This is a genomic window from Alteromonas ponticola, from assembly GCF_012911815.1.
GTDB lineage: Bacteria > Pseudomonadota > Gammaproteobacteria > Enterobacterales > Alteromonadaceae > Alteromonas > Alteromonas ponticola.
In genome coordinates, this window is sequence record NZ_JAATNW010000001.1 from 115,344 (window position 1) to 346,029 (window position 230,686).

The window sequence follows — 230,686 nt, forward strand, 5'->3', positions numbered from 1 at the left end:
ATTCAACGTCAAATGTCCCAGGATCTGACCCGATGATGTCTCCCTTTCCTGCACGAGTACCGGGGACTGCATATCCAGGCTTTCTACCATCAACTTTTCTCCTTATCGAATTTCTCTTTCATCGGATATCAAACGACGCCCGATGATGACTCGCATAATTTCGTTGGTGCCTTCAAGAATTTGATGGACACGCACATCACGGACATGACGTTCCAGCGGATATTCTTTAATATAACCATAGCCGCCGTGCAACTGTAATGCTTCGTTGCACACGTTGAAGCCGACGTCGGTGGCAAAGCGTTTCGCCATTGCACAATAGGTAGTTTTATCGGCGTCACCGTGGTCAAGTTTAAATGCCGCCAGACGTACCATCTGGCGGGCTGCTACGAGTTCTGTGGCCATATCTGCCAGTTTGAACTGTAACGCCTGAAACGCAGCGATGGGCTTGCCAAATTGCTCGCGCTCCTGCATGTAGTTTCTCGCTGTATTAAGCGCCTGCTGAGCCGTACCGATAGAGCAGGTTGCGATATTAATACGTCCGCCGTCAAGTCCTTGCATTGCCAATTTAAAGCCCTGGCCTTCCTCGCCTAAACGCCAGCTTTTTTCAAGCTTTACATTGTCAAAAGTGATCATACGGGTGGGCTGCGCATTCCAGCCCATTTTCTCTTCGGCTTTGCCATAACTGATCCCCTCTGCATTAGCTGGAACGGCAAAGGCAGAAACCCCCTTAGGGCCTTCCTCCCCGGTGCGTGCCATCACAACTAATACGTCAGTGCTTCCCGCCCCTGATATGAACACTTTACTGCCATTTAAAACGTACCCGCCGTCCTGCTCTTTAGCGGTCGATTTAAGTGATGCCGCATCGGAACCTGCACCTGGTTCGGTTAAACAGTAAGATGCCAGTTTCTGTCCGGTAACCAGATCATCGCACCACTGGTCTTTTACTTCCTGTTGCCCCCAAGTTGCAATCATCCAGGTTGCCATGTTGTGAATCGTCAGCATGGCGGTGGTCGTGGTGCAGCCCATCGCTAACTCTTCGAAAATAATGGATGAATCTAATCTTGAAAGCCCCAGGCCACCGCTCTCTTCCGGCGTGTACAGGCCACAAAAACCTAGCTCTCCTGCCTTTTGGATGGCTTCAACGGGAAAGTGGTGTTCTCTGTCCCATTGCGCCGCGAACGGCGCCAGTTCCTGTTCGGCGAATTGCTTCGCCGTTTGCGCAAAAGCGATTTGATCTTCTGTTAACTCAAAGTTCATGCAAGTACCTGCTTAATCCAGTGAGATAGTCATGTTCGGGCCACCTGGGATGTCGTCTTCCAGCCAGCGCGAGGTAATAGTTTTAGTTTCTGAGTAGAATCGTATGGCTTGCTTGCCGTACGCGTGCAAGTCGCCATAGAAAGAATTTTTCCAGCCAGTGAAAGAGAAGAATGGCAATGGAACAGGGATTGGGATATTGATACCCACCTGACCTACCGTCACTTCACGCTGATATTTTCTTGCCGCAGGGCCGCTGTTAGTAAAAATAGATGTACCATTGCCATACGGGTTGGCGTTAACCAGCGCAAGCGCATCATCTAATGATTCTGCCCCCATGCACGAAAGTACCGGGCCAAAAATTTCTTCTTTATAAATGTCCATCTCTGCCGTGACATCAGAAAAAACGGTTGGGCCAATCCAATTCCCCTTCTCGTAACCTTTTAAGGTGAAGTCAGAACCGTCGACCAGACATTTTGCGCCTTGCTGTTTACCTTTTTCGATCATACTTAGCACGCGCGCTTTAGCCTGCGGACTGATCAACGGGCCGAATCCGGCGTTTTCATCATCCCACAAGCCAGGCTTGACTTTACTGATACGCTCGGCCAGTTCCGGGATCCACTTTTGTGATTCGCCCACAAACACTGCAACCGAAATAGCCATACAACGTTGACCGGCAGCCCCTACTGACGCTCCCACCAGGTTGTTTAGCACATGCTCTTTATTTGCATCAGGCATAATCACCGTGTGATTCTTGGCCCCAGCAAAACATTGCGCTCGTTTCATGTGCGATGTAGCGGTACGGTAAATATGTTGACCTACCGGCACTGAACCAACGAAGGACACCGCCTTTATTCTTGGATCGGTCAATAATGGTTCAACTTGTTCTTTACCGCCGTGTACCACGTTCAGTACGCCATCTGGTGCGCCGGCTTCTTTAAACAGCTCAGCCAGTTTCATTGGCGTTAAAGGATCCTGTTCAGAGGGTTTTAGTACGAACGTATTCCCGCACGCAATCGCCATCGGGAACATCCACAACGGAATCATTGCAGGAAAGTTAAACGGTGTGATACCGACGCAAACACCCAGTGGTTGAATATAACTGTAAGTATCAATTCCACGGGCAACGTTTTCGACTGTTTCGCCCATCATTAAAGAGGGGACATTCATAGCCTGTTCAACCACTTCGATACCGCGCCAAACGTCGCCTTTCGCGTCGTCAAAAGTTTTACCGGTTTCTGACGCCAGAATTTTAGCGATATCTTCCTGATGCTCTTTGAGCAGCGCCTGATAACGCATCATTATGCGCGCACGCTGGGTCACAGGCACTTCACGCCACGTTTCAAATGCTTTTTCTGCACTGGCAATAGCCGCTTCCATTTCGGCATCGGTGGCCCGTGGCGCTTGCGCGATCACTGAATTGTCGGCCGGATTAGTTACATCGATAAATGAATCACAGGAGGATTGAACAAATTCTCCGTTGATGAGTAAAGGAACCTTTTGCATTGCAACCTCAACATTGTATGGTCTGATAGGTGATACAGTACCTAAAAGTTACCCTTGACGTAAACGTAAACCTTAGATGCTGTATATCATTGCATGTAAATTTAATGTGACAGCGCTGTTATGGTAACAGTTCAGTTGCTAATTATCCTGTTCCCTTTATAGTGAGGGATTACAAATAGTTCATGTCACTTTTTACATCTCGTCACAGTTGCATTCTTGCCGATGTCATAGAGGAAAATGAAATGCTGTATCGATTGGCCATTGTTGAAGATAACGCCACTGCAAGAGGCAATCTGCGTAGTCACATCCTACCGCTTGGTCAATTTGAAATCAGCAGTTTCAGCAATGGGACTGAGCTAAAATCGGCGTTAAAAAAACAAAATTTTGAACTCATCCTGATGGATTTTCATCTCGGCCAAAGCAAAAATGGCGTTGAATGGGTACAGCAACTGAGACAAAGCAGGTATATCAAACCAAGTACAGGTATCATTTTTATTACCTCTGATAGAATGCCTCAGACTATTGGTCAAATCATTGATTTACATCCCGACCTATTGATTATCAAGCCCTATACCATCGCCACTATTACCCGCTCAATTTCCCACTACTTAGACTACCGGGAGTATGCATCGTCGGCGTTGTTTTCACTCGACAATGATGACCCCCGGGATGCGGTGGCCAAATTAACCAGCCTGATGCGAAAGAATTTACCGCCAAAAATTAAATCGGACGTGCAAAAACTGAAAGCACGATTGCTGATTGAAGCGGGACAAGTGAAGCTAGCAAAAAGTTTATACGATACCGTGTTAGAAAAGTCTGACAAAGTGTTGTGGGCGCAGTGGGGAAAAATTAAGTGCCAATATATCAATGGCGATTGGCAACATTGTTCCGAGCAGTTAGAAACAATGATGAATTCGAATTTAGCCAAAGACAAGGCGCTTGAGTGGCTAGCCGGACTTAGTTTTGAGCAGCAAAACTGGGATCGGGCAGAATATTATCTTGAACAAATCAATGTCAGCGACTTGAGTGCTCAGGCGACTAAGCTTAAATCGATTACCTACCAAAAGCAGGACAAGGTGATTGAGGGGATCGACCTGTTGCAGCGAAAACGTGATGTCAATCGCGCTGCGCGAGACAAGTATACCGAATTTACCTTCGAGCTTGCCGCATTTTATTTAAGTATTGCCGAGCACCAACCACACAACAATCGAACGCAAAGTGTGTCGCAAGCTAAGCGACTTGTGGGGGTCGCTGGTCGTAACCAAGGCGACTTGCAGCTGATTCAAAAGCGCGATTTTTTACTTGCTTATTCTGCCTTACTTGAAGGGGATGAGGAAAAAGCACGTCACTACGTTAGTGGGGACAACATGCAGGCTTTCACTCGCACCGATCCCCCTACTCTGCTCACCGCGGCGAAAGTTTTCAGCGGATTAGGCGATAAGGAACAGGCCAAGAATTTAGTTGTCATGGCGCATCAACGAAATCAGAAATTACTTAATATTGCTGAACAAGTGACTAACAGTGATGCGTTGTTTTCGGGTGAGATAGACATGGGTATAGCGGAGGAACGGGCAACCCAACTTAATGAAGAAGGCACCATTCTCTTTGTTGATAAGAAGTATACGAACGCAATGGATAAATTTTATTCAGCAGCACAATTAATGCCCGAGGTTTCAGCCTTTCACCTCAACCTATTGCAATGCATGGTTGAGGCTAAACAGGCAGTTTTCAGGCGTACCAATGTCACTGTGCTGATTAGTTCACTCAAACAGATGAACAAAATGAACGTCGCTAATAAAAAGCGCTTCGAACAAATTCAACATGCGGTGGCGAAAAAAAATGATCTGTTTTCAGCCCCGTCACCAACTACCACCACTTCAACTCAACCCTTCCCCGAGAGCAGCTAAGCGTTTCCTATATTTCTTTTCCAAACTTGGACACTCACCTACATTTTTCACTGGGACACTCACCGAACTACGCCACAGTACAGTATTGTTCCCCGGAGCTTTCTGGCAAAGTTGACTAACGTTTCCCTTTGCTTGCCAATTACTGATGCCTCTTCCAAGAAAAGCGCTGATTTCACTATCTGAAACCACCTATTATCATTGTGTATCTCGTTGTGTGCGTCGAGCTTATTTATGCGGTGAAGACCGATTAACCGGGCAGAGCTTTGAACATCGGCGGCAATGGGTGGAAGAACGGCTACTGTGCCTGGCTTCGATGTTCGCAATTGATGTATGTGCGTATGCAGTCATGAATAATCATACCCACGTTGTTCTGCATGTTAACGTCGAAAAAGCGCTTGGCTGGTCGATTGAAGAAGTTATCAGTCGCTGGCAGAAGCTCCACAAGGGCACCGTGCTGACTCGCCGTTATCTGGATGTGACAGAGCGTAACTTGCTCACCAGTGCCGAGATGGAGGCGGTTCATGCGATTACGCAGGTATACCGGCGACGCCTTTACGATATCAGTTGGTTTATGCGCTTGCTTAATGAGTTTATCGCGAAGCAGGCCAATAAAGAGGATAAATGCACGGGACGTTTCTGGGAGGGGCGTTTTAAATCGCAAGCGTTACTGGATGAAACTGCATTAGCGGCATGCATGGCTTATGTTGATTTAAATCCTGTTCGCGCTAACATTGCCAAAACACCCGAGCACTCCGCCCATACCAGTGTTCAACGGCGTATCAGCGCAGCAAGGCAAAATTGCCAACCAAAAGAACTGATGCCATTTACCGGTTGCCGCGCCCTTCGCCACTCTTCGGGGCTCCCCTTTCGACTTGAGGACTATCTGCAACTGGTGGATGCGAGTAGCCGCAGTTTTCGTTCAGATAAGCGCGGCCGTGTTAACAGCCCCTTACCGATACTGGTGCGTGCAGGGCTGAGCTCGGTAGACTGGCACTGGCTGATTACAGGAATCGAAACTCAATTTTCACACCGCATTGATTTAGTATCAATCAAACATAAACTTGAGCGCATAGCACACTTGAACACTGCCTAGCATCATTCATTCAACCAGCTTTGAACCCCGTTCTTTAACCCAAGCTACAGCATTGGTTTGCGCCGGTGCACGTCAAACTTGACGGGGCCATCCCCTACCCGTTTAGAGCCAGTTCGCAATCAACATTGCATACGCTGCCTTAAGCCCTTAGGCAATGTTCACTGTGGATTAACTTCACGGAATGCCCTCTCTCTGTATTCATGCACGATGTGAGTGTCACGGATGCTACAACTAACTCATCTATTCTTATTGAAAGATCAAGTGAGTGTCTTTGCTTAAAAGAAGGTGAGTGTCCTTGGAAGAAACTTGAAGGAATGGGTGGAATAGGTTGCATTACTTGACTCTGATGCAATCAAGATTATAGTCAAATGATGGCTTTGCAGCGTCTTAATAAATTTAGTTTTGATGTAAATTGAGAAGCACTTTTTATTTTAGAGGGACAGAGGTTATGTTAAGGACGATTTTCTTATTTGTATTATTACTTTCAACAAATCATGCATTTGGTCAGGATGACTGGATTGACACCTCCAAACACGAGGGCCTGAAAACTATTCCAACGGACTATCCATTTAGCGTGTATTCCACCAATAACTCAGTCCAAGATGCAACCGATACATTAAACACGCTACATCAGGCACACCGTTATTTTAACGAACTATTCTCTATCGACTTACCCTTTTCCGTCATGTTGCTGGACAATAGAAATTGGTCCCGTTTCGCGTTTTATCCGCCACCGGGGATGCCACAGGCGTGGCAAGGTAATATCATTCTCGGCGCTGAAAAATCTGCAATTGCGCACCAGGTAAGCCAGGCATTGTCTCAACTACCTGCATCACAGCTCACGCAACTGACACAGGTTTATGGGTCCCCCTTGAATCTGGATCTGTTCTATAGAGATACGCTGTCGGTTCATGAGCTTGCCCATCTGTATCATTTTTACAGTGGCACTAAGCCACAACGCAAGTCGCTACAGGAACTGTTTGCAACATTGGCTATGGTTGCGTTTTTCAAGCAGGCCGATTGTACTTCTTGCTACGAGAGGATGAATGCCTACCCACAGTTTATCCTGCGCGGTGGAGACAGAGACATAGAATTTAAAACGCTGGCTGACTTTGAAGAGAAGTATTTAAATGGTCTTGGCCCACGTAATTATGAATGGTTTCAGATGCATTTTTACCAACATGCTGTACAACTTTTAGAGAGTGAAAATAAAACGTTACTGATAAAATTCAGACACTTTTTGCTCGAAACCGACCTAAGTAAAATTGAGAGAATGTCTGACAATGAATTGATTGAAGCACTGCGCCAAAACATAGGCAGTGATGTCGCAGATATTTTTGAACACTGGCAGTCACCGAAACAAACAGACGTGTAAATCAGCGCGCTGAAAATAATGGGAAAATGGCAGACCTTATTGATAATCTTCCCAATACTTATCAATAAAACTGCCAAACAAAAACTTATTCCGGTTTTGATAGCCGCGTCAACAAACTAGATGTGTCCCAGCGGCTTCCCCCACTTTTTTGCACATCAGCGTAATATTGATCAACTAAAGCGGTAAGTGCGAGGGTGGAACCGTTACGGCGGGCCTCATCTAGTGCAATCGCTAAATCTTTGCGCATCCAGTCCACCGCAAAGCCAAATTCGTATTCTCCCTTTAGCATTGTCTGCGCCCGGTTTTCCATCTGCCAGGATTGCGCAGCTCCTTTGCTGATTACGTTAATCACCTGCTCACAATCCAATCCAGCCTGTTGACCGAAATGCAATGCTTCGGCCAGTCCCTGAACAATGCCGGCAATACAAATCTGGTTCATCATTTTCGCCAGTTGACCACTACCGCACTCGCCCAGCAACTGGCTGTGGCGTGCGTAACACGCCATAATAGGTTCAACTTTTTCAAAATAGTCTCGCTCCCCACCACACATTACGGTTAGCTGGCCATTTTCCGCGCCCGCCTGACCGCCCGACACAGGCGCATCGATAAAACCGATCCCACGCTCTTTGGCTTCCTGATGCAACTGCCGAGCAACTGCGGCTGAAGCAGTAGTATGATCAACCAAAATTGAACCAGCCTGCATAACTGCTAATAATTGTGTTCCCACGGCAATCACATCGGTGTCGTCACCAACACACATGAACACGACATCCTGTTCTCTACCTGCTTCACGCACAGTTGAAGCGCTTTGTCCCTGGTGTCGTGCGCACCATTCGTCTGCCCTGGAAACGGTTCGGTTATAAACTGTTACGCTGTGTCCCGCCGAAGCAAGATGACCCGCCATGGGTGATCCCATTACACCAAGACCAACAAAACTCACTCTAAATGTCTTCATAAAATCTGGCTTGCATTTACAAATGTTGTGGATAAATACTACCAAAGAATCACGACATCAGATATCGTGAATGTTAGGAACTGTAAAAAGGAACCAGATGAAAAAGTCAGTTTACGATTTTAGCGCAGTAAAAAACGATGGCAGCGAAATCTCACTGAATGAATTCGCTGGCCAGGTCTTACTTATCGTGAATACCGCAAGTAAGTGTGGTTTTACCTACCAGTATGAAGGTCTTGAAAAGCTGTACCAGGAGTTTTCTTCGAATGGCTTTTCAGTGCTGGCTTTTCCATGCGATCAGTTCGGTAATCAGGAGCCAGGCACTGACGAAGAAATTAAACAATTCTGCGACTTTAATTATTCAACCACCTTCCCTTTATTTAAAAAAATAGAGGTTAACGGCGACAACACGCATCCGCTGTATGACTATTTAAAGCATGAAGCGCGGGGGCTGCTTGCAACAAAACGCGTTAAATGGAATTTCACTAAGTTTCTGGTCAACCGCAAAGGGAAAGTAGTTCGTCGTTTCTCTCCCGCACTGAAACCTGAAGCGTTGACCTCTGAGATTAAGCGCTACCTTAATGAGGCTTCTTAATAAGCAAATGAATATACTTTCCAAACCATTTGAAAGGAGTTTGTTGGCAATAGTTGATTTCCAAATCAAGCAGCTGTTTTAGTTGATGGTCATCTGCAGGCTTGCCTTTCATGTAATCGTGAAAACAGCGAACCCCGGTAACTTGCTCAACATACAGGCCTGAGTTTTCGACGTGCTCAATCACTTGTTGAGGACGTAACGGGTTCTTAGGGTTGAGCCTGACTTGATTTCTCACCTTCATTCCTTGCGCAATATAATCAAAATTTCCATATAACGCATTGGTAAAAAGCGCGGCATCATGGTTAAAAAAGCTCAGGCTTAAAAAGCTTCCCGCTTTCATTTCGTTAAGAATAATGGACAACGTATCGAGAGGGGTGTGTAACCACTCAAGCACCGCATGACAAATAATCATATCGAATTGATTAAAATCGGTCACAGCCTGCAATGTCTGATGGCGGAACGTCACATTCTCCATCTCGGCTAAATTTACCTTCGCATGCGCTAATATTTCCGCAGAGGCATCAGTGAACACAACGTTATGACCTGCTGATAGAAACGCTTTAGTCATCAAGCCGGTGCCGCCCCCAATTTCTATCACGCGCATTGGCGTGGCGTGCAAGTGAGTGTCCAGGGCATGCAGCAATACTTTATGGCGTAGCTGCCCTTTTGTGGTCCCGTAAATATTTGTCGCAAACTTCGATGCAAGACCATCAAAATGAATGTCAGATTCGTGTTTGTTCATTGCTACGCCGGGTTATCCACATCAATAAATTTAACCTCCACATCCAGCGTTGAAGCCAGATATTCGCCCACTGCTTTTACCCCATAGCGCTCGGTAGCGTGGTGCCCTGCTGCAACATAATGAATACCAGACTCCCGGGCAATATGTGTGGTCTGTTCGGATATTTCACCACTGATAAATGCATCTATACCCAACATTAAAGCCTGCTCAATAAAGCTCTGTCCGCCCCCTGTGCACCAAGCCACACGGCTAATCGGATCTGCTGTATCTCCCACTACCAGAGGTACTCTGCCTAATTTGCTGGAGATTAGTTGAATAAACGCTTCACGAGACTTTGGTGTATTGTAATGTCCCTGAAACACAATACCTTCTGGCGAAAATGAAGGTGCAGCAAAGTAACCGTCCATTTGCAGCACTTTACCAAGTTGAGCGTTATTACCCAGCAGTGCATGAACATCGATGGGAAGGTGATAGGCAAACAAGTTAATATCATTTTTTATCAACGAAGCGATTCTCCGGTACTTAATGCCAGTGATCGACGGCGATTCACTCTTCCAGAAATAGCCATGATGCACCAGTATGGCATCAGCATTAGCTGCAATAGCTTCATCAATTAATGCCTGCGACGCTGTCACCCCCGTCACAATCAACTTGATATCATCTTTGCCTTCAACCTGAAGCCCATTTGGACAGTAGTCATTCACTTTGTCAGGTTGCAATAAATCATGTAATTCTTGTAACAATAGCTGCCTGGTAATGCTCACAATTTCACCTAAAATTAGACATATCGTTAAGAAAACGTTATAAAAACATAGTCTATACCAATTCGCATTGATTTTATCATTAACCGGAAACAAAGAGTCATAACAATAATGAGTGATTTAGATAAAGATACAGTACTAGCTGATTTCACCAAAAACTTTAAAAATGCTGAAGGCAAAAAACCTGAAATAGAAGCCAAGGGTGGCTGGTACAGTGTTAATGGTGGAAAAAATTTGCGCCTGGCCCAACTTCAGGAGTGGTCTGAGGAACTCGCTGGCGGAAAGCGAGCTAAGGCGGATGATAAAAAAGAACCAACGAAAAAAGCTGAAGCAAAAGCTTCAAAGACTAAAAAAGCACCAGCTAAGAAATCCAGTGGAGCGAAAAAGTCTAAATCCAAGAAAGGGAGTTTCTCTGTCAAAGCGTTTTGGGCAGAAAAAACAGAACAGGAAAATCCTGGCTCACGACCACCTCGTTAATTTCGTCTCTCACGGCCTTTTTTAAGGAAAAAGAAGGCTGCTAACCTTTAACCTTTCGTAACGTACTGTCTAGAAAGTTAGCAAAATTCTGTTTGTCTTTCTGACTCAACGCCGCCGGCCCTCCCGTTTGCACCCCACTGCTACGCATCGTATCCATAAAGTCCCTGATATTAAGCCGCTGTCTCACGTTCTGCTTATCTAACACATCCCCTCTAGGGGTGAGCACGAATGCATCTTTTTCAACAACTTCAGCAGCTAACGGGATGTCAGAAGTTATCACAAGATCACTCGCTTCAACACGACGAACAATTTCATTGTCAGCAACGTCAAAACCTTTTTCTACCTGCAGCAGGTTCACAAAACGATGTGCAGGCAGCCGAAAAGAATGATTTGCGACGAAGGTAGTTTCAGTTTGTGTTCTCAGTGCTGCCTTAAATAATATTTCTTTAATCGCAACGGGGCATGCGTCTGCATCAACCCAAATCTTCATTGTCCTTCCCTTTTAGTTATCAACCAGGCGGTCGATTCTACAGTGCATTTACCTTTCAATTTTTCAGGTAAAATTGATGTTTCGAGTTTTGTTAAAGAGTATGCGTGCGAATAATAACGTTTAACATCGTCAGTGGTAATAGCAAATGGCGGCCCTTTCATCAATGAAACGTCATAGTTTAATGTGATTAGCAGTTGCGCCGCGTAATTTGAAATAGTTGGAAGATGAAAAGTGTAACGTGTTCGCAAATCTTCAGGTAGTGCAACTAATGAAGCGCGATCATAAACACAATCGACATCAAGTAAATGGATTTGCTTCAGATCGAAAATGTCCCCCTCATAGATTGTGATACCAGGAGCAGAATAGGCGATAAACTTTCCCATCGTTTTGATATCAGGGGTACGTTGAAGTTGGCTGAACAGCGCATCGATGGCTTTACTACTTAACTCAACGCCTGTAACTTTATAACCATTGTCCAACAACCAGCCAATATCAAGGGTTTTTCCGCACAGCGGTACAAAAACGTGACCACCCATCGGGCATATCCGCTGAATATATTTTTTTAAGTACTGATTAACAGTGCTTTCGTGAAATCCAATGTCCTGATTTTCCCAGCGTTCGAACCAAAACTGTTTTTCCACAACTTAGTCTCTCCTGTTGGTACCACTTGCAATCCCACATGAAACGAACGGTATTAAATGTCGAATGACATCCTCAATATTGACCTGTTGATGGAAGTCTGACTCTGCTATTTCTTTTAATGCCTGGCTGGAAGACATGGAAAAAACAAAACTACCTAACGCAAAGTGCAGACGCCAAAAAAGCTCTTCATCATCTACTTCAGGTAAACACGCTTTTATCTGCATTATCAGTTTCGAAATAGTCGAACCGTATTGCGTCATAATGAATCTGCGTAGATGGCCTTGTGTCTCATTGTAGCCGCGACCTAAAAGCTTCACAAAAATTTCGGTGCCACCGGGGCGCATTTCATTTAACGACATGGTTGGCTCAACGAGCCGATCTAACACTGCATTAATCGATTCAATTTGAGGCGTTTTTAACGCTTTTTCGATCAGCGGCATCAACACGTCAAAGTAGCGTTGCAGTACCGCTTGAATCAAATTTTTTTTATTACCAAAATGATAATTAACTGAAGCAAGGTTAACTTCCGCTTTAGAAGTGATCTGACGCATGGACGTTTGCTGGAAACCCTGCTCGGCAAACAGTGTCTCTGCGGCATTCAATATGCGTACTTTGGTCTTAACGGCCATAAGTTTATATTAAAACCAGCTCTTAGCCTGACTCAGTGCACGCATGACGGACCGTTCTGCAGCGTGAGCAAATGACATTCCCAGTTTTTCTGCCATGTTTTTCTTTACTGTGTATTTTACGCTAAAAATTTCACGCTTGGGGTAGTGAGATAAAATGTAATCATCAGACGTCATAATCTCATCAACCAAACCAAGTTCTTTGGCCTTCATTCCAGGCCAGAATTCGCCGGTTGCGACTTTATTGATATCCATCTGCGAACGTTGGCTTTGCACATACTCTTTAAATAAGTCATGAATTTCTTCAATTTCTTCACGAAATTTCGCTCTACCTGCATCGGTATTTTCGCCAAAAATAGTCAGGGTTCGTTTGTACTCACCGGCAGTGTGCTGTTCAAATTCGATGTCATTCTTTTTAAGCAGCTTGTGAAAATTGGGCAGCTGAGCAAGCACACCAATTGAGCCGATATAAGCAAACCGTGATGCCAACAAATGGTCAGCGACACATGCCATCATATAGCCACCACTGGCAGCCACCTTATCAACCGCAATCGTCAGCTTAAGGCCTTTATCCTTTAATCGCTGCAATTGTGATGCGGCCAAGCCATAGCCGTGCACCACGCCGCCACCACTCTCAAGGCGCACCAACACTTCATCCTCATCACTGGCAACACACAAGATGGCAGTCACCTCTTCGCGCAAGCGCTCTACTTCATGGGCATCCATAGAACCGTGAAAATCTATCACAAATAAACGCGATTTGTCTTTGGGCTCATCTTTCTTCGCTTTTTCTTCTTTTTTCTGCTCTTTCGCTAACTTTTTAAGCGTTGCTTTATCAAGCAATACCGTGCGCGCATACTGAGTGATATCTTTCAGTTGATTGGTAAGAGATAGAATTTCAAGCTGTCCTTTGCCCTGTTTTTGCTTGCTGGCTGCACCAGCAATAGTTGCCACAACCACGATTAAGGCCACAACAAAGGTAACTGCTTTCGCTAAAAATAGCCCGTATTCGTACAAAAACTCCAAACTCATCTCCTTTAAAATAAAACAAAAGGACCCTGGCGGTCCTTTTGATCGTTAGTATATCAGCTAGTTTACCAGCGATAACTTACTCTGACGACAGTGTTAACTGGTTAATTTTATTTTCTTCTATTTCAGCTTCAGTAAATAAAATGGGTCTAAGCTGTGGCATTTCAGAGTACAACTCTGTTTGATCAAGGAAATGCTCACTACCGTAAACTCTGGATTGAGAATACGTCAAAATCCCCCTGCCCTGAGGCCCATTTTCGGTGAAGTTGATCACCACCATCCAGCTGCTGCCATAGTTGATATGATATCCGGGCGCTTCCGCACTCATAATGGTATCACTATTTAAAGGCGCGTAGGTGTGGCGAGGCAATAAGGTCCCATTGTTTTCGGGCACGATATTGAAAACGTTAAACCCGCCCTCAATATTGTGTGCGCCTGCCCATGGCAATTTATTACCTGAGGGTGAGCCGTCAGGTAAACTTCTTTCGACAAACTGCACTTCGCCCAGGGTTGCATCAGGTGCAACACCTGCTGCATTCAATACCTGGACTGCCTGAGCGAATTGATTAAGCGTAGTTTCGTTTTGCAACAAGCCCGAAGGGGTTGTTACAGGTTCGGCTGGATTAAAAGGCACTTCCCACTGTGGATCGTTGTCGAATTTAAATGCAAACTCCCTGAACACATGACCTGCAACACTGTTTCTATTCATGGTTCCATCCCAGGTGGATAAGGCGGCGCAGGCTGCTGAAATATCGACCATCTCGCCTTCCACATCAACCGGAGTGGAACCCTGATTTTCGCATAACTGCAACACACTGCTTAAAACATCTTCAGCCAGATAACTTCGATTGCTTAGCAACAGGCTTTCAACTTCTTCAGGTGCGAACGTATTATCACTGCCCGCTCCTTCACGCAGAAACTTCTGCGCCATGCGTGAACGCAGGCTTTGTTGGTTACCCGTTTCACCATACAGAGGAGATACACCCTCTATCGGTGATTCCAAGTTAGTCAGCCAGAAGCTGTCATTAGAATTTTGAACGTAATCATTGCCTTCGTACTTAGGTGCATTTTCATAGGGAACGGGGCGTTCAAAATCGAATACCGACAGGTGACCAGGCAATACAGTAAAGCCGGCCGCGGCTTTCGCACCTACCAACAAGGGATTCGTGGTCATTTCTTCAATGGCCGTTTCGGTTAAAAATGGAACCGTTGAATCATCGATGTAAAACACTTCACCTTCTTTAGACGAAGCCATGGTGTTGTTAAATATGACACCATCGTAATCTTTAAATGCCTGTTTGAATTCCTCCATACTGGAAGCCATATTCATTGCTAGCCAATGGTCAACAACATCAAAGTTCGGAAGATTGGCATCTTTGATTGCATACGCATTTGTACCATCCCAGTCAAAGTTGCCAGGTACCTCAATCATCGGTCCGTAATTCGTGTAGTAAGCAGTTTTATTTAGCTTGAACGTAGAACCGGTTCCATCAGCGACTTCTATTTGCATATCCTTTTCGAAGATGGTTACGGGTTGACCATCGACTGTATGCGTCAGGTTACTTTCATCACCTTCATCCAACGTGAGTTGATAAACCACAAAATGTTCGGCAGTAGAAAACGTGTGTGTCCACGCCACATCTTCATTAAACCCAATATTAACAGCACCGGGTAAGCCCATTAATGAACTGCCAGTAACATTTAAATGCTCGGGAATAATGGCATGAAACTGCCAAAAACGAAGATTGCCGGTATGTGGGAAATGCGGGTTCGCTAACACCATCCCCATGCCATTGGTAGTTTTGTCGCTGCCTAATCCCCACCCGTTTGAACCCATATCCTGGGGATTCTTTTCTGGTAATGACACTTTAGGCGTTACGTTAAGCTTTGTAGTCGAATCAACTGCATCTGGTGTAGGAAGGTAATCTTTACCTGGAGGAGCCGCAATGAACATGGTATCCAGAAAATTTGCAGCACCCGGAAGCAATGCAACACCTAACGAATAGGTGAGCAAATCCACACTATCTATTTCCTGAACCCAGGGTTGGCCAGCACACGCAGGATCCTGATCTTCTAACGGCGTATCCGCCAAATATTTGTTATATCCTTTAGTATAACCACTAAACATAGCTCGGCTGTTTGCCGAAAGCCGCGGCAAGTTTTCTTCTGCCAGCTCCCTGATCCCAAGCGTCAAAAAACCAAAGTCATTGATAAGATGTTCAGAACCACCGCTACCCAAAACTAAGTCAGGTCCAAAATACTTAGCGCGTTCAGAATTATATTTAACAATCTGATCAGCTAATATGCACAAGTTGTCTTTAGCGAACGCGTACCCCACTCCATACGCCATACTTTCGAGGTTATCTGCTTTTACATGGGGAACGCCATACGTCGTCCACCTAATGTCCGCTGTTAACACTCCATTTTCGTCAAAGGCGGGGATTTGGGCTTTTTCAGCAGGTGTTTCGGGCGCAACTGGAGGTGTTGGCTGGGCCACTTCATAATTACGATCGTCACCACAACCACTTACTCCCAACACGGCTAAACATGCAGCAGCGATACAAGAATAAGACAGTTTTGTTCGAATGATCTTTTTTAGTTTTTTAGTTTTCATTTGGACATCCTTGATGGGTAATAATGAGATCCTAGCATTACACAGGTCTGACCTGGTAACAAGTCGTTAACAATTTCTTTGACTCATAAAAAAAGCCAGCGAACTGGCTTTTAGTATTAAGTGGACTGAAATGTTAGCTGATTAGTTTGCAACAACTTCTTCATTAGTAATAACAATCGCTTTGCCATCACTGGAAATATAGCCAGCGACTTCACGTTGCATTTCCTCAGTCACGTCGGGGTAAACTGGATCCAAGCTGGAGCCATGAACCCCTTTCACAAACTTCACCTGACCACTTACCGTATTTTCGCTGGTTACTGTTGACGAAACCTGCTCAAGACCAATGATCGTGGCTAACGGATTCTGACCAGAAAGCGGTAACGATGTAGTTGGCGGAATTACCTGATCGGGTAAATTCTCCTCACTCCCATCACCAATAACCGTCATCATGTGCACGGGAGTATTTCCACCCAGCATCTTGCCGTAGTTATTAGGATCGCCAGAGTCTAAAACCGTTTGTGCGGCAAAAGCAAATTGACTCAGCGTCGCTTGCACTTCAGCAAGCTGTTCTGGCGTTGCGTTTTCGTTAAATGCAGCCGCCGCAGCTGCCAGTTGCTCATCAATTAAATCCGCCGGATCCGTATCTGGATAAAGTTGCCCTAACAAGGCTACAAATTCTGGTGAACTTTCACGTAGCAAAAAGCCTTTAATTACGTTACCAAACCTTGGCGACTCTAACAGGAAGGTTGCTACACCGCCTCCTGGCGACTCTAATGATGCTTCTTTCACCGCATACATGCCATCAAGGGCACCTAGTTCATCACCCATTGTCGTGTTAGCCACCGCAGCGAAATTAGCACCTGTCATTGCCCCAAGCGACACGCCCATTACTGATACTCGTGATAGATCAAAGTGAGCCGCTCCTGCTGTGGTATCATCATCTACTGCATTTAGTCCAAGACGTAAACCAAGTAAATCCGCCACGCTTTGACGGAGATTGTCACGCGCCGTAGGCAGGCTGGCCAGGTTCATGTAGTGCGTCGCACTTACAGTCGTGGCATTAATTTCATCGCCTTCATTAGTTGGGTCAAGGTCATAGCCACGGCTACCGTGCAAAGGATGATCAATAGCTATCGTAGCAATACCGGCGAGTGATAAGGTCCCGGTTATCGCTAGCATATCTTCTTTTTTGCTGGTAATGCCATGTGAAAGAATAACCACTGGCCAACCGGCTTCGGGCTTAGCGATAGCTGGTTCCTCAAGAGCCGCCAAGATACCATTAGCATAAGTCACATTAGGTACGGTAACTTGCACATCAAGCGTTACGTTTCCTTCGTTCGGCCCGGTTTCTTGTGGTATAGGATTAGATCGCGTGATGTTGCGGTCTTTATCCAGCAGCTCGTCACCTAAACGTAAATCGGACAATTTTAGTTGTGTACACATTTCAAAGTTTGGACCCGGTGTTGCCGCTGCCAGTACATCCTCTGGCGCCGCTGCCAACACGATGCCACTGTCGCAGGCTGCTGTCCAAAACTCGGTTATCGGTGCTGTTGGATTCTGGGGTGATGGAACACCTAAATAATGAGGCAGGCTCACCGTTCCTTCATAGCGCTGCGCCGCGCAAAGTGGACCTACTTCTGCTAGAATGCCCGTCGATAATTCCGCAGCAAAACTATCAAGACCAGCGTCAACTTGAGGAATACCAGTAGTGTTGCCGGTAGTCGCAACGAACGCTCCAGCTTGCGCAGTAAACAAACCATCACAGGATTGTAATGAGCTAAAGTTGGCTTCCTCAATATAAGATTCTAACGAAGCTTCTTCAGGTGTCAGTTGCCCGATACCTTGCAATACAGCTCCGGCCACCGTTTCTTCTTTAACCAGCTCTAATGCTTCCATTGAATTGGTAGGGCCTGCCGCCTCGTTAATAACTATGGCGGGTAAAGAGGTACCCGCTGCAGGATCACCACCGGCTTTACGCGCGGCAAACTCAGCCACCATTTTCTGCTTAATTGATTGTAACGAAATATCGGTCGATTGTGTGGTGAAGGCTGACACATAAGTGATTTGTTCACGTTCAAAACCTTCTTCCAATAACGGATCGATAAAAGTATTGACTATAGTTTGAAGCTGCAATTGCGAGTCACTGGATAATGGATTGGTATCAATGTCCTGACGCACCAAATCCCACGAAGTAGAACCTTGTACCGCATTGCCATTTGAATCCTTGAGGTCAGTAGTCATCACAAGCATGTGGCCCTGAGAAGCCTTCAATGGCTTAAGTGGCACCACGGAAACCGTGTCGTCATCTAAAAGACTTAATACATAGTCAACACCGAAGGTTAACTTATCACCCACTTTACAACCAGCAGATGGAATTTCTGCTCCAGCACAGTCAGGGTCCGTTTGGTCAAGACCCAATGTTGCTTCATAAATATGGATACCTGCGGACAACGTTGACTCATCCAATGATGCGCCTGCAGCCATATTGACATTTATAACGAAAGGATGTTGCGTAGACCAACCATCCAACACATTTAATGCATTTTGCGGATCAGAAAAATCTGTCGGGTCAGCTACCGGAATATTTAACGTGTAATCAAAAAATCCATCATCCCCGGGCAACATTAGAAGATCATTCGGTGTATTCAACTCACCATTTGCCGGGTCGAAAACTATACGGGATGAAGGGCTGACGGTAGGTGTTTCTGCCTGTATATCCTCGATGGTTTCATCACCGCCACAGCCTGCAAGTCCGAGTGCAAGAGCAACACTGGAGCTGATAAAGAGTTTTCTCATTGTTTCTCCCTTTAAACCTTTGTTGTTATTCTATCTATTCGCTCCGCTTCTAATTTATTCACTGTAGCGATTACACTGAAAACTAAATAAGAGCGATTTGTAAACATGTTAGACCAGTTGTATAAAACCAATCTTATTGACTTTGCTGAAACTTTGCAAAGGTTTGTTAATACTTTGTAAGTCAAAATCAGAAAAAAGCCATGGAATTGCTTATTTACTTTGTAGTCTCAACAGGTATCATCCATCGCCTTCGCTGTTATTCAGCCAGCAAAATTTTAGTCTCTATAGGTTTACTTTTTTCAATCAGGATAGTTTTTACATGAACGATTATCAGGCACCCTCTGCACTTCTTAGCAATAAAACTATATTAATTACCGGCGCCGGTGATGGTATTGGTGCAGTGGCAGCTAAAACATATGCTGAGCACGGAGCGACATGTATTCTGCTTGGACGTACAGTAAGTAAACTGGAACAGGTTTATGATGAGATCGTGGCCAGCGGGTCTCCTGAATCGGCAATCATCCCGCTGGATCTCAATGGCGCGACAACCAGCCATTACGAACAAATGGCCATGACCATAAAAGACCAGTTCGGGCGGCTTGATGGTGTTCTGCTCAATGCGTCTTTGTTAGGTCATATAGGGCCCTTTGCAGATATCGAACCTGACCAGTGGCAGCAACTTATGCAGGTAAATGTCAACAGTTCAGCTTTTATGCTAAAAGCGCTACTGCCTGTGTTACGCGCATCTGAGCATGCATCAGTGATATTTACCACGTCCAGTGTGGGGCGTGTTGGGCGATCTTTCTGGAATGGGTATGCGGTTTCAAAATTTGCCACCGAAGGTATGATGCAGGTTCTGGCGGCAGAGTACGCCAATCGCAATATGCGTTTTAATTGCATTAACCCGGGCGCGACCAGAACACAGATGCGAGCTAGCGCATTTCCAGCTGAAGATCCAAACACGTTAAAAACGCCGCAACAAATTATGCCGCTTTACCTTTACCTGATGGGCGACGACAGTCTGGAAGTTAACGGCCAGTCATTGGATTGCCAACCTAAAAAATAAAAAAACGAGCCAATTTGGCTCGTTTTCTTTAATTGGCGTTAGGGTTAATCACCGATCTTAGCCCAGGTATCCCTGAGTCCAACGGTCTGATTAAACACCAATGTATCATCGCGACTGTCTTTGTCACGGCAGAAATACCCGGTGCGTTCAAATTGCCACGCGTGAGTCTCACGATCTGCTGCCAAGCCAGCTTCCGCCCACCCTTTTTTCGTCACCAGTGAAGCGCTGTTAATGGCACTGACAAAGTCATCTTGCGCTGCCGGATTGGGTACATTAAACAATCGGTCGTAAAGCCTGAACTCTGCCGGAGTGCCACTTTTGGCGTCGACCCAGTGAATAACCCCTTTCACCTTGCGCCCATCCGCAGGATCGTTGCCCAGGGTCTCAGGATCATATTCGCAATAGACAGTCGTTATATTACCCGCATCATCTTTATCAACACGAACGGCTTTTACCACATAAGCATTACGCAAGCGCACTTCTTTATCTAACACTAACCGTTTAAACTTTTTATTCGCTGTTTCGCGAAAGTCTTCTGCTTCAATCCACACTTCACGGCTGAACTCAATTTCGCGGGTCCCCATAGACTCATCATTTGGGTGATTAAGTGCAATCAAGGTTTCTGATTTGTCTGCCGGGTAATTTTCAATAACCAGCTTAATGGGCTCTAATACGGCCATTGCACGCGGAGCGTTGACGTTCAAATCATCTCTGATACACGCTTCAAGCATGCCCATTTCGACCATATTGTCCATTTTGGTCACCCCGATCCGCTTACAAAACTCACGAATTGAGCCAGGCGTATATCCCCGGCGACGTAAACCCGCAATGGTAGGCATACGTGGGTCGTCCCAGCCATCAACATGGTTTTCAGTTACCAATTGAATAAGACGTCTTTTACTCAGCACGGTGTATTCAAGATTTAAGCGCGAGAACTCATATTGTCGGGGCTGACAGTCAATCGAAATGTTTTCAATTACCCAATCATACAGACGGCGATTATCCTGAAATTCTAAGGTACATAGTGAATGTGTGATCCCTTCCAATGCATCAGAGATACAGTGAGTGAAATCGTACATCGGGTAAATGCACCATTTATCACCGGTCTGATGATGATGAGCAAATTTAACCCGATAAAGCACTGGGTCGCGCATCACAATAAACGACGAGGTCATGTCAATTTTTGCACGCAGACAGCACTCACCTTCTTTGTACTTTCCTGCAGTCATATCGGCAAAAGCGGCCAGATTGGTTTTGACGTCAGTATCACGATAGGGACTGTTGGTGCCAGGTGTTTTTAACGTTCCGCGCATTTCACGAATTTGTTCTTGCGTGGAAAAGTCAACGTAGGCCAGGCCTTTTTCAATCAATTCAACCGCAAAACCATGCAGTTTATCGAAGTAATCTGAGGAGTATTTGGCTTCACCGCCCCAATCGAATCCTAACCAATGCACATCTTCCTTTATGGAATTAACATAAGTGATATCTTCTTTGACCGGATTGGTATCGTCAAATCGCAGGTTGCAGGTACCACCAAAATCTTCTGCAATACCAAAATTCAGGCAAATTGATTTCGCATGGCCGATATGCAAAAAACCATTTGGCTCTGGGGGAAAACGCGTTTTAATTGCGCTATGTACGCCTGACGCCAGGTCTTTATCGATTATCTGGCGTATAAAGTTGGTCGGACGAATCTCAGTCTCGGCCATGCTTAAAATCCTCTTGAAACAATTCTGATATGCATTTATCGAATAATTATATCATTGGCGACTTAAGAGCAATACCGCTAAATTTGCAAAGAATTACACTACTTTCTTTTACGTTCGACCCTTGTTAAACAAAAAGCTTGCAAGCTGTTTAATATTTATGCAATCTTGCGAAAAATGCGCATACAAGCATGGGTCAATCAGACGAATTTTGTAGTTAAGGGAGTAATATGCAATGTCTGAATTTAATCACGCAAAGACGATGGTTATCACAGAATTTCTTGCTTATCTCAGGTTGTTATCGAGACGCCTAAAGATGAGCCAATTGATAACGATCAGCCGCCAACTGGTTCATTTCGGTCCTTGGCGCAACATTGCTTTACGACTGCTACCACGCTCACTCCCTCCAGCCGGTGTACAGGGAGCCGTCAGTTTGCTGCCGAAACACAATTCGTCAGAAGTGGTCTCTTCGCTTCGCCAGGATGGTCTGTTTATTCTGGGTGAATTGCCGCACAACTTTATCAGTAAGTTGCGCCTGACTACGGATAAACTGCCTCTGAAAGAATATAAATTGGTGCATCAGGTATCTGATGAAATACGCCAGCTCAGCCGTGATCCTAACCTGCTTTCATTACTGCATGATTACTTTAACCGAACCCCGCAACTGATAGAGGCGTCGCTTTTTGTAACAGGCCCTGAAAGCCATCTCCCTGATCATAGCCAAAACAGCTTTCATTTCGATTATGCCGGTTGGGAATCATTAAATGTCTTTGTCTACCTGACCGACGTCACTCTCGAGTCGTCCTACCACGTTTATGTTAAAGGCAGCGCGAAGCAAATCTCCTGGTGGGACGTGCTTCGTCAAATCGTACCTAAAACTGAGGTCTATTCAAGATTCAACGCAGATGTCACACCTATTTTGGGCAAGGCAGGTACCATCTTTATCGAAAATGCAGAAGGCTTCCACCGACGCAATAAGGGAGCCGAAAGACGCGTGTTGTTAAACCTGTTATATACATCTCATCGGAATGTATTGAGTTACGGCAGATCAAATCGCAAAGGCCTGCGCGCCAGAGATAGAATATTCAAGGAGATAACGAGTCAGCAGTCAAACACACTATGAGGCGCTGTACGAATCTTAAACATTTTTAAACTCGATAATTGCATTTTAAAGTGTGATATCATAATTTCATATGAATTATTGCTTCCCGTTCGCTGTTTGAATTATGAAAGAAAAAGCAACTTCCTTCGACATTGCACACATGGCAGGTGTTTCTCAGTCAACTGTATCCAGAGCATTGAGTAACAGCCCATTAGTCAATAAAGAAACTCGGGAGCGCATTCAACAGATCGCGCGCGAATTAAATTATAAGGTTGATAAGAACGCCAGTAATCTGCGCAAGCAAAAGAGCACTACCATTGCGTTACTACTGTTTGAAGATCCCACTTCAGACGACTCCATGATTAACCCATTCTTTCTTTCCATGCTGGGCAGTATCACCCGGGCGTGTGCCAATGCCGGGTATGATTTACTGGTTTCGTTTCAAAATCTGGAAGACGACTGGCATGCAGAATTTGAAGACTCAAACAAAGCGGATGGCATAATTTTACTTGGTTACGGTGACTATCTTTCTTACAGAACCAAACTGACACAGTTAGAAGAACAAGGCACACACTTTGTTCGCTGGGGTGCGCACGACGAAGATCACCCTGGGATCAGCATAGGCTGTGACAACTTTCAGGGAGGGTTCGATATTGCTAATCATCTTTACAATCTGGGCCACCGCAAATTTTCATTTATAGGCGATGCAGATAGCCATGCACCTGAGTTTCTAGCGCGCTATACGGGGTTTATTACTGCACTTAAAAAGCATGGTATTCCTGCACAAGACATTAGCCAGGTAAACGCCATCTCTACTGAAGATTCCGGTTCTGAAGCAATGCAGTTTATGCTTGCTGAAAACCAGTTTGTTGATGCTATATTTTGTGCATCCGACCTCATCGCCATCGGTGTGCTAAGAGCTTTGAGGAAAACGTCGTTACGTATTCCAGAAGACATTGCCGTGGTGGGTTATGACAACATTCCAGTCTCTGCATTTACTTCGCCAGCACTCACTACTGTTCAACAAAACACCAAAAAAGCGGGTGAGTTATTGGTGGAAACACTGTTAAAAGCGATTAATAAGGAAGATGTTGCTGATTATTTAATGCCCGCAGAATTGATTATCAGGCAATCCTGCGGCAGTAAAAAATAAATTTAGCCTATTGATTTTCCATTTGACGGTGGAGTTGCTGTAATAACTCAGCAGAAACGATTGCGTCCTCGTTTACCCATACCTGAACACCATTAGCAGCCACATTGCTGACAAATGTCTGCCCGTTCTTCACCGACATTTCCTTTCCTGTCAGTGCTTCTTTCCATAGACCAGTGTTAATCATTTTTGTGACTTCGAATCGTTGGGCTTCGTTCCCTTTATTAAGCATAACCAGTGCGTTTTGTGTGACGTCTTTATCTTGCAGCACCCGGTAGAAAATAGCTTTATCGCCCTGCAGCTGGACGTTTACCTGCAGCCCCCTTTGTAATGCGGGTAATTGCTGTCGAATGTTTGCGATCTCAATCAGTTTTTGATGAATCACGTGTTGTTTAGCTTGTTCAATATTTTTTTGACCAAAATAATTGCGATTGCCCTCGTGCTCTTCAGTGCCACGCATGAAACCCATTTCTGAACCCTGGTATACCACCGGGATACCGCGGACAGTGAACAACCAGTTATGTGCATTAATGAACCCTTCATCGCTGGCATTCATTCGCTTCATGTCGTGGTTGTCATAAAACGTGGTTAATTCGTAGGGGTTCGCGTAAGGGCCGTGGGTCAGGTGCAACACCTCGGCAAGGTCAGCAAAATCACTCTGCGGGTTTTCAAACACCTCTACCATGGCTTTTTGCATAGGGAAGTCCAATACATTGATGCCGCCATTTTTAGGTAAAGTATGTTGCGCAATGAAATTGGCATCGTAATTAAAGCTTTCACCAAACATGTAAAAATCTGGGTATTGTGCACGTATACGTTGACTCATCTCCCGCCAGAAGCTATGCGGAACATGTTTTATCGTATCAATACGAAACGCGTCAGCCCCCTGCTCTATCCAATACAAATAGCTGTTGATGAGGTAATCCTGTAACTCAGGATTTTGCTCATTCAGATTTGACAGTTCGCCAATATCTTTGGTCTGGTGGTAAAAAGCGTGCAGTGGCTCATCGTCACTTAATTCTGAAGGAAGCAGGTTTTGATGATCTGCTACCAATTTACCTTCTCGGTCATACAACTCGCCAAATAGCGGTTGATCCACTGGCATGGTGAAACTTGGTGAACCATGATTCGCCACAATATCAAACACAGTTTTAAGGCCGAACTGTTGTTTCAGTTGCGCGGTATAATCAGCAAAAGTTAAATCTGCACTGACATAATGCTCGTCAGCTTTATAGAAGTTGACCGCCCAATATCCGTGATACCCGGTTTTACCGCCATCTTTGTATTTACCACCATATTCAATGGGCTCTCCCCCACTGAAAGCTTCATTTGGATTATCAACAATGGGGGTAAGCCAGATGGCGCTAAACCCCATATCTTTGATGTATTGTGCGTTTTGCAAAATTCCTTTTAAATCGCCCCCCATGTAACCCACGTTGGCAAATTTGCCGTCGGGACCATTGAGTTTGCGTTCCCACGTTGGAAACTGGCCGCCCTGCTGCGGGTAGTTATTACTTTCGTCGCCATCGACAAAACGGTCCGTCATCACAAAATAAATGGCTTCTGCGGTAAAGGGGTCGTCGGTGCCGTAAACTGGCGTGCTAGCTTGCAGTACCTGCGGTTCGGTGGTATTGCAGCCAGCCAGGCCGGCGCTCAGCAATGCCAATAGGATCAGATTGGATTGACGCTGCATTAAATAACCTCACCTTCTTCATTTACCAGTTCAGTCAATTTGGGCTCTTTTACAAAAAACACGGCAACGGCACCGCAAATCATTGACACGCCGGCAACCAAGATAATGTACTTGGCGTCGTTATCAAACACGGAACTTAGAACCCATCCAGCAACTAAACCCGATACAATCTGTGGCAAAGCAACGGTGAAGTTAAATATGCCCATATAAACCCCAGTCTTATTGGGCGGCAACGCGCCAGCCAGCATTGCATATGGCATCGCCAGAATCGCAGCCCAGGCAATACCAATACCTATCATGGGTAACAATAAATCCACCGCTCCGGCAGGCACGGTAACCTGAGTAATTAACAAATTCACATCAACCGGGGTAAAATCCTGGAACGCCAGAAAGCTTACGTAACTTATGCCGCCAAGCAGCAACGAAGCCGAGTAAATAAATTTACGCCCGAATGTATCAGCAAGCTTGGCTAAAAACACCGAGAAAACCGCGGCAAAAACCGAGTAAGCAGCAAATAAAATACCCACCCAATCGCCAGCAGCACCTTTTGCTGCAATAACTGCGTCGGGCACAATACCCGCTTGGGCAATATAATCCGGATCGAACCATTGCTTATCTATGCCCCAGATATGCTGCGTGATCGCTGGCATGGTATAGACCCACATTATAAATAATGCAAACCACGAGAAGAACTGAACGATTGCCAGCTGTTTCATGGTAGTGGGCATATTGATCACTAATGAAAAAAATTGCTTCAACCTCTCTAATAAAGGGGCTTTATGTGCAGCTTCTTCTTCAGCAAGTTTGGGGTCGACACCTTTGTATTTGTAGTATTCAGATGGTGAGTATTCTTTAGTGCGGATCACTGTCCACAACACAGAACCAAGTAAAATTGTCGCGCCCAGATAAAACGCCCAAACTACCGAAGGAGCAACCTCTCCTGCACTGGCGGTGTTTGATAGCCCCACAACATTGGTAAGTACAAAAGGCAAGATCGAGCCAATCACCGCACCAATGTTGATAAGCAGCGACTGCACTGAATAACCGATATTACGTTGCTCAGGGGGCACCATATCCGACACAAGTGAACGAAACGGTTGGAAACATACATTGAATGAGGCATCCATCAGGGCCAGCATCAGCGCACCAAAAATCATCGGTGCCATCAACGCAACAAACAACGGTGCATTTGGCATTAAAAACATCCCGACCGCTGCCAGTATTGCCCCGCCAAGAATGAAAGGCCGCCGCCTGCCCAGCCTATTCCAGGTTCTGTCAGACGCCGCGCCAACGATAGGCTGCACCAGTAACCCCATGACGGGAGCGACTAACCAGAAAAGTGACAGCGAGTGTAAGTCAGCGCCCAGATCAGAAAGAATTCGACTGACATTCGCGTTTTGTAACGCAAAACCGAACTGGACGCCTAAAAAACCAAAGCTGACATTCCATATTTGCCAGAAGCTTAATTTGGGCTGATTTGATTGCATAATTTACTCGTGATTATTGTTATTTTAAAAATACAGAACTACTGCAACAACCATACTGTGGCACTGCTTGCCGGTACAGTTATATTTTTATCTAAGTTAATGGTGTTGTCATTAACCAGCTCAGTAGCGCGTGAAAAGCCGTTAAGCATTGACTCAAATCGATCCAGTGCAAGCGCTTTGGAGGTTTCGTTTTTACTGATTATTACCATCAGCGCCTTATCTGGTGACGACTTGTTATGACGGAAATACACATAGACACCTTCGTGTGGACCATAATGGGTCAGCTCACCTGAGAAAAGATCCGGGTGAGCTTTGCGCAGCGCTAATAGTTGCTTAATTTTGCTATGCGCATCGCGCTGAGCCGCGGTCAATCCAGTTTGTGTAAATGCATTAATCTCATCACCCTGCCAGCCACCAGGAAAGTCGCTGCGAATGATACCGTGATCGTCGGTACCTGCATTGTCCATTAATATTTCAGTACCGTAGAACACCTGAGGTATGCCACGGGTAGTCAGAATGAAGGTCATCGCCATATCCCACAGCGTTATATCTTCGTCCAACTGAGTAAAAATACGACTCATATCATGGTTATCAGCAAACACCACTAAGTTGCCAGGGTCGCCATACACAAAATCACTGGCTAACACTTCATATAATTCACGCAGTCCCGTCGCCCAGGTTTCATCGCTGGCTAGCGCACTGACCAATTTAGATTGTAAGGGAAAATCCATCACGCTGGGTAACGCACTTACATAGTTGTCCCGACGTGACGTTCCCTGCTGCCAATAAGAGGTTATCAGCGGATTAACCGACCACTCTTCACCCACGATATTTAAATTAGGGTACTCTGTCATCAGGCGCGTGGTCCATTCACTTAAAAAAGCCTTATCAGAATACGAATAGGTGTCGACGCGTATACCGCTCAGATTTGCGCTCTCAACCCACCAAATTGAATTTTGAATTAAATACTGAGCGAGATAGGGGTTTCGCTGATTTAAATCTGGCATGGTTGGAACAAACCAGCCGTCGCTAAAGGCGGCTTTATCTTCATGCGCTGCGTGGGGGTCATGCAATACTTCGCGACGATGAGATGTAGGTGAAAACGATTCGTTGTTAATCCAGTCTGCACTGGGCTTGTCATCCATCCACGGGTGTTCACTACCAATATGATTAAGAACCACATCAATAATAACGCCAATTCCCTGTTCTGCTGCTGTGTCGGAAAGCTCACGGTAGAGGGAATTTGAACCGTATCTCGGATCAATGTTGTAAAAATCGGTAGTGGAATAGCCATGGTAAGAATATTGCTCCATGGCATTTTCCAGCATGGGCATGGTCCAGATTTGAGTGAAACCTAAATCGGCAATGTAATCAAGATGATTGATCATGCCTTGAATATCGCCGCCATGACGACCGCCTTTATAATTACGATTGAGTTTGTCAGCGTAACCTTCAACCGTGTCATTTTGCGTATCACCATTGGCGAACCGATCCGGGGTAATTAAATAAATGCTGTCTGTCGCATCGAAGCCCCGACGTTGAGCGGCGTTTTCTTCGCGCATTTTTAATTCGTAGGTCAATTCCTCTACCAGTTGACCGTCTTTATAAAAACGGATGGGAAACTTACCTGGCTTGGCCCCATTGATTTGCAGGTCGATAAACAGATAATTTTCGCTATCCAGTGAATTGACCGCCTTTACACTGACTCCTGGATAATCAATTTTAATCTTTGCCCCAGCGATATTGTCTTCGGCTACCATTAGCTGCAACGAGTTATTTTTCATACCCGCCCACCAGTTTGGTGGTGATACCTCAGCGGCATAGCAGTTAAAAGTTAGTAAACTTAAACTTGAGAATACGGACAACAATTTTTTATTCATTTACAGGCTCCAATTTGATTGCCACACCACCGCTGCTGGCAAGCCACTGTGTTAATTTCGTTGTATGGGTAACACGCTGGTTAATCACATCTAATGCATAAGGGTTGGTTTTCCAGTTAGCGTCTTTTCCGTCCTGATAGATAGTCGCATTATACGCTTTGTTTGCTGGTAGAAAGGAAAAATCCAGCGTCACGCTGCGCGCATCATCGTTGGTCAATGCACCAACAAACCAGTTTTCAGAATCCCGTTGTTGGCGCGCCATCACGATGTACTCGCCTACCATGCCATCAAGCGCAATACTTTGTTCCCAGTCGGTCGCTACCATTTTGATAAATGACAATGGGTCAGGGCGTTTTTCGTAGTGTTCAGGTAAATCTGCAGCCATATGGATAGGACTATACAACACAACATATAACGCCAGTTGTTTGGCCAGGGTCGTGCGCACACGATTCTCTGCATCTAAGCCGTTGTAGGCCAAATTGACAATACCCGGAGTAAAGTCCATGGGCCCGGCTAACATTCGGGTGAAAGGCAAAATAGCGGTATGTTCAGGAAAATTAGGCGGTGATCCCCAGGCATTGAACTCCTGACCTCTGGCCCCTTCCCGCGTTAGCCAATTGGGATAGGTTCTGCGTAACCCGGTATCTTTGATGGGTTCGTGGGTATTAATACTGAGCTTGTGTTTTGCTGCAAGTTTTATGCTTTTTAAATAGTGATTCACCATCGGCTGACTATCATGCCACTGATAAGCCGTTTTGCCATCCTGTTCCCATTTAGTATTACCACCGTCAGCCACATAGCCTGTTTTTATCTGAGTAACACCGTGCTTGGCATACAGTGCGTAGGCGTCATCCATTTGCTTTTCATAGTTTGTTATACTTCCCGAAGTTTCATGATGACCAATCAGCTTAACCCCTTTTTTCGCGCCGTAGTCGGTGACCGCTTTTAAGTCGAAGTCGGGATAACTCTGGGTGAAACTGAATACATCACCATTATTGAACCATTCGCCATCCCAGCCTTCGTTCCAACCTTCTACTAACACGCCGTCAAAGCCATGTTTAGCGGCGAAATCCATGTATTCTTTTGTGCGTTCGGTTGTGGCACCGTGAACTCCATCCGTGCCCCATGAATGCACGCCTAAATGCATACCCCACCAGATACCAACATATTTACCAGGCTTAACCCAACTCACGTCTCCAAGCTTATTTGGCTCGTTTAAATTTAGTATCAGATGAGAATTTACCAGATCAGTAGGCTTTTCGCCGATTTGAAGCGTGCGCCAGGACGAGGCAAAATCGTGTTCTGCCCTGACTTTTACACCATCCGCACGTGCTACCAGCATGGATTTAAGTACACCCGGCCGGCGCTGCTCAAGATACATGGCAGCAAAGTCAACCAATGCCGCTTCGTGTATTGCCACATAGGCATGGTCAGAAAGTTTAAGGGTCAGTGGCGTATGTACCCGTTGGATTTCGTTAAACCCAGTCTGTGAATATTGATATTCATAGCGATTCCAACCTTGAGCAGGGATCCACCATGCCTGAGCCTGTTGCCAGTCAGCAAAGTGAAATTCGGTTAAATCATCGATGATGGAAATGGACCCCGCGTCTTTTTCACCCTGCCCTTCGTAGCGAAAGCCAATGCCGTCATCAAACACGCGGACTCTCAGATTGACCGCTGAGTCTGCAAATTTAACCAGCATTTCATTGTAGTGCTCGCGAACATGGCGTGTTTCACCCCAGGGTTGCTGCCATGTTTCATCAAATGTCTTGCGCTCAACCCCGGCAATGTTGAGCTGACCATCAAAATCGGAAGCGTTCGCGAACCTCAAGCCCAGACGAGAGTTCTGAATGAGTGGCTTATCGTTAAATGTAACTGAATAAAGCAAACTGTCTGGTTTAGGTTGCAGCGTAAACACAATGTCAGCATCGGGAGAACTCAGGGTTATGGCATTGGTTTGCTGACTCAACGCGGGTGATGCAAATAGCAGATGTAAGGTAAAGGCCGCGAAGAATCGTAATACTACAGGGGTGTGCTTCATTATCTGAACTCTGTTGTTAACAAACCGTTAAGAAGTAATGAATAGTACCGTTTAGAGATGTTGTAAACCAACCACTTGCATACGTATTCAGATCCCGTGAGGATGCGAAAGCTTTAGCGGCTGTCTTTTGACGCCAGCCAAAGCAGCATAATTGATGCTGCTATTCCGGTTGACCCTAGCAACATCGCCATGATCATAATTTGATAACGTACTGCAATCATTGGCTCAATACCGGATAAAATTTGTCCTGTCATCATCCCTGGTAACGCGACCAGCCCGACAGCAAATAAACCATTAATCTGGGGGATCATACTGGCCTTCAACGCACGGCGTTTAGCAACATGTTGATTAGAGCCAGTCCGTCGTTCAGCAAAATACCGTTCCGCACTCAGACTTATCACATTCATGCTATTGGCCAGATACATACCCGCCAAAGGAATAATAAAACTGGGTTTAAACCAGGGTGAAACAGACAGTACTCCAATCATTGTGATAGCCAGACAAATACCAACACCACTAATTAGCGCGATGACCGCTCCAAGCCAGCTCTGCGGAGAAAACTCGGGTAGTTTTTTTAATGGTCGTATTGCGATCCACGCGGCAATTGCAAGCATCATCAGGATGACCGCGACACTGATGTGTGCCGCAGGATTTTTGAACAGCCAGATAAGCGCAAACCCTACCAAGGCGAGTTGAATCACCATACGCAAACAGGCATACAACATTTCCAGTAGATCTTCAGCGCACCAGAATGCATAAATAGCAGCCACAATTGCAACCGGGACCAAGCACCACAATAATGACCACCAACTGATGAACATAAGAACCCTGAAGGTTAATAGTAAATGTTAAGCTTTCCTCGTTTAGCCGACAGCGACGTTGAAGGTAGCGTTAGCTGGCGTTTGTCAGCCTGCCATCGTATCCCTTGTTCATCAAAATCGGCTTGTTTAACCGTCTTGCCATCGTTCAGTTGAATTTTCGCTGGCATAGCGGAAAGCCCATGAACAATCCACGCAATCTTTCTTGAAACGGGTGCATCAGGATAACTTCCTTTGATGTCATAGACCAGTTCCACGCTGCCATCGCTAGGTTGTGCATTAAACTTAATCGTCTGATAGCGCTTTTTCTCTATAGACTGGGGATCATTGCCGCCATCTTCATAATAGGTGTATTCAGATGCGGCATTATCCAACCAGTAATTTACCTGCAGAGAAGACCAATTGATATCAGTGCTGGTTTGTGCCGCTGATACCATTGGCACGAAAGAACCCGCTTTCACCAATACCGGAAAAGTGTCCGTTGTTATTGGGAATGCGATAACCTGCTCCCCTTCAAATACCTCGCCTGACCAAAAGCTGTACCAGTCACCTTGAGGAAGATCCACATGCCATTCCTTATGACCGGCCTCGGTCACCGGCGAGATTAAAAAAGCCTCTCCCCACAGATAACTCTCTTTATTGTTAAACCACTTTTGTTGTGGAAAATGATAGGACAACGGACGCATAAGCGGTTGACCTGTCAATGAATTTTCAAAGCTAAGGGTGTAATTGTACGGCATCATCTGATAACGCAAATCAATCAGTCTTTTTGCCTTATCAATCACGTCCTGGCTATGCATGACGGGTTCGGGTGGAATATGTTCCTGCGCATGAGGCCGGAACACCGGTGAAAATACGCCAAACTGTAACCAGCGTAGATAAAGTTCCTTATCGAACGTTTCCCCGCCAGCAAAACCACCCAAATCGCTGTGAATGTAGCCTAACCCAAACATCCCCATTTGCAGCGCCAGCTCAACCTGAGGTTTAAATCCATCCCAGCTGCGACTGACATCTCCGGTCCAGGGCATCATGCCGTATCGCTGGCTTCCCAGGTAACCGGCGCGCATCAGCACAAAGGGACGCTTGTCAGGTTGGGCTTGCAGAGTACGTTCGTATACCATCCTGGCCCACATATGGCCGTAAATATTGTGCACTTCATCTGCGGTGAAAACCTGCTTATCCCACTGGTGCAAGGTATCACCAGGGTGGACCTCGGGCTCACCTAGATCGCCCCACCAACCGGCAACGCCCTGTTCCATCAGTCTTGCATAGAATTGCCAGAACCACTCTTGTCCTGAACGGTCAAATACATCAATCAGGCCAGTGTGACCAAAATAAAAATCGAACATTTTAGGCTCACCTGCCACATTGGTGGCAAGGGCGTTTGACTCCACAGCATTAGCGTAGGTAGATGCGGTATCTAGTATGAACGGCTCAGTGATAACAACGGTTTTGACATTTTTATCAGCAAAGTCTGAAATCATTTTTTCAGGCGTCGGAAACGCAGCGCGATCCCAATCCAAATTCCCCATGTGCCCTTTGATATCCTTACCAAACCAATACAAGTCCAGCACCACCGCATCCAGAGGAATATCGTGTGTCACGAAGGCATCAACAATATCACGGGTTTCCTGTTCAGTTCGGTAACCAAAGCGAGAGGCAAAATTACCCAGCGCCCATCTTGGCGGTAATGGCTGTTTGCCCAGGGCTGCAATCAGGTGTTGCGACACATCGGCCAACGACTCCCCCAGACTAACGATGTAGCGTAACCTGCCTGCTACGGCCTCGAATTGTAAAACATCCGATTCAGATTTACCGATATCTAAAAAGCCACTTGCGGTATTATCAAATGCGATGGCGTAGTTATGATTTGATAACACGGCGGGCAGACTGTAGTACATCTGGTTTGACTCGGTACCATAACCATAGTGTGCACGATTGTACAAGGGCATGCGGTGTCCGCGGCGATCCATGCCCAATACACGCTGTCCACCGCCCATCAGCTTTTCTTCAGGTTGAAGTGCAAAGCGAATACCGCGTACGGTGCGCTGCGCAAACGCGCCAATCTCTTCCTGTGTGTGTAATTTTCCCTTGTACCAAAAGGCCAGCGAAAACGGTGCTTTATGAGCCACCACCTTCACATCGTTACTCACAAATTCAATGGCATCGGCGCCATCGTTAACCGAAAAAGTTGAGGCGTCTTCACTGTTAACCAGCTCAAGTGCAGGCGGCACCGCCTGGTCATCCAGCTTATAATTTACGGCAATGGTTTGCGGGTTGATTATTTCAATATTAACCTGTGTCTGGTTGCTTAAAACTATAGTGACGGCGCTTTCTTGCTGCGTAAATGAGGTAAAATCTGCTGCCAGTGTGGTACTGGAAATCAGCCACACTAAAGCTAATGTGATAAAACGTTTAATCATTATTCTGCCTTACGATTTCAAGCCATTTCACGGCAAACGCAAATTGCTCTTTCCAAAATGCTTCGTTATGTTTTCCGCCCAGCACCGTGGTCGCATACAGGTTTGTTTGCGGGTGCTGCTGCGCCAGATGCAAACTCACCATGGAATTCATGTCGTTTGACATTTGCTCCCCTTCTTCACTGCCGGCTATGAACAATAAGCGGTGAGTAGAAGGTATTGGGTGACTCTCAGCAAAACTAAACGCTTGTTGTGAAAACCAGAATGAAGGCGAAAAAATTGCTGCTTTTCCAAATACATCAGGGTATGCCACCAGCATATAGTGAGAAATTAATCCACCCAGTGAGCTGCCCATCACGCTGGTATCAGAAACGCCACTTAAGGTGCGATACTGCGCATCTATTTCAGGCTTCACCTGATTGACGATAAATTCAGCATAGGCTTTTCCCACCACATCAGGATATTTTTCGTGATGCCAGGGGCTCAGTTCGTTGACACGCGCTTCGTTACCGTGATTAATTGCTACGACAATAGGCACTTGCCACCCTTTGTCGGCCAGTTGATTTAGAGATTCATCTACTTCCCATTCCCCCACATAACTGGTCGCGCTATCAAACACATTTTGTCCATCATGCATGTAAAGAACCGGGTATCGGGTGTCTGACGTTGCATAACCAGGCGGCAGATAGATCCATACATCACGCACCTGGCCATCGGGAAACTCAAAGCTTTCTGAGTCTATCATCACGTTTTGACTGCGTGTGGTCGCTTTTTCCTTGGATGCCACCACCTCCGCCTGTGCTGCTGGTTCATCTTCTGTTTCGGAATACTGGCAGGCAGACAATAAAAGCCCAAACACACCAAGCAGGCATAGTTTATTCAACGACATAGACTTTTGACTCCCATGAACTCATTGGCACTGTGATGGTGCCGTTATCCTTAGCAATGGTAAGCGAACTGGTTTCACCGGTAAGTAAATCGGTTATTTCGACATTTTCTGTTAACCCCCAGCGCTTAATGACACTTTCCGGTAGCACTACCTGCACGTTCTCCATTGTGGCTTCTGCAAACTGACTAACCACAATCAGTTTCTGTGTGTCGCTTTGGCGGGCGAACGCAAAATGCTGTTCTGAATAGTCACTGTCGGCTGCCAGTGAGGTGTCATGCAAGCTGATAAATTCGCCGTTCATCGCTGGGTGTGTCGCAGCAATATTTAACACTTTCTTATAATAGACACGTAACGCCTTTTCTTGCTCGGTTAATTTTCCGCCGTCAAATTTGCCGTGGTTCATCCAACGCTGGTGCGCAGGTACGCCAATGTAATCAAAAATAGAGGTGCGCGTAGGTTTGCCAAAGCCCGCATCTTCGCTGCCATCTTCGCCGACTTCCTGACCAAAATAAATCATAAATGGCGACGAACTGATTAGGGACGAGACTACCAACGCTGGTTTGCCAATTTCGGCATTACCGGCAAAATCGGGCGATGCAATACGCTGTTCATCATGATTTTCGAGGAAGTGCAGCATGTGGCTGCTGATATCAGCAACATCTTTGTGTTCCTGAATGACTGTTGAAACTTTACCGTTACCTTGCATGACGGTTTTTAAGGCATCGTAAAACCCCACTTTGTCATACAGATAATCCATTTTACCGGCATGCAGATAGTCACGATATTTATCGGGTTGATAAACTTCTGCCAACAAAAAGGCGTCAGGATTTTTTTGCTTTATCGAAGAGTTGAGAAATGACCAAAACTCTACTGGTACCATTTCCGCCATATCAAAACGAAAGCCGTCTACGCCTTTATCTAACCAATAGTGGACGATATCTTCAAATTTGTACCAGGAATCAGGCAAGGTTTTGTCCTGCCAAAAAGAATAATGCACTGATACCGGCTGATTTTCATAACCTTCGGGTAACTGAGGAAAATCGTAACTGCCATCGGGTTTGACACCATAATTGACCTTAACCGTTTCATACCAGTCGTTAACATCAGGTTTGGCTGCTCTGGCACCATTTCCCGTCCACTTAGCAGGGTTTTCAGCAAACTGATCGTCCGCTAACGGATGATCTTCTCCACCAAGGGGGGTGGTGTCTTCAGAAAACGTAGGCACCTCAAAAGGCTTGCCCGGCACATAGTAAAAGTTATTTTCACGTGAATAAGCAATATTTGTATCATCATTTGCACCGAAATCTTCAACCCCGTCAGGCTTTGAGAGCGACTCATATTGTCTGGCAACATGGTTTGGTACGATATCAATAATTACTTTCATACCGTGGTCGTGGGTACGCTGGATAAGCGCTTCAAACTCTTCCAGACGCCGTGCCGGGTCATCTGCCAGATCGGGATTGACATTGTAGTAATCTTTAACGGCGTATGGAGAACCGGCTCTGCCTTTGATTACATCAGGATCATCAAGTGAAATACCGTATTCGGTGTAATCAGCGACCAGTGCATGATGCGGAACCCCCGTATACCAGATATGCGAAACACCCATCTCACGAATTTCAGTTAGCGCAGTTGGGGTAAAGTCTGAAAATTTACCCACGCCGTTTTCTTCTATGGTTCCCCACGGTACATTGTTGGTTTTCGTGTTACCAAACAAGCGGGTAAATACCTGATACACAATCGGGCGTTGTTGTGCTTGTGCGTTTTGCGCAACATCATCAGATTCTAACTTGGCGGTATCGGTTTTGGGAGCGTCCATTGTACATCCAAAACTGAGTAAAAATACGGGAACAGAAAGTGAAGCAAATCGATTCAGTTTGTGTTTCAACATGATAGGCCATTCAAAAGGTAGCTATTATTAGATCAAAGCATACCCGTTAATGGAATGTTAAACAAAATGCATACGATTTCATAAAGGCTGACATTTATTTAAATTTATAAAGGTCGACGTTTATGCTGCCCGCTTCTGCTTGGAGGATCGTTTTGCGGTTTCCTTCGCCGGGAAAGGATTATAAATTGCACCGAAATTGGGTACATCTTCAATTTCTTTTAGAATACTGCGCTGGAACTTTTGCAGCGCCGGAGACACCTGGCTGACAAAATCTTCAGGTGAAATTAGAAACGCCGCACGTTTACCATGGTAATCTACCTCATGCCCCAATTGGTCAAATCGCACACCCAAAAATTTCAAACTACGTGCGAGCCGCGGCTCCATCATCATGTACACATTCTCTATGTCGCGCAGAATACAAATGGTGGCAGCGAAAAAATATAGCGCTAAGGATAAATACGGAAAGTTTCTGTTTAGCTGCTTATCCATTAATCCATCTTTATGGTTTGGCGAACCGCCTACGGGAGATAGCTGTTGGTCAGCAGCTCGGCGTCTGAAACGCTTGGGGATAGCCAGACGTGAAACTTCACAAATAGAATGTCGGGGGAGTTTACCAGGACTATGTTCTGCCAACCTGATGGCTTCTGGACAACTACTTTCCAGCGGTAGCAGCTGACCGGCATGTTGCGGCATTACCAGACGAATGGTACCGGCACATTCTCCTGTTGCTCTGTGTTTGATATAGCAACTTAATGAATATTCATCAAACTCGTCAAATTCCATTCTGGACTTGCGTTTCTCTTCGAACCCAAGTTCTTCACAATAGACTTCATGACGGGCCTTAAAACAGGTTTTTACGTCATCTTCTTCGCTTGCAATAACTAAACTGAAGTGTTCGAAAAAATGAGAAGCGACAGCATCTATGGTTTTGTTGACTTTGTATTTAACTACCGGCTTTACAACTCGATTAAGACCAGGCACGTGTTTGACTTTACGCAGCGCGTTCAGCAACCGTCTTTTCACACGATTTCCCCTATAATAATAATTTTGTTCTTAATTCCATATTTACCCCCTAATCGTCCGCTTCAGATCAAGACCGGATCCGCTACTACAATTGGACGCTACAGTGCACGATCTTGGCTTTGAAGTAAATAGTGCTAACTGTGAGTCGACCAATATCATTGGGATTAGTTCGATTTGCAAGCCAGTTATTCGTTACTTATTTTTAATGTTATTGGATCACCATTGAATATCATTTAACCGGGAGGATCCGAGCAAAGCGGAAATTGTTTATAAAATCATTTGATTAACGCAAAATGAGACGAAAAAGACCGATAATCAGTTAAATTTTCTGATTATTATTTTTATCTCTGATTTGCGTGATTGATGCAGAATTATAAGGCTCATCTAACTTAACCAACCGGTCATACAGCACCACATTGACGGTAGCCGCCAGATTCATGCAATGTCGGGTAGGAACGTAAACCACCTCGTTACACCAACTGAGGACGTCTTGTGTTAACGAACCATCTTCCGGACCAAACACGTAAAACGCATTGTTCGTGTGTGGGTAATCAATTAACGACTGAGCACCTTCTACCAACTCAACCGCCACTGTGGTCGCGCCATTTGGAACCATAGCCTTGAGGTCATCAACACCTACGGTAGGTATTACACGATGAAACCCTTGTGTATCAGCCTGAAACTCTTTGGCATATCGATAGCGTTGGCCAGTATAAAATACGCTGCTGGCACCGTAACAACCAGCAGCTCTCAACACAGAAGCAACATTCACTGCGGATTTCGGATTGACTAAACCTATACTGAATGTATGTCTTTTGTGCATTGATTGAGTTTCCTGAACAAGGTGAACCAGTCCACCTTTAATTAATATGCATAAATTGATGTGTGCAGGTGAGATTTTACCAGATCTGCAAGCGCATGATCACTGATAAGATCTCTGGCCTGCTCAATGTCAGGTGCAAAATAGCGATCTTTATCATAAAACGCGACTTCACTCCTTAAAAGAGCATGCACCTGCTGCAACGGGTCACTGGTCTTGATCGGTGAACGAAAATCAATTCCCTGCCCTGCGGCAAGCCATTCAATTGCCAGAATACCTGCCACGTTTTCGAAAATATCCTTTAGGCGACGGCCAGCAAAGGTTGCCATAGAAACATGATCTTCCTGGTTTGCCGAAGTGGGCAGTGAGTCAATCGACGCAGGATGGGCATAGGTTTTGTTTTCACTGGCAAGCGCAGCACTGGTTACCTGTGCAATCATAAAACCTGAGTTCACCCCGCCATTATCCACCAGAAATGGTGGCAATCCGCTCAAATTCGAATCTATCAGCAATGCCATGCGTCGTTCCGACAACGCGCCTATTTCGGAAAGTGCAATGGCCAACATATCTGAAGTCATCGCGATGATTTCAGCATGGAAATTACCACCGGATAGAATGTCCTGCTGCTCGGCAAACACTAGCGGATTATCTGACACGCCGTTTGCTTCAGCAATTAGCGTTTGGTGCGCGTAGCGAATTTGCTGTAAGCAGGCGCCCATCACTTGAGGCTGACAACGCAACGAATAGGGATCCTGAACTTTTGCACAGCCTTCATGAGATTTGCCGATATCAGAGGTTTGCAGCATATCGCGAAACATTGCTGCCACATCTCGTTGCGCCTGTTGCCCCCTTACCATATGGATTCGATCATCAAATGGTACCCGTGAACCCTGGGCTGCATCAACGCTAAGTGCACCTATTGCAATTCCACACACCAATGCATTTTCAGCATAAAACAGCCCTTCAAAAGCAAACGCAGTGGAAGCCTGAGTACCGTTTAACAACGCCAACCCTTCCTTTGGTGCTAATGCCAATGGCGTCAAACCGGCTTTAATCAGCCCATCGGCTGCGGGTAATCGCTTACCGTCAATTAATACTTCACCCTCACCCAATAACACCGCACTCATATGGGCCAATGGAGCTAAGTCGCCTGAAGCGCCTACCGATCCTTTCTGTGGAATCGCAGGCCACACTTCATGATTAAATAAGGTGATTAATGCGTCGATAACTTCTCTTCTAACGCCCGAAAATCCGCGCGCAAGCGAGTTTATTTTGAGTAGCATCAGCAGACGCACTGTCGATATCTGCATAAAATCACCAATGCCTGCAGCATGGGATAACACAATACTCCTTTGCAGCAGTTCAAGCTCTTCTTCAGCGATGCGGGTATTAGCCAGCAAACCGAAGCCCGTATTAATGCCATATACAGTTCTACCCTGCTTAAGTACATTCAACACGGTTTGTTGCGCTTCATCTATCGCTGCATAGGCATCGTCATGTAACATTAACGTTTGATGCTGACGAAAAAACTGATAACAATCAGCAACGGTTAACTGGCCAGGCGTTAAAACAAATTGGTTCGTCATAGTTATTTCCTGTTTAGCATTGGCAAATCGAGTTTATGCTCTTGAGCGCAGCTTTTCGCAATGTCATACCCGGCATCCGCGTGACGCATTACCCCCGTCGCGGGATCATTATGTAGCACGCGAGCAATTCGGGCGTCTGCATCCGTACTGCCATCGCACACGATCACCACACCCGAGTGTTGGCTGAACCCCATACCAACCCCGCCACCATGATGCAAACTTACCCAGGTAGCACCACCTGCCGTATTAAGTAAAGCATTGAGCAGTGGCCAGTCTGATACCGCATCAGAACCATCCAGCATGGATTCGGTTTCACGATTTGGCGAAGCAACGGAACCAGAATCCAGGTGATCACGCCCAATCACGACTGGCGCTTTCAATTCGCCATTACGAACCATTTCATTAAACGCCAGGCCCAACTTTTGTCTTTCACCCAGTCCCACCCAACAAATTCTGGCAGGTAAGCCCTGAAACTGAATGCGCTCCCGTGCCATGTCCAGCCAGTTATGTAAATGAGGATTATCCGGGATCAGTTCTTTGACTTTTGCATCGGTTTTGTAAATATCCTCGGGATCGCCAGATAGGGCGACCCAACGGAAGGGCCCAATACCCTGGCAAAATAATGGCCGGATATAAGCAGGAACAAACCCGGGGAAATCAAACGCGTTCTGTACCCCTTCTTCCAGTGCCATCTGACGAATATTATTACCATAATCCAACGTGGCCGCGCCCTGTCCCTGCATGGCTAACATGGCGTTTACCTGCAATGCCATAGACTGCTTTGCTTGTTTAACCACTGTTTGCGGATCGCTTTCACGCAATGCAGCTGCTTGCTCCAGGCTCCAGCCTTTGGGTAGATAGCCATTCAGGGGATCATGGGCACTGGTCTGGTCGGTAACTACGTCGGCAATCACGTTTCGATTTACCAACTCAGGAAACACCTCGGCGGCATTCCCTAACAAGCCAATAGAGATAGGGCTTCCGTTAGTTTTAGCCTCATCAAGCATAGCGAGCGCTTCATCTAACGACGTCGCCTTCTTGTCGACGTAGCCGGTTTTAATGCGAAAATCGATACGGCTTTCATCCACTTCAACCGCAATCATAGAAAAGCCGGCCATGGTCGCTGCCAGCGGTTGCGCGCCGCCCATGCCGCCCAGGCCGCCGGTTAAAATCCAGCGCCCCTGCGCTTTACCTTCAAAATGCGTTTTCGCCACACTGACAAAGGTTTCGTATGTGCCCTGGACAATGCCCTGCGAACCGATATAAATCCAAGAGCCAGCAGTCATCTGCCCGTACATCATCAGCCCTTTTTTATCCAATTCATTAAAATGGTCCCAGTTGGCCCAGTGTGGGACCAGGTTCGAATTGGCAATAAGCACTCTCGGTGCGTCCTTATGCGTCGGAAAAACCCCTACTGGTTTGCCCGACTGCACTAGCAACGTCTGGTCATCGTCTAACCGTTTTAGTACTTCAACAATGCTGTCAAACGAGTCCCAATCTCTGGCCGCGCGGCCAATGCCACCATATACAACCAGCGATTCCGGGTGTTCTGCCACATCGGCATCCAGATTATTCATCAGCATGCGCAAAGGTGCTTCGGTAAGCCAGCTTTTAGCGTTAAGTTGCGTTCCGGTTGGCGCAGTTACTCTGCGCTTAGGATCATGTCGTTTCATTTTGTCTCCTTGGTGGTGGTCGTAAAGTTCAAATGACCACCCAATCTGTAGCGGTTGCCGGGATGGGTCAGCAAGGCAAAACTCACTATCCCCCTGGCTGAAAATGTGCGTCGTTTGATTTGTAAACACGGTTGATGATGGTCAATTTTTAATAGTGTCGCCTGTGCCGGTGTTGGCAGTATTGCTTCAACCGTGTGATCAGCTTCGGTGAGTGGCGCGACGCGGGATAAATACTCATGCGCGGTGATTTTCTTCAAATTCTGCTCAATATAACCAGGCGCCCATTGCGGATTGACAAACCTGTCTTCCAGCTGCACCGCATTACCGTTTTCATAATGTACAACTTGCGAACGAAATGCCTCGCTCCCCTTCTCCAGCCCAATCCACTGGCTTTGTTGGGCGGTAACTTCCATTTTGTTATGTAATAAAAGTGAGTTGCTGTACTGATGCCCCCGCGCTTCTATTTCATGCTGGATGTTGTTAATGGTCAAAATCGAGCTCATTGGTCTGGCATCAGCGACAAACGTACCAATCCCCTGACTTCTTGCCAGTATGCCTTCTTCAACCAGTTCGGAAACCGCTCTGCGAGCGGTCATCCGGCTGACTGAATAATCACAGGCAAGCTGATTCTCAGAAGCAATTTGCTCCCCGGCAGTCAGTTGCCCGGACTCAATGCGTTGTAACAAGTCAGATTTTATGTGTAAGTAGCGTGGAAGCATTTTTGTAAAGCGTTCGAAAGACTCTACTACTACCTTACTCAACCCAACTTGTATATACAAGTGTAGACAAGTAAACTATTTATATGTCTTTTTTGTGAGAGCCGCCACCATGTCTTCCACGCTCATCAACAATGCACGCATCGCGACCGCCAATGAAGACGGAGACTTTGTTCACATTGACGCGACGCAAATCCTGCTCAGAGAAGGAAAAATTAAAGCTATAGGGAATCACATCACTGACACTGCAGACCATGTTGTAGACGCAGATCAACAATGGTGTTTACCCGGATTCATCGACTGCCATACGCATCTGGTTTATGGGGGCAACAGAGCCAATGAGTTTACTCAGCGTCTGCAAGGTGTGAATTACGAAACTATCAGCCAACAAGGTGGTGGTATTAAAAGTACCGTCCGCGCTACCCGCGCACTGGATGAAGACACACTGATGTTACAAACATTAAGAAGAGCCCGACGATTTGCAGAAGAAGGAGTCACTACAATTGAAATAAAGTCGGGCTATGGGTTGGATAAAGAAACTGAAATACGCATGCTCGAAGTGGCGCACAAAGTGGGCGAGCTAACCGGCCTGAACGTGCAACGTACTTTTTTAGGTGCGCACGCTCTGCCCCCTGACTCACCGATGTCGGCTGAAGAATATATTGATTTCGTTTGCCAAACCATGATCCCCTACGTCGCTGAGCATCAACTGGCGGATGCAGTCGATGTATTTTGTGAGCGTGTGGGTTTTAACCTGGCCCAGACCGAGCGCGTTTTTATGGCCGCCAAACAGGCCAACTTAAGAGTTAAGGGCCACGTTGAACAGTTAAGTGACAGTAAAGGTGCAGCACTTGCAGCAAAATACCGTGCGCTTTCAGTCGACCACATCGAATACCTTGCTGAAGAGGACGTACATTTATTAGCTTCCGCTGGGACGGTGGCTGTATTATTGCCTGGTGCATTTTATTATCTAAAGGAAAAACAACTTCCTCCCATTGATGCACTCAGGCAACATCGTGTGCCAATGGCGATTTCCACCGACATGAATCCTGGTACCTCACCCATTGCCTCATTATTAACCTGTACCAATATGGCCTGTATTTTATTTGGTCTTACTACCTCGGAAGCGCTAGCGGGGATAACTATACATGCAGCTGGCGCACTGGGTCTTGCAAATAAGGGACGATTAAAACAAGGTTTTGATGCGGATGTGTGTTTATGGGATATTGAGTCACCTGAGTCGCTGGTATATGAAATAAACGGCTATCGCCCTACCGCGATATGGATTGGAGGAAAACGTGTCTTATAAAACATTGTGGCAAGGCAGAGTTGACGCAGAAGACGGCGAAGCAGGTCTGCGCTGGCATCAGGTGGTAAAATTTGACAACATACATTCAGCTTCTGACACGTTAACCTTAATTGGGTATCCTGACGATACCGGTATTGCCGCCAACAAGGGACGCGTGGGAGCAGCTGGCGGCCCAAACGCAATCAGACAGAGTTTAGCTAATCTGCCCTGGGCTTTAAAACACACCCTTATTGACGTGGGCGACACCCCGGTCTTTGACGAGTTGATTAAAACACAAGCTAGCTTTGCTACAAAAGTTTATCAAGCGCTTCAAAGTGGTAGCAGCGTTATCGGTCTGGGCGGAGGGCATGATATTGCCTGGGCCAGCTATCAGGGCTTGGCACAACACACCACTCAACGCATCGGCATTATCAATTTTGATGCCCACCTGGATTTGCGTAAGCCTGACCCTGTCGGCACATCTGGTACACCTTTCAGACAAATTGCTGAACACTGCCACACGCATGACAAGAAATTTACTTATACCTGCTTAGGGGTTTCCAGAGCCGCCAATACGCAGGCACTGTTCGATTACGCCCGCCAGTCGCAAACCCGAATGCTGTATGATGTAGACTTTACTCTGGAAAAAGCGCAGCACCTGCTCTCACCCATGCTTGCTGAAATTGACCAGCTTTACGTTACGGTATGTCTGGATGCATTTCCGATTGCCCTTTGTCCCGGGGTAAGCGCACCGTCTGCACTGGGCATCAATCCTGTTGAAATGATAAAGATTTTGCAGTGGCTGGGCAATGCCTGCACTGAAAACGACGTAGTGTGGCAATTAAGTGATATTGCCGAGCTGAACCCCACGCTTGATAGTGATAATAAAACGGCTCGATTTGCGGCGAGAATTGCTTTTGAGTTGGCTGGCGCGATGCAATACACCTCACATGTTGGGAAAAATGAGCAACGATGACAAAGTCCGCTAGTGGGGTGAGTCGTCACGCATGATTTGCTCCCCTGGCGTATTTGGTCATCAACGACATGTATCAGGTATAGAGAGTAAAACATGTTCTACATTAACCGCACACTGTTTTAGCGAATTTTAGCTGAGCATTAACAACTTCGTTGAATACGTATTCATGCTGACACCACTTCATGGGTTAACAATTTATAAAAAATTCAAACTTTGTATTAACAAGTAAACCCATCCACATTGAGCTACAGATACTACCATGCAAATGTTTCAATGTTGCACATACCGCTACAATATAGACTATCTTTAAATTTAGTATCGGTTTAAAAAAATGTTACTAAAGCGCTTACAAACCCACATGCATGTTAAGTTTTTGTTATACAAAAATGATGAATACGTATGCAGTAGCTTGTATCGCTAAAATGACTGGCGGTACTATTTCGTTGTCCTAATAGATGATTTTTTAATCTAGAACAATAATGCTTGTAATGAGCAAAGAAAACACACATTAATACTCAGGATACTGATATGAAAACATTCAAAACCAATTTAATTACCACGGCGTTTTTAGCCAGTGGAATTACACTTGGCTCGTTGCCAGTAATGGCACAACAAAATGATACTAGTCAGACTGACGCGGAAGAGCAAACTGTTGAGGTAATTGAAGTTTCAGGTATCCGTGCTAGTTTACAAAAGTCTCAGGCAATCAAAATGTCTGAGTCTTCTATTGTTGAAGCAATCACTGCAGAGGACATTGGTAAATTACCTGACTCGAGTATCGCTGAATCAATCGCGCGCCTTCCAGGTTTGGCCGCACAGCGTTTAAACGGTCGTTCGAGCTCCATTTCGATTCGTGGTTTAGGTGAAGACTTCAGTACTGCGACATTCAATGGTCGTGAACAGGTTACCCTTGGTGATAACCGTGGCGTTGAATTCGATGTCTACCCTTCTGAAATCATGAACGAAGTTATCGTTTATAAAACACCAGAAGCTACTCTGATGACACAGGGCATCGGTGGTACCATCGATATGCGCACCATTAAACCATTAGCTCACGGCGAGCAGACGGTTGCGGTCACATTGCGTGGTGAGAAAAACGACATTGGCGCATTAAACCCTGACGGCGAAGACACCGGTTATCGTGGCAGCTTCTCTTATATTGATCAATTTGCCGATGACACCATAGGCCTGGCAATTGCCTACTCGCACATGGATTCACCTAATAACGAAGAGCGTTTTGAAACCTGGGGCTGGCCAGACGGCACCATAGGCGGTATGAAGCCATTCGTGCGCTCTGCAGAACTTACGCGTGACACCTTAATGGCAGTGGTTGAGTTCAACCCAACCAACGACCTGCGTGTCAACGCTGATGCGCTTTACATTGATTTTGAAGATAACCAGGTACTGCGCGGAATCGAGATTCCTGCCGCGTGGGGTGATGCCGGTATTCGTGTAGACGAAACGTTAAACGGTCAAAGCCTGACAGGTAGAATTGGTGGACCAGGTTCACCGGTAGGTGGCGTGGTTCGTAACGACGTTACCATTCGTGAAGCAGACCTATTCGCCCTGGGTGTAAATGTTGAATATGATCTGAACGCAGACTGGGTACTGGAATTTGATGCTGCTTACTCACAGGTTGAGCGTAAAACCTGGGCGTTGGAGACTTATGCAGGTTCTGGCCGTGGTTTTTCCGACCGTCAGCCTGAACAAATCAACTTTAGTTTTGCTCCAAACTTCCAAAGTGTAAACCTTAACCCAATGCTGGATTACGGTGATCATAGCGTAATCCAATTAGGTAATCCGCAAAGCTGGGGTTGGGGTAACCTGACCGACCTGGAAAGCGACGATGACCAGGACGGTTTCATCAATACACCAACCATTGACGATGAGCTGTCCACATTAAGATTGGCTGCTCAACGTGTATTGAGCACTGACTTTATCAGCAGCGTTGAATTTGGTGCCTACTTCAGTCAGCGTGAAAAGTCGAAGCGCGACCTGGGCTTGTTCCTGACATTGCCTGGTGCGCTTGATAGCAACGGTAAAGTGGTACCTGGATACCAGTTGTCAGTACCTGAAGAATATCGCTTACCCAACACGTCATTAGGTTTCATCGGCATCGATGACATGATTTCGTTTGATTCATTTAGATTTTGGCAGGATGGCAATTATACTGAGTTCGATTCAAGGATTGCTGATCCAGCACGTTGGGAAAACACCTGGGATGTATCTGAAGATATTTCAATAGCTTTCATTAAAGCCAATATCGATACAGAACTTGGAAATATTCCGGTTAGAGGTAACGTCGGTGTGCAAGTTGTTCACACTGATCAAAGCTCTGATGGTTTCACTACTCGTCGTCGACCCAACCGTAGCGTTGAAGTCAGCCCTACTTCCGGTGGTGACGATTATGTTGAAGTGTTACCCAGCTTGAACCTGATCTTTGAAGTTGCAGATGACCAGGCAGTGCGCTTCGGTATTTCTAAAACCATGTCACGTTCACGTATGGACCGCATGAACGCAAGTACCGGTGACTTAAGCTATAACGAGCAGGTCAATATCTGGAATGGTTCTGTGGCCAACCCTGAGTTGAAGCCGGTCACGGCTAATCAGGTTGACCTGACCTATGAGAATTACTTCCATGCTGAAGGTTATTTTGCTGCGGCGTTGTTCTATAAAGATATCAGCGACTGGCAAGAAAGACTGCCTTCGTTCGTAGACACCTCAGATTTAACACCTCCTGAAGGTCAGCCTGTTGCACCTCTTGGCGTGTTGTCATCATGGCAGAACGTGGGTGACGGTGAAGTTTCTGGTGCTGAGTTTACGATTTCATTACCAGGCGTCATGTTTGCTGATGCACTTGAAGGTTTTGGTGGTATCTTCTCAGCAACTTACTTAGACAGTGAATTGAGCTACGAGCTGGAAGTCCCTACCGACCTGGAAGGTGGTACGCAGGTAATCGAATTCACCAATAACGTCCCTGGTCTTTCAGACGAAGTGTATAATGCGACGGTTTACTACGAAAGACATGGTTTCCAGACACGTGTCAGCGTAAGAAAACGTACCGACTTCCTGGGTGAAGTGGCGGGTTTGAGCTTAAATCGTGTACCTGTTAACGTAAATGGTAGCACCTTAGTAGATGCGCAAATCAGTTACGATTTCTCTGAGTCAGGCATTGAAAGTCTGGACGGATTAACTGTTACGCTACAGGCGCAAAACCTGACCGACGAAGAGTTTGTGACTTACCATTCCGTTGATGGTGGCACAGATGTACGTGACGTCCAACGATTTGGACGTAACTACTTATTCGGTATTAACTATACCTTCTAATTATTAACTTCGGTTTAAATTAGACTAATAAATACCCTTGCGGGACTTGTCTCACAAGGGTATTTTTGTATCTACAGTCAGCTTAATTGGTCACAAAAATAATATGAAAGTAGTCATTGTCGGCGGCGGGTCGGCGGGTTGGATGGCAGCGAGCTTGCTCTCGCGACTTATGGGTAACCAACTGCACATTACACTAGTGGAATCTGACCAGATCCAGACAGTGGGTGTGGGTGAAGCCACCATTCCTGCCATTCAGCATTTCAACCGGGTGCTGGGCATTGATGAGCCCACGTTTCTAAATAAAACTAAAGGGTCGATAAAACTGGGTATCAACTTTAATGGTTGGTTTAATGCAGATGACAGCTACATGCATGCGTTTGGCGCCATTGGCAAAGATATGGGCCTGGCCGGCTTTCACCATACCTGGTTAAAAGCCCATCGTATGGGAGAGACAAAAAGTTTCTGGGACTATTCGTTAAACTACCAGGCCAGCTTACATAATAAGTACACGACATTGCCCAATATACCCAATACAAAGATGTCGGGACTGGTTCACGCCTATCACTTGGATGCGGGGCTGTATGCAGCGCATTTACGGCAATTAAGTGAGTCGTCTGGGGTTATACGTGTTGAAGGCAAAGTAGACCATGTCAAACTTGAGCCCGCCTCTGGATTTATTGAATCACTACACCTTGAATCAGGTGCAATGGTTGCTGGAGACTTATTTATTGATTGCTCCGGATTCAGGGCACTGCTTATTGAAGGCGCGTTAAAAACCGGTTACGAAGACTGGCGTCACTGGTTGCCCTGTGACAGAGCCATTGCAGCAGGCAGCGAAAGGCTTTCTCCCCTGCCCCCTTATACATCGTCAACGGCACATGATGCTGGTTGGCAATGGCAAATTCCTTTGCAGCATCGCACCGGTAATGGATCGGTTTATTGCAGTGATTTTATGGATGATGAAACCGCGCTCAATAACCTGTTAAATAATTTAAATAGTAAGCCACTCAACGAACCCAAGGTGATCCGATTCATCACGGGAAGACGACAAAAGCAGTGGTATAAGAATTGTGTATCGCTAGGTTTATCCAGTGGATTTATCGAGCCATTAGAGTCGACCAGTTTACATTTGGTGCAAGCTGGATTGGTCCGGTTGGTCAAATTCTTCCCGCACAAGCAGATTAACGCGGTGGATGTCGACGAATATAACAAACAGTCGAAAATTGAATTTGAACGGATCCGGGATTTTATTATCCTGCATTATTATTTGAACAATCGCAAAGGCTCGTTCTGGGAGCGCTGTCGTAACATGGACATTCCCGACTCACTGGCAAGCAAGATCGCCTTGTTTAAAGAATCTGGCAAAGTGTTTAGAGAGCAGGATGAACTGTTTACCGAAATCGCCTGGATCCAGGTCATGTTGGGCCAGGGAATTGTACCTAAACAATATCACCCACTTGCTGACAGTTTATCGGACACACAGCGCAGTGATTTGCTGACCAGTTTACAACAATTGATTGATGGTACGGTTAGTCAACTTCCCACCCATGATGCTTTTTTACAAACTATGCTGTAACCGTTTTTTTGCGGAATTTTACCGCTGCTCAATTAAGCGCGGTATATATAAAAACACAACAAAGCGTCATACCGGTGACGCTTTGTTATTGGTTTTCTGCCCCTGACAACATGACGCGATATTCCCATGGTTTAAGTTCGTAGGCGGACTGCGCATCCACTTTTATCTTTTTACCGTTAAGATCTGTATAGCTACCAAAGTGTTTTTTATCGTTAAATGACACCTTTATGGTTGTTGACGTGAAATTGAATAAAGCAAATACCTTATTGCTACCCTGTTCTCTTATAAACGAAAGAACCTGGTCCGATGCACTGTTGTTAACACGCCACATGGTTGCCCCATCTTTACCGTGCCAAAGCGCAGGATTTTGCTTCAGAACGGTGTTAAGTTTGCTTATCAATGGTGCAAAGTGATGAGACTTCCATTGAATAGGATCTTTTTCAAAAAATGCCAACCGTTTGTCGTTACCCGCCTCTACACCGTTATAAATCAGCGGCATACCCTCACCAATAAAGGACAACACTAATGCAGCCTCAACGCCATCACCTAACCGTTCATACATGGTACCTTCCCACGCATTAGCGTCATGGTTTGATACGTAAGTCATACGGTAAGCATCTTTGGGATACGCACTTTCGTTCCAGGAGTAGTACACAAACAGTTTGCTCATGTCGCCTTCATGTTTAATCACATGCATGATTGCTTCGTGCCAGCTCCAGGCATAGGTCATATCAAACGCGCGGGCATGCAGGTCACGCGACTCCCATTCTGCTAACATAAATACCGGTTTGATAGCGTCTAACTCTTTACGCACGTTATTCCAAAACTCAATCGGAACAAATCCAGCGACATCAGCTCGGTAGCCGTCAACATCAAATTCTTCCACCCAAAATTTCAGCGCGCGCGTCATGTATTGGCGAACCTCAGGTTTAGAGTAGTCCAGGTCAATTATGTCTGACCAATCCCACCAGGGGGTAGGACGAAAGTTGCCGTCATAATCACGTTCATACCAATCAGGATGTTTTTCCACCAGATCACTGTTCCACGCAGTATGGTTAGCGACCCAGTCTAGAATTACATACATGCCAAGCGCATGCGCCTCATCGATAAATTGTTTAAGCGCATCAGCTGTACCAAACTCGGGGTTAACCGCAAAATAATCTTTAACCGAATATGGACTACCTAAGCTGCCTTTTCTGTTTTTTTCACCAATAGGATGAATCGGCATCAACCAAAGAATATCGACACCAAGTTCTTTTAATCGGGGTAACTGTTTTTGGGCCGCTTTAAAGGTGCCTTCGGGCGTAAACTGTCTCGTGTTAATCTGATAAATAGACGCATTTTTCGCCCATTCAGGATGAGTTAAATGCACATAAGGTTCTGGTTGGTAGGCAGCGAGTGATTCGGTAGTTTTTGCCTGTGCATGCAGCGTAAAACTGGCTAGCAACGTGACAAGTACGGTTAAGCGTCTCATAAGCATTCACTTTTTATTATCGTTGGGTAAATATTACCCTACTTCAGATTTATCTGGCCTGCTTTTGAATACGTTTGCAGCAAAAAAAAGCCCGCTTAAAAAAGCGGGCTTTCCATCAACGATTAACCTTACCAGCCAGTAGCTTCGCGTAACGCTTTACCAATGTCTGCTAAAGAGCGTACAGTTTTAACCCCTGCCGCTTCTAACGCTTTGAATTTCTCGTCTGCCGTTCCTTTACCGCCAGCGATAATGGCGCCTGCATGGCCCATACGCTTACCAGGAGGCGCAGTGACACCAGCAATATAAGAAACTACCGGCTTAGTCACATTTTCTTTAATAAATGCAGCCGCTTCTTCTTCTGCCGTTCCACCGATCTCACCGATCATAACAATCGCTTCGGTCGCTGGGTCTTCCTGGAATAACTTTAAAATGTCGATAAAGTTTGAACCAGGAATAGGGTCACCACCAATACCAACACAGGTAGACTGGCCGAAACCTTCGTCAGTGGTTTGCTTTACCGCTTCGTACGTTAATGTACCAGAGCGTGAGACAATACCCACTTTACCTGGTTTATGAATATGACCAGGCATGATACCAATTTTACATTCTCCAGGCGTTATCACACCCGGGCAGTTAGGACCAATCATGCGTACGCCTTTTGCGTTTACGTATTCTTTTACGTAAAGCATATCAAGCGTAGGGATACCTTCGGTGATACAAACAATTAGTTCGATACCTGCATCAGCAGCTTCAACGATGGAGTCTTTACAAAAAGCAGCAGGCACATAAATCACAGAAGCCGTTGCGCCGGTTTCTTCTACCGCTTCTTTAACGGTATTAAAAACAGGTAAGCCTAAGTGCTCGGTACCACCTTTTCCTGGGGTTACGCCACCGACCATTTGCGTGCCGTAAGCAATAGCTTGCTCAGAGTGGAATGTACCTTGTCCACCAGTAAAGCCCTGGCAAATAACTTTGGTATTTTTATCGATTAAAACTGACATTATTTGCCCTCCGCTGCTGCAACAACTTTTTGTGCTGCATCTGTTAACGATTCAGCTGCAATAATATCCAGACCAGAGTTAGCTAATACTTCACGGCCTTTCTCAGCGTTTGTTCCCTCAAGACGAACAACCACAGGAACATTTACACCCACTTCTTTAACAGCGCCGATGATACCTTCAGCAATCATGTCACAACGCACAATCCCACCAAAAATATTAACCAGAACCGCTTTTACGTTGTCGTCAGACAAAATGATTTTAAATGCTTCTGCAACACGCTCTTTGGTGGCACCACCACCAACATCCAGGAAGTTGGCAGGCTTGCCACCATGCAGGTTGACGATATCCATGGTTCCCATTGCCAGACCCGCACCGTTAACCATACAGCCAACATTACCATCTAAGGCTACGTAGTTTAGTTCCCACTGAGCCGCATGTGCTTCACGGGAATCTTCCTGCGATGGATCGTGCATATCCTTGACTTTCTGCTGGCGATAAAGTGCATTGCTGTCGATACCTACTTTGGCATCAAGGCAGTGTAAGTTGCCGTCTGTTTTGATAACCAGCGGATTGATTTCAATCAATGCAACGTCAAGCTCTTCAAACATTTTCGCTAAACCCATAAAGATTTGCGTAAATTGCTTGATTTGAACCCCTTCCAAACCTAGTTTGAAGGCCATTTGGCGCGCTTGATAAGGCTGAGGACCTACGATGGGGTCGATTTCAGCTTTAAGGATTTTTTCTGGCGTCTCTTCAGCAACAGTTTCAATCTCAACCCCGCCTTCAGTTGAAGCCATAAATACAACGCGACGTGAGGTACGATCGACAACGGCACCCAGATACAATTCGTTTTCAATATCCGTGCAGGATTCGACCAGAATTTTGCTTACCGGCTGACCCTTTTCATCAGTTTGGAAGGTCACCAAATTCTTGCCTAACCACTTTTCAGCAAACTCACGAATGTCGCTTTTATTTTTTACCAGTTTTACGCCGCCAGCTTTTCCGCGACCACCCGCGTGCACCTGACACTTGACTACCCACTCACTACCGCCAATGCGATCAGCGGCTTCCATTGCTCCTTGAGGAGTATCTGCTGCGTATCCTTCAGAAACAGGCAAGCCGTATTCTCTGAATAACTGCTTACCTTGATATTCATGCAAATTCATGGTGTTTCTATCCGATTTTTATTAAGACAAAAGCCGCATGCGCGACTTGATTCAAAGTGCTGATATTATAGGCCGATATCAGCGCGTTGAGAATGAAACGTAAATTAAATTACGCTTCATCCCCACTGTTCAACAGGGAAAACCCGTTATACATCCAGTAAAAGACGTGCTGGATCTTCCAACATTTCTTTTACGGTTACCAGAAACCCTACTGACTCTTTGCCATCTATGATGCGATGATCATAAGAAAGTGCTAAATACATCATAGGTAGAATTTCTACTTTACCATTCACTGCCATAGGACGATCCTGGATCTTATGCATACCCAGGATGGCGCTCTGTGGAGGGTTGATAATTGGTGTCGACATTAATGAGCCAAATACACCGCCGTTGGTGATGGTAAAGTTGCCGCCTTGTAATTCAGCCATTGACAACTTACCGTCACGCCCTTTCAGCGCCAGCTCTTTAATGCCTTTTTCGATACCTGCCATGCCTAATGAATCAGTGTCTTTCAACACTGGCGTGACCAAGCCGCGAGGCGTCGACACTGCAATGGAGATATCAAAATAATTGTGATAGCAAATATCATCGCCATCTATCGAAGCATTCACTTCCGGGAATCGTTTGAGCGCCTCTGTTACTGCTTTCACATAGAACGACATAAAGCCTAAACGAATACCGTGACGCTTTTCAAAGCTGTCCTGATATTGCTTACGCATGTCCATAATAGGCTTCATGTTAACTTCATTGAATGTAGTTAACATCGCAGTTGAGTTTTTCGCTTCTAACAAACGATTAGCAATCGTTTTGCGTAACCGTGTCATCGGTACACGTTTCTCAGTTCTTTCCCCGGTAGGAAGATTTGCCGTGGACGTGTCAGCCTGTGCAGGTGCTGATTTGTTATCACCTTTATCAGACTTAAGATGTTGCTCAACATCTTCTTTGGTGATGCGGCCGTTCTTTCCACTTCCTTTGATTTTGGCAGGATCAACACCTTTCTCAGCGAGCAGTCTTCTTACCGAAGGACTCAGTGCATCGTTATCATCATCGGCTGCCTCTTCATCATCGCTAGCGGTACTTTGTGTTGCGCTTTCACCTCCCGCGGCGCCAGATTTGAATTTGCCGATAATTTCCTCAGCACCTACGGTGGTGCCTTCTTCAGCAAGAATTTCTGACACAACGCCATCTGCCGGCGCAACCACTTCAAGTACAACTTTGTCAGTTTCAATATCAACCAGATTCTGATCCCGACTTACCGACTCTCCCGGCTGCACGTGCCAGGTTGCAATGGTCGCATCGGCCACTGACTCTGGAAGTACCGGAACCTTGATGTCCGACTCTTTTCCTTCGCTCTTAGCGGCAGGTTTTGACTCAGTTTTTCTCTCAGCCTTGTCACTGTCAGACTTAGTCGATGCGTCAGACTTACTGGAAGAAGAAGCGGATTTACCTTTTTCATCAAGTTTGGCAATAACTTGTTCACCAAGAACGGTTTCGCCCTCGTCATCAATGATTTCACTAATAACACCATCAGCAGGAGCAACTACTTCCAGCACAACTTTATCAGTTTCAATATCAACCAAATTCTGGTCACGTTTAACCGAATCACCAGCCTTTACGTGCCAGGTTGCAATCGTGGCATCAGCAACTGACTCAGGTAGGACCGGAACTTTTATCTCTATTGTCATCATTGTTCCTTATTTAATCGTAAGTGCGTCTTCAACCAGCGCTTTTTGTTGCTGATTGTGAACGGAAACATAACCCACTGCTGGCGATGCAGCAGCTTCACGGCCTGCGTATCTCAGGTGCGCTCCATCGGGAATGGCTTGCCAGAAATGATGCTGGCTGTTGTACCACGCCCCTTGGTTCTGCGGTTCTTCCTGACACCAGACCCAATCTTTAACATGGCTGTAATTGGCAACTACCTGAGCACATTCTTCCTGTGGAAATGGATAGAGCTGTTCAAGGCGGATGATAGCCACGTCTGTTTGTTCGTTTTTGCGGCGTTGTTCAAGTAAATCGTAATAGACTTTACCTGAGCACATTACCACGCGTTTGACATCATCAGGGTTCAGATCATCAATTTCACCAATCACATTGTGGTAAACACCATCAGACAACTCTTCTAAAGTAGAGGTGGCAAGCGGATGACGTAACAATGATTTGGGTGACATGACAATCAACGGCTTACGCATAGGGCGCAGCACCTGACGACGTAACATATTAAATACCTGCGCAGGGTTTGATGGTATACAAACCTGCCAGTTGTGGTCAGCACAAAGCTGAAGAAAACGCTCGAGTCTGGCTGAGCTATGTTCAGGCCCCTGCCCTTCATAACCGTGCGGTAGCAGGACAGTAAGACCGCATAAACGCCCCCATTTCGCCTCACCTGAGCTTAAAAACTGATCGAATACAACCTGCGCACCGTTGGCAAAATCACCAAATTGGGCTTCCCAGATAGTTAAGCACCCAGGCTCTGCAGTAGCATAGCCATATTCAAATGCCATGACGGCTTCTTCGGACAACACAGAATCATAAATGTCTATCTTGCCCTGTTTGTCATGGATATGCTGAAGCGGCATCAGGCATGAGCCATCTTTTTGATTGTGCAATACTGCATGACGATGGAAGAAGGTGCCCCGGCCTGAATCCTGCCCGGTAAATCGAATGGCATGTCCTGAATCGACAATTGTCGCGTACGCCAGATTTTCGGCCATACCCCAGTCCAGATTCTTCTCGCCTGCGACCATGGCCTTGCGGTCTTGATAAAGTTTATTGACCCGTGAGTGAAGCTTAAAATCATCCGGATAGGTTGTAATCGCCTGACCGAGTTCTTTTAATTTTTCAACACTAATGGCACTGTCATACTCAACGTCCCAGTCATGACCCAGATAAGGGCTCCAATCGACAGAATGCTCTGTCATCGGACGCCATTCTTCTACCACGCAAGCGCCATGATCTAACGCCGCTCTGTACTCATCGGTTAAACGTTCAATTTCACGCTCTTCAACGCTGCCTTCAGCCGTTAGCTGTTCGGCATAAATCTGACGTGGTACAGGATGCTTTTTAATTTTCTGATACATCAGCGGCTGGGTTGCATTAGGCTCGTCTGACTCGTTGTGCCCATGTCGGCGGTAACAGACTAAATCAATGACCACATCACACTTAAATTTATTGCGGTAAGCTAGTGCAAGTTTGGTAACGAACAAGACCGCCTCTGGATCGTCCGAATTAACGTGGAAAATAGGTGCCTGCACCATTTTCGCGATATCGGTACAATACTGTGTTGAACGCGTATCTTCGGTTTTAGAGGTGGTGAAACCCACCTGGTTATTAATAACGATTCTAACTGTGCCACCCACGGCAAAACCGCGTGTTTGTGACATATTGAAGGTTTCTTGTACCACACCTTGCCCAGCGATCGCTGAATCACCATGAATCGTGATAGGCAAAACCGCGCTGCTGTCATTTTTGCGACGTTCCATACGCGCGCGTACCGACCCCATCACCACCGGATTAACAATCTCAAGATGGGAAGGGTTGAATGCTAGTGCCAGATGCACATTACCGCCCGGAGTGGCAAAGTCAGATGAAAAGCCTGCATGGTACTTCACATCTCCGGCACCAAGTGACTCGTCATGCTTACCCGAGAATTCGTCAAAAAGTACCGAAGGATTTTTACCTAATACGTTAACCAGGACATTTAATCGTCCGCGGTGAGCCATACCCACAACCACTTCTTTGGTTCCAGTGGTGCCGGCTTCTGAAATAAGCCCCTTCAGCATGGGGATCAGGGCATCGCCTCCTTCAAGCGAAAAGCGTTTGGCGCCCGGAAACTTGGAATTGAGGTACTTTTCCATGCCATCCGCGGCAATCAGCCCTTTCAAAATTTGACGCTTCTCATCTTTACTGATTTCGGGTTTTGCCTGAACGGATTCTAACTGCTGCTGAATCCAGCGTTTCTGTTCAGTGTCAGTGATGTGCATATATTCTGCACCAATACTGCCGCAATAGGTCCGGTTAAGCGATTTAAATAAATCACCCAACGACATATTTTCTTGTCCTACTGCGTACGAGCCGACATTGAATACCGTATCAAAATCACTTTCACTCAATGAATGATGAGATAATTCCAGGTCACGCACCCGCTCTTGTTGCCATAACCCTAATGGGTCAAGGTTGGCATGCTGGTGCCCGCGAAAACGATATGCGTTAATTAATTGCAGTACTTTAACTTGTTTTTCATCCGAACCACTGGAGGATGTGGCTGGAGCACTGCTTATGCGCGCAACTGGTCCTAACGCAGCCAGTTTTCTGAACTGGTCACGAATAGTAGTATGATTATCTTCCAGTTGAGTGCCTTCAACTTTTGGCAGACTATCGAATACCTGACGCCACGCCTCATCGACGCTTTGCGGATCTTCAAGGTAAGCCTCGTATAACTCTTCTACATAAGGTGCGTTAGCCCCTGCCATGTGTGAAGAATCCAACCACGCTTTCATCACGCTGTCTTGCATTATTGTGCCTTGCTTCGTTAAAAACTAACTATTACGAGAAGTTCTAAGCGATTGTTTATTATTTAAACAACCCTAATCCCTTAAATAAAAATAGCCATCCTGTCTGGATGGCCATTTAGAGCATTACTACTATCAACACAAATGTTGAAAATGCCTTACTAAACAGCCCGCTGTAAAAGCATCGACTTAATCTGGCCGATAGCTTTTGTCGGGTTCAGTCCTTTCGGACAAACACTTACGCAATTCATGATGCCATGACAGCGAAATACGCTAAAGGCATCGTCGAGATCATTTAAACGTTCCTCGGTAGCCGTATCACGACTATCGATTAAGAAACGATATGCGTGCAACAACCCTGCCGGTCCAATAAATTTATCTGGATTCCACCAGAAAGATGGACACGATGTCGAACAACATGCGCATAGTATACATTCGTATAAACCATCAAGCTTAGCACGCTCCTCCGGAGACTGCAGATGCTCTCTGGCAGGAGGCTGTTTACTGTCGTTGATCAGAAACGGCTTTACTTTCTCATATTGTGTATAGAATTGCGTCATGTCAATGACCAGATCCCGCACAACAGGCAAGCCTGGTAACGGGCGAATGGTGATTTTACCCTTGCCTAGAGCAGATAACGGGGTAATACACGCTAAACCATTTTTACCATTCATATTGATGCCATCAGACCCGCAAACCCCTTCACGGCATGAGCGTCTGAAAGACAAAGTTGGATCTTGCTCTTTTAGTGCCAGAAGAGCGTCGAGCACCATCATGTCTTGCCCTTCATCAACTTCAAGCGTGTAATCCTGCATGTGCGGTTTAGCATCTACATCAGGATTGTAACGATATATAGAAAACGATAATTTCATGCTACTCACCCCTATTTAATATGAACGCACTTTTGGCGGAAACGCTTCCCGCAATTTTGGCGACATATTGACTTCACGCTTGAGCATAGATTCATTCTGTGGACGATAAATACTGTGACATAACCAGTTATCATCATCACGATCAGGGAAATCGAATCGGCTATGCGCTCCGCGGCTTTCTGTACGGAAATTAGCCGCAACCGCAGTACAATACGCAGTTTCCATTAAGTTATCCAACTCTAAGCACTCGATACGTTGAGTATTAAAATCAGCGCTCTTGTCATCTAATCGTGCATGCTGCAGGCGTTCGCGTATCTCTCTAAGCTGCTCCAGACCTTCAGCCATCGCGTCGCCTTCACGGAACACAGAGAAATTAAGCTGCATACATTCTTGCATATCTTTCTTAATCTGAACCGGGTCTTCCCCTTTGCCTTTTTCAGAGTTTTCCCAGCGGTTAAAGCGAACCATGGCTGCATCTACATCTGATTCGGACGCATCACGGCTGGCACTCATTTGACTGAGGGTCTCACCTAGATGCATACCAGTTGCCCGGCCAAATACAACCAGGTCAAGTAACGAGTTTCCACCCAAACGGTTGGCGCCGTGTACCGATACACAGGCAATTTCGCCACAGGCAAACAGCCCATTAACGACCTTTTCCTGCCCGCTTTCATCGATAGTCAGCGCCTGACCATGAACGTTTGTCGGAATACCGCCCATCATATAGTGACAGGTAGGAATAACCGGAATAGGCTCTTTGACTGGATCCACGTGCGCGAAGGTACGAGATAGTTCGAGGATACCCGGTAAACGCGATTCCAATACATCTTTACCCAGATGGTCTAGCTTAAGCTTGATATGAGTTCCCCATGGGCCTTCACACCCACGCCCTTCTCTGATCTCAGTCATCATTGAGCGTGCAACCACGTCACGACCAGCCAGGTCTTTCGCGTTAGGTGCATAACGCTCCATAAAGCGTTCGCCATCTTTATTTAATAGATAACCACCTTCTCCGCGACAGCCTTCAGTAACTAAGGTGCCCGCACCGGCAATACCCGTTGGGTGGAATTGCCACATTTCCATGTCTTGCATAGAAACACCCGCGCGAATTGCCATGCCAACACCATCACCGGTGTTAATATGGGCATTGGTAGTTGATGCGTAAATACGTCCAGCGCCCCCCGTTGCCAATACAACAGCGCGCGATTTAAAGTAAACTACTTCACCGGTTTCGATATCAATAGCCGTACAGCCAACAACATCACCATCCTGGTTTTTAACTAAATCTAAGGCATACCACTCACTGAACACTTTTGTTTTATTTTTAACATTTTGTTGGTACAACAAGTGCAGTAATGCATGGCCAGTTCGGTCAGCGGCTGCAGCGGTACGCGCGGCTTGTTCACCGCCGAAATTCTTCGATTGACCACCGAAAGGACGCTGATAAACCTTACCATTTTCAAATCGAGAAAAGGGCAATCCCATATTTTCCATTTCGATGATAGCTTCAGGGCCGTTTTTACACATGTATTCGATAGCATCCTGATCACCAATGTAATCAGAACCTTTTACCGTGTCATACATATGCCATTCCCAGTTATCTTCGTGGGAATTACCGAGGGCTACAGTGATCCCCCCCTGGGCGGATACAGTGTGCGAACGAGTTGGAAACACCTTTGATAAAAGTGCACAGGACTTGCCTGATTGTGAAATCTGTAAAGCGGCACGCATACCAGCGCCGCCAGCACCAATTACCACGGCGTCAAACTCATGTACAGGTAACTTCATTTTAGACTCCCCACAGAACAATTAAACCGACTACCACATAAGCAAAAGCAATAATGTTGAGCACATACTGCAGCGCGGCGCGCAAAAAAGGCGCCTTCACGTAGTCAGTTAACACTTGCCATAAACCAATACGTGTGTGGGTCATGATGGCTACCAGCGTGATCAGTGTAAAAGCTTTCATCGCGATGGATGAAAACAGTTCTTGCCAAACGGCATAAGTGATATTTTCAGTGGCGATAAAAAACCAGCCGATGAAAATAACATATGCGGCAATAAATGCCGCACTTGCACGAAGTGATACAAAATCTTGTACCCCATTGCGCTTAATACTTGCTTTATTCGTTACCATACTGCAATCCCCCAAACAACGGTCAGAATAATCCAAAGTGCAATGATAATTTTGGCGCTAAGATTGCCTGATTGAATTTCTTCCCAATACCCCGCTTCCATCACCACATGGCGGATACCGCCAAGCAGGTGGTAAGTCAATGCTGATAGCGTGCCTATGGCTATCAGTTTACCCCAAATGCCGGTAAGCGCTGTCTGGACGTCTGCAAAACCTTCAGGAGACGATAGCGACACTGCCCATGCACCGATTACGAATAATAGTGCAAAGAACATAGCGACACCGGTAATACGATGGAGAATTGACGAAATAGCAGCAGGAGGAAATTTAATGGTAGAAAGATCTAAATTTACTGGTCTTTGCTTTTTCACAATTTATGCCTGTTTGATCCGTAGGGACAATGAACCACCCAATATTAAAAGTGTCCTGATAGAGTGATTCGGTTTTTATCTGTTAAGTCTTTCATCCACTGAAATGTTAACAATTTGTAAACCTGTTTTTACTTTATTTACAGTTACTCGCGTAGAGTCACTGCCACACACGGAGTATATCCAGCAGCCAGTATAATTACAATTTTTTGTGCCATATTAAGGCGTTACTCTGGTAACAGGGGTTCAAAAAATAGACAGTGTCTAAAATGTCGGCAAAACTGCGCGCGATTGGTCAGTTTGTAAACACCACAACAGTTTATCTGGCCATCCGATAGAATTTAAAAAGTTGAGGTCATACGCTGAAAATTAACGCATTAAAGATTTTTTAATCTGGCTTTGAACGAAAACGCTTGCCAAACGAATAAACTAAAATCAACTCAAATGTTTTTAGCGTATTTTTGATATAGATGTAGAATATTAATTGTGCATATCTGCATTTAAATTGACTTATCGGTACATAATAAAGTAAATATACGCCACTTTTTTCAAAGAAGCGGACATTTTCGTGCCGTTTCGATGCAAACAGAACTATTCTGAGGAGAGCTTTTATGGCAGATCAGAAAGCCATTCTTACGGTGAACGGTAAAGAAATTGAGTTACCGATTCACTCTGGTACTGAGGGACAGGACGTAATTGATATACGTTCTCTGGGAGCGAATGGCTATTTTACTTTCGACCCTGGCTTTATGGCCACCGCTTCGTGTGAGTCAGCAATAACCTATATCGATGGTGGCGCGGGTGTACTTTTACATCGCGGTTATCCAATCGAAGAGTTAGCCCGGGACGCAGATTATCTGGAAGTCTGTCATATGTTGCTGCATGGTGAAGCACCAACAGCAGACGAGTACGAAGAGTTTAAAAATACGATTACTCGCCACACCATGGTGCATGAACAAATTAACATGTTCTTCCATGGCTTTAGAAACGACGCGCATCCGATGGCCATGCTGTGTGGAACTGTAGGTGCTATGTCATCTTTTTATCACAGTGATCTGGATGTCTCTGAGCCTGAAGAGCGCGTACGCAGCGCGCACCGCCTGATTGCGAAGATGCCAACGCTTGTGGCCATGTGTTACAAATACAATGTAGGCCAGCCTTTCGTTTACCCCAGAAACGATTTAAGTTACGCAGCGAATTTCTTGAACATGATGTTCTCGGTTCCGGCAGAAGAATTTTCTGTCAGCCCTGCAGTTGAAAGAGCCATGGATAGAATCTTTACTTTGCACGCGGATCACGAGCAAAATGCATCAACGTCAACAGTACGCTTAGCGGGTTCTTCCGGAGCGAATCCATATGCGTGTATCGCTGCGGGTGTAGCCTCGTTATGGGGCCCTGCACACGGTGGTGCTAACGAAGCGTGTTTGAATATGCTTGAAGAAATCGGCAGTGTCGATCGCATACCTGAATTTATCGAAAGGGCCAAAGACAAGAACGATCCGTTCCGTCTGATGGGCTTTGGACACCGTGTTTATAAAAATCATGATCCGCGGGCAACGGTGATGCGTGAAAGCTGCCACGAAGTGCTGGATGAGCTAAAAATTGAAGATCCGTTGCTGGATGTGGCAATGGAGCTTGAACGTATTGCGCTGAACGACGCCTATTTCAAAGAAAAGAAACTCTTCCCAAATGTTGATTTCTATTCTGGTATCGTTTTAAAAGCTATCGGCATCCCAACCAACATGTTTACGTGTATCTTTGCACTGTCAAGAACAGTAGGCTGGATTTCACACTGGCATGAAATGATGAGCGATCCTAAGCAAAAGATCGGTCGTCCACGCCAACTTTACACCGGTGAAAACCAACGTAAATTTGCGCCGATTAAAAAGTAATTACGTAATTACGAACAAAAATAGCGCCCTCGTGGCGCTATTTTTTTAACTTCTATAAAGCGTATTTATTCGTCGCGGATAATTGCCAGCAATTCAGCTGTTTTTGCTTCCATCAAAGGGATGTCACCTCTTGATTCCACGTTTAAGCGGATTACTGGCTCCGTATTGGATTTTCGCAAATTGAAGCGCCACGTACCAAATTCGAGCCCGATACCGTCGGTTTCGTCAATGGCTTCCGCTTCACTTTTATAGCGCTGAAGAACTCGTTCCAGTGCCGCATCTGCATCGTTAAGTTTGCTATTAATTTCACCTGACGAAGGATATGCTTTGATTCGTTCTGACACCATTTCAGCCAGTGACTGCCGCTTGGTGCACACCAGTTCAGCGACCAGTAACCATGGGATCATGCCCGAATCACAATAGGCAAAATCTCTGAAATAATGGTGAGCACTCATTTCACCACCGTACACTGCATCTTCTTTACGCATTCGTTCTTTAATGAATGCATGCCCGGTCTTGGATTTAACGGGTATCCCTTGCTTATCTGCAATAATGGCTTCGGTGTTCCAGTACAAGCGGGGGTCAAAAATAATGGATGCGCCCTGCTCTTTCTCCAGAAACGCTTCTGCTAGCAAGCCAATAATATAGTATCCCTCAATAAATTGTCCCTCAGCATCGAAAAGAAAACAGCGATCAAAATCACCATCCCAGGCGATGCCGAAATCTGCATTGTGCTGAATGACTGCATTGGCTGTATCAGCCCTGTTTTCGGGCAGTAAAGGATTAGGTATACCGTTTGGAAAATTGCCATCTGGCTGATGATTTACTTTAATAAATTCTACCGGGATCTTGTTTTCCTTAAACGCTTTTTCAAAAGCATCCAGTGCCTTTCCGGCTGCGCCATTACCCGCATTGACCACCAGCTTCAGTGGCGTAAAGTGCGATAATTCTACATACGATAAAATATGCGCGACATAATCATCCAGCACTGATTGCACATGAAATTTACCTGTTGCAGTTAATACATCGACTTTCACGTGAGCAATACCTGCAATGAACGCAGCACTATCGATTTGTTCACCAGCAGTAAAGTGTTGCAGACGTTGTTCGACTTCGGCGGTAGAATAAGTTTCTGCTTTATCTTTTATTGCATGCAAGCCGGTGTCGCCGCTGATCGGTACAGATCCAGCTTTAACCATTTTCATGCCGTTGTAATCAATGGGATTATGACTGGCTGTAACTTCAATTCCGCCGTCAACTCTTAAATGGGAAGTGGCAAAATAAATTTCTTCGGTACCGGCCATACCAATATCAATCACCTTTGCGCCGCCATCGATCAGCCCCGCCGATAGTGCCAGTTTCAAAGGCGTCGATGTCTTGCGGATATCGCCACCGACCACTACCGATTTTGCCTGAAGCTCTTCAGCAAACGCCCGACCAATACGATACGCCACCGCCTCGCTAAGCTGTGTATTCAACTCACCGCGTACATCATACGCTTTAAAACAGGTAATAGAATTGCTCAAAGATAACTCCTTAATTGGTGCGGCCATATCGGTCAGAAAAACGCACTATGTCGTCTTCACCGAGATAGGCGCCTGACTGCACTTCAATTAACTCCAGAGGAATTTTTCCTGGATTTTCAAGTGCATGCACATCACCTATGGGAATGTACACCGACTCATTCTCGGTTACTAATTTGGTCGTCTCGCCCACGGTGACCTTGGCGGTGCCAGATACCACAATCCAGTGTTCTGCGCGATGATGATGCATTTGAACCGACAGCTTTTCACCGGGTTTGACAGATATCCGTTTTACCTGAAAACGTGCGCCATTATCGATAGAGTCATAACTGCCCCACGGACGGAAGACTTCGCGATGAAACTCAAATTCAGGACGTTTTTCCTGTTTAAGTTTATTCACCACCTTTTTGATTTCCTGCACCTTTTCTTTATGTGCAACCATCACCGCATCTTTAGTTTCTACGACCACCACATCATCTAGCCCAATCACGGCGATAAGACGCTCTTCTGCGTTAATATAACTGTTGTTTACGCCTTCTAATATTGCGTCACCAATCACCACATTACCGTTTTCATCTTTGCGATCAGCGGTTTCCCACAGCGAACTCCAACTCCCTACATCTGACCAGCCTGCATCCAGCGGTACCATGGCAGCCATTTTTGTTTTTTCCATGACAGCGTAATCAATTGAGTCGTCGGGGCATTGTTTAAAGGTGTCGGGATCTATACGAATGAAATCCAGGTCTTTTGACTCTGAGTCAACCGCAGCACGACAGGCATTGAGTATATCGGGCTGAAACTTCTCCAGCTCCTCTACATAGCGGCTGGCTTTAAACATGAACATACCGCTGTTCCAGAAATATTGCTGAGACGCTACATACTTCGTAGCGGTGTCCAGATCAGGCTTTTCCACGAATTCTTCAACCAGCATACCATCAGCAGCTGGCTTGCCAGCCTTAATGTAACCGTAACCTGTATGTGCAACATCAGGGACAATTCCAAACGTAACCAGATAATCCTTTTGCGCCAGGGCGTTGGCTTTATCGATGGCACGATGAAACGCAGTGTTATCTTTGATCAAATGATCCGCTGCCAGCACCAACAAAACCGGATCATTGCCATCTTTCAATGCATGTAATGCTGCTAACGCGATCGCAGGCGCGGTGTTTCGCCCCATCGGTTCAAGCAAAATACCACCATGATCGATATTTTGCGTGCGCAGTTGTTCTGCAACCAGAAAGCGATGGCTATCGTTGCAAATGACGATGGGCTTTTCAGCGCCGGTTCCACTAAGTCTGCCAATGGTTTCCTGTAACATCGTCCTGTCAGATGTCAGGGCCAGGAACTGTTTGGGTAGTGCAGCGCGAGATTTAGGCCATAAGCGGCTACCACTGCCGCCTGCTAAAATAACCGGTTTCATTTACTTTCCTTTAATTTAGACTGTTGGCTCAATGAGTTGAACCACTTATTTGTTTAGATAGTATCTTCACTATACGTTGATTTTACGGTGTTAATTGTTCAAATGTCTATTTAGTTTGTGCTGAAGGCATAAAGAAAGACAAAATTTGCAATTTAATATTCGCAATCATGAAAAATAGTTTATTGATTTGATGTTATTTTTACGCGCTTCAATAACTAATTTGATTAAAATACCACTTAGAACACCACAACGAGGCTTTTTATGCACAAACCATACCTGATAGCCATTGTTATGCTTTGCCTGAGCATTGGACTAAGCTCGCATAGCGTTGCTCAGTCAACACCTGACACTTCACCCCCCCTTTCCATCGGCACTAAAATTGCGCCCCCCTTTGTGATGAAAGGCGAAGATCAGCAACTCACCGGCCTGAGTATTGAGCTTTGGGAACAAATGAGTGAGCAACTTAACGCGGAATATGAGTTCAAAGAAGCAGACCTTGACTTGTTACTTAATGGGTTAAACAACCAGACATTTGACATGTCTATTGCTGCCGTCACGGTGAGCGCTGAACGCGAGCAACAGGTCGATTTTTCTCACCCTTATTTCACTACAGGTCTCGCAATCGCAGTGAAAGAGTCTGATGGACGCCTGATGGCTGCAGTGTCCAGGTTTTTTTCCTGGGAGTTTTTCGTTGCGCTCGGGGGATTGTGCTTATTGCTGTTTGTAGTGGGTGCCTTGCTCTGGGTATTTGAACGTAAACATAATAGTGAACAGTTTGGTGGCGGCACCTCAAAAGGTCTCGGTTCAAGTTTTTGGTGGGCTGCAGTGACGATGACCACAGTGGGTTACGGTGATAAAGCACCCGTAACGCTGGGTGGTCGTATCATCGGTTTCATTTGGATGTTTGCCGCCATCATTCTAATTAGTAGCTTTACCGCAGCAATCGCCACCAGCTTAACGGTCAGTCAGTTGTCCGGATCCGTTACCGGACTGGAAGATTTACCTAATGCGAAGGTTTATACCATTGGCAATTCAGCCAGCGCTAAATTCCTCGAGGCAAATAATATCGGTTACAAACAAGTAGACAACTTAAGCGATGCTCTACAAGCGCTCTCTGACGGCAAAGTTGATGCCGTTGTTTATGATAAACCGATTCTGCAATATCTGGTCAAGAACGACTATTCAGATGACTTATATATCTTGCCTGAAATCATTGAAAGACAAGATTATGCCATTGCATTACCTGAAAATAGTCCATGGCGAGAGCAAATCAACACCGCTCTACTAAAGGTGATTGAAAGTGAACAGTGGAAAAATACTGTTGATGAATATTTAGGTACAGACGAATAAGTGAGCTTGGGCCACTGCGGGTGGCCCTTATTCTAGTTTGGAGTTAAAGTGCGTCTCGACCATGCGGTTCAGCCAACGCTAATTCGGGTCCCACAGAGACTACTTGAGTTGGGTTAATCATGGTGTGGCTAAAATAATAATGATGCTTGATATGCTCGAAATTAACGGTACGAGCCACATGTTCATATTGATATAACTCTTTCATGTACCCTGTTAGCGCAGGATAATCAGCGATGCGTTTAATATTGCATTTAAAGTGACCGTGGTATACCAGATCGAATCGTATCAGCGTCGTAAATAGTCGCCAATCGGCTTCAGTCAGGATATTACCCACCAGATAACGCTGCGTGGAAAGGCGCTTTTCTAAGTACTCCAAGGCATCAAACAAGTCAGTTACTGCTTCCTCATAGGCTTCCTGAGTTGAAGCGAAGCCGGCCTTGTAAACACCATTATTCACTTTGTGGTAGACGAGTTCATTAATTTGCTCAATTTCATCACGATGTTCCGCAGGATAAAAATCTTGCTGATCACCGGTGATTTCATTAAATGCGGAATTAAAAATTCGGATAATTTCTGCTGACTCATTATTGACGATTGATTCCGATTGCTTGTCCCACAGTACAGGTACAGTAACCCGTGTGGTGACATCTGGGACAGCATGAGTATACAGCTGTCGCAAAAACTCAAAGTTATAAAGCTTATCTTTAGTCGCGCCTTCAAATGAGTGAAATGTCCACCCATCTTCGAGCATCTCAGGGCTGACGATAGAAATATCAATCAGGTCGGTCAGCTTTTTTAATTGTCTGAAAATTAGCGCACGGTGTGCCCATGGACAGGCAAGTGAGACGTATAAATGATAGCGATCTTTTTCAGGCGTGAACTTAGCACCGGTCTCTGCACTGATTACATCTCTGAATTGAGAAGCCTGCCGCTTGAATTTTCCCTCATTACTCTCGGTATCGTACCATTTGTCTTTCCACTGCCCGTCTACCAACAATCCCATATGTTTCTCCGTGTTAATTATATTAGACTAATTTAAGCACAAGCATGAGATTGCGCACTGTTAGATTAGTGAACATTCCATTCTACTTTTTAGAACGTTGAGCTAACCAGCTGAGTGGCTACGTGCTTAACTGACTGACAATTGATTTAGCGATGGGAATGGCGCTGGTAGCAGCAGGCGACGGCGCATTACCCACATGCAACGATCTTGAACTGCTAATGAACTTAAAGTCATGGAGCAGTTCGCCTCGCAGCGATACCGCCTGTGCGCGTATTCCAGGACGATAGTAATAGAGATCTTTCTCTCTGACGTCCGCACAATAACGCTGTATTTGCTCTACGTAATATTGCTTACTTAAACTGGTTTTTAATTCTGACAGTACACTGCTTTTAAATTGCCAAAGTAATTTGTACAGGCCCGGAAATGAAGCCAGTCTCCATAGCTCAGCGGGTTTAAGGGTAACCCCATCGTACGCTTCTCTGCCTGTCGCCAGCACCGCGTTCGGTCCCACCGTCGTAAAGCCCCCGATCATTTTAGTCAGGTGTACACCTAAAAAAGGCATGGCCGGGTCAGGAACAGGATAAATCAAACGTTGTGAAACGTTATCGAAACGTTTGTGCAGACGATAATACTCACCCTTAAATGGGACAATTTTAAAGTCACAGGGTAGCCCTTGCTGACGAATTAATTCGTCTGCATAAACCCCTGCGCAGCTGATCAAGTAATCACCTTTTATTCGTATAGCATCACCGTTTTGAGTTAACGTGAGTGCGATATGATCAGCATTTTCATCTATCGACTTTACTTGTGCAGCATAAAAAAAACTGACATTTGCTCTGGCAGCCGCTTCTTGCAGCAAGCAGTTAGTCACCTGTTTAAAATCAGTAATGCCGGTTTGTTTAACCCACATCCCTGCCTGACCGCTGATATTAGGCTCTTTTCGCCTTATTTGCTCAGCCGTCAACATCTCTGGGTCAAGGTCATTCAGCTTACAGCGCTCGAAAAGATCGGCCAGACGGGCTTCTTCCTGTCGGTTGGTCGCCACCACAATTTTTCCGCATTGCTCAAAATCGATAGCATTTTTTTTGCAAAGTTCGGTGGTAGCGTCGAGGCCCTCACGACAAAACCGGGCTTTTAAGCTACCCGGGGCATAATAGACACCTGCGTGTATCACGCCTGAGTTTCGACCAGTTTGGTGCTGCGCTGGCTGCGTTTCTTTCTCGACCAGCGCAATCGTTTTATTGGGGTATTGCAGTGCTAACTCTCTAGCTACTGCCGCCCCAACGATACCTGCACCGATAATGACAAAATCATAATGAGCCCTCACTTAACACACCTGAACACTGATTCAATTTGATATTTAAGTTAGAATAACGCCCTCTTGATGTATTTGTATAACTTTCTGGAATTTTCTTACTATATGAGTGATTCACAACGCTTTGGTGGTATCGGGCGTTTATACGGCCAATCTTCACTGCAAACTTTTGCCAGCGCAAAGGTATGCGTCATTGGAATCGGTGGTGTTGGTTGTTGGTCAGCTGAAGCTTTGGCACGCACAGGGATAGGTCATATTACCCTGATCGACCTGGATGACATCTGTGTCACCAATACCAATCGCCAGTTACATGCGCTGAGCGACACCATTGGTTGCGCTAAAGTTGACGTCATGGCCCAACGACTTAAGCTGATAAACCCCGATTGTCAGGTCACTCCCTTAGAAGATTTTGTTACTCCGGAAACTGTGGCAGAGTATATCATCGGTTTTGATGCTGTCATTGAAGCAACTGACAGCGTTAAAGCCAAAGCAGCTATCATTGCCCATTGCAAAAGAAATAAAATTTCCGTAGTCACTGTAGGCGGTGCCGGAGGTCAGATCGACCCCGCTAAGGTGACTCATGGCGACTTAGCTAAAACCATTCAGGATCCACTCGCGGCCAAGGTGCGCAGCGAACTACGCAGAAATTATAATTTTTCCTCCAACCCTAAACGACGCTTTGGCGTGGAATGTATCTATTCCACAGAACAGTTGCGGTATCCGCAGCCCGACGGTGAGGTGTGTTTCAACAAAAGTTCTATGGAAGGGGGTACACGATTGGATTGCGCCGGAGGCTTTGGTGCAGTAGTGACAGTCACCGCAACTTTTGGCATGATCGCAGCCGCTCGGGTGATCAATCGTTTAAGTGGAGTTAAATGATCATTTCAGCCATACTAAAAAATTATGCGGTAGCAGGAGAAATGCGTGCAACAACACGAACTTGATCAATTAATGAAAGAATGTGCCAGCGATGCTGTGCAGACAGCTGAGGAAGAATTCAATATAAAGTTGGATTTGACCCAGGAAAGCTTAGGCAGTGTTGATGACGTATTGCTATCATTTGTCGAAAAGTATAACGATAAAGCATTAGAAGATAACGCGGTTTTCACCATTTGCAATATTTACGGCGCCTATATCGGTGAGGTTTTCAAAAGTATAGCCGGAGGCGACTGGCGCTACGATCAAAGTAACCCTGAAGCGCCGTTTGTCGTTTTAGATGTTGGTGAGCATTCTTATGCCTTTTCCGGGATATGCTACGAGAGACTGGTCAACAACAGCAACATCAGCGTTAAAGCCTATTTCGAGCAGGCTTTAGCAAATCAGGTTCAATAAATCATCTATCCCGTCTTCGGGTTGATTTTACGCCAATCGCTTAGCATCAACCCGATATGTAGACTTCTCAACACTAAAACCCCCAGTAACAGATTCAATACCAGCCGTATCGCCTGTAGCAGTGCAAACTCCCAGTTGCGGTCACTCAATTGCCATAGTGTTGATGCCAGTGACAATACAATTCCGCTCAACAATAATGGTAAAATGGTTCTGGGCCATTTGACCCTCCCCTTTTTCCACAATCGACTTCGGTTCCCCAACAATAGCAATGTGATGATAAACGGTATGGTAACGATCAATTGCACCACGAGAAGCTGACGATTGGGATAAAAAAGCTGCAATAGCAAGGTAGTATGTTCGCGAATAGTAAGGGCAAAAACCAACACTATCCAATCTGCGCACACACACAGCAACAACCAGTAAAACCATCTTGGTGGTTTGATTACTCCCGCTTCATCATAGCAATGTAATGGTAATAACAATCGACCGTTCACCTTTACCATTCCATCGCAAAATGATGACTGGTAATAGCTAGCTTGTGCCGTAAGTAAAACCGATGCGCAGCAAATCGTTGCACCCCAGAATCCAGATGCAAACTTTGACAACCGTTAGCCTTAGCAAATTCAATACAGAAATTGAGCATGCGTTCGCCCACCCCTTGGGACCGAACGCTGTCCAGTGTAACCAGATCATCGATGTATAGGTGCTTCCCCCAAGCCAGTTTCTCACTTACCACGCAACCGGCCACTGCGATACACCTGTCTTGTTGATAGGCGCCAAACAGAATATAGCCATTAGCCTGCTGACGCTTTATTTGCGTTACCAGCTCGTCAACTTTAAACTGCGGGCGTAATTCACGCATGACATCGGCTGCAGTGATAAGTGCCTGTTCAGATTCAATTCGCTCGATGGTGATCATTGTTTGCTACGTTCATACAACTATAAGCGTGGATTGTACCGACTTCGCTGATTAATAACAAAAAGCTTAGCTGTTCGATTTTTAACCGTTCATTTACTGTATTTATCGCTTCGCTCGTGTATAATCCGCCGATTTTCAACCCCAGACGCTTTACCCAAGATGTCAGCGAGGCAGAATGACCGTCAATACATATGTTCCAAATAAAACCACTACGTTAGAAACACCGGTTAAGGTGTTAGAAGCAAGTCGCAACACTGAGGTTGATGCGCGAGGATCACGGATTGGTTTTGTAAGTCTGGGCTGTCCCAAAAACCTGGTCGACTCAGAGCGTATTCTTACGCAGTTACGCACTGAAGGCTATGATGTCGTGCCTACGTATAATGACGCAGACCTGGTAATCGTTAATACCTGCGGATTTATCGATTCAGCAGTACAGGAGTCACTGGACACCATTGGCGAAGCGTTAACCGAAAACGGCCGCGTGATTGTGACAGGTTGTCTGGGCATTAAAGATGATGAAATTCGTGAAGTTCATCCGAATGTGCTGGCGGTAACCGGCCCCCATGCTTACGAAGAAGTGGTTAATCAGGTCCATACCCATCTGCCCAAACCAGAACACAATCCCTTTTCCGATCTGGTTCCCGATCACGGCGTAAAGCTTACCCCCCGTCATTATGCGTACTTGAAAATATCTGAAGGCTGCAACCACCGCTGTACGTTTTGCATCATTCCTTCAATGCGTGGTGACCTGGTCAGCCGTTCGGTTGGCAATATTCTTGATGAAGCGAAGCGACTAAAAGCAGCTGGCGTAAATGAGCTATTGGTTATTTCTCAGGACACCAGTGCGTATGGCGTAGATATGAAGCATCGCACAGGGTTCTGGGATGGTATGCCGGTGAAAACACATATTCAGCAGTTGAGTGAAAAGCTAGGTGAACTGGATATGTGGGTTCGTCTTCATTATGTATATCCCTACCCGCATGTGGATGAACTGATTCCACTAATGAATGAAGGCAAGATTTTACCTTATCTGGACATCCCTTTTCAGCATGCCAATAAACGTATTTTAAAGCTAATGAAGCGTCCCGGTAGCGCCGATCGTACATTGGAACGCATCCAGCGCTGGCGCGAAATCTGTCCTCAGCTGATTATTCGCTCTACCTTTATCGTTGGTTTCCCTGGCGAAACGGAAGAAGACTTTGAAGAATTGTTAGACTTCATTCGAGAGGCACAGTTAGATCGGGTTGGTTGTTTTGCCTACTCTCCCGTTGAAGGGGCCAGAGCCAATGATCTGCCGGATCCAGTCCCGGAAGATGTGAAGCAACAACGTTTAGCGCGTTTCATGGAAGTGCAGAGTGAGATCAGTAAATTACGCCTGCAGCAACGTGTTGGCAATGAATACCAAATCGTAATTGATAGCGTTGATAGTGAAGGCGCAGTAGGCAGAACGTACGCCGATGCCCCTGAAGTGGACGGCGTAGTACACCTCAATGGTGTATACCATTTAAAACCAGGTGACAAAGTGTGGGCGGAAGTCATTCACACAGATGAGCATGATCAATGGGCAGTGCTTTCTGAAGAGGAAGACGAGGACAGTGTGACCGACTAAGATAGTCTGCTTACGCGTCCGTTTCGCCCTTTTTGATACAGGGCCACGCAACTAAAAAAAGCGCCTCAGGGCGCTTTTTTTAGTCGATTATGAATCGAAATACAGCCGGTTTTGTTTTCCTGGCGCCAGGTTGGGCGGCCCCGCCCATGACCCAGACTTCGTCATTCCAGAAGATCGTGCCCAAACCATGCGTGGCTTGCGGCATGCTGCTAACGACTTTCCATTTATCACGTTTAATTTCGTAGCGTAACACGTCAGGGTAGAGCCCCCCGCCATTATCAAAATATTCGCCACCGAATACGTAAATGTAGTTTTCATCAGCGGCACAGGCCAAACCGCCGCGCGCCTCTGGCATAGCCGTCAACGCTGTCCAGCGTTTGGTTTTATCATTATAAACTTCATGGACCGCCAGATTACCGCCATTGACAGTGCGGCCACCAATCACATGCCAGTTGTTATTTACCACCACCGAGCACGCACTATTACGTGCGGTAGGAACAGGCGCGAGACGTTTCCACACTCCGCTTTCCTGATCAAAATAAGCATGCCAATCGGTATCGATGTGATCAGTCCATTTTCCATTTTCATCTTTCTTTAGGGTGCGACCGGTTGCCAGATGTATTTTACCGTTTAACACCGCTGATACCGTTTCTGATAATTTAACGGGTAAAGGATTGCGACGCTCCCACTGGTCAGACTCAGGCTTCAAGACCAATACAGAATCTGTGTTGGTCCATTGTCCGTCATCAGATTCAACAAACCCACCAAATGTCCACAGCAACTCGTTATCGGCCACCAACATGGCATGATGGCGAGGTTCAGGCAGGTGAGGCAGATTCGCCCACTGGTCAGCGCCGCTTTGTAACTGATAGACTTCAGCAGAAACCGAAAGCTTTCCAGCGGTGCCTTCGGTAATCCCACCGGCAACCACAAGACTGTTTTGCCATAGCACGGGATAAATTTCCTGAACTGGCGCGGGCAGCGTTGGCGCGCTCTGCCAACGATACAATTCGGCCGCCTGGGTTACCCCCGCACTTAGCAGTAGTGCGGCTTTGACAACATGACTTACCACGGTAAATTATCACCATTTGAATGCGTAAAACGCCCACTGTTTTCTAGCGTCAGCTCAGCTATTCGCGCAGCTAACCGCTTGGCAGCAGTATCAGCATCAATATCGCCGTTACCATTAACCATATCCGTTTGCACAAAACCCGGATGTAAAATACCCACCGCAATATTGAATGGCCGTAAATCGTGAGCCAACGATACGCCCATTGCGTTTAACGCGGCTTTAGACATGCGATAACCATAATATCCACCAGAACCATTGTCAGCCATGGAACCCATTCGACTGGTGATAAGACACACTTTACTGCCTTCTTTGAGGTTATCACGTAAACACTGGGTAACCAGCAATGGGCCTAGCGCATTAATACGAAACTGATAGTCAATGGTGTTGGGATCCCAGTCGTCCAGAGATTCTCTGCCCAGTACACCTGCATTATTTATTAAAATATCGATTTTGAGCTCTTTTAACTGCGCCAGCTTTTCTTTCAGCAAATCTGGATGAGACAAATCGATACCCGCTATCACCTGACAGCCACTCTTTTTCAATTCATCACTGCTATTTCTGCATACTCCGTAAACGGTATGACCTTTTGCTTTATAATGCTTTACCAGAGCCAGCCCTATACCTCTGTTCGCACCAGTAATTACTACATTCATATTTTCACATTTCCTTTTTATGCTTTTTAGTTTGCAATACCTGCATTAGTCTTGTCAGATCTTCTGGCGTGTCGATACCCGCTGGAGGTGGTTCTTTGGCTATCGCCACATGCACCACATCGTTATACCAAAGTGCGCGTAATTGCTCCAGCGACTCCAGTTGTTCTAATTCCGTCGCCGGATAACTAACATACTGTTTAATGTAGCCTGCCGTATACCCGTACAACCCGATATGACGCAAATAAGGAGCGGTGTTGATGGACTGCTTATTGGTATAATCAGTCCCCCGCAAAAACGGTATAATAGCCCGTGAAAAATACAGTGCATTACCATTTTCGGCTAAAACCACCTTCACACAATTGGGATTGGTCACATCTTCCGGCGCGTCAATGGCACAGGCAAGCGTGGCAATTGCGGGTTGCTGGCTGACCAGATTCTCCGCCACCTGACGGATATTTGTCGCTGGCACAAAAGGTTCATCACCCTGCACATTAATGATAACTTCATCATCCTCAATGTTGAGTGAAGCGATGACCTCGGCCAACCGTTCGGTGCCGGAGGTATGCTCGGTAGACGTCATACATGCTTCACAAACGGATTCAGCGACCAGTCTGATGCGATCGTCATCCGTCGCCACAATGATGCGCGTCGCCCCCGACTCTTTCGCCCGGTCGATCACGTGCAACAACATAGGCTTGCCATCAATGTCTGCCAAAGGTTTGCCAGGAAAGCGTGTAGAACCAAACCGGGCTGGAATTATCACGGTAAAATTCATAAATACTGCCGTTATTTAATAGCTTCTAACTCGTCAAGCGAGAGATGTTTTGCTTTATTTTCTATGAGTACAGGAATACTGTCATGTATGGAAAATTGTAAACGATCGAATCGACACACCAGTGATTGACCATCTGCAAGTAAAATTAGTTTTCCTTTACATACAGGACACGCAATTACATCCAGAAGTTTTTTATCAAATGCCATTTTGCGACCTTAGATTTAAGATTGATTGGGGTAAGGTTTTTTCTATTTGCTGGTAAAACTCTTCAGGAAGCGAAGCCTCAATGGGTAGATACCAGCATTGCTCATGTCCTAGCGCCTCAACTTTCACGGCGTCTTTCTCCGTCATTAATACAACACCTTGGGGAAGATCCGCTTTTTCAAATTTATGGTGATCGTTAAAGCTGATTGTTTTTGCGGCTGACAACTTAAGCTGTGCCAGATAATTGAAAAAGCGCGCTGGTGCGCCAATGCCCGCTATCGCAGTGAATCCATCGTGTTGTTGGCGAAACGCGTCGATACTGACGGTATGCTGATCAGTAACACGCACACACTGATAACCTTGTAGTTTCATCGCATATTGTGGCACTGAAACCCTTTCTAATGCCGCCTGCTCACCCTCAGTTTGGACATTATGTATTATCGCATCGATGGTATTTAATCGCCACTTACCTTCGCGTAGCGGCCCCATTGGTAACAATTTTCCATTACCCACCCCACGATCGTCCATCACCACCAGCTCAATATCCCGCTGCAAGGCGTAATGCTGCAGGCCATCATCACAGATAATGACGTCACACTTATGTAGATTTTTTAATGACGTTGCGCCACGCGTACGCTTAGGGTCGATAACCACCGGGGCGCCTGTACGCTGTGCGATCAACTTTGGTTCATCACCTACCACACTGGCAGCATCAGTGCGGCTTACACTGTGAGGAAAAGTAGTTGCACTGCCACCATAACCACGGCTAAGCACTCCAACGCGCAGTTTCTGCTGCTGAAACCATTTAGTCAGCGCAATCACTACTGGGGTTTTGCCGTTTCCACCCACCGAAATGTTGCCCACCACAATGATGAAAGCATCAGGCTTACTGGAGGCAAAAATACCACGTCGATATGCCCATCGGCGTAGGCTGGATAACATCCAGAAAAGTAAAGTCAATGGCGATAGCAACCATACCCAGTACGCTCCCTGATACCACGCCGTTGTCAGCTTACTCACTATTTTTCACCGAATTGAAGCGCGTGTAATTGTGCATAGTGTCCGCCCTGAGCCAGCAATTCGTCATGTTTTCCACGTTCGATAATTTCGCCCTGCTCAACCACCATGATCAGATCAGCTTTTTCAATTGTCGACAGCCGATGCGCTACCACCAGGCTAGTGCAGTTTTGCTGTAACTTTTCAAGTGCGTCCTGAATCAGTCGCTCCGACTCAGTATCCAGTGCCGACGTGGCTTCGTCTAGTATGAGTACGGGGGCATTGGTCAATACGGCCCGGGCAATAGCAATGCGTTGACGCTGCCCTCCTGATAGCATCAGCCCATTTTCACCCACTATGGTATCGAGCCCATCTGGTAATTGCGCCAGAAATTCATCGACGTGCGCAATTTTTGCCGCTCGCTCAATTTCTGCCCGGCCTACATTGCTGGTGGCACCGTAGGCGATGTTATTGGCAATCGTATCGTTAAACAACACCACGTGCTGAGATACCAGCGCGAATTGCTGCCGCAAGTTCTTTAAGTCAAACTCCGTGATTGGTTTTTTGTCTAACGTAACCGTACCCTGCTGAGGATTGTAAAAACGGGTAAGCAACGACGAAATCGTAGATTTCCCACTGCCTGAGCGCCCAACCAATGCAACGGTTTGCCCCGGTTTTATGGAGAAACTCACCTGTTTCAAGGCAGGACTTGTCTTGCCAGGATACGTAAAAGTCACATTATTAAAGTCTATTTCGCCGTTAATTCGGGATACGGTATTGTTGCCTGTATCCACTTCATTGTGTTCGTCAAGTATGGCGAAAATACTCGAACATGCTGCCATGCCTTTTTGAAACTCATTGTTCACTGTGGTGAGTTGTTTTAACGGTTTTAATAGCATTACCATACATAAAATTACGTTGGTAAAGACGCCGGCAGTGAGGCGTTCAACCATCTCAGGCGTGCTGGCGATGTAGAGAACGACGGCCAAGGCAATTGATGCAATAACCTGGATAGAGGATACACTTAAAATTTGGGTTACTGCCAGCTTCATATTTTGCTGTCGATTGACGTTATTTTTTTTCTCAAATCGGGCTTGCTCTACTTGCTGGCCACCAAACATTAGCACCACTTTGTGCCCTTTCACCGCCTGCTCAACGGCAGAAGTCAGATTGCCCATTGCCGTTTGAATGCTGCGACTGACTACACGAAACCGTTTACTCACATAAGAAACAATCACCGCCACAATCGGACCAATTAAAAGAAAGATAAGCGAAAGCTGCCAGGAATAGTAGAACATCACGATTAACAAGCCAATTACCAGCGCACCCTCACGCACCAGCGTCAGCAACGCATTACCGGCCGCGTTAGCGACTTGCTCGGTGTCATAAGTTACCTTACTGATGAGCGCCCCCGTTGAATGCTGGTCGTGAAATGACACCGGCAAATGGATATATTTTTCAAACAGTTGCTGCCTCATGCGCATGACTACTTTGGCTCCTATCCACCGTAAGGTATAGGTTCCCATGAAGTTGCACACCCCTCGAATGATGAACAGAGGAACGATGGCATAAGCCGCCAAGCGTAAAAATTCATGGTCGTTTTTACCAAATGATTCATCAATCAGTGTTTTGGTCTGACCGATAACGAATGTATCCACAGCGGAATAGCCGACCATACCAATGATGGCAACAAAAAAAGGTAGTTTATAATCACGCAGATAGTTTAAAAATCGTTTTAACTGCGATGCGTCAGGGTCTGCCGAATGCATGTATACTCACTTGTAACAATCCATGCGGCTATTGTAGCTTGTTAAGCAGCAAATCCCTAGACTGAGGTGTTAAATTGGGAGCAATTCAATACATTAGCGGTAAAGAAAACGTTGACGACTCTGCTGTTTGCTGCAAATACCAGCGCTTCTTTATATCATCTCTAAACGTTGTTACGCGGATCCCATCTTCGGAAAGGCGCATCTGAATATAACCGTGCTCGCTGGTGTTGAATTGGGTTGCGCCTATTTCATAGTAACGGTCCACCACCTTTTCAGCGGGAAACTGCCAGCGATTTTTAAATCCAGTGGTATAAGCCACCAGTTGCGGGGACACCGCGTTGACGAAGATTCCGGTTGAAGATGTATTACTGCCATGATGGGGCGCTATCAGTATCTCAGCGCTAAGATCCGGTTGCTGATAAAGCAATTCGTATTCAGCAGAACTTTCTATATCACCAGGCAGCAAGACTGAATATTCAGGTCCTGACACTTTAAGAACACAGGAAAAATTGTTACCCGATGCCGCTGGCGTACGAGGCCATATTGCCGCGATCCTCAATGCGTTCCATCGCCATTGTTCACCGGCCACGCAGCCTGATGCTGGCGAAAGTATTGAAACATCGCGGCCTTGCTCTGCGCCAAAATACTGAATAAAGTCAGCAAGGCCACCAGCATGATCATTGTCACTATGGCTGATAAAAAGCGTATCCACTTTATTAACGTTAAGCGACCGTAGTGCAGGAATAACAACTTGCCGCATCATACTGCTACCCTCTTTGAATGCCGCACCGGTATCGATCAAAAGTGCCTCGTGGCCCTGTGAAATGGCCAGTGCGGTACCCTGGCCGACATCAAATATGTGAAGTTTCCAGCTGTTTGTGTCAGCCGGTAGAAAGGCCGTTATTAATGGTATCAGACACAGCAGTATCAACACTCGTTTATACGCAAGAGGCGGACATAAACATAGAAAAACAATAATAAAAAGACATAGCGCCACCGGAGTAGTATTCATCGACGTAGAAAATGCAGGGGCAAAGGACGCAATTAATGTCATAAACTCAATCATCCAGCGCATTACGTCATCGGCTAGCACGAGTAGTCCCCCCTGATCAAACTTGAACAAATTATCAACCATCAGGGCGAGTAAAAAGAACGGCATGGCAAATGAAATGAGCGGCACAAAAACCAAATTAGCTATGGGTGCAATCCAGCTGATTTGCCCAAACCACAACATTGTCATTGGCAGCATCATCATACAAAGCATAAATTGCATCAGAATTAACTGGGATATTTTGTTTTTTATTGTTCTGGTTCTCGCCTTAAACGACCATAGTAAAAACCAAATTGTGATTACCGCACCAACACTCAGATAAAATGACGCACTATATACGGACAAAGGAAACACAAACAGGCACAGGCACATCATGATCAATGCTTTATCCTGAGTACTCCAATGGACACGCTTATATTGCAATATCAGATACAGAGAGATCAGCACCCACGCCCGTACCACGGGCAGCGCGCCGGTGGCAATTATTGCATAACTGCCGGTAAGTATAAGAAGCGGAAACAGCGACCACTTGCTTGCACTGTAATGAGGCGAAGCCCTCAGTAAAACTTTTTGCCAAAGTGCAATCAATCCAGCAAATAGGGTGTAACACCACGCAAATATGATCCCCATATGCAAACCCGAAATACTGAACAAATGGGCCGTACCTGTGGCTTGCATAATTCCCCAGTCATCACTGGACAAATCATCACGGTTGCCAATCAGGATCGCTTTTAACCATCGCGCGTTGGTTAGCGTACGACTATCAAGGAAGGCAGACAGGTTTGCGTGAAACGAGAACGAGGGTAATAACAGCTCAGGTTGTGCATTGGCAGTGATGCTTCCGGTTGCGACCACAGCCTGACTTAATAGCCATTGCTGTTTCAGCGCGCTCCCAGGATTAGCCAGTCCATAGGCTGGTTTGAGCTTTGCGCTTACCTTGATGTGCTGGTGGCGACGTAATTGAATGGCAGAATGGTACCAATACAGGATTACATTCGGTGAAATAATTGCCGAGCGGTCATTAACAGATTTTACTTTCATCACTATTTTTGCAAATGACGGTCCATTGGTAACACTGAGAACGTCTCCGGTAAGGATGACATCATCTTTAAATTTGCTCACCTCTTGTTGCCAACTGGTATACCAATGCCCTACACTCGCCATCCAGGTTGTTCCTATGGCAAAACCATGTATTGCGAACAGCAGTAGAAACACCCAATCTTGATTAAATTGAAATCTTTTTAACCCATAAGATGGTACACAAGCATATATGGAACGTTTTAGGGTAACTAAAGAAGCGCTACTTATGGCAACAATGAGCAGACAAACGCATAAGGATGGAAGCCCTGGCCAATATGTGGCAGACAAGGCTCCAGTACAAAACCCAACCAGCCAATGTGTGATTTTTTGCACTCCTTTGCTAATCTCCCCGATGCGTGGTTAAAAAGTCGCTATGCCAAGAAAATTCATCCAACGATTTTTACCCGATCACCAGACCATCAAGAACCAGCGTGCGTTGCAGATGTTTGGTAATATCCTGCATGAACCTAATTTATGGCATCTAAACAGACGCTCCGCGTCACGCGCATTTGGAATCGGGTTATTTTTCGCATTTTGGCCCGTTCCGTTTCAAATGTGGTTATCTGCGGCCACCGCCATTCCAAGCAAAGCCAATCTGCCAGTTTCTGTGGCAACAGTATGGATAACCAACCCGTTCACAATGCCGCCAATATTTTATGGTGCTTATAAAGTCGGTACTACTGTACTTGGGGCCCGGGAACAACAATTTGAAATTCAATTTAGTCTGGACTGGTTAATCCAAAGTCTGGGCACCATTGGTCCAGCACTGCTCGTGGGGAGCTTGATCTGCGGTATTGTCTTTGGGGTTGCAGGTTATTTTGGATTAAACTGGCTGTGGCGTTTCTCGGTACAGAAATCCTGGGATGCACGCAAGCAAAGACGGCTTGCTCGCGATACAAATTAATTAATCAAACTGTGCTCCCGCAACAGCGACAACATTTTATCTTCATCCCACACTTCTACACCCAGTGATTGGGCCTTTGTCAGTTTGGAACCGGCTTTATCGCCTGCAACCAGCACACTGGTATTAGCAGAAATCGATCCTGAAACTTTGGCTCCCAGCGTCTGCAGATGAGCCTTAGCATCGTTTCGACCCATGCTGCTTAAGGTGCCGGTAAGTACCCAGGTCTGGCCATCTAAAGGTGCATCATCTAACTGAATTTTTTCCACGTCGGGCCATTCGACGCCCAACGCAATAAGCTGTTCAATGATGTCATTGTTGTGCGTTTCGGCAAAAAAATTCACAATGTGTTGGGCTACTACATTGCCAATATCTTGCACCTCAAGTAACGCTTCCTGATTCGCCTGACGGATGGCGCTGAGGCTTCCAAAATGCACAGCCAGATTTTGTGCCGTGGTTTCGCCTACTTCGCGGATCCCCAGTGCATATAAAAAGCGCGGTAGTGTCGTCTTCTTTGCTGCATGTAAGGAAGCGAGTAAGTTTGCCGCTGACTTTTCAGCCATGCGTTCCAACCCTACCAGTTTTTGCATGCTTAACCTGAAAAAATCAGCCGGATGTTTAACAAGTTCAGCATCCACCAGCTGTTCAACTAACTTGTCACCTAACCCATCAATATCCAGTGCCTTGCGTGAAGCGAAGTGCTTTAATGCCTGTTTGCATTGAGCAGCACAAAACAAACCACCGGAGCATCTTGCTACCGCTTCTTCGGGAAGCTTTTCAACTTTTGATCCACACACAGGGCACGCTTTAGGAAACTGAATTGGGCTGCTGTTATCAGGACGATTTTCCGCAACCACGGAAACGACCTGTGGGATGACATCACCGGCGCGTCGAATAACCACCTGATCACCAATACGAACTCCCAGCCTGTTGATTTCATCCTCGTTATGCAGCGTCGCGTTCGACACGGTTACACCGCCCACAAAGACTGGTATTAAACGGGCGACCGGGGTAATTGCGCCCGTACGTCCTACCTGAAATTCAACATCTTGCAGTGTGGTGATCTCTTCCTGCGCGGGAAACTTTTGCGCTATTGCCCAGCGTGGCGCGCGGGAAACAAAACCCAATTTTTCCTGCAAATCGATCCGATCCACTTTAAATACCACGCCATCAATGTCATATGGCAGTGTGTCACGGGCATCCAGAATACGTTGATAGTATTTAAGGCAGCCATGTGAACCTATGGTCGAATCTACTTCCGGGCACAATGGCAGGCCCCACTCAGCCAATAGATGTAGTCGCTCTGAATGCAATAGTGGCAATGAATACGAATCAGGTTGCACCACACCTAACGAATAGGCGTAAAACTGAAGTGGCCGTTTAGCCGTAATTCTTGAATCCAGCTGACGTAAACTTCCTGCAGCGGCATTACGCGGGTTGGCAAACACTTTTGCCTGTTGCTGCTTTTGCATTTCATTCAGTTTGATAAAGCCGGCCCGAGGCATGAAAACTTCGCCTCTGACCTCAAGACGTTCGGGCCAATTTTCACCACGCAGTGAAAGTGGGACATTGGCTATGGTTCGCACGTTTTCGGTAATGTTCTCACCAACCCTACCGTCTCCCCGTGTCGCCGCTCTAACCAGTTTTCCCTGTTCATAAAGAATACTGACGGCCAGGCCATCTAACTTGGGTTCACAACTAAATGTCAGTTCCGAAGTGTCTTTTAATCTATCACGAAGACGCTTTTCAAAAGCAATCAGTGACTCTTCATCGAATGCATTATCCAGCGAGAGCATAGGAACTTCATGCTCAACCTGACTGAACGCCGACAGCGGTGCTGCGCCCACTTTCTGGGTGGGCGAATCTTCTGTCACCAGTTGTGGATGCGCTTTTTCCAGTGCCAACAACTCGTTGAACAAACGGTCGTATTGAGCATCAGGAACTTTAGGCTCATCAAGCACATAATAGTGGTAATTGTACTCGTTGATTGTCTGACGCAGCACTACAATTCTTGACTCGGGTGTTGGAGAATCGCTCATTAAAATACCGATTGAAAATAATTGACTAAAAACGTGGTTGATAACCTAGCGATTAACCATTCGCAAGCGTTCAAACTCTCTAATGCGTTCTATGTATTGTTGCAATCCCTGCTTGGTCATTACACTTCTGCGGCCATCTAAGACTTGCGCCCCAAACTCGTCAGCGATTTTACGGGCAGCATTGTGCATCATGTTAAACACCTGATGTGCATCACCTTCAATGGGCAGGATCATAAACAGGGAAACCCCCTGCGTCGTAAAAGTTTCAAGGTTATCTATGTCAAACACGCCCGGTTTGAACATATTAGCCAGAGAAAACAGTACCGGCCCCTTGCCGTTGGAGTTCACATGACGATGAAAAATGTCCTGTTCACCAAATTTAAACCCTAATGTCAGTAACATGGGTAACAACGCAGCGCCAGAAATAGGAGATTCATCAGCGGCTTTCACGTTTAGTACCAGTACTTCCTGCTCAGGCAAGGTGGTTTTTCCGGTGTCAGCGCTCGCAACGGGCTTTTCCTGTGCAGATCCACTCATTTCAGCCTCGCTCTCTACCGGGTGATCAAAATCAATTCGCATCTGATCCTCACCAAATTTTGGCTCCTGGCGGCCTTTTTTGAGTGTCGGTTTACTGCGTTTACGTGACATAAATCGTCGCGCCTGCTCGGTGAGACTTTCTCCCTCAACAGGCTGTTCATCGTGTGAATCTTGCATATGTTGGGGCGCAGGTTGGGTATCTAAACTGAAATCATCCACCTCTGAATCTTGCGCATGACTTTCATCGTCAACCGAAGCGTGCACGGTGTCAGGTTGATTTTCAGCGGCTTTTTTCAATAGAAAACCCGGTGGTTCAGGCATCTCGCCTTTGTCACCCTCAGCGCTATGACGCTGGCTCTGCAAATGCGGTTTCGGGTTGGTTACTACTGAGCCGTATAAGCGAGTTTCAGGCTCTGCCTTCGCCGGTTTAGAAGGCTTTTCAGCGATTTCATCTTCGTCAGGATCAGTGGTGCCACTCACGTCCCCTCCCTTGCCTTCGGGCGCGTGTGGCTGAGCCTCGTCATGCCGATGCTTCACCACACGTACCTTGCCCAAACCTAATTCATCGAAGTCTTCAACATCCGCCATTTCACGCAGCGATTCACTTCGACGCCCCATATCTTCTTCGCGCCAGGCGTTATCTTCCTCAAGTTCATCGGTATCAACATCTTCCGCTTCCCAAGAACGGGGTTCCAGACGGGATTTTTTTTCTACCGGCTTGCTTTGCTTTCGAATCTTCCACATGCCATGCGCAAAAATGGCAATGATAAACAGCGTACCAGCGATTAATAATGACAGGCGTAATTCATCTTGCATTGACTTTAATTGCCCTTTGTTATGTTTCAGCGAACGACATTGCTTCCTCCACGTCCACCGCAACCATGCGCGAAACACCAGGTTCCGCCATAGTAACACCGGTAAGGTGGCTAGCCATTTCCATCGCTATCTTATTATGGGTAATGTAAATAAATTGAACCGTTTGCGACATTTCCGAAACCAGGTTACAAAACCTGCCTACGTTCGCATCGTCAAGCGGCGCATCGACTTCATCCAATAAACAAAATGGAGCTGGATTTAATCGAAATATAGCGAATACCAATGATAAAGCGGTTAGCGCTTTTTCTCCACCGCTTAACAGATGAATTGTACTATTTTTCTTACCCGGGGGCCGCGCCATTATCGTGACACCCGTCTCTAAATAATCATCATCGGTCAACGCTAGATAGGCAGACCCTCCTCCGAATACTTTTGGAAACAAGATTTTAAGGTCATTATTTACTTGCTCAAAGGTTTCGGCAAATCGCTGTCGGGTCTCTTTGTCAATCTTCCGGATGGCACTTCTTAACGTTTCCAGTGCACTGTTTAAATCATCAAACTGTGTATCCAGGTGCGTCTTGCGTTCAGACTGAATTTCGTATTCATCCACCGCCGCCAGATTTACCGCCCCTAACCGGCTGATTGCGGCTTGAGTTTTTTCCAACTCACTTTGCCAGCGTGATTCATCTGCCTGCTCGTCTAATTGTTCAAGCACGGCTTTCAGATTTTGCCTTGTTTCCTGCAGTTGTTCGATTACGGCAGTTGCGCGAACCCGGTAGCCTTCAATTTCAAGCTTAATACTTTCCAACGCTGATTGTCGCTGATTAATTTGCGTTGTAATGCCGTGCTGACCTTGTTTTGCTTCCTGCAATAACTGATGCAATTCGTTCAGTTCAGTTTGGTGCTCACTGATCGACGCCTCTACCTCCTCGCGCTCAGCCAGCAAGGATTGCAGCTGTTCTTGCTGAGTCTCAAGTGGTGCGGTGAGAGTAGCATGCTCTTCCTCAAGCGATTGACGACGATTGAGCAAATTGTCTTTCTGCGACCCGTTACGCGTAACCTGTTGAGTGTATAGTTCATACTGGTTTTTTTGCTGTTGCAACGCCAACTCAACCTGGTGTCGCTGACTAATTTGCCGTTCAAGATGGAGACTGATATCTGCAATTGCGGCTTCAATCAGCTCGCGTTTATCATCATTGCTTTGATTCAACTCTTCTAATTCAGCTTGTTTCAGCGAAGCCTCTTCCAGCTTGATTGCCACTTCTTCCTGCTGCAGTTTTTCTTCTTCAAGACGCACTTGTTGTCGACTTAACTCTTCGCGTAACTTCTGCTGTCGGCGTGCGCTGTCTTCCCACTGCATTTTCGCGAATTTCATCTCGTTGTGCAAAGACTGAAGAAGCGTAGAGTGTTCATTCAAGGCACGCTGGCTGTTTTCCAACATATCATTTTTAATGGTCAATTGTTGTTGGAGCGCGGCTAAGCTGCTTTTATGCGTGCTAATCTGGCGGCTTAATTCCTCTGCTTGCGCATTAAGTTCCCGCAATCGCTTGGTCTGATCAAAAGCACCTTCACCTTTTATTCTGTGCTGATTAATTACCCATGCGTGTGAGAGCCACTCACCACTTAGGGTAATAACCGATTGGTGTGGCATTAATGTGCGTAGTTTTTGCTGTGCTTGTGCCAGTGAATCCGCAATAAATATGTGATTAAAAAAGGTAAAAACTGGACCCGCGGTCACTTTATCCGCCAGACTGCCCGACTCAATTTTTTCAGCAATAGCATCGGCAGCTACGACACGCTGCCCTAATGGCAATCCAGCGGCTTGGCTGGACAATGTGTCCGTTGTCAGTAAATCATGCACCATGGGTTGTGCTAAGCCTTCCAACACAACCTCAAAACACTTTTCAAAGCCCGTAGCCACCTCAATTTGCTGCCAGACGGGGCTCAACTGTTCAGTTGTGCCCTGTGCTGCAGCTCGTTCCGATTGCATTGCTTCAATCGCCGCAATGGCGGCATTCACCGATTGATGTTTATCGGTAACGGCGGTTAATAGCTGTTGTAGTTGGTCTAATTCAGCACCTGCGGTTTCCTTCAGTGACTGGTTCGCACTGACGTCTTCCTGTAACGCTGACAACCGGGTCTCTTCTTTTTGTCGCTTAGCTTCGAGCTGCTTAAGCTCAGCGTGCAGCTCATCGCCACCCAGTTCACGCAATTCTTCATTCAATTCGGCAATACGTTGCGACGTACGAAGCTGCATGTCCATCAATGACTGCAGTTGGCTATGACAAGTCTGTACCTGATTTTTTAGTTGATGATATTGCGCTTCGTGATTTCTGGTGCGCTGATTAAACGCTCTTAAATCAGCTTCCTTTGTCGCCTTTTGCTCCTGGGCCTGCTCGGCCGCCAACGACAGCATTTCATTTTCAGGCTCAAGCTGTAAGATGCGTTCAGAAGCAATTTCCTGAGCTTGTGAAGCTTGCATGAGCGCACTATTCAGATCATCAAGTTGATGAACTAGTTCGGCAAGTTCAGTTTTAATTTGTGTTTTACGTTGCTGGCTATGTAAATTGCTTTGCTCTATGCGGGTGATGGCATTCCCCGTGCTAAATCGCTTGTGCTGCAGGTCATCCAGTTTTTGGGTCAGCTCATCGGCTTTTTGCTGATACTGCACGATACCGGCTTCGTCGCCCCGCTGACGTGCAATTAACGCATCCAGTTCGGTTTCCTGTTTTCGCTTCTGCTGATTTAAGCTTTCAATCTTTTCCGAATGTTTCAGCCAACGTATGGCGCAAAGTTCCGCTTTCAAGGTACGTTCGCTGGCTTTCAATTGTTTATAGCGATTGGCGGCAGCAGCCTGTCGCTGAAGCTTCTCTATCTGCTGGCCAAGCTCGCTGCGCACGTCTTCAAGACGCTCAAGGTTTTCAACCGTATGTCTAATTCTGTTTTCAGTTTCCCGCCGCCGTTCTTTGTAGCGCGAGACCCCAGCCGCTTCTTCGATAAACACCCGAAGCTCCTGCGGTTTGGATTCGATAAGACGCGAAATCATGCCTTGTTCGATGATAGCGTAGCTGCGAGGCCCAAGTCCGGTTCCTAAAAACAGATCAGTGACGTCCCGACGGCGACACTTGGTGCCGTTTAAAAAATAAGTTGAAGTTGCATCGCGGGTAACCAGTCGTTTGATAGACAGCTCATTGTAACGGGCGTACTCTCCTTCGATACGCCCACTGCTATTGTCAAAAACCAGTTCAACACTGCACTGCCCCACCGGTTTTCTGGCCGAAGAGCCGTTAAAAATTACGTCGGTCATGGCATCGCCACGCAGATTCTTCGCCGAGCTTTCACCTAACACCCAACGCACTGCATCGATCACGTTTGACTTGCCGCAGCCGTTTGGGCCGACGATTGCAGTCATATCACCTGGAAATGGAATTGAAGTGGGATCGACGAAGGATTTAAACCCGGCGAGTTTAATTTTTTTCAGACGCACTGAGACCTCACGGATTTAACCAAAGGCCACGTTAAAAAGGCGATACTGGGCATTATTGCACTACTGACAAACCGATTAGAAATCACTATGTACGCGCTGGATTTTATCATTATTATCCCGCGACTCTACCAAAACTCATAGCCTGTAACAATTGGGATTTTTGCGTTTGCCGTAAAACCTGTACAATCTTAAGTCGATATTATCAGGAGATGTTGAATGCCAGCAAAAAGTGGGATCAGTTATTTTACTATGGGCTTTAGTCTTATTAAAACTAAAGGACTAAAACGGTTTGTTTTCATACCCTTTAGCGTCAATCTGATTTTATTTGCGACCGCATTTTATTTTCTGTTCGGTCAAATTGAGGTAGGCATCGCCTGGTTGCTCAACAGCATTCCGGAGTGGTTGGGCTGGATCAAAGACGTACTGGTGTTTATTCTCTGGCCCATAGCAGTTATCAGCGTATTGTTGGTGTTTGCGCTGATATTCGGCACCCTGGCAAATTGGATTGCTGCTCCCTTCAATGGCATTCTGGCGGAAAAGGTAGAGCGACATCTTACCGGGCAATCTCTGGGCGACGAAGGTATAGTCAGCCTGATCAAAGATATTCCACGAGTGCTGGGCCGGGAATTCTCTAAATTACTTTGGTATATACCAAGAGCGATTGGCTTCTTTTTAATCTTCTTATTCGTACCTGTGATCGGCCAAGCCATCTGGTTTATGTTCAATGCCTGGATGATGTCCATACAGTATTGCGACTATGCGTATGACAATCACAAGGTGACTTTTTCTGCGATGCGCACGCATTTAGGCCAACACAAAGGTTCAGCGCTTTCGTTTGGCATGATGGTTAATGTCTTTTCATTGATCCCCATCGTTAACTTTATTGTAATGCCAGTTGCTATTTGCGGTGCAACCGCAATGTGGGTGGAAAAATTAAAACCAGATTTGGAATCGCGGGTTAATCATCAGATTCAACGCTGACATCAGTAGACGCGGCTTTATTAAACTGTTCGTACTTACGTAACCAGATATCAGCCTGAGTCGACTGGCCATTGCGATGAAATGACTGAAAAAGGTTCATGTAGATAGGCCGCAACGCAGTAGGATCCTGCAACTGTTGTTGCCAGAGCGTTAAGTAAATTGGTGGAATCTTTCCGCTATCGTGATGTTCAAGAAACGTAACTTCATTTGACGGCTTATACGCTTTCACCTGGGCATTTTCGCAGGTCTTCGCCAGCCATACACCGGTAAAATCCGGCTGCTGTTGCCAGCGACTCAGTGTTTCCACCGGCGAATAGGTTAGCTCACCATCAAAGATGAGATTGGGCGCTTCCTGACGATTGCAATATCGGTTTGCCATACCATTACTCAAAGGATACTCGTCGATAAAACCTGCAAAATGGGCCAATTCATGCACAAAAACATCATAGGTGTCAGTCAGATCCAGAAACATGACCCCATTGTTGACGTTCGCTTTACCAGACTGATGCAGAATAACTGCATGGGTCAGATCACGGGTTTTTACCACCAGTGACAACGGTCTTATATCACAGCCTAAGCGACCACTTTGTCGCCAATTGTCAGTGCATGCCAGTTTTTCTGCCTTTATTCTGATGGGTTTTTGCAGGCAAATGGGTAGCGCAGATAGACGTTTGTCATGATTAAACTGATTATAGATTGAATTGGCCCGCTCGGTTGTGGCAAGGGACGTTGCGAATAACTGAATTCGTTGGCGACATTGCCTGTCTGCCGGCCAACTAGCCGAGCCAATGGACTCAATAGTACGCTGAGGAAATTTAGCAATTAGGTCTAACCAATATTCAGCCTCCGGATGACCTTCATCAACGGCTCTCTGCAACACCTCAATACCTTGTTCCTGCTTGCCTTCGTCAATCAAAATTCGACCAAGATAGAATGCACTTTGCGTAAAGGCATTTTGCGTTTTCTCAAGCAACGGCCGGGCTTTTTTTACCTTGCCATTGAGAAGGTACCAATCAGCCAGCGCTGCCTGCGCCGGCAAATAGTTATTCGCGGAGGCTTTCAATAGCCAGTTTTCTCGGACTACTGCATCCTCAGTCGCCATGGCATAGGCCAGTTGCGCTTCGGGAACATTACCCTTTGCCGCCATGTGAATGAGCGAATGATCGCCTTCTTCTTTGGCGAGCAACCTGTGCAATGCCCATGCTGCTTCGGGGTGGCCCAGCGCGACCAGTTTATTGAGCCAGTAAGTTTGTTCGCGGTCCGCTGAAAACTCAATTAATGCCGTTTGCGCTTCGTCGTCTCCCCCTTTGGCGGCTAACCAAAGCAGGCTACCGGCATACGTTGTTTGACTCGCGTTAAAAAAGAGTTGGGAGGGCAGACGGCCGCTATCGCCAGACAATAAGAAGCACAAGGCTAACGCCAAAAAGAATCCACGCATAAATTTTAACGTTATTCAGCTATGTCATCGGGATTATGTAGCCTGACCAGTTCTAGTCGCGCATAGCGATGCTCTACGTAGTCAAATACATTGGTGCTTAAGGCAAGTTTGAAGTAGTTCGCTGCGATGCCGCGATTACCTTGTTGGGTGTGAAATTTTCCAAGATAAAAATAGGCCTCACATAATCTGTCGGTTAGCTCTTTTTGACTGGATATCCCTTCTACCAGGGCAGCAAGTACTTGCTGTTCGGAAAGATCGCCAAGAAACAAGTCGACCAGTTTAGTCGCCCAATGTGACGCATCCAGCTTCTCTCGCATGCTTGTTAATTTGATTCTACCTTGCTCAGTGTCCACTTCAGCTGCAGCAAAATAGGTCCATAAAGCGCGAAATGGGTCTGATTCATCTATCGCCAGAAAACGGTTCAAATCTTTTACTGCTAAATCAGAGCGACCACCATAGTAAAGTGCGATGCCTCTATTCAAAAAAGCGAAGTCGTAATTGGGGTTAATGTCTAGCGTGGAATCGAATGCTTCATAAGCCTGAATAAAATCCATTTGCTGAATATAATGAATTCCAATGGAATTATAGGCTTCTGCCATGTCCGGTTTTAATACCAGTGCCTGAGAGTAATCAAATTGAGCCAGTCCCCCAAGGCCAACGCTGTCGTATAACATACCGCGCTGGTAAAACAATTCGGCCTTATCTTCATCGTTAATGGTTTCGCTGGCAAGGATCTGATTGTATCGAGCAATCGCCATTTGCGAACGTGGGTTTATCGGCGCAGGTTCTGCAAGCAACAGATTACCCATCTCCGCTTTAGGTTTTGCAGGGCTTGCGGTTTGTGCACAGCCACTCAAAATAACAGAGCTACATAAAAATAAAGTGAGACTTATAAAGTGGCGCATGTTAAAAAGAAATCTCGAAAGCAAGTGAAACGCTGCAAACCGTCTGCAGCTGAAAGCCGTCACGATCGCGTATTTGATTGTAAAAGTAAAGTATAACACGCAAATCATGAAGTAATATGGATACTCAAACCCTTAAAAACCACGCCTTAATTGCGCAGAAAAATGCTCACGCTCCGTACTCAAATTTCAAAGTGGGTGCCGCCATATTAGGCCAGGATGGTCAAATTTATTCGGGCTGTAATGTTGAAAATGTGGCCTATCCGTTGGGCCAATGCGCAGAAGCGACAGCAATTGGAACCATGGTAAGTAATTCATGCACCAAAATCGATAAAATTGTTATTGTCAGCCCGAATGACCAACTCTGCTTCCCCTGCGGCGGTTGCCGCCAAAAAATCGCTGAGTTTGCCGACAAAGATACCGAAATTGTTATGATTGACCAGACAAACGAACAAAAAACTGTGCTGCTTTCAGAGCTGCTTCCTTTTGCCTTTCAAATGGAATAGGTGTGTTTACTTACACCAGACAGCCATCTTAACTGGAAGGGATCAATGCGTTTATTTGCAGGGATTCTTGCTCACCTGGGGCTACCTTTAACGCAAAAATTCAACGTTACCGGCAATAGAGTGATGGTGGGTGATCTGGGTAAAAAATTCGATCCGACGATTGCAGAGCATGCAGAAGTAATTGCCCCATTTAACATCCGTGGCCGTCGAAATATTCACAAGTACAAACCTAAAAAGGGTCATTTGGGTAGAGTAAATGTATGGCAGAATGATGCCCCACTCAGTGATAAGAAAATTCTTGTATTTGGTAACTCATTTTTCGCCGAAGGAACAAGCCAATATCATTTAACCTGGTGGTTGAGTCAGTATTTCGCTCAGGTACATTTTGTCTGGGCGGTGTCCCCCGATTGGAAATTAGTCGACAAAATGCAGCCGGATATACTGATATGTCAGACCATCGAACGGTTCATGAGAAATCCCCCCAAAAGTTAACTTCACACAGAGCATGATGTCTGTACTGTCATTATATCCGGTTAACTGTTACGTTGTTGAAGCGCTGTCAGCTGCGCTTCAGTAGCTGGAAGCTGGTGCTTTTCCTTCCATTCACTATAGGGCATTTTATAGATATGTTCACGGGCTTGCTCATAGTCAAGGTCGATGCCCTCGTTTTGCGCTGCTTCTGCATACCATTTAGCTAAACAGTTACGACAGAAGTCGGCTAAAATCATTAAATCAATATTCTGTACTTCCTTGTGCATATCAAGATGTTTAAGAAGCCGGTTAAATACTTCTGCATCGATTTTATTTTGCGTCAAACTGTCCATCTATTTCTCCAACAAAAAAAGGGAGCGAAATTTTCGCTCCCTTTGATACGGTTAATTCAGATTAGTCTTCTTTAGGCTGCTCTGGCGCTGCAGGTTTTTCCAGCAGCTCTTTTATGCTTAGACGTACGCGATTCTGGCGATCGATTTCCATCACTTTCACGTCTGTCATTTGACCTTCAGAAAGATAATCAGACACTTTGTTCACGCGCTCATGAGCGATTTGCGAAATGTGAACCAAGCCTTCTTTACCCGGCAATACTTCTACAAACGCACCGAAGTCAACGATACGCGTGACTTTGCCGTGGTAAGTTTTGCCTACTTCAATTTCAGCCGTTACCGCTTCAATCATGCTGATAGCTTTCTCAGATTTCGCACGTTCAGTCGCAAAGATCTTGATAGTGCCGTCATCTTCGATTTCGATATTAGTATCTGACGCTTCAGTAATCTGACGAATCATCGCACCGCCTTTACCAATTACATCACGGATCTTGTCCTGGTCAATTTTAATAGTATAAATGCGAGGTGCAAATTCACTCAGCTCTTCACGGTGACCACCGATAGCTTCATCCATAACATTCAGGATGTGAAGACGAGCTTCTTTAGCCTGTTTTAGCGCTACCTGCATGATTTCCTTGGTGATACCTTCAATCTTGATATCCATCTGCAGTGCAGTAATACCATTGGTCGTACCCGCTACTTTAAAGTCCATGTCTCCCAGGTGATCTTCATCGCCCAGAATATCTGAAAGTACAACAAAATTGTCATCACTTTTCACCAGACCCATCGCAATACCAGCAACTGATGCTTTAATTGGTACACCTGCATCCATTAGCGCCAACGAGGTACCACACACTGATGCCATTGACGAAGAACCGTTTGACTCAGTAATTTCTGAAACAACGCGCACTACGTAAGGAAATTCAGCTTCATCAGGCATGACCGCCTGAATACCACGCTTGGCCAAACGACCGTGACCAATCTCACGACGCTTAGGCGAACCAATCATGCCTGTTTCCCCAACACAGTATGGAGGGAAGTTGTAGTGAAGCATGAAACGGCTATCACGTTTGCCCTGCAACTCATCGATCATCTGCGCATCGCGTTCAGTACCTAACGTTGCCACTACCAGCGCCTGCGTCTCACCGCGAGTGAATACTGCAGAACCGTGCGCACGCGGTAAAATACCTGTAGAGACATCAAGCGCACGCACCATTGCCGGTTCACGACCGTCAATACGCGGTTGACCATCTAAAATTCTTGAGCGAACCACGTCGCTTTCCAGCGTATGAAGCATATCCAGCGCTTCTTTTTCATCTTGCTCAGAATCACGCTCAATAATTTCTGCCAGTGCTTTTTCAGTCACAGCAGTGACGGCATCTTTACGCTGCATTTTATCTGAAATTTGATACGCTTCGGTCATGCCCTTTTCAGCCAATTCTTTGACTAAAAGTTTCAACTGAGTATTTTCTTCTTTAGGCTGCCAGTTCCACTTTTCAGTGCCGACCATGCCAGCGAAATCGGAAACGGCGTCAATCACAGTCTGCATTTGCTCATGACCAAACATAACAGCACCAAGCATGACGTCTTCAGACAGCACTGATGCTTCAGATTCAACCATTAACACTGCATTTTGTGTACCCGCTACGACTAAATCGAGCTGGCTGGTTTCTTGTTCAGTAGTGCGTGTATTCAGCATGTATTCGCCATCTGAATAACCCACACGAGCGGCACCAATTGGGCCATTAAATGGCATTCCTGAAATGGCCAGCGCTGCAGAAGTTCCGATCATTGAAATGATATCAGTAGGAATTTCAGGGTTTGCAGAAACCACGGTTACTACGACCTGAACTTCGTTTTTGAAACCATCTGGAAATAATGGGCGGATTGGGCGGTCGATAAGACGCGCGGTCAGGGTTTCACCTTCAGATGGGCGCCCTTCTCGCTTGAAAAAACCACCGGGGATTTTACCCGCAGCATAGGTTTTTTCCTGATAATTAACGGTTAATGGAAAGAAGTCCTGATCTGCTTTGGCTTCTTTTTTTCCCACAACTGTGACTAACACAGATGTGTCATCCATGCTTGCCATAACGGCAGCGGTTGCTTGACGGGCAATAACCCCCGTTTCAAGCGTTACAGTATGCTGTCCATACTGAAATGATTTAGTAATAGGAGTCACTATTTGTCCTTTCTCTTCAATTCTATTTTTGTTTCGCTTTTCAACGCGGCCGATAGTATAGCTGCGAATAGCAATGAATACCATTGTGAAATCAAGATGCTGACAGATAAACCTGTGTTCAGCTTCAGTACAAGTTCAAAAGGGTGACACTATCAGGATTTTTTCTGACCAGCGTGAACTGCTCTATCTTCCTGTTCCTGAAGTTCTTTAAACCAAAGGCTCATCCAGTCAGCGCTTATTTTTTGTTGCAGAGAGTAGGCTTGATCAGTTGGACAGAACAGTGAAACCGTAACGATAAGTTTTGCATACTCGTTCGTCTCCACCATGACATCGGGATCAATTGAAATAAATTCTGCATCGAGATTTCGTTCGATTAACCCTTTGTAACGTTCAGCAACATCGCGAAAATACTCGCAGTGTGCGCGCGCTCTGGCGATAAATGCGGGTAACAGCTTATACGCATTTGCTGTAGGCTCATTGGTTAAGGAAAAAGTGTGCATAGTATAGCGACGCAAGAAGTTCAGGTTTCTGACTGTCTGCGTTACTAATTGACTATTGGGTACATAGATATGTTTACCCGTATAGGAAAAAGACTCAGGATCGACTTCCAGCAGTGCCGTTTTAGCCCAGTCCATTTCAACCACTTCACCCAGGTTTTGATTCATCTGTATCCAGTCACCTACCCTGAACGGCCTGGCGCCTAAATAGTAGATAAATCCCATAAAGCACTGGATGAATTCGCGGGTAGCCAGAACGATGGCAACCATAAAGGCCGCTATAGAAATCGCCAAAGATTGAATCTCTGATGCCCAAACCATCATCACCAGAATGATCAGCAAGGCATTGCCCAATTGCGCCAGAATTGTTATCTGATGCCGTCTGTCTTCTCCCTGACGATTGCTTCGCTTCTTAATAATCTTAAGAATGACACGCTTGACCAATAAGAACACGAAAATTAATAACGCAGAGGCTAACAACTTATTCGCGCCTAAGAAGGTTATTACTTCTCTCCACACTGCGTTAATTTCTGTCACTCACCCACTCCTTTTTCCATACAAATAAAAACACCGGAAAAGTTTCCGGTGTTTGGCATTATGAACAAGGTAAGCTATTGATACAATACAGACCAGTTATGATCTGATTTGACCTTCCCCGTTTACCAGATATTTTTCAGTCGTCAACGACTCCAGTCCCATTGGACCATAGGCATGAAGCTTAGTGGTTGCGATGCCAATTTCCGCACCGAGTCCCAGTTGACTGCCGTCGGAAAAGCGTGACGAAGCGTTGACCATAACCACTGACGCATCGGCAGTACGCTGGAAACGCGTTGCTGCTGCCTTATCTTCAGTACAAATAACTTCAGTATGGTTACTGCCAAAGCGAGCGATATGCTTGAGTGCATGATCCATATCATCGACCACGCGGATAGCGATCTCTAAATCAAGATATTCTTCACCATAGCCACTCTCTTCAATCACATCTGCATCCGGGAACCATTTGCTGGTTCTTTCGTCAACGTGCAATTTTACCTTGTGCTCTGCTAGTGCTTCTGCAACCTTGGGCAGAAAGTCACCGGCAACAGCCTGATGAACTAATAAACCCTCAAGTGCATTACACACACCAGTGCGCTGAGTTTTGCCGTTTAACAACAGGTTCATAGCTTTATCTAAATCTGCTTCTTTATCAACATACAGGTGGCAGACACCTTTGAAATGCTGGATTACCGGTACTTTTGCATTATCAGTAACGTAATTTATCAAGCCTTCGCCGCCACGGGGAATGATTACATCGATATAGTCCCGCTGATTCATTAATTCTTGCATCAACCCACGATCTGGATCAGGTACTACGGTTATCAGTGCTTTAGGCAGCTTATGCTTTTCCAGCACATCCTGAAGCAACCCTGCAATGGCAAGGCTTGAATCCAGCGCCTCTTTACCACCGCGCAGTATCACTGCGTTACCTGACTTGAAACAAAGCGCACCGGCATCTGCCGTCACATTGGGACGCGCTTCATAGATCATGCAGACAACGCCAAGTGGGATCCGCATTTTTCTAATATCAAGGCCATTGGGGCGTTTTCCGAACTCGCGCGTTGCACCGACTGGATCAGGTAGCTCAACAATTGTTTCGATACCTTTCGCCATATCTTCGATGCGTTCGTCGTTCAAGATTAATCTGTCGACCATTGAAGCTTCCAGATTATTGTCCTTTGCGCGAGCAACCTCTTTTTGGTTGACCTCAATAATTTTTTGTTTGTTTGCACGAATAGCTTCTGCCATGTCCTGCAAAACCTGATTCTTTTTACCTTCATCCAAGACAGCCAGCTCGTAAGCCGCTGCTTTGGCTTCTTGTGCTAGTTGTGTAATTAAACTCATTCTTTCTCCAAATTTGCTATATGCTTGTTAGAAATAATCGGCCCGGTTTTTTTCTCAAACTCCTGCGCGAACTCTTCATTATCCTGCTTTGCAATAAAATTGAGCAGACAACTACTGTAATTCGAACGCGCCTTGACCAATTTTGTACCATCATCCTTTCTGACCAGAATAGTATCGCCAACAGAAAACTCACCTTTCACGGCAATGATTTCACTGCTGGTCAACTGTTCAGCTTCATTCTCCAGCGAGGCGGCAAAGTCACTTTCGACGATCACCTCACCCTGCGCATTCGACGTATGACGCATCCAATGAATGTTTTCCTTCATTGGCTTGTCGTGCGCCTGGAAATGGGTCCCAGGATTTTGTCCTTCAAGCAACTGGTTAAAGGTTGTTTCTGTAAATCCGTTTACGATAAAGGTATCGATTCCATGCGAAACTGCCTTTTCCGCAGCTTCGATTTTGGTGCGCATACCACCTGTGCCTACGCCACCTTCAACGGCGCCACCGGCCATGTCGTAGATACTCTGATCGATATTGTCTACCCACGACAGTAGCTCTGCGTCGTCATGCTCATTAGGATTCTTGTCATACAATCCATTAACATCTGAGCAAATAATAAGTGCATCTGCATCAGCCGCCGCAGCAACCATTGCCGACAAATTATCATTATCGCCGACTTTGAGTTTGTCAGTGGTGACCGTGTCATTCTCATTAATAATGGGCAGTATTTCATGCTCCAACAAACTGAAAATAGTTTCACGGATGCTGATATACCGTTCACGGTCTCGCAAGTCGGCATGGGTTAACAAGATCTGCGCCGATGGAAAGTCGAACAGTCTATCCCAGGTTGCAATCATCTCGGTTTGCCCTGCTGCTGCCATCGCCTTTTTAACCGCGATTTCAGATTTTTCGTGATCACTGAACTGGTGTGCACCTGCAGCGACAGAACCTGAAGACACAAGCACAACCTGAGTTCCCATAGCCCGACATTTAACAATGAACTGGGCAATACTCAATAAATAGTGGCTGCTACAACCTATCTTATTAGGAGATATCAGCGCACTCCCAACTTTGACTACCACACGTTTCCAATTATGACTCATGTATCTTACTCACCTTACTTTAACTTTTTTGCTCTGCCAGTTCCTGAGTAGCCTCTGCAAACATTCGTACTGTTGCTTGGCCAGGCTCTGTATCGAGTTTTGATACCCCCCACAGCGTAAGCGAACTTACGAGAAACCCAGGAACGATTTCATACATCACGCTACTTAACGTTTTTCCATCTGGTAAAAGCGGCAGATAAATCCATACCAGAACGGTGACAGCACCTGATACGATGCCTGCCAACGCAGCTTTGTGCGTCAGGTCTCTTTTATACAGACAAAACAGCACTAATGGACCAAATGCAGCACCAAATCCTGCCCACGCATTACTCACCAGCGATAAAATACTGTTTGACTGATCCATGGCCAGCAATAGTGCAGCTACCGCCACGCCTGCCACCCCTAATCTGCCCAGGGTTACCGTGGCTTTAGCACTCGCCTGCTTCTTTGATACAACATTTAAAATATCTTCGGTCAGCGAACTGGCTGAAACCAGCAACTGCGACGAAATTGTACTCATAATCGCCGCCAGTATCGCTGCCATTAAAAATCCACTAATTAATGGATGAAACAATATCTGCGAAAAAAGAATAAATATTGTTTCAGGGTCATCCACCTGCAAACTAAATTGATTAGCATAGGCTATACCTACGAAACCTGTAGCCAATGCCCCAACAATGGTAACCAACATCCACGACATGCCAATGTTTCTTGCAGTAGCGACTGCTTTGACTGACCTGATCGCCATAAACCGGACAATAATATGAGGCTGCCCAAAGTAACCCAGTCCCCATGCCAGGCTTGATATCAATCCGATTACCGTCAACGATTCCCACGTCTGTGCCAAATTCGGAATTGATTCAAATGCCGCTGCATTCATTTGCCCTATGTCTTCAAATTGTGTGAAGGCAACAATTGGCACCAGTACCAGCGCGACAAACATGATACAACCTTGCACAAAGTCCGTAAGGCTTACGGCCAGAAAGCCACCCAATAAAGTATAGGACACTACCACGCCAAGCGTTATGAAAAGTCCTAGTTGATAATCAAGCCCGAATGCACTCTCGAACAGCTTGCCACCCGCGACCAGCCCGGCTGATGTATAAAGGGTGAAGAACAAAACGATAATTATTGCTGAGACCATTCTTACGCTTGCATTGGCCTGCCCGAATCGTTTCGCAAAAAACTCTGGGACGGTGAGTGAATCATCAGCCACTTCGGTGTAAACGCGCAGCTTTGGCGCAACGGCTAAATAATTTACCAGCGCACCGGCAACCAAGCCGATGGCAATAAACATGGCATCAAATCCTGCCACAAACATAGCGCCTGGTAACCCCATCAACATCCAACCACTCATATCCGATGCGCCCGCGGATAATGCAGTTACCTGAGGGCTGACTTTGCGGCCACCCAGAATATATCCAGAAATATCGCTTGTTGATTGTCGATATGCGAATAAGCCAATACCTAACATCGCCACGAAATATAACGCCAGCGAGATATAGCTTTCTGCTTGCATAAAAGAAAATCACCTCATTTAGATTAAAAAAAAGGTGTTCGAGATACTTTTACATCGAACACCATTAATTCGAACTCTAATTATATTCATATCTGGCATTAGAATGCAAACGGGATTGTCGCCAACGTATGATTTTCCAATCAAAATGTGGGATGAAAAACCCCTCACTACCATCTCATAAAGGGTTCAAACTGAAGCGTACAATAACATATATATCATATAGATAGCTTGGCTTTACACCGTGCAGTCACTGCCCTCGGCTCCTTGAATTGGCTCATCGAAACTAAGTATAACGTATGAAAATAATGACTATAGCGTGAAAACAGTTATGAATTCATTGAATAGCAATAATTTGACTAAGAAGCCTTTCTGTAGCGGATACCGCCTCATCGTGCATAACATTTTCCGGTGCGTAGCCAGTCACCCGCTTGATGATATTTTCTCTCTCTGCCTGGCTTTCAGCCACCTCATATAGTTTCGGGTGAAGGTAATATTGCTGGCAAACGGCAGGGGTGTTTCCTAACATCGCCGCGACATGTTTGGTTAGCGTTGTAGACCACTTTCGACGTGGGCTCTGTTCAACCAACTGTTTGACAGAGGGTAAGCTGAACAAGCCAAATCGACATGCAGCCCACGTTCGGAAATCTTTGCAGGAGTATTCATCGCCAAGGTGAGTATGAATAAAGTGATTTACGTCATCACTATCCACATCGTGCCAGTGCCCCTCATCGTCCAGAAAACGAAATAATGCATACCCTCTTTGCTCGGCACTTTGAGAAACCAACTCTGCCAGTTGCGGATTTTCAATCTCGACCTCTCTATCTTTATTATGCTTACCGATAAAATTGAGACGTACTGTTTCACCCTCCGAGCACACATGCTTTCGCCTGAGCGTCGTCAGTCCAAAGGTATTATTCTGCTCAGTATACTGTCGGTTACCTGCCCTTAAACCTGTGTGGTCTAACAGTAGGGTTACCAGTGACAGCGACTTGTCCATCGACCACGTTTTATCATTCACGTGACTCCAGCAAAACTTTCTAAACTCGGGTAGTCCACTTCCGAAATGACTTAGCTTGGCAAACTTTTCCTGCTGACGCGCTTTGTGCCACTCTTCGTGGTAGAGATATTGTTTACGACCCTTTGTATCATACCCAACTGCCTGGAGATGTTGCGTTGGCGAACGACTAATCTGAACATCTTTCCAAATAGGGGGAATGACCAGCTTTTCGATCCTTCTCAATAGTCGCCGATCGCTGATTTTTTTTCCGGAGGAATAAAAATACTCGAAACCTTTGCCACGGCGTTTTCGCACTATCTCTAAGGGCGCTGATTGCATAAACCACGTACCTGTAACTGCGTTTACTTTTGAATCTAATACAGTGATGCGCGGGTATACGTTTACAATTTATCAAAAAGGCTCGGATTTTTAATATTCGATTTTGATGCGCGTCAAAATGAGAATTTTTTTCAGGAAACGTCGAAATTTATTCCTGCTTCGTGGCTATAATAAACAGGTATTAAATCAATAAGTTTTAAAATTGTATGTTTTTTAATATGTTAAAGATAATTGTTGAAAAAAGGTACGAAGTTTGAAGCAGTTACGATAGCTGTCTATCGGTTGCCCGTTACTTGATCCCGCAATAACAAACTGATCGGCATTTTGCGTTATAAGATGAGGAGGACGCATGAGCCAGAAAATACAACATCATGACACCATAAAGGAATCGTTGGTGGATTCCGAGCATCTTCAGATTGCCGCCATTTATGATACGGCTGAAGATGCGCAGAGGTCTGCAGAGGAGCTCAGCCAGGATTCGGGCATCAGTCGTCGGCAGATTGTGATGATAAATCCTGATGATACGCATTATGGAGAGAAGCTTGAAGGCTCCAGCCGTGCGATAGGCAAAACAATGTGGAACTCGCACTTGCTGTTGGGGACTATCGGACTATTGGCTGGTTTAGCAGCCGCATTTTTATTAGTGACGTTCGGCCCTGCACTGACACAGCAAAATCCGTTATTCACTTACATTGCGTTAATCAGTCCCGGTATATTTGTAGGTTTATTTTTTGCTGGTCTGGTTAGTCTGCGTCCCGACAGAACTGAAATAATTGACGCCGTAAGGCATGCAATGAAGACCCGCCACTATGCACTGGTGGTCAATTTGAAAAAAAATCAGTCGGCTGCGAAGGTTGCTGAAGTGCTTAAACGCAAAAGTTCTCAGGTGGTAGAAGCCATCCACTAGTTGAACAAAGGTCGACGGCTTACTCCAGGTAAGCCTTCGACTCACCACTTAATTTGTTTTTTATCCCGAAAGAAGCTTCCGTTCGGTCCATCATCTTTTAGTAAACCTAACCATATTGCAGTTTCTGCGCCCTGTTCTGGTGTCCGAGGGGCGTCTTTACCGCCCATCCGCGTGTGCACCCATCCCGGACACACAGCATTAATTTTCACGTTTACATTCTCCGGAACGCGATTGGCTAGTTTTTTGGTAAGTGCATTCAGCGCGGCTTTGCTTACTGCATAGGCTACCGGTCCTTCCATTCCCTCAGCAAACGCTCCCCACCCTGATGACACATTGACAATTCGACCAAAATTCCGCTCTATCATTCCTGGCAACAGTAATTGGCACAATAAGAAAGGCCCTTTGACATGAACCTGTAATGACTTCTCAAAATCAGCTTCGCTCAGAGCATCGTATTCCGCATCTATCATCACCCCAGCGTTATTAATAAGAATGTCGATATCGCCGTAGACAGCCTGAGCGCGAACGATACATTCACTAATCGTATCCGAATTTGACAGATCAATTTCTACCACCTGAATATCATTACCAGGAATATCTTTTCGTGCAGCTTCCCCCTCTGCTTCTTCTCGCACCCCCATCAATACTTTACAGCCTTGTTCAGCAAATCCTTTCGCAATTTCAAACCCAATACCGCGATTAGCGCCGGTTACTAATACAGTTGAAGTCATATCGATTCCTATGCGTGTTTGTTACTCTTTGCGTGTCGAAAATAGTTCGACAATTCAATTAATATGGGTAACAGAATTGCCCAGACTATCGCCAAAATAATAAAAGTCACCAGTGTCGAAAATGAAAATGTTACGGCATCAAAGTGACGGCCAGCCAAATAACTGATCGGTCCAGCAACGGCACCAATAAGAATTTGTACAGCACGACTTTTAATCCAGATCGAGAGGCTATGATAAGTCGATATTGCGAACGCAGCCCACAATATCACCAACCAGACTGGAATAAGCCCAATTGAAGGCTGGTCACTGAAGACGAACACCTTGTTTGCGGTGAGTAGATTATCGATTAGACAACCAATAACCACACCGACCAGCATGATGAACAGATCACGCTTAGGTGTGCTGGTGACAAAGAAATGCAACACGACGAGGGCTGCCACCAGATAAATAAATTTCATTTGATAGGCCACGGCCAGAATCCAAATCACCTGAAACCACACTACGTTAAATAGAGTAAACAATCGATTCGGCGTAGCGCTTGTTCTGTCGGCGTTCATTTTTTCCTACAGTTAAATAGACCACTGATTGACATTTATCTTAAGCTTCTTGCTACGAAACTGAACTAACATAGTTCAGTTCTCAGTAGTAATAAGGGCATGGAAAGAAAGGAGAAAAAACGGTGAAGATGGTGAAGTACTATCTTGTAAGTGCGTTAGTGGCTGGTATAGTGGCCTGGACGATTCCCTGGCTATTGGTCAGCATTTTATTTTGGTGGATCGCGCTCTCACTTACAGTAGTGAGTAGTGCCTATATCTTTCGTTACCCCTCTTTGTTCAGGAAACGCAATGATGGAAGCATCCCGTTTTACATCAGATGGATCTTCATTCCATTTTTGCTGGGCACAGACACCTATAACAGTTGGGCACGCAAGAACGATAAGGTGCCACCCATTCAGCAGATTGACGAAAATCTCTTTCTCGCCTGCCGCCTGTTTCATCACGATATAGAAACCCTGAATGAGTTAGGTGTCACCGCCATATTGGATGTCACCGCTGAGTTTGACGGTCTTGATTGGACAGCGTATCAGGCGGATTGCGATTATTTGAATATTCCGGTACTTGACCATACCAGCCCAACACCGGAACAATTAAATACCGCTATTAACTGGATTGAACAACATATTGCCGATGGCAATAAGGTTGTTATTCACTGCGCATTGGGACGCGGGCGCTCTGTCCTCACCCTGGCGGCCTACCTCCTTGCAAGGGATGATCAGCTATCTATAAAAGAGGTGATGAAAAAGATCCAGTCTGTCCGTAGCACCGCGAGGTTAAATAAGCGGCAGATGAAATCATTATCGCATATCAAACAAGGTGGGCGCCTGCAGTTGCTTAAATCACTTTTCCTCATCGCAAATCCGGTTGCAGGTGGAGGCAAATGGGAAGATGAAAAAGAAAATATTCTCGCGCAATTGAACCCGCATTTCCGCGTAAGCGTGTTTGAAACGACCGAGGATATATCAGCTACAAGATTGGCAAAAAAAGCAATAGAACGGCGCGCTGACATTATCGTTGGGTGCGGTGGTGACGGCACAATTTCAGAAGTTGCACGGCAGTGTCTGGAATCAAATACTGTGTTAGGTGTTATTCCTCTTGGCACAGCTAACGCGTTAAGTCAGGTTATCCATGGTGTAATTCAGCAGATTGATCCTATCGATACGGCATGCACGGCCATCATTGAGGGCAGTCAAACAAAAATTGATACCGCGATTTGTAACGATAAGCTAATGCTCTTGGTGGCAGCTGTCGGATTCGAACAGAAAATGATACAAACGGCTGACCGTTCTCAAAAAAATGAAGGGGGTCAGATGGCCTATCTCAAAGGGCTCTGGGATGCGATAAGCAAGAATGAAACGCTTAGCTTGCAGGTCAGATTTGATCAGGAGCCGGTTACCGATATGCAGACACCAAGCCTGGTTGTAGCCAATGCAGCGCCAATCACTACAGCGCTTGCTCAGGGGGGAGATGAACCCGATCTGACCGATGGAAAACTCGATATAACCTGGTTAACACCACAGGAAAATTCTGATCAGCAGTTTTTATCCCTGGCCGAGCTGGTTTTTGATGATGCAGAAACAAAAAAAACCTCCTCACGCGTTAATCATCGGCAAGCTTCTGAAATTGAAATTACCTTTAGTCAAGAAAGAGAGTATGCATTGGACGGGGAAATTTTTAAGGCTAAAAGTATCAATATCAAAATTTTACCGAAGAGTTTGACGATATTAAGCGAGGGACAGATAAATGGTTAATCGTCAGACGGTTGAACTTTGCGTAGTGTGAAGCAGTAAATAAATGGAGCAACATCAATACTTTCTAATTGAGTAAATGGAAAAACAAGGAATAAACCTATGGCGTACACCTCGAATTTGGATGAGTTTAAAGAGTGGATCACCACACGCTATCCAGATCAGAAAGAGTACTTACAAGCTACTCTTGATATCGCCAAAGATGTTATTCCAATATGTAATGCCAATGAGAAATACAAGCAGTGGGACGTATTCAAACGCCTTTGTGAGCCCGAGCGAACTATTCAGTTTTGTGTGACGTGGCTGAACGACGCTAATGAAATACAAATCAACAAGGGTTGGCGCGTCCAACACTGTGGTCTCATCGGGCCTTATAAAGGTGGCTTACGCTTCCATCCCACCGTAAATGAGTCAATTCTTAAATTCCTTGCGTTTGAGCAATCTTTCAAGAATGCATTGACCGGGTTACCCATCGGGGGGGCCAAAGGAGGTTCCGACTTCAATCCTAAAGGACGAAGCGATTATGAAGTGATGCGCTTCTGCCAGGCTTTCATGCAGGAGCTTCAGCGCCACATAGGCCCTTACACTGACGTTCCTGCCGGCGATATCAACGTAGGTAGTCGCGAAATAGGTTTTCTCTACGGGGAATATCGAAAGATTAATAACCGTTTCGGTGGCGCTATTACGGGCAAAGATATTGAGTTTGGTGGCAGCTATGTGCGTACAGAGGCGACCGGGTTTGGCTTAATCTATTTTCTTGATGACGTTTTAGAACACACTGGCACCAACATCAAAGGCAAACGAATTGCCGTTTCCGGTGCCGGCAATGTCGCACTGCATGCAGCGTTAAAGGCAACCCAACATGGCGGCAAAGTAGTGACTCTGTCAAATAGTCGGGGAACGCTGATTCATGAAAAAGGCTTCACTGAAGAAGACTTAAATTGGGTTATTAATCACAAAGGTGAACCAGACAATATTTTGTTATCTCTCAATGAGCGTATTGATGGAGATTGGAAGGCCGATGAAAAGCCATGGCAAACCGAAGTGGATATTGCCCTGCCCTGCGCTACGCAAAACGAACTTATCGGTAAAGATGCCAGAGCACTAATCAGCAACGGCTGTAAGTTCGTTTTAGAAGGAGCCAATATGCCGTGTAACGATGCCGCACAACGGGCTTTTTCAGATGCAAAAGTCGTGTTTGTACCTGGCAAAGCGTCCAACGCAGGCGGGGTAGCACTGTCAGGTTTAGAAATGTCGCAAAACGCCACTTTTCATAAAGCAACATATAAAGCGATGAACTCTGCGCTTAAAGAAATTATGGCTAATATCCACCGTCAATGTGTTGAGGAAGGTGACGAGGGTGATTATGTTAATTACGCAAAAGGAGCAAACGTCGCCGCGTTTCGACGCTTAGCAGACGCCCTTGTCGCGCAAGGCGTTTGAGTAAAGAAATTTGTGCCCTGTGCTGTGTAAAATTCACGCACAAATTACCAGCACTTAGCGTGACTATGTCGCAATTTCTATAAATTAGAATACTTTCAATCGGTTACAAAAACCCTGAATTTGGAACGAAATTCGCATCAATGTTGTTAATTCAGGATGAGGAGATATTCCATGAAGATATTTGAAGCACTAAGACAAGATCATGAAAAACAAAGGTTATTATTAAAAATATTGGCAGAAACCAGTGGCGACACGCCAGCCAGACGAGAGTACTACTCTGAACTGAAGGAACAGTTAGAAACGCATGCAACCGCAGAAGAGCGTTATTTCTATTCTCCACTGATGCAATCTGATAATACAGTAGAACTATCACGCCACGGTGTTGCCGAGCACCATGAAATTGACGAGCTTATCGAGAAGCTGGACGGAACGGATATGAGTTCATCAGCCTGGCTTCGTCATCTAAAAGCCTTGCAAGAGAAGGTGGAGCATCATCTTGCAGAAGAGGAACGGGAGTTTTTCCAAGTTGCCGGTAAAGTGCTAAATGAATCGCAGAAAGAAAAGCTGGCCAATAATTATCAGCAAGAGATGCGCGCTGAGCTTCACCACTAAACTTTGATAGATAATCGTAAGTAGCTGGCAATTGCGTCTTGCAGCAAGTACAAGACAATTGTCGCAGCTGGCGTAACAAAGCATGTTACGCCAGTTTATAACTTCTTATCTTATAAACAATTTCCATTCCTATAGGTCTATTTAGCGTCAAACGCCGTTTAAAGCGTAATTATTCTTTATTTAACAGATTAATGCGCCTTATCAAATTTAAAACTCGGCTCAACACGACATGGGAAGCAGTCAGTACCAGTTATTGGTTTATACCCGTGGTTATGATGATTGCCATGAGCGTGCTGTGTCTGTCATGTCTATTTATCATTCAACGTTCTCAATTACCCGATTTTGTTATCAACCTGATCCCAACAGTTCAGGAAGATGGTGCCAGACAACTTTTATCGACCCTGGCCACCGCGATTATCACAGCAACAAGTATTGCTTTTTCGATGACAATCGTGGTTCTAACCATGGCGTCGGCCCAGTTTGGTCCCAGGCTGTTACGTACCTTTATGCTGGACAAAGCAACGCAAAGTGTTTTAGGTATTCTGGTGTCATCTTTTTTGTTTTGTATCATTGCGCTGCATCATCTTGGCGCAATCAGGGATAACGCTGACGCGCTTTCCATTATCTCTACCGTAACCTTCTTTATCGGCATAGTGAATTTGTTTGCGCTTATCTTCTTTATCCACCATCTTTCAAATGCAATACAGGCTGAAGAAGTCATACACAAAAGTTTCGATGATTTTAAAGTCAATCTGCCGTCACTGCTTCCGAAACCGGAAAAAGAAGACAATGAACAGCCCATTCCCAATAAATTAGTACCTGAAGCGGAATACACAATTGCCTATTTTTCTGAATCTGGAGGATACGTACAGACCATCAATTATTCGGAGTTTCTTAACTCTGAAATTAGAGGTGTGTCTGGTTTTGAAATACTGGTCAGAAGCGGTGACCATGTAATGCCTGGTGAGAAGATCGTCATAATTCATTCTAGATTTGCATTGACCGAACAACACCTTACCAGCTTAAACGGGCTGATATTGCTTGGGCATCGCAGAACCCCCGTTCAGGATCCAGAGTTTGCAATCAGTCAACTGGTGGAAATTGCGCTCAGAGCACTGTCACCAGGAATAAATGATCCGTTTACCGCAATTTCCTGTCTGGATAAGCTCACTTCTGCCTGTATTCTGATGAGTCGCCGTCCTTTCCCCTTCGACACAATCTTCAATACAGAACGCCAAACATGGTTAAAACGCAGAACGTTTACCCTGTCAGGAGTAATCAACACGTCATTTGACCAAATCAGGCAATCAGGGAAAAGCCATATCGCTATTGGCTTGCATATGTTGGATTGTTTACAAAAGCTTAGCCATCATTTGAGTGAGGACTATGAAAAACTGATCAAACAGCAAGCCAATGCCACTTATGAGCTCTTAATGGATGCCAGACCTTCATTAGTCGACAAGGACAAGGTAGAACGTATCATGGTTAACTTTGATGTGCACGACACCGTGTTCGCACACCGTAACCACGCAAAAGAAAAATTCGGGAGTGCCAGCTAATAGGCTGCGACTCCCGTTAAACGTAAACGACGTTATCGTGTGGCGATAATGTAAACAGCGTGGATGATTCCTGGGATATATCCCAAAATAGTTAATATCACGTTGATCCAGAAATGTTTACCCAGACCCACCTGTAAAAACACCCCAAGAGGGGGAAGTAAAATTGAAAGAATAATGCGAATAATATCCATCTTAAAGTCCTTATCTAGAACGTTAACAATAACATGTAACCAATATTGGTCGCGCAAGCCATCACACTAACCAGCAAATGATGTTTTCTCAACTTGATTTACTGCAAGTTGTTTGCCAGCCTGGAATGTTTAGGGTTAATTCTCTTGTTTAGTAGCGTCGGTCAGTTCATTGGCGGACACCGGCTTACTCAGGTGAAAGCCCTGGGCCTGAGTAAAGCCAAGCTCTTTCAATAATGCCAGCGTCATATTACATTCCACACCCTTTGCGGTTGCTGAACAGCCGACGTCGCGCGCTAACGCCAGCGTGCCTTGCATTACTCGCTGAGCGCATTGATTAGACTCTACATCGACTGCGAAAAACTTATCTAACTTCAGTTTAGCGTGAGAAAATGCCTTAAGGTGATTTAATGTAAGATAACCTGTGCCAAAATCATCGATGGCAATATTGAACCCCTGGTCGTGCAAAACTTTCAATTTCTGCGTAGCAACAACCCCATTACTGGCAATATCCCGCTCTTTAATTTCAATTTCGACATCAGCAGTTTTAAGTCCATTCCTCTTGACGCACTCGACCAGTTTTTCAACAAAGCTATCTTGATGAATATCCGCTGCCGAAATATTAATTGCTACCTTGAAAAGACAACCCTGCTGCCGAAATCGGGCTAAATCTGATAGCGCGCGACGTATGACCCAATCTGTTACCTGAGTCAGCATCCCGGCCGCGCTTGCGACCTGCAAAAACTCTTCAGGTTCAACATTACCTAGTTCGGCATTTTTCCATCTCAGCAGAGCCTCTACCGTATCTATTGTGTTAGTGAGCAGATTATAAACAGGCTGATAAACCAACGTGAGCTCTTCATTTAACCCCAACAACGCTTCATTCAACTTCTTCGCTAGCGTGAATTGACGTGTTACGCTTAAGTCGAGTGCGTTATTGTAGTGAATTAGCTTTTGATCCCGTGCCGCGGCTTCAGCAAACGCGACGCTGACTTTTTGGTCTATGTCAGCCACATCGTTGGCCGGAGTAGGACAATCAATGATAACCACAGCGATATTGATTGAAATTGAAAAAAAATCCTGTTCTACAGGTTGCTCTACAATATGATAAAGGGTTTCGATCTGCGCATCAGTGAGCCGGTGCTCTGGAAAAAAAGCAATATCTCCATCAGCTGTTCTTGCTGCCTTACCAGGCCACCGTCTAATCCTCTTAGCTATCACGTGTAGACAGAACTCAGCCCTGTCTGCGCCATGAAATTTAGTGATAGCATCAAAATCCAGCAGTTTAAAAAAAACCAATTGCAAGGAGACATTTTGTGTTATCGATTTTGTCACCTCCTGATCAAAATAGGCTCGATTGAAAAGACCGGGAATACGGTCCTGATGAGACTGATGGGTTTTATAATTTTCGTCGCGTACCAGCGTATGTTGAAGCGAATTAAGCGCCCCATGTAATTGAGTTAATTCTACAAAATTGGAACGAAATTGTGACTGTTTCACTGCACCGTGGCGACCTGTGCTTTCTGTCAGTGCTGACAAACGCACCAGTGACTTACTGATGTTGCTGCCGAGCCAATGGGCGGCAAATAACATGATTGCAGTTAACAATAATACGAGCCACAGCAGGTTATATAATAGTTTCTGTAATATATTGGACTGTGGACTCAAATCAAGAAGAAGAAAAATAGAAAGCCCTGGGTGAGTAAACGTGGCTGAATTTAACCTGTTCAGCGACAATACTTTTTCGCCAGTGTCATAATATGTTGCGGAAAGGTTTTCCGGCGACACTTTAACCATTGACGAAAGAGCATCGGTTGTTAAATGGGTGGTGGACAACAACAACTCATCGGTAGGTGATAGCAAAAGCACATCGGTATCATAGTCAAAAACCAATTCACTAAACAATGAGGCTTTGATTGTTTCTCTCGCTGTCAATGTCAATCGTGGCGCTATTGCTACAGATACCTTCAAATACACTTGGTTATTGATGGTTTCAAGACCATAGGTTAGCGGTTTCTCCAGGGTAGCCCTGTCGACAGTAAAGGCCGCGTCTCTAACGCTACTAAATTGTTCGGCAATGCGATTTAATGCCTCTACATCAGCCAGTTCAAGTCTTGTCTGAAAAACAGCTGATTGTTGCAGTTCTGTGGCTTGTTGGTGAAGAGTTTCAGCAGACTGCTGAATTGTCTTATAAACCTGCTGTTCAGAAAGATGGCGAAGACGCTGAGAACGTTCGTCTAAAAGATCGTAACTTGCTATCCAGACTGCAATTGCACAAAGGGCGCCTGTAAGCAAAACCCCGGCTATTATTGCACCAATCAGTGTAGTTTTAATTGTTAAGTGCATAAAAATACGACCGCTTAAATTGTTGGATAGTAAAGGCTTATAGCAAAGCGCATCGTTAGCTACTGACGCAATGCGGTTGGAATTTAATACCCCTTAAGGCGTGTATCTGATCAGGGCAGAGTCAATTTATCAGTGAATCACAGACACAAAAAAAGCTGCAATTTATGCAGCTTTTCAAATTTGGTGCGGAAGGCGGGACTTGAACCCGCACGAGCAATGCTCACCACCCCCTCAAGATGGCGTGTCTACCAATTCCACCACTTCCGCGAAAAATTAATTGTTGCCGTCTTTATCGTCTTCGTTATCGACAACCGGCACGTCCGATTGCTCCTGACTGACAACGGGCACGTCCGAATCGTTAACAGGAACCGTATTGGCATCCTCTGCTGGAACAGACTCTTGTTGAGCAGCTGGAACTTCCAGATTATCCCACTGATCTTCTGTCGTTTCGCGATTCGCAGTAAGATTTCCCAAAATCAAACTAATAAGAAAAAACAGGGTCGCTAAAACACCTGTAGTGCGCGTCATAAAATTTCCAGACCCACTCGATCCAAAAACCGTATTTGAGCCACCCGCACCAAACGATGCGCCCATACCAGCACCTTTACCTTGTTGAATCAGAACAAATCCGATTAACATAAGTGCAACGATCAGGTACGAAACTAACAGCACTTCGTATAACATAATTACCTCGTCAGTTTGCCGCTTGGCAAATTGCAATAAAATCTTCTAGCTTAAGACTGGCTCCACCAATCAATCCACCGTCAACGTCGGGCTGCGAGAATAACTCTTTAGCATTATCAGCTTTGACGCTGCCGCCATAAAGCAGGCTGATGCTATCTCCCACCCCTTGTGCATTTTCATTTAATGTTTGACGAATAAATGCATGCACTTCCTGGGCTTGTTGAGGCGTCGCAGTTTTGCCCGTGCCGATGGCCCAAATTGGCTCATACGCAATGACACAGCGTTTCAACGCTTCAACACTTAATAAATCTGTTAATGCTTTAATTTGGTCGCCGATAAAAGCTTCAACGGTCTGCTGCTCGCGAACACTTAATGGTTCGCCAACACATACAATTGGAACAAGCCCTTGCTCTATTGCCTGTGCCGCTTTTTTAGCTACCAGCTCGCTGCTTTCATGTTGAGATTCTCTGCGCTCTGAATGCCCAACAATCACATGACTGCAACCCGCATCTTTCAACATGGCCACCGAAAGTTCTCCGGTATGTGCGCCATTATCAAGATGACTTACATTCTGGCCACCCAGACTGAAATCATGATTTGAAAACAAAGGTAAATAAATTGATGGTGGGCAAATTACAACAGTGCAGGACAGCTGCTGCGTTTTCAATTCGTTGGAAAATTGGCTGACCAGGCTTCGATCACCGTTCATTTTCCAATTTCCAGCCACCATAGGTACGCGGTTGTTTTCCATTACTGTTCCAGCCTTAGCCCTATTAAAGCGGGCGTGATATTAACGATTTCAGGATTAATATACAAGTATAAAAACGTATTTACATACACTTGCAAACTAACTGGCTACTTTACGTACAGCCTCAGCGATACTCTCTGACCATTTGACAGACTCTGCTTCATCCTCCGCTTCGACCATCACGCGGATCAATGGTTCGGTGCCACTTTTACGTAACAGCACACGCCCTCTTTTACCCAGTGAATTTTCAGCTTCCATGGTCGCAGATTTAACACTGTCTGCATCCAATGGATTGACTCCGCCAGGCGCGTAGCGAATATTAATAAGCTGTTGCGGGTACTTTTCAAACCCGCTGCTAAGTGAGTGTAAATCCATATTCGATCTGATCATAGCAATCAGTACCTGCAACCCTGCAACGATGCCATCACCGGTAGATGACGCATTCAAGTTTAATACGTGACCTGAATTCTCACCGCCTATGCTCCACCCCTTCTGCTGAAGCAATTCCATAACGTAACGATCACCCACCTTGCTGCGGGCAAAAGGTACGCCCAACTTATTTAAAGCATTTTCAAGGCCCAGATTACTCATCAGGGTACCCACTACGCCACCTTGCATTCGGCCATTCTTTAGTGCGTCTCTAGCAATAATAAACAGGATCTGATCACCGTCTATAATATTACCGAGATGGTCTACCATCATAATACGGTCGCCATCGCCATCCAACGCAAAACCAAGGTCGGCGCCGGTTTCTTTCACTTTATCAACCAACCCCTGAAGCGAAGTTGCACCTACATTTTCATTGATATTTAAACCATTAGGGGAGGTGCCGATTTCGATTACTTCTGCACCCAGCTCACTCAACACATTGGGCGCTATGTGATAGGTCGCGCCATGTGCGCAATCAACAACTATTTTTAAGTCCTGAAGAGACAGTTCTGATGGGAACGTACCTTTACAAAACTCGATGTAGCGTCCGGCAGCATCACTGATACGGGTTGCTTTGCCCAACTTATTGGAAGCAACACATGTCATTGGCTGGTCCATCATCGATTCGATAGCCAATTCAATGTCATCATCCAGTTTGAAACCATCTGAAGAGAAAAATTTGATGCCGTTATCATAGTAAGGATTATGCGAGGCACTTATCACTATCCCGGCTTCCGAACGAAATGTCTTGGTCAAGTAAGCAATGGCCGGCGTGGGCATAGGCCCCAGCAAACCAATATTGATTCCTGCTGCCGACAAGCCAGCTTCCAGCGCAGATTCCAGCATGTAACCAGATATTCTGGTGTCCTTTCCAATCAAAACTTTGTTGGTTCCCCTGCCAGCTAAAACCTTACCCGCGGCCCAGCCTAATTTGGTAACAAATTCAGGGTTAATGGCACTTTCACCCACTTTACCGCGGATCCCATCAGTACCAAAGTATTTGCGATTTCCCATCGAGGTTCCTCTACGTATTCTATTTTTCTAAGGCATTTAAAAAATTAGCAATTTTGACTGCGTCACTGGTTTGTTTTACATCATGAACGCGCAATATTTTCGCCCCGTTTAATGCAGCGATTGTAGCGACAGAAATATTTCCTGCCAATCTTTCATTTACGTCGTTGTTAAGCAGATTTCCCAGCATAGACTTATTCGACATGCCCACTAAAAGTGGCACATTCCCATACCCCACCTCTTTTAAATGCTTTAGCAACTGATAATTGTGCTGAAGCGTTTTTCCGAAGCCGAAACCTGGGTCAAGCAAAATAGCATCTTCTGCAATGCCGGCATGGATGCATGCGTCTACACGTTGCTTGAAAAACAAGTTGACATCATTAATCACATCGCTGTAATTCGGATCAATTTGCATGGTCTGTGGTGAGCCCTGCATATGCATCAAACACACGGGTAAATTAAGTTGCGCCGCAGTACTTAGTGCATCAGGACGGGTAAGCGCATAAACGTCATTAATAAGTTCGGCGCCAGCGGCGGCGGCTTCTTTCATCACCACCGCTTTATTGGTATCAACTGAAATGACGCACCCAGACTCTCTGGCCAGCGCTTCAATAATTGGAATAACACGATCTAATTCTTCGGCTTCACTTACTGCCTTTGCACCAGGGCGCGTTGATTCACCCCCAATATCAATAAAACTAGCACCCTGTTCTTCCATTTCGCACGCATGCTGCAAAGCGGACGAAATTGAGTTATATCGTCCACCATCAGAAAATGAATCAGGAGTAACATTTAAGATGCCCATCACGTGCGCAATGGAAAGATCTACGATTTTATCTTTAAATTTCATATTTGGAAAAGCGGGTGTCAGGACATTTAATTGAGGCAATAAAAAACGCCAGAAAAAGTTCTGGCGCGTCTTTTTACTTTTTAACCAGGCAGATCACCAGGTTTTCCCACTGACGGCTTGTCCACACCATCGTCGGTAATTTCCCCCTCACGCTGGGGGGTGCCACCGGTAGGTTTGTCACCACCACTTGGCGTACGGTCGTCCCAGTCTGCAGGCGGTCTAACTTCGCGACGAGCCATCAAGTCGTCAATTTGCTTGGCGTCGATAGTTTCATACTTCATCAGCGCGTCTTTCATGGTATGCAGAATATCCACGTTCTCTTCAAGAATACGCTTAGCACGTTCGTAATTTGAATCGATGATCGCTTTGATTTCAGCATCAATTGCTCTGGCTGTATCATCCGACATGTGAGATGCCTTGGACATTGTTTTGCCAAGAAACACTTCACCTTCTTCTTCTGCGTACAACATTGGGCCCATCTTCGTCGACAGCCCCCACTGCGTAACCATTTTACGTGCTATATCGGTGGCACGTTCGATGTCGTTAGACGCACCCGTGGTCACTTTTTCATCACCGAATATAATCTGTTCGGCAATTCGGCCACCAAACAAGCTTGAAATCATGCTTTCAAGATGTTGCTTTGAATGGCTAACCCTGTCCTGCTCAGGCAAGTACATGGTAACACCCAGTGCTCTGCCGCGAGGAATAATTGACACTTTATATACTGGGTCGTGTTCTGGAACCAACCGACCTACAATGGCATGCCCAGCTTCATGGTAAGCCGTCATTGCTTTTTCGTCCTCAGACATCACCATCGACTTACGCTCAGCGCCCATCATGATCTTGTCTTTGGCTTTGTCAAATTCTTCCATGTTGACCAAACGCTTATTCGATCTGGCTGCAAATAAAGCCGCTTCGTTTACAAGGTTCGCTAAGTCAGCCCCGGAGAAGCCTGGTGTTCCGCGCGCAATCACCGATGGTTCGACATTATCAGCAATAGGCACTTTACGAATATGTACTTTAAGTATCTGTTCACGACCACGGATATCGGGGAGACCTACAATCACCTGACGGTCAAATCGTCCCGGTCTTAACAGCGCTGGGTCAAGCACGTCTGGACGGTTGGTTGCGGCAATCACGATAATACCTTCATGACCTTCAAACCCATCCATTTCAACCAGCATCTGGTTCAACGTCTGTTCACGTTCATCGTGTCCGCCACCCAGGCCAGCACCACGTTGGCGACCTACTGCATCGATTTCGTCGATAAAGATAATACATGGCGCCGCTTTTTTAGCCTGTTCGAACATGTCACGCACCCGGGATGCACCCACGCCCACAAACATTTCGACAAAGTCAGAGCCTGAAATAGTGAAGAAAGGCACTTTTGCTTCACCAGCAATGGCTTTTGCCAGCAACGTTTTACCGGTTCCAGGAGGACCTACCATAAGCACGCCCTTAGGAATTTTTCCACCCAGTTTCTGGAACTTGCTCGGATCTTTCAGGAAGTCGACTAATTCAGCAACATCTTCTTTGGCTTCATCACAGCCAGCAACATCGGCAAACGTCGTTTTGATTTGGTCTTCACCAAGCAGACGCGCTTTGCTTTTTCCAAACGACATTGCACCGCGGCCACCGCCGCCCTGCATTTGACGCATGAAAAATATCCACACAGCAATAAGCAGTAACATGGGGAACCAGGAAATGAAGATAGACGTTAAAATTGATGGTTCTTCAGGCGGCTCGCCTAAAATGCGCACATCTTGTTTAACCAAGTCAGATACCAGTTGATCATCAAAGTATGGAATATAGGTGACAAACGACTCGCCATTACGCTTTGTGCCGCGGATTTCACGGGCGTCACTGTTAATGCGCACCTCACGAATATTCCCTTGATTTGCTTCTTTCAGGAAGGTTGTGTAGTCCGTTTGTGCTCGAGTCGATTCGCTAGGAGAAAAACTCTGGAACACCGACATCAACACAACCGCTATGACCAACCATAAGATTAAATTTTTTGCCATATCGCTCAATGCTATTAACCTCTGTTAAAGACAACACGGTGTTTAATAATAAGCAGCAATTTTCCTACCATATTATCAATACATCAGGTTGTATTTAGTAATGCGTTACCTACCAAAAGGGTACTACACTTTAGTTTCACACGCTACCAATAACCAAGCCATTAAACGACATCGTCATGTGCTGATAGCGAACTCGAAAAGTTAAAATTACGCGCCTAATTGTTTCTGGCCTAACGTAGAAACTTACCCGTTATCGTTAAATTGTGGCGCTTTTAGCAAATACAACCTCCATTTATAAAATAATGTGTGCTGTATCGGTAACTTGCCAGCCAATCGATGACGAAAAATTATCTGCATAGTTTTATCAGTCAGCCATAGCTATACGCATTCACTGAAATTCTCGTTTAATAACGCATGCGATTAAATAACGACGGCATAAACACGTGTAAAAAGTCCATGGTATACCGCCTTTTTTACCAACTTGAAACGATCGGTAAACATCAATTTTTGTTTTTCGATGTTAAACTGGTTAGGATTGTTCGGCAGAAGACGTTAGAATAAGTAAATCAACGTCTCATCCACTATTTTAATTGTAAGAATTTTTAATAATGAAACTTTCAACTAAACAAAAACAGTTTCTTAAAGGACTGGCTCATTCTCTTAAACCAGTCGTTCAGCTTGGTGCCAACGGTCTCACTGAAGGCGTGGTAGCAGAAATAGAAAATGCATTAAGTCACCATGAACTAATAAAAGTAAAAGTGCCTTCTGACGATCGTGAAGAAAAGGCGCTGATCATGGATGCCATAGTGCGAGAAACTCAGGCTGTTAAACTTCAGGTAATCGGACACACGCTGGTACTTTATCGCCCCAGCGAAGAGAAGAAAATTCAATTACCGAAATAAGATTTAGTCAATTGCGGGTTAAATTGACGCAATCATCTTGTAAGCCCTACAAAAGAAGGAATAACAATGAAATTAGACGGAGCCACAGCCATTGTAACGGGTGGCTGTTCTGGCTTAGGCCATGCTACTGCCATTGCGTTACGTGAAGCAGGCGTAAATGTTGCGCTATTTGATCTTAATGAAGAACTCGGTAATCAACGGGTCTCTGAATTAGGCGCGGAACAAACCCTGTTTTGCCAGGTTGACGTACGTGATGAAGCGTCGGTTAGTCAAGCGATAGAAAAAGCGTCAGCCGAATTCGGTGACATCCACTTGTTGGTTAATTGTGCAGGCATAGCCCCTGCAAAACGTTTACTCGACAAAGAAGGACAACCTGCTCCTTTAGACGGTTTTCAAAAAACCATTGATATCAACCTGGTCGGTAGCTTTAACGTAGCAAGGTTGGTCGCAGCAAAAATGGCAACACAACCCCCACAGGGTGAAGCTAATGAGCGCGGCTTGATCATCAATACGGCGTCGGTGGCAGGCTACGAAGGACAAATTGGACAAACTGCTTATGCAGCAAGTAAAGCGGGTATTATTGGGTTAACCTTACCCATGGCGCGTGATTTAGCCCCGCTTGGCATTAGAGTAAACACCATTGCACCGGGTGTTATGGGTACGCCAATGCTATTAGCAATGCCAGATAAAGTGCAGGATGCATTAACTGCCAATGTTCAATTTCCCAAACGACTGGGCTTACCCGCTGAGTTTGCCAAACTGGTCATCCACATGCTGGATAATGCGTATCTGAACGGAGAAACAGTGCGTTTGGACGGCGCATTGAGAATGCCGCCCAAATAAGTTATTCCACAGAGGGCTAAACACCCTCTGTTATTCCCCACCATTTACGGTTAAGGCAATATTGTAGAGGCGGTTAACCGCATGATAATTAATCGTATTTTTGGGATAGCGCCCTTTACTGTTAATTATTCCTGCTTCTTTATTCATCAATAATGTCAGTGCCTGGTCGACGGTTTCAACGGTAAAGATTCTGAATTGCTCTTTTTTCACTGCATTGATAACCGCTTTGTCTAACACCAGATTAATGGCGTTGGATTTAGGGATAACCACCCCCTGCTCACCATTTAGGCCGCGATGCTGACATAAATCGAAAAAGCCTTCAATTTTCTCGTTAACGCCCCCCACGGCCTGCACTTCCCCATACTGATTAATGGAACCGGTGACCGCCAGATTCTGCGTGGCCGGGATTTCCGTCAATGCGGAAATCAGTGCAATCAGTTCGCCCAGAGATGCGCTATCGCCATCAATATGACCATAAGATTGCTCCAGCGCAATATTAGCGGACAAGGTCAGGGGAAAATGTTGCGCATATTTATTGCCGAGGTATCCTGTTAGTAGCATGACGCCCTTGGAGTGGATAGATTGACCCAACTCCACTTCCCTCTCAATATCTACCACGCCACTTGCGCCTGCATAAACGGTAGAGGTAATTCTGGCGGGCGTACCAAAAGTAGAATCACCGATGTCCAACACGGTTAAGCCGTTAACTTTTCCAACCGCGTTGCCTTCAGTGGCAATAAGCACATGACCTTCTTTAATATCATCAAGCAGACTCTGGCTCACACGTCCGGTGCGACGTTTTTTTGCCTCTAACGCTGTGGTTAAGTGTTCCAATTCAAGCTTATCGGTACTGGCCTTATCGCAAAAGTATTTGGCCTCATGTATAAGCTCAATGACATCGGCAAAATGTGCTGAAAGTCGTTTTTGATGTTCTGCCATGCGCAGCGAGTATTCGACCAAACGTTGCATCGCTGCTAAGGAAATATCACTGATACCGAGTTCAGCGAGTTCCCGTTTCACTCTGCCAATGAAATCAAACTGCGACTGCCGGGTAAGTGAAATATCCGGCTCGAAGTCAACTAATACCCGGAATAACTCCATAAATTCTTCATCATAATCCTGCAAGGTGTAATACAACTCACGGGAGCCGAACAGTACTATTTTGACATTGAGCTCGACAGGTTGCGGGTTCAATGTCATGGCATTAACCATACCCACATCCTGCTGCGGCAGTTCCATTTTCAATGAACTGGATTTGATCGCCAGCTTAAGTGTTTCCCATACGTAAGGCTGTTCTATCAAGCGCTCAACGTCGAGCAACAGGTAACCACCGTTAGCTTTATGTAAGGCACCGGGACGAATCATCCGATAATTGGTGTACACATTACCGTGTATGCTGGTGTACTCCATTTTACCAAATAAGTTCTGATAATTAGGATTGGGTTCATAAATAATCGGTGCGCATGCGTTTATATCATGGCCCATTAGAACATTAGGAAGATATAGCTCTTCGAGTAATGCGCGACGTTCCTGTTCATCTAACTTGTCCTCTTTGCTTTCTTCTATCAAAGTAGACACGATGGTATCGATCAAATGCCCTTTCATCCGTCGCAGATATTTAAGAATCGCCAGATTTGATGCATAGGCATGTTCAAGTTTTTTAAGCAGTGGCTTGATGCAATTTTCAATGGTCTGGCGATTTAACTCACGTAGTCGCTCTGAGTTTTCCCGTTTCCATGCGGGCAGACTCAGAAGGCTCTCGCTCAAGCGGTTTTCCAGCTCGTCGATAAGTTGGTAAAAATAGTCCCGTTGCTCTTCGCTAAGCTTAGAAAATTCAGTGTCGGTAATGGGTGAACCGTCGACAATCGGAGCAAAACTGATGGTGCCGCCATCTTCCAGCAACGCGACCTGATTGGCCTGGGCGAATCGTTCAACAGAATCAATTGCCTGGTCATAACGCTGGTCAAATTCTCTTCCAATCGCTGATTTTCTGCGTTGGTATCCTGGGTTATCAAACGCTGCAGGGAACGTATCAAGCAACTCGTCGATAAGTTGACTGACATCTTTTACAAAAGCCCGCGCCCCGCCAGCTTGCATTCGCAATACAAAAGGCTCCCGCTCTTCATCAAAGTTATTGATAAGACACCAATCATCTGGCGTGGGTAAACTATTCGCATGCCGTTGCAGATAGTCACGAACCAGGGTGTAGCGACCGGTAGCGGCTTCACCCATTACATAAAAATTGTATCCTTTGGCTTTCATACCCAAGCCAAAGGTGAGTGCCTCGCGCGCCCGCTCCTGTCCGATAAACGTTGCGCTGATAGATTGATCATCTTCAAGCGCTTGCTTTATTTTGCTGCGTTCTATTTGCGGGGATAACTGCTTCGAAGTAAGAGGCAAAATTGCTTGGATGCCTGACATATTCTGTTCATTAGATTTCTTTGTGCTAAGTGAAACGTGATTAGGCTTCTCTGTCAAACACTTCCTAGCGTACTAAAGCAAAAATTATCCTTGCCGAACACAACCTGTTTTATCTACGCTATGCTGATAAAGCTGACAAAAGAAATAATCAGCGTTTGATGACACGGGGTAGTGAGGAAAATACAGTATGGTTAAACGAATACTTCTGATAATAAGTGCAGTGATTTTACCGGTTAAGGCCAACGTGCTGCACGTTGACAATGCAGGTTTCATTATCGAAAACGAAATTGTTACAACCCATTCTGCGAAAAAAGTCTGGCATGCCTTGATTAATGACGTCGACAAATGGTGGCCCAAAGATCACAGTTGGTGGAATGGTACGTTTACTATCGCGCCCTCTGCCGGAGGATGCTTTTGCGAGAAAAAAGGCAAACAGCAAGCCCAGCACATGCAGGTTACCTTTGTCGATCCAGCAAGAATGTTACGCATGACAGGGGGCCTTGGACCGCTGCAGGGAATGGGGGTGTATGGCGCGTTAAACTGGCAATTTGAAAGCGTCGACAACGGCACCAAAGTTACCCTGACCTATTACGCTCAGGGTTATCGTCCAGAAGGGTTCGCTGATTTTGCCCCGGTGGTGGCAAAAGTCCAACATCAGCAACTTAACGCCTTAAAATCGTACATTGAAACAAACAACACCAAATAGATTGACCCATCAAAGACGATCAGACAGAGAAGAAAAGGCTAGCCGCTATTGTGATAGACCGTGGCCTTGAGGTATTCTAGTAGACTGAGATTTTTAAACCATACAGTCTATAAGCGGAAGCCTTTTTTTCATGGCCGAAAAACAGTACAACCCAAAACAAATTGAGCAGTCTGTCCAGCAAAACTGGGAAGCCAATCAAACATTTAAAGCCAGTACCCAACCTGAAAAAGAAAAATTCTATTGTTTGAGTATGTTCCCGTATCCGAGTGGGCGGTTGCATATGGGGCACGTACGTAACTATACCATTGGCGATGTTATCAGCCGTTTCCAGCGTATGCAGGGAAAAAACGTGCTGCAACCCATGGGCTGGGACGCGTTTGGTCTACCTGCAGAAAATGCTGCGATCAACAATAATTCTGCACCTGCCAAATGGACCTACGCCAATATTGAATACATGAAAGGTCAGTTGAAGTCGTTGGGTTTTGGCTATGACTGGGACCGGGAAGTGGCCACGTGTAAAGCAGAATATTATCGCTGGGAACAATGGTTTTTCACTCGCCTGTTTGAAAAGGGTCTGGTTTATAAAAAGAATTCAACGGTAAACTGGGATCCCATTGACCAGACTGTATTGGCTAACGAGCAGGTTATTGATGGTCGAGGCTGGCGTTCAGGTGCCTTGGTTGAACAAAAAGAAATTCCCCAATGGTTTATTAAAATTACTGATTATGCAGAGGAATTACTCAGTGATTTAGAACAATTACCTGAATGGCCAGATCAGGTAAAAGCCATGCAGGCCAACTGGATTGGCCGTTCCGAAGGGGTAGAAATTACTTTTGATATGGTTGAGCAGGATGCACCGGTTAATTCTGTTACCGTGTACACTACCCGTCCCGATACGGTATTTGGGGTCACCTATCTGGCAGTTGCCGCCCAGCACCCCTTAGCGGAGTTTGCTGCCAGAACCAACCCGGAACTTGCTGCTTTTATCGACTCATGCAAAAACACCAAAGTGGCTGAAGCTGAGTTGGCAACAATGGAAAAACAAGGCTTTGCTACCGGACTTTCTGTAATTCATCCTTTGACGAAACAAGCTATCCCAGTGTGGGTGGCCAACTTTGTATTGATGGAGTACGGCTCAGGCGCGGTGATGTCTGTTCCCGCCCATGACCAACGCGACTGGGAATTTGCTCAACAATACACGCTACCTTTGAAACAGGTGATCACCGCAGCAGATGATCAGGATGTGGATTTAACCCAGGCGGCCTTTACTGAAAAAGGTCAATTGATCAACTCTGATAGCTTCAACGGGCTTGATTTCAGTGCCGCGTTCGACAAGATTGCCGCTGAATTGGAAGCTATGGGTCACGGTAAACGAAAAATTAACTACCGTCTTCGCGATTGGGGCGTAAGCAGACAGCGTTATTGGGGCGCGCCTATCCCTATGTTAAATCTGGATAATGGCGAGTCCGTCCCGGTACCTGCAGACCAGTTACCGGTGGTACTGCCAGAAGATGTGGTTATGGACGGGGTGACCTCGCCGATTAAAGCTGACCCGGAATGGTCCACTGCTACATATAATGGGCAACCGGCCTATCGTGAGACGGATACCTTCGATACCTTTATGGAATCTTCGTGGTATTACGCGCGTTACACCAGTGCGCTGGAAAAAGAGGCAATGCTGAATCCGCAGGAGGCCAACTACTGGCTGCCAGTTGATCAATATATTGGTGGTATTGAGCACGCCATACTGCATCTGCTGTACGCACGCTTTTTCCATAAACTTTTGCGTGATGAGGGACTGGTTCAATCGGACGAGCCCTTTAAAAAGCTGCTGTGTCAGGGCATGGTACTGGCTGATTCATTTTACAGTGAAGATGAAAACGGCAAGAAAACCTGGCATGCCCCCACCGATGTAGCGACGGAGAAAGATGATAAGGGACGGATTGTTAAAGCCTGGTTAATCAAGACCAAAGAGCCGGTCATTCCTGGCGGCATGACCAAAATGTCTAAGTCAAAAAATAACGGCATTGATCCCCAACAGGTTATCGACCAGTATGGTGCCGATACCGTAAGGTTATTTACCATGTTTGCCGCTCCGCCGGAGCAGACCCTGGAATGGGTAGACTCGGGCGTTGAAGGTGCAAACCGATTTTTACGTCGGGTATGGAAGCTGGTGCATGACCATCTGGAAGTTGAAGCGGTTGACCAATTAGATTTTTCAAATTTAAACAATGGGCAAAAATCGTTGCGTCGCGAAGTGCATAAAACGATTGAGAAGGTGACCGATGATTTAGGTCGTCGTCAAACGTTTAATACCGCCATTGCAGCGATCATGGAATTGCTGAACCACCTTCAGAAAGCGCCTGCGGATTCGCCAGAAGACCATATGGTAATGCGTGAAGCAGTAGAATCTATCGTGCTGTTACTCAATCCTATCACGCCGCATATCTGTCATCAGCTATGGCTGGATCTTGGACATGCAACACCGATAGAGCAAGTTGACTGGCCAAAGGCCGACGCGTCCGCTTTAGTCGAGGATGAAAAACTCATCATTGTTCAGGTCAATGGAAAATTGCGGGCAAAAATCACCGTGTCGGCTCAGGCCAGCGAAGACGATGTGAAAGCGACGGCAATGGAACAGCCCAATGTGACTCAGTTTACTGAGGGCAAAACCGTGCGTAAAGTGATCGTGGTGCCAGGCAAACTAGTCAACATAGTTGCAAACTAATGACAGTAGTCCGATTACTCGTTATTGTTAGCTTTATCATACTGATTGTGGCGTGTGGTTTTAAGTTACGCGGCGATCACCGCCTGCCTGCTGGTTATGATGTGCTGCACGTGGAAGCAATGCAAAACCACGCCCCCTTACAGCGTGCGTTGGTGCAACGGTTGGATATTTACAATATTAAACTGGTTGAACGCCGGGATAACGCCAATCTTGCATCATCCATATTGATTTCACTGGCACCAGAAAAGCTGGAGCGACGGTTGCTCTCGGTATTTTCCACCGGTCAGGTAGCTGAATATGAACTGATCCTGGGTGTGCCTTATACAGTTAGATTTGGTGCAAACGATGTCATGGACGCCTATTTTGAGGTTGTCCGCGATTACCAGGACGACCCGGATCAAGTATTGGCAAAGTCCAAAGAACTTGAATTAGTGCTCAGTGAAATGCGTCGTGAAGCGGCCGATCGGATTATACGCCGATTGGCCAGTCAGTCGTCAGCCGTATACTAACCCGAACCCTTTTATGCAAGTTTATCCAAATCGTTTCAACGAATCATTAACCAAGGGACTTAAACCCTTTTACATGTTGTTTGGTGATGAGCCACAGCAAAAAATTGAGATGATTGACACTGTTCGCGAACAAACCAAGCGCGCGGGTTTTGATGAGCGAACCACCTTTGTCGCTGACAGCGATTTTTCATGGTCACAGCTGATCGAGGCCTGTCAGACTATGTCGCTGTTTGCCAGCAGACAGCTCATCGAACTGGAATTACCTACCGGTAAACCGGGAACTGAAGGTAGTAAAACCCTGGCCTCGCTCGCGACCCAGACTAACGATGACGTTATCATTGTTGTGCATGGTCCGCGAATCGGGAAAGATGTGCAAAAAAGTAAGTGGTTTAAAGCGCTGGACGCCGTTGGTGTTCACAGCATCTGTTATCCGCTTGAAGGCAATGCACTAAGCCAATGGATTAACCACCGCTGCACCCAGGCAAAATTACAACTGGATAACGCCTGCATTAAACGCCTGGCGGATTTTTGCGAAGGCAATTTATTAGCGGCACGACAAGAAATAGAGAAGCTCGCCCTGCTCTACCCACAGACCCATATCACCCTTGAGTTGATGGATAAAGCGCTGGTTGATCAATCCAGATTCAATGTTTTTCAGCTTGTTGACGTGATGTTAAATGGCGATAAGCAACGCTGTGTTAAAATGTTACTGCGTCTGGAAAGTGAAGGAATCGAACCTAACATCATTATATGGGCGTTTATCAGAGAGTGGCAGACGTTATGGTCGCTACATCATTTACGCAGCACCAATCAGGCTATTACCTGGCAAAAATTTGGCATCTGGCAAAATCGGCAGGCTTACTATCAGGCGGCTTTGAACCGCTTGAACAAGACGCATCTTGAAACCATTCGTGACCAATTGCAGCAGGCAGACTTGTTATTTAAGCAAACAACGGTGAGCAAGCCGTATATTAAACTGTGCCACCTCTGCATGCTTTTTTTAGCGATGCCAATCAATCAATATCAGGTTGCCAGCTAAGTGAACGACAATGCTACGTCCATCGCAATTCTGGGTGGAACTTTTAATCCTCCACACTTTGGTCACATAGAGCCTGCGTTGGCAGCAATTGATTCTATCGGTGCTGACAAACTTGGGCTAATGCCGTGTAAAGTGCCGCCACATAAGTCGCTTAAAGAGGCAAACGAAACGCACAGAATTGAGATGACCAGGCTTGCATGTCAAGTTGATCGCAGAATGTATGTGGAACTGTGCGAACTTTCGATGCCTGCGCCTTCTTACAGTGTAAAAACCCTGCAAGCACTTCGCCAAAATCATCCTGATAAAACGATCTTTTTTTTAATGGGCGAAGATTCGTTTTATCAGCTGAGTAGCTGGTATAATTGGCAGGCACTGACTGATTTTTGTCATCTCGTGGTGATGCGTCGGGAAATGAATAACACTGTCTTACCTGCACAGCAAACCGCCTGGATGTCACCGAGAAAGGCCGAAATTCATCCAAAAACATTGCGTGCACTTGCAGGTAACATATTTTTTGTTGAGACCCCTTACTATTCGGTTTCATCAACGCAAATCCGACAAGCAGTTGCGGATTATGTCACTGCTGATTCGGCGGCTGCAACACACATTGAGCAGCAAATAATTAAGTGGCTCCCTGAGCCCGTATTCAACTATATTAAAGCTAACCGACTGTATCATTCAGTCACTTCGTAGATAGAGGAGCAACATTGGAGAGTCAACAACTCAAGCAATTTGTTAAAGACAAAATTGACGATATGAAAGGCCGTGATGTTCTAGAGCTGGATGTACAGGGTAAATCATCGATTACCGATACCATGATCATCTGTTCAGGAAATTCAAAACGTCACGTTATCTCAATAGCTGACAAGGTATTGGTAGAAACCAAACACGCTGGCCACCCACCTTTGAACGTTGAAGGAAAAGAAAGTGGTGAATGGGTGCTGGTTGACCTTGGCGACGTCATCGTGCATGTTATGCAGGATGAAACCCGTGACTTTTATCAACTGGAAAAGCTGTGGGCCTGACAATCCTGTCCTGAACTAATGTGGTAATACAATAACGTGCGCATTCAAATCGTCGCTGTTGGTACGAAAATGCCCGACTGGGTCAACCAGGGAGTAAATGAATTTTTACGCAGGTTTGGTCCGGATATGGATGTATTTTTCACGCCCGTTAGCGCGGGTAAACGAGGTAAGAACGCTGATATCCCCCGTATTCTAAAAGCGGAGGGAGAAGCGATGCTTTCTCACGTGGATAAAAATCACCGTATCGTCACTCTGGAAGTCAACGGCAAGCCCTGGTCAACTGAACAACTGGCCACACAGTTGGATAATTGGAAGATGGATGGTCGTGACATCAGTATGCTGATTGGTGGGCCCGAAGGTTTATCACCTGCATGTATTGCCGCTGCGGATCAGAAATGGTCACTATCCCCGCTGACGCTGCCGCACCCATTAGTCAGAATCATTGTGGCAGAAAGTTTATATCGGGCATGGACGGTTACCCAGAATCATCCGTACCACCGCGAGTAAACGCAGTTTATGAGGAAACGACAGACCATCCGCGATCATACCGCCGAAGCAAACTTATTTGCCCGGCGCGCAACGGTAGCTATTCTGATCGTTTTTGTGATGTTAAGCATTATCGTCAGTAACTTGTATGTCCTGCAGGTTGAACAATATGAAGATTTTCAGACACGCTCAAATGGCAATCGTATTAAAGTATTACCCATTGCGCCGAACAGAGGGCTGATATACGACCGCAATGGGGTATTATTGGCAGAGAACCGGCCTGTATTCAGTCTTGAGCTGATACCTGAACAAATTGAAAACCTTCCGGTCACATTGGGTGAGCTCACCAAATTACTGGCGATCACCGATGAGGAAATAGAAAACTTTTTCGCCACCCTGCGTGGTCAGCGGCGCTTTAAGCCGGTAGCATTAAAAACGCTGCTAAATGAAGAAGAAGTGGCGCGATTTTCAGCGCAAAAACATCGCTTCCCCGGTGTCAGCATTGAGGCCAGATTGTCTCGCCACTATCCGTTTGCCAGCACACTCACCCATGTATTGGGTTATGTGGCTAAAATCAATAAAACCGATCTACAAAAGATTATCGAAGCGGGTCAGGAAGCCAATTACGCGGCAACCTATGACATTGGCAAGTTAGGGATTGAGAAGTTTCACGAAGATTTGCTGCACGGAACAGTTGGCTTTCAACAGGTTGAAGTGAATAATCAGGGTAGAATTATTCGGGTGTTAGATGTTGAGCCGCCCCAACCAGGCAAAGATATCGTACTTAACATCGATATCGAGCTACAACTAGCGGCACAGCAGCAACTGGAAGGTCAGCGTGGCTCGATTGTGGTCACTTCCCCGGAAACCGGCGGTGTGCTGGCGATGTATAGCAGCCCCAGTTATGACCCCAATTTATTTGTGCATGGCATTAGTCGAACGAATTACGCCGCGTTACTTAATTCTGAGGACCGCCCCCTCATCAACCGCGCAACCCAAGGCCAATACCCTCCTGCCTCTACCGTTAAGCCGCATCTTGCGCTATTAGGTCTTGAGCAGGAAGTGATAACTGCCAAAACATCAATCATTGACCATGGCCGCTACCGTTTACCCAATGTCGATCACGTTTGGCGTGACTGGAAACGCTGGGGGCATGGTAAAGTAAATGTAACTAAAGCGATTGAAGTGTCGTGCGATACGTTTTACTACGACTTGGCCTACCAGCTTGGTATAGATCGGATCAGTGAAGCAATGACCGAGTTTGGCTTTGGCGACTATACCGGCATTGACCTTTACGAAGAGTCAGATGCCAACATGCCCAGCCGTGGCTGGAAACGTGCTCGTTTCAACCAGCCCTGGTATATCGGTGATACCATTCCGGTAGGCATCGGCCAAAGTTTTTGGACCACCACTCCGATTCAGTTAACGCATACAATTAACGCGCTGATAAACCGCGGTGAAAGATACGTACCGCAGATCCTGCGTGGCTTCATGAGTGAAACCGGCACCATCGAATTAGAACCGTTAAAATCGCTGCGCCCGATTATTGTCAAACAACCCAAGAATTGGAATATCGTGCTGGATGCCATGTATGGGGTAGTTAACCGGGAAGATGGCACTGCCAAAGCTGCATTCAAGGATACCCCCTACGTGTCGGCTGGAAAAACGGGCACAGCACAGCTTTTTTCAGTCGGCCAAAACGAAAGTTACAAAGAAGAAGATGTTGCAGAACGTTTGAGAGACAATGCAATGTACGTCGGCTACGCCCCCTATGAAGCACCAGAAATGTCAATAACCGTGGTGCTTGAAAATGCCGGTGGCGGCAGTAGTAATGCAGCGCCTATTGCGCGCAATATGATGGATTTCTTCTTTCGCAATCATGCTTTTACGCCTCAACTGACTCAATCTGACAAATCTTTGGTGACTACTCATGAAACGCACGCAGATTAAGCCGAACCAGGTCACCATATTGCAGCGAGTACATATTGATGGTCCGTTGTTGTTTGGGCTGTTGGTCTTGATGGCGGTAGGCCTGGCCACGTTATTTTCGGCTACCGGCCAGGATCCGGGTCAATTACAGCGTCAATTCATGCGTATGGGGGTAGCCTTAGTGGTCATGCTGGCCATGGCTCAGGTGCCGCCGATGGCGTATCGCAGGCTGTCAATTTATGCTTTCGCGATAGGTATCATAATGCTTGTGGCCGTATTACTGTACGGTGATATAGGTAAAGGCGCTCAGCGCTGGCTGGACCTGAAAGTTATTCGCTTTCAGCCTTCTGAAATGATGAAACTGGCAGTACCCATGATGGTGGCGTGGTACATCAGCAATTACAATCTTCCACCCAAAACCAACCAGGTGTTTGTTGCCTTTGTCATTGTGGTCGTACCCACCGTTCTTATCGCCAAACAACCTGACCTGGGCACTTCACTGCTGATTGCCAGCTCGGGGATTTTTGCGATTTTTCTGGCTGGGATGAGTTGGCGGCTGATTGGTTTTCTTTCATTACTCGGTGGCGCGTTCCTACCGATTATGTGGTTTTTTCTGATGAAGGAATACCAAAAGCAGCGCGTCATTACCTTTATGAACCCGGAAAGCGATCCATTAGGCGCGGGCTATCACATTATCCAATCTAAAATTGCAATTGGTTCTGGCGGGCTGCATGGCAAAGGATGGCTTGAAGGTACGCAATCACAATTAGAGTTTTTACCTGAACGTCACACCGATTTTATTTTTTCTGTTTTCAGCGAAGAATTCGGTTTAGTGGGTGTACTGGGTCTGTTGGCCATTTATCTTTTCATCATTACCCGTGGATTAATTATCGCTAACCGCGCCCAGGATGCTTACAGCAAACTTCTTGCGGGCAGCATCACATTAACGTTCTTCGTTTATGTATTTGTTAATATGGGAATGGTCTCCGGATTGTTGCCGGTGGTGGGGGTCCCCTTACCTTTAGTGAGTCACGGCGGCACGTCGATGGTGACATTGATGGCAGGATTTGGCATGCTGATGGCCATAAGTACACAAAAAAGATTAATATCACGATAATGCGCTATGTAGTTGTTTTATTTTTGATGCTGGTTGTCGCTGGTTGTCAAGCACCCCCTCAGGGCCGATATAAACAGCGACACGATTCCGCCCCACTTTTTCAACACAAAGAAATCTCCATTGTGGACGCGGTTCCTAAATATGAACCTTACCGAACCTATAACAGCCGCCCTTACGAGGTACTGGGGCAGCGCTACTATCCGCTACAAACCGGTAAGGGATTTGAGGAAGAAGGGTATGCTTCCTGGTATGGCCAGAAGTTTCATGGTCATCTCACTTCCAATGGTGAGACCTACAACATGTTTGCGATGACCGCTGCGCATAAAACGTTACCCCTGCCCTCTTACGTACGCGTCACAAACCTTGAAAATAACCGTCAGGTTATCGTCCGAGTCAATGACCGCGGCCCGTTTCATTCTGACCGAATTATCGACCTGTCTTATGCAGCCTCGCATAAATTAGGTTATCAAAGTAAAGGTACCGCTAAGGTACACCTAGAGGTGATTCACTTTGATGAAGAAAATAATGTTACTGTGGGTCGTCAACCGACTGTGTCCTATGCAGAATACGCAGGGCTTGACAGTCCGCAAGACAACGTCACTGAAACCACCGAGTTAACTTTTACCACAGGTTTGTTTATTCAGGTGGCTGCGCTTACCGATATCGAACGCGCACGTTCGGTCTCCACCGTGCTCTCATCACTGTATCAGGTTCCCACTGCGATGCCGTTGGTGGATAATGTATATAAGCTGAGACTGGGGCCATTAACTGACAAGTTTCAAGCAAAAATGCTGTTAGCTGAATTGAAAAGGAATGGTTATCCCGGGGCGTACACCGTTGAGATGAATTTGTAACTTGCTTTTTGACGCGCTTAATTGAAGCAGAAATAAGTCAATTCCAGGGCTTTATGGTGGAATATTGTCAGTTTATCTATTAATCGTTAAACTTTTTCGGTAAAACCTAGTCGTACAACGGGCCTTACGATAGAATCCATCCATTGTTGTCGTTACGATTACACGATTGAAAATAAAATTATGTTGAAAAAGAATTTACGCGCTAACTCATTGTCATTTTTTAGCACTTTGCTATTGGTGATCAGTTTTACCTTTTCCGCTTCTGCTGCAGTAGTGATCCCTCCTGCTCCAAGTGTGGACGCAAAAGGATTCGTCCTGACCGATTTTGAAACCGGGCACGCCATTGCAGAGCAAAATGCTGATATGCAGCTGGCACCGGCTAGTTTAACTAAAATGATGACCGCTTATGTGGTGGGTAAAGAACTCAACGAAGGCAACATTGCCCTCACCGACAAAGTCACTATTTCTGAGAACGCATGGGCCAAAAAATTTCCAGAATCATCTAAAATGTTTATCGAAGTTGGCACCCAGGTGACGGTTGACGAGCTTTTGCACGGAATGATTATTCAGTCTGGTAACGACGCTTGTGTGGCACTGGCTGAACACGTAGCAGGTTCAGAAAGTGCATTTGCCAGTATGATGAACGCGCACGGCACTAACATTGGTATGACAGGTTCTAATTGGGTCAACAGCCATGGACTGCATGACCCTGATCACTTCACTACCCCTCGTGATATGGCCATCCTGTCAAAGGCATTGATTGAAGAAACACCTGACGTGTATGCCCTTTTTAAACAAAAAGAGTATACTTTTAACGGCATCAAGCAGTACAACCGTAATAGCCTGCTGTGGGATCAGAGCTTAAATGTTGATGGTATCAAAACGGGCCACACATCGGATGCCGGTTACAGCCTGGTGACATCAGCTGAACAAGGCGGAATGCGTCTGGTATCAGTTGTTATGGGTACGGATAGCGAACGCTCACGCAAAGTTGAAAACAAAAAATTGTTACGGTACGGTTTTCGCTTCTATGAGACAGTTACACCTTATAAAGCGGGAGAGAGTTTCGTTTCTCACCGTATCTACATGGGTGACAGAGAAACGGTCGATTTAGGCATCAATCAGGCCACGCCTATCACCATTCCCCGCGGTCAGGCAGATAATCTGAAAGCTAACTTTGAACTGAATAAAAAGCTGGAAGCCCCACTGGCAAAAGGTCAGGTTGTTGGAACGCTATATTTACAGCTAGATGGCGAAGACGTAGCGCAGTACCCCCTGGTCACCTTACAGGAAGTAAAAGAAGGCAGCTTTTTCGACCGCATTATTGATTACGTCATGTTGCAAATCGGTTGGGGTGAGTAATTCCCCACCGTAACATTGCTGGTTGATGTAAAACGGCGGCAGGGTTTGCTATAATCCCGCCGCCGTTTTTGTTTATCACTCTTAAGTTTCAAGGATATCTGATGGATACCCGTTTTGACGAATTATTAGACTTTCCCACCTATCAGACGTTTAAAGTGATGGGTGTGGCTGATGATGCACTTCCTGTTGAAGTGATTAGCTGCCTGCAGCGCCTTGCGCCCGGTGATTACACCCCCAGTGTTAAACCCAGCAGTAAAGGAAATTATCATTCAGTGTCCGTCAGTGTGCGCGTCACCAGTAAAGAACACATGGAAGAGATTTACACCGAGCTGGCAAAAATTGAGTTGGTCAGGGTCGTATTATAGTGCAGGCAAAACTATCACCGACGGTGATCAGACATTTGCATCGACAGCCGTATCAGCAGGTATGGCAGGCAATGCAGCAGTTGACTGACACTCGCGACACCACGACCGCAGACGAAATCTGGCTGGTTGAACATGATCCCGTGTTTACTCAGGGACAAGCCGGTAAAGAAGAGCATATTCTTATGCCCGGAGATATTCCGGTGGTTAAGGTAGACCGAGGGGGTCAGGTGACGTACCACGGACCGGGTCAACTTGTTGTCTATCTGATGATTGACATAAAACGCCGTAAGCTGGGTGTACGTCACTTAGTCAATGCAATGGAAAATGCCGTGATACAATTGTTAGCCGACTTTCACATAGAGGCCGCGGCCAGAAAAGATGCGCCCGGGGTATATGTGATGGATAAAAAAGTGTGTTCGGTGGGGCTACGTATTCGCAGAGGCTGTTCTTTTCATGGCCTTGCACTAAACGTTCATATGGATCTTAGCCCATTCACACGCATCAACCCATGCGGATACGCTGGACTTGAAATGGTAGATACACATTCGTTAAATGGCCCGTCCACATTGACACAAACGGCTCCCATTTTAATTAATAAGCTGTTAGGTGAATTAGATATCACTGAATCAATAGATAAAGAAGGTTTTGATGAGTAGCGCCCGACCAAAAGCTGGAGTTAAACTCCGCGATGATGAAAAAGTTAAACATATACCGGTCACTATTATTCCAACGGAAAAGGAGCAGATGCTTCGTAAACCCGAGTGGATAAAAATTAAACTTCCGCGTACTACCGATAAAATTGATCATATTAAAGCCACGTTGCGCAAAAATAATCTGCATTCGGTGTGCGAAGAAGCCAGTTGTCCTAACCTGGCAGAGTGCTTTAATCACGGTACCGCAACGTTTATGATTTTAGGTGACATCTGCACCCGTCGTTGTCCATTTTGCGACGTTGCCCATGGTAAGCCACTGCCCCCCAGCGCTGAAGAGCCGGAAAAACTGGCAAAAACCATTGCCGAGATGAATCTTAGGTATGTGGTCATTACGTCTGTAGATCGCGATGATTTGCGCGACGGTGGCGCGCAACACTTCGTCGATTGTATTAATGCTATCCGTGAGCACAGTCCTTCTACCACGATTGAAGTATTGGTACCTGACTTCAGAGGTAGAATGGATCGTGCGCTGGAAATATTTAAAAACGGCGTGCCTGATGTGTTTAACCACAATCTTGAAACGATCCCACGCTTATACCGTGAGTGTCGCCCCGGCGCCAACTACCAATGGTCATTAGACTTGCTTAAGAAATTTAAAGCACAGCACCCTGATATTCCAACCAAATCGGGTTTGATGATGGGCATGGGTGAAGAGAATGATGAAATTAAAAAGGTATTGGAAGATTTAAGGGCCCACGACGTCGATATGTTGACGTTGGGACAATACTTACAACCCAGCCGCCATCATTTCCCAGTGAAGCGTTATGTACCGCCAGCTGAATTTGACGGCTTAGGTGATTTTGCCAAAGAAATTGGTTTTTCTCATGCCGCCTGTGGCCCAATGGTTCGCTCCAGCTATCACGCTGATCGCCAAGCTGCGGGCGAAGAAGTAAAGTAGAAAGGATAACGCGAAATGAAAAGCCTGGCATTGTCGTCCAGGCTTTTTTAATTCAGCAGTACAAGCGCCTCGATAAGGTGGATAGCACCACCGAGTTCGTTGACTCTCCCTGTTACTTGAACGGGAACAGGGCCAGCTCTGACGCTGCGGTAGGGACTTCTCACTTGCTTCCAACCACGCAGGCCAAAGCCGGCATTTAATACAACCTGGTTGCTTGCCGATCAGCGTTGCGACGCTACCCATCGCTGAATTTTTTCTGTCAATAACGGCATAGGTATCCCCCCATCAACAAGCACCTGTTGATGAAACGCGCGGATATCGAATTTATCTCCCAATTGGTCTTCAGCGTACTCTCTCAATTCCCTTATATGTCGTTCACCAATTTTATACGCCAAAGCTTGTCCTGGTATAGAAATATAGCGTTCAACCTCTGCTACTACATCGGTTTCCGACATGGAGGAGTTATTCAACATAAAAACAATAGCCTGTTGACGAGACCACCCCATGGCATGCAGCCCGGTATCAACGACCAGACGCATGGCGCGCAACTGCTCATCAACCAACCGCCCGTACCATTGATACGGGTCTTCAAACATGCCCATTTCTTTACCGAGACTCTCAGCATACAGTGCCCAGCCTTCAGCAAAGACGGTATAATTGTTAAACTTTCTGAACTGCGGTAGTCCCTCAACTTCCTGCTGAATGGCAATTTGGAAATGATGGCCTGGGGCAGCTTCATGAATACTGAGCGTCTCTAACAGAAATTTAGGCTGAGCTTTCAAGTTATGCGTATTGATATAGAAAATGCCCGGGCGCGAACCGTCTGGTGCAGGGGCCTGATAACTTGCACCTGCTGCGGAGGCGGCGCGGAAAGGTTCAACCGCCCTCACCTCGTAATCTGCTTTGGGAAAAACACTGAAAAGAGCAGGTAAACGCGTATCAATTTTTTGTTTAACTTTAGTATACGCTTCTATTACTTCCTCTTCAGAGTCAAAATAGAATTCATCAGACGTACGTAAGTGAACGAAAAACTCCTGCAAATCACCTTGAAAGCCAACCTGATCTTTTACTTTTGTCATCTGTTCCAATATACGCTTAACTTCACGTTGCCCAAACGCATGAATCTCTTCGGCTGTCAGTGGCAACGTGGTATGCGTTTGAATTTTATGTTCATACCACTCGTTTCCGTCAGGCAATGCTGAAAGTCCTACCGTGCTGCGCGTACCGGCAAGATAATCATTTTTCATATATTGATATACGCGATCGTATGCAGGAATAATGACGTCGCGAATAACGGCAACGTAGTCTTGCTGTAGTGTCGACTTTTCTTCGCTGGTAAGATTTTCCAGCGAATCCAACTTGGTGAGAGGAGCATAAAATACACTTTGTGTAATGTCCTCTACCACATGGGAGGATAACTGTGGCAACACTTTTTCAGCAATGGGTCTGGGTAAGACCACCCCACTCTCTACGCCTTTTTGCATAAAGATAATGGTACTGTCCATAAATTCAGCGAAGCCACGTGCCCGCTGCATAAACTCCCGGTAATCCTGGGTGCTGTTAAACGGTTGCGCTGACTGTCCGGAACCCAGCATCGCGAAATACGTGTGCGCCCCCCCCATTTGCGATAAGGGCATATACTCTTGGTTAAAATCCATACCGGCGAGCGCGTGTTGCCGGTCATACTTGAATATTTCATAACTTAACCAGTCCTGCCCGGTCAATTCACTCGCATCCAACTGGTTAACTTTGTCCAGGTAAGCCTGCTCAAACGCCCGAGTCTCCTGTATAAACTCTGCTGACAATGGGGGATTGAATTTATCATCATACTGATGAACACCAACAAACGTCGCCATTAAAGGGTTACGCGCCAACGACGCTTCAAAATATTGCTGTGTCAGCTCATTGAGCTTAAGCGCCTCACTTTTATCATCAATTTCAGCCGTTTGCGCTGTTGCCACTTGGTTTGAGGCGGTTTGACAGGCTGCAAGTGGAAGCAAGGTTGATATAACTGTTAACGCGAGAAGTGATTTTTTCATCAATGGTCCTGGAAATTAGGTTAACGCATGGATAAGCGGCACACCAAATAGTTAAATTCTTATTAGTTTTACCCCATTAAAGCACGACTAAGTAAATACCCCCATCAATTATTTGTCAAAATCTATGTCAAAAATAGAATGGTTATCAACCATATAGCAAAGTAGCTTAATGACATCGTGGAGTAAGTTGTTAGAATATACAAAAAGCCAGGGTAAGGAATTTATGAGAAAACACATATATGTTGCCTATACAGGTGGCACAATCGGTATGCACCCGTCAAAGCAAGGGTATATTCCTGCCGCGGGCTACCTTTCAGAAACACTTGCAAAAATGCCAGAGTTTCACCGTGCTGAGATGCCCAAATTTACTGTCCACGAATATAAACACTTAATTGACTCGTCTGACATGGCGCCATCTGACTGGCAACGTATTGCTGATGACATTGCAGAACACTATTCACAGTATGACGGGTTTATCATACTGCATGGCACTGACACCATGGCCTATACCGCTTCGGCGTTAAGTTTTATGTTGGAAAATCTGGACAAACCGGTCATTGTTACCGGCTCTCAAATTCCGCTTGCCGAACTGCGCTCTGACGGTCAGGTTAACCTGCTCAACGCGCTTTTCATTGCTGCTAATTATCCTATTCCGGAAGTCAGTTTATTTTTCAATAACCGTCTATTCAGAGGGAACCGAAGCCGAAAAGTTGATGCTGATGGCTTTAATGCGTTTGATTCTCCTAATTTTCCCCCCTTACTGGAAGCGGGTATTCATATCAGAGTAAAAGCAGGAAAAGTGGCTCAAAGCACGCATCAAAAACTGATTGTCAGTCCGGTCTCATCTCAGCCCATTGGTATGGTAAGTTTGTACCCCGGCATCTCTTCAGAGGTTATCAAAAACACGTTGCAACAGCCGGTTAATGCACTGATCCTGTTAAGTTACGGGGTGGGGAATGCTCCCCAACATCCCAGTTTGTTGAAACAACTCAGATATGCCAAGGAAAGAAAAATTGTGGTGGTTAATTGTACACAGTGTCTGCGTGGTAAAGTTAACATGAGCGGCTATGCTACGGGCAACGCGTTACAGGAAGTGGGTGTACTCTCAGGCTGCGATATGACGCCTGAAGCCGCGCTGGCTAAGCTTCACTATTTACTCAGTAAGTCTTTGGACTTCGAAACCCTAAAGGCGCAATTAGTGGCTAATTTGCGTGGTGAATTATCAGAAGAGCAATCATGATGTACTCGGGTCAATTAAGAAAAATGGCGGTTTCGGCTCAACCCGGCGAGACGGCGCAATACTCACTGCAACTGGCTGAACAACCATTGCAACTCAACGAGTTTATTGGGCGCAGAGTAACCTTGTCCTATCAGGGCCAGATAAATTGCGTTCACTGTCAGGCAAAAACCAACAAAAGTTTTAATCAGGGCTACTGCTATCGGTGTCTGATAACCCTTGCCCGTTGCGACAGCTGTATTATCAAACCTGAACTTTGTCATTATCATGAAGGCACCTGCAGAGAGCCACGATGGGGTGAGGAAAATTGCTTTGCTCCCCATTTTGTTTATCTGGCTAACACAGGCAATTTAAAGGTGGGTATTACGCGCCACGTCTCAGCAGGCGTATCGAGCCGTTGGATAGATCAAGGCGCCACTCAGGCAATCGCTATGTTACAAGTTAATGATCGTCTTACCAGCGGTAAGGTTGAGATGATTTGCAAACAGCACGTTGCTGATAAAACCAACTGGCGAACAATGCTTAAGGGCGAGCCAGAAAAGCTGGATATGGCAGCTCAACGTGATTATCTTCTGGAAAAAATCAAACAGGAATTGGCGTTATTAAGTCACGATCATAGTGCTTTTGATTATTCAATCATTGATAGCAAACCGATTGATATCGACTTTCCGGTGGAGCAATATCCGGTAAAAATTAAATCACTTAATTTGGATAAGACGGCTTCGTTCTCTGGAGTGCTAAAAGGGATTAAAGGACAATATTGGTTGCTGGACGATGATCGCGTGATCAATATCCGAAAGTTTGCGGGGTATCAAGTCGATTTGTCAGTAGAGGAGTAGTGACACTTACTTTTTTGCGCTGACTGTTAACGGGTGCTGATTGCCAGCACCACACTGTGTAACCTTTGCGCCTACTGACGTTAATCCACGGTATTAAGCAACGTTGTGCAATTGTACAACTTCTTCGGGCCTGAACGATTCAACCTGCTTGATAAAGTCAGCGATATGTTCATCGTATTCCCGCTGTAAAGCCAGCCAGAAGGTGGGGCTGGTTTTGGTGTAACGTCCCAGGGCGACAGCTTTAGGATAATCTACGTCGAGTAATCCGTGACTGAATTCCAACGCCAGCGTTGTACTGATAGACATTGCCGAAGCAAGTTCAGTCAAGGTCGCCTTACCTTTAAATAAATACTTGTCCTGAAAATACTGCCCTGGATGGGGAGGATGTGATAGAGACTGCAAACTAAATTCCTTCACTGCTGATTACCTGCCAGAAACTAATGCTTCATCGGATAAAATTACTACTAAAGTCGTAGTGGATGGAGCAACACACATGCCAGCTGATCATTAAAACCATTTCACAAATTTAAATAATATAAAATTCATTAAGTTATGCGTGGAAAGGGAGCGAGCTTAAATTCTTAGCAAATAACGTGAGCACATTGGGATGAAAATTTTACTGCGTGGCCGTGAAATAATGTATCAATTCCACAACAGATTTTAGACTAAAGTCTAATTTATGGTTTCGGAGACCAATCCAAATCGCTATTTTTCAATTGAGGTTTACATTGACAGGGCGCTGATAGAATCAGAAAACTAAAAAATGGAAAGCTTACCTTGTGCGGCGCAGAGATAATCGCTGTACCCCAGAATACCGTGAGAACTTACAGGTTAAGCCGTGACTAAAAACTATACTTCCTCTCCTTCCATTTGTGAGGCTAAATCATCAAGTTGAGACGCGAGACTGTCAAACTCTCCTTCCCGATATCTGTAATCAACTCTTACGTGATGACCGGACTGACCAAATTTGACCCTTAACTCTTCCGCATCATAGTGCGCCACCGTATTTAAAAATCGATAAGCCAGTTGTTCAGAGGGAAACTTAAATTGCAGTTGAACATTCATGAGGATGTCATCTCCAGCTCGGCAATCTGTTTATGGATGCAACGGCTGAGGCGTTCGAAAAGATAATTTTCTTCATCAGTTAACGGCCCGCAGGCTACCCACTGACCAAGTATAGTCTCAAAATCGGCAACATAGTTTTGCTCTAACTTTTTAGCAAGGAGTTCAAGGTTAAGTTGCTTGCGTTCAGTTTGCGAATCATCAGGGCTCTCAAGCCCTACAATCCATTCCAGCTTTGTGGTCAGGTAGGCGCGATCATGCTCGTTGGACGACGCTTGCGGTGTAAACCAGCTTTGGTGCTGTTTCGAGAGCTTTTCCCACACCACCTCTGGAATTGACTGGGTAGGATCATCGCTGGACTGAAAAACAGGGATGGCGGTGAGTAGCGCCTCTAACTGCTGCTGTCGTGTAAGATGTTGTCTGCACTGTTCAGCATGCTGCGTTGCCCGAATAACATCCGCTAACGCTTTCTTAATTGTCTTATCATTACTCACCTCAGACGCATCAATCTCGTTTTCAAGATCTTGAATTGCCTGCTTGTAATTGGTCTCTTTATGCTCAAAAACCGCATCGTTTACCTGTTGAACTCTCGCCAGCACACGCTCTTTTTCCTGCTGGTAGCCTTTTCTTACCTGCTCATTCTGTGCTTTTAAGCGGCTAAAAATTTTGTCATTAACTGTCCTAAAGGAGCGCCACAGGCTGCTGTCTGCCTTTTTCCCTGCAGGACCCAATGATTTCCATTGTTGCTGGGCCTGCTTTGCAAAAGCCGCTGCTGCTTCAACATCGTCATCATTGAGAGACACACTCACCTGATCGATTAATTGTTGTTTACGCCGCTGATTATCCTGATGCCAGTCATCTATTTTAGCCAAAATGGGTTTGAGTGCCTGATCCCAGTCTTGCTTAACTTTACGCCAGGACGCATGATCAAGTTTGCCCGCTTTCTGCCAGCGGGTGCGTAACTGCTCAACTTGGGAGGCCAGGGAGGCTGCATCATCGTCGGGATTCAAATTGCTGACTTGTTCAACTAACGACTGTCGCTGTTCTTTAGCCTGTTCACGAAGAGCATCTTGCTTTTCGTAAAACGCCCGGCAAGGTGCAAAAGCCCGCTCTATCAACTCGTCAAACAACACTGCCTGGGCATCTGTGTCCGGTAGTGGACCTAAACTTTGCCATTGTTTACGTAAATATTTAACTTTCTCTGCGCGTTCGCGCATTTTCTCAACGGGTTCTGAAACCAGCGCTTTGGCTTGATTAATCAGTTCTGGGCGTCTTGGAGCCGCTAAGTAATCTTTCCAGCCTTCTAACCGCTCTATGTTCTCGCGTATTTTCTCAAATCGAAATGCTAACGCCGCACGTTTATCCTCGGATAAGCCCTTCAGATTCGATTCGAGTTGAGTAAATTTGCCTATAGCGGCATTGAATTTGCCACCCTGAATGAGGCTTTCTATTACACTCATTTGTTGCCTGCAGGACTTTGCAATGCTGGCTTGTCGTGACTCATTTTGTTTCGCTTGTTTTTGCCAGCGGCGGCACAGCGTCTGCCACTGACTTTTAATCGATGCAGGAATGACGGGAAGATAATCAATGAGCTGAGACCATCTTTCAGCTAGCCCGTGCTGCTGGATTAACTGTTCCTCTTTCGATAAAGTTTCGGATGCAGATAATAACTCAGACTCATTAATGATCTCTTTCGCGTTCTGGCAAGCGGCTCTCAAAGCGTCCAGGTTGGCCAGGGTATCTGAGACTTTATCCGCAACCCCGATAAATTCAGCTTGCGGAAAGTCACCATCAATGGCTTCTACTTGTTGTACCTGCTGATACAATGCGTCACGTTTTGTTTCTACTTCACTGAGCATGGATGCAAGTTCAGACGGCTGCGCAGTGAGCAGTTTATCTACCTGACCGACCAGACTATCACGAAGGCGATTTAGACTGTTGCGGCGTTGCTCGAGCTCCGCCTCAAGTTGTTGCTGTTCCCACAAAGGTGCCAGCCGGGCAATGACTTTCTCAATTCGATCGCTTATGCGAACAAATTTTTCTTCAATCTCTAGTTTCTTGTCGGCTGACAGTAGACCGAAATCTTCACTTAACGTTTTGTATTCTTCATTGAGCAAGCGGTGTTGCGAAGTGATCTCTTCGAAATTGCTGCGTTCGGTCAAAGCCTGTAATTTGGATAATACAAAGGTAGTCTGTTGCGAAAGTTGCAGGGGTTTCTGTTCAACTTGATCAAGTGTTGATAGGCGTTGACCGATTAACTCAGCAATTTCAGCGTTATCAGTTTTATTCTTAACTTTTTGCAAAATCTTCTTGTCTGTGGCTGACAAGATCCATTTTTTCTGCACATCGGGCGCGGCCAGCTTGCTGATGAACTTCAGTGTAAAAGACGCATTGTTGATGCGCTCCAACAGTCGCAGGGTGTCCTGCTCAGACTGGTGTTGCGGTTTAGCTTCGAGGTACTGCATGCGCAATTCATTATTGGCACTTTCCAGCAAGTAAGCGGTGCGTTCTTTATCGGCAAGGGAAAAACTGTTTTGCTCGAGGATTGCCTCGTCAACTATGCGTTGCGCTTCACGCTTGACGTATGGGTCACGAGCAGTTTGTGCCATCTTCTGCCAAAGCGCGAACGAGGCCAGCCTTTGTAACGCAGCCAGAGATACCAGCTTATCTTCATCGTTAAACGCAAGCTCATGTAACGCCTGTTTGTCCTGGGGTGTCGAGGGTTCAAGCTTGCTGATCGCCTCAATACGTTTACGCGGATCCTGACTTTTATACGAAGAGGAAAATAACCGTTTAAATATCATTATGCTTGAACCGGGCGATGGCATCCGTGGGTGAAGACGACAGTTCCCTTTTAAAATCCTGCTTAGACTTGTGCACTATCTCACCGTTTTCATTAATCGTCATATGCTCTGACGATCTGGCTATTTTGGCCTGATACAGCATTACTGCCTGCATACAGCTTTCGCGTTGTTGCTCAGTTAAACGACTACCATCGCCCCACTTACCCGTCTCTACGGCTTCCTGGATACGCTCAAACACTTGTGGTGTCATGGCGGAAAGTAATGCTTCTATATTCATGATGAAAATCGTTTAATAATTAATATGCGAATGCGGTTTACGATATACCAGATGAACCCAACCACCGACATAAGCACGGCGATATTGTACTGCAGCTCATCCTGTCTCGCGCCCCCCCAATACATAAACGCAAACCCTGCTACGAACAACAGCATTGCAATCATAGATTGGGTTTGAATACTATTCAGCTTTTTGAAGCGGTTAAGCTGCTGTTTGCGAACTATGTCTTCATCCGTCGCTTTACCCAAATTAAATCCACAATGCTGGCAGGTATCCGTTTTATCTGAAATTTTCTTGTTACATGAAGGACAATCAATGAGTGCCATACCTTCTCCTGGGTCAACTAGTTTATCAAAGTAGTGGTGACGGGCGTAAAGGTTGAGTTCTGTTCGCTGAAGTTTAATTACTCAGCGATAGCATTTTACTCTTATCTGGTACGTGTCTCAGCTTAATTGTCAGGTTAAATATTGTTAAGTAACCACCATGCTGAAACATCCTGACAAATTGCAGAACTAGCAACGGGACCGACCACTAACGACCCCGCTGCAATAACGGTTCAATTACTTGATGTATTTCTGCCAGTAATCATTAACAGTTTGCTTCATTTCTTTACTTAACAGTAAAATCCCGAACAAGTTCGGCAGGGTCATCACCACAATAGCGACAGCGGAAAGCGCCCACACCAGGGTGGTATCAGAAAATGAAGCCCATACAAAACCCGCCACATAAATCACTCTGTAAGGCATAACGGAACGCGGCCCAAACAGATACGTCATAGCACGGTCACCGTAATAAGACCAGGCGATTGCCGTTGAAAAGGCAAACAACATCAGGCCAATTGATACGATGTACTGACCAAAATCTCCAAAGTAACCTCGGGTGAATGCAATCGTGGTAAGCGGTGCAGAGTGGACCAGTGACTTACCGCTGACAATCAGGTTATCTTTAATGGGTTTGCCATCTTCAATTTTTAACGAGCCGGTAAATGGATCATCGCCACCGAATGAGTATTTCACATCTTCAGCAATTGAACGTGCGTTTATTAACGTAAAACCATCACTGACGGCTACCCCATTAACCACTGAAATGGTTCCAGTGTAACGTTTAACCTGGCTTTCTATACGTTCGTTGATCAGTGCATAAAGTTGCGCAACATCTTCGTCATTAGTTTCCTCGTACTGCCCTTCAATAAACAACATATCCGAACGATCAAAGACGTTCTCGTGCTTCTCTTTCCATACGCCAGAAGACAAGATAACCAGCCCGGTAATGGTACAGATGATGATTGTATCGATGAAAGGTTCTAGCAGTGAAACCATCCCTTCAGAGGCCGGCTCTTTGGTTTTAGCCGCGGCGTGTGCAATCGGCGCTGAGCCCTGCCCCGCTTCGTTGGAAAACAATCCCCGGTTGACCCCTCGGTTAAAGGCATAAGCCAGCGACGCTCCTAAGAAGCCCCCAGCCGCGGCAGAGCCGGTAAACGCGTCACCGATCACAGCCATAAAAGATGGGCCGATATTTTCAAGGTTAGCAAAGATAACCGCTAACGCACCGATCAGGTAAATAACCGCCATCAGCGGCACTACCTTTGCGGTAACCGCCGCGATGCGCTTGATGCCACCCAGAATAACCAAGGCGAGTAAAATGCCCAGTACACTACCGACGATCAGAGGGTCGATGCCAAAGGTGGCTTCAAGACTGCTGGCGATACCGTTACTCTGAGGTAAATTTCCGGTACCAAATGAACTGATAACCGTTGCCACCGCAAAAGCCACAGCCAACCATTTCATGTTAAGGCGGCGATCCATGTAATACATTGGTCCGCCGGCCATGGTACCGTCCTCCGTTTTTACCCGGTACTTGTGAGAAAGCGTTACTTCAACAAACTTTGTTGTCATACCAAGAAATGCCGTTGCCCACATCCAGAAAAGAGCGGCGGGTCCACCGAGGAATATCGCAAATGCAACGCCACTGATATTTCCCGTTCCTACGGTACCGGAAAGTGCCGTTGTTAATGCTCTAAAATGAGTGGTATCCCCCGGATCGCCTGCATGATCGAATTTTCCTGTCACTACCAGCCAGGCATGTTTGAAAAATCGAATCTGAGGAAACTTCAAATAAATCGTAAAGAACAAACCAACCCCGAGCAGCACGAACGGAAACCATCCCGCACCACCCAGCATTGAATCCAAAAACAGCAAGAAACTATATAAACTCTCCAACTTGAGTCCCTCTTTTTATTATTTATTGTTGTAGTAAAAAATGCTTATTATTTTTTTAGCTCACGAACTACTGCGTTTACCGCAACCAGTAAATCTTCTCCCAGTTGCTGACAACGGGGAACTGACCAGCCGTATTCTGCGTCAGGAACATTTTTGTTGTCTTTAAATGGCATCTCAAAGGTGTAGGCCAGGCATTTGAACTTTTCCGCAACTGCACTGGATGCAATAGCTAAATTAGCTTGTCCGGGCTCGTCTTTAGGATAGCCAAACTCGTCCTGAAATTCAGGTGTCGTGCTTAACAAGGTATTTTTGAAGGTGTCTTCCAAATGCTTTAACTGTTCGTTATAGCTTGGGATCCCTTCACTCCCCGCAACAAAGTTGTAAGGCAAGGCTTCGTCGCCATGCAGGTCAAGATAGATATCAACGCCGGACTGTTGCATAGCATTCATGACGTAATACACTTCCGGACTTTTCTCCAGCGTTGGTGTGGCCCACTCTCTGTTCAGGTTAGTGCCAACCGCGTTAGTACGTAAATGTCCACGCGCGCTGCCATCCGGGTTCATATTGGGCACAACATAAAATACTGCATTTTGCAGTAATTGACGCGCCAGACCATCATGTTCATCAAGTAACCGATAAACCAGCCCCTCGGCACACCATTCTGCCATCGTTTCACCAGGATGCTGACGAGCGGTAACCCAGACTTTCTTTTTCTCAGGGCTATCTTCACCAATTACCAGAAGTGACATATCACGTCCGTCTAATGTCTGTCCTAACAGTCTGTGTTCGCACGCAGGTAGCACTTGCACATCGTGAACAAAGTCAAGGTGGCGCTCATAGCTGTAAGGAATGAAGTAGGCAAAATAAACGGAGGGCTCTTCCAGATTTATCGAAAAAGTCAGGTTGTCACCATCGAATTGGGAACCGACTCTGAACCATTCCTGACGATCGTAAGACGCCAGTACATTATATTCTTTCCAACCTTCAGGGTAGGCGGATTTGGCTAATTCGGTGAGGGTAATCTTATGCTCGACAAATTGTTCAGAGAAAAGACGAAAATGAAACCATTGATAAAATTCAGATTGATTATCTTTATTTATGGATAAAACGATGTTGTCCGGAGATTCGGCTTGAATGACACGAATATTGCCACTGTCGAATTGACTTGATATGTGCATAAGATCTGCCTGTTTCCTTATTTTAATTGCGCGGTAATTTAGCACACTCTTAGCGCAAAATGCCATGCTACAGGGGTAATTATAGTGATCTGTAATCTCCTGTCAGACTCCCCCATCCTATTTATTCATTCGAATATCGCGTTTGGTTAATACGTTTAAGATTGCATCGTACGAAAACCGAGCAGTATATATTTAAAAGCCGACATCTTGTGTCGGCTTTTACTACAGTATTTCAACTATGCTATAGCTTATGCTGGTAGTGTTGGGAAGGTTAATCCTGCCATGTCCATCACACACCGCATAACCTGACAGCTGTAACCAAATTCGTTGTCATACCACACGTACAGCGTAATGCGATTGCCCGCCACAATAGTAGCTTGCGAATCGACTACCGATGCAGCACGCGAGCCCACTACGTCGGTTGAGACAATTTCAGTGCTTGCGGTATAGTCAATCTGATGTTGCAACGGTGAAAACAGCGCAGTATTACGAAGGAATTCGTTTACCGCCAGCTTGTCAGTTTGTTTGGCCAGATTCAGGTTCAAAATTGCCAGTGAAACGTTAGGCGTGGGAACCCGGATCGCGTTTCCAGTGAGCTTACCTTCTAATTGAGGATACGCTTTCGCTACCGCTTTGGCTGCGCCTGTTTCAGTGATAACCATATTTAATGGTGCACTGCGACCGCGACGTTCCGCTTTGTGGAAGTTGTCGATCAAATTCTGATCATTAGTGTAGGAATGCACGGTTTCAACATGCCCATTTTCAATGCCATACTCTTCATCCAGCGCTTTAAGTACCGGCGTGATAGCATTGGTGGTGCAGCTTGCGGCAGAAATGATGGTATCTTCGGGCTTTATATCGTTATGATTTACGCCATGCACGATATTTTTGATGTCGCCTTTACCAGGCGCAGTTAAAATGGCTTTTGCCGTACCCTTGGCTTTCAGGTGTAAACCTAAACCTTCACGGTCGCGCCACTTACCCGTATTGTCTACCACTATGGCATTATCAATACCGTATTTGGTGTAATCTATCTGGTCCGGACTATCCGCGTAGATGACTTGGATGAAAGCACCATTCGCTTTAATTGCCTGACGCTCATGATCTACTGTTATACTGCCATTGAATGGTCCGTGGACTGAGTCACGACGCAATAAGCTGGCACGTTTTTCCAGATCGCCATCTTTACCACCACGCACAACGATGGCGCGAAGACGCAATTTATTATTCATGCCGTTACGCTCGATCAGCAATCGCGCCATCAACCGACCTATGCGACCAAAGCCATACAAAACGACATCTTTGGGTTGCTGGTCGTCACCACGGCCTTCAATAGTTGATAACTTATCATTGAGATAAGCCTGCAAATCTTTTTTATCTACCGCTGAACCAAAATGAAAATCAAACGCCAGTTTACCTATATCAATCTGCGCAGGAGCCAGTTGCATCTTGCTAATCGCTTCTAAGATAGGGAAGCTTTCACGTAATCTCAGTTTGATGCCCTCATGCAAGCGAACTTTACGGTGCGCTTTAATTACATCAATTGCACTGGCGTTTAAGAGTGGGCGTCCGTATACGGAAATTTCAACGGCGTGATTGCGGTATAACTTACCGATCAACGGCAACATCATTTCAGCGTATTCCTGACGTTCCTGCCAGCTGTTTTGCAATTCCTGTTCAAACTGTTGGTTCATGCTTCTGCCTTCGATTTAAAAGAAAAATTTTCAACGCATCAGAAAAGATTGTAGGGTAAACTTACGCCCCTCTGACGACGAGCGGTATTGTAAGCAAACATGATGGGATCACCAAATTGTTGATAATTTTCAAAAACGAGAGTAAGTGCCGCACATCTGGCGTAAATATTGGTAATTTTTCGACATTTATACGAAGCGCGATAGTTACGTGTCTGCTTATAACAGGGTTGAGCGGCTGTGCTGAATTGTTTGGGCCAAATGTGGCAGAGATTTGCACTGAACACCCGCATTTATGTGATGACTTGAATTCTGATAGCTGGTGTCGCTCTGAAAAAGCGGAAATTGTGGGTCACCGCTTTCGTTACCAACAGCCGTTAACGTCAGAACAACAGTACAACCTGATTATGTTGTTTGAAGACTACAAAGCCTGTATTTCAAAAGCGGCCAACATTGAACATATAAAATACCGGGAAAAAGAATCAGATCGGATGAAGGGCGTCATTACGGCGCAGCGGGAATTAAAACGGCTGGCACGGGCTACCCGCAATGATTCAAACCCCTTGCTTTCCTTCTACCACTGGTCTCGTTTCGGGGATGAGCAAGCTCTTCAGCGCTTCATGAGCGCTAAACAGGAGGGTAAATTAAATACCCCTGAACTGCTCATTGCTCTGGCCAGCATTGAAGTGAAATACGATTTGGAGCAAACGCGACAGACGCTTTACCGTGCGCTTAGCCTGTATGAGAACGATGACAATATAGACACGGAAGTGTTCCCTACGCTGGTAACAATTTCACTGGAACAGGAGAAATATGCCCAGGCCTATATCTGGTCAATTGTCGCGGAAGAATACGAAGCGCATATCGAAGGGAATGACAAATTTTCCTGGGCGCAACGCTTCAATTTGAACACCAGGCAATTGCAACGCGTTGCGGATGACATTATTGATGCCTTGGATGATGGAAACTTCAGTGCTAGTCAGCTCGGACTCACCCTGATTTAGTGGCAAAGGTGGTTACTCAATCAGAGGAAAACCGCTATTCCTGTAATAAACTTTCATGAACTTAACGTGCAATTAAATTTTTACACCCAGTACGCTAACCTGATAACTCAGCCTTTTATCTGTTCCTCGCCATTCGGATTGAATGATAACGATACGGAGTTTACGCAATAACGCTGGCCAGTGGGCTGGGGCCCGTCAGGAAATACGTGGCCTAAATGGGCATCACATTGCTTGCAGAATATTTCAATTCGATGCATCCCATGGCTGTCATCTTCCCTGAAGCCTACGTTTTCGCCGTTAGCCTGGTCATAAAAAGAGGGCCAGCCGCAACCCGTATCGTATTTGGTTTCTGAATCAAAAAGTGTTGCGCCACAACATTTGCACACGTATACGCCGGTACGCTTTTCGTCCAGGAGCACGCCGGTAAAGGGACGTTCGGTGCCCCCTAAACGACAAACATGATACTCATTTTCTGAAAGTTTATCTTTCCAGTGTTGTTCTGTCATTAAGCCCCCTGGCAGCTAATCTAACTATTTTTTGATAGCGACTTGTGGCCGTGCAGGATCACTCCATTGTATATGAAACTTTTTACCAGATGGCTTATCCACCCGTTGATAGGTATGGGCACCAAAATAGTCACGTTGCCCCTGAAGTAAACTTGCCGGTAACACCGCAGTTCGATAAGAATCGTAATAACTGATCGCCGACATCATGGCCGGACACGGGATCCCGTTTAACGTGGCCTGAGAAACAGACTGTCGCCAATCACTCTGATATTCCGCAATCTGTTCGGAAAAATAAGGCGCAAGCAGCAAATTAGCCAGGTTTTCGTCCTGCTCGTATGCGGTTGCAATAGATTGTAAGAAAACTGCACGAATAATACAGCCTGCACGCCAGATCTTGGCAATTTCAGCAAAATCGAGTTCCCAACCATGCTCTTTGGCTGCCGTAGCCATTAATTGAAAACCCTGCGCGTAGGCGCAAATTTTAGAGCAATACAACGCATGTTCCAATTGTGATATGGCGCTGTGTTTCTCTTGCTCAGTCAATTGTTGTTGTTGGGGACCAGTCAATTGCGTACTCGCGGTAACACGCTCATCTTTCAAACTGGACAGACTGCGCGCGAATACCGCTGATGTAATAGTTTGCGCCGGACTTCCGACTTGCAGCGCACTCACCGCGGTCCATAAGCCAGTTCCTTTTTGACCCGCTTTATCCAGAATGACATCAACCAGCGGTTGCTCAGTTTCGGGATCTTGCTGTTCAAGTACTTCTGCACTGATTTCCATCAGGTAACTGTTCAGCTTGCCCTGATTCCATTGTCTAAACGTTTGCGCTATGTCAGCAGGGGTCATTGAAAAAGCGGTGCGCATGATGTGGTAAGCTTCACAAATCAGCTGCATATCGGCGTACTCGATGCCGTTGTGCACCATCTTAACGTAGTGACCGGCGCCAACAGGGCCGATATAGGTGGCACAGGGTTCGCCGTCTTTCACCGGGTTACCCGGCGAAAAGGATTCGATCGGTTTACCCGTGTCGGGATCAACTTTTGCGGCAATAGCCTTTAACACGGGTTCTATGCGTGTCCAGGCATAGGGGTTACCTGATGGCATTAATGAGGGTCCAAATCGGGCACCCACTTCACCGCCGGAAACGGCAGTAGAGAAAAAGATAAACTTACCTTTATATTTCTCTTCACGTTGCACCGAATCGGTCCACAGGCTATTGCCGGTATCAACGACTATATCATCTGCCTGCACACCAGCATCAATCAAGTGATGGCAGACGTGATCAACAGGCTCTCCGGCTGGAACGGAAAGAATAATAAGGTGGGGAGATTTCAGTTTGCTGAGCAATTCGGTATACGAATTACAGCCTTCAACGCGCGCTGCCTGCTGGCCTCTTTCGGCTTTGTCTTTTGCAAGAATGGCATCAACCTTGTTTTGGTCTAAATCAAAACAGGCCACGCGATACCCATGGTCAGCTATGTTTAAGGTAAGGTTACTGCCCATTACTCCCAGACCAATAAAACCAATGTCACATTGTTTATCGCTCATTCTTTTTCCACCATTTTTTGCATAAGCATCAGATGGGGGCGCATGATACCACTGCTATACCAGAAGAACAGTATTACCTTGAAAATTTAAGCTCAGCTTGAGTATGTTACCGGTCTGATTAACTTGCAGCATGCCAGGAAAAAACGGTTAAACTCTTGCCGGCCTGTAAAAAAACACGCTGCATGCAAATTTGCGGTTGTTCTGAAAGCGCGCTGTAGCGCGTGTCCAGGCGTAAATTCCAACCCCCTTTTTGGCTTTCTTCTGGCAGATTAAACCTGACATCATTATCACTAGCGTTGAAACCAATAAACCAGTGCTCATAGGGTTGTTCAGACGAAGCCTTACCCATTATTTCCAAACCAAATGCCTTATTGTGTACCGTCTGCCAGTCTTCAATCGCTTTATCACTGCCATCAGGCCTATACCAATTGATTTCCCCGACATTGACTGCTTGTTGAAATGTATCATCGTGCATCAATAGCTGTGACAGTAATCCACTTTGTTGCCGCAATTGAATGACGTAGCGACAAAAGTCCAAAAAATCCTGCTTGCGTTTGTTGAGATCCCAGTTAAGCCAGCTTATTTCGTTATCTTGACAATACGCATTATTGTTTCCCCGTTGGCTGCGACTTAACTCATCTCCGCCGAGCACATGGGGCGTACCTTGTGCCAACAATAACGTTGCAAACAAATTACGTTTTTGACGCTCCCTTAGCGCGCATATTTTATCATCAGTAGTTTCTCCCTCCACCCCGTAATTGGCAGAGAGGTTGTGGCCATGCCCATCTTTATTCTGTTCGCCGTTCTCTTCATTGTGCCGCTCAGCGTAACTGACCAGGTCCTGCAACGTGAATCCATCATGATAGGTGATGTTGTTGACCGACGAGTTGGGATGACGATTCCCTTTGACAAATACGTCCCGCGAACCCATTAGCCGCGTTGCAAAATCAGCCGTTTTACCATCATCGCCTCGCCAAAACGCGCGCATGGTGTCACGGAATTTATCATTCACCTCTAACCAGGGTGATGGAAAGCTGCCTAACTGATAGCCATCAGGACCAATATCCCAGGGTTCTGCAATCAGCACACAATTTTTTAAAATCGGGTCCTGATGAATCGCGCGCAGCAACCCCGAATTGGGAGTGAAATGCTGGGGATCACGGCCCAGACACGCTGCCAGGTCGAAACGAAAACCGTCAACACCAATAACGTCAACCCAAAACCGCATGGCGTCCAAAATCATCTGTGTCATCATTGGCGAGGCAGTGTTCACGGTATTGCCACAGCCCGAGTGATTGCTGAAGACAAGCTTTCCCTGTTTAGATTGCTCTATCAGATAGCATTGCTCGGTGGCGAAGCCTTTAAAGGAAAGAATGGGTCCCCCTTCGCCGCCTTCGGCAGTGTGATTAAACACAACATCGACGATAATTTCCAAGCCTGCTGCGTGAAAGGTGTCCACCATCTGACATAGTTCAGCGAGCGCATCCTTGCTACCATATCGAGGTTCCGGGGCAAAAAAGTTTACCGGATTGTAGCCCCAGTAATTGGTCAACCCTTTTTCTACAATGTAGGGTTCGGGCATAAACGCAGCGAGAGGTAAGAATTGGATGGAGGTTACGCCTAACTCTTTAAGATGTTCAATTATCGTAGGATGGCAAGCAGCTAGATAGCTCCCCCTATCTTCTTCAGGGATTTCTTCTTTTTGTTGGGTGAGTCCTTTCATGTGGGTCTCATAAATCACCCGTTGATGCGCCTCAATCGAGGGTCGATTAATTTTACGACGATAGTCGTCTTCGTTAATCACCACTGATTTGGGGATCATAAACTGCGAATCGTGAGTGTACTGCCGGGCACTCCACACCAATGGGCGACTCAACTTTTTTGCATAAGGGTCAATAAGTAGCTTTTCTGAGGGCGCGCTATGAAATTCGCCATCCCCCTTGTCTACCCTGTACGCATAAAACTGTCCGGCCTGAACGCCACTCACTTCACCATGCCATACATTACCCGTTTTACCGGGCAACAGAATCTCATTCATGGGCTCTTCTGTATCAGCTCGGTACAGACACAAAATAACTGCATGAGCATTTGTACATGTTACTGCAAAATTACATCCGGAAGCGGTTAGTGTTGCTCCCAATTGTCGCGCATTACCTACTTTAACCTGCACGTTTATGTCCACCGTCATACGCTATTCTGAACTTTGCCAGATAATAAATAATGTTGCTAACGGCGGCAATGCAAGATCTATGCTATGAGGTTGATTATTCCACGACTCATTCATTGCGGTGACCTTCTCTGGAACATCGTAGTCACTTCCCCAGTACTGTTTATCGTCAGTATTGAGCAACAAGCGATAATCACCAGCGTCCTCCACACCTAACCGGAATGGTTGGCGCGGAATGGGGGTAAAATTACATACCACGTAAACTTTTTGCGCTGCATCGGCACTTTTACGCACGAAGGAAAGTACACTTTGTTCGTGATTTTGATGGTCAATCCAGGCAAAACCGCGCGCTTCATGATCACATTCATAAAGTGCTTTGGTGGAGGTGTAAATCTGGTTAAGCTGACGATAAAGAGAATTCACGCCGCGGTGCTTGGCAAAATCCAGTAAATGCCAGTCAATCGAACAGTCATGGTTCCACTCCCGGCTTTGGGCTATCTCATTACCCATAAAATTCAATTTCTTACCGGGATGACCGAACATGAATGCGGCGTAACAACGCAAGTTGGCGGCTTGCTGCCATTCATCACCAGGCATTTTATCTAACATGCTGCCTTTGCCGTGTACCACTTCATCATGTGAGATGGGCAGCACAAAATTCTCATTAAATGCATACACCATACTGAACGTTATGTCATTGTGATGATAACGGCGATAGGCGGGATCTTTACTAATGAAATGCAGCGAATCATGCATCCATCCCATATTCCACTTAAACCCAAAGCCCAGTCCATTGGCATACACTGGGCGTGAAACATTAGGGAATGACGTGGACTCTTCCGCAATGGTCATTGCGTGAGGGAAGTTTGCGTACACAGCCTCGTTCATCCAGCGCAACAAACTTATCGCTTCATAATTCTGGTTGCCGCCATCGACATTGGGTATCCACTCCCCCTCGTTGCGGGAATAATCCAGATAGAGCATGGAAGCTACTGCATCGACGCGAATGCCGTCCACATGGAATTTATCAAACCAGTACATCGCGCTGGCGACCAGAAACTGCCTTACCGGTCCTTTGCCAAAATCGTAGATGCACGAATTCCAGTCAGGATGCCAGCCCTTGCGCGGATCAGCATATTCATACACGCAGGTGCCGTCAAAGCGCGCCAGACCATGGCCATCTTCAGGAAAATGTGCTGGAACCCAGTCGATGATCACGCCAATGCCTTGTTGGTGACAACAATCAACAAAATACTTAAAGTCATCAGGATTACCGAAGCGGCTGGTTGGCGCAAACATCCCCACCGGTTGATAACCCCAGGAGCCATCAAACGGATATTCAGAAATAGGTAGCAGCTCAATATGGGTATATCCCATGTTCTTGACATAGCTCACCAAATCTTCAGAGAGCTCCCGGTAACTTAAATACCGTTGCTCATCTTTGTTGCCTGGTCTTTTCCACGAACCGAGGTGAACCTCATAAATACTCATTGGCGTTTTATAGTGGTCACGCTTGGCAGCGTTCATCCATTCACTGTCCTGCCACTGATATTGAGCATGGTCATATATTTTTGACGCATGAGAAGGATACTGTTCGGCATGAAATCCTAACGGATCGCTTTTGTGTGGCAAAGTGTTACCGCTCGGATCCTTTATTTGAAACTTGTATCTTTCGCCAATATTAAGTTCCGGAATCACCAGCACCCAGTAGCCCAGTTCGGTTTTTTGCATAGGATGGCTACGGCCGTCCCACTGATTAAAATCGCCAATCACGGATACCGCTGAGGCGTTGGGAGCGTATACCGCAAAGCGCACAGCGCGTATTGGTTTTTTATCCGTCTCGATGGAAATTAACTGAGCGCCGGCTTGCTGATATAAATTTTGCGGTTGGTGATCAATAAAATGAACGGCGTGAAAGGCTTCTTCATTAAACTGATAGGGATCAATAATACTGTAGCTTTGTCCACCACGGGTCACTTTTAATTGATAGCGGGCTTGACCCAGTCGGCTTGTCTCACCCTTGAACAACCCTTCGGTTTGTGTCGGTTTAAGCGTGCAAATAACCGATTTTGCGCCGATTTTACTCACCGTTATCTTATCGGCTTCAGGCATCCAGACAGTAACAGTATGTCCAGAAGCATTACTATGACGGCCTAATACGTTAAATGGGTGCGCACAACACGCGTGACTCAGTTGTTCCTCTATCAGCATTTGCTGCTCCTATAAAAAATCCGCAGCGGGGCCGCGGATTTTTGATTGACGGCGTCTATGTAAATCAGTCTTCAGCTTGCTTACGGGCCTGGGTTAATTTGGTAGCCAACGTCCGAATTGACGCGTTATCGAAAATTTCTTCCACTGTATGTGTTAACTTTCTACGCCAGTTCGGATACTCATTGTAAGTGCCCGGGATGTTGACGGGCTTGTCCATTTGTAACCAATCTTCCAGTTGTAAACTTAATAGTGCACTGGAGCCTTTCGCCATATGCACCTGAATGCCGTAGTTTAGCGCCTCGGTCATCCCCGTATGATTAACATCGTGCCCTACACTGTCATCAACGCTATTATGGCCGTGTAACGAATCCAGAATAGCCTGCTTATTTTCATGGCGATCCTGATACAAGGTTTGGAGTATTTCATCTGTTGGATACAGACCTAACTCCTTTCCAAGTTCAAGATCCAGGCAATGCCAATAACCAATCAGTGTTGGCATATCGTGCGTGGTCAGTGTCGACATTGACTGTACTGGATAATGTGAAGGGGAGAAGAAACCGCCATCTTCTGCTTGCTCAAAGAAAAACACACGGTAAGAATACACCCCATTCTCAGCCAGTTTAGTCCGAATTTCATCAGGTACCGTGCCTAAATCTTCGCCTATCACCAAACTCTGGTTACGATGACTCTCAAGTGCAAGAATTCCAAGCAAATCATCCACCGGATAATAAACATAGCCGCCATCTTTGGCATTGTCACCTTTAACCACCCACCACAAGCGTAGCAATGCCATTACATGATCAATTCGTAGTGCGCCTGATGACGCCATGTTTGAAGAGAATAGATCAATAATAGGCTGGTATTGCTGCTCATACAACTTAACCGGATCCATAGGTGGCAAGCCCCAGTTTTGGCCCAGCGGGCCTAAGATGTCAGGTGGTGCGCCTACACTGGCATCTACGCAGTAAAGATCTTTGTTACCCCAAATCTCTGCACTGCCCTCACTCACTCCCACGGCCAGGTCACGGTATAGCCCAATGAGCATGCCGCTATCCTGCGCGGCCTGGCTGGCCTTCTCTAACTGAAGTGCTGCCTGCCACTGCAGGAACAAATAAAACTTAACTTCTTTAAGATTCGCCTTTTTGAATTTTGCCACAGCAGGCTTGTGATATTCTTTATATTCATCAGGAAACACAGGCCATCCCCACGAGGCATGCCCTTTCTCTTTAAGATGAGCCTGCATCGCGTCATACACAGCTAACATATCCAGGCTTTCACCACCCTCAGCGATAAAAGCTTTAAACGCTTTATTCTGTTTTGAGTTTTTACTCAGATGACGCGCATAGTATTCCTCGAATACCGCTCTCAACGCTTCCAGCTTTAGATCTGCAACGGCCTGGTAATCAACATAATCAACATTTCGAGCATAGTGTAGACGTTGCTTGAAGCCATCGCTATTCACAATTTGTTGCACACTGTCAGCGCCGAAACCGTCAATTGCGGTTACATCAAGGTACAGATAATTTAACCACTTGCGCGATGAAGGGCCATAAGGACTGCAGGCATCGGGGTTGGCAGGGTAAAGTGCATGAATTGGATTCAGGCCAACAAAATCGGCACCGTTGGCAGCCGCTTCTCTGATTAGTTTTGTCAAATCAGAAAAATCGCCAATCCCCCAATTATTCTCGCTTCTGACACAATACAGCTGAACACTTAGACCCCATATTTTTTTACCTTGCTGAATGGGCGCAGGCGTGAAACAAGCTTTCGGCGCGACAATGAGTCGCATATCCGCGAGCGCATCAGCACCCTTCTGCTGTGAGAGAGATACCGTGTGGTAACCAAGTGGTAGGGAGTCGTTTAATTCAATGGCGTACTCGTGAAACTCTTCGTCATCAACATGAGCTGCATTGATCAATTCACCCTCCACCGGAGTAAAAATCTGATGGTGGCGTTCGCCTTCTTCCGTTTCGATGACAAACGTAAACGAATCGTTAACAGAAGAGATAGGAAAACGGACAATGAGAATGCCAGGTTCATCCTGACGGATTACCTGAACCGGATTAAGCGGTGACGACCAGATTGATTGCGCTTCCTGTTCGACCTGTTCAGCAATAACAGCTTCACTTCCGGTATCGTATCCCAGCACGTTCAGCAACTTAGTTTTGCTCGCTTCGGCAATGGTTGCGGGTTTACCCCAGGCGTCGACATAATGTGTTTCTATGCCTCGCATCTCAACCAGTTTTTGCAAAACGTGCTCTGTCATGATGATTATCCTGTTCTAAAAATTCTCGGTGTCGCTGCAAGGTAAAATATAAATTTTGCCAATCGATGCTCGTTTAAGACGCACCTGTGCAGACTACAAATTGTTAACATTATTGTTGAAACTGAGATGCAACGAAACTGAATACGATTGCATAACTTATTTTCGTAATTTTGCAACATTTTATCAGATAACTTTGATTGTCGTCGCATTATGATCCATAATTTACGTAATTTAATTTCATAAAAACGTTGAGGGTTGTTATGACTATTCGTGTTGGTATTAACGGCTTCGGCCGAATCGGTCGCCTGGTATTTCGCGCCGCCATAGAACGCTCCGATATTGAAGTCGTTGCGGTAAACGATTTGCTGGATACAGATTATATTGCCTACATGCTCAAATATGACTCGACTCATGGCAGATTTAACGGCGACATTGATGTTGAAAATAACCAGTTAATTGTAAATGGCAAACCAATCCGCGTTACCAGTGAAAAAGATCCGGCTATGCTAGATTGGTCCGCGGTGAATGTCGATGTTGTGGTAGAGGCCACCGGACTGTTCTTAACCCAGGAAACCGCTGAAAAACACTTACAGGCCGGTGCCAGGAAAGTTGTCATGTCGGCTCCATCAAAAGACAGTACACCGATGTTCGTAATGGGTGTTAATGAAAAGAGCTACGCAGGGGAAAATATCGTATCGAACGCATCTTGCACCACTAATTGCCTTGCGCCATTGGCGAAAGTGCTGAATGACAACTTTGGTATTAAAGATGGCTTGATGACCACGGTACATGCGACCACTGCAACGCAGAAAACGGTGGATGGCCCTTCGCATAAAGATTGGCGTGGTGGTCGTGGTGCCGGGCAAAATATAATTCCGTCTTCAACGGGCGCAGCCAAAGCCGTAGGCAAGGTTATTCCGGAACTTAACGGCAAATTAACCGGGATGGCGTTTCGTATTCCCACACCAAACGTTTCCGTTGTCGATCTTACCGTAAATCTGGCAAAACCCGCCAGTTACGACGCCATTTGTGAGGCAATGAAAAAGGCCTCTGAAAATGAGCTTAAAGGCATCATGGCCTACACCGAAGACGCAGTAGTGTCTAATGACTTTATTGGTGATGCGCATACGTGTGTGTTCGATGCTACAGCGGGAATTGCGTTGACCGAAACCTTCGTTAAGTTGGTCGCATGGTATGACAATGAATGGGGGTATTCCAACAAGGTTCTGGACCTGGTAAAGCATATTAGTGACTAATTTTCTGGCATTGTGACAATACGGTGAATTAACTAAATTAAGGTGTGATTTATGTCGCACCTTTTTTATTTTCGAGGCACAATAGATTTTTATAATTAAAATAACTGGTTAGGATTATGTCTATTGCTCCCAGCATAACGATTAATGAGACATCAGGAATAACATTCCTCAATATTGATAACGCTGTTGCGACAGCGCAAATCAGCCTTTACGGTGGTCACATCCTCTCCTTTATTCCAAAGTCTGATAACGTCGAGCGTTTGTGGTTGAGCCCACATGCCTACATGAATGGAGAAAAACCCATTCGTGGCGGAATTCCAGTGTGCTGGCCCTGGTTCAGTGACGACCATGGGCGTGAGAAAGGTGAACTTCCAGCACACGGTTTTCTGCGCTCGCAAGTCTGGCAATTAAAGTCGTCGGAAGATACTGACAGAGGAACAGTTATCGTGCTGACACCGGCTTTTACCCGCGCTGATGGTTTTGAATATGATTGCCAGGTAACCTTAGAAATCGTGGTTGGCAGTGCGCTTACAGTAAACTTGACGACGACCAATACGGGTATCGTTCCATTTATTTATAATACGGCATTGCACACTTATTTCGAGATACCCGATATCAATCATGTTGAGTTAAAAGGCCTGAAAGGCAGTTATAAAGATAAAACCGAGAATTTTGCAGTTAAGCAAACGCCCGAGCCTTATCGACTGAATCAGGAAACCGATCGTATTCACAGTGATGCAGCTGAACAACTGATGTTGTTCAACAGAAATGAAAAGCATACGCAAATTAATTCAGCAGGCCATGATTCTATTGTAGTGTGGAACCCCTGGCAGAGTGCCGCTTCTATTTCAGATATGGATGCATTTGGTTTCAAACAAATGATCTGTGTCGAAACCGCAGTAACCTCAGGCCGTAAAGTGGAACCGGGCGAAGCACATACACTTACTCAGATTATTTCGTAATTTTAACTCACAGGCGGCTAGCCATTGCTGCCGCCTGTGGCCGCATTAATTTACGCTTGTCGCACCGGCAATGGCTTCTCTCGCCAATTGAGTAATTCTATCCCAGTCGCCGTTAGCAATGGCGTCATCAGGCGCAACCCAAGAACCGCCCACACACCTTACGTTTTTCAGCGCAAGATAGTCTTTGAAGTTATCAGGACCGATGCCGCCAGTGGGGCAAAATACCACGTCCGGGAAAGGGCCACTGATTGACTTAATCGCTTTGACTCCGCCAGAGGCTTCAGCCGGGAAGAATTTCATGTGCGTATAGCCAGCATCTTTACCTTTCATCAAGTCAGATGTCGAAGATATACCCGGTATTAACGGAATGCTGCCTTCCTGGCCGGCCTTCAATAACTCGGCGGTCATACCGGGGCTAATAGCAAACTTTGCCCCTGCCTGGGTGACTTCTTTGAGTTGCTGTGCATTGGTAACCGTGCCTGCACCAATCAGTGCATCGGGTACCTGCTCGGCAATAGCTTTGATGACATCCAGCGCCACAGGTGTGCGTAAGGTAACTTCAAGTACATTGATGCCACCCGCCATTAATGCCTTTGCTAACGGCACCGCTTTGTCCACATCATGGATCACCAGAACAGGCACGACAGGACCGGATGCAAAAATTTCAGCCGGGGTTAATTTCCAGTTTGATGTCATTTCGTTGAACTCACAATGTGTTGTTGTAAAAATGCAGCTGCCCCTAATAACCCATGATCAGGTTCAGCAATTAAATACGTAGGAATACTTTTCACGTAATGTTTCATCATTCCTTTCGCCTCAAAACGAGCGCGAAAATCACTTTGTTGAATAAACTCTGCAAATCGATTGGCAATGCCACCACCAATAAAGATACCGCCGGTGGTCGCCATATTTAATGCCAGGTTTCCGGCAAAGCTTCCCATGATGCGGCAAAACTGGGTTAACGTTGCTTCACAGATATCACAGGATCCCGACAACGCTGCCTCGGTAATGTCTGCTGGATCGTCGTAGCGTAAAGGTATCTTCCTGTTTTCGGACAGCGCCTTGTAGATGTTGACGATGCCACGACCCGACATCACCTCCTCTGCCGATGCTCTGCCATGCATATTTTGCAAGTGTCGCCAGATAATAATGTCGGTTTCGTCAATTGGCGCGAAATCTACATGTCCACCTTCCCCGTCCAGAGTTTGCCAGCCACTATCAGTCATAGTGATATGCTCTACCCCCAGTCCTGTGCCAGGACCAAATACTGCAATGTTACCTCGCTCCTTCGCTGTCCCCTCGCCTATCTGGATGACCTGGTCGGCATCTAACACCGGCAGAGAGTGAGCGACCGCGGTAAAATCGTTTATGACATATAAATCATCTAATTTAAGTTGCGAACGCAGCGCTCGTTGCGAGAAAGCCCAGCTGTGATTTGTCATAGCCACGTGATCACCTGTAACAGGACAGGCAATAGCAATACAGCCACTACTGAATTTAAATTCAGGCAGCTGATCAAAGTACTGCTGAATGACCAAATCGATGCTGGCGAAGTCCCGACAGATAAATTTCTTTATATGCGACAGTCCGCCATCAGTGATCCGCGCAAGACGAATATTGGTGCCACCTACATCAGCTACAAACTGGTCACTCATAAGGCTTGCTCCTGAGTGAAAAACAGTGAGCACGCTCCTTGTTCTGCGCCGGTTAACACGGAACGAGTGCCGGCAAACATCTCACGCCCCATGCCTTTTTGGTGGTGCGCTAGCGCGGCTTCTTTCGGCTCTCGCTTATCCAACTCGGCTTGCTCAACACACAATGTTAATTCACCCGTTTGCGTATTCAGTTCAATGATGTCACCTTCTTGCACTTTGGCAAGCAAGCCCCCATTAAAGGCTTCAGGTGTAAGGTGAATAGCAGCGGGTACCTTACCTGAGGCTCCAGACATACGTCCGTCAGTCACCAACGCAACTTTGTAACCACGGTCCTGTAATACGCCCAACGGCGGGGTTAGACGATGCAATTCAGGCATACCAATCGCTGATGGTCCCTGGAATCTCACCACAACGATACAATCTTTGTTTAATGCACCGCTACGGAATGCTTCGTCCAACTCAAATTGATCTTCAAACACCACTGCTGGCGCTTTAATGTGAATATGCGGCGTGCGCAATGCTGATGTCTTTATCACTGAGCGGCCAAGATTACCCTTGAGGACGCTCAAGCCGCCATCTGGTTTGAAAGGTTTATCAACGGACGCAAGTACTTCTTTATCAAACGATTCACTGGCACCATCTTTCCACACCAGTTCACCCTCTTCTAATTGAGGCTCCTTGGTATAACGGCTTAAGCCTTCGCCACAGATCGTTTTAACATCTTCGTGCAATAACCCTGCATCGAGTAACTGTTTAAATAGTAGCGACATGCCCCCTGCAGCAACAAAATGGTTAATGTCTGCAGATCCGTTGGGATAAATTCGGGTTAACAAGGGCACTGCATTGGAAATATCGGAAAAATCATCCCAATTAACAATGTAGCCCGCTGCTCGTGCTACTGCGATAAGGTGCATTGTGTGATTGGTTGAACCACCGGTTGCTAAAAGACCGACTAACCCGTTAACAATCGCTTTAGCATCAACAATGTGGCCGATCGGCGTATAGTTGTCGCCCAGATCAGTCAGTCGTGTTGCCTGCACTGCGGCGGCACGGGTTAATTCATCACGAAGCGGTGTACCCGGATTGACAAAGGATGACCCCGGAAGGTGCAAGCCCATCATCTCTACTACTAGCTGATTAGAATTCGCAGTGCCATAGAAGGTGCAGGTACCTGCTGAATGATAGGACTGCGACTCAGCTTCAAGCAACGCTTCTCTGCCCACCTTGCCCTCAGCAAAGGCTTGTCTGACTCTGGCTTTTTCTTTGTTTGGTAATCCTGAAGGCATAGGCCCGGCGGGAACAAAAACCGTGGGTAAGTGGCCGAATGCCAACGAACCAATTAATAAGCCAGGTACAATTTTATCGCAAATGCCCAGCATCATTGCGGCGTCAAACATATTGTGGGATAACGCGATAGCAGCACTTTGCGCAATCACATCACGGCTCATCAGACTTAAATCCATTCCCGGCCGACCCTGGGTGACACCATCACACATTGCGGGCACACCGCCAGCAAACTGAGCAACGCTGCCCACTTCGCGAATGGCTTCCTTAATAATGGCCGGATAGCTCTCATAAGGTTGGTGTGCCGAGAGCATATCGTTGTACGATGAGACTATCGCCACGTTCGCTTTGGTCATGCTGCGAAGGTCAGCCTTATCTTCTGATCCACACGCAGCAAATCCATGTGCAAGGTTGCCACAAGAAAGCACTCCACGGTGTGGGCCCTCATGTCTGGCATGGTCAATTTTATCCAGATAAGCTTGTCGGGTTGCTTTACTGCGCTCAATAATTCGCTGAGTCACCTCAGCCAGTTGTGAGTTCATATTCATCTTCCTACGGTGCCCACATTAGTGTTACCGGGGCACGATTTACAACAGCGGTGATCGGTTTCTCTTTCTCAGTATGATTTTTCAATGCATCCTGCAGTACAGCTTGTTTCTTCTCACCGGTAAGATGTAAGAAGATACGCTTTGAATTCAATAAAGCAGGAAGGGAAAGCGATATGCGCTGATGGGGAGCCGTTTGCGGCTGCACGGCCAGACAAACTCGTCCGCTTGTTAATGATAAGCCTTGGTCAATTTGTTCAGAACAGGGAAACAAAGAGGCGGTGTGTCCGTCCTCTCCCATTCCCAGAATCAGTACATCGAAGGGTTGTGCAAGAGAAGATAGTCTTCCTTCCGCTTCCGCAATGCCGTCAGCTGCGTCATTGTGGTGGCTATACAAGGCGACAAAATGCGCACTGGCTGCGTTGTTCTGAAGCAGATTCTCTTTCACTAAGCGGGTATTACTGTCAGCATGGGATTCATCAACCCACCGTTCATCCGCCAGAGTGACGTCGACCTTTGACCAATCAAGATTACGCTGGCTGAGTTCCGCAAATAAAGGTAACGGCGTAGAGCCTCCACTTACTACTAAAGACGCACGCCCATTCTCATTTATTCCCTGGCTCAGCAGGGTAATAATTTCGTCGGCAAAAGACGTTACCAGCGCAGATTTATCAGAAAATGTTTTTGTCGATAACCCCATATTATTTCTTCTTAACTATTTTGCTTTCATACCAGCTACGATTTTCCCGCGCCAACAAGCCAATGGATTCCACGGGCCCCCAAGTGCCCGCCTGATATGGCTCAGGCGGTTCATTAGAGCCTTTCCACGCCTCGAGGATTGAGTCTACCCAATTCCAGGCCTGTTCCACTTCGTCACGCCGAACGAACAACGCCTGATTACCCAGCATCACTTCGAGCAACAACTTTTCGTACGCATCAGGAATGCGATCGGCCGAAAACGCTTCGGAAAAACTTAAATTCAGCTTTGATTTCTGTAAATCCATTGAGCCCGAACTGGTTAACCCAGGCACCTTATTCATCACTGTAATTTCAACACCTTCATCGGGTTGTAAACGAATCACCAGCTTGTTTGGCGGTAGGCTTTGGAAACTGTCACCAAATAGGTTGTGCGGTTGGCGTTTGAAATAGATGACCACTTCACTGACTTTTTTAGGCATGCGCTTGCCGGTGCGCAGATAGAAGGGAACCCCTGCCCACCGCCAGTTATCAATATTGGCTTTTATGGCCACAAAAGTTTCAGTCTGGCTCTGCTGATTAGCGTCGTCTTCTTCCAGATAACCGGGAACCTCTTCACCTTTAACGAAGCCCGCCGTATATTGGCCACGCACCGTCGTGGAATTAAAGTTAGTACTATCAATAGGTCGCAGTGCTTTAAGTACTTTCAACTTTTCATCACGAATACTGTCAGCATCAAGCGTGGTAGGTGGCTCCATCGCTACCAGGCTGAGAATTTGTAATAAGTGGTTTTGTACCATATCACGCATCTGTCCGGCATCGTCGAAATAGCCCCAGCGGCCTTCTATACCTACGGATTCAGCGACACTAATTTGCACATGATCAATACAGTTATGGTCCCAGTTTGTGGCAAAAATTGAGTTGGCGAAACGCAGTGCGACCAAATTTAAAACGGTTTCTTTACCCAAATAATGATCGATACGGTAAATTTGCGATTCTTTAAAGTATTCTGCTACCTGATCATTGATCACGTTAGAGGATTCCAGATCGTGACCGATCGGCTTCTCCAGTACCACTCTGACACTGCTGTCAATGATGTTGCTGGAGTGAAGCCCACGACAGATATCACCATAAATCGAAGGCGGCGTTGCCAGATAACACACCATGGTGCGATCAGGGTTGACGTGCTCATCAAACTGCTGAAAACTGGCAATATCCTTCATATCTACGCAAACATAGTCGAGTCTGGCAGAGAGTCGAGACCAGGTATCTTCACACAATTGTGCGCCGCCAAATTTCTCAATATTTTTCTTCACTTCCTGTTGAAATTCATCAACGCTCATTGATTGTCGGGCAACGCCCACAATGGATGTTTCAGGATGAAGAAGTTTTGCTTTTTCAAGTTGATATAACGAAGGTAGAAGCTTGCGGCGGGAAAGGTCGCCTAATGCGCCAAATAAAACGAAATCACATGGCTCGTTGGAATTTTCCATTACCATAAAAGGATGCCCTTAATATGTTTGGTATGATGCGCGATCACAAATCGCAAGTAACAACATGGGCACTAGTAAACAATAATTGTAGTAAAATTACAAGCAATCTGGAAAACGTCACGAGTAAACCCGTGTTACATCCCAATTGCGGGTAAATTAACCATCCTTTTTGTCAAAAAATTACAATTTGCTTGTCACATGGGTAACATGCAGTAAACTAGGCCCTATAATTATATATATCTTAACGCAGAACTGATGCTTTAGCCGTATGAATATATTAGAAAAAATTTCACAAAACAAAGCTGCTTTCAGCAAAAGTGAACGTAAAGTTGCTGAAGTTATTCTAGCCAATCCGCAAACCGCTATTCATTCGAGTATAGCAACATTAGCGAAAATGGCAGATGTCAGCGAGCCTACCGTTAACCGTTTTTGTAGAAGACTTGATACCAAAGGTTACCCGGATTTCAAACTACACCTTGCCCAGAGCCTGGCTAACGGCACCCCATACGTCAACCGCCACGTGGATGAGAACGATAGCCCTGAGGAATATACTAACAAGATATTTGAATCGACCATGGCTGCACTTGAGGTTGCCCGTCAGTCAGTCAATATCCCAACCGTTAACCGCGTAGTTGACTTGCTCACGCAGGCTCAACGTATCTCCTTTTTCGGGCTGGGGGCGTCAGCTTCGGTGGCTCACGATGCGTTGAACAAATTCTTCCGTTTCAATGTGCCAGTGGTTTATTTCGATGACATACTGATGCAGCGAATGAGTTGCATGAATTGTAACGAGGGCGATGTGGTAGTGCTTATTTCACACACCGGGCGCACCAAAAGCCTGGTGGAAATTGCACAGATTGCGCGTTCAAATGATGCAACCGTGGTTGGCATTACCTCTGAAGACAGCCCACTGGCAAACGAATGTACCTACGTTTTATCACTGGAAGTGCCCGAAGACACCGACATGTATATGCCGATGGCGTCGCGTATCGCGCAATTGACGCTTATTGATGTTCTCGCCACGGGCTTCACGTTGCGTCGGGGCAATAAATTCAGAGAAAACCTTAAACGCGTAAAAGATACGCTGCGTGGTTCACGTTATGATAAAAAAGCAGAGTAAGAGGAATTACCCCGAATTTTGCTAAAGCCGCTATACTTTCTGCAACGCGAAGAGCGTTGCAGAAGTCTTACCTCTTCGCTCACCGTCAACTTTAATGCTTTTCACTTTCACTTTTATGTCTATATACATTACCATTAAGTAATAATATTACGTAAAATAGTTACAAAACATTCCCATTTGATGTCTCTCTGGGGATTTATTACAACATAAAAAGCGACATGAATTTATGACAAGACGAACCAAGATACTCGCTACATTAGGTCCGGCAACTGACTCTCTGGAGAAAATTCAGGCTGTGTTAGCTGCCGGCGCCAATGTGGTGCGAATGAATTTTTCCCATGGGCAGCCTGAAGATCATATTGAACGTGCGAATCGTGTTAGACAGGCGGCAAAAAATTTAGGCGTTCACGTCGCCATTTTAGGCGACTTACAAGGCCCCAAAATCCGGGTGGCGCGCTTTAAAGAAAATTCCGTCACTTTAAACGAAGGTGATGAATTCACCCTGGATGCCGAACTGGGTAAAGACGATGGTTCGCAGCAAGCCGTAGGAATTGACTACAAGGCATTGCCAGACGATGTCAGTGAAGACGACTTGTTACTGCTGGATGACGGCCGCATTCAGCTTAAGGTAAAGCGGGTTGAAGGTCGCAAAGTCATCACTACTGTCATGGTAGGTGGCAAACTATCAAACAATAAAGGAATCAACCGTCAAGGCGGTGGGTTGTCTGCCGAAGCCCTCACTGAAAAAGACAAACAGGACATCAAAACTGCCGCCAAAATGGGCGTAGACTATCTGGCTGTGTCGTTTCCTCGCTCCAGTGACGATCTTAATTATGCTCGCCAACTAGCCGAAGAAGCAGGTTGTCACGCAAAGATCTGCGCCAAAGTGGAGCGCGCTGAAACAGTTGCTACGCCAGAAGCCATAGACGATATTATCAGTGCATCCGATGCGGTAATGGTCGCACGCGGTGACTTAGGGGTTGAAATTGGCGACGCTGAACTGGTCGGAGTGCAAAAAAAGCTTATTTCCCGTTCCAGACAATTGAACAAAGTTGTTATCACCGCTACACAGATGATGGAATCGATGATTTCCAGCCCGATGCCCACCCGCGCCGAAGTCATGGATGTGGCCAATGCTGTATTGGATGGCACTGACGCGGTTATGCTATCAGCCGAAACCGCAGCGGGTAGCTATCCGGTTGAAACGGTCAAGGCGATGGCCCGAGTATGCGAAGGTGCTGAAACCCATCCGAGTGTCAAAATTTCCAAGCATAGAATGGACGATGTTTTCTCTACGGTCAGTGAGACCGTGGCCTTGTCAGCGGTGTATGCGGCTAACCACTTACCAAGTATTCGCGCGATTGTCGGGCTGACAGAAAGTGGTAATACCCCTAAACTGATGTCACGCATCACCACCTCTCTACCCATCATTGCTATGTCCAGACATGTGGATACACTCAATTCAATGGCATTATACCGTGGTGTGAAGCCAGTTTATTTTGATTCGCGCAACAGTGAGCCAGGGCAACTTAAGTACGATGTAATAGCGGTACTAAAGGAACATGGTTTAGTGGATAGCGGGGACAGTATCATTATGACGTACGGCGACGAAATGGAAAAAATTGGCGCGACTAATGCGCTAAAAATCGTCAAAGTGGATTAATTTCCCTGGCAGGGATGCCTGGTCATCCCTGCCAGATTGCAAAGATTAATTGCTTAGAGTTATGACCAGTGCTCGAAAAACTGATTCAGGTCGTGCGGTTTGCGCTCTGGCGCTTCAATCGTAGCCGTGCCCAAATATAAAAAGCCGACAATCTCGTCTTCTTCCGTTAAATTAAGGCCCCTTTTTACCGTGTCACACTGGGCATAACTTCCCGTGCGCCAGATCCCCTGAAACCCTTGCGCGATCGCAGCCATTTGCATTGCCATTACCGCACAGGCGGTTGACGCAACCTGTTCAACCCGTGGTACTTTAGGACTTTCCTGCACCTTTGCTATGGCAATAATGACCATTGGTGCGCGCAGTGGAAGTTGCGGTGCCCGTTCGATTTCCTTGGCCGACTTATCAGTGTCAATGGCTGACTGTTCAAACAACGCGCCCAGTTTATTTAAACCCGCCCCTTCACAGATGATAAATCTCCAGGGGGTCAATGAAGCATGGTCTGGTGCACGAAGCGCCGCGCGCTTTATATTTGCTAACGCGTCTGCATCAGGAGCAGGCGCTTCCAGCCGCGGTTGTGAGGTTCGATTTAACAAAAGCGTTAGTGCATCCACAGTAGATCCTTATCCAGTTCAGATAAAATCAATCCTACGTTTATTCAATTAAAAAGACCATCAAATCCAATCGCTACTGAGCAGGTTTTTGCCTCGACAACAGATAATCAACACTGACATATTTGCCGCCGCCATAAAATAGGAGCACCAGTAACATCAAAAAATACGTGGCCGCAAATTCAATACCATTATTGAGAATGACAAATTTACCGCTTTGCGTCAGCCAGTCATACTGACCATGTTCCTGCAGAATTGCTTTTGCCATTTCAAGTTTATCTGCAGACGCCATTACCGACTTATCATATAACAGCGTACCGTCAGCCAACCAACTTGAAGGGTCAGCAATAGCCAGCCAGCCATTTGCAGCATGAACGGTTACCATCGCCACCAGCATTGTAAAGCTTAATGGGATGCTGACCAATCGCGTGAACAGCCCCAACAAGATCATCACTCCACCTACAAGTTCCGCGCCTATGGTAAGGATGACCAGTAAGGTTGGGAGTGGTAAGCCAAGCCCCCACTCCTGATTGCCAAACCAGGCAACGGTATCGGTAAAACCTAACACTTTGGACCAGCCCGCCTGAATTAGTACAGGTGCTAAATACAAGCGAATCAATAGGAGCGGTACACCGTCGAACACACTCAATAACGTTTTTAATTTACTATATGCATGACTCATCATTAGCGTTATCTCACAAGATAGTGACTAACTTACGATCAGATTAATCGGCCAATTGCTATCCATAGTAGAAGAGGATGAGCAAAAAAGACTATACTTAAGAACGAAAATTCAGCAATAAACTTTCATAAGGTTATGCAAAAGCCTAAGCAGTCTCCGTTTAACCGCCTGATGCAAAAAGGTCATAAGAAGGTGCGTTATACGGACAAAAAAGCCAATGTTCTTATGCTATTTAGCGAGCAGGAACACCGCCGTATCGCAGCATTGATTCAGAAGTGGCTACGTGAAGATGACCAGCAATAAATAAAAACGAGTCAGGCATCGTCTTCGTTACTCACAAAATATTACAATTTAGGTTCGCCATTCCGGCCAATTCAGATAACATACAGACTATCTTTATACGAAGAGGTTTTGCATTGCGTATGAGCACTGGCAGCAATTGGACGAAGTCCCTGTTTGTGGGCATTTGGACGGCACTGAATTTTTGCCGTAAGCTATTTTTCAATATTATTTTTATCGTCTTACTCGTTGGCATCATTGCCATTTTTTCAAGTGACAAAGATCCTGTAATGGTGAAGCACGGCAGTGCACTTTATCTTAACCTGAACGGCAATCTGGTTATTGAAAAAGAGGCCGTTGAGCCTTTTGAACAATTCATGCAAGAAGCCTTTGCTGAAGAAGAAGAAAATCCCGAGGTGTTAGTTCGCCATGTGGTAAAGGTCATTGAAAACGCTAAGCAAGATAAGCGAATCAAAGCGTTGGTTTTAGACCTGCATGGGTTACGCAATGGCGGTCTGGATAAACTGCGTGAGGTTGCTCGCGCCATCACCGACTTTAAAACCTCTGACAAACCCGTGTATGCCATTGGGGATTACTTTACCCAAACCCAATATTATCTTGCCGCTCATGCTGATCATATCTACCTCAACCCCATGGGTGCATTATTAATTGAAGGTTATGGTCGTTATTCGCTCTATTTCAAAGATATGTTGGAGAAATTGAAGGTAACTACGCACATTTTTCGAGTGGGCACCTATAAGTCAGCAGTAGAGCCTTTCTTACGTAATGACATGTCAGAGGCTGCCAAAGAGGCGAACGAGCAATGGCTTAACGCCTATTGGGAGCAATACAAAGCGGATGTCGCAGCGGCACGCAATATGAGCGAAGATAATTTCGACGAGAAGCTGGATGTGCTGGTGCGAAAATTTGAACAGGCCGGTGGTGATTTTGCTCGCTATGCGCTGGAGAATGGCTGGGTTGACGCTTTACGTACCCGTGAAGAAGTACGTCAGGAACTGGTCGGCCTGGTAGGCAGTGATGAAAATGAACTTGGCGTCAATGTGACACCGTTTGACGCCTATTCAAATATCGTCAATAACCCAATGCATGGTACCCGCAACGATATGGATAAGGTGGCCATCGTTGTGGCGAAAGGCACCATTCTCGATGGCGAGCAACAGGCTGGCACTATCGGTGGCGACAGCACTTCGCGCTTGTTAAGAATGGCGAGGCTGGACGAAACCGTTAAAGCGGTAGTTTTACAGGTCGATTCGCCGGGAGGAAGCTCGTTTGCTTCTGAAGTTATACGTCAGGAAGTTCTCGAGTTGCAGGCGGCGGGTAAACCTGTGGTGGTTTCCATGAGCACCTATGCTGCGTCTGGCGGCTACTGGATTTCAGCTAATGCTGACCGCATCATCGCTTCTCCCAGCACGATAACGGGCTCAATCGGTGTGTTTGGCATGTTCATGACATATGAAAACTCGTTAGAATATCTGGGTATTAGTTCTGACGGAGTTGGCTCAACCGAGTTGACCGGATTTTCAGCGGTGCGCGCCCTGGATCCTAGGTTTGGTGACATTTTACAGAAGAATGTGGAAAGTAGTTACCAGCGCTTTATCAAAATGGTATCAGAGGCGCGTGATATTCCGCTTGAAAAGGTTGATAGCCTTGCTCAAGGTCGAGTGTGGATTGGTGAAACCGCATTAGAACTGGGTTTAGTAGACCAACTGGGAGAGCTTCACGATGCAGTCAGCGCAGCCGCTGAACTGGCCTCGCTAGAGGCGTTTGACACCCATTACGTTGAGCGTCCGTTAACTCCACAGGAGCAATTCTGGAATGAGTTTTTTGGTCAAGCCATGATTTGGGCAGCGAAGTTTCAGTTTGCCAACTCAAACAGTGCGTTAGCTGGGCTGGTTAAAACGGTTGTAAGTGAATTCAATGTTGTAAGTCAACTGAATGATCCGCAGGGCGTATACGTTCTGTGTATTCAATGTCAGGTAAAATAACGCTTCAACAACCACAGATAGACGCGGTGCACCAACGTTGTGAACAGTTGGTGCACCAGGCGTCTACTTTTTTCAAGCACCCTTTCCCTACCCCGACAATTACCTTTAATCGCTCTGGTAAAAATGCCGGTACTGCCTTTCTACAGCAAAACCGGATCAATTTTCATCCCATATTGTTGGTGGAAAACTGGCAGGAATACATTAATCAGGTGGTGCCTCACGAAGTTGCGCACCTTGTGGTCTATCAGCAATATGGTCGTCGCCGCCAGCTAAAAACCGGTTTGTTCAGCAAGCGCAGCGTTACCGTAAAACCCCATGGCGTAGAATGGCAACATGTTATGGAAGACGTGTTTCAAACTCGTGCGCTCACTACGCACAACTTTGATATTTCATCACTTGGAATTAGAACGGTGAGTTATGCCTGTCAATGTCAAACAGTGGAATTGACCGTTCGCCGACATAATCGCATTTTGAGAGGGGCACGCTATTGCTGCAAGCGCTGCAACAGTGAGTTAATTGCAAACTGATTATCTAAACCAGTTCTGGGTGAACATCTTGTCAACATCCTCAAACGCCACTTTAAGCAGCTGTGCCAGTTCACGGTATTGCGGACGGGACTTTAACCCACTGATCTGACATCCATGAGCGCGCATTTTGGCGTGAATTTCGTGATACCAGTGTTTCAATTGTGGCGGCAGTGTCTGATTGGACCGATGCCCTAGCCAGAACAAACCCTGCATAGGCAAACTTAAGAAAAATGCACCTATGGCAAGCGTCTGCGGCAAGTAATCGTAGCCCAGAGTATTGATCATAAAGGCACAGGCAAGTACAGCAATGGGTGGCATCACCTTAAGCGCAAAGCGGGTACTAGCCACTACCCTGCTATCGGGAAAGTAAGCGTAAAGTTCCTTTCTGACTGGCCAGGTGTTCATGTACGCCTGTCCGTCGCGGAAAATGTTTGCTACAGATTGAGACACACTGCCCCCCGTTATTACTGCGAAATCATTAGCAGGTCATAATAAAATACACTACGACTCGCTATAGCATACGTGATTCTATTCGACATAGCTTAGAAACTCGACAAAAATTACAAAATTGTAAAGTTACTGGTTGTTTCTCGCTCAACGGTATGCGTCGAAATGCGGTTTGTTTTGTCTATTTAGTTAACGGCAGATCTGTCTTATAACTTTAGAAAATAGGCATCCTTCATTGAATGTGCTAAATTCGGCCCCCATAAATCTGAGTCAGTTATGTGAAAAATATTTTGGAGAGAAAGATGGCAGAAAGCAGGCATGTGCGCCTTTTAATTTTAGGATCGGGTCCTGCGGGGTATTCAGCCGCGGTTTATGCAGCTCGAGCTAATCTGGAACCGGTTTTGTTAACAGGAATTCAGCAAGGCGGTCAGCTAACTACCACCACAGACGTTGAAAACTGGCCGGGCGATCCTGAAGGGCTCACGGGCCCGGATCTGATGGTCAGAATGCAAAAACACGCTGAAAAGTTCGATACTGAAATCATCTTCGATCATATTAATAAAACGGATTTGTCTAAGCGTCCTTACACGCTTCACGGAGACAACGGAACCTATACCTGTGACGCACTCATTATTGCAACAGGTGCATCAGCAAAGTACCTGGGACTTGAGTCCGAGCAAGCGTTTATGGGCAAGGGGGTATCGGCGTGCGCAACCTGTGACGGTTTCTTTTATCGTAACCAGAAAGTCGCTGTTGTTGGGGGGGGGAACACTGCGGTCGAAGAAGCTCTTTATTTGTCCAATATCGCCTCTGAAGTTCACGTAATTCACCGTCGCGAAGAATTCCGCAGTGAAAAAATTCTTGAACAGCGTCTTCGTGACAAGGCTGAAAACGGTAACGTTGTTCTGCATTTGAACCGCACACTTGACGAAGTGTTGGGAGATCAAATGGGTGTGACCAAAATTCGTATCGCAGACACGCAATCAGATGCGAAAGAAGAACTCGATATAATGGGCTTGTTTATCGCCATTGGTCACAAGCCTAATACCGATATATTCGCCGGACAGCTGGAAATGAAAGACGGCTATATTATTGTCAACAGCGGTCTGAATGGTAATGCAACTCAAACCAGCGTTGAAGGTGTATTTGCAGCAGGCGATGTCAGTGACCATGTTTATCGTCAGGCTATTACCTCTGCCGGTACAGGCTGTATGGCGGCACTGGATGCTGAGAAATACCTTGACGGTATTAAAATGGAGCAATAATTCTACTTTTGCTATAGGCTAAGGTGTAGCACACCTTAGCCTTTTACGATTGTTTCACTTTTCACTTCGTTTTCTATGATAGAAATTCCGTACCTGCATCGCACCACTCCTTTCCCAGACGTTTCAACCGCGCTTGATGAACCCAACGGTTTACTGGCATTCGGAGGCGGTTTAGAAGTTAATCGTCTGTTTACTGCCTATTCGCAGGGTATATTTCCATGGTTTAGTGAAGAAGAGCCGATTCTTTGGTGGTCTCCGGATCCACGAGCTATTATTTATTTAGATGCCTTTCACAGTTCACGCTCATTGCTAAAGCTGGCAAATAAAAAACGCTACCGGATAACAATAAATGGCGATTTTAAAGCGGTTATTGAACATTGTGCGCAAATTCCCCGTCACCTTCCCGGTAGTAATGTACCGGGCGGTACCTGGATAACCAGAGATATGATTTTTGCGTACCGTGCACTGCATGAATCGGGGCTGGCTCACTCTGTTGAAGTCTGGGAGCAGAATACGCTGGTGGGTGGATTGTATGGCGTTGGCATTGGTAAAATATTTTGTGGTGAATCCATGTTTCATACGCAAACGGACACGTCAAAGCTTGCGCTTTTTGCATTGGTCAAACATATGTTGAAATTCGATCTTGCCTTCATTGACTGTCAGCTACCGACGCCACACCTTGAGAGCCTGGGCGCGATATCAGTTCCCAGAGAAAAGTTTATTCGTGAATTGCATGAAAATAATAACACCTGTGATGATGAAGGTTATTTGTTGGATAGCTATCGAGACATCTGGGCAACACAGGACATTACCCCATGAGATTTGGCATTACTCAGGCTTTTTCCTGTAGTTATCTGCCCGAACAGCATGAGCAACTTCTGGTATTTGCTGGTGAAGAAAAACGGATCGCGCAGCGCTACGCACAACTCATTCAGGTTGGCTTTCGTCGTAGTGGCGAACAGATTTATCGCCCCCACTGCCCTCACTGCCACGCCTGTGAATCCATTCGTATACCTGTCACCGCATTTGTCCCATCAAAAAGCCAACGGCGTGTACTCGCCCGCAACGCAAAACTTAAAACGGTGTTGAACACCCATCCTCAACCCGAATACTACCCACTCTACGAAAACTATATTTCTTCTCGCCATTCCGATGGTTCCATGTATCCACCGAGTGAAAAACAATTCAATAGCTTTATTACCTGCACATGGAAGCCACCCGTGTTTATCGAAGCCTACGACAATGACCAGCTGGTTGCCGTTGCTGTTACCGATGTGGTAGAAGACGATTTCGGCCATGCCGGGCTCTCTGCACTTTATACGTTCTTTGATCCCGCCTATGCCCAACAATCCATCGGCACATTCATGATCCTGCAACAAATTCAGTTTGCCGAACGATTAAATAAAGGTTGGTTGTATCTTGGCTACCAGGTTGAGGGCTGCCAAAAAATGAATTATAAAACACGTTTTTTCCCTCATGAGAGGTTTAGTGAAGGAAAATGGTGTAGAATAGAGAAAAAATCGGCCTAAGCGCTTTACACATGGAGCCAGATTGGTTAATGTCTGCGCGGCAAAAATTTAGACTTACTGAGGTAACTGCTTTCAATGGCAAAAGAAGATTGTATCGAAATGGAAGGGACGGTATTAGATACCCTGCCAAACACCATGTTCCGCGTTGAACTTGAAAATGGTCACGTTGTGACTGCACACATTTCAGGCAAAATGCGCAAAAATTATATTCGTATTTTAACCGGCGACAAAGTGACGGTTGAAATGACGCCCTACGATTTGACCAAAGGTCGCATAATCTATCGCGCCAGATAAGCAGTTAGCCTGTCAGCAATGACGTATCGAAATTCAAAGCCTCGCCAGGTAACTGGCGGGGCTTTTTTGTATGAGTGCCTCGCTTTGCCTCGATGCTCATATAAAAAAACCCGATGGCATTTTGCAATCGGGTTTTAGTAATTTCTCACATACAATGGATATTACTGCGAGCTGGTAACCACTTCACTACCAGATTCAATGTTGCGCTTTCTAAACAACCCACGTAGGTCATCCAGAATCAGATATAAAGACGGCACCAGTAACAGGGTGATTACCGTGGCAAACAGAATACCAAACGCCAGCGAGATCGCCATGGGTATAACTATCTGAGCCTGTAAGCTGCGCTCAAAGACGATTGGCAATAATCCCATGAAAGTGGTCAGTGAGGTAAGGATAATCGCTCTGAAGCGCTGTGTACCTGCACTTATTGCCGCTTCAATCAAACTATGCCCTTCTTTACGCGCGCGGTTTACAAAATCAACCATGATTAGACTGTCGTTCACCACCACGCCGGATAGCGCGATGATACCGCAGATAGACAATACGCTGACCGCTTTACCAAGCAGTAGGTGCCCCACGATTGCACCAACAATACCAAACGGGATCACCGACATGATGATCAACGGTTGTGAGTACGAACGTAATGGAATGGCTAATAATGTATAAATGGCAAATAACGCAAACAACAGTCCTTTTGCCAGGCTGAGCATTGCCTCGCCTTGCTCCCGCGAGCTACCCTGTAACTGGAACTTCACCTGCGGGTAGCGTTCTTTCAATTCTGGCATCACCGTTGAAACGACTTCTCTGGTCACTTCACCTGGATCGAGTAGTCCTTTATCCACTTTCGCGGTTACCGTGACAGAACGATCGCCATCCACCCGGATGATGGAATCAAATCCTTTGCCAACGGTCATTTCACCGACTTCTTCAAACGGAATGTCATCACCATTTGGCGCACGGATCCGCATTGATTCCAGATGCTCGATGGAATTACGTTCAGACTCCGGATAACGCACCATGACTTTAATTTCTTCTTCATCACGCTGCAAACGCTGGACTTCCGCGCCATAAAAACCATAACGTACTTGCTGCCCTAACTGTTGCAGTGTGACACCCAGAGCATCAGCCTGTGGCTTAAGTGAAAGTTGCACCTCATCACTGCCCCCGGCAAACGTATCGTTAATATCAGCGACACCATCATAGCTGGCCAGTTTTTCTTTCAGTTCGCGGCTAATACTTCTCAGTGCATCAATATCGTTGGATGAAAATTCGAAACTTAAATCAGCACCGCCGCCCGGGCCTCCCGGAGCACCAATGTTAAACGTCTTCACGCCGGGAATTTCCACCATTTCGTCACGCCACTTCTGGTGAATATCAAAATCGGTCATTTCCCGATTTTCACCTTTGGTCAGCTCGACAAAAATCTGTCCACCCAGATTGCCGGTATCAAACGCAATTGCATGTTTCACCACGCCTTCGCCATTTTCACGTTTTATCTTATCGTCCATGCGTTGCATGGCACTTTGCAGACTGGCAATAGCATTGTCGCGCTGCGATAGTGATGACCCTGGCTCCATTTCCACCGTCGCCATCATAAAGTCGCTGGGGATATCGGGGAAGAAAACGAACCTTACCAGGCCACCACCAAATAACCCTATGGTGAGTATCAGCATGGCAAAAAATGTGGCCAGTGTGGTGTACCGATTTTTTATAGCCTTGCGTAAAAACGGGGCGTAACGGTGTTCAACAAAAGTTTTTATCCCCTCACTGAAAATATCTCTGAAGCGTTGAAGGCGATTCGCCTTTTGCGGATCGTAGGGCTTCATATTCATGTGCACCAAGTGCGCAGGCAGGATCAGCTTTGACTCTATCAGCGAGAAGATCAAACACACAATAACTACTGCGCCGATGGTTTTCCATATGACACCAAAGGGGCCAGAAACCATTAACATGGGAGAAAAAGCGGCGATGGTTGTCAGTACACCAAACGTTGCTGGCATCGCCACTTTTTTCACCCCGGCAATCACGTTCTCGGTGCTGTGCCCTTTACGATCAATTTCTGAATAGGCAGACTCACCCATAATAATAGCGTCATCAACGACAATTCCGAGTACCAGAATAAAAGCAAACAAGCTCAACAGGTTGATTGACACCCCGACCATATCCAGTGGCATCACCAACAGAGTCCCTAGGAAACACACGGGCAGCCCCACTATCACCCAGAACGCCAGCTTAATTTTTAAGAACAACGACAACACCAAAAATACCAGCAGCGCGCCAAAAAACATGTTTTCCAGCATCATGTTAAGGCGATCGGCAAGATAAAACGAACTATCTCCCCACGTGGACGCTTTTATATGTGCGGGAAAAGTTTTTTCTGCCTCGGCAATATAGCCGTTAACGGCTTTGGAAATTTCCAGTGCATTCTGATCACCCACCGCCCTGACCCGCATACTGACTGAGGGTTTGCCATCGAACAATGAATACTGATTTTCCTGTACAAAGCCATCATTGATGTAAGCTACGTCACCTAACGTCACCCGGGTACCGGCGTTACTGTTGAGTAATACAATTTGCGCAAAATCCCAGCCCGTGTAAGCCTGGCCTTTGGTACGTAGCAGAATGTCACCGTTTTCTGTCTTTATTGAACCACCGGGTAAATCGACGCTAGATTGTCTGACTTTGTCTACCACCTCGGCAAAGGTCAGATTGTATTTTTGCAAATCGACTTCAGACAATTCTATGGAAATTTCGTAGTCTCGCGTTCCCACCACTTCCACACTGGAAATGCCAGGCAGGTTAGCGACGGTGTCACGCATGTCTTTGGCAAATTCTTTAAGCTCACGCTCTGAGGCATCACCATACACCGACACCCAGATAACATCCTGTTGGATTTTTTGGCGATAGACCACAGGTTTTTCGGTGTTAAGCGGAAACGTAGGAATCGCATCTACCTGGACTTTCACTTCATCCAGTACTTCCTGCACGTCATAATCTTCTTCGACTTCAATACTGACCGTTCCCATTCCTTCCGTGGCAGTGGACGTAATCTGTTTGATACCTTCGAGGTTTTTCACCGCCTCTTCAATTTTAACAATAACGCCTTCTTCTACTTCCTGCGGTGCTGCCCCCAGGTAAGGTACCCTGACATTGACGACGTTAATCTCAAAGGCAGGAAAAATTTGTTTCTGGATCCCGATGGCCCCCATGATGCCGCCGACAATCAATATCCACATGAGCAAATTGGCGGCGACAGAGTTACGCGCAAACCAGGCAATTAAGCCACGCTGAGTATCGATTCTGTCCATCAGTTTGCCACCTCTTGTGCATCAATACTCGACGAATCATCTTCTTTATCATTCTCCGGTGAGACATTGGTGGGTACCTCGTCACCCGGCAAGCGCACTTTCATGCCATTATACGGATTGGGTACGGCACTGGTGATAACCTGACTATTTTCATCCAGACCTGATGAAATATATACATGCTCAGGGTTGGTGCGAACCACCTCTACCGGACTGATTTTTACCTCACGCTGATCGGTAACCTGTAACACTGTATTATCCAGGCGCAGCACATTTCGCGGCAGCACATACAGACGTTGAGATTGGGTACCAGTAATTTCAGCTTGCACAAACTGGCCAAATCGCAATGGTGTTTTATCGACATTTTTTCTGGCGTAAGGATCATCCAGCTTGGCAATCACATAAATCACGCGATTGCCGGCATCCAAAATGCCTTCGGAGCGCACAAGTTCGGCCTCCCATGCCCTTTTCTTGCCTGCTACCGATGCGGTCAGCGTGACTGACGCAGTTTGATTAATCTGGCGATTGATATCGATAAACGCCATGTCACTATCTGGAATGGGTAGCCTGATTTCAGCCTGATCTGTTGAGTACACCGTACCGATTACTGATCCGGTGGGAATGAACTGGCCTAAATCAACGTTTCTTGCCACCACCAGACCATCATAGGGTGCCCTGATTTCTGTGCGTTTAAGGTTGCGTTGAGCACGTTCAAATTTGGCTTCTGCTGCTTTTACATTCGCCTGCGCCGTTGCAAGCTGTGGCTTTCTTAAACCTAATTCAGGTGCAACTGAAGTATTAACCGAGCGCCATTCCTGCTCGGCAACTTTGCCACGTGCCACTTCCTCAGTAAGTGCCGCATTCGCCTGCGCCAATTCGGCCTCAGCCAGTTTCAGATCAGTCGCATAATCTTCCTGCTCAAGACGAACAAGCAGGTCACCTTCTTTAAACAGGCCGCCTGCAACAAAGGTGTCTGATACTTCCACTACTTTACCACTAACCTGCGCACTCACACTGGTTTGATGCTTAGGAATTACGTTGCCTTGCGAATGCACTTTAAACCGTACTTCTTCGCTGTTTACCTGTCTGGCATCTACCAGAAAAGCCTTTGTTTCCACAGGCTTTTGCTCAGGAGGCTGCTTGGAGCCAATCATGATGGCAGCAATGATAATTGCAGCCAGGATAATGACTAATGGAATACCGCTTTTCATCAACATGGAATTTTTCAATGCCATTCTTTTTCCCTTAAGGCAGATAAATCAGATTTTTGTAGAAGTGCAGTTGGTTGTCGGCGCATTATCAGCGTAATTGTTAGCGCCAAAGACTGCTTCTAATTATAGTTATGCGCAGTGTATAGTGAATACTGGATAGAGGCTTGTGATAGTTTGTTAGAAAATGTGTATATACTGAAACAAAAAAAGTGAAAAAACAGCATGCGGACATACAGTCGTTTCACTTTTCATTTTTTAGCTTCAGGTGTTACTTTTTACGGCCTTTAACTGGCTTGGCTAGAGCTTGCCTTCCAGTTCAGGAAGTACATCAAATAAATCCGCCACCAATCCGTAATCAGCTACCTGGAATATGGGCGCTTCTTCGTCTTTATTAATGGCAACGATGACCTTTGAGTCTTTCATCCCGGCCAGGTGCTGAATAGCCCCGGAAATCCCTACCGCAATATAAAGTTGTGGTGCGACAATTTTACCTGTCTGACCCACTTGCATATCATTAGGTACAAACCCTGCGTCCACGGCCGCACGAGACGCACCAATCGCCGCGCCAAGTTTATCTGCGATTCCTTCCAATAATTTAAAGTTTTCGCCGTTTTGCATACCCCGGCCACCAGAGATAACCACTTCTGCAGCGGTCAACTCTGGACGTTCTGACTTTGTCAGCTCTTCTTTAACAAAGGCCGACTTGTCCGCTTCTTTCACGGTATCAACGCTTTCGATTGCAGCATCGTTATTTGAATCAACAGCATCAAATGCAGAAGCACGCACCGTCACCACCTTTACCGCATCTTCTGTTTGCACGGTTGCAATAGCGTTACCAGCGTAGATTGGACGCACAAAGGTGTCCGCAGTTTCAACACCAATGATGTCGGAAATTTGTGCCACATCAAGCAGCGCGGCGACGCGCGGCATAAAGTTCTTACCCGTGGTGGTCGCTGCTGCAAGAATATGGGTATACCCCGCAGCCAGGGACACCATCAGGTCAGCAATATTTTCTGCAAGCTGATGACCGTAAGCGGTGTTATCGGCAACCAACACTTTCTTGACGCCATCAATTTTCGCAGCGGCTTCTGCAACTGACTGACAATTTTCACCCACGACTAATACGTGAATGTCATCGCCCATTTTAGCAGCGGCACCGACGACTTTAGCAGTCTCCGGTTTAAGGTGTGAATTATCGTGTTCAGCGTAAATTAAAATAGACATCAGATCACCTTCGCTTCGTTTTTCAGTTTATCTACCAGTTCAGCCACGTCCGCAACCTTCACTCCGCCTTCACGCTTAGGTGGGGGGGTGACTTTGATGACCTTGACTTTAGATTCCAGTGAAACACCATAATCAGCGGCCGATTTGACGTCTAACGGCTTACGTTTCGCTTTCATGATATTCGGCAATGACGCGTAACGAGGCTCGTTCAAACGCAGATCTGTGGTAACCACAGCTGGCAAATTTATCGCCACGGTTTGCAAACCGCCATCAATTTCGCGGGTTACATTCACTTTGTCACCGTCAACCGACACCTCTGAAGCAAACGTCCCCTGAGGCATGCCAGTTAACGCCGCTAACATCTGACCGGTCTGATTATTATCAGAGTCGATGCTTTGTTTGCCCAGGATAACCAGCTGTGGTTGCTCTTCTTCAACCACTTTAGCGAGTAATTTTGCCACTTGAAGCGAATCTAAATTGGACTCCGCATCAATATGTAGACCGCGATCAGCACCAAGTGCTAATGCAGTTCGAATTTGCTCCTGACAGCTTTTATCGCCAATGGAAACGACAATCACCTCTTCGGCAACGCCTTTTTCTTTTAATCGCACGGCTTCTTCAACCGCAATTTCACAAAATGGGTTAATGGCCATTTTTGCATTAGTCAGGTCAACGCCGGATTCATCGGCTTTTACTCTCACCTTGACGTTATAATCGATAGCTCGTTTTACTGGGACGAGTATTTTCATGATTTACCTCAATCGTTGAGTTTAAAGGCACTGCGGATCTTACGTATTTTCCCAATATTTGGTTGGATGTGTTTAACAAAAACACGGCAAAAACACATTAAGTACCCATGCCCTTTCTGGTGTAGGGTGTTTACGTTAACGTAAACTGCAGTGAAATGTACTTACTGTTGACGTAAACGTCAACCTGCTTTACCTTTCCCACCCAATATAATTACATAAATTTGACAACTGTATAGCTGCTTTCAGCTATAGTGCAGGTATAAATAACAAATGAGGAGCCAGCTTGTGGAACGAGAATCGATGGAATTTGACGTGGTGATTGTTGGTGCAGGCCCTGCTGGACTCTCAACAGCCTGTCGATTGATGCAATTGGCTAAAGAAAAAAAGCAGGAACTGATGGTCTGCGTGGTTGAAAAAGGATCAGAAGTGGGTGCGCATATCTTATCCGGCGCGGTATTTGAACCCAGAGCACTTCAGGAGCTATTCCCGGACTGGAAGGAAAAAGGCGCACCGTTAAATACCCCCGTAACCAAAGACGAGATATACCTGCTGTCAAACGATCAGGATGCTAAAAAGCTGCCCAATGCAATGACACCTAAGACCATGCATAACGAAGGTAATTACATTGTATCCATGGGCAACGTATGTCGCTGGCTAGCAGAACAGGCAGAAGCCCTCGGCATTGAAGTATTTCCAGGTTTCCCAGCTGCACAAATTATTTATAACGATGATGGCAGTGTAGGTGGTGTGATCACAGGCGACATGGGAATTGGCGCAAATGGCGAACATAAAGACAGTTACATGCCGGGCATGGAATTACGCGCCAAATATACGGTTTTTGCCGAAGGCAGCCGAGGTCATTTGGGCAAAGAACTCATTGAAAAATTCGCCTTGGATAAGGATGCCACTGCACAGCACTACGCTATCGGCTTCAAGGAAATATGGGATATTGATCCCGCACTGCACCAGCCCGGCTTGGTGGTTCATACTGCAGGCTGGCCACTGGATGAAGCGTCCGGTGGCAGTTATTTGTATCATGCAGAAGATAACCAGGTTCTGGTCGGTCTCATTGTCGACCTCGATTATAAAAATCCATATTTAAGCCCGTTCCACGAATTTCAACGGTTAAAACATCATCCCTTGTTCAGTCAATATCTGAAAGGGGGTAAGCGGATTTCTTATGGTGCCAGAGCTATTACCAAAGGCGGCTTGAATTCATTGCCGAAAATGACCTTCCCTGGCGGCTTTTTGGTAGGATGCAACGCGGGAACGCTGAACTTCGCCAAAATTAAAGGGAATCATACCGCAATGAAATCAGGCATGTTGACTGCTGAAGCCATTTTTGAAGCTTTGGCTAAGGCTGACGAGGCGCCCCAGGAAGTGACAGCGTACACTGATAAATTCAAACAATCCTGGGTACACGAAGAACTTTATAAATCCCGTAATTTCGGTCCGGCAATTCATAAGTTTGGGAATTTCTGGGGCGGTGCATTTAACACTATTGAACAAAATCTATTTGGTGGCAATCTGTTTGTCACTCTCAAGGATGACACTAAAGATTATGCCAAAATGGAAACAGTGGATTCTCACCAGAAAATAGATTATCCCAAACCAGACGGTGAACTGAGTTTCGATAAACTTTCTTCGGTATTTTTATCCAATACTAATCACGAAGAAGATCAACCCTGTCACTTACAATTAAAAGATAAATCAATTCCAATAGAAGTAAATCTACCGAAATTTGATGAGCCCGCACAGCGATATTGTCCAGCTGGTGTATATGAAGTGGTGGAAGAAGCTGGCCAACCCAAATTTCAAATTAACGCGCAAAATTGTATTCACTGCAAAACATGCGACATTAAAGACCCGTCACAAAATATTCGTTGGGTAACACCGGAAGGTACAGGCGGACCAAATTACCCCAATATGTAATGAAAAGTTTTGAAATTAAAAAAGCGGATAATCTCCGCTTTTTTTTTCATAAAATTTCTCATATTATTAAATTGAATGATAATTCAATTGCAAGGTTTTTAAATGAATGATTTTTTAAACGTATTGACGCATGGAAGACGTTTACAGGGAGCGGTTAAAGATTTAAGTGTTGCTGAGTTAGAAGAAGTACAGCAAAAATTAAACGCGATTATTGAAAAGAGAAAAGCAAAAGAAGAAAAAGCGCAACAAGCGGAAAAAGAACGGCTTGCCAGTGCGGAAAAAATTCATTCACAGATGAAAGAATTAGGGGTAAATGTTGAAGATCTGCAAAAATTGCAGACGTCTAAAAATGTCGCCAGCAAACCCAAAAAGAAACGTCCTGTAAAATACCAGTTAAAGGACAAACATGGTGAAACGCACTCATGGACTGGGATAGGAAGAATGCCAAAAGTGTTCAAGGATGCGATTGAAAAAGGTAAGAAATTACAGAATTTCTCAATTTAGCGTCATTCTCCTTCTCAAGTTTTAACCTTTTTCCGTTCACCTGATGGTGAATGGTTAAAAGTAACCTACGGGTGGCTGAGCCACCTGTTTGTTTTTTCAGTTTAAGAAAAAGCTACCTATGTTAAATCACTTACATGCTGAAAAACATCAGCTCGATAAAGATGCCCCCTGGTTGATTCTGCTGCATGGGTTATTCGGTAATCTGGATAATCTGGCGGTGATCAAACGTCATTTTTCGTCTAAGTTCAACATCTTGAACATTGACCTTCCCGATCATGGCCACTCGGTAAAATTGGACTCATTCTCGTTTGCACAATGGTCTCAGTTGCTGTCTTCCACCCTTACTGAACATCACATAAACACCTGTTATGTGCTCGGACATTCTTTGGGAGGCAAACTTGCCATGCAATTTGCTTTGGCACAGCCACATACAGTGGCAGGACTTATTGTGGCTGATATAGCCCCAGTGAACTACCCGCCCCGCCACCACCAGGTATTTCAGGGTATAAACAATGTTGAGTTATCGAATATCAGCCGTCGCCAGGACGCAGATAAACAATTGGCTCGTTATATTCCAGAAGCCGGGGTCAGACAGTTCCTGCTCAAAAGCCTTTTTCAAAGCGAGGATAAACGCTGGCATTGGCGCTTCAATGTGAAAAATTTAATTCAACATTATGATGCCATCTGTGACTGGCCTCACAGTGACCTGACTTACTCGGGTCCAACCCTTTTCATCAAGGGGGAATTATCAGACTATCTTACCATGCAGTATCAAGATCAGGTACTACAGTACTTCCCTCAATCGAAAGCTCAAGTCATTCAGGGTGCAGGACACTGGCTTCACGCTGAAAAACCACAGGCATTTAATCGCAGCGTGGAGCGTTTTTTGAGTCAACAGGATTGAAATTGCGATCTTCTACCCTATGTTAGTGGGTAACGAAAGGCATGTAATGAGAATGATTTACGGTTGCTAAATCTCAGCTTTGTACTGCGCGGCTTAACCATATTGTGCTATAGTTGCCGCCCTGTCGAATTAAGCAAAACATATTAGACTGTATGATTGCCGAAAATTACGAAACAATTGAAACCGTTGTATTGTATGTCACGCTATTCGGGCTGTTTGCGCTAATGAGCTATGCGGTTCATGATGTGTTAAAGAAAAACGATGTCCCCCTGATTGGCCGCGTTGTAGCGTATGGCGTATTGGGTCTGGGTGCATTGGGTTTTGTTGCGAAAGGTATTATTGAGCTATTCTGGCTCAGTACCGGGGTATAAATTTTTTAGTTTTTAAGAGGTTAAATATGGCGAGTGTTGGCCTATTTTTTGGCAGCGATACGGGAAACACCGAACACGTTGCGAAGATGATTCAAAAAGAATTAGGTAAACAGCTAATTGATGTGCGTGATATTGCAAAAAGTACCAAAGAAGATATCGCAAATTTTGACCTGTTAATTTTCGGCATCCCGACGTGGTACTATGGCGAAGCGCAATGCGATTGGGATGATTTTTTCCCGGAATTGGAAGAAATTGATTTTGCAGATAAATTAGTCGCCATTTTTGGCTGCGGCGATCAGGAAGATTACGCTGAGTATTTCTTAGATGCCATGGGCATGATAAGAGACATCGTTGAGCCGAAAGGGGCAATTTTGGTTGGTGCCTGGCCGACCGAAGGTTATGATTTTGAAGCCTCTAAAGGGCTACAGGACGACGCGCATTTTGTTGGTCTGGGTATTGATGAAGATCGTCAACCCGAGTTAACTGACAGTCGCGTGAAAGCCTGGTGTAAACAGTTGCACGATGAGCTTTGTCTGGCAGAACTGGCATAACAGCCAGTTCTCCCCTCCCTTACAGGCTAAAACGTTCAACCGCGCGTTTCAACGATTCCACCTGAGCGTCCAGTCGCATCACCGATTCATTAGACAGTCGTGTACTTTCAGCACTTGAGTCAGCAAGACTGACAATGGTGTTAAGGCTATCAGCAACATCGGCCAGCAATTTATCCTGCATCCGGGTGTCATCCACAATATGATGGTTAATCTGACTTAACGCTTCAATAATTTTGCGAATATCCTCTACCTGTTCACTCACTTGACTGGTGATGGTAACCCCTTTCTTAGCTTGCTCCCGACCTAAATTTATCGCCTTAACCGCTTGCGCGGCATCTTGCTGCAAACTGCCAATCATCGATTCAATCTCTTCCGTTGAATCATGCGTTCTGGTGGCCAGCGTTCGTACTTCATCTGCAACCACAGCGAAACCTCGTCCCTGATCTCCCGCGCGTGCAGCCTCTATCGCCGCATTCAGAGCCAACAAATTGGTCTGTTCTGCGATGGTCTTGATGACATCTAAAATACTGCCAATATTGCGGCTATTTTCATCCAGACGATGGATAATTGTTGCAGACTCCTCTGCCTGCGAGGCCTGGCTCTCAACCTGTCTGCGATTTTCGTGCACGAGTTGAGAAATATGATCGCTTTGGGTGGAAACCGAATTGAGCTTTTCCATTGCCAGGTTAATCTGCTCTAAGTTGCTTCTGCTGGTACTTTGAACATTCTCAGTATTGCGTGACGTAACTTGTACCTGTTCTCTCTGCTGATCAACATCCTGCAAGCTGCGCTCACCCATCGACACACTTTCTTTAGTTACCGTGATAAGCTGTTTTTCCTGTTTGAGAATATTCCCAATTAACTCTCTTAAGTTGTCTGTCAAACTATTCACTTTTCGTGCAAGATCAGAGAATTCGTCGTTGCCCTCGTCACGCAATTTTTTGGATAAATCGCCCTTGCTCAACATGGTCAGGCCGCGATTAATTCTGGCTAAAGGCCGGGCAATACTGCGGGTAGAAATGACCGCCAGGATTGCCGCCGCCACCAATCCAAATGCAGACACGATAAGATTTCTCATCAGATTATTTTGCACCGTTTCTAAAATATCGTTTTGCCCGTCCAGACTTGACTGGCGCACATTGTCAAACAGAGTATTAATACTCGTAAGGGCAACATTTAATGCTTCTGACGCCGTTTGACGATGACGGTTACTTGCAGCAATCCTTGCCAGCTTTTGCTGTTGTAAGGCGACCAGACTATTCTCCCCCTGCAACCCGTCAACCAGCATTTCATATTGTTCGTTAAACATGTCTACCGTGCCACCATCGTCCACGTCCTGTGCTAAGCGGTTTAAATATTCTTTGTCCACTTGTAGATTACTGAGCTGGTACTGCAGATCTTCAATAATATTCTGGGTCACCTGTTCGTCATTTGTGGTTCCCAATTCGCTAATCGCGGTGTTCATGGTTAACAATTTATTATCGATTGTTGTACCTGCTCCGATCAGCGTGTTCACCGTAGGATCATTACTGTCCAGATAAGACAAATCGAGCATTAACGCGCTACCCTCATCCGCCACCCGCAACACCTCTTCCAGCTTGGTGGCCAACTGGGCTTCCAGAGCCTGCCGCTGCCGAATTGCCTCGTACATGGCGACGCTTTCGTTCAAGTAGGTGTCACTCGAGGATACTGCCAGGGCCAGTGTATCACTGGAACTGAGCATGGAGACCAGTTGACTGCGCTGCTCGGTAAACGTTTTTGCTTTCGCATCGAATTCAGTGCGGTTTTCGGCCAGACCCTGTACTGTTGATTCGTGATAACCATTCGCAGTAATCCGTGCGAGATTCAGAATATCGGTTTTCACCTCGACTGTTTGCGCCTGAACGGGCATTTTTTCTTCTATCACCACCACGGCTGATTGGCGAATATCGTTCAAACCGAAATAAGACAAAATACTGGTTAGCAAAAGTAAGCAACCAAAAAGCGCAAAACCCAGGGTAATTTTTTTGACGACCGTTAACTGCATGAAATGACTCGCTCATATTAATTTCTGTTTCCACTTATTGTTTTTATCGTTGCGTGAAAACAAATTCGCTTTTTTTTATGTTACGCACTATCTGACAGCAGGCATTCACTGCTTTCAAAATCGAGCTTAGTAATAAAGTTTAAAGCCATGCGTGCACCACTAGCATATCAACACAGAATTAGTTCTTTTTATTGTGCACGGGGTTTGTGTTGTATTAACTCAATTTTATACCACAAAAAAACCAGGTTTATTAAAGTTATCGTAACTTTTTTGTAAAACTTGAGATACATTCTTTGGCTCGAGCTTTTGTGGCTTGAGGATGGCGTTACGCTTCCGAATGGTCCTTTTTTAATCACTTATCATTTTATACTCGGCTTTTACTTCCAAATCTGAGCAAGTTACCTATAATAGAGCCTATCTTTAAGCAGCCAGCTATTACAATCTATGGATCAAAACAAAGAATTAAAAAAAGCGGGACTCAAAGTTACCCTTCCAAGATTGAAAATCCTTCAAATTCTTCAGGAACCTCAAAATCAGCATATCAGTGCAGAAGATGTTTATAAGATATTGATTGAACATGGGGAAGAAATTGGGCTGGCGACCGTCTACCGCGTGTTGAACCAATTCGATGATGCGGGAATTCTCAATCGCCACCACTTTGAAGGTGGCAAGTCTGTGTTTGAAATCAGCCAGAAAGCCCATCACGATCATCTGGTGTGTTTAAAATGCGGTAAAGTTGTCGAGTTTGAAGATGATGTCATTGAGCAGCGTCAGACGGAAGTTGCCAAAAGAAACAACATGACGCTGACCCACCATAGTCTATATCTATATGGTGAATGCAATAAAGATAATTGCGAAGAGCAAGACTGACTAACGTATCATTGATAAAAAGCCTGCGTGAAGCAGGCTTTTTTATGTCAACTGAACTTGTAAAGGTCGTAAGCCAATAGCGCCTTGCGCCATACCGGGCCAGGCTCACCATTACCAACTTGATTGCCGTCTACACTGATAACGGGTGCAATTTCCTTACTTGAACTGGTCAGCCACACCTCATCAGCGTTGAGTAGCCGTTCTGCCGTAATCACCACTTCTTCTACCTGAATGTTTTCATTAATTAAACTTTCAATTACCAATTTTCGGGTAATACCTGGTAGCAACTGATTGTCCAGTGGCGGTGTCCTGACAATGCCCTGCTCTACGATAAAGACATTACTGGTAGTGGCTTCTGTGATTTCTTTTTGGCTGTTAAAGAGAATTGATTCATGTTTGCCACCACGCTTCGCTTCCTGAAAGTGCAGCACGTTCCCTAACAATGAGGTAGATTTGATGTGACAGCGCTGCCAGCGTAAATCCTTTGCTAATGAGACACTCAAGCCCTGCACTTTTTCTGGCTGACTGGAATGAGAAGGAGGAATTTTAAACGCGAACGCAAACACAGTAGGCGTTAAATCTTCACTGTAGCCATGGCTTCGGGTGAGCTGCATTCCCCTGCTAATGTGCAGGTAAACGCCAACGCTATCACCCAGCTCCTGGTTGTTTCGTTCTAACAGTGCCTGCATGATAGATTTCCAGCCATCGCGGTCATAGGGATTGTCAATTTCCAGCGCACGCAAGCCATTTTCCATGCGCTGCATATGCGCAGAGAACCCAACGATTCGACCGTCAAAGCTTGGAATTACTTCGTAGATCCCATCACCAAATAAAAATCCCCTGTCCATAGGTGAAATTTTCGCTTCACTTAATGGCAGGTATTGATTGTTTAAAAACGCTAGCGTTGTCATAGTAATATTTACTTTTCACTTCTCAGTTAAATAGCGTACTCGTTTAGACTTGGCGAGTAACCATTTGGTTCGCGCATCACTTGCTGCACATTCATTAAATTGGACAACCCCATCCACCTGCTGTTGCACTAAACGTGGAATATCGTAGGGTGCTACACAACCAATTTTGGGGTAGCCTCCCAATGTCTGACGATCGCGTAACATTATGATGGGTTGGCCGTCTTGTGGGAACTGAATTGCCCCCATGTTAATGCCTTCTGACCGCATATTTTGCACATCTGACGTCACTGCTGGCCCATTTAATCGATAGCCCATTCGATTGATATCGGACGTTACCGTATAATCAGCCGAAAAAAAACGCCGGCGCGCCAGTGGGTAAAAATGTTCAAATTGATAACCAGGCACCACATCCAGTGGTTCATTTGAATGATAATCCGGTTGCAGCCAATTTGGCACTTCTTTTTTGTCTGCGTCGCCGATACGGATGGGAATACAATCGCCTGAGTCTAGCGGTTTACCCTTACCATCTAATCCCCCCGTCCCTTCACGCATCATTGTACCGGCACTGCCCATAACTTCGTTCAACAGCCATTTCCCACTCATGGCAAGATAAACCTTGGCGGTGGGAGATAATGACTTGGCAGTCACCTTATCACCCGGCTCAACGTTCAGGGTTTGCCAGCTCGGACAGGCATTACCATTGCGTGTCAGCGTGACATCGGGCCCGGTAACCGCAATTGCCGCTCGGGCTTTAACGGTAAAGGCAATTGAGCCGATACACTCAATGGCTGGCTCACCTTCAGCATTGCCACACAGCCAGTTTGACCAAAAGTAAGCCGTCTCATCCAGTGGCCCGCCTTCTGAAAAACCTCTATCCAGCCCACTATCGCGGCCATTATCAACAATGATTGCACATAAACCCGGGTCTTCAATGACAAAACCAATGGGTAACTTATCGGTCATTCGCCATCTCCGTGAACTGCTTTTCGTTAATTGCATAAAATGAAACACTGTCCCCCACCGAAAATTCGGGTAAATCCCCCGGATCGGTGAGTTCATAGTACCAGGGACACAAACCAAGCAAATTCCATCCGCCCGGCGAACTGAACGGATAAATTGCAGCCTGTTTTTCTGCTATGGCCACCGCCCCCTGAGGCACTTTCTTTCTGGGTGTGGCCAAACGTGGGCACACCAGTTCTTCCGGCAGTTCTCCCATATACGCGAACCCCGGAGCAAAACCGACCGCAAATACCTGCAAGGAATAAGAGGTATGCAATTTGATGACCTCGCTTTTGTCCAGCCCCGTTTGGTTCTTTATTTGTTCAAAGTCATTTGCCTGCGGGCTGTCGTACCACACCGGTATTTGATGATGGGAGCCGTCGATTGAAACGGCGTGAGTAAGTTCGTGGGCAGCCAGATACTGATAGACAAAATGCGCATCGACTTTAAAACAATCGAAACACACCAGCAGAGAGTCATAGGAGGGAATGAGTGTTTTTAACCAATCAGGTTTAGCATGGTTAATGGACAGCATATATTGCTGCACCCGCTGATTCGCCTGCACCGGTTCGCCGGAAAAATAGAAAATCAAGCCATCCATGCCAGCATGTGCAATGGTTTTTACATCTTTAAAAAGTTTCATGTCCAAAGCCATTACGCGGTTGTTGACGATTGGGTTATTAATTGTCGAATTGCCGTTGCCATCCTGATGGCGTCGGCCGTGTCACCGTGCACGCACAAGGTATCGACGTTGAGCGACAATTTATTGCCATTTTCAGTGATGACACAGCCTTCACTGATCAATCGCTCACTTTGCTCCAGTGCTTTCTCATAGGATAACACCGCATGCTGCTTGCGCCGTGATACCAATGCGCCCTCATCGGTGTAGCAGCGGTCGGCAAACGCTTCAAATCGCACAGATAACCCACGCTCATTGGCCTCATCCTCAAAGTGTTTAGACTCGGGGTGCGCCTGCATCACCAATGTCAGCGAGGCCGCATTAAATTGGCCAACGGCATCCATCACCGCATGGCGCACATTTGAACAAGACAGCATATCGTTGTATAGCGCACCGTGGGGTTTTACGAAGGTTATCGCAGTATTTTCGCAGATAGCCATGCCGTGTAAGGCGCTTATCTGGTAATGCAACATGGCGATAATTTCATCAGCGCTCATCGCCAGACTGCGTCTGCCAAACCCTTGCAGATCTGGATAAGCAGGATGCGCGCCCACCTCAACATCGTAGCGCTTCGCCAGTGCCAGCGCCTGTTTTATGGCTGTTGGATCGCCACCGTGATAACCACATGCAATGTTAGCCTGATCGATTAAAGGCATGATCGCGTCTTCAACAGGCATCTTCCATGCACCAAAACTTTCACCTAAATCACAATTTAATTTCATAAATGTTCAGCTTATCCTTACATTTAGTTATCATTGTATGTGTAATTCTATCCACATTTGGACGTTATGATAAACACCGGCAAGATGAATCGGCTAACAGTAATAGCCGAACTCCCCTTTGGCTTTCACCTTTCTACGCCTGATGAAGCAGAACGTTTAGTTACGTTAATGCTTGATGACGCTCCTGACAATATAAAAAAGGGTGATGAGATTGAGGTTTTTGTAGGCACCGATGAACACGGCGAGCTGGTTGCTTTCCCGGAGCCACCCGCGGTAATGATCGACGAAACAGCGGTGCTGACAGCAGTTTCTGTCACCGACTTCGGCGCATTTTTTGACTGGGGGCTGGATAAAGACTTGCTGGTAAAAACACGGCAGCAGGAGTTCCCCGTTCACCAGGGGATGCGTTGCTTGGTGCACGTTTATCTGGATGAACAAACCGGACGTCTGATGGGGGCTACCCGCTTACATCCTTTTTATCAGGAACAAAACCATTATCTGCATGAAGGCGATGAAGTAGACTGTCAGGTCTATGCTAAGACCCAACTAGGTTACAAAGTACTGATAAATAAAAACTGTCTGGGCTTAATTTTTCAAAGCGACGCCTTTAAGCCATTGAAAATTGGTGATCAGACGAAAGGATTTATCAAGACCGTTCGAGAAGACGGTAAAATTGATGTCGCCTTGCAACCTAAATTACATATGGGGCGTGCCACGTTAGAGCAACAGATAATTGACGATCTGGAAGCCCACGGTGGATTTTCTACGATAACGGATAAAAGTCCAGCGGAAGATATTTATAAACGCTTTAATGTCAGTAAAGGCGCGTACAAAAAAGCGCTGGGGTCACTGTATAAACAACGTCGAATAACGATTAACCCAGACATGATAAAACTCAATCAGGAAACTGCGAAAAAATGAGCCAGATGAAAGCAAAAGTTAAATGGGACAAAGATCTTACCTTTACCGGTCAAACTGACACCGGCTACAAAACGGTGATGGACGGTAACGGACAAGCCGTGTCCCCCATGGAATCGGTTTTGATTGCGGCCGGTGCCTGTTCAAGTATCGATGTGGTCGACATACTGAAAAAAGGGCGTTTTGATATTGAGCACTGTGAGTGTGACTTAACCGCTGATCGTGCTGAGTCAGCACCCAAAGTGTTCACCAAAATTCACGCTCACTACGTCGTCGAGGGGGCGGGTTTGACTGACAAAGCGGTTTCCCGGGCCGTAGATCTTTCGGCAGAAAAATATTGTTCGGTCATGTTGATGCTTAAAGACGCTGTCGATATTTCAACTTCTTATGAAATTATCGAACGGTAATTTTGTTTAGCGACAACCACTAACTTTTGGCGAAATCGACGAAACTTCAGTCTAAGTACGATTTCGCCCTTTCCACAACCACCTTGTATCCTATTGATTTAGTTAAAGTTTTATAAAGCTTCGCTATGGCACACTGAATGCAAATTGGTGTTATTCGTCACCATTAAAAATAATTTGCAAGGTTACTACCATGGATAAGCCCTTAAGTCAGATCACCAAAGCCATCCTGTTTACTTCGTTCATAACTGCTCCGTTAATATTGTCTGGTTGCAACAATGCTGATGCCACACTGGCAGCGGAATCAGCCAAAGCCGAGCAAGAAAAGGTACTGGCAATTCCTGTCGAAGTTCATACTGCTGAACTGGGCAAAATTGCATCAAACTACACCACCACCGCAATATTAGAAGCGAAGGAAGAGGCATTTGTTGTCGCCCGGGCCTCAGGCATCATCGAAAACATTTACGTTGAAGAAGGTGATTACGTTGAGAAAGGCCAGGTACTGGCTCAACTGGATCCTAATCGCTACGAGTTAAGTCTCAGAAAAGCCCGCGCTGATTTAAAAGGTATCGAACAGGAGCTGGCGAAAATTGACAAAGTGTATTCTAAAAAGCTGGTCAGCGACGACACCTATGACAAACTTGCGGCGCAATATGAATCGATTAAGGCCACCGTCAAATTAGCCGAACTGGATTTAAAAGAAGCGACTATCGTCGCCCCCATCAGTGGATTTATTGCTGAGCGCAATGCCAAGGTCGGCAACCTGACAGAATCATTTCAACGTGAACGTATGTTTCATATTGTTCAGCAAAAAATACTTCAGGGCATTGTCTATTTGCCAGAAAGTGAATTACCGAGAATTCGCAGAGATCAACAGGCTTCACTCACCATCCCTGCACTCGAAGACGCCGCAATCCCAGCCTATATTGAACGCATAAGCCCGGTAGTCGACGCCAAAACAGGTACCTTCAAAGTAACTCTACGCGTACCCAATGACAATGCACAGCTGATGGCCGGAATGTTCAGTGAAGTCGCCATCAATTATGACACTCACGAAAACGCTACCTTGCTACCGCGTCAGGCCATTATTTCAATCGACAATAAGAACAGTGTGTTCGTGGTAGAAGATGGCGTAGCCAAAAAACGCGACGTTACCCTAGGTTATGAAGAAGGCAATACTATCGAGATTCTGTCTGGCGTGAAAAGCGCGGAACAGGTTGTCACTGTAGGGCATCAGAATTTGAAAGACAGTGCCCCCGTTGAAGTGGTCAGCAGCTAACTAGCCGACAATAAAAATAATACTTGGAGCAAGCACCATGCGTATAGTCGATATTGCGGTAAAACGTCCAGTGGCCGTTGCCATGTTTACCTTCGCCATTTTGTTATTTGGGATGGTGGCTTTAAACAGGCTTTCGGTTAACTTACTTCCCGATCTTTCCTACCCCACCCTGACCATTCGTACCGATTATACAGGTGCGGCCCCCGCTGAAATCGAGCAACTGGTTTCAAAACCGATTGAAGAGGCCATTGGCGTAGTGAAAGCGGTGCGCAATGTTAAGTCGGTTTCGCGTCCCGAACAGTCTGATGTAATTTTGGAGTTTGCCTGGGGCACGGATATGGATTTTGCCAGCCTCGAAGTGCGCGAAAAACTGGACATCTTGCAACTACCGCTCGATGTAGATAAGCCAAGGTTGCTGCGATTCAATCCCAGTTTTGACCCCGTGTTGAAAATGGGCTTAGGCTTTAACCAAGCCAGTCAACCAGCTGATCAAGCGGCATTTGTACACGCAATGAAGGCCATGCGCGTGTATGCAGAAAAACAGATCAAGCGTGACCTGGAGTCTATAGAAGGCGTAGCGTCAGTTAAAGTGGGTGGTGGGCTGGAAAACGAAATTCAAATTCTTATCGACCAACAAAAAGCCAGCCGACTCAATATCAACCTGAAAACTATCGTTGACCGCTTAAAAAGCGAAAACGTGAATGCCGCCGGCGGCCGCATCAATGATGGCAGCCAGACCTACCTGGTCAGGACCTTAAACCAGTTTGAATCGCTACAGGAAATTGAACAGCTTTACATTGGCAACGTGGAAGGCCGCGCACTGCAACTTAAAGATGTGGCAAGTGTCACTGCAGGGTACAAAGAGCGCGATGCGGTTACGCGTTTTGACGGTATTGAAGGTATCGAAATCGCCATCTACAAAGAGGGTGATGCCAATGCTGTAGACGTTTCCCGCCGCGTTCAGGAGCGACTTGATACTATCACGCCATCAATGCCACAACTGTATGAACTAAAGACCACCTACGACCAAAGTGTTTTTATTAAACAAGCCATAGCTGATGTCAAATCCGCCGCCATTGTGGGTGGCATTCTCGCCATGCTGGTGTTGTATCTGTTTTTACGGGAGTTCTGGCCAACTCTGATCATCTCAGTGTCGATACCCGTCTCAGTGATCGCCACTTTTAACCTGATGTACGGCAACGACATCAGCCTGAATATTATGAGCTTAGGTGGTATCGCACTGGCCGTTGGGCTACTGGTTGACAACAGCATCGTAGTACTTGAGAACATCGACCGCCACAAGCAGAAACAGCGTGTTCTGGGTGAGGCAGAAACCGCCAACGCGGCAGCAGCAGGCACCAAAGAGGTCTCTTCCGCAATTCTGGCATCTACCCTTACAACGCTGGCTGTTTTTGTGCCATTGATTTTTGTAGAAGGTATCGCGGGTCAGCTATTCAGAGATCAGGCGCTAACGGTTTCTTTCGCGCTGTTAGCCTCACTGATTATTGCACTTACCTTGATCCCTTGTCTGGCGAGCCGCAAAAAAGGTAGTGCGCCAACGCACGCGGACGTCTTTTTAACCGACCAACCAAAAGCACTTCCACGAACCTGGCTCGGTAAAATTGGTTATTGGGCTTTGTTTCCCATCGCACTGATATTACGCTTTGTGTTTGTCTATTTACCCGCCGCACTGATGACTTTAATTATTGGTCTGTGGCGGATTTCCAGTCGCGCCCTGCACGTTATTTTCAAACCCTTTGCCTGGTTATTTACTGTTTGCTTCAGGGGCATTGAACGGTTTTACAATGGATTGCTCAGTATTGCTCTGTCAGCACGTGTCGCTGTGCTAACCGTTACCATTGCCATCACCGCGGGGGCATTTTTTCTTATTCCTCGATTGGGAATGGAATTGATACCGACCATGTCCCAAGGCGAGTTCTACGTAGACATCAATCTGCCCGCTGGGGCCACGGTGGAACAAACCGATCAGACCCTGGCTGGATTAGCAAACATGACCGAAAACCTCGCCCAGGTGTCACGCACCTATTCCCTTGCCGGAACCGGTAGCTTGCTAAGTGCATCGCCCACTCAGGGTGGCGATCATTGGGGGCGCTTAAACGTGGTAATGCAACCTGGTGCAAATGAAAATGAATTACTAAACGTGAAGCAGGCCATGCGTGACCATCTACAGCGTCAACCTGGGGTACAGAGTACCTTCGGCGAGCCAGAATTATTTTCATTTGCTGCGCCAGTACAGATTGAATTGCAGGGGTATGATCTCAATCAGTTGCAAACTTACAGTAAACAGATCCAACAACAACTTGCCGAAAACAGCCGCTTCGCTGATGTGACACGTAGTTTACGCGATGGAAATCCCGAGCTGAAAGTGGTCTTTGACCATCCTCGCCTGGCACAATTGAATTTAAATGCTGCGGACATTTCAGAATTGATTGCCACTCAGGTGGGTGGTCGCGTGGCAACGCAGTTCAGCTTTGACGATAGAAAAATCGACGTAATAGTGCGCACCAATGACAGCCAGCGCGATAATGTTCAGGATGTCAGGGCCATTATAATCAATCCCGAGAGTGAGCAACCCATTCCTCTCGCCGCAGTAGCGGATGTCTTTATGAGCTCAGGGCCCAGTGAAATCACCCGGGTAGGTCAGCAACGCGTGGTACTTATCGAAGCAAACCTGGCCTATGGTGATTTGAATCAGGGAGTCGCACAAGCACAGGAAATACTTGATGCCATCACCCTGCCTGTGGCACTGAAAGCCAGCATTGCTGGCCAGAGTGAAGACATGCAAACCAGTTTCCGCTCGTTGCAATTTGCGCTGTTGCTGGCGGTGTTTATGGTTTATCTGGTGATGGCGTCACAATTCGAGTCGTTACTGCATCCACTGCTGATTCTATTTGCCGTGCCCCTGGCCGCGGCTGGATCCATATACGGATTATGGTTAACCGGCACAACGGTGAGCGTGGTGGTCTTTATCGGCCTGATAATGCTCAGCGGTATCGTAGTCAACAACGCTATTGTACTGGTAGACCGCATTAATCAATTACGCAGTCAGGGCATGGAAAAGCACTACGCTATTGTCGACGCAGCCAAAAGTCGTCTAAGACCCATCGTGATGACATCGTTAACTACCATATTGGGCTTAATGCCGTTAGCCATTGGTTTTGGTGATGGCGCAGAAGTGCGCGCTCCCATGGCAATTACGGTTATTTCAGGCCTACTGTTCGCCACCCTGTTAACGCTGGTGCTTATTCCCGTGCTTTACAGTCTGTTCGACGTAAAACACTTCGCAGATGCTACGGCCAGCAACACACTGCAGGGATCTGACAATGAGGAGCGTACTTATGGATAAGTTAGCCATGGCGGGTGCCGGTCTCGCGCGATTTGCAATGAATCGGCCAGTCACTATATGTATGCTGTTTTTCTCGCTGCTGATTTTCGGTATCGCCGCAGGAAAGCTACTGCCACTGGAGAAATTTCCTGGGATCGACATACCGCAAATGGTGGTTCAGGTGCCCTATCAAAATGCCACCCCATCAGAAATTGAGCGCTTAATCACCCGCCCCGTCGAAGAAGCTATCGCGACCATGTCGGGTATAAAGCGGTTACAGGCGACATCGTTTGAAGACCGTGCGGAAATTATGGTGGAGTTTGCCTGGGATGAAAACATCAAGGCCAAAAGCATTGAGGCCAGAGAGAAAGTGGATGCAATTCGGCATCTGCTTCCCGATGACGTCGAACGGGTGATGGTGTTTAAGTTTAATACTAACGATATGCCGATTTTCCAACTGCGCGTATCCAGTGAACGGGATTTGTCCAATGCCTACGATTTGTTGGATCGCAATCTGAAACGCCAGATTGAGCGCGTGCCCGGGGTCTCTAAAGTTGAGCTATACGGCGTATTGCAAAAGCAGGTGGCCATTCGCTTGATTCCTGAGCGCATCGCTTCGATGCATGTGGATACTGCACAACTGTATGACGTGTTAAGTAAAGCTAATTTTTCGTTGACGGCTGGCCACTTACGTGGCGAAGATCAAAAAATTCTGGTCAATCCCGTGGGCCAGTTCACCGACCTGAACGACTACAAACAGCTCATTATTCGACCCGGGCTGCAGTTACAGGATATTGCCACCATCACCTACGAAACCCCACGCCGCCTTGAAGGTCGCCATTTAGACCAGACCTTTGCGGTAGGCTTTAACGTGTTTCGTGAATCCAGTAGCAATCTGGTGGAAGTGTCTGATGCGGTCATGCGAGTTGTCGAGAAAGCCAAACAGGATCCTGCGTTTAACGGCATCAGCCTGTTTGTCATGGACGATATCGCTAATAGCGTCACCTCGTCGCTGTCTGACCTGGTCAAAGCCGGTCTGCTCGGAGCCGCGCTTTCGGTAGTGGTACTGTTTATGTTTCTCAGACAAATTACCACCACGCTGATTGTGGTGTTATCCGTTCCTTTCTCGATTTGCATTACCCTTGGCGTCATGTACATGTTCGGCTACACCCTTAACGTGCTGTCATTGATGGGCTTGTTACTCGCGGTGGGCATGCTGGTTGATAATGCGGTGGTCATAACCGAGAGTATTTTTCAGGAAAGAGAACACCATAGCAACACAGCAGCAGCCACGCAGGCGGGGGTGAGTAAAGTCAGTCTGGCAGTGGTTGCCGGTACAGCGACCACTGCAATTGTCTTTTTACCCAACATTGTGGGCGTAAAAATTGATGTCACTATCTTTTTGGAACACGTTGCCATTGCGATCTGTATTTCGTTATTCGCGTCTTTAATCATTTCGCAAACGCTAATTCCGTTACTGACCAGCAAATTACCTGTACAACGGCAGAAAACCAATGCCGCGCCTGGCTATATCAGCAGATACCGCAAAATTCTCGGCTGGACCCTGAACAATCAGGGAAAAACGGCGATTGTTGCAATGCTTATTTTAGTTAGTACGGCCATCCCCATGCAAGTAGTGACCAGCGATGAAGAAGGCAACAATGATCCTGAAAGAGTGTGGCTTAACTATCATGTGACCCATAATTACAGTCTGGAAGAGGTTGAACGTACGGTTAACAAGATGGAAGGGTTTCTCTATGCCAATCAGGACAGGTTTCACATTAAGCAGGTGTATTCCTACTTTACTGCAGGCTATGCCGTATCGGGGATAACCCTGAATGAAGACCTTCCGGTAAGTGTCAACGAGCTGAAAGAACAGATCCGCGAAGCCATGCCTACATTTGCGCGCGCCCGCCCCTCCTTTCAGTGGGAAGAAGGCAATGGTGGTGGCGTCAAATTAACCCTGTTAGGCGAAACATCGGAGCGCTTGCGTGAGATCGCCAGCGAAATCACGCCAATTATTGCTTCCATTGACGGTCTGGCTGATGTTCGACCAGACTTTGGCGGAGAACGGCAAGAAGTTCAAATCCGCCTGGACAGAGAAAAAATCAATCGCTTTCAATTGAACACGGCAGACGTTGCTCAATTAATATCAACAGCCCTCAGAGGTCGAAACCTACGGACTTTTCGCTATGGAGAGGCTGGTGAAGTGAATGTCAGCCTCATGTATGGAAAAGACATTCAAGAGTCTGTAGATAGTTTGAAACACCTGCATTTGACCTATCTTGAAGGCAAAACACTCACCCTCAATATGATTGCAGATATTTCGGTTAAACCTCAACCGTCGATGATTACGCGTAACTTCAGGCAAAATGCCATCACCATTGGTGCCAATCTGGAAAACGAAGTGACCATGGAACAGGCGCGTGAACGGATAGAGCAAGCCATGCAATATGTCGCACTACCTAATGGCTATTCCTGGACGTTTGATGGCAGTTTTAGCCGACAGGACGAAGCCAATGGCGTTATGCAAATGAACCTGTTATTAGCGGTGTGCATGATATACGTAGTGATGGCAGCATTGTTTGAGTCTTTGCTGCTTCCCTCAGCGGTAATTACCTCATTGCTGTTCTCATTTACTGGTGTGTTCTGGGCATTTATGCTCACTGGCACCCCGATGTCTATTATGGGGATGATTGGAATGCTGATACTGATGGGTATCGTGGTTAACAATGGCATTGTGCTGGTGGATAGAGTTAATCAGCTTATTGCTGAGGGTAAACCCCTTTATGATGCAGTCATCGACGGCTGCGCTTCACGTATTCGTCCAATTTTGATGACGGTAGCCACTACCGTATTAGGGCTGGTGCCGTTAGCCATTGGCACAACACGTATTGGGGGCGATGGCCCACCCTATTCGCCAATGGCCATCGCAATTATTGGTGGATTGCTGTTCTCTACGATAACCAGTTTATTTCTGGTCCCACTGGCTTACGTCGCTTTGCTGAAGCTCAGGTGCCACACCCAGAGATTGGTCCTTGAAAGTCGTGCCAGGGTAACCCGCTGGGTAAGGGTATGAGCTAAGCAATACATACCAGCAATAATCCACGTTTTTTGTAGAGGCTGTTGGATTCAACAGCCTTTTCATCATTTGAACTAATTTCATTCGTAAACCAGCCGCGCTTGCAAAAAGTCATGGACTGTTCGCGCGCCTCTCCTTTCAGCAAAAGTAACAAGATTGTCGCCATTACACCGAAGTCCATCATCAGCCATTACAAGACTAATCACCGCCTCTTGTGAAGAAGCCAAGCGTCCAACCTGGCGCGACGCATTTTTCTTCAGTACCTTCACATCATCCTCAACGACTGCCTGGCAGAACCCCGCATACTCTGTTTGCCCAACAAATCTGACATTGTTGGCTGCCGTGGTTTCGATTGAATCAGCCAATATTGCCGGTGACCAAAGCACTAAATAACTCGCGCTTAAAACAGTTAATAAAGTGGTCTTTTGCATGAAATTCCCCTTAATCATCACATTCATTACTTCACTTCTCACTTTTCACTTTTCACTTGCATCTCTTTTAGTGGCGAAGCGTTATTGGCTTATCCGCTTTTCTTTTCCACACACTATTAATGGCGCAAAAACGACGTGGTGTCTGTTGAGAATGTGTATTTGTGAAGTAAAGTATTTGTAAATCAATGAATTAAGAAAACTGCATATCGCTAAGAGGCTGATTTAAATAGAATTTAATGAATTGTTTATCGCAAAATGTGCTAATAAAAATGTAGTTGATTCAAAATGATATAAACAAGCTACTGATTTCCGGCAATTTTTTATCACCGGAAATCAGAAAATGCTATGTTTTTTAACAAATTAAACGTAGTTGCGCGGTTTTTTGGTGGTGATGGCATCAATGTATGCATGCCATGAAGCATAGCCAAGCAGCGGCATGAGAAAGACAAATCCTATAAAGGCAGTTAAGAAGCCCAATACCACAAAAGTAAAAATAATACCGCCCCAGATAAACATCGGCACCTTATTTTCCCACACCGCACTGACACTGGTTAATACGGCAGTGGCCAGATCCACTTTTCTCTCCATTAATATTGGTTGCGTAAAGGCGGTTAAAAATAGCAGGATGGTAGTAAAAATTACGCCCACCAATGTACCCAAGGCAAGAAATGGAATGAAACTCTGATAGGTTTCATCGTAACTAGGGGGATAAAGCGCATGGATTAACGAAGCCACCCGCAACCAAAAAATCATCATTACCATAAGCAGTATCACAAAACCCCACTCGTGCACCGCATTGCGTCTCATCGCACTAAGTGAATGGCGTAAGCTGGGCTTATGCTGCTTTTCCATCTCCCAACTGACATCATATAATCCAGCAGCTAAAAACGGACCTAATAACATAAAGCAGACTATGGCAGGCAGAATAACCAGATGCCACCCTGTCATAGCCACCAGCCCGGTAATTGCCCATGGAATAAGAGCGAACATTATTCCGTAAAACAACGAAATGCCTGGCGCGCGTTTCATATCTTGAAAACCCAGCGAGAGCCATTTGATTGGATCGCTGATATCCAGTTCCTTGCAGGGAATGACCCTGGCAATGCCACTTTCAGTAATCGCGTTTCTTGGTGTTTCTTTAAAGTGCTGCGACATATTTCCCCCGAAAAATTGTGATCAGGTAGTCAGACTGTGATCGTTCACAATTCATACTAATCCACATTGCGAATTAGTCATACCTATATTTACGATAGGCACAGATCCACAGGTTCTCAACTTTTTCGTTATTTTTCATGGTGGGAAATGATCTGATTAGGTAATGAGCCTATTTGGTTATGCAGCAATCCCACTATGCGTATTGTCAATACGTAGCCAGAGCGTTTTTACCAGCGTGCGAGCTGCCAGTGTACAGAAGTCGCGTAATGCCTTGAGAGCGCTGCATTTAATTGCGCAAAACGGGTAATAGCAGGATTAGATCCGGTCAGACACCGAACCACATAGCGATGACAGTTGTTTTCAACCAGATCATAATGAGAAAACTGAAATAGTGTTGCTATAGTACGCTCAACGCATGCAGATTGTGTCAGCACGTTAAGTTTGGCATCACAGGCAACAAATATTTTCTCGCCACTACGGTTGGCCAAAAACCGGGTGGGTGATATTGCGCGAATAAGCCCGGTTCCAGCCAGTTCGACAATCTTTCCTTCTAGCCAAATGCCCGTATGCTGAAACACGCCGTAGATCCCACAACACACAATGGCCCCGTCTACCGGTTCAACTTCAGTCTTACATTCGCCTGGGAAAACGCCCACATCGCCCGACGATTTTTGTTGCTCGCGGGCATACTCAACACCTGCAGCTGCGGCGACGATACCTGCACCAAGCCAGATTAAGGGTAATGGCATACTACCTCGCTAACACGTACCAACATAAATACTCTCTTCCTATTATTATTTATAGGTGCAGCCAATATTGAGCACAACGGCTACTTTGTAAGCAGATATGAATGAATAGACCGTGTATCACCACTACCCATATATCGAAAAAACCGAGTATTTCGTTGAACGACGTGTACCACTGCAAAATTCAATACCAATTTATTTAGGATCACAATTTCAATTAAAAATAGTACTTAACACCACACCCCACGGTACGATACTCTGGGCTCACTACTATTGATGTGTGGACACTATGAAACCTGTATCTCGCTCTCATAAATTGGATAATGTCTGCTATGACATTCGCGGTCCCATTGCAGTTCAAGCCAGAAAAATGGAAGACGAAGGTCACCGCATTCTCAAACTGAATATTGGTAACCCGGCCCCTTTTGGTTTTGATGCACCTGATGACATTCTGCGAGATGTAATTCACAACCTGCCCACCTCCCAGGGTTATTCAGATTCAGCGGGTATCTATGCCGCACGGGTTGCTGTCATGCAGTACTATCAGCAGATGAATATTAAAGACATTCGGGTGGATGATGTCTTTATTGGCAATGGCGTATCAGAAATGATCATGATTGCCATGCAGGCGTTGCTTAACACTGGCGACGAAGTGCTCTTACCCAGCCCCGATTACCCCTTGTGGACCGCAGCGGTGAGCCTTTCATCCGGCACCCCGGTTCATTATGTGTGTGACGAACAAGCCGATTGGTATCCTGATATTGACGATATCAAAAGTAAAATTACTTCCAATACTCGGGCAATTGTACTGATAAACCCGAACAACCCGACCGGCGCGGTTTACAGTAAAGCGTTACTGGAAGACGTGGTTGAGCTGGCCAAACAGCACAATTTAATTGTTTTCAGCGACGAAATTTACGACAAGATTTTGTTCGACAAAGCCAGACATACCTGCATTGCGTCACTGTCAGATGAGATTTTTTGCGTGACACTGGGTGGATTATCGAAAAACTATCGGGTGGCCGGCTTTCGTGCAGGTTGGTTAGTGGTCAGTGGCAACAAGCGGGTTGCTAAAGACTATATCGATGGAATCAATATGCTTTGTTCCATGCGGATGTGTGCCAACGTACCCTGTCAAACCGCAATCCAGACTGCGCTTGGTGGCTATCAAAGTATCAACGATTTAATTGCAGAAGGAGGCCGCCTGAAAGTTCAGCGCGATCTAGCGACTTCAATGTTGAACGAGATTGACGGCATACATTGCGTTAAGCCCATGGGAGCAATGTATTGTTTCGCGCGGGTGGACGAGAAAAAGTTTAACATCAAGAATGATGAACAGATGGTTCTGGATTTACTCAGTTCAGAGAAAATCCTGCTGGTTCATGGTCGCGCATTCAATGTGCGTCAGGGGATTTATTTCCGCCTGGTTTTCTTGCCTCACAGTGACATTCTTGGCCCCGCGCTGACGCGAATTCAGCATTTCTTCAAACATTACCAGCAAATCGGGGCATAATTGTGGAGCAAGGCAGTCATTTTTTTGCACATTTAGCGCGTATGAAACTCATTCAACGCTGGCCATTAATGCACAATGTACGCGTCGAAAACGTGCAGGAGCATAGCCTGCAGGTTGCCATGGTGGCCCATGCGCTGGCCCTTATTAAAAACCGCTTTTTTGATGGCCAACTCAATCCGGACCGCATTGCTACGCTGGCCATGTTTCATGATGTTTCAGAAGTGTTAACCGGTGATCTACCTACACCCGTGAAATACTTCAACCCCGCTATAAAAGAAGAATATAAAAAGATTGAAACTGCCGCTGAACGCGCGCTGATTGATATGGCGCCTGAAGCGTTTAAAGACGATTATGCCCGTTTGATTGACGGCGCCCATCACAGTAAAGAAGAAGCCTTTATTGTTAAAGCGGCCGACGTACTTTGTGCCTACTTAAAAACCCTGGAAGAGTTGGCCGCTGGCAACCGGGAATTTAAACTGGCCAAAAAACGGCTGGATAAGATGCTAAAAGAGTACCATTCGCCCGAAGTTGACTATTTTCTGACCCAATATGTTCCCAGCTTTTCGTTGAGCCTGGACGAGATAACTCAGGACGAAAGCGAGTTCATGAAACGAACCGCTGATACCACCAATCAGGAAAAATAAAGGACGCTGTTACTATGCCCAATGGAAATCAATTGCATACTGAGTGGGACGCTGCCTGGCTCGAGCGCCATCTTCCACGTACCCAAAACAGAGATGGCGATCACCGTAACCCGTTTCAGCGGGACAAAGCCAGAGTTCTTCATTCAGCCGCGTTTAGACGGTTGCAGGCCAAAACACAGGTGTTAGGTGTAGGGATTAGCGACTTCTATCGTACACGCCTGACCCATTCGTTGGAAGCCGCCCAAATCGGTACAGGCATTGCTGCCCAATTACTGCAAAAGTTTCCGCAGGAAACTGAACGACTTAAACTGGACAGCAATCTAATTGAAACCCTATGTCTGGCGCACGATATTGGCCACCCCCCATTTGGGCACGGTGGCGAAATTGCCCTGCATTTTATGATGCAGGAATATGGAGGCTTTGAAGGCAACGGCCAAACCTTCAGAATTGTCACGCGATTAGAACCCTACACTCAGCATCATGGCATGAATTTGTGCCGGCGCAGCATTTTAGGCTTAATCAAATACCCCAATTTTATTGACGCATTAACCCACCATCAATCGGCAGCCCGTCCGGCATCGTTGCGCAAGGTAAAAGCTGAACACGGGTTGCCGCCCAAGGGCCTTTATCGGTGCGATGAGCCCTTATTTAACTGGTTACTTGAACCATTAAGTGACGCCGATAAAACCACCTTCATGAGCGTTACTGAATCCGAAGACAGCCACCACAAAACCCGATTCAAGTCTTTTGATTGCTCCATCATGGAGCTGGCAGATGATATTGCCTATGGCATTCACGATTTAGAAGACGCGATAGCGATGCAGATGATCACGCACGCTGATTTTATCGCGGGCGTGGCAGACCCGGTGAAAGCACTTGCACTGCCCTGGCTTTCCAGCGAAATCCATGCGCTTTCAGCCAAGCTTTTCAGTGCCTATCAATATGAACGAAAAAATGCCATTGGTGCATTGGTGAATTATTTTATTACTGCCATATCAATCCATCATAATGAGCAATTTGAGCATCCTTTACTGGCCTACAATGCGCACTTGCCAGAAACTTATTTACGCGCATTAAGTCAGTTTAAACGTTTTGTGTTCGACAAAGTAATTCGCAAGCCCGAGGTTCAGCTACTCGAATACAAGGGGCAGCAAATTGTCATGGAGCTGTTCGAGGCATTTGCTTCTGATCCGGAGCGACTGTTACCGGAAAATACGCGCGTGCACTGGCGTGAAGCAGACGCGGAGGACAACGGCCAGCGTGTCATTGCCGATTACATTTCGGGTATGACGGATGAATTTGCTGCACGACTGTACGCCACTATGTTTATTCCCAAACATGGCAGTGGTAAAGAAGTGCTGACACCATAATTGAAAGATTGATCCCTTTTTCCAGGTCTGCTTCGTAATGATGAATACACTAGCACGCCTTACGAGAGGTTTTTCATGGTCAAACGGTTCAAGCCCTCAGTCCGGCTGACAGAAAACGATGTCACCGATGAAGCAATCTACCAGGATCGACGACGCTATTTAAAAGCCATGGGATTCGTGGGTGCCAGCAGCCTGCTGGCCGGCAAAGCCAATGCCATCGACTGGTTTAGCGATGATGATGAATCATCGTTCAAAGGCAAGCCTTTAGATTTTAGCGTGAATGAAAACTATCGCATCAGCGAAACCAAAACGCCTTACGAAAAAGTCACCACATACAACAACTTTTTTGAATTCGGTACGGGCAAAGAAGATCCCGCAGAATATGCTGATGAATTTAACACCGAACCCTGGACATTGACCGTTGATGGCATGGTTGAAAAGCCATTTACACTGGATCACGCGCAACTTCTAAATAAGTTCGAATTGGAAGAGCGTATTTACCGCTTACGTTGCGTCGAAGCCTGGTCAATGGTGATCCCCTGGATTGGCTTTGAGCTGAGCGCCCTGCTTAAAGAAGCCGCGCCCCTATCCAGCGCCAAGTATGTGGCATTGCAAACGATCGAGCGTCCTGAGCAAATGCGTGGGCAACGCAGTCGTTTTGTTGGCGGCGGCATTGACTATCCGTATGTCGAAGGTCTGCGGCTTGACGAGGCGATGCATCCATTAGCATTGATGACGGTAGGTCTATACGGAAAAACGTTACCCCCACAAAATGGTGCCCCTATCAGGTTAGCGGTGCCGTGGAAATATGGATTTAAAAGCATTAAATCCATTGTGCGAATTACCTTGACCGACAAGATGCCGCCAACCACCTGGAACCGATTAGCTCCGCAGGAGTACGGCTTTTACGCAAACGTCAATCCACAAGTCGATCATCCACGTTGGAGCCAGGCCAGCGAACGCAGGATCACCCGGGGGGGGCTGTTTTCTCAGGAGCGTATCGCAACACAACTTTTTAATGGTTACAGCGAAGTGGCGTCACTTTATAAGAATATGGATCTGACGCGATTTTTCTGATGACTTTGTTCGCTCGCCCCGTCAGGCTGACTCAGTGGCAGTTACTCTCCACCAAGATAACGGTTCATGTATTGTTAACAGGCTACCTGGCCCTGTTGTTTTACGCAGGCGTAACTGACAATCTGGGCGCCGATCCTGTTAAAGCACTGATCCACACCTCAGGTATCAGCAGCCTTAAAATCCTTTTTATTACTTTGCTAGTCTCACCACTGGCCAGCTTGCTACCGTGTGGCGACGTCATCAAATTAAGAAGAATGCTGGGTATCTATGCTTTTGTATATGCGCTTAGCCATTTTCTCGCCTATATTGCCTTTGAATTGCAGTTTGAATGGTCTCAGGTTGTCAGCGAAATAATAGCACGCCCCTATATCACCGTGGGGTTTGCCGCGTTGATTATTCTTACACTATTAACCCTCACCTCGCCCACCGTCATCCGCAGAAAAATGGGCAGACGCTGGCAAACGCTACATAACTTTATCTTTGTTGCCGGTTTTCTCATCATCGTGCATTACTGGTGGTCACTGAAAGGCATTGATTTTACCGCCCTCACCTATGCAGCTATCGGTCTCGTTTTATTGCTGCTGAGAAAAAATAAATTACGCAGACTGATTCGCTAGCCGGTAAGCAGCCCTTTAATTATGCCAAGCTGAACTGGCCGTATTCGCTAACATTTGAAAACTCAATTTTTTTAAAGTTTTTCTTGCACAGTAGTTATTTTTAAAATACTGTATATCCATACACTGTATAAATAAACAAGGAATTCGCTATGACCGCTAACGTTTTTCAAATGCCTTTACCGATTGAATATCAGCCGCAACCTAAAAAGGTGCCAACGACTGGCAAGCCGAAAGGATGGTCATACTTATTAGCAAAGACACTGGCGTTTTCAAAGGACGCAACACATGCCATTCGTATTCAGCAACCGGATCAGGCAGTGGTGCCAAGCTGGATTAAGAAGCTCATCGTGGCTGGCCAGTGCAATACTATTTTTGTAGAAGACCTGGCGCTGCCACTAACTGATCAGCAACAGATTATTGAACTATGCAGTTTGCACTCAGTGACCCTGATCAATGTGCGTAAAACGACAGATTACACTGCACCAAGTTTACAAAACGTATGTGCAGGGCCTTGGCTTAATTAACTCGCCCCGCTACACTCGTTGCCACAAGCTTCTGGAGTAAAGTATGACGAGTGGGTGTTATTGTGGTAGTGGTAAAGATTTTAGTCGTTGTTGCCAGCCAATTTTGCAGGGTGAACAACCGGCGAGTACAGCTGAAACGCTAATGCGGTCGCGCTATTCAGCGTATTGTACAAAAAATTACTCCTATATATTGAACACTTATGCCGAAGCGAAACAGGCGCAATTAACTGAAGAAAGCCTGGCAAATTCTGCGAAAAACACAGTCTGGCTCCATCTTGATATTGAGTCCGGTACAAGCCCCTCTGAAGATTTGGTTGAATTTAAAGCCTGGTCTAAAGAGCGCAACAGCATATATTTACTACACGAAACCTCCCGATTCATTAAAGAAAAAGGCCAATGGCGTTATCTGGATGGCGAACTTCATTCAGACTGCGGCAAAGTTGCACTGGGCAGAAACGATCCATGCTTGTGTCACAGTGGAAAAAAATTTAAACAGTGCTGCCTGCGCCGATAAAAATCATTTACCTTTTTATACTTACCAAACTTTTACAATTCTATTACAGTAACTAACAACAAATGCCGTTGTTGGCATCTATAACGAGTCACCGTTTACTCAGCCAATAGTGATTTAAAACAAAAACGATAATTGACACTCAAGGAATGTCTATGGAACTTTTTCAAAAGAAAACGCTCATTGCTGCACTGATCGGGGCCAGCTTGCTTTCAACCTCTGCAATGGCCCACAATGATGCAACCAACAAACGCCTGACCGCGGCGGATGCACAAGCATTCCTGGAGAATGCGCAAGCAGAGATAGAGAAAATTCAAACCCCTGCTGCTCATGCTCAATGGAGTTATGCGACTAATATTAATATGGATACGGCCGCTGTCAGCGCTTATTTAAATGAGGTTTACTCGAATAAAGTAGCTCAATTTGCCAAGGAGGCAGCTAAATTTAATGATGTGCAGGTGGATGCTGATACCCGCCGCAAATTGAATTTGTTGCGTAATGGATTAACCATGCCGCCGCCGGCTGATCAGAAAAAATCAGAGCGACTGGCAGAAATTAATTCAAAGCTTGAAGGGATGTACGGCGCTGGCGAATACTGTCGTACCGAGGATGATTGTATCAACCTGGTGGACATGAGCGCTGAAATGGCGACGTCCAGAGACAAGGATTTGTTGCTTGAATACTGGAAGGGCTGGCGCGAAGTGTCGGTGCCCATGAAAGAACTTTATTCAGAACAGGTTGCTATTGCCAACGAAGGAGCGAAAGAACTTGGCTTTAAAAACGTCAGTGAATTGTGGCGTGGTAAGTACGACATGCCTGCTGACGAATTCCCTAAAGAACTTGATCGCTTATGGGGTCAGGTCCAGCCGTTTTACGAGTCACTTCACTGTCACGTTCGAGCCAAATTAGGCGAACATTACGGTGAAGACGTGGTACCACAAGACCAACCTATTCCTGCACATCTGTTAGGCAACATGTGGGCGCAAACCTGGGGCAATATCTATGATTTGGTTAAGCCTGAACAGGAAATGAAGGTTCCGGATGTCACCAAAGCATTGAAAGAACAGAATTACGACGAACTAAAGATGGTCAAACAGGCTGAGTCGTTTTTCTCTTCTTTAGGTTTCGAAGAATTACCAGAAACATTCTGGGAGCGTTCACTGTTCCAAAAGCCTGAAGAACGAGATGTGCAGTGCCATGCATCAGCATGGAACCTGGATGATAAGGATGATTTGCGGATAAAAATGTGTATTCAGAAAACAGGTGAAGAATTCAATGTTATTCACCATGAACTGGGCCACAACTATTATCAACGCGCTTATAAGGACCAACCACTGCTTTACCGTGGTTCGGCAAATGATGGATTCCACGAAGCCATTGGCGATACCATTGCGCTGAGTATTACGCCTAAGTATCTGAAACAAATAGGTTTGATCGATACCATTCCAGATGAGTCAAACGACATCGGCATGTTAATGCAGGTTGCGCTGGACAAAATTGCCTTTATTCCATTTGGACTCATGGTAGACCAATGGCGCTGGAAAGTGCTTTCTGGTGAAGTTACTCCAGAAAATTATAATAAAGTATGGTGGGAATTACGCGACAAATACCAGGGCGTAATGGCGCCCGTCTCTCGTGATGCGGACGCTTTCGACCCGGGCGCAAAGTACCACGTACCGGCTAATGTCCCTTACACCCGCTACTTTTTAGCGCACATTTTGCAGTTCCAATTCCATAAAGCATTGTGTGATATCGCAGACGACAAGGGCCCGCTAAACCGCTGCTCTATTTACGGCAGTGAAGAGGCAGGAAAAGCGCTCAACGAAATGCTGGAAATGGGCATGAGCCAACCCTGGCAGGATGCGCTGGAAAAGCTGACTGGTACCAAGCAGATGGACGCCAGCACCATTCAGGCTTATTTCGCGCCACTCAAGAAATGGCTGGACGAACAAAATCAAGGCCGTCAATGCGGCTGGTAATGTTTTACAACTAACTAAAGAAAGCACCGGTAAATAATCCGGTGCTTTTTTTCTGCCAAAAGCGCCCTGCTTTGCCTGGCGATTGCACCGTTTATCGCGTTATGCCATACACTCTGCAAAAACCTTCACCGTTGCTCCATGTTCACTGATGGCAAAGTTGTCTGGTGTACAGCAATACCCCATCCCCTGATAGTCCATGCCTAAGTACTCGAAGGTCAATTTAAACATTTGTTCGAAGCAGTCCGGTGCGCAGGGCTCTACTCCGGTGGCTAACAAACCGGTACGTTTTCCACGTAGCTGGCGTCCATCATCTTTATGGAAATTGAGCAAATCGGTGAGACGGTCCAAAAACACTTTCATCTGGGCGCTGGCAGCGTACCAGTAAACCGGTGAGGCAAAAATAAGTTGATCGTATCTAAGTAGCTGCTCAATCAGTGCAGCAAAATCATCCTGATATCGATTGTCATAATCAAAGGGTGAAATCTGATAATGCGCCAAATCATAAAAATCTGCGTTGAGTAATATTGCCACCTGACGCCCAAAGGCATGTGTATTACCATTGGATCGACTGGAACCGAGTATAATCGCGGTTTTCATCAACTCACCTCATACAAATTTCGTTCTTGTGGAAGATCAGAAAGATATTCAACAAATTCGACTTCATAACCATTGGGATCGATATAATAACAATTCTTACGAAAGCTGGCGTTTGCACCAGACTTATCCACCGCAAAACCTGCGATTTGCAACCGCTTAATCATTGCATCAATATTGTCGGTGACAAAAGCAAAATGCGCTAGACCCATATTGTTACTTTGTAAATTTCTGTTATTACCCACGCCATTATCATTGAATGTGAGGTAAGTATAGTCATCACCAAAATGCAGCCATTTACGCAGGGTACCGTACCACTCGCCTTCACCCTCGCCACGAATTCGCCAGTGCGGGAACGCAGCCTGATAAAATCGTAATGTGCTGTCCATGTCTTTTACAACTAGATTCAAGTGTTCAAGTTTTATCATATTTTTACTCTTCTTCAGAAAACGTGAAAGAGCATGCTAAAACCTGAACTTAGGTTAAGGTAAAGCTATAGACGACAAAACGCTGAAGTAATTTTTAGCTAAAGTTCAATGCAAAATGTAAAGATGTGGCAGACGCAAAAAAGAATCAGCATTATATACCTTTAATAACCAGTTAAGGATTGATGTGCTGCTTTGTCCAATCGCCTTTGCGATCCTGTGTGTAATGCAATCTTTTGTATGGGGTTTGACTGACATCCAGATAATCGACCTTCTCTATCGTCAATTGCACCACGACAAAATTGTGCGGAGGTTTGTCCGACGCTTCTCTTTTTTTTGCCGCATTACCATTAACTGGCTGCCCCGGGATCCCTTCGAAAAATTGCGCCCGTGTGTCAGCTCCTAGTTCGTGCCAGGCTGAGACAATTAAATTGTTGTCGGTTTTTTCGTCTATCAGAACGGCACGACAACTCATGCGATATTGTTCTCGCGTTTCGGCAAAGTACCAGCACACTGCGGTCAGTGCATTTATTTGAAAGTGTTCACACTTTGCACTGCGTGCATCAGTCACAAACTGGAGCCAGTTCTGCTCAACATTCACATCTCTGGCAACCACAGTCCGGTTATGAGGACGCCCTTGTGCATCGACGGAGGCCAACTGAAAAAAGCGTTCAGTTGGGTCTTTTTCAGTTTTTTCGAGAGACTCTTTAAGAAGTTGCTGCCAGTCTGTAAGTTCAGACACGTTTGACCTCCGAAAAAAGGTTGTAAAAGTTTTGGGTGGTTACGTTGGCTACCTCTTCCACACTCACCCCTTTTAACTGAGCAATAAACTCGGCCACTTCTACTACATAGCCCGGCTGGTTCTCTTTACCGCGATGCGGTACCGGCGCCAGCCACGGCGAATCAGTTTCAATTAACAACTTGTCCAGGGGCAATTGCCTTACTACCTCACGCAGTTCCTCGGCAGAATTAAAGGTCACAATACCTGAGATAGAAATATAAAATCCCAGTTCTATTGCCGCCTGCGCCATTTCAAGTGATTCGGTAAAGCAATGCAGTACGCCCTGCGTATGCTCGGCTTTATACTCCTTCAGCAGGGCGATAGTGTCTTCTCTGGCATCGCGGGTGTGAATTATCAATGGCTTTTTAAGCGCATTCGCCACCTTGATATGATCAATAAATGATTGGCGTTGCACGCTTTGGGTATCAGCGCTGTAAAAATAATCCAGGCCGGTTTCCCCCACTGCGACAACGCGGGGATCGCTGGCCTTTTCCAATAACTCGTCATAACTGCACGCATCTTCCTGATGCAATGGATGGACACCACAAGACACTGACACATCATCAAAGTGCCTCACCTTGGCAAGCATGTCATCAAATTCCCGCACAGATACCGAAACGCACAAAAAATGCTGAACACCTCGCTTTCGGGCAAACGCGATGGTTTCATCCAGTTGCGTGTCAGATGTTTTCAATCTATCCAAATGGCAATGTGAATCAACGAACAAAATAACTCCAAATTTACGTCAAATCTAAATGGGAAAACTGAGCCAACAACGTGCTCAAGACCAGTTTTTTATTTACGCCTGGATTTTGTAAATGTACCAGCGCCTTAATGCATTCGTTATACACGGCAAGGGCAGATTGCTTTTGATTGCGAATGTACTGTCGATGGATGTAGTGCTGACACCAACCAACAATACGTTTGGCTTCTTCCTGCCAGTTACCGGCAAACTGCGTCTCGTCTGTGTTACCCGCAATAATACTCTCTAAGCCAGTTATAAAGTCGGCGTATTGAACTCCGCCTGGCTCAGACAAACTGCTTTGCACTTTCAACGGTGCATAGGCATAAGCCTGTAACTGAGCCTCCGTCACTTCCATACCCTGCTGCCTGAGCCATTCCAGGCTTTGTTGTGTAGTGGGCGTTGGCAGGGCGTGCTTCTCACAACGACTCAGGATAGTCGGCAAAATGCGCGAAAGTTGATGGGTAACCAGAATCAAATAGGTATTTGCGGTCGGCTCTTCAAGGGTTTTCAATAACGCGTTCGCTGCCGCTTCCGTCATAGTTTCTGCCGCCGGAATGATGAGTACTTTGTTGCCGCTTAATTGCGACGTACGGCTGAGCTTCGCGATGCTCTCGCGCACCAGATCTACGCCAATTTGACGTTCACTTTGCAACATATGAAAATCAGGATGAGTACCCGCAGCGAACAACTGACAACTCTGGCACTGTTGGCAGGGTTGGTGTTCCGCGGGCAATTTGCATAGCATGATGTTAGCCAGCCGTTCTGCCAACTGCATTTTGCCAATGCCTTCGGTTCCGGTCAGCAAAAGCGCGTGATGCAATCGATTTGCGCTTAATCGATTGACGATAGCGTGATAAGGGGAAAGTAACCAGGGCAACATCAGCTTAAATATCTCAATAACACATTTTTCACTTTATTATGCACTTGCTGCATTTCCTGATTGGCATCCACCATGACGATAGCAGGGTCATCGGCAACCAGCTCCAGATAACGCTTACGTGTGCGTTTGAAAAAATCCATCCCCGCCTGTTCAATTCGATCTAATTCACCACGGCCTCTGGCGCGCTTCAGTCCTTCTTGAGGGTCCACATCCATGTATATGGTTAAATCGGGTTTAAAGCCTTTCAGGGTCATTTCTCGAAGCGATGCCAGCACCTCATTGCTGACGCCACGGCCACCGCCCTGGTAAGCCTGAGTCGATAAATCATGTCGATCGCCCACTACCCATACGTCATTCGCCAACGACGGCTTGATGGTATTATTCAGTAGTTGAAGGCGTGCTGCGTACATCAGCAATAGCTCGGTTTCTACTGCGACATCTTCAACCCAGTTATGCTTTACGCATTCTCTGATTGCCTCAGCCATGGGCGTGCCACCGGGTTCGCGCGTACTGATTGAATCAATCTTTTGCGCAGCCAGCGTTTCCTTAATTAAGCGGATCACAGAACTTTTTCCAGCTCCTTCCAATCCTTCGACGACAATGAATTTACCTTTCATAATTTACTGCTTGTTGGGTTGAATCTGGTATTTATAAACTGCTTCGTTATGCGCTTGCAACGTGGTCGAAAAGTGATGGGAGCCATCGCCTTTCGCCACAAAATAAAGATTTTCGGTGGTGCTGGGGTGCAGCGCAGCATCAATCGCTGGCTTTCCGGCCATGGCGATAGGCGTGGGGGGCAACCCCTTAATTCGATACGTATTATACGGCGATTGCTGCCTGAGATGTTTGCGGGTCAGGTTACCGTCAAACGTGGGTCCTATCCCATAAATTACGGTGGGATCTGTCTGCAAGCGCATATTCGCCTCAAGCCGGTTCACAAATACGCCGGCGATTTCATTACGCTCAGACTCAACCGCGGTTTCCTTTTCTACAATAGAAGCCATGATCAAGGCCTCATACGCCGTTGCGTAGGGCAAGCCTGTTGCGCGGCCTGCCCATGCCTGTTCAAGATAGTGCTGCATTGAGCGCATGGCGCGCGATAATATCTCGCTGGCTTTGGTACCGGCAGTAAAATAATAGGTATCAGCCAGAAGAAGCCCCTCAAGGGTGTCTAAGCCTTCTTCCGGCTGCCAAGGCCAGTTTGCTAGCAAGGCCTGCGTCGTAGCCTCATCGATATCATGTTCAAGATGCGGATGACTGGCCAGCGTCGTCAGCCATTGCGAGTAGGTTAAGCCCTCCACCAGACGCACCGAAAACTGATATTCATCGCCACTGGCAAAATGATCAAATACATCAGCCACTGACATACTTGAATCCAGTTGATAGGTCCCGGCCTTTGCCGATTTTCCTTGATAAGCAAATTTCATCCACAGCTTTATTGATAACGGTTTTGAAGCCAGCCAACCTTGTTGTTCCAATTGTTCTAACAACGCGTGACCGCTGCTGCCCTGCGCGACAGTAAACAATACGGGCTCTTCTAAATTGAGCGGCTTTTCGATATCTGCTATCCACCACTTCACTGCGATAATGAGGGAAACAATGATGAAAACGCAAAGCAGCAGCACCTTAGCCAAACGAGACATATTCATCCTTAAACTCTGATTCAATGGCATGCTGAAGCTGAATCACTTCTGCACAATCATATTCTTTTACTGCGCTTTTTAAGCGTAGACTTTTTATCGGCACCAGTTTCATTAACGCATTACACATAAAAACCGCTGTTGCGTTGGTTAATACACTGACCGGTGATGCACAAATTATCGCATTGTTACCTTGACGGCTAAAATAATCGAGCATAAAACTGCGCATCACGCCTGCTACACCCGCTTGCTCCACCGACGGTGTAAACCAGTTGTCATCAACGCGCCAGAACAAGTTAGCGGCACTCATTTCAATCACATTGCCAGTATAATCACACACAATAACATCGTCTAAATCAGATTCAGCGAGCGACTGTTTAATCAGCACCTGCTCTAATCGGTTAAGGTGTTTACTTCCTGCCAGTAGTGGCTGAGACGCAAGATGTACTTCACTGACGCCGATACGGATGCCGTGGTGCTGCCAGTTGGAATATATCTCAGGAATGCGATGCCAGGAAAAATGAAACCCGGGTTTGTTATGCGTATTACGCAAATAGCCCCTTCCCCCTTCACCACTACTGACTAGTAGTTTGAGGACACCGTTTCGATTGGATTGGATTTCATTGGTCATTGTCGCTCGCAATACACTCTCGTTCAGTTCTAAGCGAAGTTTACTACTGTCAGATATTAAGCGGGATAAATGACGTTCAAATAATGCCACTGCGCCGTTTTCAACCAGCATGGTAGTAAAGATGCCATCACCATAGTTCGCAGCACGGTCATTAATTGTAAACATAAAATTCTAACGGATCTAATGCGTGAATAGTGAAAATCAGCTTGGCAGTATATCAAGGATGAACTAACAATCCAGTTGAATGGTCAAATGCAGGTAATTGTAACCATGAAAAAAAACAGGTTAGTTAACTAAAAGAATTCTGATTTGTCAGTGGCAAAAAAAGAGGTAATAAAACGGTGTCAGTGAAAAAAGAGATAGCGTCAGCTATCTCTTTACCACATCAATCTACACGTTTGAAAATAAGAGAACCGTTGGTTCCACCAAATCCAAACGAGTTGCACAAGGCAAACTCTTGTGAAAACGGTTTGGCTTTATGGGCAACAAAATCTAGATCGCACCCTTCACCCGGGTTATCCAGGTTGATCGTTGGTGGCGCCATTTTGTCTCTAAGCGCTAGAACAGTAAAAATCGCTTCTACTGCGCCCGCAGCGCCAAGCAGGTGACCTGTCATAGACTTGGTCGAACTGACCAGTAATGATTTAGCCGCCTCGCCAAATACCCGTTTAACCGCAGCGACTTCCGCCACATCACCCGCTGGCGTAGACGTACCGTGAGCATTGATATAACCGATTTTATCAACGGTTAAACCCGCATCTTTCAGTGCGTTCTCCATTGAGGCCGCAGCACCTTCTCCAGATTCGGGTGGCGAGGTCATGTGATAGGCATCACCACTCATACCAAAACCAACCAGTTCTGCGTAGATGGTAGCCCCTCTCGCCTTGGCTGCTTCGTATTCCTCAAGCATCACAACACCGGCACCTTCACCCATCACAAAACCGTCACGATCTTTATCCCAGGGGCGACTGGCCGCTGTCGGATCGTCGTTGCGACTGGATAAGGCGCGCGCAGCTGCAAAGCCTGAAACGCCCAGCGGCGTAATAGAAGCTTCAGCGCCACCGGCCAACATGGCATCGGCATCGCCATACGCTATGGTGCGTGCAGCCACACCAATATTATGAACTCCTGTGGTACAGGCGGTCACAATATTTAAATTTGGTCCTTTCAGGCCTTCCATTATGGACAGGAAGCCAGAAATCATATTCGTGATAGTCGATGGTACAAAGAAAGGTGAAACCCGTTTTGGCCCGCTGTTAAGCAGCTTGGAATGATTAGCTTCAATCATTTCCAGACCACCAATGCCTGAACCAATGGCCACGCCCACACGATGAGCATTGTTTGCATCCACTATAAAACCGGAATGTGCCAGCGCCTGCTTACCCGCAGCGACACCGAACTGGATAAACCGGTCCATTTTCTTTGCTTCTTTCTTATCAATATATTCCTGCGGATCAAAGTCATTAACCTGACCAGCAAATCGGGTTGAATAGTTACTACAATCAAAAAGAGTGATATCTCCAATACCACTTTCGCCCGCAAGCAAACGCTGCCAGGTCTGATCAACCGACTGACCCAGTGGAGATAACATGCCAAGACCAGTAACCACTACGCGACGTTTTGTCACAAAAAGCCCTCGCATTGGAACTAAGGTAGGTAAAACAGAAAACGGCTCGAGAGAGCCGCTTTGCTAGAGTGTCTTACGCGTCTTTATTCGCGTTGATGTAGTCGATTGCAGACTGAACTGTAGTAATCTTTTCAGCTTCTTCGTCTGGAATCTCAGTATCAAACTCTTCTTCCAGCGCCATTACCAGCTCTACAGTGTCAAGTGAATCTGCGCCTAAGTCATCTACAAATGAGGCTTCAGGTTTTACTTCTTCTTCTTTCACGCCAAGCTGCTCAACGATGATCTTTTTAACGCGTTCTTCAATGTTACTCATAATTCTAGGTTTCCCTTAACGTCACTAGATATAAAATTTTCGCTAGTTTATTTTGCAAGATATCAGCTTGCAAGCCCCAGATGAAACTTCTTTTCTGGTCAAACCAGCGATCTACCAAAGTCTAATGAACAATTAATTAACGTGCAAGCACCTTAACTAATTGTTCACAAAAGAAATTAATTGCGATAAAACGCAATTAACTCATAAACATGCCACCATTCACATGAATAGTTTCACCTGAGATATACGCCGCCCCTTCGCTTACTAAAAAGGCAACGGTTGCAGCAATTTCTTCCGGCTTCCCTAGCCTGTTGGCAGGAATGTCCTTAAAGATCGCCTCTCTTTGCTCATCTGTCAATGATTTAGTCATGTCGGTATCGATGAATCCGGGCGCAACAACGTTAATTGTAATGCCACGAGACGCCACTTCACGCGCCATGGATTTGGTGAAGCCGACCACTCCCGCTTTTGCTGCAGCGTAATTCGCCTGGCCTGGATTGCCTGTGCTGCCCACCACCGAGCCCACATTAACAATACGACCATAGCGCTTTTTCATCATGCCGCGCAGCACCGCTTTTGACAGTAAAAAAATAGAAGTCAGATTGGTATCTAAGATATCACTCCACTCTTCTTCTTTCATTCGCATCAACAAATTATCTCGCGTGATGCCTGCATTATTAACTAAAATATCAATACTGCCAAACTCATCATTGATTGCCTTAAGGCCATCATCGATCGACGCTTTGTCGGTGACATTCAGCACCATGCCTTTACCACCCGAAGTATTTAGATACTCGGTAATGGCATCGGCACCATTGGGCGAAGTGGCAGTACCAATAACCTTCGCTCCCTGACTCGCCAATTCCAGGGCGATGGCTTTGCCAATTCCCCGCGACGCGCCAGTGACTAACACCACTTTGTCGTTTAATTGATTTTGCATCATTATTTTTAACCTTTTACATTACAATTCAGCAAGTGATTCAGGTGTGTTGATCGCTGAGGCCTGTAATGACTTGTCGATACGTTTGGCCAGACCTGTTAACACTTTACCGGGGCCTACTTCCAGCAGGCTGGTTACGCCCTGCGCGGCCATAAACTCAACCGTTCTGGTCCACTGTACGGGGCAATATAACTGACGAACTAATGCGCTTTTAATCGCCGCTGGATCGGTTTCAATGGTGACATCGACATTATTGATCACCGCAATTTGAGGCGATTTAATTTCAATTTCCTGCAATGCCTGCTCAAGTTTTTCGGCAGCCGGGCGCATTAAATCACAATGTGACGGCACACTGACCGCAAGCGGTAATGCACGTTTTGCACCGGCTTCTTTGCAGGCTTCACCGGCTTTTTCGGCCGCATTTTTTTCGCCTGCAATCACCACCTGACCAGGGGAATTAAAGTTAACTGGCGAGATGACCTGACCGGTGTCGCTGGCAATTTGCTGACAGATTTGTGCAATCTTGTCATCCTCGAGCCCGATAATGGCATACATGGCACCCGTTCCAGCAGGAACAGCCTGTTGCATAAATTGACCGCGAGCTTCTACCAGTTTGACCGCATCCGCAAAATTGAGTGCGCCTGCACAGACTAACGCTGAATATTCGCCTAAACTGTGGCCGGCCAGATAAGCATAGCTTGAGCTTTGTGCGGCCATGGCGCGCCATATCGCCACACTGGCGGTTAAAATGGCAGGTTGGGTAACGTGAGTTTCATCAAGTTTATTGTCTTTGTTTTCCTGCACTGTCGCCCATAAATCGTAACCTAGCACTTCTGATGCCTCACCAAACGTATCGGTAATCACAGAGTGAGACTGCGCCAGATCATTGAGCATACCAGTAGACTGTGATCCCTGACCGGGAAACACGCATGCAGTCGTGGTCATAAATATTCCTTATCGAAAACAGATAATTTAATAACGAACAAGAGCAGAAGCCCAGGCAAATCCACCACCAAATGCTTCCAGCAACAGGTGTTGACCACGCTGGATTCGACCATCTCTGATAGCAGTATCCAAAGCGGTAGGGACCGTTGCCGCGGAAGTATTGCCGTAGTTTTCCAAAGTAAGAACCACCTGATCTAACGACATATCTAATTTTTTTGCCGTTGCTTTGATAATTCTGAAGTTGGCCTGATGCGGCACCAGCCAGTCCAGGTCAGACTTTGCCATATTGTTGGCCGCCAGTGTTTCTTCCACCACTTCTGAGAGCTTATTTACCGCGACTTTGAAGACTTCATTGCCCTTCATGACGCCCCAATTGTCGTGGATGGATTGTTCATCACCACGTGTAGGGTTGCCAACATAAAGTAAATTGCCATAAGAGCCGGCAGCATGAATGTGCGTAGACAAGATCCCGGGTTCGTCACTGGCTTCGATAACCGTTGCCCCCGCCGCATCACCAAATAAAATCACCATGGTGCGGTCGGCAGGGTTAACCAGACGACTCAAGCAGTCTGTACCCACCACTAAAATGCGTTTTGCCATGCCGGACTTAATGTATTGATCAGCCACACTTAGCGCGTAGCAGTACCCGGCACAAGCCGCTGCAACGTCAAACGCAGGGATCCCATCAAGGCCTAAAATCTGTTGAATCTCGCAGGCTGAAGATGGCAGTGCATAACGACCACTGGTAGTGGCGCATACAATCATATCAATCGATTTAAGATCAATATCGGCCGCTTCAATTGCTTTTTTACTTGCTTCAGCGCCCATTGTCGCAGCAGTTTCATCTGCGCCAATGATGCGGCGTTCTTTAATGCCGGTGCGGTCAGTTATCCATTTATCGCTGGTATCGACCATCAGTTCAAGGTCAGCGTTCGTTCTTACTTCGCTGGGATAATAACTACCGGTTCCAATAATTCGGGAAAATTTGCTCAAAGCTGCTCCAACAAAACGGTTTCTATTTTGTTTTTAATTTTTTCTGGTACACCAATTCGCGCTTCCTGCATTGCTTCTACAATGGCATAGTAAAAAGCGTCTGAAGAGGCATTGCCATGACTCTTTACAACAATTCCGCGCAATCCTATCAAACTGGCGCCGTTATACTGGTCGGGGTTCACCCGATTATAGATAGATTTTAATAACGGCAGGGCAATTTTCGCCATCATGCGGGTAAATAAATTCGCCTGAGACTGTTGCCGTAGCTCGCTTATAACCAGTTTAGCCAATCCTTCACTGGATTTTAATGCCACGTTACCGGTGAAGCCATCGGTTACTACCACATCGGCGTTATCGGTGAAAATGTCATCACCTTCGACATAGCCTATATAGTTAAGTTCTGCTGCTTGCTTAAATAACTGGTCAGCATGTTTGACCTGAGCATTGCCTTTAATATCTTCTTCACCGACGTTCAGCAGCGCCACTCTGGGGTTTTCAATGCCACTAATCTGCTCTGCTAGCACTGACCCCATAACACCATACTGAAACAAAGTTTCTGACGTACAGTTCACATTGGCACCTAAGTCCAGCAAAAATACTTTATGATGATCAGCCGTCGGCATCATCGAAATCAACGCGGGTCGGTCAATACCAGGTAAGGTTTTGAGAATATAGAACGCCAGGGTTAATAACGCCCCGGTATTACCTGCGCTAACACAGGCATCAGCTACACCTTCATTTACGAGTTCAATTACCCTGCGCATCGACGAGGATTTTTTAGTGCGTAACGCTGAGGTGGGTGATTCCCCCATTTCCACTACCTGTTCGCAATGTTCCAGGGTGACACGTTCGCGTTGCTGAGTTGTCAACGATTGCAGATAAGGCGCAATAGCTGATTCTTTACCACATAATATGAAATGGAATTCAGCATGCTGCTGAATAGCTTTGATAGCTGCGGGAAGAGTAACTGGGGGACCATGATCGCCCCCCATGATATCTAACGCAATGGTTAGTTTAGACAAAATTGTTAACCGGTCGCTTAGCGATCGATGACTTTTTTGCCTTTATAGTAACCGTCAACGGTTACGTGATGACGACGGTGTGTTTCACCCGACGTTGAATCGACAGACAAAGTCGCGCCTGTCAATGCATCGTGTGAACGACGCATGCCGCGCTTAGAACGCGTTTTACGATTTTGTTGTACTGCCATAACTTACTCCTGGTCTCGCTTAAGTTCTTTCAAAACCGCGAAAGGGTTTGGTCGCTCTTGTTCCGGTGAAATTTTGCCAAACTGCATATCATCTTCACCCACCGGGCAATCCTCCTCTGCATGAAGGGCTACCAGGGGCAACGACAAAATCAATTCGTCTTCAAATAACTGAAGTAAATTAACTTCTCCATGGTCGTTGACCTCTACCGGATCGTAAGCTTCGGGTAATACTTCAGTATCTTCTGACCCCTGCACTGGGCTGTAACAGAATTCTACATGAAGCGGGTAAGTAAACTCACCATTACACCGCTGACAGATAAGTGATACTTGTGTCGACAAGTTGCCGTGAAAAACAGTAAGACCCTGCGCGTCTTTTTCGAACTGCACTTCCACTTCAACTGCATCGTCACAGGTGACAACAGCATCTAATAGCCTTTCCATATCTTTGGATGCAACAATACCCTGATAATCAGAGCGTTTCATTGCACTCTTGAATGGATCGACCGATTGCGGTAATTTCACTTTCTGCATAGGGCGCGCATAATATAGAGTCAACCGTTTTATGTCAAAGGTTTGTTCACTTTAACCCGTCATTTTTTGTACTGCTAAATGCATACCTTGCTACATGTCGGGTCAGGTAACCTCAATTTCGCCACAAACAGGCGTCTACTCAGTATTATAGAAAAAGGTTATGTCAGCAAAAATTATCTTAGCCAGCTCATCACCCTACCGCAAACAACAGTTGGCCCAGCTAGGGTTGAAGGTCGATTCAGCCTCGCCGGATATTGACGAATCGCCCCATTCAGCTGAGGCACCACAACAGCTGGCCGAAAGACTCGCATTGGCGAAAGCCCGTAAAATTGCAGAACAGTTTCCTGACGCCATTGTCATCGGTAGTGATCAGACTGCCAGCGTTGACATTAATGGTGAAGCGCTATTACTGGGAAAAGCGGGCAACTTCACCAAGGCGAAACAACAACTCACTCAGTGTCAGGGAAAAACCGTCATATTCTACAGCGTAGTCTGTTTGCACTGCGCGAGCAGCAACAAACAGCTGGTGCGCACTGAAATCACCAAAGTCAACTTCAGGCAGTTAAGCGACGCCGATATCGACGCCTATTTACACTGCGAGCAGCCTTACGACTGCGCAGGGAGTTTTAAAGCAGAAGGCAAAGGCATATTGTTACTCGACGAGCTGAGTTCCCGCGACCCCAACGCATTAATAGGTATGCCGGTAATTTTATTGCGTGAAATGCTGGCCGAATTCGATATCGATTTGCTTAGACTGGCTACTCAACCCGTGGCCTGAGTGTCATTAAATAAAAATTTACTGAGTTCTTCGATACTGTGCACTATGGTTAACGGCTCATGCGCTTGCAGGTTTACCGCTGCATGCACACCGTAAGACACGCCCACTCTATCCATGCCTATCGCCTGTGCCATGGCCATATCGTAAGTGGTGTCACCGACCATTAGTGCCTTCTCGGCAGAGATACCGGTTTCAGCTAAAATTTGTAACAGCATGTCAGGTGAAGGTTTAGAATCGGCTTCATCAGCACAACGCGAAACGGAAAAGAATTGCCCGGTATCGGTATTACGCCACGCTCTGTCCAGTCCTCGTCGCGCTTTTCCCGTAGCAACGCCGAGGGTAAGCCCACGGGCCTTTAACTGCGCCAGCATTGTCTCCACCCCGTCAAATAACGGACAGGGGGTGGTATCTTTTTGCAGATAAATCGTTTTGTACACCTGTGTCAGGCGCTCTGCAGTTGCTTCATCTTCAATTTGAAACAGCTGCTTGATAGCAGGTTTTAAACTGATGCCGATAATGTGACTGACCTGCTCAAACGTCGGTACCGGTAAGTCGCACTCGCGTGCTGCAATTTGCATACAACTGACAATTTTGGCCGCTGAATCCATTAAGGTGCCATCCCAGTCAAAGATAATGAGTTCGTACTGCTTCATGCTAACTGCCTTAAAATACTTTGTAGCTGCTCATCCAATGGTGCTTCAAACGAAATCCGTTGCTCTGTTTTAGGATGTAATAAACTGATTTTTACTGCGTGCAAAAACAGGCGTTGTAACCCTTTACTCTGCACATAGGCATCAAATTCTGCATCACCATACTTTGGATCACAGGCGATGGGGTGGCCTGCGTGCTGGCAATGCACCCGGATTTGATGCGTCCGTCCTGTTATCGGGGAGGCTTCAACTAAGGTTGCCTGGTCAAATTGCTGTAAAATACGATAGCGGGTTTCCGACGGTTTTCCCTGTTCGTTAACATTGACCAGTCGCTCACCGGACTGCAAAACGTTTTTTTGCAATGGTGCTTTCACTTTAAATCGCGTTTCCGGCCACTGCCCGGCAACCAATGCCTGATAGCGCTTATCCATTTGACCGTGGCGAAGTTGTTCGTGCATGTGTCTGAGTGCAGACCGCTTTTTGGCGATTAAAATACAACCGGAGGTATCACGATCCAGACGATGCACCAGTTCCAGAAACTTCGCTTCAGGGCGCAGCGCCCGCAAACCTTCTATCAAGCCAAAACTTAAGCCACTGCCACCGTGCACCGCTGTACCTGAGGCTTTATTGATCACCAGCAAACGGTCGTCTTCAAACAGAATCTGTGATTCCAGTTCAGCCACCTTTTGCAATTTAGGGGAAGGCGTAGACGGGGTTTCCGATACCCTTACCGGAGGCACCCTCACCACGTCATTGGCACATAGCTTGTATTCAGGTTTCACGCGCCCTTTATTTACGCGCACCTCACCCTTGCGCAGGATGCGATAGATCATGCTCTTGGGCACGCCCTTTAACTGCGTTTTTAAAAAGTTATCAATACGCTGACCAGCATACTCCTCGTCAACGTCGATAAATCTGACTGTATTATTCACTTCTGTTTTCATGGCGCGCAGTATACTGCATTCAGTTGCGACAAGGCTATGCTTTGACGTAAACAAAATTGGCGTGCCCTAATATGTATTGGCGCTAACTATAGAGGCAAACCCGTGCCTGCATTGCGGGTACACCTGATTTAGCCGTCATTGCTTTGAGAAGTGCAACGAGAATAGTGAAAAGGAACAAAGGATTTCTTGCTAAGTTGCTTAGTTTAATGCCATAATCCCTATGTTTTATTTTCAGAAGTTAAGAGCGTGTTGATCTTTGCGGTTTAAAAACGAAACTGTAAAGGTCAATACGCTCCATGAAAATAAAATCGGTTGAACAAACTGTTAAGTAAAAACCATGCTCTTTCGCGTTGGCCAGCCTAAAAATGTAAGCGCCAAAGTAGTAAAAAATGCAGTACTAAAGCATTTTTGAACACCCTGCGATATGACGTAACAAACAACGAAGTTCGCCGTTTAGTATTACAGAATTGAATTGACAGCTATGTTGGCAAAAAGCCAGTGTAGAAAATTACATTTGAATAGTTATCAGGGCAGTCGTTCCCGACACCCAAGAGACGCGCTTACATGAGAATCTTAGCGCTAAAAAAAGTATTTATTGGGTAATGCGACATAACAACAGAGTCCCCGTCCAGCCGTGAGGTTGCGCGGTGAGGGTTTGCACATGTCACTTTAATTTTGTGTCTAGGCGGCTGTTTATGCAGAGTTAGATACAATGAAAAGAATGTTAATAAATGCAACTCAACAAGAAGAGTTGCGGGTTGCCCTGGTTGATGGGCAACGGTTGTACGATCTTGATATAGAAAGTCCTGGACACGAGCAAAAAAAAGCCAACATCTATAAAGGCAAAATAACGCGGGTTGAACCCAGTTTAGAAGCTGCCTTTGTCGATTACGGCGCAGAACGTCACGGTTTCCTTCCCTTAAAAGAAATTGCCCGCACTTACTTCCCTGATGGCTACAGATTTGACGGCCGTCCTAACATCAAAGACGTGATCAAAGAAGGTCAGGAAGTCATTGTTCAGATTGACAAAGAAGAGCGCGGCCAAAAAGGCGCGGCGTTAACCACGTTTTTGTCTCTTGCTGGCAGCTATTTGGTACTAATGCCAAACAATCCGCGTGCTGGCGGTATCTCCCGTCGTATTGAGGGCGATGAGCGCACCGAGCTTAAAGATTCGCTGAATAAACTTAACCTGCCTGAAGGTATGGGTTTAATCGTGCGTACCGCGGGTGTGGGCAAATCGTTTGAAGAATTAGACTGGGACTTAAAAGTGCTGCTTACCCACTGGGAAGCGGTTTCAAATGTCGCTAAAGAGCGCTCGGCTCCCTTCCTGATCCATCAGGAAAGCAATGTTATTGTCAGAGCGATTCGCGATTATCTTCGTCGAGACATTGGTGAAATCCTAATCGATAAAACCAGCGTCTACGAGCAGGCGTTACAACATATTCGCCTGGTTCGCCCTGATTTTGCTAACCGCGTTAAACAGTATAATGGTGACGTACCGTTATTCAGTCATTTCCAAATTGAAAGCCAGATAGAATCAGCTTTTCAACGTGAAGTGCGCCTGCCTTCTGGTGGTTCTATTGTTATTGACCCAACCGAAGCGTTGACATCCATTGATATCAACTCAGCGCGCGCGACCAAAGGTGGTGACATCGAGGAAACCGCGTTCAATACCAACCTGGAAGCAGCCGACGAGATTGCCCGTCAGTTACGCTTACGTGACCTGGGTGGCCTGGTTGTGATTGACTTTATTGACATGACTCCGGTACGCCATCAACGCGAAGTTGAAAACCGCATGAAAGACGCGGTCAGAAACGATCGCGCCCGAGTGCAGCTAGGCCGTATTTCGCGTTTCGGGTTGTTAGAAATGTCCCGTCAGCGTCTGCGTCCGTCTTTAGGGGAATCAGCGCATCACGTATGTCCTCGCTGTTCCGGGCATGGCACCATACGCGGCACTGAATCACTGGCGTTATCTATTTTGCGTATTATCGAA

At 46.1% G+C, this 230,686-nt stretch carries 199 protein-coding genes and 1 tRNA gene (2 of these 200 only partly in view); 77 read left to right on the forward strand and 123 right to left on the reverse strand.

The annotated features are described in order from the left end of the window. The 3 genes in view from HCJ96_RS00430 to HCJ96_RS00440 are tightly spaced (at most 12 nt apart) and all read right to left on the reverse strand, a layout consistent with a single transcriptional unit that may run on beyond the window. Nucleotides 1–90, reverse strand: partial view of an enoyl-CoA hydratase/isomerase family protein gene (locus tag HCJ96_RS00430; RefSeq protein WP_246261037.1) — the start only. The gene continues 1,050 nt to the left of window position 1, outside the view; the window shows 90 of its 1,140 coding nt (coding positions 1–90); its start codon is at nt 88–90; its stop codon lies beyond the left edge, outside the window. A gap of 12 nt (nt 91–102) precedes the next feature. Beyond that, a complete protein-coding gene (locus tag HCJ96_RS00435) occupies nt 103–1,257 on the reverse strand; it encodes an acyl-CoA dehydrogenase family protein (protein ID WP_169209061.1) in 1,155 nt (384 codons plus the stop codon). A 12-nt stretch (nt 1,258–1,269) separates the two neighbouring features. Continuing rightward, nucleotides 1,270–2,760 (reverse strand): CoA-acylating methylmalonate-semialdehyde dehydrogenase, encoded by a 1,491-nt coding sequence (locus HCJ96_RS00440; protein ID WP_169209062.1) that lies wholly within the window; start codon nt 2,758–2,760, stop codon nt 1,270–1,272. 182 nt (nt 2,761–2,942) lie between these two features. On the opposite strand from HCJ96_RS00440, the gene HCJ96_RS00445 reads away from it, so the two are divergent. From HCJ96_RS00445 to HCJ96_RS00455, 3 genes are all read left to right on the forward strand, one after another. Further along, entirely contained in the window at nt 2,943–4,667 is a 1,725-nt protein-coding gene (locus tag HCJ96_RS00445) for a response regulator (RefSeq protein ID WP_246261039.1), read from the forward strand. 145 nt (nt 4,668–4,812) lie between these two features. Further along, the gene (locus HCJ96_RS00450; RefSeq protein WP_169209063.1) at nt 4,813–5,760 is read left to right on the forward strand and encodes a transposase; all 948 of its coding nucleotides are present in this window, start codon (nt 4,813–4,815) and stop codon (nt 5,758–5,760) included. Nucleotides 5,761–6,208: 448 nt separating this feature from the next. After that, a complete protein-coding gene (locus HCJ96_RS00455) occupies nt 6,209–7,135 on the forward strand; it encodes a hypothetical protein (RefSeq protein ID WP_169209064.1) in 927 nt (308 codons plus the stop codon). A gap of 85 nt (nt 7,136–7,220) precedes the next feature. On the opposite strand, the gene HCJ96_RS00460 is transcribed toward HCJ96_RS00455, so the two are convergent. After that, nucleotides 7,221–8,090, reverse strand: coding sequence for an NAD(P)-dependent oxidoreductase (locus HCJ96_RS00460; RefSeq protein ID WP_169209065.1), 870 nt, complete (start codon nt 8,088–8,090; stop codon nt 7,221–7,223). A gap of 97 nt (nt 8,091–8,187) precedes the next feature. Here HCJ96_RS00460 and HCJ96_RS00465 point away from each other — a divergent pair, with 97 nt between their 5' ends. Further along, nucleotides 8,188–8,682, forward strand: coding sequence for a glutathione peroxidase (locus HCJ96_RS00465; RefSeq protein WP_169209066.1), 495 nt, complete (start codon nt 8,188–8,190; stop codon nt 8,680–8,682). Here HCJ96_RS00465 and HCJ96_RS00470 read toward each other — a convergent pair. Together HCJ96_RS00470 and HCJ96_RS00475 are read right to left on the reverse strand one after the other, a co-directional pair. Beyond that, nucleotides 8,666–9,424, reverse strand: a complete 759-nt coding sequence (locus tag HCJ96_RS00470) for a methyltransferase (RefSeq protein ID WP_169209067.1) — start codon at nt 9,422–9,424, stop codon at nt 8,666–8,668. The two genes, HCJ96_RS00465 and HCJ96_RS00470, sit on opposite strands and share 17 nt — an antisense overlap. A 2-nt stretch (nt 9,425–9,426) precedes the next feature. Then, the gene (locus HCJ96_RS00475; protein WP_343034627.1) at nt 9,427–10,188 is read right to left on the reverse strand and encodes a Nif3-like dinuclear metal center hexameric protein; all 762 of its coding nucleotides are present in this window, start codon (nt 10,186–10,188) and stop codon (nt 9,427–9,429) included. 108 nt (nt 10,189–10,296) lie between these two features. On the opposite strand from HCJ96_RS00475, the gene HCJ96_RS00480 reads away from it, so the two are divergent. Further along, on the forward strand, nt 10,297–10,662 hold the full coding sequence (locus HCJ96_RS00480) for a hypothetical protein (protein ID WP_169209068.1): 366 nt from the start codon (nt 10,297–10,299) through the stop codon (nt 10,660–10,662). Between the two features lie 40 nt (nt 10,663–10,702). Here the strand turns inward: HCJ96_RS00480 and HCJ96_RS00485 are convergent, their stop codons facing one another. The 6 genes from HCJ96_RS00485 to HCJ96_RS00510 all read right to left on the reverse strand — a co-directional run bounded on the left by HCJ96_RS00485 (nt 10,703) and on the right by HCJ96_RS00510 (nt 18,859). Further along, on the reverse strand, nt 10,703–11,152 hold the full coding sequence (locus HCJ96_RS00485; protein WP_169209069.1) for a YaiI/YqxD family protein: 450 nt from the start codon (nt 11,150–11,152) through the stop codon (nt 10,703–10,705). Then, a complete protein-coding gene (tmpT, locus tag HCJ96_RS00490; protein WP_169209070.1) occupies nt 11,149–11,793 on the reverse strand; it encodes a thiopurine S-methyltransferase in 645 nt (214 codons plus the stop codon). The genes HCJ96_RS00485 and tmpT overlap by 4 nt, the downstream gene beginning before the upstream one ends. Before the next feature lie 3 nt (nt 11,794–11,796). Then, entirely contained in the window at nt 11,797–12,423 is a 627-nt protein-coding gene (locus tag HCJ96_RS00495; RefSeq protein WP_169209071.1) for a TetR/AcrR family transcriptional regulator, read from the reverse strand. A 9-nt stretch (nt 12,424–12,432) separates the two neighbouring features. Further along, nucleotides 12,433–13,446, reverse strand: a complete 1,014-nt coding sequence (gene sohB / locus HCJ96_RS00500; RefSeq protein ID WP_169209072.1) for a protease SohB — start codon at nt 13,444–13,446, stop codon at nt 12,433–12,435. 82 nt (nt 13,447–13,528) lie between these two features. After that, nucleotides 13,529–16,063, reverse strand: a complete 2,535-nt coding sequence (locus tag HCJ96_RS00505; RefSeq protein WP_169209073.1) for an acylase — start codon at nt 16,061–16,063, stop codon at nt 13,529–13,531. Nucleotides 16,064–16,204: 141 nt separating this feature from the next. Further along, nucleotides 16,205–18,859, reverse strand: coding sequence for a VolA/Pla-1 family phospholipase (locus HCJ96_RS00510; protein ID WP_169209074.1), 2,655 nt, complete (start codon nt 18,857–18,859; stop codon nt 16,205–16,207). 319 nt (nt 18,860–19,178) lie between these two features. Here HCJ96_RS00510 and HCJ96_RS00515 point away from each other — a divergent pair, with 319 nt between their 5' ends. Beyond that, the gene (locus HCJ96_RS00515) at nt 19,179–19,925 is read left to right on the forward strand and encodes a YciK family oxidoreductase (RefSeq protein ID WP_169209075.1); all 747 of its coding nucleotides are present in this window, start codon (nt 19,179–19,181) and stop codon (nt 19,923–19,925) included. A gap of 44 nt (nt 19,926–19,969) precedes the next feature. On the opposite strand, the gene glnS is transcribed toward HCJ96_RS00515, so the two are convergent. Then, the gene (glnS, locus tag HCJ96_RS00520; RefSeq protein ID WP_169209076.1) at nt 19,970–21,634 is read right to left on the reverse strand and encodes a glutamine--tRNA ligase; all 1,665 of its coding nucleotides are present in this window, start codon (nt 21,632–21,634) and stop codon (nt 19,970–19,972) included. 232 nt (nt 21,635–21,866) lie between these two features. Here glnS and HCJ96_RS00525 point away from each other — a divergent pair, with 232 nt between their 5' ends. After that, nucleotides 21,867–22,754 (forward strand): hypothetical protein, encoded by an 888-nt coding sequence (locus HCJ96_RS00525; protein WP_169209077.1) that lies wholly within the window; start codon nt 21,867–21,869, stop codon nt 22,752–22,754. Between the two features lie 103 nt (nt 22,755–22,857). After that, nucleotides 22,858–23,886, forward strand: a complete 1,029-nt coding sequence (locus tag HCJ96_RS00530) for a LacI family DNA-binding transcriptional regulator (RefSeq protein ID WP_169209078.1) — start codon at nt 22,858–22,860, stop codon at nt 23,884–23,886. A gap of 7 nt (nt 23,887–23,893) precedes the next feature. On the opposite strand, the gene HCJ96_RS00535 is transcribed toward HCJ96_RS00530, so the two are convergent. From HCJ96_RS00535 to hutC, 13 genes are all read right to left on the reverse strand, one after another. After that, on the reverse strand, nt 23,894–25,576 hold the full coding sequence (locus HCJ96_RS00535; RefSeq protein WP_169209079.1) for an alpha-amylase family glycosyl hydrolase: 1,683 nt from the start codon (nt 25,574–25,576) through the stop codon (nt 23,894–23,896). Further along, nucleotides 25,576–27,063 carry an MFS transporter gene (locus tag HCJ96_RS00540; protein ID WP_169209080.1) on the reverse strand — a complete coding sequence of 496 codons (1,488 nt, stop codon included), beginning with the start codon at nt 27,061–27,063 and terminating at the stop codon, nt 25,576–25,578. The genes HCJ96_RS00535 and HCJ96_RS00540 overlap by 1 nt, the downstream gene beginning before the upstream one ends. 38 nt (nt 27,064–27,101) lie before the next feature. After that, complete coding sequence (locus tag HCJ96_RS00545; RefSeq protein ID WP_169209081.1) at nt 27,102–28,943, reverse strand: glycoside hydrolase family 13 protein; 1,842 nt, start codon at nt 28,941–28,943, stop codon at nt 27,102–27,104. Continuing rightward, nucleotides 28,936–30,984, reverse strand: coding sequence for a glycoside hydrolase family 97 protein (locus HCJ96_RS00550; RefSeq protein ID WP_169209082.1), 2,049 nt, complete (start codon nt 30,982–30,984; stop codon nt 28,936–28,938). Before HCJ96_RS00550 ends, HCJ96_RS00545 begins: the two co-directional genes overlap by 8 nt. Before the next feature lie 113 nt (nt 30,985–31,097). Further along, entirely contained in the window at nt 31,098–31,805 is a 708-nt protein-coding gene (locus HCJ96_RS00555) for an ABC transporter permease (RefSeq protein WP_169209083.1), read from the reverse strand. A gap of 14 nt (nt 31,806–31,819) precedes the next feature. Continuing rightward, nucleotides 31,820–34,225: a glycoside hydrolase family 31 protein gene (locus tag HCJ96_RS00560; protein ID WP_169209084.1), complete on the reverse strand. Its 2,406-nt coding sequence runs from the start codon at nt 34,223–34,225 to the stop codon at nt 31,820–31,822. Next, on the reverse strand, nt 34,218–35,111 hold the full coding sequence (locus HCJ96_RS00565; protein ID WP_169209085.1) for an alpha/beta hydrolase: 894 nt from the start codon (nt 35,109–35,111) through the stop codon (nt 34,218–34,220). The genes HCJ96_RS00560 and HCJ96_RS00565 overlap by 8 nt, the downstream gene beginning before the upstream one ends. Beyond that, a complete protein-coding gene (locus HCJ96_RS00570) occupies nt 35,098–36,930 on the reverse strand; it encodes an alpha-amylase family glycosyl hydrolase (RefSeq protein WP_246261042.1) in 1,833 nt (610 codons plus the stop codon). Before HCJ96_RS00570 ends, HCJ96_RS00565 begins: the two co-directional genes overlap by 14 nt. 192 nt (nt 36,931–37,122) lie before the next feature. Further along, nucleotides 37,123–38,025 (reverse strand): PEP-CTERM/exosortase system-associated acyltransferase, encoded by a 903-nt coding sequence (locus tag HCJ96_RS00575; protein WP_169209087.1) that lies wholly within the window; start codon nt 38,023–38,025, stop codon nt 37,123–37,125. A gap of 319 nt (nt 38,026–38,344) precedes the next feature. After that, entirely contained in the window at nt 38,345–38,848 is a 504-nt protein-coding gene (locus HCJ96_RS00580; protein WP_169209088.1) for an RNA methyltransferase, read from the reverse strand. 41 nt (nt 38,849–38,889) lie between these two features. Next, nucleotides 38,890–40,431: a histidine ammonia-lyase gene (gene hutH, locus HCJ96_RS00585; protein ID WP_169209089.1), complete on the reverse strand. Its 1,542-nt coding sequence runs from the start codon at nt 40,429–40,431 to the stop codon at nt 38,890–38,892. A gap of 2 nt (nt 40,432–40,433) precedes the next feature. Continuing rightward, the gene (hutU, locus tag HCJ96_RS00590) at nt 40,434–42,104 is read right to left on the reverse strand and encodes a urocanate hydratase (protein ID WP_169209090.1); all 1,671 of its coding nucleotides are present in this window, start codon (nt 42,102–42,104) and stop codon (nt 40,434–40,436) included. Continuing rightward, the gene (gene hutC / locus HCJ96_RS00595) at nt 42,101–42,823 is read right to left on the reverse strand and encodes a histidine utilization transcriptional repressor HutC (RefSeq protein WP_169209450.1); all 723 of its coding nucleotides are present in this window, start codon (nt 42,821–42,823) and stop codon (nt 42,101–42,103) included. Before hutC ends, hutU begins: the two co-directional genes overlap by 4 nt. Before the next feature lie 109 nt (nt 42,824–42,932). Between hutC and hutI the strand changes: the two genes are divergently transcribed. The 4 genes from hutI (at nt 42,933) to HCJ96_RS00615 (ending at nt 49,987) form a co-directional block, all read left to right on the forward strand. After that, nucleotides 42,933–44,129: an imidazolonepropionase gene (gene hutI, locus HCJ96_RS00600; RefSeq protein ID WP_169209091.1), complete on the forward strand. Its 1,197-nt coding sequence runs from the start codon at nt 42,933–42,935 to the stop codon at nt 44,127–44,129. Beyond that, complete coding sequence (hutG, locus tag HCJ96_RS00605; protein WP_169209092.1) at nt 44,119–45,084, forward strand: formimidoylglutamase; 966 nt, start codon at nt 44,119–44,121, stop codon at nt 45,082–45,084. The genes hutI and hutG overlap by 11 nt, the downstream gene beginning before the upstream one ends. Nucleotides 45,085–45,612: 528 nt before the next feature. Then, the gene (locus HCJ96_RS00610; RefSeq protein WP_169209093.1) at nt 45,613–48,411 is read left to right on the forward strand and encodes a TonB-dependent receptor; all 2,799 of its coding nucleotides are present in this window, start codon (nt 45,613–45,615) and stop codon (nt 48,409–48,411) included. Nucleotides 48,412–48,514: 103 nt separating this feature from the next. Beyond that, the gene (locus HCJ96_RS00615; protein ID WP_169209094.1) at nt 48,515–49,987 is read left to right on the forward strand and encodes a tryptophan halogenase family protein; all 1,473 of its coding nucleotides are present in this window, start codon (nt 48,515–48,517) and stop codon (nt 49,985–49,987) included. 85 nt (nt 49,988–50,072) lie between these two features. Here the strand turns inward: HCJ96_RS00615 and HCJ96_RS00620 are convergent, their stop codons facing one another. The 9 genes from HCJ96_RS00620 to sdhC all read right to left on the reverse strand — a co-directional run bounded on the left by HCJ96_RS00620 (nt 50,073) and on the right by sdhC (nt 61,516). Continuing rightward, nucleotides 50,073–51,461, reverse strand: coding sequence for an alpha-amylase family glycosyl hydrolase (locus tag HCJ96_RS00620; RefSeq protein ID WP_169209095.1), 1,389 nt, complete (start codon nt 51,459–51,461; stop codon nt 50,073–50,075). Between the two features lie 128 nt (nt 51,462–51,589). After that, nucleotides 51,590–52,462, reverse strand: coding sequence for a succinate--CoA ligase subunit alpha (sucD, locus tag HCJ96_RS00625; RefSeq protein ID WP_169209096.1), 873 nt, complete (start codon nt 52,460–52,462; stop codon nt 51,590–51,592). Continuing rightward, entirely contained in the window at nt 52,462–53,628 is a 1,167-nt protein-coding gene (gene sucC, locus HCJ96_RS00630; RefSeq protein ID WP_169209097.1) for an ADP-forming succinate--CoA ligase subunit beta, read from the reverse strand. Before sucC ends, sucD begins: the two co-directional genes overlap by 1 nt. Before the next feature lie 146 nt (nt 53,629–53,774). Further along, nucleotides 53,775–55,313: a 2-oxoglutarate dehydrogenase complex dihydrolipoyllysine-residue succinyltransferase gene (gene odhB, locus HCJ96_RS00635; protein ID WP_169209451.1), complete on the reverse strand. Its 1,539-nt coding sequence runs from the start codon at nt 55,311–55,313 to the stop codon at nt 53,775–53,777. Between the two features lie 9 nt (nt 55,314–55,322). Beyond that, nucleotides 55,323–58,142 carry a 2-oxoglutarate dehydrogenase E1 component gene (locus HCJ96_RS00640; protein ID WP_169209098.1) on the reverse strand — a complete coding sequence of 940 codons (2,820 nt, stop codon included), beginning with the start codon at nt 58,140–58,142 and terminating at the stop codon, nt 55,323–55,325. 158 nt (nt 58,143–58,300) lie between these two features. Continuing rightward, on the reverse strand, nt 58,301–59,011 hold the full coding sequence (locus tag HCJ96_RS00645; RefSeq protein WP_169209099.1) for a succinate dehydrogenase iron-sulfur subunit: 711 nt from the start codon (nt 59,009–59,011) through the stop codon (nt 58,301–58,303). A gap of 15 nt (nt 59,012–59,026) precedes the next feature. After that, entirely contained in the window at nt 59,027–60,799 is a 1,773-nt protein-coding gene (gene sdhA / locus HCJ96_RS00650) for a succinate dehydrogenase flavoprotein subunit (RefSeq protein WP_169209100.1), read from the reverse strand. A gap of 1 nt (nt 60,800) precedes the next feature. Beyond that, nucleotides 60,801–61,148, reverse strand: a complete 348-nt coding sequence (sdhD, locus tag HCJ96_RS00655) for a succinate dehydrogenase, hydrophobic membrane anchor protein (protein WP_169209101.1) — start codon at nt 61,146–61,148, stop codon at nt 60,801–60,803. Continuing rightward, complete coding sequence (sdhC, locus tag HCJ96_RS00660) at nt 61,142–61,516, reverse strand: succinate dehydrogenase, cytochrome b556 subunit (protein ID WP_169209102.1); 375 nt, start codon at nt 61,514–61,516, stop codon at nt 61,142–61,144. Before sdhC ends, sdhD begins: the two co-directional genes overlap by 7 nt. Before the next feature lie 608 nt (nt 61,517–62,124). On the opposite strand from sdhC, the gene HCJ96_RS00665 reads away from it, so the two are divergent. Beyond that, nucleotides 62,125–63,405 (forward strand): citrate synthase, encoded by a 1,281-nt coding sequence (locus tag HCJ96_RS00665; protein WP_169209103.1) that lies wholly within the window; start codon nt 62,125–62,127, stop codon nt 63,403–63,405. 65 nt (nt 63,406–63,470) lie between these two features. Here HCJ96_RS00665 and HCJ96_RS00670 read toward each other — a convergent pair whose 3' ends face one another. After that, complete coding sequence (locus HCJ96_RS00670) at nt 63,471–64,931, reverse strand: phosphohexomutase domain-containing protein (RefSeq protein ID WP_246261043.1); 1,461 nt, start codon at nt 64,929–64,931, stop codon at nt 63,471–63,473. Between the two features lie 10 nt (nt 64,932–64,941). Then, the gene (locus HCJ96_RS00675) at nt 64,942–66,348 is read right to left on the reverse strand and encodes a mannose-1-phosphate guanylyltransferase/mannose-6-phosphate isomerase (protein ID WP_169209105.1); all 1,407 of its coding nucleotides are present in this window, start codon (nt 66,346–66,348) and stop codon (nt 64,942–64,944) included. A 261-nt stretch (nt 66,349–66,609) separates the two neighbouring features. Between HCJ96_RS00675 and HCJ96_RS00680 the strand changes: the two genes are divergently transcribed. After that, nucleotides 66,610–67,698 carry a transporter substrate-binding domain-containing protein gene (locus tag HCJ96_RS00680; protein WP_169209106.1) on the forward strand — a complete coding sequence of 363 codons (1,089 nt, stop codon included), beginning with the start codon at nt 66,610–66,612 and terminating at the stop codon, nt 67,696–67,698. 43 nt (nt 67,699–67,741) lie between these two features. Here the strand turns inward: HCJ96_RS00680 and HCJ96_RS00685 are convergent, their stop codons facing one another. Both HCJ96_RS00685 and lhgO read right to left on the reverse strand, forming a co-directional pair. After that, entirely contained in the window at nt 67,742–68,701 is a 960-nt protein-coding gene (locus tag HCJ96_RS00685) for a glutathione S-transferase family protein (protein WP_169209107.1), read from the reverse strand. 118 nt (nt 68,702–68,819) lie between these two features. Next, the gene (gene lhgO, locus HCJ96_RS00690) at nt 68,820–70,028 is read right to left on the reverse strand and encodes an L-2-hydroxyglutarate oxidase (RefSeq protein ID WP_169209108.1); all 1,209 of its coding nucleotides are present in this window, start codon (nt 70,026–70,028) and stop codon (nt 68,820–68,822) included. 93 nt (nt 70,029–70,121) lie between these two features. Between lhgO and tcdA the strand changes: the two genes are divergently transcribed. Both tcdA and HCJ96_RS00700 read left to right on the forward strand, forming a co-directional pair. Beyond that, a complete protein-coding gene (tcdA, locus tag HCJ96_RS00695) occupies nt 70,122–70,895 on the forward strand; it encodes a tRNA cyclic N6-threonylcarbamoyladenosine(37) synthase TcdA (RefSeq protein WP_169209109.1) in 774 nt (257 codons plus the stop codon). Between the two features lie 45 nt (nt 70,896–70,940). Then, complete coding sequence (locus tag HCJ96_RS00700; protein ID WP_343034628.1) at nt 70,941–71,348, forward strand: hypothetical protein; 408 nt, start codon at nt 70,941–70,943, stop codon at nt 71,346–71,348. A 5-nt stretch (nt 71,349–71,353) separates the two neighbouring features. Here the strand turns inward: HCJ96_RS00700 and HCJ96_RS00705 are convergent, their stop codons facing one another. Together HCJ96_RS00705 and HCJ96_RS00710 are read right to left on the reverse strand one after the other, a co-directional pair. After that, nucleotides 71,354–71,830 (reverse strand): DUF2919 family protein, encoded by a 477-nt coding sequence (locus tag HCJ96_RS00705; RefSeq protein ID WP_169209110.1) that lies wholly within the window; start codon nt 71,828–71,830, stop codon nt 71,354–71,356. Nucleotides 71,831–71,844: 14 nt separating this feature from the next. Next, entirely contained in the window at nt 71,845–72,267 is a 423-nt protein-coding gene (locus HCJ96_RS00710; RefSeq protein ID WP_169209111.1) for a GNAT family N-acetyltransferase, read from the reverse strand. 175 nt (nt 72,268–72,442) lie between these two features. On the opposite strand from HCJ96_RS00710, the gene rimO reads away from it, so the two are divergent. After that, on the forward strand, nt 72,443–73,876 hold the full coding sequence (gene rimO, locus HCJ96_RS00715) for a 30S ribosomal protein S12 methylthiotransferase RimO (protein ID WP_169209112.1): 1,434 nt from the start codon (nt 72,443–72,445) through the stop codon (nt 73,874–73,876). Between the two features lie 79 nt (nt 73,877–73,955). Here rimO and HCJ96_RS16495 read toward each other — a convergent pair whose 3' ends face one another. The 7 genes from HCJ96_RS16495 to HCJ96_RS00750 form a co-directional block, all read right to left on the reverse strand. After that, on the reverse strand, nt 73,956–74,948 hold the full coding sequence (locus HCJ96_RS16495) for a Kelch repeat-containing protein (protein WP_169209113.1): 993 nt from the start codon (nt 74,946–74,948) through the stop codon (nt 73,956–73,958). Continuing rightward, nucleotides 74,942–75,601, reverse strand: coding sequence for an SDR family oxidoreductase (locus tag HCJ96_RS00725; protein WP_169209114.1), 660 nt, complete (start codon nt 75,599–75,601; stop codon nt 74,942–74,944). Before HCJ96_RS00725 ends, HCJ96_RS16495 begins: the two co-directional genes overlap by 7 nt. A gap of 4 nt (nt 75,602–75,605) precedes the next feature. Next, on the reverse strand, nt 75,606–76,376 hold the full coding sequence (gene kdsB, locus HCJ96_RS00730; RefSeq protein WP_169209115.1) for a 3-deoxy-manno-octulosonate cytidylyltransferase: 771 nt from the start codon (nt 76,374–76,376) through the stop codon (nt 75,606–75,608). 11 nt (nt 76,377–76,387) lie between these two features. After that, complete coding sequence (locus HCJ96_RS00735; RefSeq protein ID WP_169209116.1) at nt 76,388–76,582, reverse strand: Trm112 family protein; 195 nt, start codon at nt 76,580–76,582, stop codon at nt 76,388–76,390. Then, nucleotides 76,572–77,600, reverse strand: coding sequence for a tetraacyldisaccharide 4'-kinase (gene lpxK, locus HCJ96_RS00740; protein WP_169209117.1), 1,029 nt, complete (start codon nt 77,598–77,600; stop codon nt 76,572–76,574). The genes HCJ96_RS00735 and lpxK overlap by 11 nt, the downstream gene beginning before the upstream one ends. Next, a complete protein-coding gene (gene msbA, locus HCJ96_RS00745; RefSeq protein ID WP_169209118.1) occupies nt 77,600–79,345 on the reverse strand; it encodes a lipid A export permease/ATP-binding protein MsbA in 1,746 nt (581 codons plus the stop codon). Before msbA ends, lpxK begins: the two co-directional genes overlap by 1 nt. Before the next feature lie 85 nt (nt 79,346–79,430). Then, the gene (locus tag HCJ96_RS00750; RefSeq protein WP_343034629.1) at nt 79,431–81,809 is read right to left on the reverse strand and encodes a DNA internalization-related competence protein ComEC/Rec2; all 2,379 of its coding nucleotides are present in this window, start codon (nt 81,807–81,809) and stop codon (nt 79,431–79,433) included. Between the two features lie 40 nt (nt 81,810–81,849). Between HCJ96_RS00750 and HCJ96_RS00755 the strand changes: the two genes are divergently transcribed. Next, nucleotides 81,850–82,380, forward strand: a complete 531-nt coding sequence (locus HCJ96_RS00755) for a DUF2062 domain-containing protein (protein ID WP_169209120.1) — start codon at nt 81,850–81,852, stop codon at nt 82,378–82,380. Here HCJ96_RS00755 and ligA read toward each other — a convergent pair. The 3 genes from ligA to smc are packed head-to-tail and all read right to left on the reverse strand — an operon-like array spanning nt 82,377 to nt 89,256. Beyond that, nucleotides 82,377–84,416 carry an NAD-dependent DNA ligase LigA gene (ligA, locus tag HCJ96_RS00760; RefSeq protein WP_169209121.1) on the reverse strand — a complete coding sequence of 680 codons (2,040 nt, stop codon included), beginning with the start codon at nt 84,414–84,416 and terminating at the stop codon, nt 82,377–82,379. The genes HCJ96_RS00755 and ligA overlap by 4 nt on opposite strands. A 45-nt stretch (nt 84,417–84,461) precedes the next feature. Beyond that, nucleotides 84,462–85,769, reverse strand: a complete 1,308-nt coding sequence (gene zipA, locus HCJ96_RS00765) for a cell division protein ZipA (RefSeq protein ID WP_169209122.1) — start codon at nt 85,767–85,769, stop codon at nt 84,462–84,464. A gap of 19 nt (nt 85,770–85,788) precedes the next feature. Beyond that, nucleotides 85,789–89,256, reverse strand: a complete 3,468-nt coding sequence (smc, locus tag HCJ96_RS00770) for a chromosome segregation protein SMC (protein ID WP_169209123.1) — start codon at nt 89,254–89,256, stop codon at nt 85,789–85,791. 216 nt (nt 89,257–89,472) lie between these two features. On the opposite strand from smc, the gene cysZ reads away from it, so the two are divergent. Then, nucleotides 89,473–90,237: a sulfate transporter CysZ gene (gene cysZ, locus HCJ96_RS00775; RefSeq protein WP_211162644.1), complete on the forward strand. Its 765-nt coding sequence runs from the start codon at nt 89,473–89,475 to the stop codon at nt 90,235–90,237. On the opposite strand, the gene HCJ96_RS00780 is transcribed toward cysZ, so the two are convergent. Together HCJ96_RS00780 and nlpI are read right to left on the reverse strand one after the other, a co-directional pair. Beyond that, on the reverse strand, nt 90,215–91,675 hold the full coding sequence (locus HCJ96_RS00780) for a sel1 repeat family protein (protein ID WP_169209124.1): 1,461 nt from the start codon (nt 91,673–91,675) through the stop codon (nt 90,215–90,217). The two genes, cysZ and HCJ96_RS00780, sit on opposite strands and share 23 nt — an antisense overlap. An 11-nt stretch (nt 91,676–91,686) precedes the next feature. Further along, nucleotides 91,687–92,580 carry a lipoprotein NlpI gene (nlpI, locus tag HCJ96_RS00785; RefSeq protein WP_169209125.1) on the reverse strand — a complete coding sequence of 298 codons (894 nt, stop codon included), beginning with the start codon at nt 92,578–92,580 and terminating at the stop codon, nt 91,687–91,689. Between the two features lie 116 nt (nt 92,581–92,696). On the opposite strand from nlpI, the gene cdd reads away from it, so the two are divergent. Then, nucleotides 92,697–93,083 (forward strand): cytidine deaminase, encoded by a 387-nt coding sequence (gene cdd, locus HCJ96_RS00790; protein WP_169209126.1) that lies wholly within the window; start codon nt 92,697–92,699, stop codon nt 93,081–93,083. A gap of 45 nt (nt 93,084–93,128) precedes the next feature. After that, nucleotides 93,129–93,575 carry an alginate O-acetyltransferase AlgX-related protein gene (locus HCJ96_RS00795; RefSeq protein WP_169209127.1) on the forward strand — a complete coding sequence of 149 codons (447 nt, stop codon included), beginning with the start codon at nt 93,129–93,131 and terminating at the stop codon, nt 93,573–93,575. A gap of 41 nt (nt 93,576–93,616) precedes the next feature. Here HCJ96_RS00795 and HCJ96_RS00800 read toward each other — a convergent pair whose 3' ends face one another. The 7 genes from HCJ96_RS00800 to HCJ96_RS00830 all read right to left on the reverse strand — a co-directional run bounded on the left by HCJ96_RS00800 (nt 93,617) and on the right by HCJ96_RS00830 (nt 102,419). Beyond that, nucleotides 93,617–93,907 carry a DUF1244 domain-containing protein gene (locus tag HCJ96_RS00800; protein WP_169209128.1) on the reverse strand — a complete coding sequence of 97 codons (291 nt, stop codon included), beginning with the start codon at nt 93,905–93,907 and terminating at the stop codon, nt 93,617–93,619. 61 nt (nt 93,908–93,968) lie between these two features. Further along, complete coding sequence (gene pnp / locus HCJ96_RS00805) at nt 93,969–96,083, reverse strand: polyribonucleotide nucleotidyltransferase (protein ID WP_169209454.1); 2,115 nt, start codon at nt 96,081–96,083, stop codon at nt 93,969–93,971. 152 nt (nt 96,084–96,235) lie between these two features. Next, a complete protein-coding gene (locus HCJ96_RS00810) occupies nt 96,236–97,117 on the reverse strand; it encodes a mechanosensitive ion channel domain-containing protein (RefSeq protein WP_169209129.1) in 882 nt (293 codons plus the stop codon). Between the two features lie 96 nt (nt 97,118–97,213). Next, complete coding sequence (locus HCJ96_RS00815) at nt 97,214–98,461, reverse strand: glutamate-5-semialdehyde dehydrogenase (protein WP_169209130.1); 1,248 nt, start codon at nt 98,459–98,461, stop codon at nt 97,214–97,216. Then, a complete protein-coding gene (gene proB, locus HCJ96_RS00820; protein WP_169209131.1) occupies nt 98,458–99,564 on the reverse strand; it encodes a glutamate 5-kinase in 1,107 nt (368 codons plus the stop codon). The genes HCJ96_RS00815 and proB overlap by 4 nt, the downstream gene beginning before the upstream one ends. Nucleotides 99,565–99,583: 19 nt before the next feature. Continuing rightward, nucleotides 99,584–101,083, reverse strand: coding sequence for a sodium/proline symporter PutP (putP, locus tag HCJ96_RS00825; protein WP_169209132.1), 1,500 nt, complete (start codon nt 101,081–101,083; stop codon nt 99,584–99,586). 334 nt (nt 101,084–101,417) lie between these two features. Continuing rightward, nucleotides 101,418–102,419 (reverse strand): DNA topoisomerase IB, encoded by a 1,002-nt coding sequence (locus tag HCJ96_RS00830; protein ID WP_169209133.1) that lies wholly within the window; start codon nt 102,417–102,419, stop codon nt 101,418–101,420. A 349-nt stretch (nt 102,420–102,768) separates the two neighbouring features. Between HCJ96_RS00830 and HCJ96_RS00835 the strand changes: the two genes are divergently transcribed. Beyond that, nucleotides 102,769–103,326 (forward strand): hypothetical protein, encoded by a 558-nt coding sequence (locus HCJ96_RS00835; protein ID WP_169209134.1) that lies wholly within the window; start codon nt 102,769–102,771, stop codon nt 103,324–103,326. A 41-nt stretch (nt 103,327–103,367) separates the two neighbouring features. On the opposite strand, the gene HCJ96_RS00840 is transcribed toward HCJ96_RS00835, so the two are convergent. Together HCJ96_RS00840 and HCJ96_RS00845 are read right to left on the reverse strand one after the other, a co-directional pair. Further along, a complete protein-coding gene (locus HCJ96_RS00840; protein ID WP_169209135.1) occupies nt 103,368–104,057 on the reverse strand; it encodes an SDR family NAD(P)-dependent oxidoreductase in 690 nt (229 codons plus the stop codon). Between the two features lie 8 nt (nt 104,058–104,065). Further along, nucleotides 104,066–104,614, reverse strand: a complete 549-nt coding sequence (locus HCJ96_RS00845; RefSeq protein WP_169209136.1) for a DUF2878 domain-containing protein — start codon at nt 104,612–104,614, stop codon at nt 104,066–104,068. A 122-nt stretch (nt 104,615–104,736) separates the two neighbouring features. Here HCJ96_RS00845 and HCJ96_RS00850 point away from each other — a divergent pair, with 122 nt between their 5' ends. The 4 genes from HCJ96_RS00850 to HCJ96_RS00865 all read left to right on the forward strand — a co-directional run bounded on the left by HCJ96_RS00850 (nt 104,737) and on the right by HCJ96_RS00865 (nt 109,976). Beyond that, nucleotides 104,737–106,365 carry a diacylglycerol kinase family protein gene (locus HCJ96_RS00850; RefSeq protein ID WP_169209137.1) on the forward strand — a complete coding sequence of 543 codons (1,629 nt, stop codon included), beginning with the start codon at nt 104,737–104,739 and terminating at the stop codon, nt 106,363–106,365. Nucleotides 106,366–106,464: 99 nt separating this feature from the next. After that, entirely contained in the window at nt 106,465–107,805 is a 1,341-nt protein-coding gene (gene gdhA / locus HCJ96_RS00855; RefSeq protein ID WP_169209138.1) for an NADP-specific glutamate dehydrogenase, read from the forward strand. 171 nt (nt 107,806–107,976) lie between these two features. Then, complete coding sequence (locus HCJ96_RS00860; protein WP_169209139.1) at nt 107,977–108,417, forward strand: hemerythrin domain-containing protein; 441 nt, start codon at nt 107,977–107,979, stop codon at nt 108,415–108,417. A gap of 191 nt (nt 108,418–108,608) precedes the next feature. Beyond that, nucleotides 108,609–109,976, forward strand: a complete 1,368-nt coding sequence (locus tag HCJ96_RS00865) for a DUF2254 domain-containing protein (protein ID WP_169209140.1) — start codon at nt 108,609–108,611, stop codon at nt 109,974–109,976. A gap of 32 nt (nt 109,977–110,008) precedes the next feature. Here the strand turns inward: HCJ96_RS00865 and HCJ96_RS00870 are convergent, their stop codons facing one another. The 8 genes from HCJ96_RS00870 to ftsH form a co-directional block, all read right to left on the reverse strand. Further along, nucleotides 110,009–110,167, reverse strand: a complete 159-nt coding sequence (locus HCJ96_RS00870; RefSeq protein ID WP_169209141.1) for a YqaE/Pmp3 family membrane protein — start codon at nt 110,165–110,167, stop codon at nt 110,009–110,011. Nucleotides 110,168–110,302: 135 nt separating this feature from the next. After that, the gene (locus tag HCJ96_RS00875; RefSeq protein WP_169209142.1) at nt 110,303–112,510 is read right to left on the reverse strand and encodes an EAL domain-containing protein; all 2,208 of its coding nucleotides are present in this window, start codon (nt 112,508–112,510) and stop codon (nt 110,303–110,305) included. A 181-nt stretch (nt 112,511–112,691) separates the two neighbouring features. After that, nucleotides 112,692–112,777 (reverse strand) — tRNA-Leu (locus HCJ96_RS00880). A 6-nt stretch (nt 112,778–112,783) separates the two neighbouring features. Beyond that, nucleotides 112,784–113,194, reverse strand: coding sequence for a preprotein translocase subunit SecG (secG, locus tag HCJ96_RS00885; RefSeq protein WP_169209143.1), 411 nt, complete (start codon nt 113,192–113,194; stop codon nt 112,784–112,786). A 10-nt stretch (nt 113,195–113,204) separates the two neighbouring features. Next, entirely contained in the window at nt 113,205–113,945 is a 741-nt protein-coding gene (tpiA, locus tag HCJ96_RS00890) for a triose-phosphate isomerase (RefSeq protein WP_169209144.1), read from the reverse strand. A gap of 96 nt (nt 113,946–114,041) precedes the next feature. Continuing rightward, nucleotides 114,042–115,385, reverse strand: a complete 1,344-nt coding sequence (gene glmM / locus HCJ96_RS00895) for a phosphoglucosamine mutase (protein ID WP_169209145.1) — start codon at nt 115,383–115,385, stop codon at nt 114,042–114,044. A 19-nt stretch (nt 115,386–115,404) separates the two neighbouring features. Then, the gene (gene folP / locus HCJ96_RS00900; RefSeq protein ID WP_169209146.1) at nt 115,405–116,232 is read right to left on the reverse strand and encodes a dihydropteroate synthase; all 828 of its coding nucleotides are present in this window, start codon (nt 116,230–116,232) and stop codon (nt 115,405–115,407) included. Nucleotides 116,233–116,312: 80 nt separating this feature from the next. Continuing rightward, nucleotides 116,313–118,262: an ATP-dependent zinc metalloprotease FtsH gene (gene ftsH, locus HCJ96_RS00905; RefSeq protein WP_169209147.1), complete on the reverse strand. Its 1,950-nt coding sequence runs from the start codon at nt 118,260–118,262 to the stop codon at nt 116,313–116,315. Between the two features lie 599 nt (nt 118,263–118,861). Here ftsH and yhbY point away from each other — a divergent pair. Continuing rightward, nucleotides 118,862–119,155, forward strand: coding sequence for a ribosome assembly RNA-binding protein YhbY (gene yhbY, locus HCJ96_RS00910; protein WP_169209148.1), 294 nt, complete (start codon nt 118,862–118,864; stop codon nt 119,153–119,155). Nucleotides 119,156–119,221: 66 nt separating this feature from the next. Beyond that, entirely contained in the window at nt 119,222–119,998 is a 777-nt protein-coding gene (locus tag HCJ96_RS00915; protein WP_169209149.1) for an SDR family NAD(P)-dependent oxidoreductase, read from the forward strand. A 30-nt stretch (nt 119,999–120,028) separates the two neighbouring features. Here HCJ96_RS00915 and HCJ96_RS00920 read toward each other — a convergent pair whose 3' ends face one another. Further along, on the reverse strand, nt 120,029–122,419 hold the full coding sequence (locus tag HCJ96_RS00920; protein WP_169209150.1) for a Lon protease family protein: 2,391 nt from the start codon (nt 122,417–122,419) through the stop codon (nt 120,029–120,031). Nucleotides 122,420–122,606: 187 nt separating this feature from the next. Here HCJ96_RS00920 and HCJ96_RS00925 point away from each other — a divergent pair, with 187 nt between their 5' ends. The 14 genes from HCJ96_RS00925 to lipA all read left to right on the forward strand — a co-directional run bounded on the left by HCJ96_RS00925 (nt 122,607) and on the right by lipA (nt 136,150). Further along, on the forward strand, nt 122,607–123,125 hold the full coding sequence (locus HCJ96_RS00925; protein ID WP_169209151.1) for an SRPBCC family protein: 519 nt from the start codon (nt 122,607–122,609) through the stop codon (nt 123,123–123,125). 130 nt (nt 123,126–123,255) lie between these two features. Further along, complete coding sequence (gene leuS, locus HCJ96_RS00930) at nt 123,256–125,853, forward strand: leucine--tRNA ligase (protein WP_169209152.1); 2,598 nt, start codon at nt 123,256–123,258, stop codon at nt 125,851–125,853. Next, nucleotides 125,853–126,362: an LPS-assembly lipoprotein LptE gene (locus HCJ96_RS00935; protein ID WP_169209153.1), complete on the forward strand. Its 510-nt coding sequence runs from the start codon at nt 125,853–125,855 to the stop codon at nt 126,360–126,362. Before leuS ends, HCJ96_RS00935 begins: the two co-directional genes overlap by 1 nt. Nucleotides 126,363–126,375: 13 nt before the next feature. Further along, nucleotides 126,376–127,401 carry a DNA polymerase III subunit delta gene (gene holA, locus HCJ96_RS00940; protein WP_169209154.1) on the forward strand — a complete coding sequence of 342 codons (1,026 nt, stop codon included), beginning with the start codon at nt 126,376–126,378 and terminating at the stop codon, nt 127,399–127,401. Then, nucleotides 127,402–128,094 carry a nicotinate (nicotinamide) nucleotide adenylyltransferase gene (gene nadD / locus HCJ96_RS00945; protein ID WP_169209155.1) on the forward strand — a complete coding sequence of 231 codons (693 nt, stop codon included), beginning with the start codon at nt 127,402–127,404 and terminating at the stop codon, nt 128,092–128,094. A 14-nt stretch (nt 128,095–128,108) separates the two neighbouring features. Beyond that, a complete protein-coding gene (gene rsfS / locus HCJ96_RS00950) occupies nt 128,109–128,426 on the forward strand; it encodes a ribosome silencing factor (protein ID WP_169209156.1) in 318 nt (105 codons plus the stop codon). 36 nt (nt 128,427–128,462) lie between these two features. Next, the gene (gene rlmH / locus HCJ96_RS00955; protein WP_169209157.1) at nt 128,463–128,933 is read left to right on the forward strand and encodes a 23S rRNA (pseudouridine(1915)-N(3))-methyltransferase RlmH; all 471 of its coding nucleotides are present in this window, start codon (nt 128,463–128,465) and stop codon (nt 128,931–128,933) included. Nucleotides 128,934–128,942: 9 nt separating this feature from the next. Further along, a complete protein-coding gene (gene mrdA, locus HCJ96_RS00960) occupies nt 128,943–130,862 on the forward strand; it encodes a penicillin-binding protein 2 (RefSeq protein WP_169209158.1) in 1,920 nt (639 codons plus the stop codon). Continuing rightward, a complete protein-coding gene (gene rodA / locus HCJ96_RS00965; protein WP_169209159.1) occupies nt 130,843–131,958 on the forward strand; it encodes a rod shape-determining protein RodA in 1,116 nt (371 codons plus the stop codon). Before mrdA ends, rodA begins: the two co-directional genes overlap by 20 nt. Further along, complete coding sequence (locus HCJ96_RS00970) at nt 131,958–132,812, forward strand: septal ring lytic transglycosylase RlpA family protein (RefSeq protein ID WP_169209160.1); 855 nt, start codon at nt 131,958–131,960, stop codon at nt 132,810–132,812. Before rodA ends, HCJ96_RS00970 begins: the two co-directional genes overlap by 1 nt. Before the next feature lie 180 nt (nt 132,813–132,992). Continuing rightward, complete coding sequence (locus tag HCJ96_RS00975; RefSeq protein ID WP_169209161.1) at nt 132,993–134,174, forward strand: D-alanyl-D-alanine carboxypeptidase family protein; 1,182 nt, start codon at nt 132,993–132,995, stop codon at nt 134,172–134,174. Nucleotides 134,175–134,272: 98 nt separating this feature from the next. Further along, nucleotides 134,273–134,539, forward strand: a complete 267-nt coding sequence (ybeD, locus tag HCJ96_RS00980; protein WP_211162661.1) for a DUF493 family protein YbeD — start codon at nt 134,273–134,275, stop codon at nt 134,537–134,539. A 71-nt stretch (nt 134,540–134,610) separates the two neighbouring features. Further along, nucleotides 134,611–135,195 (forward strand): lipoyl(octanoyl) transferase LipB, encoded by a 585-nt coding sequence (gene lipB, locus HCJ96_RS00985; RefSeq protein WP_246261079.1) that lies wholly within the window; start codon nt 134,611–134,613, stop codon nt 135,193–135,195. Then, a complete protein-coding gene (lipA, locus tag HCJ96_RS00990) occupies nt 135,188–136,150 on the forward strand; it encodes a lipoyl synthase (protein WP_169209164.1) in 963 nt (320 codons plus the stop codon). Before lipB ends, lipA begins: the two co-directional genes overlap by 8 nt. Nucleotides 136,151–136,371: 221 nt before the next feature. Here the strand turns inward: lipA and HCJ96_RS00995 are convergent, their stop codons facing one another. Continuing rightward, the gene (locus HCJ96_RS00995; protein WP_169209165.1) at nt 136,372–138,189 is read right to left on the reverse strand and encodes a DUF885 domain-containing protein; all 1,818 of its coding nucleotides are present in this window, start codon (nt 138,187–138,189) and stop codon (nt 136,372–136,374) included. Nucleotides 138,190–138,412: 223 nt separating this feature from the next. Here HCJ96_RS00995 and ansA point away from each other — a divergent pair, with 223 nt between their 5' ends. Both ansA and HCJ96_RS01005 read left to right on the forward strand, forming a co-directional pair. Further along, nucleotides 138,413–139,429 carry an asparaginase gene (gene ansA / locus HCJ96_RS01000; RefSeq protein WP_169209166.1) on the forward strand — a complete coding sequence of 339 codons (1,017 nt, stop codon included), beginning with the start codon at nt 138,413–138,415 and terminating at the stop codon, nt 139,427–139,429. Then, nucleotides 139,426–140,265 (forward strand): DUF2797 domain-containing protein, encoded by an 840-nt coding sequence (locus HCJ96_RS01005; protein ID WP_246261045.1) that lies wholly within the window; start codon nt 139,426–139,428, stop codon nt 140,263–140,265. The genes ansA and HCJ96_RS01005 overlap by 4 nt, the downstream gene beginning before the upstream one ends. A 93-nt stretch (nt 140,266–140,358) precedes the next feature. On the opposite strand, the gene HCJ96_RS01010 is transcribed toward HCJ96_RS01005, so the two are convergent. The 8 genes from HCJ96_RS01010 to HCJ96_RS01045 form a co-directional block, all read right to left on the reverse strand. After that, entirely contained in the window at nt 140,359–140,667 is a 309-nt protein-coding gene (locus tag HCJ96_RS01010) for a helix-turn-helix transcriptional regulator (protein WP_169209167.1), read from the reverse strand. 447 nt (nt 140,668–141,114) lie between these two features. Beyond that, complete coding sequence (locus tag HCJ96_RS01015) at nt 141,115–141,330, reverse strand: hypothetical protein (RefSeq protein WP_169209168.1); 216 nt, start codon at nt 141,328–141,330, stop codon at nt 141,115–141,117. Further along, complete coding sequence (locus HCJ96_RS01020) at nt 141,327–144,131, reverse strand: DUF349 domain-containing protein (RefSeq protein WP_169209169.1); 2,805 nt, start codon at nt 144,129–144,131, stop codon at nt 141,327–141,329. Before HCJ96_RS01020 ends, HCJ96_RS01015 begins: the two co-directional genes overlap by 4 nt. Next, on the reverse strand, nt 144,121–144,408 hold the full coding sequence (locus HCJ96_RS01025) for a YeaC family protein (protein WP_169209170.1): 288 nt from the start codon (nt 144,406–144,408) through the stop codon (nt 144,121–144,123). The genes HCJ96_RS01020 and HCJ96_RS01025 overlap by 11 nt, the downstream gene beginning before the upstream one ends. After that, nucleotides 144,405–144,734 (reverse strand): zinc ribbon domain-containing protein, encoded by a 330-nt coding sequence (locus HCJ96_RS01030; protein WP_169209171.1) that lies wholly within the window; start codon nt 144,732–144,734, stop codon nt 144,405–144,407. Before HCJ96_RS01030 ends, HCJ96_RS01025 begins: the two co-directional genes overlap by 4 nt. Before the next feature lie 234 nt (nt 144,735–144,968). Next, the gene (locus HCJ96_RS01035) at nt 144,969–146,627 is read right to left on the reverse strand and encodes an alanine/glycine:cation symporter family protein (RefSeq protein ID WP_169209172.1); all 1,659 of its coding nucleotides are present in this window, start codon (nt 146,625–146,627) and stop codon (nt 144,969–144,971) included. A 47-nt stretch (nt 146,628–146,674) separates the two neighbouring features. Next, a complete protein-coding gene (locus HCJ96_RS01040; protein ID WP_169209173.1) occupies nt 146,675–147,805 on the reverse strand; it encodes a M14 family metallopeptidase in 1,131 nt (376 codons plus the stop codon). 248 nt (nt 147,806–148,053) lie between these two features. Then, entirely contained in the window at nt 148,054–149,499 is a 1,446-nt protein-coding gene (locus tag HCJ96_RS01045) for a glyceraldehyde-3-phosphate dehydrogenase (protein ID WP_169209174.1), read from the reverse strand. A 227-nt stretch (nt 149,500–149,726) separates the two neighbouring features. Between HCJ96_RS01045 and HCJ96_RS01050 the strand changes: the two genes are divergently transcribed. Next, nucleotides 149,727–150,500 carry a DUF2989 domain-containing protein gene (locus HCJ96_RS01050; RefSeq protein WP_281358496.1) on the forward strand — a complete coding sequence of 258 codons (774 nt, stop codon included), beginning with the start codon at nt 149,727–149,729 and terminating at the stop codon, nt 150,498–150,500. Nucleotides 150,501–150,607: 107 nt separating this feature from the next. Here the strand turns inward: HCJ96_RS01050 and msrB are convergent, their stop codons facing one another. The 5 genes from msrB to malQ all read right to left on the reverse strand — a co-directional run bounded on the left by msrB (nt 150,608) and on the right by malQ (nt 159,201). Continuing rightward, a complete protein-coding gene (gene msrB, locus HCJ96_RS01055; protein WP_169209176.1) occupies nt 150,608–151,006 on the reverse strand; it encodes a peptide-methionine (R)-S-oxide reductase MsrB in 399 nt (132 codons plus the stop codon). Between the two features lie 24 nt (nt 151,007–151,030). Continuing rightward, on the reverse strand, nt 151,031–152,557 hold the full coding sequence (gndA, locus tag HCJ96_RS01060; protein ID WP_169209177.1) for an NADP-dependent phosphogluconate dehydrogenase: 1,527 nt from the start codon (nt 152,555–152,557) through the stop codon (nt 151,031–151,033). A gap of 118 nt (nt 152,558–152,675) precedes the next feature. Further along, entirely contained in the window at nt 152,676–154,745 is a 2,070-nt protein-coding gene (glgX, locus tag HCJ96_RS01065) for a glycogen debranching protein GlgX (protein WP_169209178.1), read from the reverse strand. A gap of 3 nt (nt 154,746–154,748) precedes the next feature. Continuing rightward, the gene (gene glgB / locus HCJ96_RS01070; protein WP_169209179.1) at nt 154,749–156,935 is read right to left on the reverse strand and encodes a 1,4-alpha-glucan branching protein GlgB; all 2,187 of its coding nucleotides are present in this window, start codon (nt 156,933–156,935) and stop codon (nt 154,749–154,751) included. A gap of 64 nt (nt 156,936–156,999) precedes the next feature. Next, complete coding sequence (gene malQ, locus HCJ96_RS01075; protein WP_169209180.1) at nt 157,000–159,201, reverse strand: 4-alpha-glucanotransferase; 2,202 nt, start codon at nt 159,199–159,201, stop codon at nt 157,000–157,002. A 260-nt stretch (nt 159,202–159,461) separates the two neighbouring features. Between malQ and gap the strand changes: the two genes are divergently transcribed. Together gap and HCJ96_RS01085 are read left to right on the forward strand one after the other, a co-directional pair. After that, entirely contained in the window at nt 159,462–160,457 is a 996-nt protein-coding gene (gap, locus tag HCJ96_RS01080; RefSeq protein ID WP_169209181.1) for a type I glyceraldehyde-3-phosphate dehydrogenase, read from the forward strand. Between the two features lie 116 nt (nt 160,458–160,573). Further along, on the forward strand, nt 160,574–161,419 hold the full coding sequence (locus tag HCJ96_RS01085) for a D-hexose-6-phosphate mutarotase (RefSeq protein WP_169209182.1): 846 nt from the start codon (nt 160,574–160,576) through the stop codon (nt 161,417–161,419). A gap of 45 nt (nt 161,420–161,464) precedes the next feature. Here the strand turns inward: HCJ96_RS01085 and HCJ96_RS01090 are convergent, their stop codons facing one another. The 5 genes from HCJ96_RS01090 to zwf are packed head-to-tail and all read right to left on the reverse strand — an operon-like array spanning nt 161,465 to nt 167,098. Next, nucleotides 161,465–162,115 carry a bifunctional 4-hydroxy-2-oxoglutarate aldolase/2-dehydro-3-deoxy-phosphogluconate aldolase gene (locus HCJ96_RS01090; protein WP_169209183.1) on the reverse strand — a complete coding sequence of 217 codons (651 nt, stop codon included), beginning with the start codon at nt 162,113–162,115 and terminating at the stop codon, nt 161,465–161,467. Then, complete coding sequence (gene glk / locus HCJ96_RS01095; RefSeq protein ID WP_169209184.1) at nt 162,112–163,074, reverse strand: glucokinase; 963 nt, start codon at nt 163,072–163,074, stop codon at nt 162,112–162,114. The genes HCJ96_RS01090 and glk overlap by 4 nt, the downstream gene beginning before the upstream one ends. Next, nucleotides 163,071–164,900: a phosphogluconate dehydratase gene (gene edd / locus HCJ96_RS01100; RefSeq protein ID WP_169209185.1), complete on the reverse strand. Its 1,830-nt coding sequence runs from the start codon at nt 164,898–164,900 to the stop codon at nt 163,071–163,073. Before edd ends, glk begins: the two co-directional genes overlap by 4 nt. 10 nt (nt 164,901–164,910) lie before the next feature. After that, nucleotides 164,911–165,603, reverse strand: coding sequence for a 6-phosphogluconolactonase (gene pgl / locus HCJ96_RS01105; RefSeq protein WP_169209186.1), 693 nt, complete (start codon nt 165,601–165,603; stop codon nt 164,911–164,913). A 1-nt stretch (nt 165,604) separates the two neighbouring features. Further along, a complete protein-coding gene (gene zwf, locus HCJ96_RS01110) occupies nt 165,605–167,098 on the reverse strand; it encodes a glucose-6-phosphate dehydrogenase (protein WP_169209187.1) in 1,494 nt (497 codons plus the stop codon). A gap of 262 nt (nt 167,099–167,360) precedes the next feature. Between zwf and HCJ96_RS01115 the strand changes: the two genes are divergently transcribed. After that, nucleotides 167,361–168,212, forward strand: a complete 852-nt coding sequence (locus tag HCJ96_RS01115; RefSeq protein ID WP_169209188.1) for a MurR/RpiR family transcriptional regulator — start codon at nt 167,361–167,363, stop codon at nt 168,210–168,212. Between the two features lie 226 nt (nt 168,213–168,438). Further along, on the forward strand, nt 168,439–169,875 hold the full coding sequence (pyk, locus tag HCJ96_RS01120; RefSeq protein ID WP_169209189.1) for a pyruvate kinase: 1,437 nt from the start codon (nt 168,439–168,441) through the stop codon (nt 169,873–169,875). 59 nt (nt 169,876–169,934) lie between these two features. On the opposite strand, the gene HCJ96_RS01125 is transcribed toward pyk, so the two are convergent. Further along, the gene (locus HCJ96_RS01125; protein WP_169209190.1) at nt 169,935–170,486 is read right to left on the reverse strand and encodes an NAD(P)H nitroreductase; all 552 of its coding nucleotides are present in this window, start codon (nt 170,484–170,486) and stop codon (nt 169,935–169,937) included. 73 nt (nt 170,487–170,559) lie between these two features. After that, a complete protein-coding gene (locus HCJ96_RS01130) occupies nt 170,560–171,165 on the reverse strand; it encodes an HvfX family Cu-binding RiPP maturation protein (protein ID WP_169209456.1) in 606 nt (201 codons plus the stop codon). 135 nt (nt 171,166–171,300) lie between these two features. Between HCJ96_RS01130 and HCJ96_RS01135 the strand changes: the two genes are divergently transcribed. The 3 genes from HCJ96_RS01135 (at nt 171,301) to HCJ96_RS01145 (ending at nt 173,977) form a co-directional block, all read left to right on the forward strand. Further along, on the forward strand, nt 171,301–171,468 hold the full coding sequence (locus tag HCJ96_RS01135; RefSeq protein ID WP_169209191.1) for a hypothetical protein: 168 nt from the start codon (nt 171,301–171,303) through the stop codon (nt 171,466–171,468). A gap of 119 nt (nt 171,469–171,587) precedes the next feature. Beyond that, nucleotides 171,588–173,450: a signal peptide peptidase SppA gene (sppA, locus tag HCJ96_RS01140; RefSeq protein WP_169209192.1), complete on the forward strand. Its 1,863-nt coding sequence runs from the start codon at nt 171,588–171,590 to the stop codon at nt 173,448–173,450. After that, the gene (locus tag HCJ96_RS01145; RefSeq protein ID WP_169209193.1) at nt 173,435–173,977 is read left to right on the forward strand and encodes a SprT family zinc-dependent metalloprotease; all 543 of its coding nucleotides are present in this window, start codon (nt 173,435–173,437) and stop codon (nt 173,975–173,977) included. The genes sppA and HCJ96_RS01145 overlap by 16 nt, the downstream gene beginning before the upstream one ends. Here the strand turns inward: HCJ96_RS01145 and yfbV are convergent, their stop codons facing one another. Next, entirely contained in the window at nt 173,978–174,427 is a 450-nt protein-coding gene (gene yfbV, locus HCJ96_RS01150) for a terminus macrodomain insulation protein YfbV (protein WP_169209194.1), read from the reverse strand. 299 nt (nt 174,428–174,726) lie between these two features. Between yfbV and trxB the strand changes: the two genes are divergently transcribed. The 4 genes from trxB to infA all read left to right on the forward strand — a co-directional run bounded on the left by trxB (nt 174,727) and on the right by infA (nt 177,512). Beyond that, nucleotides 174,727–175,689 (forward strand): thioredoxin-disulfide reductase, encoded by a 963-nt coding sequence (gene trxB, locus HCJ96_RS01155; RefSeq protein WP_169209195.1) that lies wholly within the window; start codon nt 174,727–174,729, stop codon nt 175,687–175,689. A gap of 75 nt (nt 175,690–175,764) precedes the next feature. Next, nucleotides 175,765–176,508, forward strand: coding sequence for a leucyl/phenylalanyl-tRNA--protein transferase (gene aat, locus HCJ96_RS01160; RefSeq protein ID WP_211162648.1), 744 nt, complete (start codon nt 175,765–175,767; stop codon nt 176,506–176,508). Beyond that, nucleotides 176,505–177,218, forward strand: coding sequence for an arginyltransferase (locus tag HCJ96_RS01165; RefSeq protein ID WP_169209196.1), 714 nt, complete (start codon nt 176,505–176,507; stop codon nt 177,216–177,218). Before aat ends, HCJ96_RS01165 begins: the two co-directional genes overlap by 4 nt. A gap of 75 nt (nt 177,219–177,293) precedes the next feature. Then, nucleotides 177,294–177,512: a translation initiation factor IF-1 gene (gene infA / locus HCJ96_RS01170; protein WP_008844395.1), complete on the forward strand. Its 219-nt coding sequence runs from the start codon at nt 177,294–177,296 to the stop codon at nt 177,510–177,512. 161 nt (nt 177,513–177,673) lie between these two features. Here the strand turns inward: infA and HCJ96_RS01175 are convergent, their stop codons facing one another. From HCJ96_RS01175 to HCJ96_RS01190, 4 genes are all read right to left on the reverse strand, one after another. Next, on the reverse strand, nt 177,674–180,820 hold the full coding sequence (locus HCJ96_RS01175) for an efflux RND transporter permease subunit (protein WP_169209197.1): 3,147 nt from the start codon (nt 180,818–180,820) through the stop codon (nt 177,674–177,676). Then, nucleotides 180,820–182,046, reverse strand: a complete 1,227-nt coding sequence (locus HCJ96_RS01180) for an efflux RND transporter periplasmic adaptor subunit (protein ID WP_169209458.1) — start codon at nt 182,044–182,046, stop codon at nt 180,820–180,822. Before HCJ96_RS01180 ends, HCJ96_RS01175 begins: the two co-directional genes overlap by 1 nt. Before the next feature lie 279 nt (nt 182,047–182,325). Next, nucleotides 182,326–183,252, reverse strand: coding sequence for an electron transfer flavoprotein subunit alpha/FixB family protein (locus HCJ96_RS01185; protein ID WP_169209198.1), 927 nt, complete (start codon nt 183,250–183,252; stop codon nt 182,326–182,328). After that, nucleotides 183,252–184,001, reverse strand: coding sequence for an electron transfer flavoprotein subunit beta/FixA family protein (locus HCJ96_RS01190; protein ID WP_169209199.1), 750 nt, complete (start codon nt 183,999–184,001; stop codon nt 183,252–183,254). The genes HCJ96_RS01185 and HCJ96_RS01190 overlap by 1 nt, the downstream gene beginning before the upstream one ends. Nucleotides 184,002–184,286: 285 nt before the next feature. Between HCJ96_RS01190 and HCJ96_RS01195 the strand changes: the two genes are divergently transcribed. From HCJ96_RS01195 to fldA, 5 genes are all read left to right on the forward strand, one after another. After that, the gene (locus tag HCJ96_RS01195) at nt 184,287–185,933 is read left to right on the forward strand and encodes an electron transfer flavoprotein-ubiquinone oxidoreductase (protein ID WP_343034633.1); all 1,647 of its coding nucleotides are present in this window, start codon (nt 184,287–184,289) and stop codon (nt 185,931–185,933) included. Between the two features lie 102 nt (nt 185,934–186,035). Continuing rightward, on the forward strand, nt 186,036–186,437 hold the full coding sequence (locus tag HCJ96_RS01200) for an H-NS histone family protein (RefSeq protein ID WP_169209200.1): 402 nt from the start codon (nt 186,036–186,038) through the stop codon (nt 186,435–186,437). A gap of 118 nt (nt 186,438–186,555) precedes the next feature. Beyond that, on the forward strand, nt 186,556–187,341 hold the full coding sequence (locus tag HCJ96_RS01205) for an alpha/beta fold hydrolase (RefSeq protein WP_169209201.1): 786 nt from the start codon (nt 186,556–186,558) through the stop codon (nt 187,339–187,341). Between the two features lie 152 nt (nt 187,342–187,493). Next, on the forward strand, nt 187,494–187,712 hold the full coding sequence (locus HCJ96_RS01210; RefSeq protein WP_169209202.1) for a DUF2788 domain-containing protein: 219 nt from the start codon (nt 187,494–187,496) through the stop codon (nt 187,710–187,712). A gap of 26 nt (nt 187,713–187,738) precedes the next feature. Then, nucleotides 187,739–188,263, forward strand: a complete 525-nt coding sequence (gene fldA, locus HCJ96_RS01215) for a flavodoxin FldA (protein WP_169209203.1) — start codon at nt 187,739–187,741, stop codon at nt 188,261–188,263. A 19-nt stretch (nt 188,264–188,282) separates the two neighbouring features. Here the strand turns inward: fldA and HCJ96_RS01220 are convergent, their stop codons facing one another. After that, nucleotides 188,283–190,289, reverse strand: a complete 2,007-nt coding sequence (locus tag HCJ96_RS01220; protein WP_169209204.1) for a methyl-accepting chemotaxis protein — start codon at nt 190,287–190,289, stop codon at nt 188,283–188,285. A 444-nt stretch (nt 190,290–190,733) separates the two neighbouring features. On the opposite strand from HCJ96_RS01220, the gene fur reads away from it, so the two are divergent. Further along, a complete protein-coding gene (gene fur / locus HCJ96_RS01225; RefSeq protein WP_169209205.1) occupies nt 190,734–191,159 on the forward strand; it encodes a ferric iron uptake transcriptional regulator in 426 nt (141 codons plus the stop codon). Between the two features lie 47 nt (nt 191,160–191,206). Here fur and HCJ96_RS01230 read toward each other — a convergent pair whose 3' ends face one another. Genes HCJ96_RS01230 through HCJ96_RS01245 form a run of 4 tightly spaced genes read right to left on the reverse strand, consistent with a single transcriptional unit; the run spans nt 191,207 to nt 194,470 of the window. Next, a complete protein-coding gene (locus HCJ96_RS01230) occupies nt 191,207–192,070 on the reverse strand; it encodes a D-amino acid aminotransferase (RefSeq protein ID WP_169209206.1) in 864 nt (287 codons plus the stop codon). Nucleotides 192,071–192,085: 15 nt separating this feature from the next. Further along, on the reverse strand, nt 192,086–193,033 hold the full coding sequence (locus HCJ96_RS01235; protein WP_169209207.1) for a 5-oxoprolinase subunit C family protein: 948 nt from the start codon (nt 193,031–193,033) through the stop codon (nt 192,086–192,088). After that, nucleotides 193,023–193,712, reverse strand: coding sequence for a 5-oxoprolinase subunit B family protein (locus HCJ96_RS01240; RefSeq protein WP_169209208.1), 690 nt, complete (start codon nt 193,710–193,712; stop codon nt 193,023–193,025). The genes HCJ96_RS01235 and HCJ96_RS01240 overlap by 11 nt, the downstream gene beginning before the upstream one ends. An 11-nt stretch (nt 193,713–193,723) precedes the next feature. Continuing rightward, nucleotides 193,724–194,470, reverse strand: a complete 747-nt coding sequence (locus HCJ96_RS01245) for a 5-oxoprolinase subunit PxpA (protein WP_169209209.1) — start codon at nt 194,468–194,470, stop codon at nt 193,724–193,726. 84 nt (nt 194,471–194,554) lie between these two features. Here HCJ96_RS01245 and HCJ96_RS01250 point away from each other — a divergent pair, with 84 nt between their 5' ends. From HCJ96_RS01250 to HCJ96_RS01270, 5 genes are all read left to right on the forward strand, one after another. Then, nucleotides 194,555–195,391: a CvfB family protein gene (locus HCJ96_RS01250; RefSeq protein ID WP_246261049.1), complete on the forward strand. Its 837-nt coding sequence runs from the start codon at nt 194,555–194,557 to the stop codon at nt 195,389–195,391. Between the two features lie 5 nt (nt 195,392–195,396). Continuing rightward, nucleotides 195,397–195,795, forward strand: a complete 399-nt coding sequence (locus HCJ96_RS01255) for an OsmC family protein (RefSeq protein WP_169209460.1) — start codon at nt 195,397–195,399, stop codon at nt 195,793–195,795. Nucleotides 195,796–195,985: 190 nt separating this feature from the next. Continuing rightward, entirely contained in the window at nt 195,986–197,071 is a 1,086-nt protein-coding gene (locus HCJ96_RS01260; RefSeq protein WP_169209211.1) for an efflux RND transporter periplasmic adaptor subunit, read from the forward strand. Nucleotides 197,072–197,108: 37 nt separating this feature from the next. Further along, on the forward strand, nt 197,109–200,438 hold the full coding sequence (locus HCJ96_RS01265) for an efflux RND transporter permease subunit (RefSeq protein ID WP_169209212.1): 3,330 nt from the start codon (nt 197,109–197,111) through the stop codon (nt 200,436–200,438). Beyond that, nucleotides 200,431–203,496 carry an efflux RND transporter permease subunit gene (locus HCJ96_RS01270; protein ID WP_169209213.1) on the forward strand — a complete coding sequence of 1,022 codons (3,066 nt, stop codon included), beginning with the start codon at nt 200,431–200,433 and terminating at the stop codon, nt 203,494–203,496. The genes HCJ96_RS01265 and HCJ96_RS01270 overlap by 8 nt, the downstream gene beginning before the upstream one ends. 83 nt (nt 203,497–203,579) lie before the next feature. Here HCJ96_RS01270 and HCJ96_RS01275 read toward each other — a convergent pair whose 3' ends face one another. From HCJ96_RS01275 to HCJ96_RS01285, 3 genes are all read right to left on the reverse strand, one after another. Beyond that, entirely contained in the window at nt 203,580–203,930 is a 351-nt protein-coding gene (locus tag HCJ96_RS01275) for a DUF3718 domain-containing protein (protein WP_169209214.1), read from the reverse strand. A gap of 360 nt (nt 203,931–204,290) precedes the next feature. Beyond that, entirely contained in the window at nt 204,291–205,085 is a 795-nt protein-coding gene (locus tag HCJ96_RS01280; RefSeq protein ID WP_169209215.1) for a DUF2189 domain-containing protein, read from the reverse strand. A 227-nt stretch (nt 205,086–205,312) separates the two neighbouring features. Continuing rightward, nucleotides 205,313–205,834 carry a hypothetical protein gene (locus HCJ96_RS01285; RefSeq protein ID WP_169209216.1) on the reverse strand — a complete coding sequence of 174 codons (522 nt, stop codon included), beginning with the start codon at nt 205,832–205,834 and terminating at the stop codon, nt 205,313–205,315. A 286-nt stretch (nt 205,835–206,120) separates the two neighbouring features. Here HCJ96_RS01285 and HCJ96_RS01290 point away from each other — a divergent pair, with 286 nt between their 5' ends. The 8 genes from HCJ96_RS01290 to HCJ96_RS01325 all read left to right on the forward strand — a co-directional run bounded on the left by HCJ96_RS01290 (nt 206,121) and on the right by HCJ96_RS01325 (nt 214,066). Continuing rightward, nucleotides 206,121–207,344, forward strand: a complete 1,224-nt coding sequence (locus HCJ96_RS01290; protein ID WP_169209217.1) for a pyridoxal phosphate-dependent aminotransferase — start codon at nt 206,121–206,123, stop codon at nt 207,342–207,344. A gap of 2 nt (nt 207,345–207,346) precedes the next feature. Next, nucleotides 207,347–207,988, forward strand: a complete 642-nt coding sequence (yfbR, locus tag HCJ96_RS01295) for a 5'-deoxynucleotidase (RefSeq protein ID WP_169209218.1) — start codon at nt 207,347–207,349, stop codon at nt 207,986–207,988. A 14-nt stretch (nt 207,989–208,002) separates the two neighbouring features. After that, a complete protein-coding gene (locus tag HCJ96_RS01300) occupies nt 208,003–209,358 on the forward strand; it encodes an anti-phage deoxyguanosine triphosphatase (RefSeq protein ID WP_169209219.1) in 1,356 nt (451 codons plus the stop codon). Nucleotides 209,359–209,433: 75 nt separating this feature from the next. Next, nucleotides 209,434–210,435 carry a protein-methionine-sulfoxide reductase catalytic subunit MsrP gene (msrP, locus tag HCJ96_RS01305; RefSeq protein ID WP_169209220.1) on the forward strand — a complete coding sequence of 334 codons (1,002 nt, stop codon included), beginning with the start codon at nt 209,434–209,436 and terminating at the stop codon, nt 210,433–210,435. After that, a complete protein-coding gene (locus HCJ96_RS01310) occupies nt 210,435–211,052 on the forward strand; it encodes a protein-methionine-sulfoxide reductase heme-binding subunit MsrQ (protein WP_169209221.1) in 618 nt (205 codons plus the stop codon). The genes msrP and HCJ96_RS01310 overlap by 1 nt, the downstream gene beginning before the upstream one ends. A 149-nt stretch (nt 211,053–211,201) precedes the next feature. Beyond that, a complete protein-coding gene (locus HCJ96_RS01315; RefSeq protein WP_246261051.1) occupies nt 211,202–211,576 on the forward strand; it encodes a deoxyguanosinetriphosphate triphosphohydrolase in 375 nt (124 codons plus the stop codon). A gap of 43 nt (nt 211,577–211,619) precedes the next feature. Then, nucleotides 211,620–212,090: a YchJ family protein gene (locus HCJ96_RS01320; protein ID WP_169209222.1), complete on the forward strand. Its 471-nt coding sequence runs from the start codon at nt 211,620–211,622 to the stop codon at nt 212,088–212,090. 152 nt (nt 212,091–212,242) lie between these two features. Further along, the gene (locus HCJ96_RS01325; RefSeq protein ID WP_425483725.1) at nt 212,243–214,066 is read left to right on the forward strand and encodes a M2 family metallopeptidase; all 1,824 of its coding nucleotides are present in this window, start codon (nt 212,243–212,245) and stop codon (nt 214,064–214,066) included. 99 nt (nt 214,067–214,165) lie between these two features. Here HCJ96_RS01325 and HCJ96_RS01330 read toward each other — a convergent pair whose 3' ends face one another. From HCJ96_RS01330 to yceD, 16 genes are all read right to left on the reverse strand, one after another. Beyond that, nucleotides 214,166–214,663 carry a flavodoxin family protein gene (locus tag HCJ96_RS01330; RefSeq protein WP_169209224.1) on the reverse strand — a complete coding sequence of 166 codons (498 nt, stop codon included), beginning with the start codon at nt 214,661–214,663 and terminating at the stop codon, nt 214,166–214,168. Then, a complete protein-coding gene (locus HCJ96_RS01335) occupies nt 214,663–215,088 on the reverse strand; it encodes a VOC family protein (RefSeq protein WP_169209225.1) in 426 nt (141 codons plus the stop codon). The genes HCJ96_RS01330 and HCJ96_RS01335 overlap by 1 nt, the downstream gene beginning before the upstream one ends. Nucleotides 215,089–215,260: 172 nt before the next feature. After that, entirely contained in the window at nt 215,261–215,827 is a 567-nt protein-coding gene (locus HCJ96_RS01340) for a pyridoxamine 5'-phosphate oxidase family protein (protein ID WP_169209226.1), read from the reverse strand. Beyond that, on the reverse strand, nt 215,820–216,593 hold the full coding sequence (locus HCJ96_RS01345; protein ID WP_169209227.1) for a TatD family hydrolase: 774 nt from the start codon (nt 216,591–216,593) through the stop codon (nt 215,820–215,822). Before HCJ96_RS01345 ends, HCJ96_RS01340 begins: the two co-directional genes overlap by 8 nt. Nucleotides 216,594–216,606: 13 nt before the next feature. Beyond that, nucleotides 216,607–217,491 (reverse strand): DNA polymerase III subunit delta', encoded by an 885-nt coding sequence (gene holB, locus HCJ96_RS01350; RefSeq protein ID WP_169209228.1) that lies wholly within the window; start codon nt 217,489–217,491, stop codon nt 216,607–216,609. After that, nucleotides 217,491–218,108 (reverse strand): dTMP kinase, encoded by a 618-nt coding sequence (gene tmk / locus HCJ96_RS01355; RefSeq protein WP_169209229.1) that lies wholly within the window; start codon nt 218,106–218,108, stop codon nt 217,491–217,493. The genes holB and tmk overlap by 1 nt, the downstream gene beginning before the upstream one ends. 3 nt (nt 218,109–218,111) lie before the next feature. After that, on the reverse strand, nt 218,112–219,134 hold the full coding sequence (gene mltG, locus HCJ96_RS01360; protein WP_169209230.1) for an endolytic transglycosylase MltG: 1,023 nt from the start codon (nt 219,132–219,134) through the stop codon (nt 218,112–218,114). Further along, a complete protein-coding gene (pabC, locus tag HCJ96_RS01365) occupies nt 219,118–219,927 on the reverse strand; it encodes an aminodeoxychorismate lyase (protein WP_169209231.1) in 810 nt (269 codons plus the stop codon). Before pabC ends, mltG begins: the two co-directional genes overlap by 17 nt. 220 nt (nt 219,928–220,147) lie before the next feature. Further along, nucleotides 220,148–221,389 carry a beta-ketoacyl-ACP synthase II gene (fabF, locus tag HCJ96_RS01370; protein WP_169209232.1) on the reverse strand — a complete coding sequence of 414 codons (1,242 nt, stop codon included), beginning with the start codon at nt 221,387–221,389 and terminating at the stop codon, nt 220,148–220,150. Nucleotides 221,390–221,462: 73 nt separating this feature from the next. After that, nucleotides 221,463–221,702 (reverse strand): acyl carrier protein, encoded by a 240-nt coding sequence (acpP, locus tag HCJ96_RS01375; protein ID WP_044056889.1) that lies wholly within the window; start codon nt 221,700–221,702, stop codon nt 221,463–221,465. A gap of 196 nt (nt 221,703–221,898) precedes the next feature. Beyond that, on the reverse strand, nt 221,899–222,642 hold the full coding sequence (gene fabG / locus HCJ96_RS01380; protein WP_169209461.1) for a 3-oxoacyl-ACP reductase FabG: 744 nt from the start codon (nt 222,640–222,642) through the stop codon (nt 221,899–221,901). A gap of 21 nt (nt 222,643–222,663) precedes the next feature. After that, nucleotides 222,664–223,587, reverse strand: a complete 924-nt coding sequence (gene fabD / locus HCJ96_RS01385; RefSeq protein ID WP_169209233.1) for an ACP S-malonyltransferase — start codon at nt 223,585–223,587, stop codon at nt 222,664–222,666. A 27-nt stretch (nt 223,588–223,614) separates the two neighbouring features. Further along, nucleotides 223,615–224,580, reverse strand: coding sequence for a beta-ketoacyl-ACP synthase III (locus tag HCJ96_RS01390; RefSeq protein ID WP_169209234.1), 966 nt, complete (start codon nt 224,578–224,580; stop codon nt 223,615–223,617). Further along, complete coding sequence (gene plsX / locus HCJ96_RS01395) at nt 224,577–225,602, reverse strand: phosphate acyltransferase PlsX (RefSeq protein WP_169209235.1); 1,026 nt, start codon at nt 225,600–225,602, stop codon at nt 224,577–224,579. Before plsX ends, HCJ96_RS01390 begins: the two co-directional genes overlap by 4 nt. Nucleotides 225,603–225,619: 17 nt before the next feature. Beyond that, entirely contained in the window at nt 225,620–225,790 is a 171-nt protein-coding gene (rpmF, locus tag HCJ96_RS01400; protein WP_169209236.1) for a 50S ribosomal protein L32, read from the reverse strand. 3 nt (nt 225,791–225,793) lie between these two features. Then, nucleotides 225,794–226,321 (reverse strand): 23S rRNA accumulation protein YceD, encoded by a 528-nt coding sequence (yceD, locus tag HCJ96_RS01405; protein ID WP_169209237.1) that lies wholly within the window; start codon nt 226,319–226,321, stop codon nt 225,794–225,796. 160 nt (nt 226,322–226,481) lie between these two features. On the opposite strand from yceD, the gene HCJ96_RS01410 reads away from it, so the two are divergent. Then, complete coding sequence (locus tag HCJ96_RS01410) at nt 226,482–227,099, forward strand: Maf family protein (protein ID WP_169209238.1); 618 nt, start codon at nt 226,482–226,484, stop codon at nt 227,097–227,099. On the opposite strand, the gene HCJ96_RS01415 is transcribed toward HCJ96_RS01410, so the two are convergent. Both HCJ96_RS01415 and rluC read right to left on the reverse strand, forming a co-directional pair. Next, nucleotides 227,084–227,752, reverse strand: a complete 669-nt coding sequence (locus tag HCJ96_RS01415; RefSeq protein ID WP_169209239.1) for an HAD family hydrolase — start codon at nt 227,750–227,752, stop codon at nt 227,084–227,086. The two genes, HCJ96_RS01410 and HCJ96_RS01415, sit on opposite strands and share 16 nt — an antisense overlap. Then, the gene (gene rluC / locus HCJ96_RS01420) at nt 227,749–228,693 is read right to left on the reverse strand and encodes a 23S rRNA pseudouridine(955/2504/2580) synthase RluC (RefSeq protein ID WP_169209240.1); all 945 of its coding nucleotides are present in this window, start codon (nt 228,691–228,693) and stop codon (nt 227,749–227,751) included. Before rluC ends, HCJ96_RS01415 begins: the two co-directional genes overlap by 4 nt. 712 nt (nt 228,694–229,405) lie before the next feature. On the opposite strand from rluC, the gene rne reads away from it, so the two are divergent. Beyond that, nucleotides 229,406–230,686, forward strand: partial view of a ribonuclease E gene (gene rne, locus HCJ96_RS01425; RefSeq protein WP_169209241.1) — the 5' end (the start) only. 1,659 nt of this gene lie beyond the right edge of the window; the window shows 1,281 of its 2,940 coding nt (coding positions 1–1,281); its start codon is at nt 229,406–229,408; its stop codon lies off the right edge, out of view.

Excerpts from the sequence above, each read along its gene's own strand:
- HCJ96_RS00435 (WP_169209061.1), bottom strand. The coding sequence starts at position 1,257 with ATGAACTTTGAGTTAACAGAAGATCAAATCGCTTTTGCGCAAACGGCG.
- HCJ96_RS00440 (WP_169209062.1), bottom strand. The coding sequence starts at position 2,760 with ATGCAAAAGGTTCCTTTACTCATCAACGGAGAATTTGTTCAATCCTCC.
- HCJ96_RS00445 (WP_246261039.1), top strand. The coding sequence starts at position 2,943 with ATGTCACTTTTTACATCTCGTCACAGTTGCATTCTTGCCGATGTCATA.
- HCJ96_RS00450 (WP_169209063.1), top strand. The coding sequence starts at position 4,813 with ATGCCTCTTCCAAGAAAAGCGCTGATTTCACTATCTGAAACCACCTAT.
- HCJ96_RS00455 (WP_169209064.1), top strand. The coding sequence starts at position 6,209 with ATGTTAAGGACGATTTTCTTATTTGTATTATTACTTTCAACAAATCAT.
- HCJ96_RS00460 (WP_169209065.1), bottom strand. The coding sequence starts at position 8,090 with ATGAAGACATTTAGAGTGAGTTTTGTTGGTCTTGGTGTAATGGGATCA.
- HCJ96_RS00465 (WP_169209066.1), top strand. The coding sequence starts at position 8,188 with ATGAAAAAGTCAGTTTACGATTTTAGCGCAGTAAAAAACGATGGCAGC.
- HCJ96_RS00470 (WP_169209067.1), bottom strand. The coding sequence starts at position 9,424 with ATGAACAAACACGAATCTGACATTCATTTTGATGGTCTTGCATCGAAG.
- HCJ96_RS00480 (WP_169209068.1), top strand. The coding sequence starts at position 10,297 with ATGAGTGATTTAGATAAAGATACAGTACTAGCTGATTTCACCAAAAAC.
- HCJ96_RS00485 (WP_169209069.1), bottom strand. The coding sequence starts at position 11,152 with ATGAAGATTTGGGTTGATGCAGACGCATGCCCCGTTGCGATTAAAGAA.
- HCJ96_RS00495 (WP_169209071.1), bottom strand. The coding sequence starts at position 12,423 with ATGGCCGTTAAGACCAAAGTACGCATATTGAATGCCGCAGAGACACTG.
- HCJ96_RS00505 (WP_169209073.1), bottom strand. The coding sequence starts at position 16,063 with ATGAAAACTAAAAAACTAAAAAAGATCATTCGAACAAAACTGTCTTAT.
- HCJ96_RS00510 (WP_169209074.1), bottom strand. The coding sequence starts at position 18,859 with ATGAGAAAACTCTTTATCAGCTCCAGTGTTGCTCTTGCACTCGGACTT.
- HCJ96_RS00515 (WP_169209075.1), top strand. The coding sequence starts at position 19,179 with ATGAACGATTATCAGGCACCCTCTGCACTTCTTAGCAATAAAACTATA.
- glnS (WP_169209076.1), bottom strand. The coding sequence starts at position 21,634 with ATGGCCGAGACTGAGATTCGTCCGACCAACTTTATACGCCAGATAATC.
- HCJ96_RS00525 (WP_169209077.1), top strand. The coding sequence starts at position 21,867 with ATGTCTGAATTTAATCACGCAAAGACGATGGTTATCACAGAATTTCTT.
- HCJ96_RS00530 (WP_169209078.1), top strand. The coding sequence starts at position 22,858 with ATGAAAGAAAAAGCAACTTCCTTCGACATTGCACACATGGCAGGTGTT.
- HCJ96_RS00535 (WP_169209079.1), bottom strand. The coding sequence starts at position 25,576 with ATGCAGCGTCAATCCAATCTGATCCTATTGGCATTGCTGAGCGCCGGC.
- HCJ96_RS00540 (WP_169209080.1), bottom strand. The coding sequence starts at position 27,063 with ATGCAATCAAATCAGCCCAAATTAAGCTTCTGGCAAATATGGAATGTC.
- HCJ96_RS00545 (WP_169209081.1), bottom strand. The coding sequence starts at position 28,943 with ATGAATAAAAAATTGTTGTCCGTATTCTCAAGTTTAAGTTTACTAACT.
- HCJ96_RS00550 (WP_169209082.1), bottom strand. The coding sequence starts at position 30,984 with ATGAAGCACACCCCTGTAGTATTACGATTCTTCGCGGCCTTTACCTTA.
- HCJ96_RS00555 (WP_169209083.1), bottom strand. The coding sequence starts at position 31,805 with ATGTTCATCAGTTGGTGGTCATTATTGTGGTGCTTGGTCCCGGTTGCA.
- HCJ96_RS00560 (WP_169209084.1), bottom strand. The coding sequence starts at position 34,225 with ATGATTAAACGTTTTATCACATTAGCTTTAGTGTGGCTGATTTCCAGT.
- HCJ96_RS00565 (WP_169209085.1), bottom strand. The coding sequence starts at position 35,111 with ATGTCGTTGAATAAACTATGCCTGCTTGGTGTGTTTGGGCTTTTATTG.
- HCJ96_RS00570 (WP_246261042.1), bottom strand. The coding sequence starts at position 36,930 with ATGGACGCTCCCAAAACCGATACCGCCAAGTTAGAATCTGATGATGTT.
- HCJ96_RS00580 (WP_169209088.1), bottom strand. The coding sequence starts at position 38,848 with ATGCACAAAAGACATACATTCAGTATAGGTTTAGTCAATCCGAAATCC.
- hutH (WP_169209089.1), bottom strand. The coding sequence starts at position 40,431 with ATGACGAACCAATTTGTTTTAACGCCTGGCCAGTTAACCGTTGCTGAT.
- hutU (WP_169209090.1), bottom strand. The coding sequence starts at position 42,104 with ATGAAACGACATGATCCTAAGCGCAGAGTAACTGCGCCAACCGGAACG.
- hutC (WP_169209450.1), bottom strand. The coding sequence starts at position 42,823 with ATGCTTCCACGCTACTTACACATAAAATCTGACTTGTTACAACGCATT.
- hutI (WP_169209091.1), top strand. The coding sequence starts at position 42,933 with ATGTCTTCCACGCTCATCAACAATGCACGCATCGCGACCGCCAATGAA.
- HCJ96_RS00610 (WP_169209093.1), top strand. The coding sequence starts at position 45,613 with ATGAAAACATTCAAAACCAATTTAATTACCACGGCGTTTTTAGCCAGT.
- HCJ96_RS00615 (WP_169209094.1), top strand. The coding sequence starts at position 48,515 with ATGAAAGTAGTCATTGTCGGCGGCGGGTCGGCGGGTTGGATGGCAGCG.
- HCJ96_RS00620 (WP_169209095.1), bottom strand. The coding sequence starts at position 51,461 with ATGAGACGCTTAACCGTACTTGTCACGTTGCTAGCCAGTTTTACGCTG.
- sucD (WP_169209096.1), bottom strand. The coding sequence starts at position 52,462 with ATGTCAGTTTTAATCGATAAAAATACCAAAGTTATTTGCCAGGGCTTT.
- sucC (WP_169209097.1), bottom strand. The coding sequence starts at position 53,628 with ATGAATTTGCATGAATATCAAGGTAAGCAGTTATTCAGAGAATACGGC.
- odhB (WP_169209451.1), bottom strand. The coding sequence starts at position 55,313 with ATGACAATAGAGATAAAAGTTCCGGTCCTACCTGAGTCAGTTGCTGAT.
- HCJ96_RS00640 (WP_169209098.1), bottom strand. The coding sequence starts at position 58,142 with ATGCAAGACAGCGTGATGAAAGCGTGGTTGGATTCTTCACACATGGCA.
- HCJ96_RS00645 (WP_169209099.1), bottom strand. The coding sequence starts at position 59,011 with ATGAAATTATCGTTTTCTATATATCGTTACAATCCTGATGTAGATGCT.
- sdhA (WP_169209100.1), bottom strand. The coding sequence starts at position 60,799 with ATGAAGTTACCTGTACATGAGTTTGACGCCGTGGTAATTGGTGCTGGC.
- sdhD (WP_169209101.1), bottom strand. The coding sequence starts at position 61,148 with ATGGTAACGAATAAAGCAAGTATTAAGCGCAATGGGGTACAAGATTTT.
- HCJ96_RS00665 (WP_169209103.1), top strand. The coding sequence starts at position 62,125 with ATGGCAGATCAGAAAGCCATTCTTACGGTGAACGGTAAAGAAATTGAG.
- HCJ96_RS00675 (WP_169209105.1), bottom strand. The coding sequence starts at position 66,348 with ATGAAACCGGTTATTTTAGCAGGCGGCAGTGGTAGCCGCTTATGGCCT.
- HCJ96_RS00680 (WP_169209106.1), top strand. The coding sequence starts at position 66,610 with ATGCACAAACCATACCTGATAGCCATTGTTATGCTTTGCCTGAGCATT.
- HCJ96_RS00685 (WP_169209107.1), bottom strand. The coding sequence starts at position 68,701 with ATGGGATTGTTGGTAGACGGGCAGTGGAAAGACAAATGGTACGATACC.
- tcdA (WP_169209109.1), top strand. The coding sequence starts at position 70,122 with ATGAGTGATTCACAACGCTTTGGTGGTATCGGGCGTTTATACGGCCAA.
- HCJ96_RS00710 (WP_169209111.1), bottom strand. The coding sequence starts at position 72,267 with ATGATCACCATCGAGCGAATTGAATCTGAACAGGCACTTATCACTGCA.
- rimO (WP_169209112.1), top strand. The coding sequence starts at position 72,443 with ATGACCGTCAATACATATGTTCCAAATAAAACCACTACGTTAGAAACA.
- HCJ96_RS00725 (WP_169209114.1), bottom strand. The coding sequence starts at position 75,601 with ATGAATGTAGTAATTACTGGTGCGAACAGAGGTATAGGGCTGGCTCTG.
- kdsB (WP_169209115.1), bottom strand. The coding sequence starts at position 76,376 with ATGAATTTTACCGTGATAATTCCAGCCCGGTTTGGTTCTACACGCTTT.
- HCJ96_RS00735 (WP_169209116.1), bottom strand. The coding sequence starts at position 76,582 with ATGGCATTTGATAAAAAACTTCTGGATGTAATTGCGTGTCCTGTATGT.
- msbA (WP_169209118.1), bottom strand. The coding sequence starts at position 79,345 with ATGCATTCGGCAGACCCTGACGCATCGCAGTTAAAACGATTTTTAAAC.
- HCJ96_RS00755 (WP_169209120.1), top strand. The coding sequence starts at position 81,850 with ATGCCAAGAAAATTCATCCAACGATTTTTACCCGATCACCAGACCATC.
- ligA (WP_169209121.1), bottom strand. The coding sequence starts at position 84,416 with ATGAGCGATTCTCCAACACCCGAGTCAAGAATTGTAGTGCTGCGTCAG.
- zipA (WP_169209122.1), bottom strand. The coding sequence starts at position 85,769 with ATGCAAGATGAATTACGCCTGTCATTATTAATCGCTGGTACGCTGTTT.
- cysZ (WP_211162644.1), top strand. The coding sequence starts at position 89,473 with ATGCCAGCAAAAAGTGGGATCAGTTATTTTACTATGGGCTTTAGTCTT.
- HCJ96_RS00780 (WP_169209124.1), bottom strand. The coding sequence starts at position 91,675 with ATGCGTGGATTCTTTTTGGCGTTAGCCTTGTGCTTCTTATTGTCTGGC.
- nlpI (WP_169209125.1), bottom strand. The coding sequence starts at position 92,580 with ATGCGCCACTTTATAAGTCTCACTTTATTTTTATGTAGCTCTGTTATT.
- cdd (WP_169209126.1), top strand. The coding sequence starts at position 92,697 with ATGGATACTCAAACCCTTAAAAACCACGCCTTAATTGCGCAGAAAAAT.
- HCJ96_RS00795 (WP_169209127.1), top strand. The coding sequence starts at position 93,129 with ATGCGTTTATTTGCAGGGATTCTTGCTCACCTGGGGCTACCTTTAACG.
- HCJ96_RS00800 (WP_169209128.1), bottom strand. The coding sequence starts at position 93,907 with ATGGACAGTTTGACGCAAAATAAAATCGATGCAGAAGTATTTAACCGG.
- HCJ96_RS00815 (WP_169209130.1), bottom strand. The coding sequence starts at position 98,461 with ATGAGTTTAATTACACAACTAGCACAAGAAGCCAAAGCAGCGGCTTAC.
- proB (WP_169209131.1), bottom strand. The coding sequence starts at position 99,564 with ATGAGTCATAATTGGAAACGTGTGGTAGTCAAAGTTGGGAGTGCGCTG.
- putP (WP_169209132.1), bottom strand. The coding sequence starts at position 101,083 with ATGCAAGCAGAAAGCTATATCTCGCTGGCGTTATATTTCGTGGCGATG.
- HCJ96_RS00830 (WP_169209133.1), bottom strand. The coding sequence starts at position 102,419 with ATGCAATCAGCGCCCTTAGAGATAGTGCGAAAACGCCGTGGCAAAGGT.
- HCJ96_RS00835 (WP_169209134.1), top strand. The coding sequence starts at position 102,769 with ATGAGCCAGAAAATACAACATCATGACACCATAAAGGAATCGTTGGTG.
- HCJ96_RS00840 (WP_169209135.1), bottom strand. The coding sequence starts at position 104,057 with ATGACTTCAACTGTATTAGTAACCGGCGCTAATCGCGGTATTGGGTTT.
- HCJ96_RS00845 (WP_169209136.1), bottom strand. The coding sequence starts at position 104,614 with ATGAACGCCGACAGAACAAGCGCTACGCCGAATCGATTGTTTACTCTA.
- gdhA (WP_169209138.1), top strand. The coding sequence starts at position 106,465 with ATGGCGTACACCTCGAATTTGGATGAGTTTAAAGAGTGGATCACCACA.
- HCJ96_RS00860 (WP_169209139.1), top strand. The coding sequence starts at position 107,977 with ATGAAGATATTTGAAGCACTAAGACAAGATCATGAAAAACAAAGGTTA.
- HCJ96_RS00865 (WP_169209140.1), top strand. The coding sequence starts at position 108,609 with ATGCGCCTTATCAAATTTAAAACTCGGCTCAACACGACATGGGAAGCA.
- HCJ96_RS00870 (WP_169209141.1), bottom strand. The coding sequence starts at position 110,167 with ATGGATATTATTCGCATTATTCTTTCAATTTTACTTCCCCCTCTTGGG.
- HCJ96_RS00875 (WP_169209142.1), bottom strand. The coding sequence starts at position 112,510 with ATGCACTTAACAATTAAAACTACACTGATTGGTGCAATAATAGCCGGG.
- secG (WP_169209143.1), bottom strand. The coding sequence starts at position 113,194 with ATGTTATACGAAGTGCTGTTAGTTTCGTACCTGATCGTTGCACTTATG.
- tpiA (WP_169209144.1), bottom strand. The coding sequence starts at position 113,945 with ATGGAAAACAACCGCGTACCTATGGTGGCTGGAAATTGGAAAATGAAC.
- glmM (WP_169209145.1), bottom strand. The coding sequence starts at position 115,385 with ATGGGAAATCGCAAATACTTTGGTACTGATGGGATCCGCGGTAAAGTG.
- folP (WP_169209146.1), bottom strand. The coding sequence starts at position 116,232 with ATGAAATTTAAAGATAAAATCGTAGATCTTTCCATTGCGCACGTGATG.
- yhbY (WP_169209148.1), top strand. The coding sequence starts at position 118,862 with ATGAAACTTTCAACTAAACAAAAACAGTTTCTTAAAGGACTGGCTCAT.
- HCJ96_RS00915 (WP_169209149.1), top strand. The coding sequence starts at position 119,222 with ATGAAATTAGACGGAGCCACAGCCATTGTAACGGGTGGCTGTTCTGGC.
- HCJ96_RS00920 (WP_169209150.1), bottom strand. The coding sequence starts at position 122,419 with ATGTCAGGCATCCAAGCAATTTTGCCTCTTACTTCGAAGCAGTTATCC.
- HCJ96_RS00925 (WP_169209151.1), top strand. The coding sequence starts at position 122,607 with ATGGTTAAACGAATACTTCTGATAATAAGTGCAGTGATTTTACCGGTT.
- leuS (WP_169209152.1), top strand. The coding sequence starts at position 123,256 with ATGGCCGAAAAACAGTACAACCCAAAACAAATTGAGCAGTCTGTCCAG.
- HCJ96_RS00935 (WP_169209153.1), top strand. The coding sequence starts at position 125,853 with ATGACAGTAGTCCGATTACTCGTTATTGTTAGCTTTATCATACTGATT.
- holA (WP_169209154.1), top strand. The coding sequence starts at position 126,376 with ATGCAAGTTTATCCAAATCGTTTCAACGAATCATTAACCAAGGGACTT.
- mrdA (WP_169209158.1), top strand. The coding sequence starts at position 128,943 with ATGAGGAAACGACAGACCATCCGCGATCATACCGCCGAAGCAAACTTA.
- rodA (WP_169209159.1), top strand. The coding sequence starts at position 130,843 with ATGAAACGCACGCAGATTAAGCCGAACCAGGTCACCATATTGCAGCGA.
- HCJ96_RS00970 (WP_169209160.1), top strand. The coding sequence starts at position 131,958 with ATGCGCTATGTAGTTGTTTTATTTTTGATGCTGGTTGTCGCTGGTTGT.
- HCJ96_RS00975 (WP_169209161.1), top strand. The coding sequence starts at position 132,993 with ATGTTGAAAAAGAATTTACGCGCTAACTCATTGTCATTTTTTAGCACT.
- lipB (WP_246261079.1), top strand. The coding sequence starts at position 134,611 with ATGCAGCAGTTGACTGACACTCGCGACACCACGACCGCAGACGAAATC.
- lipA (WP_169209164.1), top strand. The coding sequence starts at position 135,188 with ATGAGTAGCGCCCGACCAAAAGCTGGAGTTAAACTCCGCGATGATGAA.
- HCJ96_RS00995 (WP_169209165.1), bottom strand. The coding sequence starts at position 138,189 with ATGAAAAAATCACTTCTCGCGTTAACAGTTATATCAACCTTGCTTCCA.
- ansA (WP_169209166.1), top strand. The coding sequence starts at position 138,413 with ATGAGAAAACACATATATGTTGCCTATACAGGTGGCACAATCGGTATG.
- HCJ96_RS01005 (WP_246261045.1), top strand. The coding sequence starts at position 139,426 with ATGATGTACTCGGGTCAATTAAGAAAAATGGCGGTTTCGGCTCAACCC.
- HCJ96_RS01015 (WP_169209168.1), bottom strand. The coding sequence starts at position 141,330 with ATGAATGTTCAACTGCAATTTAAGTTTCCCTCTGAACAACTGGCTTAT.
- HCJ96_RS01020 (WP_169209169.1), bottom strand. The coding sequence starts at position 144,131 with ATGATATTTAAACGGTTATTTTCCTCTTCGTATAAAAGTCAGGATCCG.
- HCJ96_RS01025 (WP_169209170.1), bottom strand. The coding sequence starts at position 144,408 with ATGAATATAGAAGCATTACTTTCCGCCATGACACCACAAGTGTTTGAG.
- HCJ96_RS01030 (WP_169209171.1), bottom strand. The coding sequence starts at position 144,734 with ATGGCACTCATTGATTGTCCTTCATGTAACAAGAAAATTTCAGATAAA.
- HCJ96_RS01040 (WP_169209173.1), bottom strand. The coding sequence starts at position 147,805 with ATGCACATATCAAGTCAATTCGACAGTGGCAATATTCGTGTCATTCAA.
- HCJ96_RS01045 (WP_169209174.1), bottom strand. The coding sequence starts at position 149,499 with ATGAACCAACAGTTTGAACAGGAATTGCAAAACAGCTGGCAGGAACGT.
- msrB (WP_169209176.1), bottom strand. The coding sequence starts at position 151,006 with ATGACAGAACAACACTGGAAAGATAAACTTTCAGAAAATGAGTATCAT.
- gndA (WP_169209177.1), bottom strand. The coding sequence starts at position 152,557 with ATGAGCGATAAACAATGTGACATTGGTTTTATTGGTCTGGGAGTAATG.
- glgX (WP_169209178.1), bottom strand. The coding sequence starts at position 154,745 with ATGACGGTGGACATAAACGTGCAGGTTAAAGTAGGTAATGCGCGACAA.
- glgB (WP_169209179.1), bottom strand. The coding sequence starts at position 156,935 with ATGCTGATAGAGGAACAACTGAGTCACGCGTGTTGTGCGCACCCATTT.
- malQ (WP_169209180.1), bottom strand. The coding sequence starts at position 159,201 with ATGACAGAGCACGTTTTGCAAAAACTGGTTGAGATGCGAGGCATAGAA.
- gap (WP_169209181.1), top strand. The coding sequence starts at position 159,462 with ATGACTATTCGTGTTGGTATTAACGGCTTCGGCCGAATCGGTCGCCTG.
- HCJ96_RS01085 (WP_169209182.1), top strand. The coding sequence starts at position 160,574 with ATGTCTATTGCTCCCAGCATAACGATTAATGAGACATCAGGAATAACA.
- HCJ96_RS01090 (WP_169209183.1), bottom strand. The coding sequence starts at position 162,115 with ATGACATCAAACTGGAAATTAACCCCGGCTGAAATTTTTGCATCCGGT.
- glk (WP_169209184.1), bottom strand. The coding sequence starts at position 163,074 with ATGAGTGACCAGTTTGTAGCTGATGTAGGTGGCACCAATATTCGTCTT.
- edd (WP_169209185.1), bottom strand. The coding sequence starts at position 164,900 with ATGAACTCACAACTGGCTGAGGTGACTCAGCGAATTATTGAGCGCAGT.
- pgl (WP_169209186.1), bottom strand. The coding sequence starts at position 165,603 with ATGGGGTTATCGACAAAAACATTTTCTGATAAATCTGCGCTGGTAACG.
- zwf (WP_169209187.1), bottom strand. The coding sequence starts at position 167,098 with ATGGTAATGGAAAATTCCAACGAGCCATGTGATTTCGTTTTATTTGGC.
- HCJ96_RS01115 (WP_169209188.1), top strand. The coding sequence starts at position 167,361 with ATGAATATATTAGAAAAAATTTCACAAAACAAAGCTGCTTTCAGCAAA.
- pyk (WP_169209189.1), top strand. The coding sequence starts at position 168,439 with ATGACAAGACGAACCAAGATACTCGCTACATTAGGTCCGGCAACTGAC.
- HCJ96_RS01130 (WP_169209456.1), bottom strand. The coding sequence starts at position 171,165 with ATGAGTCATGCATATAGTAAATTAAAAACGTTATTGAGTGTGTTCGAC.
- HCJ96_RS01135 (WP_169209191.1), top strand. The coding sequence starts at position 171,301 with ATGCAAAAGCCTAAGCAGTCTCCGTTTAACCGCCTGATGCAAAAAGGT.
- sppA (WP_169209192.1), top strand. The coding sequence starts at position 171,588 with ATGAGCACTGGCAGCAATTGGACGAAGTCCCTGTTTGTGGGCATTTGG.
- HCJ96_RS01145 (WP_169209193.1), top strand. The coding sequence starts at position 173,435 with ATGTCAGGTAAAATAACGCTTCAACAACCACAGATAGACGCGGTGCAC.
- trxB (WP_169209195.1), top strand. The coding sequence starts at position 174,727 with ATGGCAGAAAGCAGGCATGTGCGCCTTTTAATTTTAGGATCGGGTCCT.
- aat (WP_211162648.1), top strand. The coding sequence starts at position 175,765 with ATGATAGAAATTCCGTACCTGCATCGCACCACTCCTTTCCCAGACGTT.
- HCJ96_RS01165 (WP_169209196.1), top strand. The coding sequence starts at position 176,505 with ATGAGATTTGGCATTACTCAGGCTTTTTCCTGTAGTTATCTGCCCGAA.
- infA (WP_008844395.1), top strand. The coding sequence starts at position 177,294 with ATGGCAAAAGAAGATTGTATCGAAATGGAAGGGACGGTATTAGATACC.
- HCJ96_RS01175 (WP_169209197.1), bottom strand. The coding sequence starts at position 180,820 with ATGGACAGAATCGATACTCAGCGTGGCTTAATTGCCTGGTTTGCGCGT.
- HCJ96_RS01185 (WP_169209198.1), bottom strand. The coding sequence starts at position 183,252 with ATGTCTATTTTAATTTACGCTGAACACGATAATTCACACCTTAAACCG.
- HCJ96_RS01190 (WP_169209199.1), bottom strand. The coding sequence starts at position 184,001 with ATGAAAATACTCGTCCCAGTAAAACGAGCTATCGATTATAACGTCAAG.
- HCJ96_RS01200 (WP_169209200.1), top strand. The coding sequence starts at position 186,036 with ATGAATGATTTTTTAAACGTATTGACGCATGGAAGACGTTTACAGGGA.
- HCJ96_RS01205 (WP_169209201.1), top strand. The coding sequence starts at position 186,556 with ATGTTAAATCACTTACATGCTGAAAAACATCAGCTCGATAAAGATGCC.
- HCJ96_RS01210 (WP_169209202.1), top strand. The coding sequence starts at position 187,494 with ATGATTGCCGAAAATTACGAAACAATTGAAACCGTTGTATTGTATGTC.
- fldA (WP_169209203.1), top strand. The coding sequence starts at position 187,739 with ATGGCGAGTGTTGGCCTATTTTTTGGCAGCGATACGGGAAACACCGAA.
- HCJ96_RS01220 (WP_169209204.1), bottom strand. The coding sequence starts at position 190,289 with ATGCAGTTAACGGTCGTCAAAAAAATTACCCTGGGTTTTGCGCTTTTT.
- fur (WP_169209205.1), top strand. The coding sequence starts at position 190,734 with ATGGATCAAAACAAAGAATTAAAAAAAGCGGGACTCAAAGTTACCCTT.
- HCJ96_RS01230 (WP_169209206.1), bottom strand. The coding sequence starts at position 192,070 with ATGACAACGCTAGCGTTTTTAAACAATCAATACCTGCCATTAAGTGAA.
- HCJ96_RS01235 (WP_169209207.1), bottom strand. The coding sequence starts at position 193,033 with ATGACCGATAAGTTACCCATTGGTTTTGTCATTGAAGACCCGGGTTTA.
- HCJ96_RS01240 (WP_169209208.1), bottom strand. The coding sequence starts at position 193,712 with ATGAAACTTTTTAAAGATGTAAAAACCATTGCACATGCTGGCATGGAT.
- HCJ96_RS01245 (WP_169209209.1), bottom strand. The coding sequence starts at position 194,470 with ATGAAATTAAATTGTGATTTAGGTGAAAGTTTTGGTGCATGGAAGATG.
- HCJ96_RS01250 (WP_246261049.1), top strand. The coding sequence starts at position 194,555 with ATGAATCGGCTAACAGTAATAGCCGAACTCCCCTTTGGCTTTCACCTT.
- HCJ96_RS01255 (WP_169209460.1), top strand. The coding sequence starts at position 195,397 with ATGAAAGCAAAAGTTAAATGGGACAAAGATCTTACCTTTACCGGTCAA.
- HCJ96_RS01260 (WP_169209211.1), top strand. The coding sequence starts at position 195,986 with ATGGATAAGCCCTTAAGTCAGATCACCAAAGCCATCCTGTTTACTTCG.
- HCJ96_RS01265 (WP_169209212.1), top strand. The coding sequence starts at position 197,109 with ATGCGTATAGTCGATATTGCGGTAAAACGTCCAGTGGCCGTTGCCATG.
- HCJ96_RS01270 (WP_169209213.1), top strand. The coding sequence starts at position 200,431 with ATGGATAAGTTAGCCATGGCGGGTGCCGGTCTCGCGCGATTTGCAATG.
- HCJ96_RS01275 (WP_169209214.1), bottom strand. The coding sequence starts at position 203,930 with ATGCAAAAGACCACTTTATTAACTGTTTTAAGCGCGAGTTATTTAGTG.
- HCJ96_RS01280 (WP_169209215.1), bottom strand. The coding sequence starts at position 205,085 with ATGTCGCAGCACTTTAAAGAAACACCAAGAAACGCGATTACTGAAAGT.
- HCJ96_RS01285 (WP_169209216.1), bottom strand. The coding sequence starts at position 205,834 with ATGCCATTACCCTTAATCTGGCTTGGTGCAGGTATCGTCGCCGCAGCT.
- HCJ96_RS01290 (WP_169209217.1), top strand. The coding sequence starts at position 206,121 with ATGAAACCTGTATCTCGCTCTCATAAATTGGATAATGTCTGCTATGAC.
- HCJ96_RS01300 (WP_169209219.1), top strand. The coding sequence starts at position 208,003 with ATGCCCAATGGAAATCAATTGCATACTGAGTGGGACGCTGCCTGGCTC.
- msrP (WP_169209220.1), top strand. The coding sequence starts at position 209,434 with ATGGTCAAACGGTTCAAGCCCTCAGTCCGGCTGACAGAAAACGATGTC.
- HCJ96_RS01310 (WP_169209221.1), top strand. The coding sequence starts at position 210,435 with ATGACTTTGTTCGCTCGCCCCGTCAGGCTGACTCAGTGGCAGTTACTC.
- HCJ96_RS01315 (WP_246261051.1), top strand. The coding sequence starts at position 211,202 with ATGACCGCTAACGTTTTTCAAATGCCTTTACCGATTGAATATCAGCCG.
- HCJ96_RS01320 (WP_169209222.1), top strand. The coding sequence starts at position 211,620 with ATGACGAGTGGGTGTTATTGTGGTAGTGGTAAAGATTTTAGTCGTTGT.
- HCJ96_RS01325 (WP_425483725.1), top strand. The coding sequence starts at position 212,243 with ATGGAACTTTTTCAAAAGAAAACGCTCATTGCTGCACTGATCGGGGCC.
- HCJ96_RS01330 (WP_169209224.1), bottom strand. The coding sequence starts at position 214,663 with ATGAAAACCGCGATTATACTCGGTTCCAGTCGATCCAATGGTAATACA.
- HCJ96_RS01335 (WP_169209225.1), bottom strand. The coding sequence starts at position 215,088 with ATGATAAAACTTGAACACTTGAATCTAGTTGTAAAAGACATGGACAGC.
- holB (WP_169209228.1), bottom strand. The coding sequence starts at position 217,491 with ATGTTGCCCTGGTTACTTTCCCCTTATCACGCTATCGTCAATCGATTA.
- tmk (WP_169209229.1), bottom strand. The coding sequence starts at position 218,108 with ATGAAAGGTAAATTCATTGTCGTCGAAGGATTGGAAGGAGCTGGAAAA.
- mltG (WP_169209230.1), bottom strand. The coding sequence starts at position 219,134 with ATGTCTCGTTTGGCTAAGGTGCTGCTGCTTTGCGTTTTCATCATTGTT.
- pabC (WP_169209231.1), bottom strand. The coding sequence starts at position 219,927 with ATGTTTACAATTAATGACCGTGCTGCGAACTATGGTGATGGCATCTTT.
- acpP (WP_044056889.1), bottom strand. The coding sequence starts at position 221,702 with ATGAGTAACATTGAAGAACGCGTTAAAAAGATCATCGTTGAGCAGCTT.
- fabG (WP_169209461.1), bottom strand. The coding sequence starts at position 222,642 with ATGCAAAATCAATTAAACGACAAAGTGGTGTTAGTCACTGGCGCGTCG.
- fabD (WP_169209233.1), bottom strand. The coding sequence starts at position 223,587 with ATGACCACGACTGCATGCGTGTTTCCCGGTCAGGGATCACAGTCTACT.
- rpmF (WP_169209236.1), bottom strand. The coding sequence starts at position 225,790 with ATGGCAGTACAACAAAATCGTAAAACGCGTTCTAAGCGCGGCATGCGT.
- yceD (WP_169209237.1), bottom strand. The coding sequence starts at position 226,321 with ATGCAGAAAGTGAAATTACCGCAATCGGTCGATCCATTCAAGAGTGCA.
- HCJ96_RS01410 (WP_169209238.1), top strand. The coding sequence starts at position 226,482 with ATGTCAGCAAAAATTATCTTAGCCAGCTCATCACCCTACCGCAAACAA.
- HCJ96_RS01415 (WP_169209239.1), bottom strand. The coding sequence starts at position 227,752 with ATGAAGCAGTACGAACTCATTATCTTTGACTGGGATGGCACCTTAATG.
- rluC (WP_169209240.1), bottom strand. The coding sequence starts at position 228,693 with ATGAAAACAGAAGTGAATAATACAGTCAGATTTATCGACGTTGACGAG.